This is a genomic window from Bradyrhizobium sp. 164, assembly GCF_023073715.1.
Classification (GTDB): Bacteria; Pseudomonadota; Alphaproteobacteria; order Rhizobiales; family Xanthobacteraceae; genus Bradyrhizobium.
This window is the reverse complement of the sequence record NZ_JADPKA010000095.1, coordinates 113202-282700: the sequence shown is the minus strand read 5'-3', so window position 1 is coordinate 282700 and position 169499 is coordinate 113202. Positions and strand designations below refer to the sequence as shown.

Genomic DNA, 169499 nt, shown 5'->3' with positions numbered 1-169499 from the left:
GACCAGCTCCGACGACCCGAGCGCTCCCAGCAGAGCACGCCGATCAAAGGGGTCCCTTTTGGATGCCGATAGGGGGTCCCAGTCGAACGCCGATTGACAACAAATGGCCTTGAGCGTGTCGTGATGCCTGAAGTCGGGCACTTTCTCCATCTCGAACAACCCGACGCCGTCTTCGACCACATTCTCCGCTTCATAAGAACCTAACCGATCCCGCGCGCGAGGATCGGACCTGTCCAGGAACCACTCGGTCACTCAGCCAACAGGACAAATCGATGTCGAAGCGGCCCCCAATATTGATCACCGGTGCCGGTGGGGAGGTTGGCTCTGTCAGCAGGACGATGATCAAGATGCTGCTGCAGCAATATCCGGTGCGCGCCTTCGTTAGGACGGACGACGAGCGGGCTGAGGCGCTTCGACAGGCCGGAGCTGAGGTATTCGTCGGCGACCTTCTCAATGCCTCCGATGTCGCGGCTGCCCTGAAAGGTTGTCGCCGGATCTACTTCAGCATGAGCTTGAACCCCTACTATAGCGAAGCGACCATCCTGATGGCCGCCGCTGCGCGTGCGCAAGGCGGCAACGAGGTTTTCGTGAACATCTCGGAGTTCGAGCAGACCTTCATGACGTTCTATCGAATGACCGCCGAGCGGGAGGCGCGAATAGCCTGGCTGGGCGGATCTGTCGCCGAGTGGTCGTCGCAACAGCGGGCACATTGGGCGTCGGAGCAGGCGTTGCAATGGTCCGGTCTCCCGGTCGTCAACATCCGAGCAACGATATTCGCCGAGAACCCGATCCTTTCCTGGTTTCCGCTCAAGCAATTGCTGAGCGCGGGCGAACTTCATCTGCCGTTTGGCACTCAGAAGATCGCGCCAATCGCTGCCTATGACGTTGCGGAAGTTTGCGCGAAAATCCTGACCGACCCGCCGTCGCACATATCAATGTCGTATGCGCTCACGGGACCGCTGTTGAAGGACATGCACGGGTTTGCTGAGGACTACGGCGCCGCGCTGGGGCGCCAGGTTTCGTACGTACCCCAGGACCTGGACGCCTGGATCGGCACATACATCGACAGGGCTCTGGCATCTCGCAATCCGCACATTGCGAACCACCTGAAAACCATCGCCCGCCTGGTCGCAGGCGGACGTTATGACGTTGTCACCGACGAGCTCGAGCGATTGCTTGGGCGCGCTCCAAAGACCGTCCAATGGGCTCTCGAACACAATCCGCGTATCGGCAAAGCACTGGAGGGCGCATGATCGGCGTGACTGCGGCTCGAGCCCCACATGTCACATCATGGTGCCCGGCAAAAAGCAGCGCACCCGCGGGTGGCCATCAATGTAGTAGTTCCAAACCATAGTTCGCCCGACCTTGTTAGGCTGTGTGATCACGGCCCCGTCCGGCACCATCACCCACTCATTGTTGATGCGCACACGATAGTGGCCGTGGTCGGATTCCCAGTCGACATCCGCGACGAAGTATCCATCCGCATCCGAGCAGCACTGCCCAAAGTCGCTGGACAGGCTTTCGAACCAAGGCTTCAGTGGTGAACCGGTGTAGCGCCCATCGTCACGCGCCAGCGCGGAGGTGGCCAGCATGATCAGGCCCAGCGACAAGCCCATGCGGTTCATGGCGCGCAGCCCGGGTTTCCAGCCATGTACAAATCCACGTGGCGCACGAGAGCTCTGAGCTTGGAGACCTGCCGGATCAGCAGCTCGCATACGGCATGATCGAGAGTCCCTGCGGCATCCGAGATCAAGACAGGAAAATCCATATCTCCTCCTCCGGAGTCCCCAGCCGAGGCGGCGTCGGGCACAAATAGGGGCATATCAAACTATATTGGATATACAGCAGGAGGAGCCCTCGTTCAACTGGTCTCTCGGATCCCGCCGCTCTGGAACTATCGACAGCAAACACGCGCGGGTGATATCTTGCGCATCGGAGGGGGATCGATGACGAGAGCAGCTGTAGGAGCATCGAATTTCGTTGATGACCCGGCGCGCTGTAACTGCAATCAGGTCCGCCGCGCAGCCCGTCGTCTCTCGCGCTACTATGACCTCGCCCTCGCCCCGAGTGGGCTCAAAGCGACGCAATATAGTCTGTTGAGCTATCTGGTGACGTCGGGGCCAATGACGATGGCGCGTCTCGCCAAGCTGATGTCCATGGACCGCGCCACCACAGGCCATAACCTCAGACCGCTGGTGCGTGACGGTTTCGTTGAGATTTCAGTCGGCGAAACTGACCGGCGGGAACGGATCGTTACCGTCACAAAGCTGGGTCACAGAACGCATACCAGAGCCCTGGCCGCATGGCGGCGCGCGCAGACCGCCTTTGAAAAGGCCGTGGGCGAACGTGAGGCCTCTGATCTCCGCGACTTGATGAACCGAATCGTTGACCTTCCTCTTCCCGACCCTGAGTAGATCGCATGATCCAGTGCGGCGCTCGACCTCGCTCTCGGCCTTGCGGGAAGCGTCCCGCTCGCGGCAGAGATCGTCTGACCTTCGCCCGCATCCTCAAGATTTCGGCCGAGGCGCTCGCGACGCCGGCCCGCTGCGGCATCTGGATCTGGCGCTCCTGGGCGCGGAGTTGTCCGCGCATGCGGGCGATCTCGTTCCGGATCAGGTGCTGAGATCGTCCGGCACGTAACTTCCGGATCAGCCTGGCGTCGCTGAAGTCGCCGCTGGACGGGTCGCCTGTCCGCGAGAAAGCGATCGCGCCGGCATGGCCCGGCTTGCGGGACAGCGCCTCGGCCCGCATGACCGCAGCGTTGGCGCTCAAGCATTCCGCGGCCTCGCCGGCGGCCACGCCGTCGTCGGAGAAAACGAACGGCAGAGCGACATAGTAGGTCACTTCAGACATCTGCCTCATCCTTTGCGTTCGCGCGCCCCTGGGAGCCGCCCGCGGGCGTAGCCGGTCGACACCTTCCTCCGGAGCCCGTCGAGCTGGGTCTCAAGAAAGTCGTTCGCCACAAGCGCCCTCACGGCTTCCCGGGCGTCGCCGCCGCAGGCCGCAATCGCCCTCGGCGGCCGCCTCAAGATCATCGGGGGCCGGTCCGGCCTGCTCGGAGGTGGCGTTCATCCGATTATGTTCCTGTTTTGTTCCGTAGAGTCAAGAGACGCCACCCTAATTCAAATGGCGTGACGGCGAGCTCTGAAGGAATTTCGGGGATGTCGGCTGGTGTGTCGGAACCGGCACTCGGCGTTCGTCTTGAATCCAAGCCGTCCCTGTTTCGGAGTTCTGCGTACATGGCCCCCCGCGCCAACTGGAAAGGCTTCCTGCGTCTGTCCCTCGTCACCTGCCCGGTGGCGCTTTACCCGGCCACGTCCGAGAGCGAGAAGATTTCCTTCAACCAGCTGAACCGCCAGACTGGCCATCGGATCAAGTACCTGAAGGTCGACGCTGACACCGGCGAGGAGGTCCCGAACGAGGACATCGTCAAGGGCTACCAGCTCGAGAAGGATCAGTTCATCGAGGTCTCCAAGGAAGAGCTTGAGGAGATCGCGCTGGAGTCCACGCGAACCATCGAAATCGACGAGTTCGTCGACAAGACCGACATTGATCCGCGCTACCTGATCCGCCCCTATTACATCCGCCCGGACGGCAAGGTCGGCCACGACGCCTTCGCGGTGATCCGGGAGACCATCCGCGAGATGGACAAGGTCGCCATCGGGCGGGTGGTGCTGACCAACCGCGAGCACATCATCGCGCTCGAGCCAATGGACAAGGGCCTCGTCGGCACGCTGCTGCGCTATCCATACGAGGTGCGCAGCGAGCAGGAGTATTTCGACGAGATCCAGGACGTGAAGGTGACGAAGGACATGCTCGATCTGGCCAGGCACATCGTGAATCAGAAGGCCGGCCGGTTCCGCCCCGAGAAGTTCGAGGACCATTACGAGACCGCGCTGATCGATCTTATCAACCAGAAGCGCGCGGGGAAGCCGATCCTGCCCAAGGATCGGCCGAAAGGCGAGAACGTCGTCGACCTGATGGATGCGCTGCGCAAGAGCGTCGGCGCCGCGACGGCGGAGACCAAGGCTCCGAAGAAGGCGGCCAAGAAGGCGAAGAAGGCGGCGGCCGGCCAAAAGGAAATGCTGATGCCGATCGCGGGCAAGAAGCCGGCGAAGGATACGGCAGCGAAGAAGCCCTCGGCCAAACCTCAGCGGAAGTCCGCCTGACCCCAGAATAGGACCGAGGCCTCCGGGCTGACGGACGAGCACCGACCGACAGCAGATGCGCGCCGGCGACCGCCGCAGTCGCTTTCCGAGGATGCCGCGGCTCGTTGGGCCGAGCGCTGCGCGAGGTGACCGTGAAGGCCCCGTTGCAGACGCTCTTTGTCGCGTTCGTGCTCGGTATGTGGGTCGCCCGTCGGCGGTAAAATAAGCCGCGAGCATCACCGCCGTGGCAAACGATCAGGACGTCTCAGATTTCGAAGCCGAGCCTTCGGCTCCTGTAGCGCAGCGCGTCGACGTGGCGGCGGAGCAGGCCACTTACTCGCATTCCGGGCAGGTATCGCCGATCGAATCCAAGACCTCGCGGATTTCGGCGACAGCCTGATCCGGAGACAAGCCGTACGGTGGGTCTTGCTTCGCGATATCCAAGGCGTGCTCGCGCGCATGCGGATCGGCCCGGTCCTTTGCCCAGCCGTGCTCCTCGCATTCGTGGATGGCGCCCGCCTCCTGCAGCACGTGAATGGCCCAGCCGCGCTGCGTACGGATCGCCCGCGGTGTTTCCTTCGTCATCAGCATCGAGATAGCTCCTGCCGAAACGAATCGTTCGGACCGCCGGCTCGTTCCTAGCGGTTAGCACGGGGCAGGGATTCCGAAATGCAGAGGCTCCGGCTTGTTCCACCTGTTCCGCCGACCTGTGCAGAACTCTAAACCGTCGGCGACGGGTCTTCCTTCACACCGCGAGCGACGATCCGCAGCGCGCCGTCTGGCAGTGGTCGCTGCAGCTTCAGCGCCTCCTCGGCCGGCGCAGTCATCCAGGCCTCGACCTCGTCCGGTTTCGTCAGGATCACCGGCATCGCTTTGGGGTGGATGGCTCCGACTTCGGCGTTCGGCTCCGTCGTCAGGAATGCGTACAGGTCGTTGGTGGTCTCGCCCTCCTTGACCTTCCGGACCGACGTCCAGTTCGCCCAGATGCCCGCGAAGCAGGCGAGCGGGCGAGTCTCGTCAAGCGCGAGCCAGATGTCGCCGCCCTTGGCCTTGTTGAACTCGCTGAAGCTGTTGAACGGCACCACGCAGCGATTCTCCGGACCCAGCCACCGGGTCCAGTGTTTGCTCATCACGTTGCGGATGTTGGTCGTACCGCCGTCGGGCTCCATCCGAAGCAATTCCTTGAAATCGACCTCCTTGCCCTTGGCCTGCAGTTTCTCCGCTCGCTTCTTCGTCGCGTCCATCAGCGCCATCGACGAAGACGGCATGCCCCAGCGTGCGGTCGCGAGCTCGCGGCCGTCGGCGCCGGTCCGGACGATTGGCGCCTTGTAGTCCGGAAAAACGCCGGGCATTGGCGCGAGGTTGCCGACGTACCGGTTGACGACACGGAACAGCGCGCTGATGGCAGCCTGATTGGTGGTGATCGAGTAGAGATTGCACATCGTCAGGTCTCCGGGGCGGCCTGGCGAGGGCGCTGCGCCAACTGTAGCAGCGTCGCCGCCGGGCGGCGATTGGCCTTGGCGCACTTGCTGCAGCGGAGGCGGCTCGCAAGATCATGGACGAAGGTGGTCGGCGGATGGCGCAGCGCGGCCATGTCGACGTCGCGAGCGGCTTTACAGCGGGAGCATTCGATTTGGAGCCAGCTATAGCCGCCGTTGATCGCCTGGTCGATCGTCGGCGACGGGTCGATCGGTTCGCCATCCGACCACATGCGTTCGTTCCAGCTTTCGCAGAGGAGCTTGTCCGCTGTCCGGATCAACGCCTCCCCTTTGGCCCTCGCCTCCGCCGACTGCGCGGCCAGGATCGAGATCATGGCGCGAGCGCGACCGAGCTCTTTGGCGAGGGCCTTGCGGTCGCCTCCAGAGAGGGGCGTGGGGTGGTGTTTCGGCGCCATCGCGAGGCGCTCAGTCGAACGACGGCCAGCAGCCGTCTTCCTCATGGCGCCCAGTCCGGTTGGTGCAGGTGTTGTCCAGCAGGCGCTGGCCTACGTCTCTCCAAATCGCGTCCGGACCATACAGGAGGGCGGCGTCGGCCTTCTGTATCTCGACGGTCCGGCCGCAGCGCCGGCAGCCCACCCTCAGTAAATGTTGGGGGATTTGGCTCAGCCGCAGCAGGCGTCCGGACGCGCCCGGGTCTGGACGGCAGGCGTCGGTACCAGAGTCGTCCAGCAGCGCCCGCCAATATTCTGGGGGCAGATCATCGTAGGGAGCCGCCCCGGGCACGGTAGGGACCTTCCTGCCGACTTCGGCGGCCGCCAGCTTGTCGATCTGTCGGGGTGTCGGCATGCGCCAGCTTGCGGGGCGGTAAGTCATGACATATTAGAACATAGCAAGAACATAAGAGTCGAGTCTCATTGCAGCCGCGCGGGACCTGCGTTGCCGGTACCTACACACCGTCGGCAGCCCTTGTCGAACAGGTTTGTTTATGCAATAAACGCACATGGCCGGACGCCCCAAACGCATCCCAGACCCCGATCTGGCGAAGAAATTTCACGATTGGAGATCGGATGCCGGGCTTACCGTCTCGGCGGCGGCCGGACGCTTGGATATCGCTCCGTCGACTTTGACGAGGTCATTGAAAAGCGATAGCTTTTCGTTCGACTTGCAGAGGCGCCTGAAGCGCTTGATCGAGGGGGGGTCCGGTGCTCCTTCCTGGGCCGCCTCGGCCGCTAGACCGGCGTTCGATGCCCTGTCGATAAAGGATTTGCATTTATTGCACGAATTTGTTAATTTGATACCGAAGGCCGAGGCAATATTGAAGTCGGTTCTGGATCTGCGCGCCGAAGGGGATACGCCATGACGAACGCCAAGCAGATCATCGCCATGATCCGAAGCCACGCCGCCGGCGATAGCCAGCAGTTCCTGTCGATCGCCGAGCACATCGCGAACGATGCCGACAAGGCCGGCAAGAACAAGGTGGCCGACGAGATCATGAATCTCGTCCAGCGGGTCCGCAACCAGGCTCCCGCCGCGCACCGGGCGCAGCCCATACCGATGGCCGCGCCGCGCGGAGAGCTTTCGGGACTGGTTGGCACGTCGTATCCGGAATTCAACGTGTCGGACTTGGTCGTGAACACGGACCTACGCGACCGGATCATGAGGATCGTCCGCGAGCATCGGGAGCGGGAGACGCTGGAAGCCGAGGGAATGCGTCCCCGCAGGAAGTTTCTGTTTTCCGGCCCTCCCGGCACCGGGAAGGGGATGACGGCTGCAGCCATCGCGTGCGAACTGGGGCTTCCGCTCTTCAAGATCCGTCTGGACGGGGTGATCACCAAGTTCCTCGGCGAGACCGCGGCGAAGCTGCGGCTTATCTTCGACGCCATGCAGAGCGCCCGCGGGGTATACTTTTTCGACGAGGTCGACGCCTTGGCTTCGAGTCGGGGTTCGGATAACGACATCGGCGAGGCCCGCCGGATGCTGAATTCGTTCCTCCAGTTCCTCGAGGACGACGATTCCTTCAGCGTGATCGTGGCGGCGACCAATCACCGCTCCCTGCTGGACGCGGCCATCTTTCGGCGTTTCGACGCGGCCCTCCTCTATTCGAACCCCACGTTGGAGCAGGCGCGGCAGGTGTTGCGCAACAACCTGCTCCGGTTCGACAGGGAAGCAATCGCATGGGACGACGTCGACGCGCACGCGAAAGGGCTAAGCCAGGCCGATCTCGCTGCCGCGGCCGAGGATGCGGCCCGGATCGCGGTCCTGGACAACCGGCGCGTGCTGACAACGGAAGTTCTCTGTCGCGCCCTGGACGATCGCGCTAACATCCACCGCGAGTAGGCGGCGAATCGATGCCGCCCGGCGAGTGAGCACCGGCGGCCATGGCGGAAGTTGAGAACTATCGGCATATCCATCTCCGGGGTCTGGGCAAGGCGTCCGAGGACTTCCGGGCCCGGGGGCGCGGCAGCAAGAAGCGGCCGCCTCCGATCGCCGACCGGGCTGCGCATGCCGATCTGCTTCGGCAGCAGCTCGAAGAGAGCATCGCCGATCTGGAGCAGACCCTCGCCCTGCAGGAAGAGAGCGGAGTGCCGCGCGCCAAGCGCGGCGCATCGATCACGTTTTCCGCGCGACCGTCGGTCGCCATCGACGTCGGCTCGAAGCGTTCGACGTCTCCGGGCCTGAAGCTGCTGGCTGTACGTAGGGCGACCGGCGAGGAAGGGGACAACGAGTCTCCCGAGCAGGCGACTTTCTTCGTCGTCAAGAACAGCCTGAAGACGCTGCGCGAGAACCTCGACCGCTACGCCGAGTGGCATGACCGGCCTGAAGCGGGAGCGAACGAGGAGTCCGAGGAGGACGAGGAGGACGCCGGTCGGCCGCGTAACTTCTGGCTGTTCGAGAGCGGTGCGACCATCAGGAGCGCGACCCTGCGCGACTTCTGGACTGATCGGCTCGACCGGTTTCCGCGCAGGAAGACGCAGACCGACTGGGAGGTCTGGACCCGTCCCGGTTTCGAGAAATCCTTCATGGCCGCGCTGGAGAAGATCGGCATCAAGCCTCTCGGTATGCCGACAGCCTTCATCGAGACAATCGTGCGCAATGTGTCCGCCACGCCGCAGCAACTGGAACGGCTGGTTCGGTCCAGCGCCGCCGTCGTCGAGCTGCGGAGCGCTTCCACGTTCGTCTCCGACTTTTACGACATGGAGCCCGAGAGGCGAGCCTCGGTGATGTCGAAGATCGCGTCGCGGATCTCCGGACCTCCGGCCGATGCGCCGCGGATAGCCATCCTGGACACAGGCGTGAACAGAAGCCACGACCTGCTGTCGTCGTCGCTTCCGCAAAGCCGCTGCTACACCATCGAGAAGGCGTGGGGAACGACCGACGCCAAGGGTCACGGGACCAGGATGGCCGGCGTCGCCCAGTTCGGCGACCTGGAGGGAATATCCTCGTCGTCGCCGCCGCTGGTGCTGCAGACCGCGCTCGAATCCGTTGTCGTCGCATCACCCAATCCGCCGGGCGACGTGCCGGCGCGCGACGCCTTGAGACGGGCCGTTGCGCTGGTGGAGCGGGAGCCGCACCGCAGGATATTCTGCCTGGCGCAGACGGCGCAGGGCGAGGAGGAGAACGGACGTCCCACGAGCACGTCCGCGGTTCTCGACCAGCTGGCGTATGGGGATGGGGAGAACGCCCGTCTGTTCTGCGCCGCCGTCGGCAACGTGCCGCATTCGCCGGAAGAGCCGTACCAGATCGCGGACTACGAGGATCGCAACGAAGGCTTCGGCATTCAGGCGCCGGCGCAGGCCCTGAACGCGCTGTCCGTCGGCGCAGCAAGTCTGAAGGACCTCGGAACGAAAGGCATGGTGGCGCCCGTCGGCGACCTCATGCCGACTTCCCGGACCGCGGGCCCTTGGGTCGACCCGCATCCGAGTAAGCCCGACATTGTCATGGAGGGCGGCAACTTCTCGATCGAGAAGGGGGGCGTCTTCAGCCGGCCCTCTCCCGCCCATATGGTCGTTACGACGTCGCACCTGACGCCCTCGAGACCGCTGACGATCTCCGGCGAGACGAGCACGGCGACGGCCATGGCGGCGGGTCTCGCGGCAAGGCTGGCCGCCCGCTATCCCCTCTACCGGATGGAGACGATCAGGGGGCTGATGGTGCATTCGGCGGAGTGGACGCCAGCGATGTTGGATCAGCTCGCCCGCGACCGCGCCGCCGGATACTCCGCTCAAGAAGCGATGAAGCTCCTGCTCGGTCGCTACGGCTGGGGAGTTCCGAACGAGCAGCGGCTGTTCGCGAGCGCCTCGAACGCGTTGACGCTGATCGTCGAGGACGATCTGCAGCCGTACGAACGGTCGGTCAAGGACGACGGCAAGCTGGGAAACATCCGGCTCAGGGAGATGAAATATTTCAAGCTGCCGTGGCCGGAGACGGTGCTCAGGCAATTGAACCAAACGCCGGTGGAGCTGCGGTGCACGCTCTCCTACTTCGTCGAGCCAGACCCTCACGCTGCCGCCAGGGGTCGCGCAATCGACCGCTATCCGTCCCATCGGCTCAGGTTCGACGTGAAGAGGTCCGGCGAGAGCGACGAGCGGGCGCAACTACGCAACAACGAATTGGCCGAAGGCGACATTTCGGAGGCCGCGGGAAGCGGCGACGGCTGGGCGCTTTCTTCGCGCTCGAAGGGCACGCTCGTTCAGGACGTCTGGCGCGGCAAGGCCTACCAGCTCGCCGACCGCGACGGGATATCCGTCGTTCCGGTGCGCGGCTGGTGGGGCGACATGCCGACCCAGGACCGGTACGAACGCACGGTCAATTACTCGCTCATCGTGTCGGTCCGCACTCCTTCCGACGCCGGCGGTGACCTCTACGCCGAAATCGTGCCGAAGATACCGGCGACCGTTCTGGTCGAGGCCGGCGCCACGTAGATCTCAGGATGTGGCCGCGCGCTCGATCTTCGCCATGACGTCGCCGTGGACGACGTAGGCGTAGGGCGTCGCGGAGACGGCGCGCCGCCCGGCGCGGGCAGTCAGCATGGCCTGCCCCAGTGGAACGCCGCGGATGAACTCCTCCAGATACTTCCGGACGACCTGCGCCGCGCATTCGTCCTGCACGGCCCATAGCGGCGCGAGGATGCCCCTGAACTTGCGGCCGGCCAGGCTGGCGGCCCACCCGGAGGAGAGCCCGAGTCGATAGTCGCCGGTGCCGACCCGGCAGGCGTTGAGGACGACGAAGGTGCCGTACCGCAGGCCCAGGTCGACCCCGCCATGGACGTCGTTGCAGCTCACCCAGTCGTCGGTCATCTTGATCTTGGCGACGCCGGCGTCGTCGGTATCGCCGTGACCGGCGAAATGAAGGACGGCCACGGGATCGGCCGGAATCCCGACGCTCCAGAAGTCGGTAAACCCCTTGTAGGTCGCGTCCTGCGGCAACGCTCCGAGATGCTCGGTCAGCCATCTTCCTTCATCGAGGGCCATCGCCAGACTCTCGTCGTTCTCGTATTGCGGCACGAAACTCGCGATCGATCCCGGCTCGAAGCGTGGTGGGATCCTCCCCTCCAGCCGCAAGAACCAGCGGGCGATCGGATGCGTCATGAAAAGGTGGTCCGGCCGAAAGACGCCCGACTCGCCGTCCGGATGCATCATCTCCCACGGGATGTGTGGTTCGTCCGTGAGGATCTGGATTGGGAACGAGGGGCCGAAAGCGTTCCGCAGATCCCGATACAGCGCCTTGAACGCCTCAGGGCTGGCGGCCCAGATCGTCTCTCCGATTCCCCGCAGCTTGCTTTCGTGGCGACCGGCCGCGAACCCCGGGCATTCCCTGAGCAGGCTGAGCGCGTACTCTCCCGTGTCCGTTCCGAGGTTCGTCATCGCCTCGCGCGACGGCGTCCCCATGCCGACGCCCTTGGGCGCGATGAGGCTCCACATGTAATTGCCCGTTCCGTCGAGGCGCACGATCCTGACCGTCAGATCCGCGTTCGCAGCAGAGACCAGGTTCACGCTCGCGACCGGCCCGGTCCCCGCGCGAGCTTCGGTCGCGTCGACCCGCTTCACCTCAAAGGTCCGGCGGACGATTCCGCTGTGTCTGTTCGCGTAGGCGAACATAGCCACGATCTCCAGAGGAGCCGTCGCGTCCCCCTCGCTCTTCACCGTCGCCGAGAAGCTCGCCGACGCCGTCGTCCGTTCCCGCCTTACTTCGATGGTCCTGCGATTTGCCCCATTCTCGAACACAAGACGTGACGAATGAACTTCGACTTCGACGTCCAGGACCTGCCACTCTCCGGGCACGTCCTTGAAGGAGATCGGCTCGGCATCGGGGGCGTCCGGCGTTGCGTTCAGGGCGACCTCGAACCGGAAGATCTGCCCCGCGACCGGCTGCTCCTCCGACGAGATCGACGGATACCGGTCGACGTCGAGGTTCGAAGAGGAAGGACGGGTGCGCTCGCCGACGCTGTCCATCGCGATGCGCGGCCCGTCATCCTTCCCCGCGCCGACGACGTTGCCGGCGCCGTTGATGACGACGTTCCCAGTGGCCTTGATTTCGTAACGCTCAAGATCGCCATCGTGCGCGGGACGGAAAGGGGCCGTGACCTCCAGCTCGTCTATCACCCTGATCCGACGGCGGGCTTCGCCGACGCATCGCCGCAGGATGTCGACGACGTTACGCCTGACGGTCCCGCTGGCCACGGAGCCCTCGACGAGGAGCCGGGGCTTCGTCCACCGGATGACGACCTCGAAGAATCCGTCCTTCACGTTCTCGAGTTCGTGCTGGGCCGTCGCGAGGGAGGCGGCGGAGACGCCCATGGTGTCGCCGAGAAGGGTCAACTCCTCCTGGTTGCGCCATCGCACCGACGCCCCTTGCCGCGACCAGGACCAGAGAATTCCGCCGTTCATGTCGGGGCTGCGCTCCATCTCACGCGTCCGCGACCAGGAAGACGTCGCTTGCGGGATGCAGTCCCTCCTGCTGCGTGTCGAAGCGGTACAGGCCGGCAGGCAGCTTCAGATCCTTCCTGTAGCGGCCGTCCGACGGCCACAGCACGATGCCCGCCGCATCGCCGGGAGCGTCCAGGCGGCGGACGGAAGCCTTGATCCTCTGCACGTACGTGCTCGCCGTCGCCTCGATGGCGACCGGTCCCGTGGACGAATACGCGTCGTCCAGATGCAGGCCGACCCTACCGAGCTGGCCCGCCTCCGCCCTAAACTTCCGCAGGTCGATCGCGGGCTCCGTCAGGATTCCGCGAATCTGGGCGTCGGACGTGTCGTCGCTCTGAAGCGCCGAATGGGTGTTGGCGATGTAGATCGCGGCCTCCTGGCCGACTTCGTACGGGATGGCCGACACGCGCGGAACGGTCTGGTCGCCCTTGGCATCCTCGCCTTCGTGGCTCGTCAGAAGCGACAGCGTTCCGCCGTCGAGCCTTGCAGATTGGAAAGTGGGTTGTTCGATGCCGACGATGGGCCTGACGGTCGTGGCGTATCCGTCCGCCCTCCTGTTGCGCTCCTGCGCCTCAGCGATCTCGTCGTGGAAGGCGCGGGCGCGCGTCGCGCGGCCCCGGTCGAGGTTCGGAAGGTCGAGCTCCGACACGCGCTTCAGATGCACCCCGCCGGCGTCGACGAAGGGATATGTAGGAAGCAACTGATAGACGGAATCGAACGAGCGGATGGCATTCGTCCCGTCGAAGGCCTTGAGCGGGCCGATGTTCCAGGCGAACCCGTTGCAGAGGAAGCCCAAGGCGTTGCCCGAGCCCCTGTACGGCGTGCCGAAGCTGATCAGCGACCGCGTCGTCTTCCAGCCATCGAGGCATTCGATATGGTACCGCGCGACCAGCCCTCCCATGGAATGGACGATGAAGACCACCTTGGCGTCTTGGTTGCCGCTCTTCTCCTTCCAGGAGACCAGCCATGTTCGCACGCACGCCGAGAGCTTCCGGGCGGAAACCCGGTTGCTGCGGCGCCAGTCGTACGGAAACTCGAAATAGTTCTCGCCGCCGACGAGGTTCATGCCACCGACCAGTTTCCTGGCGAGGATGGAGTAGCCGCCCTGCTTCCACAGCCCCGGGACCATCTCGACGTTCGCGACCAGCGATGTGGCTTCGACCCCGTCGCCGAGATCGTCCCGTTCGTCGTCCGCGCCCTCCAGCGCGAGCCGGTCGATGGCTCCTCCCGCAATCGTCCGCCACAAGGCGCCCGGGGACGTTCCCCAGAGCTCTTTTCCGTCCTTCGAGAGGACGGAGCCGATTAGACCCGGTACGACGACCACGATGTCTGGGCATTTCCAGGCCATGCATCCTCTGGCGCTTCAAGTCCGATGGGACGTCGCACGCGTCCCGAGACCGTTCGGAGGGACCATTACCCCAGCTTTCAGAAATTAGCGACACCAACTTCGGCGAGTGGCGCTGTCCGCGCCGCAGTCGCCGACCGGCCCGTCTCATCCGGTTTCTGGTCGATCGCCTGCCTGAAGGCGCCTCAAGGCTCCGTGAAGGAACGCCTCGCTGATCCTGTCCTGTTTGGCGCGTGCGGTGAGCCGCGCGGCTTCGTTCACGACCCAAGCGGCATCGCTCATCGGGCGTCCAGCCAACGCGCGGCTCGTCTCCGACAGGTCTAGCGGATCATGCGGTCGCTCCTTCAGCATGCCTTGCAGCGCGAGCTCGACTTCCTCCTTTTTGGGGTAGTCGACGAGCACAGAGTGGTCGAACCGTCCGGTTCTCAAGACGGCGGGATCGAGCGCCTCCTTCCTGTTCGTCGTCGCCAGCACCAGGACGCCGTTCTTGGCGGCCGCTTCGATCATTCTGAGGATCTCGGTCAGTTCCTCGACCTTGTGGTCCTGGGTCATCGGCCCCCGCGCCGATGCGACGGCGTCGATCTCCTCCAGGACGAGCAGCGATGGGGCGCTGCGCTTGGCCTGTTCGAAGGCCTGCCGCATCGCGACGGTCGTCTGATGGATGAAGGGGCTTCCCACTTCCCCGAGATCCAGCCTGAACGTGGGCCGACGCAACGCGGCGACCAGCGTATCCACCGCATGGGTCTTGCCCGATCCGGGCGGTCCGTAGAGCAGGATTCCGTTCGGCAACTGCACCCTCAGCGCCTGGTACCTGTCGGGATCGGCGCTCGGCTCGATGACGTATTCGCGAAAGAACGCCTCGAGAGCTGGGCGACCGGGCAGAGCGAAGGCTTCGGGGGCGACCGGCTCCGCGAGCTCGGAGACGTCCAAAGCAGCGAGGAAGAAGGCGATGTCGTCGGAAGAGACCCAAGGATTGGCGCCACGTACCGATCCGACGTCGAGGGCGGATGCCTGCGAAGCCGTAAGTATCTGCGCGGCGACCTGCCTCATGTCTTCCGCTCCGTCGGCATCCTTCACCGGCAGGCAGACCTCCAACGCGGGCAGAAACAGAGCGCTCGCCACCTCGGCCTGCGGAGCGCGCCGGCGCATGCCGGCTATCGCCCCACCGAGGGCTCTGACGTCGCTGGTCGTAGGCAGTCCGAAGCGCTTCGGCCAGTGCAGCAACGGCACGGGCTCGGAGGACTTCGCCACCCGCGTGGTCAGGAAGCGACGGCCGCCGAACTCGACCTCGTCGAACCGCGAAGCGCCGTCTATCCGGCCGGCGTCATCCGCGGCCGACTCGCCGCCGGCGAGGGCCAGGATGAGAGCGTCGCCGGCTTGCTCCTGCAGCACCTGATAGCCTGGCCCTTCCGCCCGGAGCCTGCCGACGGTGCCCGATACGAGCTTGTGACCGATCGGAAACCAAGGAAAGCCGGTCATGCTACTTCATCAGGCCGGCCAAAGCCGCGCTGGCCGCGTTCCTGGCTGTGGTCGGTATCTGGTTCTCGAGGATTCGTCCGATGGTCCGGCGCAATCCGTCCAGATCGTTTCGGTCGATGCAGGCCTGTCCGTCGGCGACCAGCCTCTCGTGCAACGCCTTGTCGATGGCCAGGTGGCGTTCGCGGGAGAAGGCGAGGAACAAGTCGACCTGAAAGCCCGGATGCTCCTTGGCGCCGTTGATGAAGATCGCGAACATCTCAGAGTGCGACTTACGCGCGTCGTCGGGCCGACCATGGCGAAGCGCCTCCCGAACCTGCGTGAGCAGGGCGTCGAACCGATCATTCGTGGATTTGGGCGCGTGGGGCCGGACGATGGAAGCGTAGTCCTGGACCAGACGATCCGTCTCTTCCGTCAGAACGGCGCCCACGTTTTCGGGGCGATTCTTGATGCGGGAGATTTCCTGCCTGATGGCGCGGCCTTCCTCGGCGATCGATCGGCGCGTGTCCGCTTCGAAAGAGGTCCTCAGGGTCTCGCGTTGTTCGTCCAGCCGCCGGTTCAGTTCCTCCGTCTCGGCGCTGCGCTTCGCACCTAGGGCGCGCTCGAGTTCTTCGAGTTCGGTCGCGGTCGTGTCGAGGACGGAGTTGGCGAGCTCCTCACCTTCCTGCCCTTCGAAGCTCTTCCTGGCCCCGTGATCGGTGAACATCTTGCCGGTGTCGAAGCGGCGCCCGATCGAGGGCACTTCGAGCGCGCAGTTCAGGAGGCCGTTCTCGTCGAGATTCCAGTGCACGCGGACAACGTCGCCGCGACGGATTATGTCGCCGATCTCCAGCTGGGAGCTCTCCACGCGGAAGCTACCGACATGGAGGTTGAGGGCCGGATCGGTCACGCCCGCTTCCATCTGGTAGACCTCGAAATCGAGCCCAGCCTTCTCTCCGCCCTTCAGATCGTTCGCGGCCCGGTAGGTCTCCGTGCCGCTCGCCGGAATCGATTGTCCCTTCGCTACCAGTTCGTGGAGCGTATTCTTGGGGATTCCACCTTCGTCGACGACCACCTTGACGGCGATGGTGTGGGTGATTGGTGTACCCGAAGACGATGCGTCCGTGCGCTTCACCACGAGTCTGGTTTCGGCCTCCTGCACGACATTTCCGGATCGGTCGAAGACCATCACCCGGAACTGGTTGTCGCCCCGGCGCGCGACGGGCACGTCGTTTACCGAGGTTGTGCCGTCGAGGGGCAGCTGCCCGCTGGTCCAACCCATGTCGCTATCGATCTGGAGGCGATAGCCTTTGCCTTGCGCTTCCGGCTGCGGCCTGACCCGTATCCGGATCCGCGCATCCGATGTGCGCTCGGGATACCCGTATTCGATCTTGACGGCCCCGCCCGCCTTGGCCGTCGCCCGCGTCGGTTTGGCAGTCACCGCTTCGCCGGACCAGTCGCGGCTCTCGGCGAAGATCGCGGCACCGAACGCGACCGCGGTCATCGGATCGGAATCGAGGTCTCCGGCGATCCCCAGCTGTTCCGGCACACGCGAACGCACGATGGGCATGCGGGTCGGACCGCCGATGAACACGACGCGATCGATGTCGCCGCTCTGGTAGCCGTTCTCCTTGAGCAGCTTCCGGCACGCGTCGATCGATCGGTCAACCTGATCGGAGACCAGATCCTCGAGCTGCCTTTGGTCGAACGGAATGTCGAGGTAGATTTCCTTCCCGGCCAGGTCGCGGGACGACAATTGGCTTTCGTCGGCGGAAATGCGCGTGGAGGGCTGCGCCGACAGTTCGATCTTGGCCTTCTCCGCATAGAATGCCGCGATCCGGAGCACGCGCTGATAGATCGGATCCTTCTGCAGGTCGTGCGGAAGGTCGAACTGGTCCATGAGCCAGGGCCGGACGATCTCGTTCACGACGCGCCGGTCGAAGTCGGTGCCGCCGAGCATGTTGATGCCGCCGTGACCCACGACGTTGATCGTGCCGCCGACGCTCTGCACGATGGCGACGTCGAAGGTGCCTCCTCCCAGATCGTAGACGAGGAATTGACCGTCCTTCAGCGCCGAGTTGCGTCGCTGACGATCGGCGATCGATGCCATCGCGGCTGCGATCGGTTCCTGGACCAGGCCGACGCGCCCGATGCCGGCGGTCTGGGCCGCCCGCATGGTCGCTTCGCACTGCATCTGGTTGAACGCCGCCGGGATCGTGATGACGGTGCCCTCCAGATCGAACTGACCTGCCGCCAGCTTGGCCTGCGCCAGGAGCGTCTTGAGCACTTCGGCGCTCGCCTCCTCGGCGCTCATCGACCGGTCCGCGCTCTTGAATTCGATGGGGCTTGAGGTGCCCATGAGACGCTTGAACTTCTTGCCCACGTTCTCCGGCGAGAAGGCATCCTGCTCGTAGGCCCGCTTTCCAACGAACATTCCGCCCCGGCGGTCGATCATGATCGCGCTCGGAAGCACGTCCGATCCGTCCACCGTCTTATAGAGGCGCAATTCCCGACCGTCGTTGCCGACGATGGCCGAATTGGACGTTCCCAAATCGATGCCGAGATACATGCTCACTCCTTGCTCGCCAGATAGACCTTGCCCATCAGAACGGGACGCATGTCCGCGATGACGGCGGGCTCGATGGTGCGGGCGACCACGACGTCGGTGCGTCCCTGAAATTCGTCCCCGTTGACAGCGGACACCGGCAGGTTGACTTCGAAGTCCATCCCGTCGAACGACTGGACCGACATTTTCAGATCGCGAAGAAGCTCGTCGAGGCGGTCCGCCGCGTAACGCCCCTGCGAGGCGTATCTCTCCCGCCGGTCCTCGGGAACGCTGTCGAGTGCCCGCTCCAGCACGCGCAGAAGCTTCCAATACTCGACCGCGAGCCGCGCCATCGTATCTCCGCCGTCCGTCATGATCGTTCCTCGTTCGCGCGCAATGCTTTCCTGCTCGCTCATCGCCGCGTCCCCGGCGGACCCGATGGTCGCCACGACGCCGCGAGAGCGCGTCCCTCGGATTCCAGCGAGTACCGTTTGCCGAGAAGCTCGGCATCGACTGCATCCTTGTCGCTCTGCCGATAGCGATAGTCGCTGCAGCGCGAATTGAAGTCGTCGACCACCGTGCTGAAGCGCTGGCCCTGCACGCCGGCTTGAACAAGGGGGCGGGCGGCTTCGATCCGGACGCGCTGGAATGCGCAGTAGCGGATGTTTGCCCGGGTCAGCGCCAGACCGGTGCCGACCGACGGCATCGTCTCGCTGGTATCGGCTGTTTCGGCTCTTTGCGGAGGCGGAGCAGCCGTCTGAGACGGGGCCGGCGTTTGCGGCCACGTTTGCGTGTTGGAATAGGAGGGCGGCGGCCGGTATTGGGTCGTCTGCGGTCCCGAAGTACCTCCCCCGTTGGCAAGAATCGCCCAGAGCCCGCCGCCCACGACCACGATGCCCCAGAACCACATGACTCGGGTGTTGGCTTTGCGCTTGGCGGCCGCCGCATCCCGAATGGTCCTCACGGCGTTCAAGTTGTCTTCGTCGGTTTCCAGCGTGAGGAGCCTCTCCGCGAGTTGCTCCGTCTCCTTCCACTTTTGCGCCTGCAGATTCTTCGTCAGGTCGTTCTCGACGAGGATCTTGCGGGCCGCGCGCTGGTCTTCCCGGAGCATCGCGAGCATGTCCGGCGAGGGCGGCTTATGAACCGCGTGGTCGAGGAGTCCCTGGATGATCCTGTCCGCAGCTTGCGGCGACGACGAGTCGTTGTTCAGCGAAATGGCGATAGAACGGACGAGGCGCCATGGCGCATCCGAGAAGGGCAATTTGGAGGTCGCATCGACAGCCGCTGCGAACTTGTCGAAGATGGATCTCACGCTTCCGACGGACCCGCGGCCGAAACCGGCCTTGAGCAGTTCGCCTTCGATCGTGCGGTGCGAATTATTGGCCTGCTCGCAGGCCTGCAGCAGCGGCGTGAGCAGCTCGTCGGCCAGCTTGTCGTTGCGGAGTTCGGTCAGTTGTTTCGTATCTTCGGCCATCTGGTCCGCGGCGCGCGGCAGGTGGCCGAACACACCGGATGCGATGGCAACGACCTTTTCCGCGCCTTCGAACTCGCGTTGATCGTTGGAAAGATCGAGCGCAAGTTGCCGGACGGTCCCGTACATCTCTCGGGTGGCTGCGTCTTCGCGCTGTCGGTGAGTTTCGTAGGTCTGGACGGGCCGAACCAGCGCCATCCAGAAACGCACCGCCTTGTCGAGTTTGCGGTACGCGGCATCTGGCTTCGGATTCTTGCGGATCTCGCCGCAGGCCGCGACAATCGCCTCGCTGCGTTTGGAGAGTTCGGAAGCCACGGTTTGGCGGAACATCGAGACGTACACGTCGAGCCTGAAGAGCGCGGCGCTGTCCCCGGCAGCGACGATCCTCGAGACGAACAGATCGAAGAGAGCCACAGCCTTGTCGCCGAAGCCCAGGGCCTCGATCACGGCCTTGGTCTGCCGGTCCAGCAGCTTGGAGAGCGCATCGCTGACGACGTCGCGGTCCACGCGGCCCAAGGCGATCTCCTGGCGCACATCGTTGATGGCGTCGCACACGGCGCCCGGAGCGACTGCGGCCTGCGCCGCGATCAGATCACAGAGGTGATCGAGTCCGAGCGGCCCCGCCGAGCCGTAATGGGCGATGACGTTGGATCTCGGGAGGGAGTGGAGGCGCGTCAGACGCTCCTTGATCTCGCCGATCGGCCTTCCCGAGCGGATATCGGACACGATCTGGGTCGCCAGGCTCGGATCGACATCGAGAAAGCCGCCGACTTCGGCTTCGATCCGCAGCCTCGGCGTCAAGAGCGTCTGCTGCGCGCGCATCAGGACCTCCGGCTGGTCCGCCTCGTCCTCGATCGCGTCTTCGTACGCTTCCTTGACCGCCGCGGGGTCAGCGTCGGGCGGCAGTCCGAGGAGGACGAAGGGATTCTTGAGGAGATTGAAGTCGCCGCCCGCGATCGGCCCGGCGCGACCCTCCGACAGCACGCGGTCGCGATGGGACCTGAACAAGATCGCGTCGCGCGGGGCCAGCCGGATCGCTTCATCAAAGTCGCGGAGCGCGCGGTCACGGTCGCCTTTCTTTTCCCAGACCAGCGCTCTGAGGCCGTACGTGTGACCATCGTCGGGAGCGAGCTTCAGCGCGCGCTCCAAGTCCGCCAGCGCATCGTCGTATCTCTGACATCGGGCTTTGAGGAGGCCTCGGCGGCGATGGGCCTTGGCGTCATGTGGATTGCGAGAAATAACAGCTGAAAGCTCGCTGATCTCCGCCTCAAGATCACTTTGGGTCGGCGCATCTGCGCTGCCTGAAGGCATCACCCCCTCGGAATACCACTTGCAAAAATTGCGATACTCAAGTGCCGAATCAGGCCATTTGCGGCCTTGTCGAGCACCAGCGAATTTATTCTATAGCGCAGCCCTACAGATCACAAACCTACATCGCCACTTAGTCCTGTGCATCCTGCATACTGCACGGTCTCGTTGAGTTGAAGCCACCTGAAGTGAGACGTTGGTCTATGATGGGGAAATTGGGCAGAAGAACTCGGGCTTCATGCACCGGGAATTATTGGTCTGCTCCATCGGTAGTTCGCCACACCGCTCAAACATTTGACGTCGTTCTCGTTTTGTGCGACAAAGCTCTACATCGTCGATTATTTTCGCAGAGAAAAGCCCCGCCATAGGTGGGTTTTTTGCGTGATCCCATCCGCGCCTCGGCAATTCCGCCGGGGCGTTTTGTTTTTTGGAGGAACTATGAGCAACCGTCTCTTCTACGATCCCAGCACCGCACGGCCCTACGTCGGCCTCAGGTTGTCAGCGCACCAACTGGCCGCGCTGGACGAAGCACGCCTGAACCTACGTCAGGGCAGGTCGGAGTTCGTGCGGCAGGCCATCGAGGAACGCCTGCAACGGCTCTAGGTCGCCGTGAGTGATCACTAACGAGAAAGCCCACGGCGCTGGCGCGCCATGGGCTTCGAATTTCATCCAACCATCGTTCAACCTGCTGAGATCGAACTGAAACACTATGCCCGGAAATCGTGAAAAACACAACGGTAAAAGCAAATTCTACATCTCGCCCACCGCTCGTTTGGACCTGCTATCCGCGCTGACGAAGGCTCAAGCGGTGGAGCAAGCCAAGGGTAAGAAGCACAACAAACTACTGGAGCAGGTCGACCTGTTCGTCATGGTGGCTCTGATCGGCCATCGCAACAATCAAACGGGCCAATGCGATCCCTCGCATGCGACGATCGCCCGTGAGATCGGGGTTTCAGAGTCGACCGTGAAACGATCGTTCAAACGGCTGATCGCTGCCGGCTTCATGATCGCTATCGCTAGATCCTTCAAGGGTCGTCAGACAAGCAGCCAAGTCGACATCAACTTCAAGAAGGGTGAGTCATGGATCACGAAGTCTGATGAGGGTAGGTCGCGGGTGACCGAGCGCTCGGTCACTGATGATCCCACGGCAGGTCACGGGTGCTCGCAACGCTCGGTCACTGATGACCTCGACGGTGGGTCACAGATGACCGACGAACCCGGTGCAGGGAACGCAGAGAAGGAACGCAGAGAAAAGAACCCGACTGCTTCGCGGCAGGATCAGCCGGGTGATTTGGCTTCTCCTCCGGTCGACCACCGACCGAAGGCCGGTAACGACAACCGTCTGGCCGGTTGGCCCACGGACTGGCGTGACCAGTTCTGGAACGCCTACCCAGCGCGAAAGAACACCAAGGCCGCCGAGGTTGCACTGGTTTCTGTTGCCAAGGCTGGCGTCAAGTTCGAGTCCGTCCTGGTCGCAGCACGGCGACACGGTCAAGAGGTAAGCGATCGGCAGTTCTACAAAGATCCAGTGAAGTGGATGGCCGACGAACCCTGGCTCGACAACGCCAAGGCGCGCGAGCAGGCACGTCGGGCCCAGTACAGCATGGCGATCTAGCTATAGCTAGTTGATCCGACCGGCAGCAACGCGCGCGCTGCCGGTCCCTTCGTCGATCATCAGGCCGGAGTGGTACTACCAGCCTTCAACTGCGGAAGCCGTGCCGAATTACCCTCCGCATAAAAGGAGCCATTTTTTATGAGTGTGCTGTTGCAGAGAATCTGCGTTTTGCGGCGGCACTGGTTGACAAAAGCCCCATATTATGAGACTAATTAGCTTACATTAGGCGCTGTCTAACATGCGGAGCTCTCGACGGAGGGCTCCGTTTTCGTTTCACATCGCCGATCACGATCGAACCCGCCTGGCTCATTCCGAGTCGGCGGGTTTTTCATTGGAGTACCTCATGAAGAAAGCCGTAATTGACGCCGCGGAGCTGCTTGTGTCGCCCATGCGACACGTCACTCTGTTGCTACCCCAGGTCTTGCTCGATCATATCGACGCTGCAGCCAAACGCGACGATCCTTCCTGTCCCAACCGCTCCTCATGGATCAGGCGGTCTATGATCGCCGCTCTTCGCCGGGAGGCCGCGTGACATGACCACCGACTCTATTGAAGACGCCGTCGTCTCGGCTGCACGCGCCAAGGGTTACGCGATCAACTCCACGACCATGGCCACGGTCGCGATCGATCTCGCCGGGAGCACCATGACCGGTGACCTGATCACGATCCCCCGCAAGGGCTCGCTATCCGTCCAGGACTATCTTCGCGACCTGCATGACCGGGCACCGAGTGGGTTCAGCCGGCTGCAACATCCCGACAAGCCGGACGCCGAACGTACCGTCTCGGAGCTTCGCCGGAAACGTCCGCTCGACGCCGCATGGCATGCACGCCATGCCAAGGCTACCGGCATCACGAAGTCCATGATGAGCGAGATCGCTGCAAGTCGCGGCGAAGAGAAGGGGAGCTGACATGACACGACGACTGCGCAGCGCAATCTCAACCCGGGTTGCCATCGAGGCAATTCCCCCCGATGCCCGCGAGCAACGCGCCAAACACCTTGTCGACCGCGAGCGAGGGCAGCGCTTGGCTGCTGCTCAAACGGAGCTGGCTATGGCTGAGCTTACGCATGCGGACGCCCTTGCGCTTGTGCCAGAAGCAGAGGCCGCCGTCGCAGCCGCCAAGACACGGCTCGCGGAGATCGAAGCGGAGATGAGCAAAGCAGCACTGGCCGCCTGACAGGCAACCCATTAGATTGGATCGCGGTTTCAGCTTCTCCAGAGTCGCCGCGGTCCATCGGAGGCGCAGCAGATGATATTGAGACGACTCGCAGGACTGCACGCACTCGCGTTGGCTCTCACTGTTGCGCCTCCCGTCATGCTTCCAACACCGGCTGCCGCTGAGAGCCCGTATGCAACACCGGCCCCTGATGGTCGTGAGCGTATCCCTCGCACTGGCGCTTGCCCTACGGGCTTCGTTGGCAAGGGCAACTTCTGTGAGGCGCTGCACCAGGACACGCCCCACGCCTTCCCGGTCATCCCAGGCAAGCCATGCCCGTCCGGGACGTTCAGGAGCGGCGATGCCTGTGTCAGTCTTAGATGATTAGGCGGCCTTCTGATCCTTCATCCGCTTGACGATCTTCGCGATTGTCGCCCGACCACACCCCGTCGCCTTCTGAATGTCGTTCCACGACATCCCGGAGGTCAGCATGCCTTCGATGCCGGCATTCCGATCCACGTTTTCCGGACGGCCTTGAAACTTCCCTTCCACCCGCGCCTTGGCGACCCCTTGCGCCTGACGGCGGCGCCTGTCCTCGTAATCCTTCCGTGCGGTTGCGGCCAACAGGTCCAGCAGAAGGCCGTTCACAGCCTCCAACACGCGACCCGTGAAGCCATCCGCGTTAGACCCCATGAGTTGGTGCGACGTTGGCAGGTCAAGAGCGACGATGCGGACGCCCTTGGCATCGATCGCCGCCCGGAGTTTCTTCCAGTCGGCATCGTTGAGACGGCTCAGCCGGTCCACCTGCTCAATCAAGAGAACGTCGCCCTCTTCCGCGTCGGACAGCAACTTGAACAATTCTGGCCGATCCAACTTCGCGCCGGACTCATTCTCGCGGTACCAGGACGCGATCTTCAGCCCGCGCTCCGTGGCGAAGGCTTTCAACTGCCCTTCCGCGCGGTTCGCATCCTGATCCCGAGTGCTGGCCCTCAGATATGCACGCACGAACATTGGAAAATTTCCCCATAGTTCCGTTTGACTAGTTCTCTTATACGAGTCTCGTTTGGCTAGTTCAAGAACTATTTTGCGGAACTTCTGGGGCGGTGCCGGTGGGGTATACCCAAAAGGAACCACCTTTCCGGGCCTTTGGTCCCTTCAGGGGGCAGTCAGACTGGAGACGCGCGTTCGCTGGCCAGGGTCAGATCGTCGATACGGTGACCTGCAGCCAGACCTTGCTCTTCTCGGTGTTCATCCACTTCAGCGTGAAGTGCATGTCCCCTTCGCCAGCGTTGGTGAAGGCGTGGACCTTGCAGAACCTCAGGTCGATCTTGTCCGGAGGCAGCTTGGATGCGCCGGAATAATCCTCGGTCGCACCGAGCTGGATGATCTTGAGCCCCTGTTGGCCGCGAGGCGACTGGTGGATGGCGCTGGTGAACAGGTGCTTGGTGTAGGGGCTGTCGCACTCAGGCATCTGGCCGGCGGTGAAGGTCGGCTCGTTGTTACAGGCGGCGAGCAGAAGGACGGCGGGAAACAGAAAAGCAAATCGCATCGGCACTCCTCGAAAAACGCACTCATGCCATCGCGACGGCAAGCGAGCAAGTTAGTGCGAGACGCTCGCCCGTCATGCTCGGTTCTGCCCCGGGCACCGAGCGCGGTGGCGCGCAGCGGAGTCGCGCGGCTGAGAATTGCCTCGCTTCACTGCCTGACGGAACACCATCACCACCATCATCGTACTCGCCACTGCACAGGCCAGTGAGGTTTCCCAGCGCTCGCAAGCACGAGAGCGGTGAGGCCGAGATTTTTTGTGGCGCATGCCCCCTCGGTTGGCCAACCCCTTCCTACTAGCGAGCAGCAAAAGGCGCCTTTCTGAGAGGCCCACCCCACCAAGAAAAAGACCCCACCCTGTTCGGGTGGTCACCGTCCGCGCGCCAGCCGCGCCAACAACAAGAGAAACATGTCAGAGATCATCAGCGTCCACGCATCATTGACCGCGACCGACAGCGCGAGCCCGGTCATCGCCGGACTTCTCCGGAACGTTCGCAAGCTCGAAGCCGGGGTCAAGTCCATCAACGGCGTCTCAGCATCCAAGCTGTTTCCCGACAGTGTCTCGGCCAGCCTCCAGAAGATTGCCGACGACGCTCGGAAGGCCGCGTCGACCTATCGCACTGAATGGAAGTCGGCCTATGCAGACAGCCTGCGTGACGCGCGGGCATTCCATCGTGAACTGGACCGCCTCGACCGGCAGACCTACAACCGTCGGCAGGCTGAACAACGTGCCGTTGATCGCGGCGCGAGGCCCGCCAGCCGCGGCACGTCTCCCGGTGGTATCTCGCCAACCACGGCGCTAATCGCCGGAGGCATCACCATCTCCGGCGTCGCATCCGCGTTCAAGAAACGCATGGAGGCCGACGTCGCTGAGACCAAGGCGCAGATTTTTGGCGGGCTATCAGCGGCAGAGGTAAAGAAACTTCGCGGTGATTGGTCGGATCAGATCGCCGTCAGGTTCGGAGAGTCGGCAGCGGCTGTGCTGGATGGCTACACCGAGGCGTTGAAGCAGGGCTTTGACGGGTCTGCCGCGAAGCAGATCACCGAGAACGCGCTGGAGGCGTCGTCCGCGCTGGAAATGAACATCGGCGAGTTGATGAAGCTGGCCGGTAAGACCGCAACCAGCCTGTACGGAAACGTCCGTAACGCTGATCCCGCCCGCGTGGCCAAGATGATGACCTCTGTTGCCGTGGCAGCCGCCGCGACTGCCGCAGACCCGAACGAAGTGGTTGAGGCCAATAAGCGCGCTCTATCCGCCCTGAGCACGACCAAGATGCGGGAGACGGACCTCAGCGCGTTCACGTCGGTCGGGATCTCGGCAGGCCTCCAGCCAAACAAGGCCGGTACGTTCCTTGGCTACTTGACCTCCGAGTTTGCGAACGCCGGCAATGCCCGCGGCCAGCGTGCGAAGGATCTGGATCAGGCAGCGCGAATGATCGGATACGGCGGCCGGTCGCAGATGGCTCAGCGGATGGCCGCTGCACCGACTGAATTCATGCTCAGTATGTTTTCAACTATGCGGAACATGAGTGAGCAGACCCGGGCAAAATTCGCCAACCTCGCCGGCATGCGGGAATGGCGTGATGAGCTGGTGCAGATGGCCAAGGCTTCCGATCAAATACGGGAGACCTTGAAGGAAATCGACCAGAAGAGCGATGCGGTGTCCGGATTTTCCCGGACCAAGCTCAACTCGCTTCAGAAGCGATGGGACCGCATCAAGATGATGTTCGGCCTCGCATGGGAGAAATTCGGCAGCGGCTTCGAGCAGAGCTTCATCGAGGTGTCGGACTGGTTCGATAAGCACACCAGCATCGTCACCTCCAGCAAGATCGGGGAGAAATCGAGAGAGTTTGTCGAGAGACTGAAAAAGGCCTTCGGCGTCTCCAACATGGGCGAGGCACTCGACAAGATCGCGGCGAAAATATCGTCCATCGACGTGGACAAAATCATCGGCTTTGCGTCGGGTTTCGTGGGAGGGCTCAAGTCAGTCTTCGACACCGTCACCACCATGCTGAGGGGCGTCGCCACTGCGTTGGGCAGGGACGGCAACAGCACCGAAGTCCTAGGGAAGTTGGCCGGTCAGATTGTCGCCTTGTCCATAGCGCTCAGAACGCTCGCCCCGCTTGGGGCTGTGCTCGGCGTCTTAGTGAACTTCGTCAGCCGCATCACCGCTGTACTTGGCGGTCGGGCGCTGCTCGGTGCCGCCAGCGCCAACCCTGTGGGAACCACCGCGCTGCTCGCTTGGCTCTTGGCAGATAACAACGATGCCGGCATTTCGGACGCCGCCAAAAAGCGGCCCGGCGAGACGACCAGCCAGTGGCGAGAGCGTCAACGTAAGCACAAGAAAGACCTTTACCAAAAGCAGAGTGGCGACGGCTTCAACCCCGCGGACGTTCACCCGATGAGCTTCATCGGGAACAAGCTGGACAACCTCGGTGGCAAGATCGAACGAGCTTCGCTGATCAGCACTGACTTCAGCAGCCGTGGTCGCGGTGGGCTGAGCGGTGGCACTGCTGTAGCCGCCAACATGAACCGCATCGTCAGCGGCGTCGGCACGCCGGATGTTCTATGGAAGAACGTAACGCCGGGCGGCATCCTCCCGAGCTTCGGCGTGGGGTCATCTGGCATCATCAAGCGCAGCAACATCCCGTCATTCAACGGCGTAGGTGGCAGCGTTGACGACGTGAGCAGGTCGGCCTTCGACAAGAAGTTCGCCGGTACTCCTCTCGCAGGCAAGTACGATCAGATCGTCGCGGCAGCCGGAGCCAACGGCATCTCGCCTGCGCTGCTGGCCGGCGTGATCGCACACGAAACCGGCAACGGTCGTGTCCTGTCGGGAAACAACGTGGCGGGCCTGATGGACCCGGCAACCGGCATGGCGAAGAAGATGCAATTCTCCAGCCTCGATGGGGGCATCAGCCGGGCGGGCCAAGTGGTCGCAAAGAACTACCGTCTGGCCGGTGGCAACCTCGACAAGATGGGCGAGCGCTATGCGCCGGTCGGCGCCGCGAATGATCCACGTCGGCTGAACGGTGGCTGGCCCGCGGGCGTGCGCAAGCAGATGAATGCGCTGTCCGGCGGTGGATCAGCCGGCAGCGGCGATGCCGTTGCATGGGCCGAAAAGTACAAGGGCATGAACGAGTATACCGACAACCGAGTGTTGGCGGCGGCCCTTGGCGGCGACGTGCGCGGCAAGTCGAATGCTTGGTGTGCTCGCTTCGTCAACAAGGCGTTGGAAGCCGCCGGGGGTAACGGCACAGGCAGCGCGGTGGCGAACAGCTTCCAGAAGTGGGGCTCCGCGACCAACCCACCCAACGTCCGCCGCAATGACGTTCTGCTTCAGACGAACGGGGGCGGCTACAATCAGCCGGGCGGCCACGTCGGCCTCGCGACCGGCGAGACCCGCGTGAGCAACGGCCGGCTGCAAATCAAAATGCTGGCCGGCAACGACGGTGACGCGGTCCGGGAACACTGGATCGACGCCACCAAAAACCTGATGGTTCGTCGCGGCAATCCCATTGGTCAGGTCCCGTCGCCGGCTGACGTGGTCAAGAACGTTCCTGCTGCTCCGCAGTCGGGTGTCCCGATGAGGGGCGACTTCGACGGCGGTAGCCGCGGCAACGTCGCGATTCACATCAATGGCAACAGCCATGATCCGGAAGCGCTCGCCACGCTGGTGCAGCGCCGCGTCGACGAGTCGATGAACTGGCGCGCTCACGACAGCGAATCCGAATACACATGATCGCAGCGAAGCCGGCCTACGGGCCGGCGTCTTTCTCGAGGGAGCGTCGCTCTTGCTCAAATGCAAACGGGGCGCGGTCTTGAACTGCAAATGTCGTTCTGCCACAGCATAAGACTGTCATTGTAGCGGAAGGGCGTTTGGATGGATCAACGAAGCGGTGACGGAAGACTCGGCGAGGTCTTCACGTTCGACGAGGTTTGCAAGAAGCTCAGAATAAGCCGGCAGAAACTATCCGACTTAATTCGGGGTACCGACTTCTACACTCGAATGGGCCGCCTCTATCGCTTCTCTGACGCCGACATCTTGGCCATCTGGGAAAGTATGCGGCCACCAGCTGCCCGAGAGACGCGACTACCTAAATCCAGGAAGTCGCGCCAGCTGGGCGCCTCTTCGGAGCTGAAGCTTTTGACCGGGAAGCCGCGTAGGCGGAGCATTTTGAAGGTCGGAGCACCACCAGACCTTGCGGAGTTGTTTACGGGGAGGCCGCGCAAGAGGCCCGAATGACTCAATGGGAATCGGCCGGGTCGGCCCCTGTTTCGAAGAAGCATCACGGGCTGACCGCGATCCGAGGAATGTCGTTGATGATGCGAGCCATGGCAACAACCGAAACATCGCCGTAGTCGTCACTGGACGTTCGTGGCGCGTGACCTTGGATCGCGTCAACGACTCTTGGATCAAATCCAAGGTTGCGGCTGACGGACTTGAGGCGGTGCCGCCATGCGTGGTTAGGCTGGATCCGTTCGTCGGTGACGACTGTTCGAACGAAGTCAACAACACGTTTGTAACTGCCTTTGGCAAAGAGGGGGCCACTATCCGAGTCGGCGACGAAACGCAGGAACCCAAGCTGGATCAGGTGCGGGTGGATCGGGACGAGCCGGTAAGTCCCGGTCTTAATGCTGCCAGCAAGTGGATTCAGGTCAAAAACATGGTGGCCTGACTCCTCGCGAATATCTTCTTTGCGAAGCTGTAGCGCCTCCGCAATCCGACAGCCGGTGTAGCAGGCGATCAGAGGTGCCCACCGTTTAGCGGCGGCGGTTCTCGCGTCTTCTTTCGGCTTCTGCACATACGCGAGGCATGCGTTGAAGATCGCGCTGGCCTCCTGGTCCGTGAAGCCTTTCGACCGAGTCCGGATTTTCTTTTCAGCTTTGACCTTGATCGCATCAGCCGGGTTGTTCGTCAGCTTCCGATTGTCTACGGCCCAGCTAAACACGGATTTGATCCCTGGCAGATCACCGTCCTTCAGCGTCTTGGCCGTCACGACCTTCAGACGGGCGTCTTTGAACGCGAGCATGTCCTGGTCCGTCACTCGGTTTGCATCATCATGACCAAGGTGCTTAACCAGCCGATCGATAGCGCCTCTGTAAGTATCGTAGGTGTTCTGACTACGGCCGGTCGCCTTCGCCTCAGCCCACCAGAGGTCGAGTAAGCCGGTGAGGGTCTGCCGTGGCTTGATGGCAGTCACACTTTCGACCGGTGGGAAGCGCAGCGCCTTCGGATCGGGACTGTAGTCGCCTTCCGCGTTGCGCCGGAGCTGCCAGCCGGCGTCGAGGCTGGCCGTTCCGACAAGACGCAGGAAGCGCCCCCGATCATCCGGGTTTAGGTGTATGCGCTGTCGGATCAGCACCCAGTCCGCGAGCAGGCCGAACCGATCTTCTAGCGCGTCATGTTGATGGGCTGGGAGGGCGTTGATAGCCGCAGTCAGATCCTCGGTCCCAAACAACTCGATCACGGTGTTCACCTCGTTCGGCATCAGCGCAGCTGCGGGTGGATTTCTAATGCGACCTTCGAGCGCCGCGCGGCTAAGCGCCTTGTGGTACATCCATGCGTCAGGTTCGCCGGGATTGTCGCGGTGAATCTCCTGGTAGAGCCGGTACGTTTCCCCGCTCAACGCAACCATGTCTTTGTGACTGAGGCTGATGGGGGCTGCTTCAGTGAGATCGAACAGTCGTCGAAGATGATCTAGGGCGTTGGCCTGCCGTGCCTCAGCAACTGTCCTGTCGTCCGTTCCAAGACTAAACGACACGTCGCTTCCGATCGTCACCGTCCGGACGAACGGATAGTCGTCGGGAGGACTGATGCTGAGCAACACGCGCTTGCCGCGTAGCCGATCCACGATCTTGGTAGGGACACGAATTCGGAATTGGGGAACGGTCGAACCGGCACGCTTGGACATTGAAAACTTCAGAGAAACCATGGTCTGTGTGGCACTTTCGTGTGGCACTCAGGACCGAAATTTCAAGAAAATCAATGCATCCAATAGGATGGATGGTGCTGCCAGACAGGATTGAACTGTCGACCTCTCCCTTACCAAGGGAGTGCTCTACCACTGAGCTACGGCAGCAGATGCTGGCACAGAATCGGGCCGCCACCGGGCCCGCCAAGCGGGGCGATGGATGCCACAAGGGCCCCTCATGTGCAAGCTTGCCGGCTCTGCCAAATCGAGAAAATCGGCGCGGTTGTCCGACCGAGGCGGCCTTATTGCCCAGAAATGACCGATTTTGGGGTGATTTTTCTGCCGGCGAGCCCCCGCCATCTGGCCAGTTGGTCCCGCCCTCGAATTCGACCAAATCTCGCTGGCTTCGTTGCGCCGGCCTCTTGTACCTCTTGAGATGTCGTCATTCGGTGGCATCCTGCCGCCGACAACGTGATGGGCCACGATGAGCGACGAGACTGACAAGACGCGGGCCGCTGATCCCCGGCAGGACCGGCTGAAATCGGCGCTGCGCGAAAACCTGAAGCGGCGGAAGGTGCAGGCGCGCGAACGCGCCGCAAGGACCGAGCCGTCGCAGAACGATGATGATTCCCTGGGTAAGGGGACCGCCGGCAAGACCGGCAGTTGAAGGCCGACGGCTAACATTTTGGAGTGCATGGAAGTGGCAATGGGGCAGGACGGACAGCAACGAACCGACCGCGACGCGCTGATCTCGCGGTTTACCCGTCCCGAGCAGACCTTTCCGACGCTGGCATCAGCCGAGATCGCGCGTATCAGGCATTTCGGCGAGGTCCGCAGCTATGCCGACGGCGAGTTCCTGTTCGAGACCGGCAAGCCCGGGCCCGGCATGTTCGTCGTGCTGTCTGGCCACGTTGCCATCACCCAGCGCGACGGGCTCGGCCACGTCACGCCGGTGATCGATCAGGGGCCGGGGCAATTCCTCGCCGAGCTCGGCCAGCTCTCGGGACGGCCGGCGCTGGTCGACGGACGCGCCGAGAGCGAAGTCGAGGTGCTGCTGGTACGCCCGGACCGGCTGCGCGCGCTGCTGGTGGCCGAAGCCGAGCTTGGCGAGCGCATCATGCGCGCGCTGATCCTGCGCCGGGTCAGCCTGATCCAGGGCGGCATTGGCGGCCCCGTGTTGATCGGTTCGTCGAACTCCGCCGGCGTGGTGCGCCTGCAAGGCTTTCTCACCCGCAACGGCCAGCCGCATCATCTGCTCGACCCCAATAGCGAGCATGACGCCGCCGAGATCATCGCGCGCTATTCGCCCGAGCCGGAGGATTGGCCGCTCGTCGTCACCGCCGACGGCACCGTGCTGCGCAACCCCAGCGAAACCGCGCTTGGCCGCGCCATCGGCATGATCGGCGGGGCGAAGGATGACCGCATCTACGACGTCGCGATCGTCGGCTGTGGACCGGCAGGCCTTGCGACGGCGGTCTACGCGGCGTCCGAAGGGCTGTCCGTCGCCGTGCTCGACACCCGCGCCTTCGGCGGCCAGGCCGGCGCCAGCGCGCGCATCGAGAATTATCTGGGCTTTCCAACCGGCATCTCGGGCCAGGCGCTTGCGGGTCGCGCCTTCACCCAGGCGCAGAAATTCGGCGCCGAGATCATGATCCCAATGTCGGTGAAGTCGCTGGACTGCTCGCGCAGCGCCGGTACGTTCGCGCTGGCGCTGGATTGCGGCGACACATTGCGGTCACGCGCGGTGGTGGTCGCGAGCGGCGCACGTTATCGCCGGCCCGAGATCGAGAACCTCGACAAGTTCGAGGGACGCGGCGTCTGGTACTGGGCATCTCCTGTCGAGGCGCGGCTCTGCGCCGGCGAGGAGGTGGCGCTGGTCGGTGCCGGCAATTCGGCCGGCCAGGCCGCCGTGTTCCTGTCAGGGCATGCAAAGAAGGTCTTGATGATCATCCGCGGCGGCGGCCTGGGCGCCAGCATGTCGCGCTATCTGATCGAACGCATCGAAGCGACGCCGAACATCGAATTGATGTTCAACACCGAGATCACCGCGCTCGAAGGCGACGAGGCCTCGCTGCTGCGCCGCATCCGCTGGAAGAGCCGGCTTTCCGATGACGAGGATTCTGCCGAGATCCGCAATCTCTTTCTGTTCGTCGGCGCCGATCCCGCCACCAATTGGCTCGACGGCTGCGGCGTCACGCTCGACCGCGGCGGCTTCATCGTGACCGGCGCGCAGTCCGAGCAGAACCAGGGCCGGCTGGTGGCGCCGCTCGAGACCTCCGTGCCCGGCGTCTATGCCGTCGGCGACGTCCGCTCCGGCTCGGTCAAGCGCGTCGGCGGCGCTATCGGCGAAGGCGCGCAGGTCGTGGCCTCCCTGCACGGCTATCTCGGCGACGCCGCAAAACCGGCGCTTTAGGCAAGCAGAAGACAAGCGGAATATGGGTTGTCATCGTGCGACATCCCGCGGACTATCCCCTCATCCTGAGGAGCCGCGACAGCGGCGTCTCGAAGGATCGAGGCCCAGCTGTCACAGCCGGGCCTTCATGGTTCGAGACGCGTGCTTCGCACGCTCCTCACCATGAGGATCTAAACACAACAAGTTTCACAGGGAGGACTAAATGGCTGAACTCGTCGTCCTCTACAAGACGCCCAAGGATGCTGCGGCCTTCGACAAGCATTATGCCGAGACCCACATTCCGCTTGCCAAGAAACTGCCCGGCTTGAAGAAGTACGCGGTCAGCACCGGCCCGGTCGGCTCTCCCGCTGGTCCTTCCGGAGTCCACCTCGTCGCAATTCTCACTTTCGACAGCGTGGCCGCCATCCAGGCGGCATTCGGCAGCGCAGAAGGCAAGGCGGCAGCGGGCGACGTGCCGAAATTCGCCAGCGGCGGCGCCGACCTGCTGATCTTCGACACCAAGGAAGTGTGAACCACGCGCAAGGGCGGCCCACATATCGCGGGCCGCTCTTGCCGAAGATGATTCAAGTTCGTCGAAAACCTGCTGTCGTTTGTGACAGCGCTGCAAAAAATCCGAGCACGCGTTTGTCACTTCGCACGATGGCGCATGGCTCGGGGGGCATGTGCGGCGCCATCGCATGTGGCAATCCGATGAGGACCGTAATATCAATCGCCTGATCTCAATGCTGGACACGTAGGAGAGACGTCATGGTGCTTGGGTTGAGCCTGTCCGCCTTTACGATGATCCATGTCGTCATCAGCCTGATTGCCATCGTCGCGGGCCTCGTCGTGATGTTCGGCCTGCTCGGCTCGAAGTCGATGCCGGGCCTCACCGCGATCTTCCTGCTGTTCACGATCCTGACCAGCGCGACCGGCTTCCTGTTTCCGTTCGAGAAGCTGCTGCCGTCGCACGTCATCGGCATCATCTCGCTGTTGCTGCTCGCGATCGCCTGCATCGCGCTCTACGGGATGAAGCTCGCAGGTGCCTGGCGCCCGGTCTATATCGTGACCGCGATGGTCTCGCTCTATTTCAACGTCTTCGTGCTGGTCATCCAGTCGTTCCTGAAGGTGCCGGCGCTCGCCGCGCTCGCGCCCGCCGTGCCGCCGGCGCCACCGTCGGGTCCGGTGTTCGCGGTGGTGCAGGGCATCGTGCTGGTGTTCTTCGTGCTGCTCACCATCGGCGCCTGGCGCCGCTTCAGGCCGATGGCGTTTGCCTGATCGTTCAAGGAGCCTAGCAATGCCCACCATCACCACCAAAGACGGCGTCGCGATCTTCTACAAGGATTGGGGCTCGGGCCAGCCGATCGTGTTCAGTCATGGCTGGCCGCTCTCGGCCGACGACTGGGACGCGCAGATGTTGTTCTTCGTCTCGCATGGCTACCGCGTCATCGCGCATGACCGCCGCGGCCACGGCCGCTCGGCGCAGGTCGCCGACGGCCACGACATGGATCATTACGCCGACGACCTTGCCGCGCTGACCGCCCATCTCGACCTCAAGAACGCCTTCCATGTCGGCCACTCCACCGGTGGCGGCGAGGTCGTGCACTACATCGCGCGCCACGGCGAGAGCCGCGTCGCGAAAGCGGCGATCCTGGCCGCAGTGCCGCCGCTGATGGTGCAGACCGCGGCCAATCCCGGCGGCCTGCCGAAGAGCGTGTTCGACGACCTCCAGGCGCAACTCGCGGCCAGCCGCACGCAATTCTATCGCGACCTGCCCGCCGGCCCGTTCTATGGCTACAATCGTCCCGGCGCAAAGCCGTCGGAAGCGGTGATCCAGAACTGGTGGCGCCAGGGCATGATGGGCGGCGCAAAAGCGCATTACGACGGCATCGTCGCGTTCTCGCAGACCGACTTCACCGAGGACCTGAAGAAGATCAACGTGCCGGTGCTGGTCATGCACGGCGACGACGACCAGATCGTGCCTTACGCCGATTCCGCGCCGCTGTCGGCCAAGCTGTTAAAAAAAGGCATCCTCAAGACCTACAAAGGCTTCCCCCACGGCATGCCGACCACGCACGCCGAGACCATCAACGCGGACCTCCTGGCGTTCTTCAGGGAGTGAAGCTTCGCGTGCTCCGCCGGATCTCACCATCGCTCGTCACCTCGAGCCGAGCAGATCGACCGCGCCATGACCCGCGTCGCGCGGCAGAGGTATCCGCGAAGATGCTGAAAACGGAGGATATCAATAGCCTCTAGTCCGCCGCGCAGTTAGTTTGGTGCGGAAAGTTCGGCGCTCGCGCGCGTTGAGTCCCGTCCGCCCTTGAAGGAGAAGCGTCGGCGATGTCTCCCCAGCTCAAACTGATCGCACTTGACGCCGACGATCTCGCTGTCATCTCGACCCATGTCCAGGACGCCCGTGTCCAGGCCTCCGACATCATCTGGCGGCAGAGCGAGAAGCGGCTTGTCGTCGGCATGAGCCGGCTCGACTGGGAGCAGACGCTGGAAGGCGAGACCGAGCCGCGCCGGCTGGTCGCCGCGCTCCGCTTCGACCGCGTGCTTGCCTGCAAGTCGCGCAACATCGACCTCGCCGCACCGGACAAGGTGCTGGACCTCGTCGGCATCGAGTTTCACCCCCAGGGTGGCCGCAACGAGGAGCCCGGCGGCAGTGCCCTGCTTCTGTTCGCCCAGGGCGGCGCCATCCGCCTCGACGTCGAATGCCTGGAATGCGAGCTGACCGACCTCGGGGCGGACGCGCTGGGGGCGGGCCCGGGGATCGAGGGGTGAGAATGGCATGCCAAGCCAACGCATTCCGCTGTCGTCCTGGCGAAAGCCAGGACGGCAGCGGAGGGAAACGACCCGGCCCAAGGGTTGACGCCGCTTCCCCGCCGCGCCATTGAGCAGGGTCGGGTGAGCCAATCCGCCCCAAAAGACCAGCCAGAAGCCCAGCCAAATGCCCGTTCGTCTCGACCGCAGCAGCGCCGATTTTGACCAGCGATTCGCGGCCTTCCTCGCCGCCAAGCGCGAGGTCTCGGCGGACGTCGAGGCCGCCGCGCGCGCAATCGTCGACGACGTCGCTAAGCGGGGCGATGCGGCCCTGCTCGAGGCCACGAAAAAATTCGACCGGCTTTCGCTGGATGCCGCCTCCTTGCGCGTCACCGCCGCCGAGATCGAAGCCGCGACAAAGGCCTGTGATGCCGCGACGCTGGACGCGCTGAAGCTCGCGCGCGACCGCATCGAGATCTATCACCGCCGCCAGCTTCCGACGGACGAACGTTTCACCGACCCGCTCGGCGTCGAGCTCGGCTGGCGCTACACCGCAATCGAATCCGCCGGCCTCTATGTGCCCGGCGGCACCGCGGCCTATCCCTCCTCGGTGCTGATGAACGCCGTGCCCGCGAAGGTCGCCGGCGTTGCGCGCCTCGTCATGGTGGTGCCCTCGCCCGACGGCAAGCTCAACCCGCTGGTGCTGGCGGCAGCCCATCTCGGCGGCGTCACGGAGATCTACCGGGTTGGCGGCGCACAGGCCGTGGCCGCGCTCGCGCACGGCACCGCGACGATCGCGCCGGTTGCCAAGATCGTCGGGCCCGGCAACGCCTATGTCGCCGCCGCAAAGCGGCTGGTGTTCGGCAAGGTCGGCATCGACATGATCGCGGGTCCCTCCGAGGTGCTGGTGATCGCCGATGACACCGGCAATGCCGACTGGATCGCCGCGGATCTGTTGGCACAGGCCGAGCACGATGCCAGCGCGCAATCGATCCTGATCACCGATTCCGCGCGGCTTGCCGCCGAGGTCGAAAAGGCGGTCGCGGCGCAGCTGAAGACGCTGCCGCGGGCTGCGATCGCTGGCGCCTCGTGGGCCGATTTCGGCGCCATCATCATGGTGAAGGATATTGCTGGCGCCATCCCGCTCGCGGACGCGATCGCCGCCGAGCATCTCGAGATCATGACGAGCGATCCCGATGCGCTCGCCGCGAAGATCCGCAATGCAGGTGCGGTGTTCCTCGGTGCGCATACGCCGGAGGCGATCGGCGATTATGTCGGCGGCTCCAACCACGTGCTGCCGACAGCGCGCTCGGCGCGGTTCTCCTCGGGCCTGTCGGTGCACGACTTCATCAAGCGCACCTCGATCCTGAAATGCGGTCCGGATCAGCTGCGTGCGCTAGGTCCGGCCGCGATGACGCTTGGACAGGCGGAAGGGCTGGACGCGCATTCGCGCTCGATTGGATTGCGCCTCAATCAGTCATGACAAGGCCGCCCGAACAGGACGACTCGACCAATCGCATCGTCGGCGTCACGCTGGACGAGGACTCGATCGGCCGTTCCGGGCCGGACATCGAGCATGAACGCGCGATCGCGATCTACGACCTGATCGAGCAGAATTTGTTCGCGCCCGACGGTGCCGAAGGGCAGGGCCCGTTCACGCTGCATATCGGCATCACCGGCAACCGCCTGATGTTCGACATTCGCCGCGAGGACGGCACGCCCGTGGTCGCGCATCTGTTGTCGCTGACGCCGTTCCGACGGATCGTGAAGGACTATTTCATGATTTGCGACAGCTATTATCAGGCGATCCGGACCGCGACGCCGGACAAGATCGAGGCCATCGACATGGGCCGCCGCGGCATCCATGACGAGGGATCGCGCACGCTCCAGGAGCGGCTGAAGGGCAAGGTGCGGGTCGATTTCGAGACCTCGCGCCGGCTGTTCACGCTCATTACTGTCCTGCACTGGAAAGGCTAAGCGCGATGGCGGCGCCGCCACGCGCACGCGATCCGCAATCGGTGCTGTTCGCCTGCGCGATGAACAGCGTGCGCTCGCCGATGGCCGAGAGCCTGTTGCAGCACATGTTTCCGCAGGGCCTCTACGTGAAGTCGGCCGGTGCCAGGAAGGGCGACCTCGATCCATTTGCGGTGTCGGTGATGGCCGAACTCGGCCAGGACATCTCCGCCCACAAGCCGCAGACCTTCGAGGAGCTGGAGGATTGGGAGGGCCTGAACTTCGACCTCATCATCACATTGTCGCCGGAGGCCCACCACAAGGCGCTTGAGCTGACCCGCACGCTCGCTGCCGAGGTCGAATACTGGCCGACGCAGGATCCCACCACCATCGAAGGCAGCCGTGACCAGAAGCTCGCCGCCTATCGCGAGGTTTGCGATCAGCTCTTGATGCGCATCCGCAGGCGGTTCGCGAAGGTGGGTGCGGCGAGCGGATAGCATGCGGCGTGCGTAACACCCGCGTCACAGAGCGCAGGCACACGCGTGTTGGCAACCTCGAATCACCAAACCTCCGGTTCCCGGGTTGTGAAACCGGCCCCCTTCCGATAGGTTCCGCGCGCAATTCACCCCGCTTCATCCCCCAAATCACCTGATGCTCGGCCGCCCCAAATTCGTACTTGCCTCCGGTTCGCCGCGGCGCCTGGCGCTGCTCAATCAGGCCGGCATCGAGCCGGACGCGCTCCGGCCGGCCGACGTCGACGAGACGCCGAAGCGGGGCGAGCTGCCGCGCGCCTGCGCCAACCGCCTCGCGAGGGCCAAGGCCGATGCGGCGCTCAAATCGGTGCAGCTGGATGATGAGCTGCGCGGCGCCTTCATCCTCTCTGCCGACACCGTGGTGGCGGTCGGCCGCCGCATCCTGCCCAAGGCCAATCTGGTCGACGAAGCCGCGCAGTGCCTGCGGCTGCTCTCGGGCCGCAACCACCGTGTCTACACCGCGATCTGCGTCGTCACGCCGCGCGAGGCCTTTCGCCAGCGCCTGATCGAGACCCGCGTCCGCTTCAAGCGCCTGTCGGAAGACGACATCCAGGCCTATATCGGCTCGGGCGAATGGCGCGGCAAAGCCGGCGGCTATGCGGTGCAGGGCATCGCCGGCTCGTTCGTGGTCAAGATGGTCGGCTCGTACACCAACGTAGTCGGCCTGCCGCTGTACGAGACGACGACCCTGCTCGGCGGCGAGGGCTTTCCGATCCGCTTCGGCTGGCTCAACGCCACCGCGCTGTGAGCACGACAGCGCCCTCGAGAAAAATCGCGAAACAACCCCATGCGCAGTAGAATGGCCCCACCGGCCCGCCGCGCGAACGCCTGCGCCGCCGCGCGAGGAACCCGTTTTCCTGACAGGCTGTTGAACTCCTTCACCTCGTGTAAGCGCCGACACCATGAACGATCACCTCAAAACGCCCGCCAAACCCCTCAAGACCTGCCCGATCTGCGGCAAGCCGCAGTCGCAGGCCACCCGCCCGTTCTGCTCCTCGCGCTGCCGCGACGTCGACCTGAACCGCTGGTTGAAGGGCTCCTACGTCATCCCCGGCCGCGACGACGAGGTGGATGACGTAGAATAGAAGCAATATCAATGATTTGTTAAGTTCAGGAAGCGCCAGGCGCCAGCCGCAGCGACACTGCCCCACCTTGTACACAGCCGGGCCGCGCCCGGCGCAGCCTTCACGCGAAGCCGGGTGGACAGGCCGCTCTCGGCCCACTATAAACCGCCCGCTCGATGGGCTTTGGCCCCTCTCTTGGAGCACGCCCAGGTAGCTCAGTTGGTAGAGCATGCGACTGAAAATCGCAGTGTCGGTGGTTCGATTCCGCCCCTGGGCACCAACTACGCTTTCCCGCGCTGAAGCAAGAAGCTGACTAAGCCAAGATCGGCACGCGTTACGCGCTCGCGGGGCGTTCCTGGCTGGGCATATGCGACGGTCTACCTGCATCTCCAGGCGAACGCCGGAGCGGCGCAGAATTTCGTCACCAGCAATGGCGCGCGCGGCTCGGTTGTGACCGGACTCAACGCGCATGGGACGCCCTTGCTCTTGGCATCACCTACACCTCTCCCTTTTCGGTCCTGGGCGGCCAGGCCGCCTTCTCGCTCATCACGGCGCCGGGTAACGTCGGCATCGGCATCGACGCCCGAACCGTCTAGCAAGCCAGCGTTGCGCAAATGAGCGCCACCTCCGCCGGGCCACTTCAATGCGGCACTGAGCCAGCATCGCTGCAGATGGCCTGAAAGGTGGCAGTTCGACGTCTCAAGAGCCGGCTGCTCTGCCGCATCCGTTCGCTGTACGCGCCCGGCTGCAGCTGATATGCTCTTGGCCATAGGACGGTAAATGGCAGCTAGCCACAGACTTTCCCGCGATGCCGGCCTTCTGATCGGATTCGATCCCGCTCGCACTTTCTCGCAAGGCTTCGACATAACGCTGAAAAAATTCGTCTACGGCTGCCGCGTCCCTCGCTCACATTGGGAGATGTGCCATGGCTGCATCGGACTGGCGTCTCGAAGGCGAATGGATGAAGAATTGCACCTGCGCGTTTGGCTGCCCCTGCGATTTCAATGCGCCGCCGACCAAGGGCTATTGCAAGGGAATGTTCGGCATGCGGATCGCCAAAGGACATTTCGAAGGAACCAGGCTCGACGGTCTGTGCTTCGCGATCACGGTCGATTTCCCCGGCCCGCTGCATGAAGGCAACGGGACAATCCAGCCCATCATCGACGAACGCGCCGCGCCGGAACAGCGCCAGGCGTTGTTCAATATCTTTTCAGGCAAACATTCGGCCGAGGGTACGCTTTTTCAGATTGTCAGCCTCATCGTCACCAAGATCCACGATCCGATTTTCGCCCCCTTCGAATTTTCCTTCGACAAGGACGGCCGCGTCGCAAAACTCGTCGCCACGGGCGTGCTCGAGACCGACGTCGAGCCGATCAGGAATCCGGTGACGGGTGATCCGCACCGCATCCAGGTGGTGATGCCCGAGGGATTCGAGCACAGGGCTGCCGAGATCGCGTCCGCCAACATCCGCTCGACCGGTGCGATCCCGTTCGAGACCCAGGGCACGCACAGCTCGCTCGCCAATGTCGTGCAAACGCCCGAGGGCATTGCGGCATGATGCGGCGCTGACATCGAGACGAGGCCTCGGTGTCGGCTCCTCATCGCGATCCTGGAAAAGTCCATGCGGGGGCGCTTGATGCTGGAACGCCTACTTCAGCGCGACCGGCTGATCGTCGCAATCGGGACCGCCACAGTGGCGGCGCTCGCCTGGGCCTATCTCGCGGGGGGCGCCGGCATGGACACCGAGATGATGACCGCCATGCCGGACATGGCGCCAATGCCGTGGACGCCACTCTACGCTGCGCTGCTGTTCGTGATGTGGTGGGTGATGATGATCGCGATGATGGCGCCGAGCGCGGCGCCCACCGTTCTCTTGTATGCGACCGTCAAGCGCAAGCAGGAGACTGCATCCCGGGCCGCAATCGATGCCTGGATCTTTCTCGCCGGTTATCTCGTGACATGGGCGGGGTTCAGTGTCGTTGCGGTCCTGGCGCAATCGGTGTTGGAACGCTTGGGATTGCTGTCGATGGCGATGACCAGCACCAGCGCAATCTTCGGCGGCAGCATTCTGCTTGCCGCAGGCCTCTACCAGTTCACGCCGCTCAAACATGCGTGCCTGCGCTACTGCGAGAGCCCGCTGCTGTTTCTCAGCCGGCATTGGCGGCCCGGCACGCGCGGAGCTTTGCGGATGGGACTTCGCCACGGCAGCTATTGCGTCGGCTGCTGCTGGTTTCTGATGGCATTGCTGTTCGTCGGCGGCGCGATGAATCTAGCCTGGGTCGTCGGCATTGCGCTCTATGTCGCCGCTGAGAAACTGCTGCCGCTCGGCCGGCGATTGAGTTATGCGGCGGGCGCGGTCCTCATCCTGTCCGGCACGATCGTTCTGGCACGCGCGATGTGAGAGGCCGGGACAGATGACCAAAGGTATCGCTTCCAGCCGACCTCCGTGGTCACACGGATGTCGTCAGCTGAAGAATTGAGCTTTGCCCCAACCAAAGCTTAAGGCTGAGGAGGCTCAGCTCCACTTCGCTCACTTGGCAAGGTCCTTCCAACAACCGTCTGCGCGTGGCGCCTATGTCCATTCGCAATTGTGAGACTTGAGCACGAGCCGCGTTCCCGCCTCCGTGCTATTGCTGCTCCTCGCAATCCCGCGAGGCCCCCGTGCTCCCTCTTGCCGCCGACATCTTCACCGAGCCCGAGGACGTTTCGCCCGACGGCCTTGCCAATCTCGGTCCGCTCCGCCGTCTCGCCGGCAGCTGGCAGGCGGACAAGGGCATCGACGTCAATCCGAAGGCGGAGGGGCCGGAGCAGCGCGCCTTGGCTGGCGGATCGGCGGCCTGAGACCGGAGTATCACATGAAGCCTTATGTCATCTGCCTGATGCACGCCAGCCTGGATGGCCGCACGCATCCCAGCCGCTGGCGTCCGAAGGGTGCGGGCACGGACTGGTTCGAGAAAATCCATGACGAGCTCGGCGGCGACGCCTGGGTGATCGGCCGCGTTACTGGCTCGGAATTCGCCAAGGGCAAGCCGTATCCGACCGCGACGAGCGAGAAATTTCCGCGCGAGAACTGGTTCGCACGACGCGATGCGAAAAGCTTTGGGGTCGTGCTCGATGCGCAGGGCAAGATCGGCTGGGGCCGCGCCGACATCGGCGGGGATCCAATTGTCGTCGTGCTAGCCGAAAGCGTGCCGGATTCGCATCTCGCAGGGCTGCGCGGCGAGGGGGTGTCCTACGTCTTCGCCGGCAAGTCCGAGATCGATCTGGCGCTGACGCTGGACATCCTCAGCCGTGAGCTCGGCGTGAAGCGTCTGCTGGTCGAGGGCGGCGGTGTCGCCAATGGCGCGTTCCTGCGCGCGGGTCTCATCGACGAATTCAATCTGATCCTCAGCCCAGCAGTGGATGGCGCGAGCGGTGCGCCCTTCGTGTTCGACTCGACGGCTGCGGACAGCGACAAGCGCGCGCCCATCATGGCGATGACGCTGGAGAGCACGCGGGAGCTCGGCGGCGGTGTCCTGCTGCTGCGCTATCTGATCCAGAACGAGCCGCAGGCCGTGGCCAAGTAAGCGCCGGCATGTCGGAATCATCGGAGCACATCGTCATCGTCGGCGCCGGCGCCGCCGGCCTGATGGCAGCGCGGGAGCTGGCGCGTGCGGGCAGACGCGTGACCATCCTGGAGGCGCGCGAGCGCTGCGGCGGGCGCATCAATCCGCTGCCGGCATTGCAATTCGGCTATCCCGCCGACGGCGGAGCCGAGTTCGTCCATGGCGAGGCGCCGGTCACGCGGGCTTTGCTGCGCGAAGCCGGGCTGTCCCTTCAGGAGATCGAAGGCACGCAATGGAGCTTTGACGGCGCAAGCCTCTCGCGTGAGGACCGCCACGATCCGCATGAGGCGGAGCTGCAAGCCGCGCTGCGGGACTTGAAGGACGATCTGACTGTGGCCGATTTCCTGCGCCGCCATTTTGCCGGGGAGGACTATACGCGGCTGCGCCATTCGATCGAGCGGATGGTCGAGGGCTATGACGCGGCAGACCCCGAGCGTGCTTCGACACTGGCGTTGCGCGAGGAGTGGATGGATGGCGGTCACTCGCCGCAGGCGCGCATCAATGGTGGCTATGGCGCGCTGATCGATTTTCTGGCGGCCGAGTGCCGCGCCTGCGGCGTTGCGATCCGGCTCGGTTGCGCCGTGTTGGCGATCGTGGAAGAGGGCGGCGCCGTAGCGGTTCGCTGCGCCGGCGGTGATGGGCTTGCCTGCGACCGGGCGATCCTCACCGTGCCGCTGCCGCTGCTGCGCGAGATCGCGCTGCCGGCGAGCGTGAGCGCGAGGCTTGCTGCCGCCGACGACATCGCCTTCGGCAACGTCATCAAGATCCTGCTCCGCTTCGCGCGGCCATGGTGGCGCGACCGACAAGACGACCTCGCCGACATGACCTTCCTGCTGTCCGACGAAGCGATTCCGGTGTGGTGGACGCGATATCCTGACCAGCATCCCCTGCTCACCGGCTGGTTCGGCGGTCCACGGACGGCGGCGCTGTCGCATCTCGATTCGAAAGGACTGATCGAGGCCGGGCTCGATTCGCTCGCCGCCATCTTCAAGCGGTCACGCGAGGACATCGCGCGCGATCTCGTGGCGGCGGCCGCGAGCAATTGGGCGCACGATCCCTTTGCCCGCGGCGCCTATTCCTGGGCCACGCCACGGACGCGCGAGGCGCAAGCGATACTCGCCCGCGCCGACGGCTTGGTGCTGTTGTCCGGCGAAGCGCTCTATCGCGGCCGCGATATGGGCACGGTCGAAGCGGCACTGACGAGCGGCCTGGAGACGGCAGGGGTGATCTTGCGGAGCTAAGAAAGAAGGCCCGCATCTCTGCGGGCCATTTGTCTCACCAGCGTCCGCCGCCGAAGCTAAAAGTTACGCCGGGACCACCGCCGTAATATCCGTACGGGCCGCCGCCATAATAGCCGTGGTGCCGCGGGTAATAGCCGTAGCTCCGGTAATGGGGGCGATAATGGCCATGGTGGTGATGACGCCAGTGATGATGGTGCCGGTGGCCGTGATAATAGTGCCTATGCTGCGCGCTGATGTCGGTCGATCGGCTGTCCTGCGCGTTCTGCTTCGCGCTCGAATTATCGGCCGCGTTCGCCGCCGATCCGCCGGCAAGCGCCGCAGCACCGATCGCGATCGCGACAAAGAGATACTTCATGTCATCACTCCGGTTGAATGTCGTGTGACAACAGATGAGCATGCAGCGCGTTCCCGCCAGAGCGGGCGTCGAAACGACGCAGCGTGTGACGTCCGGTTCGCGCGAATGATCGCGTGTCGTCGGATTTATTGTCGCAAGGTAGGCGTTGTTGTGCCGCTGCCATCATGCCGCCCGAATGAGGCCACCAGCTCGGACGTCCCTCACGGATGCGGATCGGGAAAGCCGTGGCGCTCGGAGAGCGCGGCGAGGATCGCGTCCTTGTCGGCGATGAAGGCGCGGCCATGATGGCTGCCGGTCTGGTGCGGCGAAGTTGCCCCAATCGCGAGCACAAGCAGCGGCAGCGATTGATTCTCTTCGCCGACCAGCGTGATCACGGCCTGTCGCGGGCGCGGCCACGCAATGCGCGCGACGTCGAGCTGTTCGGCCGCCAGCGGGAAGGAGGCCAGCACGCCCTCGATCAGCGCGCAATGCCAACAGTAGAAGCGCCGGCCCGGAAAGGCCGGGTCCTCGAAATCGGGGCGCAGCAGAAACAGACGATCGCGCATCATGGGTCGCTCCGGAGCATGGCCGCGATCATACACGCTGACGCCAACAGAGGATGCTACTTGAACGGATCCTGGATCGACGGCGCCGATTGCCGGATGCGGCGCACGCTGACCGGCGTGCCGTCGGAGACGAACAAGAGCTCGTAGCGCCGGCCTTCGCTGTCGGTGGCGGAGCAGGTGACGTCGTTCACCTTCCTGGCGGCGAAATTGCCGGTCTGGCGGCAGATTCCGGTGGAGGTCTGCTCGGACGGCACCGGCAGGCCGTCGACCTTGGGACGGTCCTTGGAGTTGAGCAGCATGCGGTCGATCGGCAGCTCGTAGGAATTGTCGTCGGCGCGTTTGCCGTTCTCGCCCGAGAACGACACCACGTGATTTGCGTCGGTGGGATCGTCGACCGCGACCGCGAAATTGACCCGGCCCTTGTCGCCATGGGCGTAGGCGATCGTCTTGCAGGCATAGGTGCGCCCGGCGACTTTGAGCGTCTTGCACTTGCCCGACATCAGCGCCAGCAGGTCAATGAAGGCGTTCTGCTGCTCAAGCGGATTTTTGACAGGAATGGGAGCAGAAGACTCGGCAAAGCAAGGGCTTGCTAGGGCAATGAGGGCGGCACCGAGGACCGGCCGGCGGAGGCGCATCGGAAGGCTCATATGCCAGAGAACCAGGGAAAAGCTCCGTCCGATAACCATCGAACCGCAAATTGGCTGCGATCCCGTGTGCCTTGCCCGACCCATCTGGAATACCACCGCGTCACCCCGACGGCGATTCGTCGAAATCGCCCAGCCTGTCCCAGCCGGCACTTGCCGTCAGGCTAGTGTTTTTTTGGTGGCAGAGCTAGCCCATCGCCGCCTGCCAACGCCTGTCGCGCAAGGATGGCCGGCGGTGCAGGCGGGCGTCGAGCAGGGCGCGGGCGCGGGAGAGTTCACCGCTGCGCATCAGCGCGACGAGGTAGGTGTCCTCGATCAATTCGCGCTGGGCGTGGCTGCCGCCGATGCGCACGACGTCAGCCAGCACCGGCCCGAGCGTTTGCGCGCACGCCGTGTAATCCTCATCCGCAAAGGCCAGAAGCGCGCGGCAGATCGCGGGCACCACCGGGCCGGCCGGCAGCTTGCCGTCCGCGAGCCGCTGTTCGATCGCCGCAAGGCGCGCGGCAAGCGCCTCGTGATTCTGCGTTGCGGCGGCGAACAGTGCCATGTGGACGTCGGCGAAAGGCAGGCTCGACTTCGGAAACAGCTCTTGCGCGGTGGCATCGGCATCGAGCCAGAGCGCCTTCGGTACGGTGTGGCCGTAGGTCGAGAGGCGCCACAACAGCGATGCGGCGTCCGTGATGACGTTGAGCGGCGGCGCCTGCGTGACCGACGGCTGAAGCACGTCGGCATAGATCGACAGCGCCCGGGCTGCATCGCCGTGCTCCAGCGCGCCGAGGGCCTGGTGCCAGCGGATGTGACCGTGCAAAATTCCGGCGCGGTCGTAACACGGGATCCAATCGTCAACGAGACGATCGGCCGCCTCGATCGAGCCGTCCTCGAACATCGCATGCAGCACGGCATGCGCGGCATGGGCGTTCGCCCGGCGCAGTTCGAAGCCGCGCTCGGTAACGTCGCGGCCGCGGGGGACGTCGCCGTTCTCCGTCATCGCCCAGCCATACATGGTGAGAAACCACCAATCCTCGCCATAGTGCTGCGCGACGCGCTCGCAGAGCTCATGCCGGGCGCGGTCATGATCGGCCATGCCGGAGAAGGCGAACAGACCGAAGGCGCCGAGCGGCAGCGACAGCACCAATGCATCGCGCGGCCATGTCTCGACGTGCTTGCGCATCGCGGCGATCGCCTCGGGCAGCCGTCCCGCGATCGCCAACGCCAGTGTCTCGACATGGGAGCGCTCGCGTTCGGTGCCGCGTTTGGCGACGAGCTCGCGCGCGATCGCCGCCTTGCCGCGCGCGAGATCGCCCTGCTGGTAGAACGCGTGCACGCGGGCGCGGGCGATATGGGCCAGCGCGAAATCCGGGTCAGTCGCAATCGCGCGGTCCAGCGCCTCTGCCGTGCCGGTCCACCCCGAGAGCATGAGGTCGACGCCCTCGCGATAGGCGGAGGCTGCCGCATCGGATGTGGTGGAGAGCGGCAGGCCGTAGCGGTCTTCGTGAGCCATGGTCGTCTCCACAGTTCAAGCCGTCCGCGCCCGGCGTCCTTCGATCGGATAGGCGGGATCGTTGTAGCCTGGCGTCGAGGGATGGCCCGGCACGACCAGCCGGTCGATCAGTGCCTCGTCCTCTGCGGTGAAGCGATAGTCGAGCGCGCGGATGTAGTCGTTCCACTGTTCTTCCGTGCGGGGGCCGGCGATGATGGAGGTCACGAAAGCGGAGTTCAGCACCCAGGCGACCGCGAACTGGCCGGCGGTGATGCCCTTGTTCTCCGCGTGATGCTTGATCTCTTGGGCGAGCTGGAGCGATTCCGGCCGCCACTCGGTCTGCATCATGCGGGTGTCGCTGCGGCCCGCGCGCGTCTCCTTGTCCGGGGGCGCATCGGGCTTGTATTTGCCGGTGAGTACGCCGCGCGCCAAGGGACTGTAGGGCACGATGCCGAGACCGTAATAGGCGCAGGCCGGAAAATGCTCGACCTCCGGCATGCGGTTCATCGCGTTGTAATAGGGCTGACTCACCGCGGGCCGGTCGATGCCGAGCCGGTCGCAGATGTTGCAGATCTCGGCGACGCGCCAGGCGCGGTAGTTCGACACGCCGAAATAGCGCACCTTGCCCGCGCGGATCAGGTCGCCCATCGCGCGCACCGTCTCCTCCAGCGGCGTCGCATGGTCTTCCTTGTGCAAATAGTAGATGTCGATGTGGTCGGTGCCGAGCCGCGCCAAGCTCTCGTCCGCTGCCTGCAACACCCAGCGCCGCGACAGCCCGCCGCGATTGGGATCGTCTCCCATATCATGGTTCATGCGATTGGCGAGTTTTGTGGCGAGCACCCAGGCGTGACGATTGTGGGCAATCGCGCGTCCGACGACCTGTTCGGATGCGCCCTTCGCATAGGCATCTGCGGTGTCGATGAAATTGATCCCGGCATCGAATGCCTTCGCGATGATCTGCTTGGACGCGGCTTCATCCGTCGGCCCGCCGAACATCATGGTGCCCAGACAAATCGGCGACACTTTCAGGCCGCTGCGGCCGAGCTGGCGGTATTGCATGAGCTGTCCTCGATATTGGTGGAGGGCAGCATAGCCAGCAACGCCGGTCATTGCGAGTGCAGCGAAGCAATCCAGAGATGTGTCTGCGGAGGGATTCTGGATTGCTTCGCTGCGCTCGCAATGACGGTGGGTACGCTTGTGCCTTATATTCAGTGTCATCGCCCGCGAAGGCGGGCGATCCAGTACGCCGAGACAGTTGTGATTGATTGAGAGGCCGCGGCGTGCTGGATTCCCGCCTTCGCGGGGAATGACAGTTGTGGGTGTGGAATTTACCCCGGTCCCGTCAAGAACTTGAACACGCCATTGGCCATCACGATGCAGCGGTCATCCACCGAGACCTCGGTGCTCATGAAGATCAGGCTGCGCGTCGCGCGCACGACGCGCGGGCGGGAGATCAGGATGTCGCCGATCTGGCCGGCCTCGACGAAATGGGTGTCGAGCTGCACCGTCGCCATGAACTCCTTACCGGAGACGTAGCGGGCGGTCATACCACAGGTGCGGTCGGCGAAGGTCATCATCACGCCGCCCTGGACCATGCCGCGGCGGTTGTGGTGCTTGTCTTCGGTGGCGAGTGCGAACTCGTAATGGCCCTCGACCTTGCGCTCCCACAAGGGGCCGATCAGGTGCATGAAGCCGGTGGTCTCGAGAATGGTCCAGCCCTCTGATTTCAGCCTTGCGGCGGCCTTGTTGGTCATGTCGTCGTCCATTCCTGTGCGGACCTTGCGATCTCATTTCATCGAGGCCGGACGTGGTGTAGTCAAGCATCATGAGACCGTTCGACGATGCCACACGACGGAATATCGCCGCCGCCTGCGCGGCCTTCGCGCGCCTGCCTGAGGAAGAAGCGCCGGCGGCATTGAAGCGTGCCGCGGTGGCAGTTGCGCTGATTGCGGCAGGCGAGGGCGATGACACTGCGTTGCTGCTGACGCTGCGCGCATCGCATCTGCGTGCCCATCGCGGCCAATGGGCCTTGCCGGGCGGACGTTGCGATCCCGGCGAAACGTCGGTCGAGGCGGCGCTGCGCGAGCTCGACGAGGAGCTTGGCCTCCGCCTCAACAGCACGGACGTGCTCGGCACGCTCGACGATTATCCGACACGCTCCGGCTATCTGATCACGCCGGTCGTGGTCTGGGCGTCGGATAGCGCCGTGATCAGGCCGAACCCGGACGAGGTCGCGTCCGTCCATCGCGTCGCGCTCGCCACGATCGAGCGCGAGAACGCTTTCGACTTCGTCGCGATCCCCGAAAGCGGGCGACGCGTGATTCGCTTCCATCATCAGGCGAGCCTGATCCACGCACCGACGGCGGCGCTGATCTACCAGTTCCGCGAGGTGCTGGCGGGTCGGCACACACGCGTGACTGAGCTGGAACAGCCAGTGTTCGCCTGGAAATGACGATGGTAAACGGCACGTTAACGTGACGGTTACCGGATGCCTGCTAAGAGGGGCAGCATGCATCACCCACCGATTCGACGCGCCCTGACGCTGGTTCCATTCGCGCTCGTGCTGCTCGCGCCCGCCGCGCGCGGCGGCGACGCGCTTCCGCCCGCCGTCAGCAATGCCAACGCTCAGCTCCTGTCGCAGTTTTTTGCGCAGGGTGGGGCCTCGCCGGCTGTGCTCGAATATCGCCGCAAGCTCGCGGAATATCAGGCGGCGCGGGCCGCCTTCGACGCCCAAGCGGGCGCCTATTGGAGCCAGATTTCGGAGAAGCGCCGCACCCGCAACGCCAAGCGGCGCAGCGGACAACAGATCACGCTCGACGATTACGTGCTGGAGCATCCGCCGCTCTACAACGGGCCGAAGCGGCCGGTGAACCCGGAGCCGGAGGAAACGCCGGAGCGCCCGCCACGAAAGCCCATTCCGGTGGTCGCTGATTTCCTGCGCGCAGCGCAGGAGCTCTACCAGTTCACGCCGCAGCGCCCGACCAACGAGGTCGAGTTCAAGCGAGCCTATGCGCGCTACGCGCTCGCCTCGGGGCTGACGCGGGAGCAGGCCGTGCGGGTCTATTCGTTCGAGACCGGCGGCACCGGCAGTTACGACGTGCAGGCGGGAATCGAGCATGGTGGCAAGCGCGCGATCTCGACCGCGATGGGCTACAACCAATTGCTCACCACCAACAGCGTCGAGCTCTTGGCCGAGCAGGGCCATGAATTCATCCGTGCGCTTTCGGAGAAGGTGGCGCGCAGCTCGGGGCCGGCGCGCCAGGCGCTCGAGCACAAGCTCGCGGTACTGAAGAAAATGGTGGCGCATGCGAAGTCGGTGCCCGACACCTGGTCCGAGCACGAGAAGATCGGCAACACCGCCCAGGGCTGGGCCATGCATGCCATGGTGCTCGACGTCGATGTCGGCCCGATGCTCCAGACCCACAAGCTCCTGACCTCGGTGCTGTTCGCGCGGGCCAAGGGCTACACCCGGCCGCTCACCGCGGCCGAGCTCGAGATGATGAACCTCACCGGCGACGGCACCGGCCTCGACATGGTGACGATGCCGCAGGCGCTGCGCGAACAGGTGCCGACCTCGAACTTCTTCCAGCGCGGCGGCTACGAGCGCAACCCGGTCGCGATCCGCCACAACACGGTGGCGAAGTTGCTGGCGGTGACGGATGAGCGCATGGACTCGAACAGCAGCAAAGCCGGCGCAACGGAGCTGGCGGGGGCGTTTTAGTTAGCGCTGTCGTAGGTTAGGCAAGCGAAGCGTACCCACCATTCTCGACCGGAATGCGCTGACCAATGGTGGGCACGGCGCTAAGGCGCCTTTGCCCACCTACGGCAGCTACATCCTCCGCTGTCATGCCCCGGCTTGACCGGGGCATCCAGAATGCCGCGGCCCCCCTCGATTCAATTACAACGGCCTCTGGAATACTCGATCGTCCGCCTTCGCGGACGATGACGCCGAGCGTGTGGCGCCGCTATCGCCGCGAGGTCAAACCCTACTGATCCGGCCCGAACTTGAACTTGCCGTCGCCTTCGAGATATGGGCCGGTGCGCATGTAGAGCTGGCCGTTGTGGCCGATGAAGAACAGCGTCCCCTTCGGCACTTTCTTGGCGCCCTTCAGCAGCTCGCCGGCATTGCTGGTGCCCATCTTGTAGGAATAGGTCTTGCCCTCCTTGTCGTAGGCGTAGCCCGTGTCGGGCTTGAGCTCCCACGGCGTTGCCGCGGTCTGCGCCAGTGCGGGCGCGGCAACGGCGCCGAGCGCGACTGCGATTGCAAATGACTTGGTTGAAAATCCCGTCATTCCCATCCTCCCACCGTCGGGACATTCCGGGTTTGAACAAATCACGAACGGTATTTCCGGGTCAATTCGCGAAAGCGCCGCAGCGCATCACGTCTCGCCCAGCGGTTTGTGATTTTCCCTTCGTCCCCTCGCGACTATGTTCCGCTTTCCGTCTAGAACGCAACTCGACAAATTATGGGTGGGGATGATTCGGATGCGCCATGTGATTAAACTCTGCTGGGCTGCTGCATTGTCACTGACGGCGCTGGCACCGGCCGCCCGGGCCGATGATTACCAGCTCAGCCACAACCAGCGCATTTCGTGCAGCCGCGGCCTTGCCCCCGGCAAGCTGAACACCGCGACCTGCAAGTCTTACACCTATCTGTTCAACACCAAGACCTCGGAATATTTCCGCTGCCAGGTCTCGCTGGCGCTGACCCGCGACAACAAGGAAGTCATCAACGTCCAGACCGACGGCGGCTGCACCAGGAAGCCGCGCATCTTCGAGACCGACGGCAAATACGATTTCGACGCCACCGAGACCGAGCCGCCGAACACCAACTCGTTCTTCGGCCCCGGCGGCTATTCGGTCTGGGCCGCCGATGCCAGCGCGCAAAAGGTGCGCGGCTGCATCATCATCTCCTCCGGCCTCGGCTCCGATATCTCCAAGTGCCTGGACATGACGTTCCAGTGAGGGTGCGCTCCCTCCTGCTTGCGGGGGAGTATTGGGGAGAGGGGCATTCGCGGTGGGGGCAATCCCGCTAGAGGAGCGAGCCTCGCGACTTCTCCGCGAGCGGAGAGGTGAGCGCTGCGCCACCTCGCCGCACCCGCCGGGTTCCCCCAAAAAATCGAGCCGGAACGGCCGTTTACCGCAGTCCTGTTTTGCCTTTTGGATGGGTTGACCCGCCCCCTTCATCCGGCCAATTTCGCCGCCGGTTTGGGGAGTACAACAACCATGAAACGGACGTTCTTCGGCGTGGCCGCGGCTCTTGCTCTGGCGGCGTCGGCACCTTGCGCTCAGGCGCAATCCTTCATCAATGTGCTGACCGGCGGCACCTCCGGCGTCTACTATCCGCTCGGGGTCGCGATCGGAAAGATCTACGGCGACAAGATTCCGAATGTGAAGACGCAGGTGCAGGCCACCAAAGCGTCGGTCGAGAACCTCATCCTGCTGCAGCAGGGCCGCGGCGAGCTCGCCTTCACGCTGGGTGACTCGCTCAAAGCCGCCTGGAACGGCGAGGAGGAGGCGGGCTTCAAGACTAAGCTCGACAAGCTCAGGACCATTGGCGCGATCTATCCGAACTACATCCAGATCGTTGCGACCACTGAGTCCGGCATCAAGACACTCGCCGACCTCAAGGGCAAGAGCCTCTCGGTCGGCGCGCCCAAGTCCGGCACCGAGCTCAATTCCCGCGCGATCCTCGCCGCCGCCGGCATGAGCTACAAGGATCTCGGCAAGGTCGAATATCTGCCCTTCGCCGAATCCGTCGATCTCATGAAGAACCGCCAGCTCGCTGCGACGCTGCAATCGGCCGGCCTCGGCGTCGCCTCGCTGAAGGACCTGTCGACCTCAAGCCCGATCACGGTGGTGTCGGTGCCGAAGGAGACCGTCGACAAGATCGGCCCGCCCTTCATCTCCGCGATCATTCCGGCCAACACCTATACCGGGCAGGACAAGGACGTGCCGACGGCTGCCGTCGTGAACTACCTCGTGACCAGTTCGGCGGTGTCGGACGATCTCGCCTATCAGATGACCAAACTGGTCTACGAGTCGCTGCCCGAGCTCGCCAACGCGCATGCAGCCGGCAAGGAGATCAAGCTCGAGACGGCCGCCAGCGGCAGCCCGGTTCCGCTGCATCCCGGCGCGATCCGCTACTACAAGGAAAAGGGGCTGATCAAGTAATACAGGTGTCATGGCCGGGCTTGACCCGGCCATCCATCCACCAGGACTCATCTTTCGATGGATGCCCGGGGCAAGCCCGGGCATGACGATTTCAGGGCGCGGGGACATATCGATGTTGCAGGCAGAGGGCACCGAAGCTGCGCCCATCAAGGTCGAGTTCGACAATTTCGAGCACGGCTTTCCGGAAGGCTTTGGTCCGGGCTGGTGGGGCCATCTCGCCTACTGGATCGGGATCGCGTTTGCCACCTTCCAGCTCTATGTCGCCGCCTTCAACTATCTGCCGAGCCAGGTGGTGCGCGGCGTCCATGTCGGCTTCCTCGTGCTGCTTACCTTCGGCCTGATCGGCAATTTCACCGCGAAGAGCAATTTCGGCCGTGCGCTCGGTTGGGTGATCGGCGGCGCCGGCTTCTTCTGCGGGCTCTATCAATGGATCTTCTATGCTGACCTGATCGCCCGTGACGGCGATCCGACGCGGCTTGATCTCGTCGTTGGCACGCTGCTGGCCGTGCTGATCTTCGAGGGCACGCGGCGGCTGATGGGCGCGGCGCTGCCGCTGATGTGCGGCGCCTGTCTCGTCTACTGGTTCTTCGGCCAATATCTGCCGTCGCCGCTCAACCATCGCGGCTATGATTTCGACCAGATCGTCACGCATCTGTCGTTCGGCACGGAAGGCTTTTACGGCGTGCCGATCTACGTCTCGGCGACCTACATCTTTCTGTTCATCCTGTTCGGCTCCTTCCTGGAGCGCGCCGGCATGATCCAGCTCTTCACCGACGTCTCGCTCGGCCTGTTCGGCCGCACCCGCGGCGGACCTGCCAAGGTCGCTGTGTTCGCCTCGGGCATGATGGGCACGATCTCCGGCTCCGGCGTTGCCAACGTCGTTACGGTTGGCCAGTTCACGATCCCCTTGATGATCAGGTTCGGCTACCGCCGCGCGTTCGCGGCGGGCGTCGAGGCGACGGCCTCGATGGGCGGACAGATCATGCCGCCAGTGATGGGTGCGGTTGCCTTCATCATGGCCGAGACGCTCGGCGTGCAATATTCGGAGATCGTGAAGGCGGCGGCAATCCCTGCGATCCTCTATTTCGCCTCAGCGTTCTGGATGGTGCATCTGGAAGCCGGCAAGCACGGGCTCGTCGGCATGAAGCGCTCGGAGATCCCGAGCGCCTGGAAGGCGCTGGTGACGCGCTGGTATCTCGTGTTGCCGCTCGCCGCCCTCGTCTACATGCTGTTCGAAGGCTTTACGCCGCTCTATGCCGGCAGCATGGGCCTTGCGCTGACGGTGGCGCTGATCCTGGGGACCAGCATCACGGCCGGCGTGTCCGCGACGGTCATTCGCTACATCTTCTGGATCGGCCTCGCGCTGGTCGTCGCCGCGCTGTCGCGCGACGGCCTCCAGATCGTGCCGGTTGCTTGCGTCGTGGTCGGGCTCATCGTGATCGCGGCGTTCGTGCGCGGCGGCTTTGCGGCGTTGCGCGCCTGCCGCGATTCCTTGGCCGAGAGCGCCAAATCCGCCATCACCGTCGGCATGGCCTGCGCTATCGTCGGCGTCATCATCGGCATGATGTCGCAGACCGGTGTCGGCACCATCTTCGGCGGCTGGGTGATTGGCCTCGGCGAGAAGAGCCTGTTCTTGGCGTTGATCATGACCATGCTGCTGTCGATTCTGCTCGGCACCGGCATCCCGACCATCCCGACCTACATCATCACCGCCGCGCTCGCCGCGCCGGCGCTCGCCAAGCTCGGCGTTCCCCTGATCGCGAGCCACATGTTCGCGTTCTATTACGGCATCATGGCCGACCTCTCGCCGCCGGTGGCGCTCGCCGCACTCGCGGCGGCGCCGATCGCGAAGGAGAACCCGGACAAGATCGGCTGGGAGGCGATGCGCATCGCGCTCGCCGGTTACGTCATCCCCTTCATCTTCGTCTATTCGCCTGCGCTGATGCTGCAGGCCGGCGATCCCATGGCGGCCAAGCTCGGCTTCTACGGCGCGGTGGCACTCGCGAGCTTCAAGGCGCTGGTGGCGATCGCGCTGTTCGGCATGGTCGCGATCGGCTTCCTGTTCACGCGGCTGACGCTGGTCGAGCGGCTGGTCGCGCTCGGCGCCGCGTTCTGCCTGCTCGGTGAATTCCCGTTCAGCGACACGGCCGGCTTCGTGCTCTCCGCGGCGCTCGTGCTGTGGCAATGGCGCCGGCGTCCGCCGGCGGCGGTCGAGGCGGTGTGAGCCTCTGCTTGGCAACGGCAGGCGGCGTCAAGGCGCTGGCGCTGTCCGCCTTCACGTTGGCCTGGACGCATTCGATCGCGAAGGTCGAATGGCAGGAAGACTGGCGGGCCACGCCCGCCGGCCTCGAATTGGTGCAGGCCCGCGTCAAGGGCACTGGCCCCGGTATGGAGCCGCCGCCCGAGGCGCGGCTGATCGACGGCTGGTTTCAGTGGCAACCGAACCGCGCGCCGGTGCCGGAGGTCGTGCTGGGTAATTCGGGCACGGCGGGGGAGTGGCGGCTGTGCCATGCTGGAAAGTGCCGGACATTGTCGGAGATTGTCGGCCATCCGATCGGTGCTAACGTCACCAAAATGAGCATCTGCGAACAACAAGAGAAATAAGGGAGATCACAATGGATCGGCTCAACGGCAAGGTTGCCATGGTGGTGGGCGCCGGCTCGATTGGACCCGGCTGGGGCAACGGCAAGGCGACCGCGGTGACCTTTGCGCGCGAGGGCGCGCAGGTGTTTTGCGTCGATCGCAACGGTGCGGCGGCCGAGGAGACCGCGAAGATCATCAATGACGAAGGCGGCAAGGCGATGGCATTCACGGCCGACGTCTCGCGGCCTGCCGAGATCGAGGCGATGGTGGCGGCGTGTCTGAAGGCCCATGGCCGCATCGACGTGCTCGACAACAATGTCGGCATCGCCGAGATGGGCAGCGTGGTCGAGGTGAGCGAGGAGAGCTGGGATCGTGTCTTCAGCGTCAACCTCAAGAGCGCCTATTTCGCCATGAAGCACGTCATTCCCGTGATGGTGAAGCAGGGTGGCGGCTCGATCATCAACATCTCCTCGATCGCCTCGATCCGCCACATGGGCATCTCCTACGTCACCTACGGCGCCTCGAAGGCGGCGATGAACCAGATGACGCGCACCACCGCGATCGAGTTCGCGCGCCATCATGTGCGGGTCAATGCGATCCTGCCGGGCCTGATGAAGACGCCGATGGTCGAGCACTCTGCCGGGCTTGCCGCGAGCTATGCCAAGGGCGACGTCGAGGCGATGTGGCGCGCGCGCGATGCGCAGGTGCCGATGGGCCACATGGGCGACGCCTTCGACGTCGCCAACGCAGCGCTGTTCCTGGCGTCAGACGAGTCGAAATACGTGACGGGGATCGAGCTCGTGGTTGACGGCGGGATCACCTGCAAGGCGGGGGCCTAGGCGCCGCCGTCGTGCCGGATCTGCGCTTCGCTCATCCGGGACGACAGCGGAGGTTAGAGCGACCTACTGTGCCAGCGCCAGAATCCCGGCGGCAAACGCGTGCCAGGCCGCCGTCTCGCTGACCGGCCAGTTCAGCACCTTCACCGCCAGCAGTGCGAGCGTGCCGTAGATGTAGACGGGATGCACGCGCGCCATGGTGCGCCAGTCGCGCACCATGGCGACGACGAGCAGGAGCGAGGCGACGGCGGCCGGCGCGATGGTGACGGGCACCGGCGGCGGGCCCGGTGGTCCTGGAGGCGCGAGGAAGGTGAGGAACCAGCGCGCGATCGCGGCATCCAGAATTGACACCGCCGCGAGCAGCATCAGGCGCTTGTGGACCTCGGGCCTCCGAGCGTTCACAATCGCGAGCACGAATGCCATCGCGAAAAACGCGATCCCGCTCATCGGGACGATCGAGAACGCGATGCCGGCCTCCTCCTGCCCGAGCGTGGCGGAATGCTGCATCACATGCACGGAGGCCAGGAAGCCGAAGATCGTCATCGCGGTCGCGAGCGAGACGCCGGCCATGCCGAGTGCGCGGTGATTGACCACGCGGCCCGAGGCTGCGAGCCAGGTCTGAAGCACGAAATAGAGCGACCAGGTGAAGAACAAGAGACCGTGAAAATGAATCACGGGACTTGCGGAGAATGTCCGGTTGGCAAGCGGCACCCAATAGGTCGGTGCAAAGCCCAAAAACGCGGTGGCCGCGCAAGCGAGCGACATGTGGAGATAGAAATATCGTGCTGGCGACGCATCACGCGCGCGGACACGACGGTCGTCGATCAGGGTCGTCATCTGGAATGAGTCTGGCAAGGCGGGGTTTGGTTCAATCCCACTGTCGTCCCGCACAAGCGCAAGCGCTCGCGCGGAGATCCCGGATCGCGCGCGCTCTGGGCGCGCTTGTCCCGGACGATGAAACTATCCCCCCGCGCTCAATTCGGCGCGATCGAGCTCTTCCTCAAGCTTGTGGAACGCGTCGTCGCCGATCACCTCGGTCGCGCGCAGGTCGAAGATCGATTTGCGCGCGGCTTCGATGGCGCGGCGGCGCAGGGGATCGGCGGGCAGCTCGCCATTGGCGATGCCGCCGTTCGGATCGTTTTCCGCCTGCATCAGGATCGCGCGATATTCGAGCCGCAGGATTTCCGCTTCCTCCGACGGATCGCTCTCGATGGCGTCGAGCGCGGCGCGATAGGCGACCGCGCGTCCGCGCGCGACCTCGATGCCGACAGGATCGTCGTCCTTGAGGCCGAACGCCAGGATCAGCGGCCGCAGCGTCAGGCCCTGGATCACCAGCGAACCCAGCACCACCGCAAAGGCGATGAAGACGATGAAATCCCGATGTGGAAAGTGTTCCGGCAGGGCAAAAGCGGTGGCGAGCGTGACGAGGCCGCGCATGCCGCACCAGGAGATGATGAGGCCGCCCTTGGCAGAGGCGACCTGCTTCGGATCCTTCGGGCGATAGATCCGCTGCGCGATCAGCGCGCGGAGCGTCGTCCGGTAGAACGTCACCCAGAGCAGCCGGACCAGCACCACTGTGAGCAGGATCCAGGCGGCGGCGACGCAATATTCCCAGCGTACGTCGGCATCGAGCCGCGTCCAGATCGGTCGCATCTGCATGCCGATCAGCATGAAGGCGAGCACGTTGAGCACGAACACCATCGTCTCCCACACCGCATAGGAGGGCACCCGTAGCCGCGCCGGCATGCGCAGCCCCGCCCTGCGTGCCATCGTCATGGCATAGACGACGATGGTGAGAATGCCGGAAAGGCCGAGATGCTCGGCGGCGATCCAGACCAGGAAGGTGGTGGCGAACTGCAAGATGATCGCGCTCGGTGCCTCTTTCACCCGTTCAATGAACAGCGGAACAATGCGGCCCGCGAGCAGGCCAGCGATGACGCTGCCAACCAGCGCTAGCGCCATGGTCGGTGCGACCTGGCTCCACGTCAGGTGCTCGGTGGCAACCGCGCCCACCGCGATGCGATAGATCAAGAGCGCAGTCGCGTCGTTGAGCAGGCTCTCGCCCTCCAGGACCTTCACCATGCGGTGGGGCAGCTTCACCTGGCTGAGGATCGCGACCGCAGCCGCGGCATCCGGCGGCGCCACGATGGCGCCGAGCGCGACCGCGGCAGCCCAGGGCATATCGGGCATCAGCCGGTGCGCGACATAGGCCACGGCGGCCGTGGTCAAGCCGACCGCGGCGACGACCAGGGTCGAGACCGGAACCCAATTGCTGCGCAGATCGCGCAGCGAGGTGTCGAACGCGGCATCGAGCAGGACCGGTGCGACAAAAAGCGCCAAAGCCAGGTCCGGCTCCAGCGTCCAGGACGGGCTCGACGGCACGAAAGCGATCAGCGCGCCACCAATGGCGAGGAAGGTCGGGTAGGGGACCTTGATCCGCCGCGCCAGCGCCGATAAGCCGACGGCGCCGAGCAGAAGCACGATGATCCATTCGAATGTCGACACGGTGATTCCCGAAACCGATTTGAGCGGCGCCACAAGCTAGCACCAATCCGGCCGTAATGATGGATAGTGGGGCGACCAGGCAAGATTGAAGGCAAGGCGTTCCGATCGTGACGAACATGCGTTCCTTTCTCATTCAACTGTCGGGCGCCGGGTTGCTCTGCGCGCTCTCGGTCGCCGCGGCCCATGCGGCGACGGGCGGCGAGCCGGTCGCGGTGGCGCAGGTCGATGTCGCGCCATGCCTTGCGGCGGCGGCGGCCGACGATATGGACAAGGCGGTTACGGCCTGCGCGGCCGTGATCGAGCATGAGAAGACCGCGAAGGAAGCCCTGATTAAGGCGCTGGTCGCGCGGGGCGCGCTTTATGCGCGGCACGAGCAGATCGACCGTGCGATCGCGGACGACAGCCGGGCTTTGCAGCTCGATCCCGGTCTCGCCGACATCTTCAACGCGCGCGGTGAGCTCTGGCTGAAGAAGGGGGACAGGCCCAAGGCAGTGCAGGATTTCGGCGCGGCATTGAAGATTGATCCCAACCACGAGAAGGCCAAGGCCAATCACAAGGCAATGGCGCGCGAGCTCGAGCGGATCGGGGCGCAGATAGCGGTCGCCGGCAAGCCAAGCTTCAATTGCGCCCGTGCGCGACGCGCCGTGGAAAGGGCGATCTGCGGCAATCGCGAGCTCGCCGATCTCGACCGGGAGATCTTTGCCGCCAATGAGCGCGTGATCCGCGAGGCGCGCAATGCGGGTGAAGCCAAGACGCTCCAGCGCGCGCAGGATGAATACGTCGCGCGTCGCAATGCCGGATTCGGCCGGCCAGGGTACGACCTGAAGAAGGCGATGCAGGAGCGCCTGCAGCGGCTGAACGGTGTGGATGGATATTGACGGGACCTCCGCCTCTCTCCGCAAGCGGGGCGAGGAGTGCGGGCAGCTCTCCGCACGCCCGATTTGAACCCATCCTTTGCCAGCCGCGACAACGGTGAGAACCCGACGTCACGGAGCCCTATGTCATGTGCGGCACACATTCTTCCGCGCAAATGCCCTGGTTTGCCAAAATTTCGCTGCGCGCCTTCTTCCTCGGCGCGGCAATCAGCCTTGTTGATGGGTGAACGCAAGAAGGCGCTGGCCGATTACGAAACGGCCCTGCGGCTCGACCCGAGTAACGAGAATGCCGCGAGCGGCCGCCGCGCCATGATCGCCGAGATCGCGAAATTCGGATCCGAGCCGCTGCGTGCGATGAATGCGGCTTCCGGCAACGCTGCGTCGTTCGATTGCGCCACGGCGACGCGCGAGGTCGAGAAGGTGATCTGTGCCGATCCGCAACTCGGCGTGCTGGACCGCCAGATCGCTGAGACCTACGAGCGTGTGCTGCGGGCTGCGACAGCGCGTCTCGCGGCCGACCTGCGCAAAAACCAGCGCGATTTCCTCACGACGCGCAACGCGAGCTTCGGCCGCCCCGGCTATGATCTGAAGAAGGTCATGAAGGACCGCCTGCAGCGGCTCGATGCGATGGCAAGCTGAGAAGCGCTGAAGAACCGAAGTCGCACGGCTGGCTCGGTTAGCTCTCCCGCTTGCGGAAGAGGTCGACGCGTCCCCGGCGGTGCGAAGCATCGTCCAGAGCGCGGCGGGTGAGGGCCTTCCCCTCTTGGAGACTTCCTCCATAGGCCTCCCGACGCGGAGGCACCCCAGCCTCCTCGCAGGCGGAAGAGGGAGCGCAGCGCCGATGCGCGCAAGCTCTACGCCTCTCCTCCAAAAGGCCCATCCTTTTCGGCTTGAACCGCGGCCCGTTCCCGGGAAAATACCCGTCAAGCAAGGCCGGCACTTGATCCTGGTCCTGGCGGGACGCTTCTCCTGCCGTCAGGTCAAGACCAGGCCAAAGGGAACGGGAGCGCGGGAATGAACGTCCAGGGCAAGAGTCTCTATCACGAGGTCCATGCGCGCTCGCTGGCCGATCCGGAAGGATTCTGGGCCGAGGCGGCCAAGGAGATCGACTGGATCGAGCCGCCGAAAAGGATCTTCGATGCGACGCAAGGAACCTACGGCCGCTGGTTCACCGGCGGCGTGGTCAACACCTGCTACAATGCGCTCGACCGCCATGTCGAACGCGGCCGCGCCGACCAGGTCGCGCTGATCCATGATTCGCCGCTGACGGCCAGCATCACCAAATTCACCTACGCCGAGCTCTTGAGCGAGGTGCAGGCACTCGCCGCAATCATGCAGGATTTTGGTGTCGCCAAAGGCGATCGCGTCATCCTCTATATGCCGATGGTGCCGGAGGCGGTGACCGCGATGCTCGCGTGCGCGCGCATCGGCGCGGTGCATTCCGTGGTGTTCGGCGGCTTTGCTGCCAAGGAGCTCGCCACGCGCATCGACGATGCGCAGCCAAAGCTCATTCTCTCCGCGAGCTGCGGTATCGAGCCTGGCCGTATTGTGCAGTACAAACCGCTGCTCGACGAGGCGATCAAGCTCGCGAGCGCGAAGCTGAAGGCCTGCATCGTGCTGCAACGTCCGCCGCACACCTGCGACCTGACCCCGGGACGCGACTATGATTGGGCGAGCCTGCGGCGCAAGGCGCTGAACGACGGCAAGAAGGCGCCCTGCATGCCTGTTGCCGCGACCGATCCGCTCTACATCCTCTACACCTCGGGCACGACGGGCATCCCCAAGGGTGTGGTGCGCGACAATGGCGGCCACCTCGTCGCGGTGAAATGGTCGATGTTCAACCTCTATGGCGTCAAGCCGGGCGAGGTCTGGTGGTGCGGCTCGGACATCGGCTGGGTGGTTGGTCACAGCTATATCGTCTACGGCCCGCTGCTGCATGGCGCGACCTCGATCATGTATGAGGGCAAGCCGGTCGGCACGCCCGATGCCGGCGCGTTCTGGCGCGTCATCAGCGAGCACAAGGCGGTCGCCTTCTTCACGGCGCCGACCGCTTTCCGCGCCATCCGCAAGGAGGATCCGGAAGGCAAATTCATCCGGCAATATGATCTCTCGAAATTCCGCACGCTGTTCCTTGCCGGCGAGCGCGCCGATCCGCCGACGGTGGAATGGGCGGAGCAGCAGTTGAAGGTGCCGGTGATCGATCATTGGTGGCAGACCGAGACCGGCTGGTGCATCGCCGGCAATCCGGTCGGCCTCGGCATGCTGCCGGTGAAGCACGGCTCGCCGACGGTGCCGATGCCGGGGTATCAGGTCGAGATCGTCGATGAAGCCGCAAAGCCGGTCGGGCCCAACACCATGGGCTCGATCGTCATCAAGCTGCCGATGCCGCCGGGGTGCCTGCCGACGCTGTGGAATCAGGACGCGCGCTTCAAGGAAGCCTACCTCAGCGAATTCCCCGGCTATTACAAAACCTCGGACGCCGGCTACAAGGACGAGGACTGCTATGTCTTCGTCATGGGCCGTACCGACGACATCATCAACGTCGCCGGCCACCGCCTCTCCACCGGCGGCATGGAGGAGATCCTGGCCTCGCATCCGGACGTGGCCGAATGCGCCGTGCTCGGCGTCAAGGATGCGATCAAGGGCGAGGTGCCCTGCGGCTTCCTAGTGCTGAAAGCCGGCGTGACGCGTGCGCCCGCCGAGATCGAGAAGGAGATCGTCGCGCTGGTGCGCGACAAGCTCGGCCCGGTCGCCGCCTTCAAGCTTGCGATCACCGTCGGCCGCCTGCCCAAGACGCGCTCCGGAAAGATCCTGCGCGGCACCATCAAGAAGATCGCCGACGGCGAAGCCTGGACCATGCCGGCGACGATCGAGGACCCCAAGGTGCTCGACGAGATCGGCGCGGCGCTGAAGGGGCGGATGTGAATTGTGCTCTCCGGTCGTCATGCCCGGGCTTGACCCAGGCATCCATCAATGATCAGGCAATTGCCTTGATTTCGATGGATTGCCGGGTCAAGCCCGGCAATGACGAATGAGACAGGACCGATCAATGTCAGCCAAGCTCGCGCAGTATGGCGCCATCTCCCTGCTCGCCATCGCACTCTCCGCCTGCTCCGCGCGTTACCAGACGCCCGTAGCGGTCGGCGGCGACGATGACGACGCGGTTTGCCAGAGCCGCGGTTATGCGCAGGGCTCGCCGGAATACGTGGCCTGCCGCAAGGACCGTGATGTCCAGCGCAATGCAGCCACCGCGCGTGCCGATCGCCGTCAGCGTGATCTCGGCGAATACATGCTGAACCATCCCGAACGGCCGTGAGTGCCGATCCGAAATTATGGTGCCGCGGCGCTTGCTCGCATTCACGTCTCCCGTGATCCGCCTGCAACGCAGCAGTCGAAATCCTTGTCCGCTCTCTGCTCTGACGCTGACTCGCGCAACAACGCGCTAGAAATAGCTGAAGAGGAGCTGACATTGACGGTGCGGTTGGCGCCGTCACACCGGCGAATGTGATACACGGGGGGACGCGGCTATCCGGCGTGCACCGTCCGCGGATGCCGATCATGCAGCAACTTCGCCAGGTCGTCGCGATCGCCAGGGCGGTCCCTGATGGCAATCTCGAACAAGGCTTCCTGGATATCCCGGGGCATGTCGCCCCAGGCTGCCAGGACAGCGCGTCCCAGCATCAACGCAAAATGGTTTTCGTCGTCCCGCATCGCTGATCCTCCGCGCTGGAAACAATGCGAGGTCGGCCGCATCGTTCCCGGCAGAGGCGTCGCGAAAGTTCCGCTCGCAAACAAAAACGCGGCGGATCGCTCCGCCGCGTTCGAACCGGATGCGGTGCAGGGAAGTAAGCCCCTACTCCTGCTCGTCCTCCTGCTTCTTGCCGCCGAGCGTCTTGAGCTTGGCGAATACGGCGTCGACATTGAGGTCGTCGCTGGATTTCTGCGCGGGCTCGTACTCGTCCTTACGGGTGGTCTCGGAGGCCGGCAGCAGCGTGGCGCCTCCATAGGCTGCGTCGATCGGCTTCTCCTTGGCTGCGCGCTGCACCTCGAAATCGAGCTCGATCTGGGAGCACAGGCCGAGGGTGACAGGGTCGATCGGGGTCAGCGCGGACGTGTTCCAATGGGTGCGGTCGCGCACGCTCGCGATCGTGCTCTTGGTGGTGCCGACCAGACGCATGATCTGGGCGTCCTTCAGCTCAGGATGGTTGCGCAGCAGCCAGAGGATGGCGCTCGGGCGCTCGTGGCGCCGCGAGACCGGCGTGTAGCGCGGGCCCTTGCGCTTGGGCTGGGGCGGCAGCACCACCTTGCTCTCCTGGAGGCGGAGCCGGTAGTCCGGGTTCTTCTCGCCCTTCTCGATCTCTTCGCGGGTCAACTGGCCGTTGGAGAGGGGGTCCATGCCCTTGATGCCCTGGGCCGCGTCGCCGTCGGCGATCGCGCGCACCTCGAGGGGATGCATCTTGGTAAAATCGGCGACCTGGTCGAAGGTCAGCGCGGTGTTGTCGAGCAGCCAGACGGCGGTCGCCTTGGGCATCAGAGGTGCGTTGCTCATGGCAAATCTCCTTTGTGCTTCGCCCACCCCTCTGGAGGCGAAACCGGTGGTCATCAGCGATGACAGGGAATTGGCGCTATATAAGCCCGGAGGGGGTAGCCACGCAATGGTTCTGCTATAGATAGTGCCTTGACAGCGCCCGAAAGGGGGCCCAATTCCCTTTGAAGTCCCTGTAAAGTCCAGGCAGACTGTTTTAAGCCCAATCCATCCATCGACCGCCCCCGCCAGAAGGCGAAACGGGTGATTCGGTCCCGAGATCGCTCAATGTCAGCCAAACCAGACCTCAAGATCGTGCTTTGTTCTCCCCGTGGCTTCTGCGCCGGGGTGGTCCGGGCGATCGACACCGTGGAACGGGCGCTCGATAAATACGGCGCTCCCGTCTATGTTCGCCATGAGATTGTGCACAACAAGTACGTCGTCGACGGGTTGAAGAAGAAGGGCGCGATCTTCGTCGAGGAGCTCGCGGAAATCCCTGAGAATACCACCGCGCCAGTGGTGTTCTCGGCCCATGGCGTGCCGAAGTCGGTTCCGGCCGATGCCCAGTCCCGCAATTTGTTCTCGCTGGATGCGACCTGCCCGCTGGTGACCAAGGTGCACCGCGAGGCCGCGATCCACTTCAAGCGCGGCCGCGAGATCTTCCTGATCGGCCACTCCCATCATCCTGAAGTGGTCGGCACCCTCGGCCAGCTTCCGGTCGGCGCCGTGACCCTGATCGAGACCGCCGAGGACGCCAAGACCATCACTCCGAAGGACCCCAACAACCTCGCCTTCGTGACCCAGACCACGCTGTCGATCGACGACACCGCGGAGATCGTGGCGCTGCTCAAGGAGCGCTTCCCGAACATCAACGGGCCGCACAAGGAAGACATCTGCTACGCCACCACCAACCGCCAGCTCGCGGTGAAGAAGGTGGCGCCGGTGGTGGACGCCCTGATCGTGGTCGGCGCGCCGAACTCGTCGAACTCGCAGCGCCTGCGCGAGGTCGCCGAGCGCGAGGGCTGCAAGATCGCGGTGCTGGCGCAGCGCGCCGCCGACATCGACTGGGGCAAGTTCGACAACATCGCCAGCCTCGGCATAACCGCGGGAGCATCCGCGCCGGAAGTGATCGTCGAGGAGATCATGGACGCGTTCGCAGAGCGCTACACGCTGCATGTGGAGACGGTCTCGGCCGCGGAAGAGAACGAGTTCTTCCCGCTGCCGCGCTCGGTGCGCCCCGCAGCCGCCGCAGAGTAAATCTGCATGGCGGTCTACACCGACGTTGCCGCCGATGAGCTTGCGGATTTCCTGAAGCAATACGATCTCGGCGAACTGCTCTCCTACAAGGGCATCGCCGAGGGCGTCGAAAACTCCAACTTCCTGCTGCACACGAGCCAGGGAAACAAGCAGGCCTCGTTCATCCTCACGCTCTATGAGAAGCGCGTGGCGAAGAACGACCTGCCGTTCTTCCTCGCGCTGATGACGCATCTCGCCGAGCATGGCATCAACTGCCCGTTGCCGGTGAAGGCGAGGGACGGCGAGGCGCTGCGCGAGCTGGCGGGCCGGCCGGCCGCGATCATCACCTTTCTCGAGGGCATGTGGCCGCGCAAGCCGAATGTGGCCCATTGCGCCGGCGTCGGCGAGGCGCTGGCGAAAATGCACCTGGCTGGCGCCAACTTTGCGATCAAGCGCGCCAATGCGCTCTCGGTCGCGGGCTGGCGGCCGCTGTTCGATGCGGCCGCAAGCCGCGCCGACGAGGTGCAGCCGGGGCTGCGCGTCTTTCTCGCCGCGGAGCTCGATCATCTCTCGAGCGGGGTCTGGCCCACCAATCTACCGGAGGGCGTGATCCATGCCGACCTCTTCAACGATAACGTCTTCTTTCTCGGCGACCGGCTCTCGGGGATGATCGACTTCACCTTCGCCTGCAACGACATGCTGGCCTATGACGTCGCGATCTGCCTCAACGCCTGGTGTTTCGAGCCGGATCATTCCTTCAACGTCACCAAGGCGCGCGCCTTCCTCAATGCCTATGGCCGGGTGCGAAAGCTCTCCGAAGCCGAAGAGGCGGCGCTGCCGCTGCTCGCGCGCGGCGCTGCGATCCGTTTCCTGCTGACGCGGCTGGTCGACTGGCTCAACGTGCCGCCGGGCGCGCTGGTGCGGCCAAAGGATCCGCTGGAATATGTCCGCAAGCTGCGCTTCCACCAGAGCGTGACGAGCGTGCACGACTATGGGCTGATGCCGTCAGGACTGGTGGCGTGAGCGAGCTTCCTAACGTCACGATCTATACCGACGGCGCCTGCTCGGGAAATCCCGGTCCGGGCGGCTGGGGCGCAATCCTGAAGTTCGGCGACAAGGAGAAGGAGCTGAACGGCGGCGAGCGTCACACCACCAACAACCAGATGGAGTTGATGGCGGCGATCTCAGCGCTCGAAGCACTGAAGAGGCCGTGCACGGTCGATCTCTACACCGACAGCCAATATGTCCGTCAGGGCATCACGGGGTGGATCTTCGGGTGGAAGCGCAACGGCTGGCGCACCGCCGACAAGAAACCGGTGAAGAATGTCGAGCTATGGCAGCGTCTCGATGCCGCGCTGAAGCAGCACGAGGTCCGCTGGCATTGGGTCAAGGGCCATGCCGGGCATCCGGAGAACGAGCGCGCCGATCAGCTCGCGCGGGACGGCATCGCGATGGCGCGGTTGCAGCAGAGAGTGCGGGAGTAGTAGCGCCGTCTCGGGCGTCGCCAAGCTCTCTCCAGCCGGCCAAGGCGGGCGATGACACCGGGGGTGAGGCTACTACGCCGCCCCGATCACGATCCCCACCGCCAGCACGATGGCGCCGCCGAGCACGATCTGGAACACGGCCTGGAGAAACGGCGTGTCCATGTAGCGCGAGCGGATGAAGGCGATCGCCCACAATTCGAAGAACACGACGACGCAGGCGATGGCGGTCGCGACCCAGAATGCGTTGGCCCAGCTGTCGGGCACGAGATAGGGCGCGGTGTGGCCGAGCCCGCCGAGCGTCGTCATCGCGCCGCACGTGAGGCCGCGCAGCCAGGGCGAGCCGCGCCCCGTTAGCGAGCCGTCGTCGGAGAGAGCTTCCGCAAAGCCCATGCTGATGCCGGCGCCAATCGACGCGGCAAGGCCGACCAGAAATGTCTGCCAGTTCTGATGCGTGGCGAAGGCGGCCGCAAACAGCGGCGCCAGCGTTGAGACCGATCCGTCCATCAGGCCCGCGAGGCCCGGCTGCACATATTGCAGCACAAACATCCGCCGCCGTGTCCGGTCCTCCTCGGCGCGCACGTCGGGCTTGAGGATCTCGTCGGTGAGCGCGACGGCCCGATTCTCGTGATGCCTCTCTTCCTCGGCGAGATCGCCGAGCAGGCGGCGCACACCGACATCCTCCGCCTGCTCGGCAGCCCGCGCGTAGAAGCGCTCGGCTTCGAGCTCCATGGTCTCGACTTCCTTCCGGATCGTGTCGAGCGGCAGGTTCTTGGTCAGCCATATCGGGCGGCGGCGCAGGAAGCCCTTCACGTCCTCGCGGCGGATCGGCGGCAGATGCGAACCAAAACGCTCCTCGTAGAGCTGGAGCAGGCGATGCCGGTGGCCGCGTTCCTCCTCGGCCATCTCCTCGAAGATCTTGGCCGTGTCCGGGTAGCGCTCGCGCAAGTCCTCGGCGAAGGTCATGTAGATGCGGCTGTCCTCCTCCTCGGAGGAAATCGCGACCGCAAGCACCTCGCGCTCGGTCAGGTCGGCAAAGTTCTTCACGACGGTCCTGCCATTAGTTTAGAATTATTCTAAACTATAGGTCGCCGCGGTTCCCCGGTCAAATCAGCCGGAGCGGGCCTTGGCGAGGAAGTCCAGCAACAGCCGGCCGACTTCGGCGGGCTGCTCCTGCTGCACCCAATGGCCGGCGCCATCGACGAGATGGCAGCCGAGCATCTTCGTGCACGCGCGCGCCTGCATCGCCTCGAACGCGCCGGGGCGTTGATAGGTGCCCCAATCCTGCTTGCCCGAGATGAAACAGGAGGGCACGTCGATGCCGCGGCCAGAGAACAATTGCAGTTCGCGATTGAAAGCGCCCGAGGTGCCGCAGCGATACCATTGCAGCCCGCCCTGGAATCCGGTGCGGCCATATTCGGCGCTGTAGTAGGCGAGCTCGCGGTCCGGTAGCCATTGATTGGCGGCGATCGCGCTCGGCGACGGCATCTCCTTGGCCACCGTCTCAGCCATCGTCTCGTTCAGGTCCATCACGTAATAGGTCGGCAGCTTCGCCAGTTCATTCGCCGACCATGATGCCAGCGGATACGGCTTGTTGTCGGACCAGTCCGCGCTCTTGTGATGATAGTAGGCGCGCAGGAAATCGTGCACGCCCTGCGGCGCGCAGTGCATGTCGGCGTTGGCCGCGCGTGTCGAATAGTACCATTGATAGTGTTTTCGCGGACGCGGCAGCGCGGCGAGTTCGCGATGCACGGCGTCTTCGGCCGCAGGCTTTGCCGGCGTGTCGACTGTGTTGAAAGGCAGCGGCGGCGGTCCACCGAACGGCGCGCTCATCATCGTCACCGAGCGAAACACGTCGGGCCGGCTCAGGGCGCACCAGGCCGCGACCGCGCTGCCGAAATCGTGCCCGACCACATCGACCTGTCGGTAGCCGAAAGCCGCCACCAGGGCGAGCGCATCACGTATCAGGTTGAAGAGCGAGAAGGGCGCGAGATCGCCGTCGTACTCGGCGCGCCATCCCATCGTGCGCCCATAGCCGCGCTGGTCCGGCGCGATCACGTGATAGCCCGCCGCAGCTAGCACCGGCATCACCTTGCGCCAGGAGAAGGCCAGCTCGGGAAAGCCGTGCAGCAAGAGAATGCACGGCCGGCCCCCGGTTTCGAACCCGGCTTCCAGCACATGCATGCGCAAGCCGTTGATGCCATCGACATAGCGTGCGCGGATGCCGGCGGGGAGCGGGACGTCGGGGAGATCGGCCATAGGCGCTTCCTCGTGATGGCCCGGCTTGTCCCGGCCATCTACGTTCTTCGTTGCCGTTGATTGTAAGAACCTAGATGCCAGGCACAAGCCCGGGCATGTGAAGAGAGGTCGTTCCGCTAGGCCGCCGCGCAGACGAAGCCGCTGCCCTTGCGCTTGATCTTGCCCACCGACGGCGAGGGGAAATGCGCCGTGCAGCACAGCGTGTCGGTGTCGCAATAGCGCTCCAGGAAGCCGCGGCGCGTTTTCGCCGCTGTCGCCTGATCGACGTCGAACTTCATCGACAACTCGGGATAGAGCGCCTGCAATGGCGAGTGGATGAGATCGCCGGAGAACACCGCATCGTCCTTGCCGCGTCCGACAGTGAAGGCGACATGGCCCGGCGTGTGGCCCGGCGTCGGCAGGATGCGGATGTGATCGCCGATCTGATGGTCACTGCCGACGAGTTCGTGGCGCCCCGCCTCCACCACCGGCAGCACGCTGTCGGCAAAGGGCGGGACCTCCGCCTTCGCATTCTGCTCGGTCCAGTAGTCGAACTCACGCTTGGCGAAGACGTAGCGCGCCTTGGGGAAGGTCGGTACCCAGCGGCCGTTCTCGAGCCGGGTGTTCCAGCCGACATGATCCGCATGCAGATGCGTGCACATCACGAAGTCGATGTCGTCCACCGACACGCCGGCAGCATTGAGCCCGCGCAGATACGTGTCGTCGGTCTTCATGTGCCATTTCGGCCGCTGCGGCCGCGGCTTGTCGTTGCCGATGCAACTGTCGATCAGGATGGTGTGATGCGGCGTCTTCACCACGTAGGACTGGAAGCACAGGATCAGCGTGTCCTGCTCGTCCAGTGCCTTGGCCTGCCGCATCCATGCGCGGTTCTCGGCCAGCACCTCCGCCGTCAGCCCGGGAATGAACTCCAGCGCCGGGAAGAACGGGACTTCCTGCTCGATGACGCGATGGATGGTGAGATCGCCGACGGAGTATTTGAGGCTCATGAGAGCTCCTGCGAATTATGCCGGAGGCGGCACCGAGATTTTCACGGAAGGCCGCTCCAGCATTCTCTGATGGAAGGCGTCGAGCTTGGGATAGGCTTGGCGCCAGCCGCAATCGGCGAAGCGGAAGTCGGCATAGCCGAGCACGCAAACGAGGCCGATCTGCGAGATGTCGAACGGGCCGTTCAGCACCTCTGGCATATTCTCGAAGCGTGCCATGCCCGTCCAGGCCCTGTTCCAGTGGTCGTCCGACCATGCCTGCCATTGCAGGCCCTGCGGCCGCACCATCTTCTCGTAGCGGCACAGCAGCATGGAATCGAACATGCCGTTGAGCAGCGAGTGGTTGGTCTTGGTCTTCCAGCGCCGCGGCCCGTAGTCCGGGATCAGGCTGCCGCCGGCGATCTCGTTGAGATATTCGACGATGACGTAGGAGTCCAAAATCACGTCGCCGTCATTGGTGATCAGCACCGGCAGCTTCTTCAGCGGCGTGATGCGCGAATAATCCTCGTTGGCGGTGCCCGGCGCGACGGTTGCGGGCACGAGCTCGATCTTGTCGATCAGCCCGAGTTCGACCGCAGCGATGCGCACCTTGCGGGCGAAGGGCGAGGCGGGGGAGAAGGTGAGTTTCATCTGAATAACCTCTATCCAAACACACACGCCTCATCCTGAGGAGTGCGCCTCTTCGGCGCGCGTCTCGAAGGACGGAATGGGAGGCGTTCTCTCGTCACCCGGCCAATGCGTCGAGTGACCGTGTTATTGGCGCATCCTTCGAGACGCGCATTGCGCGTTCCTAAGGATGAGGGCGGAGAGCCTACGCCGCGATGATCTCCTGGCGCTGCTCGCCGAGACCTTCGATGCCGAGCGTGACGACGTCGCCGACATTGAGGAAGGTCGGCGGCTTCATGCCGAGGCCGACGCCGGGCGGGGTGCCCGTGGTGATGATGTCGCCGGGCAACAGCGTCATGAACTGCGACACATAGGAGACGCACTTGGCCATGGAGAAGATCATGGTCTTGGTCGAGCCGGTCTGGCGGCGCTGGCCGTTGACGTCGAGCCACATCGAGAGGTCCTGCACGTCCTTGATCTCGTCCTTGGTGGCGAGCCATGGGCCGAGCGGGCCGAACGTGTCGTGCGACTTGCCCTTGGTCCATTGGCCCAGGCGCTCGGTCTGGAAGTTGCGTTCGGAGACGTCGTTGCAGACGCAATAGCCGGCGACGTAGTTCAGCGCATCGGCTTCCGAGACATATTTGGCGCGGGTGCCGATGATCGCGGCGATCTCGACTTCCCAGTCGAGCTTGGTCGAGCCGCGCGGCTTCTCGACCGGATCGTTCGGGCCGGAGAGCGAGGTGTTGGCCTTCATGAAGATGATCGGCTCGGTCGGGATCGCAGCGCCCGTCTCCTTGGCGTGGTCGCTGTAATTGAGGCCGATGGCGACGAATTTCGAGATGCCGGTGACCGGTGCGCCGAAGCGGGGCTTGCCGGACACCGCGGGCAGCGAGGCGGGGTCGAGGCTCGCCAGCTTTTTCAGAGATTCCGGCGAATAGGCCTCACCGGTCAGGTCCTTCACATGCGCCGACAGGTCGCGCAACTGGCCGGATTTGTCGATCAGGCCGGGCTTTTCCGCACCCTTCTCGCCATAACGAACAAGCTTCATTCTCGTTTCTCCCTGGGAATAGACCGATCGGTTGAACAGCTTCATGGAACAGGGCGGCGGGAAATTCAACCGCTCACTGCCGGGCGTTTCCGCATTACACCCCCTCATCCTGAGGGCCCGCCGAAGGCGGGCATCTCGAAGGATGGCCGCGGGCGGGGCCTTCATGGTTCGAGACGCGCGAAGACGCGCTCCTCACCATGAGGAGTACCGTCACCCCAGCGCCACAAACCTGAACGCGTCGCCATCCCGCTTGATATGCCCGGCCGAGAAATGCCCGCCGATCACCAGCGTCGGCGTGTCGGCAAAGCGGCCGAACAAGTCGCGCCGCGTTTCGGCCGATTGCGCCTGGTTGGAATCCGCGGTCGAGGACCAGTCGAGATGCGCCATCTGGCAGGGGTGGTGGGCGACGTCGCCGGTGAGCAGGCCCTGCTCGCCGTCGGACTGGATCAGGATGCTCATATGGCCGGGGCTGTGGCCTGGCGTCGGGATCATGCTGATCTCGTCGTAGAGCTGGCGGTCGCTCGCGATCAGATCGGCCCTGCCGGCATCGACGATCGGCTGCACGGAATCATTGAACACCGCTGCCTTGTCCGGTTCGGCGGAGTGGTCGCGCCAGTGCTCGTATTCGGTCTTGCCGAACACGTAGCGCGCATTCGCAAAGGTGGGCAGCCATTTGCCGTCGACCAGCTTCGTATTCCAGCCGACATGATCGACGTGAAGATGCGTGCACAGCACCGTGTCGATGCTGTCAGGCGCGAAGCCTGCCGCCGTCATCGTCTCCAGAAATGGTGTGCTGCGATGATTCCAGGTTGGGACGTTGCGGCCCTGCTTGTCGTTGCCGAGCCCGGTGTCGACCACGATCCGGCGCGTCGGCGTCTCCACCACCAGCGAATGGATCGACATCTTCAGCCGGCCTTCTTCGGTGGCGAAATGCGGGATCAACCAGGGCAACTTCTGGATCTCTGCGTTCCCTGCGAGCGGCAGGATGAAGCGGGTCGAGCCGACCGTCTCCAATTCCACCACCTTCGTGATTTTGACCCTGCCCACCTTCCACTGCATCGGCGCCTTCCCATGTTCTTGTTTTGGTGCCGAAACATGCGGCCTTCCGCCATGGAGCGCAATGGATCATCTGACGCGATGCGGCGTTATCGCGGGAACCGGAGGAGGAGCCATGCCAGAGCTTGCAATATCCGCTGAAAAAGTCGCTTTTATCATCGAGAAGGCGCGCGAATTGGACGTCAAGGAGGGCGATTCCGATCCGGATTCCGGCTCGAACCCGAGCGATGACGATGCGCTCGACGTTCTCGAGGACGACGGCTCCGATCCTGTCGTCCAAGAGCTCGGGAGCTTCATGATTGCCCTGAACGAGGACGAGCAGCTCGATCTCGTCGCGCTGACGTGGCTCGGCCGCGGCGACGGCACGATCGATGATTGGGACGATTTGCGCACCCGCGCAGTGGAGGCGCGGAATGAATATCGCAGTCCGCGCCGCGAAACGGTGCACTATCTGCTCGGCGAGCCCATGCTGGGCGATCTGCTCGCCGACGGTCTCGACGCATTCGGCATCGACTGGACCGATGAGCGCACCACCGCTGATTCCTCCGCTCCAAGTCAGCAGGACGAGGACGAACCGACCAAGCAGCGGTGAGACGGAGAATGCTCTCCCCGTAAGAACGGGGAGAGCGAGATGCGCGACTACAGGGTCCCCGGGAACGCGCCGCCATCCAGCAAAATGTTCTGCCCGGTGATGAAGCCGGCCTTGGCGCCGCAAAGGAAGGCGCAGGCATAACCGAACTCGTCGGGCTGGCCGAAGCGGCCGGCGGGGTTCTGCTTGGCGCGCTCGGCGAGGATCTGCTCCGGCGTGACGCCGCGCTTGTCGGCCTCGGCCTTGGCGGTGCCGGTCAGGCGGTCAGTCTCGAACGGGCCAGGCAACAGGCCATTGATGGTGACGTTGTTGATCACGGTCTTGCGCGACAGGCCGGCGATGAAGCCGGTGAGGCCGGCGCGCGCGCCGTTGGAAAGGCCGAGGATGTCGATCGGCGCCTTGACGGCGGCCGAGGTGATGTTGACGATGCGGCCGAACTTGCGCGCCATCATGCCGTCCACCGTCGCCTTGATCAGCTCGATCGGGGTGAGCATGTTGGCGTCGATTGCCTTGATCCAATCGTCGCGGGTCCAGTTGCGGAAATCGCCGGGCGGCGGGCCGCCGGCATTGTTGATCAGGATATCAGGCTCGGGGCAGGCCTTCAGCACGGCCTCGCGGCCTGCCGGCGTCGTGATGTCGCCGACGATCTCGGTGACGGTCACGCCGGAATAGGCTTTGCGGATGTCGTCGGCCGTCTTCTTCAAGGCCTCGGCGCCGCGCGCGGTCAGGGTGACATGAACCCCGGCCTCGGCCAGCGAGATGGCGCAGGCGCGCCCGAGGCCCTTGCTGGATGCGCAGACGATGGCGCGGCGACCTTTGATCCCAAGATCCACTGTTTCACTCCCGTAATGTCAGGTAGGTTTTGGACGGCGGCTACTCTATCCAACCTCGACGCTGCTGATAAGGGACGGGCCCGCTTCAAAATGCATGGCGCGCGCTGCGGCGATGCAAATGCGGAGGCATGGTCCGGAAGAATGTATCGCGGTTTTCTAAAGAGATCATGCCCAAACAACAAAGCGCGATCTGATCGCGCCTCAGATGCGCCGCTCCTGCTTGAGGCGGTCGATCGCGGCAGCCGCCTCCGGCGGCAGCGACTTGAATCCCATCTGTCCTACCGTCGAGAACAGCGGGCGCAGATGCGAGCCGGCGAGAAAAGGCGGCTGGCGGTTGGCCGGCACGATCTGGTCGAACACCGCTACCAGCGTGGTGGCGACGAGGCCGACCCTGATGGTGCCGAGCGCGGCGCCGCCGAGCCGGTCGCCGATGCCGGCCTCGCCGATGGTGTCGTTCAGGGCGGTGCGGCCGATATGCCCGAGCAGCATGCCGATCACCACAAAGATGGCGAAGAACCAGATCCAGTTCTGGAGCAGCGGTGAATTCGCGTTGGCTGCGATCTGCGGCGCGATCAGCGGCATCAGCGCCACCGCCATCGGCGCGGCGAGCAGATAGGCGAGGATGGTCACAGCGCTGCGCAGCAGCCCGGTCCTGAAACCGAGGCCGACCGCGATGGCGAGTGCCGAATAGACCGCGAGATCGAAACTGTTCATGCCTGCGAGCTCACCTCAGGAAACGTTGCTGCGCTGGAACGAATGAACGCCGAGCCGATCATTCCGGTTTCAGATCGCTAAAATCGTCTGTATTGATGGCTTCAAAAGCTCAGGGATTACGCCCAAGGAAATCGTCATGGCAGACCTATTCGACGTCAGTGAAGAAACCATCCTCGTGACCGGCGCGAGCCAGGGGCTGGGACGGCAATTTGCCCGAGTGCTGGCGGCCCATGGTGCATCCGTCGCGCTCGCGGCGCGGCAGACCGACAAGCTGAAGAGCCTGGAAGAAGAGATCCGCGGCAATGGCGGCCGCGCCGCTGCCGTCGCGCTCGACGTCACCGACACCGCGTCGATCGCCAGGGCGGTCGATGCGGCGGAAGCTGCGCTCGGGCCGGTCACCGTGCTGATCAACAATGCCGGCATTGCCATCGAGAAGCTCGCGACCGAGCAGACCGAGGCTGACTGGGATGCCGTGATCGGTGCCAACCTGAAGGGCGCCTATTTCCTCGCGACGGAAGTGGCGCGGCGCATGATCGCGCGCAAGCAGCCGGGCAACATCGTCAACATCGCCTCCGTGCTCGGCACCGGCGTGCTGAAGGCGGTCTCTCCTTACGCGATCTCTAAGGCCGGCATCCTCCAGGCGACCAAGGCGATGGCGCTGGAGCTCGCGGGCCAGAACATCCGGATCAACGCGCTCGCGCCCGGCTATATCGATACCGAGATGAACCACGCCTTCTGGTCGACGCCCGCAGGCGAGCGCCTGGCCAAGCGCATCCCGCAGCGCCGCGTCGGCGCCGAGTCCGATCTCGACGGCGCGATCCTGTTGCTGGCGTCGAACGCCTCGCGCTACATGACGGGCAGTGTGGTGACGGTGGACGGCGGGTTCTTATTGAATTGAGCTACGCTGCGCTATTGGCGCGCGAGAGCTTTACTCCGGTCTCGTCCCGGACAAAGGCGTCCGATTGCGTCCCGCGGCCGCCGCGAGCCGGCTCGGCCGCGACCGCGCGACCATGGCACCGAAAGGCATCCTCCAGCGCCTGCAGCGGGGTGTTTGTCAGGGATTGTCCAAGGCACGGTCCATGGCAGCATCCCCTAAATGACGTTGCGCCCTGATTTTGTTACGGCCAAGCTGGCTCTTTGCGGAACTCCTGGCAAGTGCATGCCGAAACGGCCCCAAAACCGGTCCATCCGCCTGTCACAAAGTCGAAAAAAACGTTCCCGCAGCCCTTTCCAAAGGCAGCCCGCCTTGTTACATACGCCCCGCACCCGACGGGCTTTGCCCCGGGTCGCCTTCCAAGGAAGCCTTTGGGACGGACGAAGCAAGCCACGCGAACAGCGCCGGCCCTAACTGACCGTCCCCGGCCTTTGGCGAAGGCAAAGCAAGTGTTTAACGCGGGGTGGAGCAGCCCGGTAGCTCGTCAGGCTCATAACCTGAAGGTCATAGGTTCAAATCCTATCCCCGCAACCAAATTCGGATTGACCGGATCTGATATGAAAATGGCCCGCATGAAGCGGGCCATTTTTGTTTGGTAAATGTTTGTTTGCTAAATCCTGCGCCTCAAAACTCCCTAACCACCTTCCCATCCGCGCCCACCAGCGTCGACGGTGCCTCCCCAAACACCAGCCCCTCTGGCTGAAACTTGATCGTCTTCCCGCCCTCGACGAACTCCGCAAAATTGCGCGGCGTCGCCGAGTGCACGCCGTTCGCCAGGAAGTCATCGATTTCGTAACAGGTGTCGGGCTTGCCGCCGGAGCCTTCGCCCAAAAACTTCTGGAAGGTCTGGCTCGTGATCTTGGCCTTCTTGCGCGCCGACCAGTTGGTGTAGCGGCGGTAGAGCTTTGGCAGGATCACCGGGCCCTTGTCGGTCGCGAGCACGGCGGTCTCGCCGGCCCTGGGCTCGCGCAGGCCGAAGTCGAAGGGGCCAATCGTCTTGGCGAGATGTTTCCAGACCGGCAGCTTCTTTGCGCGCGCCGTCTTGGCGAGCGCGAGGAAGGCCTTGATCTCATCCTCGTTCATCGAGGAGTAGAACGTCGGATAGGCAAAGCCCTGCTCGACCAGCCAGTGATTGATGTCGATTGTCTCGCCACCAACCGTCACCTCGATGTCGCCGACCAGCCGCCCATAGGTGTCGAACACCTCGTTCGGCGCATCGACATGGGTGAACACGCGGCAGGGAAGGGTGACTTCGCCGGGACGGCTGAGGAAATCGTGCAGCACCTTGCTCGCGGTGGCGCCGAGGAATTGTCGGTAGGAATGCGTGACCTCGTGATAGGCCTGCCGCTTGGCCTGCGTCAGACCCTTCTTCTCGGCCGTCGAGAGTGGCGAGGGCTGGTAGTGCAGCTCCGGTGCGTCGATGCCCTGGAGGCGGACGGTGAGCTTGCCGTTCTTGATCGGTGCCGTTGCGGTCCGGCCCTTGACCTTGGCGCCCTCGAAGGCGTGGGTCGGCTGGAATGGCGACGAGTCGTTCTTGCGGAAGCGGATCGCGTCCGGCGCGATGGCCACCACGACCTTGGTGGTGTCGGCGTCCGACCGCCCCTCCGGCCAGAACTGGCCGACATCAATCGTACCTTCAACCTCCAACAGTCCAACGGGCATCGGCCGCTCCTGTCACGGCGCACGACGACTTCTGAGGAAGCGATTCGCGCGAACAGTGAGGCGTAACCGAGCATCTTCGTGCGACAGGCCCATGACGGCGGCTAGGACAGGCGCGACGCGTTGCGGCCGTGGCCTCAGCTCTCGGCTACACGATGCTGACAACGAGGTTGTCATGGGGTGCGCTCGAAGGGGTAGAGCGACGGACGGCACGCCTTGGCGGGTGGCATCAGTCGCAACAAGACGCCCGCGCGCCTGTCGCGGGCGGCAATGGGTTCTTGAACCAAGAAGAATGCTTCTGAAGATCACGATCGATGCGGACAGACCATCGTCAGATAGAGCAGCGTCGGCGCCTTGTCCTCGCCGTTCCTGTACTCCCACTCCAGCCGGATCTCGTGGCGGTGCGCATAGGCATCGCTCGCCTTGTGCGTGATGATGTTCGTCTTCATCGGGATCGGCGGTTCGGAATTGAAGCACTTCCGGACGCAGGCATCGAGCAGATCGCATCGCGTCAGAGGGATGACACCGGGCTCGTCCTTGGACAGCGGAGCCGTGTTCGGCTGGGTGCTGAGGTCGACGCGGGCCCGGCCCTTCTCCTTGTGCCAGTACTTGGCGCTTCCCTGCGGCCACTTGGATGGCGGGTTCAGGATCAGGTGATACTGGCCATATTCCAGCGTCGGCAGATCGATGTCGTCCGATTCCTTGAGCTTCGCGACGCTCTTTTTCATGTTCGCCAGGGGATAGTAATTTCTGTTCATCAAGTCTCGAAATGCCTTGCCGCTATATACCAGTCCGGCCATCGCCTCTTTCCCCGATATGTCTGTTGTCAAAACTTGGTGCTGGCGGCCGAAATACGCGTCACGCTGCCGCCGATCACACATTCGTTGTGTGCAGGCACGCTACCACCCACGACTGTACTTCGTCCAGAGAGCCGCGATCCGGTAACATCGCGTATCCCGCAAGCCCGATTGCCATGCATTCCTCTATGGGTAATGTACGCCAAACGCCTCGCAGGCGTTGGAGCGGGACTGCCGAGGCAGTTCGTTGAAGGCGCTGAAATGCATTGCTTCGCGTGTCAGTCGACGATTGATCCCGGCGATAGCTGGTGCTCCAAATGCGGAGCGGCGGTGCGCGAGCGCGTTGATCCCGACAGCGAGCGACGCTTTGTGACCATTCTGCGCGCTGACGTCGTCGATTCCACGGGACTTGTTGCGGAGCTCGAGCCGGAGGCGGCGGTGTCGCGTCTCGAACCGGCTCTTGCGGCGATGAGAGGCGCGGTGCGCCAGTTTGGCGGCATCGTCAGTAAAGAGTTGGGCGATGGGTTGGCCGCGGTATTCGGCGCTCCGATCGCCGACGACAACCATGCCCCGCTGGCCTGCCACGCAGCCATCGAACTTGTCCGGCGTGTCGGCAGCCTGGGAGATCCCGGGCTTCAGGTCCGGGTTGGCCTCCACTCAGGCCATGTGGTGGCCTACATGGTCGCCAGCGAATTTTCCAAAGTCTATGAGATCGGCGGAGCCGCCCAGCATCTGGCAGCCCGGCTGGAAGCAGCGGCCGAGGCGAACCAGATCTATGTCTCGCAAGCCTGCCAGGAGCTCGCGGACGGACATGTGCGCTTTGAATTCCTCGGCCGAAAAGCGCTCCGTGGTTTTGGCGAGCCCATGCCCGTGTACCGGATCATGGGCGCAAGCGATCTGTCGAGCTGGCGGGTCCGACGTGCGCGCAGCGTTTCCCGTTTCGTCGATCGCACGACGGAGCGGGCATTGCTATGGCGCGCGACGGAAAGGATTGCGGCCGGCCGGCAAACGGTTCTGCTGATGGGGGATGCCGGCATTGGTAAGTCGCGGCTCGCACATGAGTTCGCCCAGGACCTTCGAGCCAGCGGCTGGCGGCTGATCGATGCCGAGTGCAGCCCGAATCTCCAGGGCGCTCCGTACAGCGCCCTCAAGCGCCTGTTGCTCTCGGTCTTTGATGCAGCTGCGAGGGATCAGACCAGGACGGACGATCCCAGAGACGCGTTGCCGGTGGTGCAGCAGCGCGCCATCGACGCCGTCCTGGACTTGCCGATTTCCGATCCGCAATGGGACGAATTGGAGCCTCACGCCCGCGGCCGCGCGATTTCAGACGCGAGCTGCGCGATCGTCGCGAGCGTCGCCCGTCGCCAACGCACTGTCCTTCTGATCGAAGACCTGCATTGGATCGATCGGGCCAGCGACGCGATTGTGGCCACCCTCTCCGGGCTGCAAAGCCCCGATTTGCTTGTGCTGCTGACGACGCGGCCCAACGGAATGCCGGTGTGGATCGCAAATTGTCAGGCGGAGATCGTGGCGATGCGGCCTCTCGACGACGATTCGGGTCTGGCCATGCTCGCGGAGATGCTTGGCCCCGCTACCTCGAATACGGACCTGAAGAATCGGATCATCTCTCACACGGCCAACGTTCCGCTGTTCATCGAGGAGGTCTGCCGAAGTCTGAAGGACAGCGGCCTGCTTCTTGGCCAGTGGGGTGATCTTTCCGTTGCGCGTCCTGTGGACGAGCTCGGCATCCCCAGCAGCATTCAAGGTGTGATCGCGGCACGGCTCGATCGCGTGTCGCGGCAGGAAAGGTCACTTCTTCAGATCGCCGCGGCGCTCGGACGCCGGGCCAACCAAGCCATGTTGCGGAAAGTAGCGGCCCTGCCGGAAAAGGTTCTGCAGGATTGCCTCGCCGCACTCGACCGGGCCGAACTGCTGGTCAAGATCGACAGTGAGTTGGAGGACTCGCTCGAATTTCGGCACGAGATGGTCAGGCAGGTGACCTACGATTCCATGGTCGAGAAGGTGCGCGAAAGCATCCATGCCAGCATACTTGCCGCCCTCGAAGGCGACGAGGCATGGGCCGACGATCCGGATACGCTCTGCTATCACGCGACGCGAGCAAAGGACTGGCAGAAGGCGTTCGACCACGGCAGGAGCGCTGCTCGAAAATGTTTGGTTCGCTCGGCCTATGCCGGCGCGGTCGACTATTTCGAGATTGCGATGGGATCTCTCGACAAGACACCAGTGACGCACGCGCGCGAGGTGAACGCCATTGACATCCGAATGGAAGCACGTCTGGCCTTTGCCGGATCTGGGCGCGTCGCGGAAGCCCTGGATCTGGGAAGGGAGGCCGAACGGCGAGCCGATGCAATCAACGATATTGAGCGCAAGGTCGCGGCCATGACCATGAGGGCGGGCGCACAGAACTTCTATGGAGCGCCGGTCGAAGCTGTCGCGATCGGGGAAGACGTGGTGGATCTGGCGGAGAGCTCGGGCAATCCCGGCTGGCGCAATCTCGCCCAATATGGTCTTGGGCAGGCCTATTTTCTTTCCGGCCGCTACCATCAGGCCGAGAAGATGCTGGCCACGGCCCGCGTCCATCTCGCGGGTCCAACAGCGAGTGCTCCGATCGGCACGACCCCACGATCTTTGCTCCTCCTTTGCTGCATGATGAACAGCATCACCCACACCGTGATGGGCGAGCTCGATGCCGCCGAGCAGCTCCAGCGCGAGGCCGCTGCGATAGCGGGGGAGACCGGTCGGCCCTACGACCGCGTCGCGGCCGCCTATAGCGGCGGCTGGCTGAAGCTGGGGCAGAATGATCCGGCAGCCGCCGCTTCCATCCTCGAGGACGGCTTTGTCCTCGCGCAGAAGCACGGCATCCGGCTGTTCGTGCCGGTGCTCGCCTGCCATCTCGGCATGGCCTATCTGGACCAGGGCCTGTTCGACCGGGCGCGGGGCATGTTGACCGAGGCGCGCGAGGAGGCGAAGGCGGTCGGCTATACTTCGGCGGTGCTGCGCAGCTCGATCTACCTGGCGCTGGCGACCTGGCGCCTCGGCGACGCCGGGACTGCGCAGAACATGCTGCGCGAGGCGCGCAACACGGCGCGCCAGCAGGGGTTTTCGGGCCTCGAGGCCGAGGCCCTGCTTGGCGAAGCCGTGGTGACGCCGGCGTCCAGCGCCGAAGGCAAGGCGGCCATCCTCGCCGCGCTGCGCGCCAGCATCGCGATCGCCTCCGAGAGCGGCGCGCGGCCGCTCCAGCAGAAGGCCGAGGCGATACTGAACGACATGCTCGCGCGAGGCGACGAGCTGACCTGACCCCGGCGGGGTCCGCGACGGCACCGCTGCGGCCGACCTTAGCGTCACTGCGAACCAACTGAGGCCGACCGACGGGTTCTATGCTCGCGCGAGCCTCACTTCACCAGCGGACAGCCACCGTCCTTCAACGGCCGAAACGCCTGGTCGGCGGGCACCTCGGCGAGCAATTTGTAGTAGTCCCACGGCCCCTTCGATTCCTCCGGCTTCTTCACCTGGAACAGGTACATGCTGTGCACCATGCGGCCGTCCTCTCGCAGCACGCCGTTGTCGGTGAAGGCGTCGCGCACCGGCAGCTCGCGCATCTTGGCCATGACCGTCTTGGTGTCCTTCGTGCCCGCGGCCTGCACGGCCTTGAGGTAATGCAGCGTGGCGCTGTAGGTCGCGGCCTGGTTCATCGTCGGCATGCGCTTGACGCGCTCCAGGAAGCGCTTGCCGAAGGCGCGGGTCCTCTCGTTGAGATCCCAGTAATAGGCCTCGGTGACGATCAGCCCCTGCGCGAGTTTGAGGCCAAGGCTGTGCACGTCGGAGATGAACATCACGATCGCAGCCAGGTTCTGGCCGCCAGCGACGATGCCGAACTCGCCGGCCTGCTTGATCGCGTTGATGGTGTCGCCGCCGCCATTGGCGAGGCCGATGATCTTGGCCTTGGAGCCCTGGGCCTGGAGCAGGAATGACGAAAAGTCCGCGGTGTTGAGCGGATGCTTGACGCTGCCGAGCACCTTGCCGCCAGCCGCCCTCACCACGTCGCCGGTGTCGCGCTCGATGGAATGGCCGAACACGTAGTCCGCGGTAAGAAAGAACCAGCTGTCGCCGCCGTTCTTGACGATGGCGCTGCCGACGGTATGGGCGTTGGAATAGGTGTCGTAAGTCCAGTGCGCGGTGTAAGGCGAGCAGGATTTCCCGGTGATATCGGAGCTGGCCGCATCGGTTACGATCATGATCTTTTCGTACTGCTTCGACAGCTCCATCACCGCGAGCGCAGTGGCCGAAGTCGGCAGGTCGATAATCATGTCGACGCCCTCGGTCTCCCACCATTTGCGGGCGATGCTGGAGGCAACGTCGGGCTTGTTGAGCACGTCGGCCGAGACCAGGTCGATCGACTTGCCGAACATCTGTCCGCCAAAATCCTCGATCGCCATTTTGGTGGCCTCGACGTTCCCCATGCCGCCGATGTCGGAATAGACGGAGGAGAAGTCGGAGAGCACGCCGATCTTGAGCGGTGCCTGCTGGGCAGAAGACGAGCTGGTCGCGAGCACGGCGAGTCCGGCCGCGAAAGCGGCACGCATAATCCGGCACATGGCATTTCCTCTGATATTTATAATTGGTGCACCAGCCCAGATTGCCTCTCTGAAGTGCCAATTCTTGCGTAACGGCGCCGCGCTCGTCGGCTGAATTGACGCGGGCGATTGCGCCAACTACGGTTTGCGCAAACATGGGAAGCGTGCGCATGCACTGTTCGGGCCGGCCTCTGCGCCATCGCAAATTAGGGGACGGAAATGACCAGCGATACCGCAGCCACCATCGCGAAAGCCCGCGAGCATTCCATCGGCGATCTCCTACGCCGGTCGGCAGGCCGCGAGCCGAACAAGCTCGCGGTGAGCTGCGGCAATGTGAGCTGGAGCTTTGCCGAGATGGACACGATCTGCAACCGGCTCGGCCGCGGCCTGCTCGGTCTCGGCGTCAAAAAAGGCGACCGTCTCGCCGTGCTCTCGCGCAATTCGCACGCCTTCGCGGCGCTGCGCTTTGCCGTGGCACGGATCGGCGCCGTGCTGGTGCCGGTTAACTTCATGCTCAATCCGGACGAGATCAACTTCATCCTGAAGAGTTCTGGGGCAAGGCTGCTCGCAACCGGTCCTGATTTCGTCGAGCAAGCGAGCGCGGCCAGCGCCAAGGATTGCGCCGTCGAGAAGATGATCTGCTTGCCGGGCGAGGATCCGGCCACGGCACCTTCGGGCCTCACCACCTTCGATGATCTCTTGCATGCCGACGGCTCGTTCCTGGACGCGTCGGTCGACAGCCGCGATCTCGCGCAGATCGTCTACACCAGCGGCACGGAATCGCTGCCCAAGGGCGCGATGCTGACCCATGAAGCCGTGATGTGGCAGTATGTCAGCTGCATCATCGACGGCGGCATGAGCGTGGACGACAAGTTCCTGCACGCATTGCCGCTCTATCATTGCGCCCAGCTCGACGTGTTTCTGGGGCCGCAAATCTATCTCGGCGCTTCCGGCGTGATCACGGGCAAGCCGACCGCCGACAACATCCTGGCGCACATCCAGGCGCACAAGATCACCTCGTTCTTCGCGCCGCCGACGATCTGGATCGCGATGCTGCGCTCGCCGAATTTCGACAAGACCGACCTGTCGAGCTTGCAGAAGGGCTATTACGGCGCCTCGATCATGCCGGTGGAGGTGCTGCTCGAACTGCAGCGCCGCCTGCCCAACGTCAGATTCTGGAATTTCTACGGCCAGACCGAGATTGCGCCACTCGCGACCGTGCTGCGACCGGAGGATCAGCTGCGCAAGGCCGGCTCGGCCGGCAAGCCGGTGCTCAACGTCGAGACGCGGGTGGTCAACACTGCGATGGAGGACGTCAAGGTGGGTGAGGTCGGGGAGATCGTGCACCGCTCGCCGCATCTGCTCTCCGGCTATTACAACGATCCGGTGAAGACCGCGGCGGCGTTTTCAGGCGGCTGGTTTCACTCGGGCGATCTCGCTACCGTCGACGACGAGGGCCACATCACCGTGGTCGATCGCGTCAAGGACATGATCAAGACCGGCGGCGAGAACGTCGCAAGCCGCGAGGTCGAGGAAATGGTCTACCGCATCCCCGCTGTCTCCGAGGTCGCCGTCGTCGGCCTGCCCGATCCGCGCTGGATCGAGGCGGTGACCGCGATCATCGTGGTCAAGAACGGCGAAACGCTGGACGAAGAGTCCGTCATCAAGCATTGCGCCGGCCAGATGGCGCATTTCAAGGTCCCCAAGCGCGTCATCTTCGTGGATAGCTTGCCGAAGAATCCGAGCGGCAAGCTGCTCAAGCGGGAGCTGCGCCAGCGTTTCGTCGGCGGCGACACGCTCGACAAGGCGATCCAGAAGAATTTTGCAACATGAACGCGCTTTTCGCCTCTCCATGTGCGGGGAGAGCTGGAAATTTGAGAGAGAGAATCCCGGGTGAGGGGGCCCCGCGACTCCGCAGTCAGCCTTGGAACAACAGCGTTTCCACATCGTCATTGCGGAGATGCGCCCTCAATACTTCTTCACCGTCGCGGCGAACGCCAGCCACAGCGCCATCGAGGCTAGCCCAAAGCCGCCGAGCAGGAGGAACGTCGGGCCGTAGCCGATCCATTGCGCGATCCAGCCACCGAGCGCGGGACTGAAGCTCGCGCCGACGCCCTGCACCGTGATTACCGCGCCTTGGCCTAGATTGATGCGACCGGTTCCGTTAAGGGACCGCGCGACCATGCCGGGGACGGCAACGGTCTGGAGTCCGGTGCCGATGCCGTCGAGCACCTGCATTGGCACGACGCCCCACCATCCCGTGACGAAGAAAGCAAGCACGCCGCGGATGGGCAGGAACATGAAGGAGATGAGGATCACCGGCCAGTAATTGCGCTTGCTCGCGGCCTTCATCGCGATCAGCGAGGTCACGATCATCACGCCCTGCGCAATCACGACAGTGGTCGCGACGAAGCTCGGGCCATTGGCCTGCCCGTCGGCCACTGCCGCAAGTCCATAGAGTGGCACGATCGCGGCATTGCCGAGATGGAAAAGGGCGAGCGCGAGTGCCAGCACGAGCAGCGGCTTGTGCTTGAGCAGCATCGTCATCGCATCCGGCGGAGCTTTGGAGTCGTCCTCCTTGCTGCCGCGCGCGGCGCGATCATCGATCGCCTTGGCGGGAATCATCAGCACGCAGGCGATCGCGATGGCGCCGAATATGGCCGCCAGCACGAACACGGCGATATAGCCGAACTTGTAGCCGAGATAGCCCGACAGCGCGGCGCCGACCATGTTGCCGGCGTGGTTGAATGCCTGGTTGCGGCCGTTGAGCGCGTTGAAGCCCTTCTGCTTGGCGATGCCGAGCGTGATGCCTGTCACCGCCGGCACGATCGCGGCGCTCGCCAGCGATTGGGCGACCTGGGAAAAGGTGACGGCCCAGAAATTTTGCGAGATCAGGATGATTGCAGATGCCAGCACCACGCAGATGCCGGGGATGACGACCCACATGCGCTTGTTGCGGCTGGAATCGATTAGGCCGCCGATCGGGGTGGTGATCAACATGCCCGCGACGTTGCCGATCGTCAGTGCTGTGCCGATCAATCCACTCGCCCAGCCGCGCTCCTGGAGGAAGACGCCGACGAACGGCCCGATGCCCGACTGCATGTCGGCCATGAAGAAGTTGAGCGCGAACAGGGGCCAGATACGAGACGGTGAAGGGCGCGATGTCATCGAGACGCTGAACGCAATGCTGCCGATCGAATAGGATCTCGCATGAGGCGGAGAGTTCGGGCCCATGGGCGCCCGGGCGGACCAGAACCTAACCTGCGCTCGTCGCGTTGGTTCCGATCGCCCTTGCGATCGCATGACCGCGACGTCATGTCATACTTGCGACTGTCTCGATCAGGATCTCGGCCATGCCACTCTGGACCTGCGAAACCTGCGGCGCGCAATTTCCGGACAGCGGACATCCGCCCGCATCCTGCCCGATCTGCGAGGACGAACGGCAGTTTGTGGGCTGGAAAGGGCAAAGTTTCCTGACTCGCGAGGCGCTGGCAGAACGCCACCGCGTCGTCTGGCGCGACGATCACGGCCTGACCGGCCTCTCGCTCGAGCCGAGCTTCGCCATCGGCCAGCGCGCGCTGCTGGTCCCGCTCAGCGGCGGCTGCATGATGTGGGACTGCATACCGCTGGCAACACCAGAGGCGATTGCGCATGTGCGTTCGCTCGGCGAACTGAAGGCGATCGCGATCTCGCATCCGCATTATTATGGCGCGCTCGCCGACTGGAGCGAGGCGTTCGGCGGCGTGCCGATCTATCTACACTCAGATGATCGCCAATGGGTGACGCGGCCGCATGCATCGATCGTGCACTGGACCGGCGATTACCACCGCATCTCCGACGACGTGCTGCTGCTGCGCACCGGCGGTCATTTCGCCGGTGCCACCGTGCTGCACTGGCGGCACGGTGCGGACGGCAGGGGCGCGCTGCTCACCGGCGATATCGCGCAGGTGACGATGGATCGCCGGTTCGTCAGCTTCATGTATTCCTACCCCAACTACATGCCGCTCAACGCCGCCGCGGTGCGGCGGATCGCATCTGCCGTTGAGCCGCTCGCCTTCGACCGCATCTATGGCGCCTGGTGGGGCCGCAACGTCGCCGCAGGCGCCAAGGCCGCTTTTGCTACCTCGGTCGCACGCTATCTGGCGGCCATCGCCTGAGCCACATGCCGTTTTGGGAGCGCTTGCCGCGCCAGAATAACTGTACTATAAGTACAATTATTGAGCGCGGGCGATGGCGCGCTGGCGGATTCGGCATGATCGGTGCATTGCAAAACGCCGCGCGCCTTGCGATGCGTGAGCGGGAGTTTGGCCCATGACGGCAGAGAGCGACTACGGGATATTCGAGGCCGGCGACGTCACGCTCCAGTCCGGCACCGTCTTTCCCGGGCTGAAGCTCGCCTACAAGACTTATGGAACGCTGAGCCCGGCCAGGGACAACGTCATCCTCTATCCGACCTCTTTCAGCGCGCAGCACGTCGACACCGAATGGCTGATCGGGCCCGACGGCGTGCTCGATCCGACGCGCTACTTCATCATCATACCGAACCTGTTCGGCAACGGCCTGTCCTCATCGCCGTCGAATACCGCCGCGCCGTTCCCGAAGGTCACCTATCACGACGCGATCTCGGTCCAGCACCGGCTGCTCACCGAATGTTTCGGCATCTCGAAGCTCACGCTGGTCTATGGCTGGTCGATGGGCGGTATGCAGGCCTATCATTGGGCGGCGCTACACCCTGATATGGTGGAGCGCGCAGCGATCGTCTGCGGCAGCGCGCGCTGCGCGCCCTATAATCATGTCTTTCTCGAAAGCGTGAAGGCCGCCCTGACCGCCGATCCCGCCTTCCGCGATGGCCGCTTCGTCGAGAAGCCCGTCGCCGGCTACCGCGCGATGGGACGTGTCTATGCCGGCTGGGCGATGTCGCACGGCTTCTATCGCGACGAGATTTGGCGCGACACCGGTTTCACCTCGCTCGAAGATTATCTCGTGCGTGGCTGGGATGCCGCCTTTGCGCGACGCGACGCCAACGATCTCCTGGCGCAGATCGAGATCTGGCAGAATGGCGACGTCAGCCGCTGCGCCGCATTCGGTGGCGATTTCGGCCGCGCGCTCGGCGCGATCAAGGCCCATATGTTGCTGATGCCGGGTGCGACCGATCGCTATTTCGACGTCCGCGACAACGAAGATGAGCTCGGCCGGTTGACCAGCGCGAAATCTGCGGTGTTGCATCCGATCCCGTCGCTGCACGGCCATCGCGCCGGCAACCCCGTCAACAATCCGCGCGATCAGGCTTTCATCAAGGCCGAGATCGCAGCGCTTCTCAGCAGGTAGGCAGGCATCCTGACATGGCTGACACAATTGTTTCAGAACCCGGCCATCGCTTGAAGCCGCTGACATCGGCGATGCTGCGCCAATTGTCGGTCCGCTCCGACCTCAGGGGCGCGGCGCAGAGCCTCGGCCATTATGGCGCGATCGTGCTGGTGGGCATGCTGATCTGGATGGTCGCCTCGCGCCATGGCGTGCTTTGGGCGCTGCCGTTGATGGCTGTGCAGGGCTATGTCGTTGCCTTCCTGTTCATGGCGGTGCACGAGACAGCGCACAAGACCGCTTTCAAAAGCCGCGGCCTCAATCTCGCAATTGGCTATCTCTCGGCTTTCATCATTGGATTGCCTTACGAATATTATTGCCTGTTCCACTGGGATCACCACCGCTACACCCAGGATCCGGACAAGGACCCCGAGCTGATTGTCGGCGTGAAGCCGAAATCCGACACCCAGCTCGCGATCGCCTATAGCGGCCTGCTTCAGGTCGCCGGCCGGCTATGGCTGATGCTCGGCCATGCCATCACCGGCAAGGTCGTCGTGCCGTGGATCCCCGAGAGCAAGCGCTCCATCATCATGGCCGAGGCGCGCGCCTATGTCGCGCTCTACGCGATGTTGTTTGCGCTGTCGCTGTGGCTCTCGTCGGCCATGCTGCTCTGGGTCTGGATCGTCCCACTCGTAATCGGGCAGTTCTTCCTGCGGCCCTATCTCTACGCCGAGCATACTGGCTGCGACCGCACCCGCAGCGCCTTCCAGAATACCCGCACGACCTATACCGGCGCGATCGTCAAATGGTTCGCGTGGAACATGCCCTATCATGTCGAGCATCACGCCTATCCCTCGATCCCCTTTCATGCGCTGCCGAAGCTGAACGAGATCGTCGATGGCGAGATTGTCCATCGCGGCCGCGGCTACATCAGAACGACGCGCGAGACCTGGGCCTGGTTTCGCCGGCAGCGGCAGGTTGGCTAGCTAGCTCAACGCAAAGGCCCCGATCGCGGAGCGATCGGGGCTCTGTCGACGATGCGAGGTATCAGTAGATCCCGTAGGCGCAGACATTCACGACGCGCACGCGCAGGCCGTGACGGGTCTGGACGAGGCGCTCTTGGTAGCAGTTGCTGACGCCGGTGTTGACGTAGACGCCGCCAAAGCCCCAGCCGGGACCCCAATGGTGATGACCCCAGTGGTGATGGAAGCCGCCGGCCGAGGCGGCGGTGGGAGCGAGCGCGGCAACGCCGAGCGAGCCGGCAGCGATCAGACCAAGTGCAAGCTTACGAAACATCTTCATTCTCCATTTGGCGCAGTGCCATTGTTGTGTCCCTGCATCTCGGTCGGACCGAGACGCGATTGCGTTCATGGCGTTGGCTCAGAATCGTGTTTCAGGATTGTTTCGTGGGCCGCGGCAAATGTGCCGCCGTCAGGCTTTCCGCGCCAGGCGATAGCGTGCGGCCATCGCCTGCGTCAGCTCCATCATCTTGTCGCGGAGATCGGCGGGCTCCAGCACTTCGGCCTCGGGGCCCAACCGCAGCAGTTCGGCCGCGGCATGCCATGACGTCTTGCCGATCGGGACCTTGGCGATGCGCCAGCCGTCTGCGTCGGCGGTCTCTTCAAGCTGCGTGCGTGCCTTGACGTAAGGCTGGCTCAACGCGTCCAGCAGCTTGACGCCGAATGGCGACAGCCGGACAATCGCCACATTGGGGTGCATCTCGGCCTCGAGACGAAGTGTCGCGGCCTGCCAGTAGGAAGCGAGATCGAACCCGGCGGGACGATCGAAGCGATCGTCGAGCGCCGTGCAGTCGAGCACCCGCGCGATGCGATAGGTGCGCACATTGCCGTCGACTTGCCCTGCGAGATACCAGCTGCCGCCCTTCAGCACGAGGCCGAGCGGAGCGACGCGGCGTTGCTTCTCTGCGCGCCAGCTTTGGTAGCGGATCTTGATCAGCGTCCCCCGCAACGCTGCGCCAGCGATGGCGCGCAGATGCTTTGGGTCTTCGGCCTCGCCGAACCAGCCCGGCGCGTCCAGGTGAAATCGCTCCTGCATCCGCCCGGCGTCGTCGCGCAGATTCGCGGGCAGCGCCGCCATCAACTTGTTCTGCGCGGCGATCATCGCGGCGTCGAACCCCAGCGCCGCGGCCGGGCCCGGCAATCCCGCCAGGAACAGCGCGCCTGCCTCGCTTTGCGACAGTCCGTTCAGCCGCACGCGATAGCCGTCAAGCAGGCGATAGCCGCCCTCCGCGCCGCGGTCGGCGTAGACAGGCACGCCGGACGCGGCGAGCGCATCGATGTCGCGATAGATCGTGCGCACCGACACCTCGCAGGCTTCCGCGAGCTCGGGCGCGGTGACCTGCCCCTTGGCCTGGAGGGTGGTGAGGATCGACAACATCCGGCTCGCGCGCATGATCTCCTTAGATCATACCTGACACAAGATGTCAGGTATGATCCGCTACAAGCTGCGCTATAGCCAAAAGGCCAGATGGGAGACCCGCCATGACCGATGCGAACCGCATCACGCTGTACTATTCGCCCCAGAGCCGCGCCACCGGCACGCGGGTGTTGCTGGAGGAGTTGGGCGCGCCCTATGATCTCCATGTCCTCAACATGAAAGCCGGCGAGCAGCGCAAGCCCGCCTATCTCGCCATCAACCCGCTCGGCAAGGTGCCCGCGGTCCGCCACGGCGAGGCGCTTGTGACCGAGCAGGTCGCGATCACCATCTATCTCGCCGATCTCTTCCCGCAGGCGGGGCTGACGCCCGCGTTGAACGATCCGCTGCGCGGGCCTTACCTGCGCTGGATTGCCTATTACGGCTCATCCTTCGAGCCGGCCCTCATCGACAAGTTCATGCAGCGCGAGCCGGCGCCGATCACGCAATCGCCCTATGCCGATTACGACACCATGCTGGGCGCGCTCGAGGCGCAGCTGGCGAAGGGGCCGTATCTGCTCGGCGAGCGCATGACGGCGGCGGACGTGCTGTGGGGCGTCGCGTTAAGCTGGACCATGATGTTCGGTATCGTGCCGAAGAAGGACGTTTTCGTCCGCTATGCCGAGCGCATGACATCGCGGCCTGCGTTCCAGCGCATCAATGCGGCGGATGAGGAGATGGCCGCGCAGCATGCGGCGGCCGCTGGAGGATGATAGGGTCGCGCGCCCGAGGCGCGCTGGTCGGGACGACAATGCAATATGTGGCGGCATCGTCCCCCACAAGCTCTCAAAACCGCGGCGGCCGCTTCTCCGCGAACGCCTTGATGCCTTCCTTGATCTCGTCGCCGCGCATACTGTCGCGGTGACGCTGGTCGGCGGCGGCTTCGTCCAGCTCCCCGCGAGCGAATTCGTTGATGGCGCGCTTCATGCCGCGCATCGCCTGCGGCGCGTTGCCGGCGAGGATAGTGGCGAGCCTGTCGACCTCCTCGTCCAGGAATTCCAGCGGCTCCACGGCAGTGAGATAGCCGATGCGCAGCATTTCGGGAGCGCTGATCTTCTGCGCGGTCAGAAACAGTTTCTTGGCATTATCGGCGCCGAGCCGGGTCACGTAGCGCTTGATGCCGCTCGGGTAATAATGCAGCCCGAGCCGCGCCGCCGGCATGAACATCTCGGCGGTGTCGACGCCGATGCGGAAATCGCAGGCCAGCGCGAGGTCGGTCGAGCCGCCATAGACGCCGCCGTTGAGCCGGCAGATCGTCGGTACGCCCAAATCCTCGAGCCGATTGACGACCGCCTCGAACGCCGAGCCCGCGCTCTGCTGCTCCTGGGCGCTGACAGCGCGTTCCGCCACCGAGTTGAGATCGTAGCCCGCGGAGAAGGCGCGCCCGGTGCCGGTGAGCACCAGCACGCGGATATCAGGATCGCTCTCGATCCGGTCGAACAATTTGACCAGTTCGCCAAGATCCTCCGCCTGGAGCCGGTTGAGATGCTTTGGTCTGTTGAGGCGGATGGTGGCGCGTGCGCCAGTGATTTCGAGCACGGGGCTGGTCGCGTCGGCTGCGTCCGACATTCTTGTCTCCATTCATGTGTTTTCGAGCGCGCGCCGCTTCGCCTCGGCGTCGATGGTTTCGGCGAGCTCGGGATGTCGCGCCATCAGCACGCGGAAATCGACGAGGTCGAGCACCAACAGCCGCGACACTTTCGTGGTCGAGACATTGGCGCCGCGCCTGTTGTTGCCGAGCAGCGCCATCTCACCGAAGAAGGCGCCCTCGCCGAGCTGCACCTTCTTGCCGGGCAGGTCGACCTCGACCTCGCCGGCGGCGATGAAATATATGCAGTCGCCTTGCGTGTCCTTGCGGATGACTATGGTGCGTGCTGGCAGCTCCATGGTACGCAGCATGTGGGTGACGTCGGCGATGGCCGCAGGCCCGAGCGCCGCGAAGAACGGCACCTTGCTGACGGCTTCCCAGGTCTTGAGGAAATTGTCGCGCCTGGTCTCCGCGGCAAAGCCGGTCGCCAGAATACCGGTCCACAGCCCGAACACGCCGAGGCCGGAGATCATCACCAGCGCCGCCACCATGCGTCCGAGCGGAGTGATCGGCACGACGTCGCCATAGCCCGTCGTCGTCAGTGTGGCGACGGCCCACCATAGCGCGGCAGGGACGCTGCCAAACGTCTGCGGCTGCACGTCCCTTTCCAGGAAATATTCGGCGACCGAGGCGAGGAAGATCACCATCAAGAAGATCACGAGCACGCTGATCAGCGGTCCCGATTCCAGCACCAGCACGCGGCGCAGCTGTCGCAAGCCCGGAATGCCCGGCACCACCTTCAGCACCCAGAGCACGCTGAGCAGCCATGCGGTCTTCGGCTCGACGCCGAGAACCAGCGCAGTCGGCACGGCCAGCGCTCCGACCGCGTCGACGATGCCGGCCGAGGACGACATGTAGAGCGAAAGCCGCCCCTGCCGCGTCATATGGCGCAGCCGGACCAGCCATTCGAATACGAAATAGAGGAGGCAGGCCCACAGCAGGATATCGACCCAGCGGCGCGACGCCTCATAAGCCGGATTGTCCGTCAGCAGCACCATGCTGAGCACGCCAACGCCGACGGCCACATAGGCCGCCTTGGTCATGTTGCGGCCGGCCGTGGCGGCCGCAAACTGGGCCAGAGCGGAGATCAGCGGCTTGGACATGGGGAAGGCGGCTCGGTTCTGGCTCGTGGTCCCGGCTGGGACTTCAGGGCCAAAGTGCCCGCCCGGGCCTAGGCCGTCAACGACGGCCTCGGGCCGCAGCGTCGTCGGGGGCGGACAGTGAAGGCGGGTAAGGTGCCTGGCGGAGCGCCAGGCCGAGACGCTACCTGAAATGCGGTGGCTCGTCGTAGCCGCGGCGGCTGCTGAAAAACAGCAGCACCATCAGGCCAACGCCGACGACGACGGAAAATCCAGCCCCCAGCGCGAGGGCCCAATAGCCTTCCGTCGGGATCGGCTCGCCTTCGACCGCCATGGCGGAATAGGCGAAATAGCCAACCGCCGCCAGCATTCCCAGCAGGAAGATGACGAGGAGTGTACGCATGGCGCGTTCTCCGGTTGCAATCCGGGAGCCAACGGTTGTGGCTGGTGACGGTTCCTGAGTTCCGGCCGTCGACTCCCGGGCAAGACGTCCGTCAGCCCGAGCTGAGGGCATCAAACCCGCGGATCAGGCGCTCTGGGCAGTCTTGACCACCACGACATTGCTGTCGTCGTGCTGGGGCGAGCCGGCATCGCGGGCGGCCTGTTCATTCTCGCTCGCATGACGTTTCAGATAGTCGCGGCGCATCCCGATCTCGTCGCGGACGAGCTCATAGCCCAGCTTGAAGGTATCGAGCCCGTCGGTGCTAATCGTACCATCTCTGAGTCCAATGACGGCCCCGCGCAAGATGCTCTCCAACTCGTCCTGGAGGCACTCGAGCTGATCCAGCGAATGGGCGTGCTCGATCCGCTCGCCGATGTCGAGAATGGCGGTGGAGAGCTCGCTGGCCTTCTCCGGCGCGATCCTCGTGATCTTGGCGTAGATCGCAGCGAAGATCGAGCCGATGATGCTGAGCGCGCCGGCGCCCAGATACATCAGGTCGCTGTACTTATCCATGAACGACTTGGTGTCGTCGTTGATGTAATCGGCGGCGCCCCGATGCGCGATCACGAAGGCGTCCTTCTCGACAGAGGCCGGCTCTATCCTGGTGGCGAAGCCGTTCTCGAGCCCGAGCGCGGATTTGTTCTCGTAGACGATGCGCGCGAGCTCGCCTGCGGTGGTCGGCGACATCCTGGATTGTGCGACCAGGAGCCATTCGAGCCCGATGGTATCGAGATCGTCCTCGGGAATTTGCGGGGACGCCGACAACGTGCCCGCTGTCAGCGTCTCGTCGGAAATGCCCGGGAATTTGCGCGCCAGCGCCTTGGCCTCGTCGATCGCGTTGAGCGTGAAGCCGCCGCGCTTGGCGACCTGCTCATAGGACTTGTCCCTGACAGCTCTGGAGGCGTGGACGATGGCAATCACCGCGCCAAAGCCATTTGTCGGGGCAAACAGCTTGTCGAGCGTTGCGCCCTGCGGCGCCATCTGGATTTTCGTGGCATCGGGGCCGTCGGGGACGTCGAGAACACTGCGGACGAAGGCGAGCGAGGATTCGTTCTCGGCGAGGACCGCGACCTTCTTCTTTTTCAACTCGGCGAGCGACTTGATCTTCTTGTTGCCGGGACCAAGCAGGAGCACGAGATCGTGCTCGAGGATCGCAAGCGTGCGCGCCCGCAGCGGCACTTTCGCGTCCGTGCGCAACACGGCGAGGTCGGCCTGCTTGCGATCGAACTGCGCGATTGCCTTGCCGTTGTCCGCATTGTTGACAATCTTGATCCGAAAGCGCGAGGCGTTGTTCTTCAGGAGAGCGGCGAGCTTGGCCGCGAACAGCGCCTCGTCGCTGTTGGGGCCGCCGACGGCAAAGGTCAGCGTTTCCGAATTGTGCACCAACGTGCGGCCGGCCCAGACGGTGGCAAGCGACAGCAGCAGAGTCAGCACGACGTAGAGGAAGACCTGCTGCTGGTTGGTCTTGATCACTTTGGGGCGCCGGGGCAGCGGCTCGATCGGTGATGCGGTGGGGCCTTCAGCACTCATGGCAGCACTCCGGCCTTATTCTTTGGCTGGCGGCGGCGCGTGGACGGGAAGCGCAGCGGGCGCCTGTAATTCGTAAACGCCTGAAAAAAGAACGTATTTCTCTACCGCCAATGATAGCGCCAAGGTCGCGGAATGCAAATTTCGAGCCGTAGGTAACCTTACCCGGCGCCACCGCGGCGATTGGTCATCTATCACCAGTTAGCCACAGTTGACGATTTTCCGGTTCCCCCCGGCTGCATTCCGCCGCGGGAGATGTCATAAATCAGAGGTCCCGGCCGTTTGACCGGTCCAAGAAGAAGTTGCGCTGAACGCTCCAATTTTTCTTGTCACGTCAATGAAGGGCGTCAGCTTGTCGTTTCCACCCATGTCATCGGCGGTTCCGGTTGAAGCGCTCATTGGCTGGATGCTGCTGCTCACCTTCAAGCACATCATCGCCGATTTCGTCCTCCAGACCGCCTGGATGGCGCAGGGCAAGGACCAGAAGCACGGCTGGGCCCTACCGCTTTTGGTGCACTGCCTCGTTCACCTTGCGGTTGCATTGCCGCTGATCCTGATCGTGGCCCCGAAATTCTGGTTCGTGGCGTTCATCGATTTCGTGATCCACATCACGATCGACCGCGCCAAGGGATTGGTCTCGGCAAATTTCGGTGTCGACATGGCGCACCCCTGGTTCTGGACCCTGATCGGCGTCGACCAAGCACTGCATCACCTCACCGGCTTCGGGCTCTCCATCTTCATGGCGGCGAACTGAGGCCGGGCTTAGCGCGATGCGGGGCAATTCCTGACCGGCATCAAAAAGCCCCGGCCATGCCGCTGTGGCGGCAGTCGCGTTCCCGTGATTCGCGGCCAGGGCGCAAGGACCCCGGGTGACTACCGGGCAGAGTGGTTAACCTTTCGTTAGAGAATTGCGCGGCATCTTCCGTACACGAGGGAGAACTGCAATGTTTTCAAGCCGCGACACCTTTGAAAGCGATTTCTGCCCGGTCCGCGACGAGCTCCTTGGCGAGATGTACCGCGCCAGCGAGAGTGGCCTGCCCAGGTTGGTTGAGAGTGTTTCCCCTGACGCGCGCGCCAGGCTGGCGCTGTTCTGCTATCGCCGCAGCCACCTGCATTCGCTGGCGCTCGCGATCGCTGCAAGCTGTAGCGAGCGCGACCTGATCGAGAACGGCGGCCGTGTCGGTTCGACGCTCTATGCGCTGTCGCGCGCAGGCGCCGCGAAATCCTCGCCGTCGCTGTCGGGGGGGCGCAAGCCGATCACGCTGTCGACCAAGCCGCTCTCGGTGCTGGCCCCGCTCGAGGACGAGCTCGATGACGAGATCAGCGACGAGATCGGCGTAGCCGTTCCGGCTTAGACGGCCTCTAGCGCTGGAAGCCCGAATTTCCGCCGCGCCATCGTGCATTCGGCGTCGCCCGGCATGCAGGTGCGGCACACCTCCGGCCGCACCGCGTAGATGCCGCATGCCGTCGCCGTGCCGATCTCTCCCTTCAGCGCCGAGCAGCGATCGCCCTCGCAGCGCATGCCGGATTGGCGCGCGTTGACGAGCGCCTCCGGAATAGCTGCAAGCTCTTCGTCGCTCTCGATCGAGAAGCGCGGCCAGTTCGCCGAATAGCCGCAGCAAGCACCGCAACTCTGGCAACAGCTCGACGGATCGAGCGGCGAGGTCTGTTCCATCGTGGTCACGTGTCCTTTGGCGGACCCCAGACCAGGCTCTGCCGCCATCTTGCGCGCAGCACGTCGCGCCGCTCCGGATATTTTTCGTCGAGATAGGTTGCCTCCACCACGCGGTCGGTGCGGAAGCTGCGGAAGTCGCTGCGCAGCTCGCACCAAGCCGCGATCAGGCGCACGGCTTCGAGATAGCCGACCGAAATCGGCCAGATCATACGCTCGCTGGGGCGGCCCTGCTCGTCGCGATAGCGCAACATGATCTTCTTGCCTTCGTGGATCTGGGTGCGCGTGCGCGCCATGTCGAGGCGGTCCGGCTCCCTGTTCCAGCTTGGCCGCGCGCGGCTCGCCGGCTCCAGCACGAAGGGACGCAGGCGCTCGGGGACGGTGTCGGCGATCTTGGCCATCAAATCTTCGGCGGCGCGCGCCAGCGCGGAATCGGCGTGGCCCGCGACCCATTGCGCGCCCAGCACTGCTGCCTCGATCTCGTCGGGCGTCAGCATCAGCGGCGGCAAGTCGAAACCCTTTTCCAGGATGTAGCCCATGCCGGCTTCGCCGCGAATCGGCACGCGCTGGCCGATGAGCGTTGCGATGTCGCGATAGATGGTGCGCTTCGAAGTCTCGAGTTCGGCCGCGATCGCGTCCGCCGTGAGCGGTTTACGCGTACGCCTCAGCACCTGGATGATCTGAAACAGCCGGTCGGCACGTCTCATGACTGGTCTCTTGTTCCTGGTCTTTTCAAAAGGCGGCGCGCGGCTGCTGACAGGATGTTGGCAGCAGGGGAGTTCTATACCGGGACAACACGTCGACTGAAGAGGATTTGTCCATGATCATTCCAACCCATTTCGGCTCGGCCAGTCCGCTGTGGCGCGCCCAGATGTGGCAGGCCCGGGGGCTTAGCCGCCTCGTCTCGTTCGATCTCATGGCTGCTGACCTCCGATTTGCGTTCGCAAGCGTGGTGGCACGCTCGCTGATCCAGGCTGCGGACGCGCTCGTCCACCACATCATGGGCCGCGCCTGGCAGGGGGCCCGTTTCGCAGAAGATATCACGGCTGCTGCCACCATGGTGGCAGCAGCGGGCAGATAGGTTCCGTCAGTTTCGGTAGGTTCAGGAGAGGTTTCATGATCACGCTTTACGGCTTTGGCACCGGCTTCGGCCTGCCGGAAATCAGCCCCTTCGTCACCAAGACGGAGGTGCAGCTCAAGATGGCGGGGTTGCCCTACCGGAAGGAGCGCGCGATGCCGCCCGCTTCGCCCAAGGGGCAGCTGCCCTTCATCGACGACGGCGGCGAGGCGGTGGCCGATTCCACCTTCATCCGCGCCCATATCGAGCGGCGCTACGGCTTCGATTTCGACGCCGGCCTGTCGCTGACCGAGCGCGCACAGGCCTGGGCGTTCGAGCGGATGATCGAGCACCACGTCTATTGGGCGCTGGTCGGGGCGCGTTGGGTCGATCCGGTCAATTTCGCCAAGGGCCCGTCGCATTTCTTCGACGGCGCGCCCGAACATAGCCGTGAGAAGCTGCGCGAGGACGCGCAATTCCGTGTTGCCGAGAATTATCTGCTCTCCGGGTTGGGCCGCCACGCGCCCGACGACGATGTCGATCTCGCCGTACGCTCGCTGTTCGCGCTCGCGGTGCAGCTTGGCGACAAGTCGTATCTGATGGGCAGCAGGCCCTGCGGCGTCGATGCCACCGCTTTCGACGCACTTGCCGGGATCCTGACGCCGTTCTTCGAATCGGCCTTGCGCAAGCGCGCCGAGGGATTTCCGAACCTCACGACCTATGTCGACCGCATGATGGACACGTATTATCCGGAGTTCGCCTGGACCCCGTTGCGGCAGGCGGCTTGAGGCGCAATTCGCGTCCATCGCTCGCTGCACCTCTCCCGCTTGCGAGAGCTTTGCATAATTGGATGTGCGGGAGTGATTCCCGCTGCCGGGCTTTTTGCGCGGCGTCGATGCTGCTGCCTACCTCAACCGTAAAACAGAAGAGCCGGCCCCTTGGGCCGGCTCTTCTCGTTGCGAAACCTTCGCCGTGGCTACTTCACCAGCGAGTACTTGCCGTTCTTCACCGTGAGCAGGATGCGCGAGCGGTCGTCGAGGCCGTAGCGGTCCTTTTCGGTGAAGTTGTAGACGCCCTGGCTTGCCGCCAATTCCTTCTCCGTCAGCAAAGCCTGACGAATCGCTTCGCGGAATTCCGGCGTGCCGGGCTTGGCCGTCTTCAATGCCGCCGGAATGATGCGCTTGAGGATCTCGAACGCATCGTAGGAATGGCCGGCGAACTGGCTGCGGCTGTTCGGACCGTACTTGGCTTCATAGGCCGAGTTGAGTGCGAGGCCCGGCTTCTTGGTCAGCGCGGTGTCCGGTTGATCTTCCGGGTCCATCACGGGACCCGAGGCCATCAGTACGCCCTCGGCCGCTTTGCCGGCGATGCGGATGAAGTCCATGCTGGCCGCGCCATGGGTCTGGTAGATCAGGCCCTGATAGCCGCGCTCGCGCAGCTCGGTCTGCGGCAGCGCGGCCGCGGTGCCGGAGGCGCCGACCAGGATCGCGTCGGGATTGGCGGCGACGAGTTTCAGCACCTGACCGGTCACCGAGGTGTCGGGACGGGCGAAGCGCTCCTCGTCGACGATGGTGATGCCCATCGGCACGGCCTGGACCTTGAGGTCGTTGAACCAGAGGTCGCCATAGGAGTCGGAATAGCCGATATAGCCGAGGGTCTTCACGCCCTTGGCCTTCATGTGGTCGTACAGCACCTTGCCCACGATCGGGATCGGCTGCGGCATCGCCACCGACCATTTCATGCGCTCCGGCGTAATCGGGAAAGGCGCGAGGCCGAAATGCGGAATGCCGGCCTCGTTGGCGACGTTGGAGACCGCGATGGTCGGCGGCGTCAGCGCCGAGCCCATGATGATGTCGGCCTTGGATTCGGTCACGAAGCGGCGGGCGTTGGTGGTCGCGGTGGTGGGATCGCCGCCGTCGTCGAGCACGATCACCTTCAGCGGCACGCCGCCGATCTCCTTCGGCACGAATTCCAGCGCGTTGCGTTCGGGAATGCCGAGCGCAGCGCCCGGGCCGGTCGTGGTGGTGGTGATGCCGATGGTGATCTCGCTGGTCTGAGCCTGCGCGGGCAGGGCCGGCAGCGCCAGCGCGGCCGCGGTGATGGCAGCGGTCAGGTAAAAGCGTTTCATCTATTCCTCCCTTTACGTTCTTCTTTGAAAGCAGAAATCGGGGGTAATTCAGCCCCCTCTTTTGGTGATGCGGCGATTTAGCTCCGGGCTCTAACTCCCCGTGAATTTGGCAACCATTTCCGCGGGGAACGGTGCCGATTTCAGCTTGTCGGGGTTAACGGGATCGCGGCCGACCAGGACGCGGGTCTCGAATCCCTCGATCGCCAGCGCGTCACCCTTGTAGACGTTGTGCTTCACCTCGAAGCTCGAGCGCTTGATGCTCTCGATTCTGGTCTCGATCGTGATCCAGTCGCCGTAGGTCGAGGGGATGTAAAACTTGGCCCGCGTGTCGACCATGGGAATCCCCACCAAGCCGTATTTGCGGACCAGATCCTGTTTGGAGAATCCAGCGACCTCGAACAGGGTCGACGTCGAATCGTCGAACATCGCGAAATAGCGCGGGTAGTAGACGATATTGGCGGGGTCGCAATCGCCCCACTGGATCTGGACGTCGCGCCTGTTCACGAACATGCGACGCGCCTTATTTCGGCGCCATGCGCAGCGAGCCGTCGAGGCGCACCACTTCGCCGTTCAGATACGCATTCTCGACCATGTGCAGCGCGAGCGCGGCGAACTCGTCGGCGTTGCCGAGCCGGCGAGGGAAGGGGATCGCGGCGGCGAGCGAATCCTGGGCTTCCTGCGGCAGGTTGGCGAGCAGCGGCGTGAGGAACAGGCCCGGCGCGATCGTCAACACGCGGACGCCGAATTGTGCGAGCTCGCGCGCGATCGGCAGCGTCATGCCGACGATGCCGCCCTTCGAGGCCGAATAGGCGGACTGGCCGATCTGGCCGTCATAGGCGGCGACCGAGGCGGTGTTGATGATGACGCCGCGCTCGCCGGTTGCCTGCGGTTCGAGCTTGGACATCTCGGCGGCGGCAAGGCGCAGCATATTGAAGGTGCCGATCAGATTGACCTTGATCACCTTGTCGAAATCGGCGAGCGCCATCGGACCGTCGCGGCCGACCACGCGTTTTGCAACGCCGATGCCGGCGCAATTGACCAGCACGCGGGCCGGGCCGTGGGCCTTGGTCGCCTGCGCGATGGCGGCCTCGGCCGAGGCGGCATCGGAAACATCGCAGGTCACGGCCACGCCCTTGATCTCGGCGGCAACCGTCTCCGCGAGCTTGGCATTGAGGTCGCACACCGCGACCTTGGCGCCCTGCGCCGCCAGTTTTCGCGCGGTCGCCGCGCCCAATCCCGATGCGCCGCCGGTGACGATGGCTGCCTGATCCTTCAACAACATGGCGTTCTCCTATAGAGATGGTTTCTTACCCGACCGATATCACACGGTCCGATGGATTGGCAGCATAGAGCTCGTCGATCAATGCAGCGCGATGCTCCAGCACGGCGCGCTGGTTGATCGAGCCCTTGTCGGTGACCTCGCCCTTGTCGATCGAGAGCGGCGTGTCCATCAGGATCGCGCGCGTGATCCGTGTCGAGGAGCCGGTCGCCGAAGACAGGAAACCCGTCAGGCGTTCGCGGAACGCCTCGCGCACGAGCCGGTCGCGCGCAGCGACGACGAGATCGTCGGCGGGCAGCGTCGGATTGATCAGCCGGCAACCGTCGAGGTCGAGCACCACGAGCGCGGAGATCTCGTCACGGTTGATGCCGGCGATGACGACATCGCGCACCAGCGGCGCGCAGGCCGCAACGAAGCGCGCGCGCAAGGGTCCGACACTGACCCAGGTGCCGCTGGCGAGCTTGAAGTCTTCACTGACGCGCCCGTCGAAGTCGAAGCCGGCGTTGAGATCGTTGGGATCGGCGGGCTTGAGCGCGTCGCCCAGCTTGTAAAATCCTTCCTCGTCGAAGGACTTCGCGCTGATGTCGGGCTGGCGCCAGTAGCCGGGCATCACGTTCGGCCCCTTGGCGCGGACCTCGAGCTTGCCGTTGTTCGGCACCAGTTTTGCGTCATTGCCTGACACCGGGAGCCCGACATGGCCGGAGCGGCTGGTGCGCGGATTGACCGACATGAAGAACGGCGCGGTCTCGGTGGCACCTAAGCCGGTCAGCATCGGCACGCGATAGCCCTTCTCCTTCACCGCGAGCTCGTCGAGGCTGTTCCAGACGAAGGGCGACAGCGCCGCGCCGGAGAAGAACATCGCATGCAGCCGGTCGAAGAACTTTGCGCGCAGGCCCTGGTCGTCGCGCAAATACGGCAGCAGCGATTCGTAGCCTTTGGGTACGTTGAAATAGACCGTCGGCGAAATCTCCTGGAGATTGCGCACCGTTTCCTCGATGCCGCCGGGCACCGGCTTGCCGGCGTCCAGATACATCGAGCCGCCGTTGTAGAGCGTCAGCCCGATATTGTGGTTGCCGCCAAAAGTGTGATTCCAGGGCAGCCAGTCGACGATGACGGGCGGCTCGTCCTTGAGGAAGGCGAGCGTCTCGCGCAGCATCACCTGGTTGGCGCAGATCATGCGCTGGGTGTTGATGACGGCCTTGGGATTGCCGGTCGAGCCCGATGTCAGCAGGAACTTTGCGATCGTGTCGGGGCCGATCCTGCCGTGGACGCCGTCGAGATCGCTGCGGATCGGCGTGGCCATGAGCTCGGCGAGCAGGGTGACGTCGCGGCCCGGCACCTTGCCATAGGACGCGGCGATCTCGGTGCCGAGCGAGACATTGGCGGCGAGCGCACCCGCGAACTTGTCGGCATCCTCCGCGAAGACGAGGCCGGGCGTCAGCAGCTTCATCAGATAGGACAGCTTGCCATAGTCCTTTGACACCAGCGAGTAGGCCGGCGACACCGGGCAGAACGGAATGCCGGCATAGAACGCGCCGAAGGCGAGCAGTGCGTGGTCGATCGAATTGCCGGAGAGAATGACGACCGGCCGCTCCGCCGACAGGCCGCGCGCGATCAGGCTTGATGCGATGTGCCGGCTCGCCGTGAGCAGCTCGGCATAGGTGATCTTGCGCCAGCCGCGGCCGCCTTCGCGCTCGGCCATGAAGACGCGGTCGGGCGTCGTGTTCGCCCAATGATGCAGGCGGTCGGTGATGCGGAGGGGATAGTCGCCGAGCGGCTGCTTTGGCCTGAGATAGATCGTGCCGTCGTCGCGGCGCTCGATATGGACGACGGGATCGCCGAACGAGATGGGCCGCAGCGGGAAAGTGCTCGCGCCGCGCTCCGTGCTAGAAGAGGACGGCTGCGCGCTCATGACTTCGGCTTCACCTTTGCGGTCTTGTGTTCGAGGAACTCGCGGATCCTGCGCTTGGCCTCTTTGTCGCTCTGCGCGACGGTCGCCATCAGCGATTCCATGAGCAGGCCGGTCTGCGGATTGGCCTCCGCGATCATCGGCAGAGCCTGGAGCACGGCAAAATTCGTCAGCGGCGCGTTGGAGGCGACCTTGGTCGCAAGCTCCAACGCCTTGCCGAGCCCGTTACCGGCATCCGTCAGATATTGCGCAAAGCCGTAGGAGGCGCCTTCGGTCGCGCTATAGACCCGGCCGGTCAGCATCATGTCCATCATCCTGGCGACCCCGATCAGCCGCGGCAGGCGCACCGAGCCGCCACCACCGACGAAGATGCCGCGCTGCCCCTCCGGCAGGGCGAAATAGGTCGAGGGCTCGGCGACACGGATGTGCGCGGCGCAGGCGAGCTCCAGCCCGCCGCCGATCACGGCCCCGCTGAGCGCGGCGATCACGGGCACGCGGCTATACTGGATGCGGTCGAACACCCGGTGCCACATCTGGGAATGGAGCAGGCCGCCGGTCGCGTCATGCTCGGTCAGCTCGGACAAATCGAGACCGCTGGAGAAATGGTCACCGATGCCGTGAATGACGACCGCGCCGATGTCGTCGGGCAGGGACGCAAAACACTCGCCGATTTCCAGGATGATGCCGTCATTGAGTGCGTTGCGCTTGGCCGGCCGGTTCAGACCCACGGTCAGAACCCGGTCCGCGCGCTCGATCCTCAACAGCCCGGAGGCGCCCGCCTTAGCGGTCTCGGCGTTTCCCTGTGTCATTTGCGTCCTTGTCAGAATAGTTATGTTGTATAACGAATTTTGGGGGAGTCAAGGCGGGGGCGGTCCAGACGCGCCAGAATGCTGCTTCAAAACGCGACGTCGCCCGGCGAAGGCCGAAACCCATACCCCCAGGGAGCACTTTGGCGAAGACCCCTTGCCCGGTACTCCGGCCGTCTACAATCGATGGATCCGCGGTAGGGGTCCGGGCCTTCGCCAGGAGGACGGCGGGGCGTGTCTTACATCACCTGGTGCACATCAATCACCACGCGGCCGGCATGCCGGGCGGCTGAGGCCACGAAGATATGTTCCATCAGCCAGCGATAGGTCTCGTCGCCGGTCTCGAATCTCGGCACGGTGCGGAAATAGATCAGCTTCGGATCGACCGGCTCGCCGCGCTTGAGCTTTTGCAGCAGCTCCACCGGGCCGAAGCGCATGCCCTTGTTCTCGACATAGACGGTCGCGCCGTCGTCGGTCTGGAAGGCGTATCTGGCTTCGAGGTCGATCAGCTCGTTGGGACGGATGGTCTGGAAGTCCGCGCCGAAGGGGAGCACACGACCGGCGATCGCGCCCGTCACCTCGCCGCCGATGATCGGAATGATGCGTCGCACGCCGATCCCGGTCTCGCCGGCGCTGACGACGTCGCCGATTTTTGCCGTGATGGTGAAGACGTACTTTGTCTCGAGCGTCGGTGTGGTCATCGCGTCACCTCGTCAATGCGCCATCATCCGCGTCGGCAGCCAGGTTGCCAGCAGCGGGAAGGCGATCAGGATCACGAGGCGCACCAAATCCGTCGCCACGAACGGGATCACGCCCTTGAAGATGGTGGAGAAGGAGACGTCTTTCACCACGCTCTTGATGACGAAGACGTTCATGCCGACCGGCGGGTGGATCAGGCCAAGCTCGACGGTCATGACGATGATGACGCCGAACCAGATCGGGTCGAAACCGAGATGCGTGATCACGGGGAAGATGATCGGCACGGTGAGGATGATCATCGCCATGGCGTCCATCAGGCAGCCGAGCACCAGATACATCACCATGATCAGCGCCAGCACGCCGTAGGGACCGAGGCCGAGCCCGGTGAGGAATTCCGTGACCTTCTGCGGCGTCTGCGTCACCGTCAGGAAGTAGCCGAAGATCAGCGCGCCGATCAGCACCGTGAACACCGCGGCCGCGGTGCGCGTCGCCTGCAGCAGCGAGGCCAGCACCTTCTCGCGGTCGAGCCGGCCCGTCAGCACGCCGATGATGAAGGCGCCGGTGGCGCCGACGCCGCCGGCTTCCGTCGGGGTGAAGCGCGGCAGGAACGGCAGGCCGTACAGGCCGCCGATGACAAACACGAACAGCAGCACCGGCGCCCAGATGTCCTTCAACCCGGCAAAGCGTTCGCGCCACGGCAGCACCTTGCCCTTGGGCAGGAAGTCGGGCCTGACATAGCCGATCAGGCCGATCGTGATCATGTACATGGTCATCGCGAGCAGACCCGGGATGATGCCGGCGATGAAGAGCTTGCCGATGTCCTGCTCGGTGATGATGCCGTAGACCGCGAGCACGGTGGAGGGCGGCAACATCGCACCTAACGTGCCGCCGGCTGCGATCACGCCGGTGGCAAAGGACTGTGGATAGCCGAAGCGGCGCATCTCCGGATAGGCGACGGCGGAGAAGGTCGCGGCGGTCGCGACCGAGGAGCCGCAGATCGCGGCAAAGCCGCCGCAGGCACCGACGGTGGCGATGCCGAGCCCGCCGCGCAGATGCCCGACGAAGCCGTTGGCGGCGCGGAACAGCTCGCGGCTCATGCCGGAATTGCTGACAAAGGAGCCCATCAGCAGGAACATCGGGATGACGCCGAAGGTGTAGTCGGTGACCGTGCGCATCGAGGTCTGGCCAACCAGCTTTAGCGCGGGCGTCGCGCCGACCAGATAGGAGAAACCGGAGACGCCGACGAGGCCCATGGCCATGCCGACGGGCACGCGCAGCAGCATCAGGACAAACAGGGAAACGAAGCCGATTACGGCGACGGCATCGGTGCTCATGATCACTCCGTCGCCTTGATTTTGGGATCGTGCATCTCTTCGGGATGGAAGATCAGCCGGTAGGTGCGAATCGCGATCAGCAGCACGGCGGAGACGTCGCCGATCCATGCGATCGCGAAGAATGGCCAGGTCGGCATGTGCATGTCGAAAGTCTGGACGTTGTCGTTGTAGGTGCCGCGCACCTTGTCGAACAGCGTCCAGGTCTGCACCGTCACGACGAACAGCAGCACCAGCGTTGCGAACACGTCGATCCAGCGCTGATAGCGCGGCCCGACATTGCCCCAGACCAGGTCGACCGTGATGTGGGTGCCGCGATAGGAGGTCGCCGCGATGCCCCAGAAGATCAGGATGCCGAGCAGCATGCGGCCGATATCAAAACTGTCGGGGATCGAATAGTTCAGCGTGTTCCGCAGCAGCACCGACAGGAAGATGTCGAGTGCGACGAGGCCGACAAAGCCTGCCGCGATCCATTCGATCGAGTCGATAAAGCGATCCATCCAGGCGCGCTTCACGGGTGTGTCCTGTCGTGTGCTGTCATCATTTGATCTCGGTGTAGCCGAACTTCACCTCGCCCCGATCGCGGGGAGAGGTCGAATTCGAGCGCAGCTCGAATTCGGGTGAGGGGGAACTCTCCGCGAGTCCATCTGTCACCATCTTTGCGGAAGCAGCCCCTCACCCCAATGCTCTCCCTGTTAGAACGGAGAGAGGGGGTGGATAGAGCGCGCCGCGAAGCACTACTCCGCCAGCGCGTTGTACTTCTTCAGGGATGCCTTCAGATCCGCAAGGGCTGCATCCGGATCGGCGCCGGCCTTCTTGGCGCCGTCGCTCCAGGTCTTCACCAGCGGTTCGGCGGCCTTCTTCCAGGCCGCGGTCTGCTCGCCCGTGAGCTTGTAGACCTCGTGGCTCGATTCCGCCTTCACCTTGTCGATGCCGGCGTCCTCGAACTTGCCCCAGTGCTCGCCGACCGCGCCTGCCATTTCGACCGTGCAATTCTTGTCGATCGCGGCCTTCTGCTTGTCGGACATGGCATTGTACTTGTCCTTATTGATCACGAACACGAAGGTCGTGGTGTAGAGCGGCGCCTCCATGTCGTATTTGGTCACCTTGTCGATGCCGAACAGCACCAGGGAGCCCCAGGGGAAGGTGACGCCGTCAGCGACGCCGCGCTCGATGATGTCGCGCACTTCGGGTGCGGAGGACTGCACATTGGTGCCGCCGAGCGAAGTGACGAAATTCGCCATGGTAGCGTGGGCTGGACGGATCTTCAGGCCCTTCACGTCATCGGGAACCACGATCTTCTTGGTGCGGGAGTGGAATGAGGAGGGCGAGTGGACGAAGGCGAGACAATACTTGACGTCCTTCATCTCTTTCTCGGCATATTTGCGGTACCAGGCATCCAGCCCCATCGAGCCGCCCTTGGCGTCCGAGATCAGGAACGGCAGCTCGCCGGCGCCGATAATTGGGAAGCGGCCGGGCTGGTACCCCGGATTGACATAGGTGACGTCGGCGATGCCGTCGCGCGCCATGTCGTAATGGTCGAAGGCTTTGCCGAGCTGCTGGGCCGGAAACACCTTGCCCTTGATGGTGCCGCCGGAGTCCTTCTCGACCGCGGCCGCCCAGTCTTCCAGCGATTTCTGTAGGGGATGCGAGGCCGGCACCCAGTGCGAGATCTTCAAATCGAAGGTCTTGTCCTGCGCGAGCGCAGGCGTCACGCTTGCTGCCAGCAGCAACGCCAGACAGGCTTTCCTCATCACGCGTCTCTCCCTGTTTTCGACGGCGGGCTTCGATGGCCCCGGTCTCATTAATTAACATGTTATCTAATTGGCCGGCGTGTTCAAGCCGGAACTGACGCATGCCTCGCCGCGCCATCTACGGCAGCCATGTTGCATAGATTTGCCGCGCTGCGGCGACGACCGCTCCCCTTTTGCTCAACGATTATATGATATAATTATCGTCAGCCGGCCGGCGCGACAAGCAGGCCGCGACGAAAGCCTACAGCATCGGAAGGAGCAAGTATTGCGGACAAAAGTCGCAATCATCGGGGCAGGACCGGCCGGATTGTTGCTTGGGCAACTGCTGCACACATATGGCATCGACAATGTCATTCTGGAACGGCAGAGCCCAGATTATGTGCTCGGCCGCATCCGCGCCGGCCTGCTGGAGGAGGGCACCGTTGCGCTGCTCAACCAGATCGGCGCCGGATCGCGGGCACATGCTGAAGGCCTGGTGCATGAGGGCATCGAGCTCGCCTTCTCCGGCCGCCGTCACCGCATCGACATGAAGGCCGCGACTGGCAAGACGGTGATGATCTACGGCCAGACCGAGGTCACGCTCGACCTGATGAATGCGCGCAAGGCTGCAGGTCTCATTTCGGTGTACGAGGCCAGGGACGTGCAGCCGCATGATTTCGACGGTGCTCACCCGCGCGTCACCTATGTCAAGGACGGCATCACCCACACGATCGAATGCGATTTTATCGCCGGCTGCGACGGCTTTCACGGCGTCAGCCGCGCCAGTGTCCCAGCCACGGCGGTCGAGGAATTCGAGCGGGTCTATCCGTTCGGCTGGCTCGGCATTTTGTCCGAAACGCCCCCGGTCAGCCACGAGCTGATCTATTCCAATCACGCGCGCGGCTTTGCGCTGTGCACCATGCGCTCGACCAAGCGCAGCCGCTACTATGTGCAGTGCTCGCTCGAAGACCATGTCGACCAATGGCCGGACGAGCGTTTCTGGGACGAATTGAAGCGCCGGCTCGACCAGGAGGCGGCCGACCGCCTCGTCACCGGTCCTTCGATCGAGAAGAGCATCGCGCCCCTGCGCAGCTTCGTCGCCGAGCCGATGCGCTTTGGCCGCATGTTCTTGTGCGGCGATGCCGCGCACATCGTGCCGCCGACCGGGGCCAAGGGGCTGAACCTCGCCGCGAGCGACGCGCATTACCTGTCGAGCGCGCTGCGCGAATTCTATGACGAGAAATCCAGCGCCGGGATCGACGCCTATTCCGCCAAGGCGCTGGCGCGGGTCTGGAAGGCCGTGCGCTTCTCCTGGTGGATGACCTCGATGCTGCACAAATTCCCTGACACCGGCACCATCGGCGCTCGAATCCAGCTCGCCGAGCTCGATTACGTCACGCACTCGCAGGCCGCGATGACGTCGCTGTCGGAGAATTATGTGGGGCTGCCGTTCTAGGACGGTGCGTCCACATCGTCATTGCGCGCCAACGGGTCCGCGCGAAGCGCGGCCCGATGACAGGCTCCGCGAAGCAATCCAGAAATCTCCGCGGAGACAGTCTGGATTGCTTCGTCGCAAGGGCTCCTCGCAATGACGGCGGGATCGTTTCAAACGCCCGCGCAAATCCCGTTTAAAACTTTGTAGGTGATGCGTTCGTCACGTCCATCGCGTTCAATGCCAACGATCAGCAACGCGAGACAGCCATGACCGCACCCGATATCCCCGCTGGCTTCGAGCCGCTCTTTCGCAAGAGCCCTCTCACCGAGCCCTGGGAGCCGCTCTACGCGAAGAAGACCGACAAGGCCGTCATCATCGGCCTGCGGCTGGCGAAGCCGCACACCAACGGCCGCGGCCTGATCCATGGCGGCCTCATCACCGCGCTCGCTGACAATGCTATGGGCTATAGCTGCGCGCAGGCGACAGGCTGGACCACGTCGTTCGTGACGGTCTCGCTCTCGGTCGATTTCGTCGGCTCCGCCGAGATCGGCCATTGGTGTTCGATCGAGAGCGACGTGATCAAGACCGGCAAGACGATCTGCTTCGCACAGTGCCTGATCAAGGCCGACGATACCGTGATCGCGCGGGCGAGCGGGACGTTCCGCGTGGTGCCGAAGAGGGATGACCGTCATTCCGGGGCTCGCGAAGCGAGAACCCGGAATCTCGAGATTCCGGGTTCGGTCCCGCGGACCGCCCCGGAATGACAGTCATCATCATCATCCGAACCTCCATTGCGTCGTCTCCACTACGAGATCGATGAAGGCGCGCACCTTGGCCGAGAGCAGGCGCGAGGTCGGATAGACGATGTGGATCGGCAGTGCCGGCTGCTCATATTTCGCCAGCACGATTTTGAGCCGCTCGCGCTTCAGTCCTTCGGCGGCCTGATAGGCCAGCACCCGCGTCAGGCCGCCGCCGGCCTCGGCATATTGCAGCGCCGCGTCGGCGCTGTTGCTGATAAAGCGGGGGGCCGGCGTCACCTCGATGTCGCGGCCGTCGCGCAGGAAGCGCCATGCGGACCAAGGGCCGAACTGGATGGTCTGGTGCGAGACGAGGGCCTCCGGCGTCCTGGGTTCGCCGTGACGTTTGAGATAGCCGGGTGCGGCCACCACGATCCGCCGCATCTCGCCGACGTGGCGCGCGACGAGTGAAGAGTCTGCGAGATGGCCGATGCGGACGGCGGCATCGATGGCGTCTTCCACGAGATTGACGAGGTTGTCGGACAGCCGCAATTCGGCTGTGACTTCGGGATAGCGCTTGAGGTAGGCGGTCATTACCGGTCCGACATGAAGCCGGCCAAAGCCGACCGGCGCCGACACCACGAGACGTCCGCTCGGTCGGCTGCGCTCTTGCCGCGCCGAGCCGTCGGCCTCCTCGACGTCGGCGAGGATGCGGCGGGCGCGCTCGAGATAGCGGGTGCCGACGTCGGTCAGCGTCACCTGTCGCGTGGTCCGCTGCAACAGTCGCGCACCGAGATGTTCCTCCAGCGCAGCGATCAGCCGGGTCACTGCCGAGGGCGATAGGCGCAGCTTGCGCGCCGCCGGCGCGAAGCCGCGCAAATCGGCGACGGTGACGAAGACGTGCATGGCTTCCAAGCGATCCATGGCATTATTGCATATATTGCAACGGTGAAGTGTCAAGCGGCCAGATTGTTCTGGGCGTTGGCAAGTCCATCTTAGCTGGCGAAAGACGGAAGAATGCGCCGGAATTTCAGGAGACGTTCCGATGACAGCAGCCCACACCTATGCCAGCGACGTCGCCTTTTCGCCGGCGGTGAAGGCGATTCAGGCGCGCAAGGGCTCGCGAGAGGCCTATGCCCGCGCCGAGCAGCGCGGCTGGCGCACCGAGGTCGACGACAACCTCGCGGCGTTCCTCACTGAGGCCAACAGCTTTTACTTCGCCACTGCCTCGGCGGACGGCCAGCCCTACATCCAGCACCGCGGCGGCCCGAAGGGATTTCTCAAGGTGCTCGACAAGCAGACGCTCGCCTTCACCGACTATGCCGGCAACCAGCAGTTCATCACCCAGGGTAATCTCTCGGAGAATCCCAAGGCCTACATCTTCATGATGGACTACGCCCATCGCCGCCGGGTGAAGATCTGGGGTGAGGCGCGCGTCGTCGAGGACGACGAGGCGCTGATCGCGTCGCTGATGCCGAAGGGCTATCGCGCGCGGCCGGAGCAGGTGATCCTGTTCAAGATCGCGGCGTGGGACACCAACTGCCCGCAGCACATCCCGCAGAAGTTCGATGCGGCGGATGTGGCCGCTGCCCTGGCGGCGAGGGACGCGAGGATTGCGGAGCTGGAAGCGGAGGTTGCGGCGTTGAAGAGCGAGAAGGCGAGCTGAGCTTTTCGCCTGTCCTCGCTTGCCGGGAGAAGGGGGTGCTCCGCGATTGCAACTCGCAGTGATTTTGCGGAGCCAGCGCCGCAGCTATACAGGGCGTGCATATGCAGTGCACGATTCTGGTGGAGGAGTACCGACAGGCGACGATCGGGGAGTATTCGTCGCTCGTGAAGCAAACGGCGAGGCGCGAGTCCAACGTGCAAGCACATACACTGGCCATGTGCATCAAATGCGCGAAATTGCCAGGAGGCGATGTTCTTATTCGAGCTCAAGCAGGAGTTTTTATCGCGCGGACTGGGACCGCCAAGAGTGCTTTCAAGGCGCGCTCCTGCTTGACCATTTGCATGTTTGAGCTTCCCCAGCCAAAGCTCCAATCGATCGACCGCGAGCTCGATGATTCAATTCATGGCATTACTGCCGCCGCCACAAGATCGCCGCTGGCCAGACCTGGACTTTCTGCGGCGAGGTAAATCGCAGCGAGCGCAAGCACCGCGAACGCGGCATATCCAAGCAGGATCAATCCATCGTAACTGCGAGCCGTTAAATCGGAGGAAGTGTTTTGGATGCGATCTGCTATCGTCATGTCAATTACTCCCCGTTGAGAAACACAGTGGTCGCATGCCGAATGGAGCAGCGATGTGGGTTCGCGCGGAACGCTGGTTCGAAGTTTAGCGCGCGACTTCAATTCAATCCGCCAAATCGCACGATGCGGATGTGCTGTCCTGGCGAATTAAGTTGCATGACTTCAGTGTCCGTGGGTCCAGGCAGAAGGTATCCTACGCCGATGAGAGCGAACAGAACGGCGGAGTAGGCCAACGACCAGCCAATCTGCCATCTCCGCCAAAATCTGCGGTCCTTGGGACTTAGCTCGTAGAGGTACTTTCTCCGTTGAGGCTCCAAATATTCTCTCATTTGACGCTCCATCATCGGCCCCCGTCTTGCGGATCCCTGCTCGCCTCCACATCGTCAGACCGACAATGGTCAGACATCCGAGCGTGTTAAGCGCGAAAATGGTCGCCATCGCAGCGTCATGCGAGACGATCATGGCGTAGCTTACAGTCGCTATATTTGCGGCGGAGAACAGCAGCCAGGTAAAGACTGAAACTGCCTCGGCGCCATTGCTGTCGCGGTGGACGCGCACGATCTGGGGAAAATAGCCCAACAGTCTCGCTGTGTTCAAAAATGCGAATGCGCCAAACGAGTAATCTGCCAAAGTCATGTCTGCACTCCAAATATCCGAGTATCCTGCGCTTTTCTGTGAACCAGCTCATAAGGCTCGGGAGCAGAAGAGGCCAAATTTGTCCTTCACGTAGCTCTTCGAATTGCCGGCAAATCATCGGCAATGGGAGTTCCCAAATGTCTTGCGATCGTTGGCCTCTGCGCAAGATCGATCCGGGCACGGAATGTGCCAAAGGCAAGATCGATCCTGGCTCCCGCCCTTTGCACAAGTCTTCGCATCGGCCAGTTGTCGCTCGCGTAGATAAGATCAACGCTTCGAGCATCCATATTCAAGGCGTGAAGCATCGACGCATTCAGCAGGCGCCTGCCCATTCCACGCCGACGCGATCCTCGCTCTACCACCATCAGAAGCTCCATCACGTCGGAGCCGCCGCGCCGATAGAGCTCCAGCATCCCGCGAAGCCTCTGTTCGGAGAAGATTCCGAGCATGAGCGCAGCATTGTCGAGTGCGCTGATCGCATGAAGATCAAGCACCGCGTCAGAGACCGGCACGCCAAACCGGCGGCAGCGGGTCTCAGCATCGAGCGTGGACAAGAATGCCTGCACCAATGGAAGCTGCCGAATGTCGAGCTGACAGATGTCAGGATCATAGTGTTGGGGGTTGGACCACAACAGCACGTCCATGTCTGCTCGCGCGATTCCTCTAATCGCCGCCATTGGTGCCCCTTTGAGCGAATGCTGGAATTGCCCAAGTGTACCGATGTTCAGTTAACTTGGCCCGGTGCGGAAAAATTCCCGGTGGCCACCAGAAATCTTTTTCGCCGGGGCTTGGGAATAAACAACGGCGTCTTCGAGTCCAGTTGTGCCGTTAGATTCAAGTGCCGGGTAGGCCGTTCGTCGCGATTCAGGCAAGCGCCCGTTTTTGTCCAGCAAGAGCCCTGCAGCGGTGAGATGCGGCAATCTGCTTGCGACGCCTCATTTGCAGCGGAATAGTCCATTCGAATGAGGTTGGCTGCCGCTGCGGCCGGTACTCCGAGTTGCGAGGCTGCTTGTCCTTTGAAGAACGCTACAGCGAGCGTCCCCTTATTTTTCTGCAGACCGGGAATAATTGGTTCCATATTTGAGTTGATTAGGCAGGGGATGAGCTTGAACCCCAACGACGACAGGAAGAAATTCGCGACTGTCGTAGCGCCCTATCTCGCCGACGCGCATGCGTTTGCGCGCTGGCTCACGCATAACCGTGCAGATGCCGAGGACGTCGTCCAGGAGGCGTGCATCAGGGCGTTTCGCGCATTACCGCGGTTTTCGGGACCGAATGCACGCGCCTGGCTGCTGACGATAGTGAGGAATACTGCCTTCACCTTACTCAGGGAAAAAAAAGGCCGCGGCTTTGGTCAGCCTTGACGAACTGAGCGAGGGTGATCGCTCCATTGCCGAGCGGGGAGGTGAACTGGATGCGTCAGGATCACCGGAAGCAGCGCTTATTGCCGCGGCCGAGGCGGCGAAACTTGAAATGTTCATCGCGGCCCTGCCGCCGGAATTCAGGGAAGTACTGGTCTTGCGAGATATCCAGGGGCTCGAATATCGCGACATCGCTGACATCACGGGTAGTCCGATCGGAACCGTGATGTCGAGGCTTGCGCGAGCCCGCCAGAAGCTGATTGCAGGAATGAAGGAGGAGAGATGCTCATGACACTCTCCGACGACAATGACGTGCATCTCATTCACGCCTATCTCGACGGAGAACTCGACGTCACCGCCGCGCTCACAGTCGAGCGCAAGATCGCAAGCGACCCCGACTTGCGGAAGCTCGCAGATGAAGTTGGTGCCTTGAAGAAAGTGCTTGCCGAGAAATTCCCGCCGGAGCCGCTTCCGCCGCGGCTCCGATCGCGGCTCGAGGCCACCTTTGGGCTCCAAACGAGACAACGAACGCCCAGTTGGGCCAAGATGGCAGCCTCGATCTTGGTCGTAGCTGCCCTGTCAAGCACCTTGACGGGAATCGCACTCCGCGGGACCGCGCAGCGGGATATCGTCGTAGCCGAACTCTTCGACGGCCATCTCCGCTCGCTAATGGCAGCACGGCCCACCGATGTCGTTTCCTCGGACAAGCACACCGTCAAGCCCTGGTTCAACGGTCGGATCACGGAATCGCCAACGGTCGTTGATCTTGCTGCTCAAGGCTTCGAACTTCTCGGCGGACGCGTTGATGTCGTCGGCAGGACTCCGCTGTCGACCCTGGTATATCGCAGACGCGAGCACGTGATCAGTCTGACCGAAATCTCCGTGCATCATCACCTGGACGTGCCCTTCGAGTTGCGCACTGAGAATGGCTTCAATATGGTCAGATGGTCAGATGGTCAGACCGTGAGCGATCCTACATCGCAATTTCAGATCTGAACGTGAAGGAACTCGAAGCATTTGTGAAGATGTTCCGAGGTAGTGCCAGCTAGTATCAAGCTGACCTGCGTGAACAAGCCTCATCGGACGTGGCAGTCAGCCGAAGGAGCCGCGGATGTCGTCGCTACGCCGGCAAAAACGCCGTGGGCTAAATCGGTACGAGAAATTGGGCGAGGAGCTATATGCGAAGGGGTACCGCGCGCGGCCCGAGCAGGTGATCCTGTTCAAGATCGCGGCGTGGACGCCAACTGCCCGCAGCACATCCTGCAGAAATTCGATGCCGCGGATGTGGCCGCTGCGCTGGCGGCGACGGATGCGAGAATCGCGGAGCTGGAGGCGGAAGTCGCGGCGCTGAAAGAGAAGGCGGCGGGCCGTTAGGCACGGATTTCGCAGCACCCTCCGCCGTCATGCCCACGAAGGCGGGGCATCCAGTACGCCGCGGCCCCTCGGTTCAATCACAACCGTCTCGGTACTGGATCGCCTGCCTTCGCGGGCGATGACAAGGGGGGCCGCCGAAGCCCCTCGAATCTACAACGCACTCTCGCCTTCGTGCTGGAAGCCGAGATAGCTGGCCGCGACGCGCTCGTTTGCCGCGATGTCGCTGGCCTTGCCGCTGAGCGCGAACTCGCCGAGCTCCATCACATAAGCCTGGTCCGCGATCTTCAGGGCGGCCTGCGCGTTCTGCTCGACCAGCAGGACGGAGACGCCGCTGGCGCGGAGCTCGGTGACGATGCGGAAAATGTCGGCGACGATGATCGGGGCGAGGCCGAGGCTCGGCTCGTCCAGCATCAGGAGCTTCGGCTCGCCCATTAGCGCACGGCCCATCGCGAGCATCTGTTGCTCGCCGCCGGAGAGCGTGCCGGCGAGCTGCTTGCGCCGCTCCTTCAACCGCGGAAACAGCGCGTAGACCCGCTCCATCGAGGCTTTCGCCCTGCGTCGCTCGATGCGGAAGGCGCCCAGCTCGAGATTGTCCTCGACATTCATGGTCACGAACAATTCGCGGTGCTCGGGAACGAGGCCGAGGCCCATCGCGACGCGGTCCTCGATATCGAGCTGCGCCAGATCCTGGCCCGCAAAGGCGACTCGGCCCTTGAGCGGCAAAATGCCCATAATGGCCAAGAGCAGCGTGGTCTTGCCGGCGCCGTTGGCGCCGACGATGGTGACGATCTGGTTGGCCCCAACCTCGAGCGAGACCGAGCGCACGGCCTCGACCTTGCCATAGGCGACATGTGCGTCGGTGACGGACAACAGCGCGCTCATGCCGCCACTCCGAGATAGGCCTTGATCACTTCGGGATCGCTCTTGATCGTCGCGGGTGTTCCCTCTGCGATCTTGGTGCCGAAATCAAGCACCACGATGCGGTCGGCGAGGTTCATCACGAAACCCATGTCGTGCTCGACCAGCAGCACGCTCATGCCGCCGTCGCGCAAGTCGCGCAGCAGGGTCGCGAGCCGTTGCTTCTCCATATGGCGCAGGCCGGCGGCGGGCTCGTCGAGCAGCAACAGCATCGGATCGACGCAGAGCGCGCGGGCGATCTCGACGATGCGCTGCTGTCCCAGCGACAGCGAGCCTGCAAGCTGGTGCATCTGCTCGGCAAGGCCGACACGCTCGATCTGGCGGGCGGCCTCGGCAAGCAGCTTGGCCTCGTCGGCACGGTCGAGCCGCAGCATCGAGGCGATCGGCCCCGAATGGCCGCGCAGATGCGCGCCCATCGCGACGTTCTCCAGCACCGTCATGTCGGGGACGAGCTTGACGTGCTGGAAGGTGCGGGAGATGCCGAGCTTGACGATCTCCTGCGGCGGCGCCTTGTCGACCTTGTTGCCGAGCACCGAGATCGAGCCCGAGGTCGCCGACAGCACGCCGGTGATCAGGTTGAACGTCGTGCTCTTGCCGGCGCCGTTCGGGCCGATCAGCGCGACGATCTCGCGGGCCTGGACGTCGAAGGAGACGTTGTTGACGGCGGCTACGCCGCCGAACTGTTTTCGCGCTTTTTCGACCTGGAGCAGAATGCCGGATGGGCCCGCAGCGCGAGTGCGTGATTCGAGCTTCAACGAGGTATCAGGCTTCCCGCCGCTGGTGCGCTCGGGCATGAACGACATGAACCAGGGCCAGAGGCCGCCGGGCGCGAGCTGCAGCAGCGCCACCAGCATGATGCCGAACACGATGGTCTCGACCTGACCGGAGCCGGGCAGGATCAGCGGCAGATAGCTTTGCAGCACCTCCTTCAGCACCACGACGATCGCCGCGCCGAGCACGCCGCCCCAGACATAGCCGGCGCCGCCGACGACCGCGATGAAGAGATATTCGATGCCGGCCTGGGCGCCGAACGGCGTCGGGTTCACCGCGCGCTGAAGATGCGCGTAGAGCCAGCCGGAGAGGCCGGCCAGCACCGCGGCATGGATGAACACCAGCAGCTTGGCGCGCGGCGTGTGCACGCCGAAGGCTTCCGCCGCGACATGGCCGCGCCGGAGCGCGCGGATGGCGCGGCCGGTGCGTGAGTCCAAGAGGTTCATCGTCAGCAGGGCCGAGACGATGACGGCGACCCAGATCGCGTAATAGATCGACCCGGGAGAGAGCATTTTGAACGCGCCGATCGACAGCGGTGGGATCGCCGAGATGCCGTCGTTGCGGCCGAGAAACTCCAGCTTGCTGAAGAGGTAGAACAGGCCGAGTCCCCAGGCGAGCGTGCCGAGCGGCAGGTAATGACCGGAGAGGCGGACGGTGATCAGCCCGAGCAGCACCGCGAGCGATCCGCTGACCACGAGCGACAACGGCAGCGTCAGCCAGGGCGACAGGCCGTAGCTCGTCGACAGCACCGCGGTGGTGTAGGCGCCGAAGCCGACGAACGCCGCTTGCCCGAACGAGGTCAGACCGCCGACGCCGGTCAGCAGCACGAGGCCCATCGCGACGAGGGCGGCAAGGCCGATATTGTCGAGCAGCACGATCCAGAACGGCGGCATGCCGGGCACAAACGGGATCGCCGCCATGACAAGCGCGAAGATGAGGATGGAAAGCCGGCTCTGCATCGCGCGTCAGTCCTTCTCTTCCTCGACCGCGGGCGCGGCGAGCGAGCGCAGCAGCAGCACCGGGATCAAGAGCATGAAAACGATCACCTCCTTGTAGTTGGAAGCATAGAAGGACGAGAACGCCTCGACGATGCCGACGACCAGCGCCGCGACGGCCGTCAAGGGGTAGCTGACGAGGCCGCCGATGATCGCGGCGACGAAGCCCTTCAGGCCGATCAGGAAGCCGGAGTCGTAGTAGAGCGTCGTGATCGGCACGATCAGGATGCCCGACAGCGCGCCGATGACGGACGCCAGCAGGAAGGCGATCTGCCCTGACAGCGTGGTGCGGATGCCGGCGAGCCGTGCCCCTAACCGGTTGACGGCGGTGGCGCGCAGCGCCTTGCCGTAGAGTGTCAGCCCGAAGAACAGCCAGAGACCGATGATGAAGGCAATGGTGATGGCGTAGACGGTGATGCTCTGGCCGGTGAAGCGCAGCGCGCCCGCGGTGAAGGCGCCGGACAGCACCGCCGGTCCGCGCTGGCCTTCGGCGCCGAAGAACAAAAGGCCCAGCCCCTGGAGCGCGAGGTGTACGCCCACCGATGCGATCAGCAGCACCAGCACGGAGGTGTGCGCCAGCGGTTGGAAGGCGATCCGGTAAAGATACAGGCCGATCATCGCCACGATCACCAGCGATAGCGCGATGCAGATTGCCACCGGCGGTTTCTGGGCGGCGAAGTAAACGGTCAGCGCCAGCACGATCGCCGGCAGCACGATGTTGGCAACGATGCTGCGCAGGATCAGCCGCCCGTGCAGCGCCTTGCGCGCCACGAACAGATCGAAGACGAAGGCGCCGATGCCCAGCGCCAGCGCGAGTTTTGCCGTGCCCGGCATCTGGCCCGCCGCCAGCGAGGCATAGGTCAGCGCGCCATAGGTGACGAATTCGCCCTGGGGAATGAGGATGACGCGGGTGACGGCGAACACCAGCACCAGCGCCAGGCCGAGCAGCGCATAGATCGCGCCATTAGTGATGCCGTCCTGCACCAGGAACAGCATGATGGTGGTATTCAAGACCGGACGCTCCCCCTAAAGATTACGGACCGGTCCCCCCATTGTGGTGGACGGTCCGCTCACAGCCATTGAAAAACGCTGGCGATATTTGATATGGTCCATAACAATTATCAAATATAATCTCAAGCGTGGCGCGGGCGATCGGGCCGAATTTAGCGGGATTACGAGCAAGAGGCGATGACCGTTTCCAAAACTGCTGAAAAGTCCTCCGAAAAGCCGGCCGACATGGCCAAGGGCCGCAAGGACGCGGCCGAGGCTCAGCCCGAGGCGCTCCAGCTCGGCGAGCTCTCGGAGCAGCTTGGCTACGTCTTGAAGCGGGCACAGCTCAAGGTGTTCGAGAATTTTTTGCGTTGCATGGCCACGCTCCAGCTCACGCCGGCGCAATTCTCGGTGCTGCTGCTGGTCGAGAAGAATCCGGGCCGTAACCAGACCGAGATCGCCTCCACCCTCGGCATTCTCCGGCCGAACTTCGTGGCGATGCTCGACAATCTCGAAAGCCGCGACCTTTGCGCGCGGATCCGCTCCACCAACGACCGCCGCTCGCATATCCTGGTCCTGACCGACAAGGGCAAGGCCGTGCTGACCCGCGCCAAGAAGCTCGTTGCCACCAAGCACGAGGCGCGGCTGAACGACCTGCTCGGGCAGGCCAACCGCGAAACCCTGCTCGCGATGCTCGCGAAAATCGCCAACGAGTTTTGAGGGGGCGGGGCCGCGTACCGAGCCGTCTCGTGGCAAGCCCAAGCCACATTCTCCGCTGTCATCGCCCCGGCTTGCCGTCTTCGCTAACGCTTCGCCGGCCCAACACCGAGGAGCCCGGCGAAGCTTTAGCGTAGCCGGGACCGGGCGATCCAGCATTCCAGAGCCGGCGCGGCTAAATCGAGAAGCCGCGGCGTACTGGATTCGCCGAAGGCGAGACCCGGTGGCGGGGAATGACAGCGCAGTGTGGAGAGCGACCTCAATCCACCAGGATCACGCGGATATCGTTCACATTGGTCAGCGTCGGGCCGGGCTGTAGCAGATCGCCGGTCGCCTCGAAGAACGTGGTCGCGTCGTTGTTGTCGAGATAGGCTTCTGGCTTAAGCCCCTGCGCCTTCATCTTGGCGAACGTGGCCGCGTCGATCAGCGCGCCGGCGGGGTCGGTGGGATGGCCGGCGCCGCCATCGGCGCCGTCGGTGTCGCCGGCCAGCGCCGAGATGCCAGCCGCGTCCTTTAAGAGGCCCGCGAGCGCCAGCGCGTATTCCTGGTTCGGTCCGCCGCGCCCGTGGCCGCGCACGGTCACCGTAAGCTCACCGCCGGAGAGGATCGCGACGCGCTTGCCTTGCGCGCGCGCTTGCAGCGCGAGCTTGGCATGATCGGCAGCGACCTCGCGGGCCTCGCCTTCGAGATCGGCGCCGAGGTCGATGGTCTCGTAACCGGACTCGCGCGCCAGCCTCACGGCCGCGTCGAGCGACTGCTTGGGCCGCGCGATCAGCTCGAAATGCGCGCGCGCGAAGGCGGCGTCACCGGGCTTGCAGCTTTCATTGGCGGGATCGTCGAGCGCGCGGCGCACGGCGTCGTCGATGTCGAGCTTGTATTTCGCCACGATCGCTCGTGCATCTGAAAGCGTGGTCGGATCCGGCACGGTCGGGCCGGAGGCGATCGCGGAAGGGTCGTCGTGCGGCACGTCGGAGATCGCCAGCGTGACGATCTCGGCGGCATTTTTGCCGGCACGCGCCAGCCGGCCGCCCTTGATCCGCGACAGATGTTTCCTGACCGTATTCATCTCGCCGATCGGCGCGCCCGAGCGCAGCAGCGCCTTGTTGACCGCCTGCTTCTGCGCGAAGCTGATGCCGTCCACCGGCGCGATCCAGTTCGCCGAGCCGCCGCCGGTGAGTAGCACCAGGAGCAGATCGTCCGGCCCGGCCTCGTCCGCGAGCGCGAGCGTGTCGGCCGCGCCTTTGAGGCCAGCCTCGTCAGGCACGGGATGGCCGGCCTCGACCACTCGGATGCGGCGCGTCGGCACGCCATAGCCATGGCGCGTGGTGGCGATGCCGACGAGGCGCTCCGGCGCGAGCTTCAAGGTGTCGAGATAGTGCCGCTCCGCGGCCGCGGCCATGGCGCCTGCGCCCTTGCCGGCGGCGAGGCAGATCACCCGTCCGTTGGGCGCCGGCCGCAGGTGCGGCGCCAGCACGACGTTGGGATGGGCGGCAGCAACGGCAGCGTCGTAGAGTGCGCGGAGCAGGGGACGGCGGTCGGTCATGACGAAGGCCTTGGGCAGGGTCTCGGGCGAAGCGATGGCGGCGATACCGCCGCTCCCCTGCCTACCGCATCGGGCGCCAAAGCGTAAGCGGGCACTGCCATCATTCGATTATGCAATCGCGTGATCATAATCGGCGCGCAAGCAAAAACCCCTGCGCGAGCCGCGCAGGGGTGTTCTCGTCATCTGTTTCAGAGGGCTAGCCGCCGGCTTCAGCGTTGATCACGTCGCCGAACAGCTCCCAGCGCTCGCCCTTGAAGCGCTGCAGCTGCAGCGAACTGATCGGCGCGAAATCGGTCGGCGAGGTGTTGATCTTGATGCCCGGCAGCAGCACCTCGGTGCGGAAGTCCTTCAGGCTGGCCGCCTGTTTCATGACATTCGCGCGCGTCAGCTCGTCGCCGCAGTTCTTCAGGACCTGGACCAGCGTCTGCGCAACGCCGTAGCCGACGATGGTGCCGCCGTCGGTCTTGTCGCCTTCGGGGAAGTATTTCGTCATGAAATCAAGAAATGCTTTCATCCCGGCGTCGTTGGCCCATTGCGTGTCTGTGGTGTCCTTCAGATAGGCCGCCGAGATGATACCCTGCGCGTTTTCGAAGCCTGCCGGCTTGATCACGCTTCCGACCGAGGCCGAGACGTTGTTGAGGAAGTGGGTCGGTTTCCAGCCGATCTCGGCGTTCTTCTTGATGGCCTGCGCCGCAAATTTCGGCGTGGTGATGTTGACGAAGACATCGGCGCCCGTCGCCTTCAGCTTGACGATGTGATTGTCAATGGTCGGTTCCGACGTCTCGTAGCTTTCCTCGGCTACGATCATGTTCGTGGCCTTCGAACCAAGCCCGTCCTTCAGGCCCTTGAGATAGTCCTTGCCGTAATCGTCGTTCTGAAACAGAACGGCAATCTTCGCGTTCGGCATCTCCTTCAGGATGTACTTCGCGTAGATCTGCGTCTCGCTCTGGTAATTTGGCTGCCAGCCCATCGTCCAGGGGAAGTTCTGCGGATCGTTCCACTTGGTGGCGCCGGTGGCGACGAACAGCTGTGGCACCTTCTTCGAGTTCATGTATTTCTGGATCGCCGAGTTCGGCGGCGTGCCGAGCGAGTTGAAGATGAGCAACACCTCGTCGCTCTCGACCAGCTTGCGCGCCTGCTCCACCGTCTTTGGCGGTGAATAGGCGTCGTCATAGCTGATGAAATTGATCTTGCGGCCGTTGATGCCGCCCTCGTCATTGATCTTCTTGAAATAGGCGGCTTCGGTCCGCCCGATGATGCCATAGGCGGAGGCCGGTCCGCTGTAGGGCATGATGTTGCCGATCTTGATCTCGGTGTCGGTCGCGCCGGTATCGTATTTTTTCTGGGCCGATGCAGTGGAGGCCGAGGTCGCAATGAGCGCGAGCGCCAGTGACGCGGCCGCAAATTTGCCGGTGACAGCGGGCATTCCTATCTCCCTATTTTCTTGGTGTGCGCGTCCTTCTTCTTGGCTTGATTGTTTTGGCGACGCTGCCGCAATTCAATACGATTTGTCCGAGAGCTTCAAGGAAAAGCCCCTGCGGCAAGGCCGCAGAGGCTTCGTCTTTAGTCGATTGGAGTTACATCTTTGGCGACTGGTTAAGGTTAGCCGCCGACGTCGCCGCTCAGGATCTCGCCAAATCGCTCCCAATGCTCGCCCTTGAAGCGGATCAGTTGCAGCTGCGAGAGGGGTGCGAAATCGGTGGGCGAGGTGTTAACCTTGATGCCCGGCAACAGGCCACCCGGCTCATAGTCCTTGATGCTGGCGGCCTGCTTCATGACGTTTTCGCGGGTCAGATTGTCACCGCAGGCCTTGAGCACGTGAACGAGGCCCTGGCTCACGATGTAGGCATACATGACTGAGGCGTCGGCGCGGTTCGCTTCCGGATAGTACTTGTCCAGGAACTCGTTCCAGGCGATCATCGCCGGGTCGCTCTTCCATTGCGCGTCGGTCGGGTCCTTGAAATATTGCGACGAGATGATGTCCTGCGCGTTCTCGAAGCCGGCCGGCTTGATCACGCTGCCGATCGAGCCCGAGACGTTGTTGAGGAAATGCAGCGGCTTCCAGCCGAGCTCGGCGTTCTTCTTGATCGCCTGCGCCGCGAATTTCGGCGTGGTGATGTTCATGAAGACGTCGGCGCCCGAGGCTTTCAGTCTCACGATGTGCGAGTCGATGGTCGGCTCGGAAACCTCATAGCTGTCCTCGATGACGATCATCGAAGCCGCCTTGGCGCCCAGCCCGTCCTTGAAGCCCTTCAGATAGTCCTTGCCGTAATCGTCGTTCTGATAGAGCACCGCGATCTTGGCGTCCGGTTTGTTCTTCAGGATGTATTTGGCGTAGATGATGGTCTCGCTCTGGTAGTTCGGCTGCCAGCCCATCGTCCAGGGAAAGTTCTGCGGATCGTTCCACTTGGTGGCGCCGGTAGCGACGAAGAGTTGAGGCACCTTCTTCTGGTTCATGTATTTCTGGATCGCCGAGTTCGGCGGCGTGCCGAGCGAGTTGAAGATGAGCAGCACCTCGTCGCTCTCGACCAGCTTGCGCGCCTGCTCCACCGTCTTCGGCGGCGAGTAGCCGTCGTCATAGGTGATGAAGTTGATCTTGCGGCCGTTGATGCCGCCTTCGGCGTTGATCTTGCGAAAAAAAGCTTCCTCGGTCTTGCCAATCACACCGTAGGCGGAGGCTGGTCCGCTGTAGGGCATAATGTTGCCGATCTTGATTTCGGTGTCGGATGCACCGGTGTCGTATTTCTTCTGCGCGGACGCTGTCGTGGACAGGGTTGCAGCCAGCACGAGGGCAGCCGAGAAGGCCCCCAATCGCACATGCATTGCAGGCATCTTGATCTCCCTAGGTAGGTTTGAATGTGCCGTGTTCTTGATTGGAAGCGATCGTTGCGCGTCGCTTCGGCACACATTGAATACCCTTCCCGGGCGGCCAGCAAGAGAACGCCCCGCCGGAGCTGTCGCAGCGGGGCGCTCTTTTTTTGAGGGGATGCGAAATATTCCGGCGCGCGAGATGGGATGCGCCGTCAATCAGCTGCGCACAGGTTGTTTTGGAAAGCACAGGCTATTTTGAATTGCCGCGCTACAGCGCTCAGTGTCCGATCTCGCTGGAGAGGATATCGCCGAACAGCTCCCACTTCTTGCCCTTGAAGCGCATCATCTGGAGCTGCTCGATCGGGGCGAAATCGTCCGGCGCGGTGTTGATCTTGATGCCGGGCAGCAGCGTATCGGGTTCGAAATCCTTCAGGCTTGCGGCCTGCTTCATGACGTTCTCGCGGGTGAGATCGTCGCCGCACATTTGCAGCACCTTCACCATGGTCTGCGCGGCGGCATAGCCGAACACCACGCCGGCATCCAGCTTGTTGGCCTTCGGGTTGTACTGGGCGAGGAAGTTGTAGAACTTCTTCATGCCGTCATCGGCGTTCCATTGCGGGTCGGAGCCGTCCTTGGTGTAGCTCGCCGACAGGACGCCTTGCGAGATCTCGAGGCCTGCCGGCTCCAGCACGCCGCCGACCGAGGCCGAAACGTTGGAGATGATCTGCATTGGATGCCAATTGATCTCCGCCGCCTTCTTGATCCCCTGCGCGGCGAATTTCGGGCTGGTGATGCTGATGAAGATGTCGGCGCCGGCAGCCTTCAGTTTCACGACGTGCTCGTCGACCGTCGGGTCCGACGTGTCATAGGCCTCTTCCAGCACGATCATCGAGGCCTTGCTGCCGAGCCCTTCCTTCAGGCCCTTCAGATAGTCCTTGCCGAAATCGTCGTTCTGATAGAGCACGCCTATCTTTCCGTCCGGCTTCTCTTTCATGATGTACTTGGCGTAGATCCGCGCTTCGCTCGTGTAGCTCGGCTGCCAGCCCATGGTCCATGGATATTGCTTGGGATCGTTCCACTTCGAGGCGCCGCTCGCCACGAACAATTGCGGCACCTTTTTCTCGTTCATGTATTTGCGGATTGCACTGTTGGTGGAGGTACCGAGCGAGCCGAAGATCAGCAGCACGCCGTCGTTCTCGACCAGCTTGCGCGCCTGCTCCACCGTCTTCGGCGGCGAATAGGCGTCGTCATAGGAGATGAACTTGATCTTGCGGCCGTTGATGCCACCCTCCGCATTGATCTTGTTGAAATAGGCCTCCTCGGTCTTGCCGATTGCGGCATAGGCGGAGGCGGGGCCGCCATAGGGCATGATGTTGCCGATCTTGATCTCGGTGTCGGACGCGCCCGTGTCGTATTTCTTTTGCGCCAGCGCCTCGCTGCTCATTGCAGTGCACAATGCGAGCGCGGCCGACAGGGCCGCAACCTGAAAACGAACGGCGGTCATGGTTCTCCCACCCCGAGCTGGATCGGCGCCGCATTGAACAAGATTGGCGTCTTCCGTCAACAAAAAGCCCCCGCGATCGTTCGCGGGGGCTCTCTTTAGGGCTCGGCTATCGCGTCAGCGTGTCACTCGGAGGCGACGTCGCCGCTGATGATCTCGCCGAACAGTTCCCACTTCTCACCCTTGAACCGCTGCATCTGAAGCTGCGAAATCGGGGCGAAGTCGGTAGCGCTGGTATTGATCTTGACACCGGGCAGCAGCGTGTCCGGAGCAAAGTCCTTCAACGATGCCGCCTGCTTCATGATGTTGGCGCGGGTCAGATCGTCGCCGCACATTTCCAGCACCTTGGCCAGTGTCGACGCTGCGCCATAGCCATAGACCATGCTGGTGTCCGACTTGTCGGCGCCCGGCATGTACTTGTCGACGAACTCGTTCCACTTCTTCATGCCGGGATCGTTGGCCCACTGCGGATCGGTCGAATCCTTGGCATAGGCGGCAGACAGCACGCCCTGGGCATTCTCGAAGCCGGCCGGCTTCATCACGCTGCCGACCGAGATCGACACGTTGGTGAGGATCTGGAGCGGCTTCCAGCTGAGCTCGGCGGTCTTCTTGATGGTCTGGGCTGCGAACTTCGGCGTGGTGTAGATCAGCAGCACGTCGGGATTGGCGGCCTTGATCTTGACGATATGGCCGTCGATCGACGGCTCGGAGACCTCGTAGCTCTCTTCCATGATGATCATGGACGAGGCCTTGGCGCCGAGTCCGTCCTTGGTGCCCTTGAGGTAGTCTTTGCCGAAATCGTCGTTCTGGTACAGGATCGCGACCTTGGCGTCCGGCTTCTCCTTCATCAGCCATTTCGCGTAGATCTGCGCTTCGCTCTGGTAGGAGGGCTGCCAGCCCATGGTCCAGGGGAAGTTCTTCGGATCGTTCCACTTGGTGGCGCCGGTTGCGACGAACAGTTGCGGGATCTTCTTGGCGTTGAGATATTTCTGGATCGCCGTGTTCGAGGGCGTGCCGAGCGGATTGAAAACCACCAGCACCTCGTCGCTCTCGACCAGCTTGCGCACCTGCTCGACAGCCTTCGGCGGCGAATAGCCGTCGTCATAGGTGACGAAGTTGATCTTGCGGCCGTTGATGCCGCCCTTGTCGTTGATCATCCTGAAATAGGCTTCTTCGGTCTTGCCGATGATGCCATAGGCCGACGCCGGACCGCTGTACGGCATAATATTGCCGATCTTGATCTCGGTATCGGACGCGCCGGTGTCGTATTTCTTTTGGGCGAGTGCAGCGCCGGAGGTGAGGGCAATGGCCGCCGTTGCCGTGACCAGCGCGGCGGCTCGCAGTGTTCTTCCAAAATGCAATTCGTTCTCCTTGGTTAAAACGACAGGCTTGACGAGAGGGATTCAGTTCTTTCTGAGCTTGCCGGCGAGTTGCTGGCCCAGAATCGCGACCTGCCTTGCGCCATGCGGCACGAGGTAGATGACGAGGAACAGGAGCACGCCGAATACCGCGCCTGAGAGGCCCTTGGAGATGCCCTCCGCGATGTTCGGCACGAAGATGATGAAGGCCGCGCCGACGATCGAGCCGGGCAGCCAGCCGACGCCGCCGACGACCATGCCGAGGAACAGCGAGATCGCGAGCGTGATGGTGTAGCTGTCGGGCGCCACGAACTGCACGGCGATGGCGCCGAGTGAGCCGGCGATACCGGTGATGGCCGCGGAGACGCCGAAGGCCAGCGTTTTGTAGAGCGCGACGTCCACGCCCATGGCGGAGGCCGCGATCTCGTTGTCGCGGATCGCCATGAAGGCGCGGCCCGAGCGGGAGCGCAACAGGTTCACCGCGAAGATGTAGATCGCGATCGTGACCACGAGCGTGAAGTAGTACAGCCACATGTCCTGCGACATCGGCAGGCCGAACGGCGCGTCCGGCTTGGTGACGACGAGGCCCTGCACGCCGCCGGTCCAGTGCTCGAGGAAGTTCAGCTTCAGAAGCTGCGGCATCGCGGTCGCGAGCGCGAAGGTTGCGAGCGCGAGATAGACCCCGGAAAGCCGCAGCGCCGGCTGCCCGAACAGGAAGCCGAAGGCGAAGCAGACCACGCCGGCAATCGGCAAGGTCAGCGCATAATTGACGTTGAAGTGCTCCATCAGCACTGCGGTCGTGTAGGCGCCGACGGCGTAGAACGCGCTCTGGCCGAGCGAGAACTGGCCCGAGCCGCCGGTCAGGATGTTCAGTGCCAGCACCGCAAGTCCGTAGATCAGGAGCATCGTCATCTGGAAGATGATGAAGTTCTTGACGAAGACGGGCGCGATGAGCAACGCCGCGAGCACCACCAGCGAGGTGCCGGTGCCCAGCGTCATGGCCCGTTTCGGAACGGCCTCGACGGCAGGGGCTTCCGTTACGACATCTTCAACTGCGCTCATGATCAAACTCGCTTGACGATGTGCCGGCCGAACAGGCCAGCGGGTTTGACGACCAGGACGGAGATGATCAGCGCGAGCGCGATCGGAAGCTTTAGCTCGTTGCCGACGCCGGGAATGTAGGTGCCGGCGAGATTCTCGAAGACACCGACCAGGAAGCCGCCGACCACGGCGCCGAACGGGCTGGTCAGCCCGCCGAGCACCGCCGCGGCGAAGCCGTAGATCAGCACGCCGCCCATCATGTTGGGCTCCAGGAACACGACCGGGGCGATCAGCATGCCGGCGATCGAGCCGATCGCCGAGGCCATGCCCCAGCCCAGTGCGATCATCCAGGAGGTGTTGATGCCGACGAGGCGCGCCGATTCAGGCACCGAGGCGGCAGCGCGCATGGCAAGGCCGATCCGCGTGTACTGGAAGAAGAAATAGAGCCCCAGCAGCAGCAGCACGGTGACGCCGATCATGCCGGCCTGGTGGGTCGAGATCAGCTGGCTGCCGAGGAACGGGGCGGAGCCGAACGGGGTCGGGTACTGCTTGATCGTGAAGTCCCAAATCAGGCCGGCCGAGGAGTTGATGATCGCGAACAGCGCGATGAAGCCGGCGACGTTGGTCAGCACCGGCGCCTTCGCCAGAGGCTTGAACAGGATGCGTTCGATCGCGATGCCGCCGATGAACGAGAAGATCAGCGTGATCAGAAAGGCACCCCAATAGGGCACGCCCCATTGCATCAGTTGCCAGGAGATGAACGTCGAGAACATCGCCATCTCGCCTTGCGCGAAGTTGAGATGGTCGATGGCCTGGTAGATCATGACAACGGCCAGCGCCATGCAGGCATAGATGGCACCGGTGGCGATGCCGGCCAGGACCTGGTTGGTAAAAAGCTCCATCGTCCCGGCTCCTTAAAGCTTGCTCAATTTGGATTGAGATGCTGCGGCATCAAAGCTCCACCTCTCCCGTTGGGAGAGGTCGCGCGGTTGGCGCGGGTGAAGGGTTAAGGTCTTTCGGGGAAGCTGCGCCCCCTCATCCGGATTGCTTCGCAATCCGACCTCTCTCCGTTGGGGAGAGGTGTACCCAGAGCGATACATTGTTGCCATCATCCGCTCCCTCAGTAACCCAGATAGGATTTGCGGATTTCTTCGTTGTTCGCGATGTCTTTCGCTTTGCCCGACATCACGATGCGGCCGGTCTCGATCACATAGGCCTGGTCGGCGAGTTCGAGCGCGAGCTGGGCGTTCTGCTCGACCACCAGGATCGACACTTTGTCCTCGCGGTTGATCTTGCCGAGGATGCCGAACAAATCGCGCACCACGAGCGGCGCGAGACCGAAGGAGGGCTCGTCCAGCAGCATCAGCCGCGGCCGCAGCATCAGCGCGCGGGCGACCGCGAGCATCTGCTGTTCGCCGCCGGAGAGCGTGCCGGCCTGCTGGGTGTGCCGCTGCTTCAGCACCGGGAAATGCGCGTACATGCGCTCGATGTCGGAGACGATGCCGGCGCTGTCCTTGCGGGTGATGGCGCCGAGCTGGAGGTTCTCCTCCACCGTCATGTTGGTGAAGGTGCCGCGGCCCTGCGGCACATGGGCAATGCCGAACCGCACGATGCTCTCGGTGGAGCGGTTGTTCAGCGGCTTGCCGTCGAACTCGATGCCGCCGGTCGAGCGCACCATGTTGCAGATCGCGCGCAGCGTCGTGGTCTTGCCGGCGCCGTTGGCCCCTAACAGCGTCACGAGCGAGCCTTCGTTCAGCGAGAAGGACAGGCCATGGAGCGCCTGGACCTGGCCGTAATAGGCACGCAGGTCCTTGACGTTGAGCAGCGTCGTCATTGGTCCTTGCTCCCGAGATAGGCCTTGATGACGTCGGGGTCCGCCTGCACCTGGGCGGGCGTGCCTTCCGCGAGCTTCTTGCCGAAATTGAGCGCGACGACGTGGTCGGCGATCGACATCACGAGACCCATGTGGTGCTCGACCAGGAGCACGGTCATGTGGCGATCGTCGCGGATGCGACGGATGAGGTCGCCGAGCACATGGACTTCCTCGTGATTGAGGCCGCCGGCGGGCTCGTCGAGCAGCAGGATCTTCGGGTCCGCCGCCAGCGCGCGCGCCAGCTCGACGCGCTTCTGCGTGCCGAAGGGCAGGCCGGAAACCACGGTGTGGGCAACGTCCTCAAGATCGAGATAAGCGAGGATTTCGTGCACCTTGTTGTTGACGCTGGTCTCGCTGCGCCGGACCCAGGCCAATCTCAGGGAGTCGCTGATGATGTCGCTGGAGGTCTTTGAATGGGCGCCGACACGGACATTGTCCATCACCGAAAGGTTCGGAAACAGCGCCACGTTCTGGAAGGTGCGGCCAATGCCGATCTCGGCGATCCGGTGCGGCGGCCGCGACAGGATGCTGACGCCCTCCATCAGGATGTCGCCGGACGACGGCTGGTAGAGCCGCGACAGGCAGTTGAAGAGCGTGGTCTTGCCGGCGCCGTTCGGGCCGATCAATCCCAGGATCTGCCCCTTGTGCATGTCGAAGGACACGCCGTTGAGCGCGATGATGCCGCCGAACACGACGCTGACGTCGCGAACCGCGAGCAGGGGCGATGTCCCCTGCGCGAGCTGTGCCTGCGTCATCTCGTCTCGCCCACACCGATCAGTGGGCGAAGGGGCGATGCGAACCGCTCCCGGTGATGACAAAGGCTATCTGAATCCCTCGGCCACACGCGCAATTTTTCCTCCTGATTTCAGCTTTTTGCTGACGTCTTTTTTTGAATGCGGCATCAGACCCCCGAGTGCCGCTTCGATGTTCCTTACCATCGCAAGCAGACGCGGTCCAATGTCGTTGATCAAACGCTCTTCCGTGAAACGGAATGCGGGCGCGCCGCAATTGAATGCGTAGGGTCCGGTTCCGTCGTTGAGCTTGAGCGCGACGCCGGCGGCACCGATGTCGTCGTGCCAGTCGCCGACGGAAATCGCAAAGCCATATTTCGCCACGGTCTCGCCGGAGCGTTCCAACCCGTCGCGCATCTTCGGCCAGCGGCTGCCGTAATGCTCGCGCAGCAGACGCGACAGTTCTGCGCGATCGTCGGCATCGAGCGCCCAGAAATAGGCGCGACCCATCGCGCTGGTTGCAATCGGCACGCGGGAGCCGACGTCAAGTTGAACGCCGACGGTCTCGCTGCCCCGGCTCTGCCCGAAATAGATCATGCTGTGGCGGTCGCGGCCGCCGACGGCGACCGCGCCGCCGGTCGCGCGCATCACTTCCTCGCGGAACGGTTCGGACAAATGCCGAACACCGAGATTGGCGAGCGCCGCATAGCCAAGCGACATCGCGGCCGGTGTGAGCTGGTACTTCTCGAAGCGGGGAACCGGCGCAAGATAACCGAGCTTCGTCAAGGTGTAGGTCAGGCGTGACACGGTCGGCTTCGGCAGATTTGTCCGCGCCGCGATCTCCTGATTGCCGAGAAGGCCGTCATTGGGTTCGAATGCGCGCAATACGTCCAGTCCGCGGGAAAGCGCGACGACGAAATTCCGGTCGGTCGCAGTCTTCTTTCCTGTACGCTTCATCCCTGATCTGCTTCTTGCGCGGAGTCGTTGACAACGTCCGTGCTTCAAAATAACCCTGCCGTCAAGATGCGGAATTAAATTCCGCAGCGCGAAATCGAACAAAGTTAATCCCACCAAGGAGGGACACCGTGAGCGAAGTGGTCAAGCTTGAGCGTCATGACGAAGTCGGCATCGTCACGGTCGACAGCCCTCCAGTCAATGCGCTGAGTGCCGCGGTCCGCAGCGGCATTTTGGAGTGCGTCAAGGCTGCAATCGCCGATCCCGGCATCAAGGGCATCGTGCTGACCTGTGCCGGCCGCACCTTCATTGCGGGTGCCGACATCACCGAATTCGGCAAGCCGCCGAAGCCGCCCGCCCTCAACGACGTGCTGTCCGAGATCGAGAACTCGCCGAAGCCGATCGTCGCCGCGATCCATGGCACCGCGCTCGGCGGTGGCCTCGAGGTCGCGCTCGCCTGTCATTACCGCGTCGCGGTGAAAGAGGCCAAGCTCGGCCTGCCCGAGGTGAAGCTCGGCCTGTTGCCGGGCGCGGGCGGCACCCAGCGCCTGCCGCGCGCGGTCGGTCCCGAGCTCGCGGTCAAGATGATCGTCGGCGGCGATCCCATTGGCGCAGCGGAGGCGCTGAAGAACGGGTTGATCGAGGAGATCATCGAGGGCCCGGCGTCGGGCGGCGAAGCCTTCGTCCGCAAGCTGCTGGCCGAGAAGCGTCCGCTGCGGCGCCTGCGCGATGACGATTCCAAGCTCGCGGCCGCCAAGGCCGATCGTTCCATCTTCACCAATGCGGTCGCGGCCATGACCAAGAAGTCGCGCGGCCTGGAAGCGCCGTTCGCAGCGGCCGACGCCGTCGGCTACGCCATCGACCTGCCGTTCGACGAGGGCCTAAAGAAGGAGCGCGAAGGCTTCCTCAAGCTCGTCGCCAGCGACCAGTCCAAGGCGCAGCGCTATGCCTTTTTCGCCGAGCGCGAAGCCGCCAAGATCGCGGGGATCCCTGAAGGCACCAAGCCGCGCCCGGTCAACCGTGTCGCCATCCTCGGCGCCGGTACCATGGGCGGCGGCATTGCGATGTCGTTTGCCAATGCGGGCATTCCCGTCACCCTGATTGAGACCGGGGAAGAGCAGCTCAAGCGCGGCATGGGCGTCATGCAAAAGAACTGGGAAGCGACCGCGGCACGCGGCGGCATCCCGGCCGATGCGCCTGCCAAGCGCATGGCGCTGATCAACGGCAAGGTCGGGATCGAGAACGTCGGCGATGCCGACCTCGTCATCGAGGCCGTGTTCGAGACCATGGCGGTGAAGAAGGAAGTGTTCGGCAAGCTCGACCAGTTCGCCAAGCCCGGCGCGGTGCTCGCCTCCAACACCTCGTATCTCAACATCGACGAGATCGCGAAGTCGACCAAGCGTCCGCAGGACGTTCTCGGGATGCACTTCTTCTCGCCGGCCAACGTCATGAAGCTGTGCGAGATCGTGCGCGCCGAGAAGACCGCGCCCGATGCGCTGGTCACCGCTGTCAATATCGCACGCAAGATCGCAAAGGTGCCGGCCGTGGTCGGCGTGTGCGACGGCTTCGTCGGCAACCGCATGCTGGCGCAGCGCGGCAAGCAGTCCGAGAAGCTGCTGTTCGAAGGCGCTTTGCCGCAGCAGGTCGATGCCGTCGTGACCAAGTTCGGCATGCCGATGGGACCGTTCGCGATGGGCGATCTCGCCGGCCTCGACATCGGCTGGCGCTCGCGGAAAGATCGCGGCATCAAGTCGGAGATCGCGGATGCGCTCTGCGAAGCCGGCCGCTTCGGCCAGAAGACCGGCAAGGGCTACTACAAGTATGAAGGCGGCAGCCGCGCGCCGCTGCCCGATCCCGAGGTCGAGAAGCTGATCGACGAGACACTGGCCCGTCTCGGCCGCAAGAAGCGTGTCGTCAGCGACGAGGAGATCCTCGAGCGCATGATGTATCCGATGATCAACGAGGGCGCGAAGATCCTCGAAGAGGGCATTGCGGTACGCCCCTCCGACATCGACGTGGTCTGGCTCTACGGCTATGGCTGGCCGATCTACCGCGGCGGCCCGATGTTCTGGGCCGACAGCGTCGGCCTCAAGCACATCGCCGACCGCTTGTCGTTCTACGCCAAAGAGACCAACGACCCGAGCCTTGAGCCCGCGCCGCTCCTGAAGAAGCTCGCGGATGAGGGCAAGACGTTCGCGTCGCTGGCGGCTGCGTCGAAGGCGGCTTGATGGAGCTTCGCGCTCCAATTCTCAGTCATTCCGGGGCGCCCGCAGGGCGAACCCGGAACCTCGAGATTCCGGGTTCGATGCTTCGCATCGGCCCGGAATGACGCTTTGTTGGACTTGAGACCTTAATGACCCATCCCGGCGAACAGTTTTATCCCGAGGGCGTGCATTGGGACGACACCATCGTCCAGGGTACGCTGCCCGACCTGCTGTCGCAGGCCGCCGCCGATTACGGCGCGCGCACCGCGATCGAGTTTCGCGACCGACCCATCACTTATAGCGCGCTTGCCGCGATGGCCGAGCGTGCCGCCGCGGCCTTCCTGCGCGCCGGCTGTGGCAGGAACAGCTCGGTCGCACTGTTCCTCGGCAACACGCCCGATCATCCCGTCAATTTCTTCGGTGCGCTCAAGGCCGGCGCCCGCGTCGCGCATCTGTCGCCGCTCGACGGCGAGATCGCGCTGACCCACAAGGTCGCCGATTCCGGCTCGCGCCTGCTCGTCACCTCCAACCTTGCCGCGCTGCTGCCGACCGCGCTGAAATTTCTGGAGAAGGGGCTGATCGATCGCCTCGTCGTCTGCGAGGACGACGATTGGGGCAAGGTCGGCACGCCGCAGGCGGCGATCCCCGATGATCCCCGTATCGTCACGTTCGAAGCCTTCGTCGAAGGCGCGGCCGCGCCGGCCGAGTGGCCGAACGTGACGGCCGATGACGTCGCGCTGCTGCAATATACCGGCGGCACGACCGGCCTGCCCAAGGGTGCGATGCTGACGCACGGCAACCTCACCGCGGCGGTGTCGATCTACGACGTCTGGGGCAAGCCGGCGCGCGCCGCGCGCGGCGATGTCGTCGAGCGCGTGATCTGCGTGCTGCCGCTGTTTCACATCTATGCCCTCACCGTCGTGCTCTTGTCCTCGCTTCGCCGCGGCAATCTGATTTCGCTGCATCAGCGCTTCGATGTCGAAGCGGTGATGCGCGACATTGAGATCAAGCGCGCGACGTACTTTCCGGGCGTGCCGACGATGTGGATCGCGATTGCGGCGCTGCCCGACCTCGACAAGCGCGACTTCTCCTCGCTTGCCACCATCGGCTCTGGCGGTGCACCGCTGCCGGTGGAGATCGCGAGCTTCTTCGAGCGCAAGGTCGGCAAGAAGCTGCGCAGCGGCTGGGGCATGACCGAGACCTGCTCGCCCGGCACCGGTCATCCGCCTGTTGGCCCCGACAAGCCCGGTTCGATCGGTCTGATGCTGCCCGGCATCGAGCTCGACGTGGTCGCGCTGGACGATCCGAGACGCGTGCTGCCGCCGGGCGAGGTCGGCGAGATCCGCATCAAGGGCCCGAACGTCACGAAGGGTTATTGGAACAAGCCGGAGGGGTCCGCGGAGGCCTTCGTCGACGGCCGTTTCCTCACCGGCGACATCGGCTACATGGATCAGGACGGCTATTTCTTCCTGGTCGATCGCAAGAAGGACATGATCATCTCCGGCGGCTTCAACGTCTATCCGCAGATGATCGAGCAGGCGATCTACACCGTCCCCGGTGTGCACGAGGTGATCGTGCTCGGCATTCCCGATCCCTATCGTGGCGAGGCCGCCAAGGCCTTTATCAAGCTGAAGCCGGAGGCAAAACCGTTCTCGCTCGACGAGCTGCGCACCCAGCTCGCTGGCAAGCTCGGCAAGCATGAATTGCCGGCCGCAGTCGAGTTCGTCGACGATCTGCCGCGCACGCCGGTCGGAAAATTGTCGCGCCACGAATTGCGCCAGCAGCAGAAATCGTCACAATCCATCAAAACCGCATCAGGAGGTCGTTCTTGACCGACGCCGTTATCGTTTCCACCGCCCGCACGCCGATCGGCAAGGCCTATCGCGGCGCGCTCAACGCCACCGAGGGCGCGACCCTGCTCGGCCACGCCATCGGCGAGGCCGTCGCCCGCGCCAAGGTCGATCCCAAGGAGGTCGAGGACGTCGTGATGGGTGCAGCCCTCCAGCAGGGCGCGACCGGCGGCAACATCGCGCGCAAGGCGCTGCTGCGCGCCGGCCTTCCCGTCACCGTCGCCGGCACCACCATCGACCGGCAATGCGCTTCGGGCCTGCAGGCGATCGCGCTCGCCGCGCGCTCGGTGATCTTCGACGGCGTCGAGATCGCGGTCGGCGGCGGCGGCGAGTCGATCAGCCTCGTGCAGAACGACAAGATGAACGGCTTCCACGCCCAGGATCCGGCGCTGCTCAAGATCAAGGGCGAGGTCTACATGCCCATGATCGACACGGCCGAGGTCGTCGCCACGCGCTACGGCATCTCGCGCGAACGCCAGGACGAATATTCGCTGGAGAGCCAGCGCCGCACCGCGGCCGCGCAGCAGGGCGGCAAGTTCAAGGACGAACTCGCGCCGATCACCACGCAGATGGCGGTTACCGACAAGGCGACCGGTACGGTCTCGATGAAAGAAGTCACGCTGTCGCAGGACGAAGGTCCGCGTCCGGAGACCACCGCTGAAGGCCTCGCCGGCCTCAAGCCGGTGCGCGGTGACGGTTTCACCATCACCGCCGGCAATGCCAGCCAGCTTTCCGACGGCGCCAGCGCCTCCGTCATCATGAGCGACAAGGAAGCGGCCAAGCGCGGCCTCAAGCCGCTCGGCATCTTCCGCGGCTTCGTCTCCGCCGGCTGCGAGCCGGACGAGATGGGTATCGGCCCGGTTTTCGCCGTGCCGCGCCTGCTCAAGCGTCACAATCTCACGGTTGACGACATCGGCCTGTGGGAGCTCAACGAGGCCTTCGCGGTGCAGGTGCTGTATTGCCGCGACAAGCTCGGCATCGACCCCGACAAGATCAACGTCAATGGCGGCGCGATCTCGGTCGGCCATCCCTACGGCATGTCGGGCGCGCGCCTCACCGGCCACGCTCTGATCGAAGGCCGCCGCCGCAAGGCGAAGTACGCAGTCGTCACCATGTGCGTCGGCGGCGGCATGGGCGCGGCGGGACTTTTTGAGGTGTTGCAATAGTTCACCGTCGTCCTGGCTTTCGCCAGGATGACGAAGCTCACAGGAGGATCCGATGGATCTCGCATTCACGAAAGAAGAGCAGGCGTTTCGCGAGGAAGTGCGGCAGTTCTTGCGCGACAACGTGCCGCCGGATACGCGGCGCAAGCTGGTCGAGGGCCGCCACCTCTCGAAGGACGAGATGGTGACATGGTGGCGCATCCTCAACAAGAAGGGCTGGGGCGTCAGCCACTGGCCGAAGGAATATGGCGGCACGGGGTGGACAAGCGTGCAGCACTACATCTTCAACGAGGAGCTGCAGTCCTATCCAGCGCCGCAGCCGCTCGCCTTCGGCGTCAGCATGGTCGGCCCGGTCATCTACACCTTCGGCAACGAGGAGCAGAAGAAGAAGTACCTGCCGCGCATCGCCAATGTCGACGATTGGTGGTGCCAGGGATTTTCGGAGCCCGGCTCCGGCTCCGACCTCGCCTCGCTGAAGACGAAAGCCGAGCGCAAGGGCGACAAATGGATCATCAACGGCCAGAAGACCTGGACCACGCTGGCCCAGCACGCCGACATGATCTTCTGCCTCTGCCGCACCGATCCCGCCGCCAAGAAGCAGATGGGCATCTCCTTCATCGTGTTCTCGATGAAGTCGAAAGGCGTCACCGTGCGTCCGATCCAGACCATCGACGGCGGCGCCGAGGTCAACGAGGTCTTCGTCGACGACGTCGAGGTTCCCTACGAGAACCTGATCGGCGAGGAGAACAAGGGCTGGGACTACGCCAAATTCCTGCTCGGCAATGAGCGCACCGGCATTGCCCGCGTCGGCGTCTCCAAGGAGCGCATCCGCCGCATCAAGGATCTGGCGTCGAAGGTCGAGTCCGGCGGCAAGCCGATCATCCAGGATCCCGCCTTCCGCGAGAAGCTCGCGGCCTGCGAGATCGAGCTGAAGGCGCTGGAGCTGACCCAGCTTCGCGTCGTCGCCGACGAAGGCAAGCACGGCAAGGGCAAGCCCAATCCGGCTTCGTCCGTGCTAAAGATCAAGGGCTCCGAGATCCAGCAGACCACCACCGAGCTGTTGATGGAAGTGATCGGTCCGTTCGCCGCGCCTTACGACGTGCACGGCGACGACGGCTCCAACGAAGCCATGGACTGGACCGCCCAGATCGCACCGAGCTATTTCAACAACCGCAAGGTCTCGATCTACGGCGGCTCCAACGAGATCCAGCGCAACATCATCGCCAAGGCGGTGCTGGGGCTTTAGCGTCATTCCGGGGCGCGCGTCAGCGCGAACCCGGAATCTCGCGCCACAAACTCTGGATTTCCGGGTCCACGCGCTTCCGCGCGTGTCCCGGAATGACGAAGCATTAATTCCGGGTACGAGGAACCAAGCAACATGGATTTTGACCTGTCCGAGGAGCAGCGGCTTCTCAAGGAAAGCATCGACGGCCTCTTGACCGATTCCTACGATTTCGAGAGCCGCAAGAAGTATATGAAGGAGAAGGGCGGCTGGAGCAAAACCGTCTGGCTCAAGCTCGCCGAGCAGGGCCTGCTCGGCCTGCCCTTCGCAGAGACCGATGGCGGCTTCGGTGGCGGCGGCGTCGAGACCATGATCGTGATGGAAGCGCTCGGCAAGGCGCTGGTGCTCGAGCCTTATCTCGCCACGGTGGTGATCGGCGGCGGCTTCCTGCGCCATGCCGGCAGCGACGCGCAGAAGGCCGCGCACGTGCCAGGGATCATCGACGGCAGCAAGACGCTGGCGTTCGCCCAGCTCGAGAAGAACTCGCGCTACGATCTGTTCGACGTCACCACGACGGCGAAGAAGAAGAGCGAAGGTTGGGTGATCGACGGCGAGAAGTTCGTCGTGCTCAACGGCGAGAACGCCGATACCCTGATCGTCACCGCGCGCACCAAGGGCGAGCGCCGCGATCATAAGGGCATCGGCGTGTTCCTGGTCCCCGCCAATGCAAAAGGCGTAGCTAAGAAGGGCTATCCGACCCAGGACGGCCTGCATGCTGCCGACGTCACCTTTACCGGCGTCGAAATCGGCGCGGACGCCGTGCTCGGCAACCCCGAGGATTCGCTCGCGCTGATCGAGCGCGTCGTCGACGAGGCGCGCATCGCACTCTGCGCCGAGGCGGTCGGCTTGATGGACGAGTCGCTCAAGACCACGGTCGAGTACATCAAGACGCGAAAGCAGTTTGGCGTTCCGATCGGCTCGTTCCAGTCGCTCCAGCACCGCGCCTCCGACATGTTCGTCGCGGCCGAGCAGGCGCGCTCGATGTCGATGTTCGCGACCATGGCCGGTGATTTCGAGGACGCCAGGGAGCGCAGCAATGCGATCGCCGCGGCCAAGGTGCAGATCGGCAAGTCGGCCAAATTCGTCGGCCAGCAGTCGATCCAGCTCCACGGCGGCATCGGCATGACCATGGAGGCGAAGATCGGCCACTATTTCAAGCGCCTCACCATGATCGAGAATACCTTTGGCGACACCGACTACCACCAGCGCCGTGTCGCGGAGACGGGCGGATTGATCTAGTCATACGACGCCTGTCGTCCCCCGCGAAGGCGAGGGGCCCAGTCCACCGCGGCTTCTCGATTCCAGCCGCGCCGTCTCTGGAATACTGGATCGCCCGCCTTCGCGGGCGATGACACTGAGTATGCGGCCATAGCGGAGCCCAACAAATGAAAAACACCCCGTTCGATCTCACCGGCAAGGTGGCCGTCGTCACCGGCTCCAGCCGCGGCATCGGCCGCTCCTCCGCCGAGCTGCTGGCAAAATTAGGAGCCAAGGTCGTGGTCTCCTCGCGCAAGGCGGATGCCTGCAAGGAGGTCGCCGATGGCATCATTGCCGCCGGCGGCGATGCCATCGTCATTCCCTGCAACATCGCGCGCAAGAACGAGGTCGAGGCGCTGATCTCGGGCGCAACGAAGCACTACGGCAAGGTCGACATCCTCGTCTGCAACGCCGCAGTGAACCCCTATTACGGCCCGCTGCTCGACATCACCGACGAAGCCTTCGACAAGATCATGGGCTCGAACGTCAAGAGCAACATCTGGCTCTCCGCGCTCGCGATCCCTGAGATGGCCGAGCGCGGCAATGGCTCCGTCATCATCATCTCCTCGATCGGCGGCTTGCGCGGCTCCACCGTGATCGGCGCCTACGGCATCTCGAAAGCCGCCGACTTCGCGCTGTGCCGCTCGCTCGCCGGCGAATGGGGCCCCAAAGGCGTTCGCGTCAACTGCATCGCGCCCGGACTCGTCAAGACCGATTTCGCCCGCGCGCTCTGGGAAGACGAAGCCAATCTGAAGCGCCGCACCGCCACCACGCCGCTCCGCCGCATCGGCGAACCCGACGAAATCGCCGGTGCCGTCGCCTACCTCGCCTCCGACGCATCGAGCTTCATGACCGGCCAGACCATCGTCATCGACGGCGGCGTCACCACGGCAGCGGTGTAGCCGGCGAAACTACGTTCAGTTGCATCGAGGCGCGGCTTCTCTTACCCTCCCCTGGAGGGGGAGGGTCGCTGCGCATGCAATGCGCAGCGGGGTGGGATGAAGCCACACAAATGGTCTCAACATCGATCCGACGCGCCGCCGCGAAGAAACTGAGAGCCAACACCACGCTGCACGAGCGGATGCTGTGGCGCGTCCTCAAAGACCTCCCGATGCACGGCTCGCACTTCCGCCGCCAAGCGCCGATCGGCCCCTACGTCGTCGATTTCTTCTGCCCAGCCAAGCGCCTCATCATCGAACTGGACGGCGGACACCATAGCCAAGAGGAGGTGGCCGCATGCGACCTCGATCGCCAACGCTGGCTCGAGCGCGAGGGCTACCGCGTCGTCCGCTTCTGGAATTCGGAGATCGCCAGCGATCTGATGGCCGTGCGCGAACGCATCTACATCGAGCTGTACGGATCGCGCGAGACGGAGACACAACCACTGAAACATCGCCGCTCATAGTCGCGCCTTCTCTGACCCTCCCCTGGAGGGTCGCTGCGCATGCAATGCGCGGCGGGGCGGGGTGGCAGACCATCCGCGAACGCGGTGCTTCGGAACGCGTGTAAAAGATCCTTTCTGAAAGGAATGTGAGACCGCCGTTGCGGCTTCACCCCACCCCGCTCGCGCTTCACGCGATCGACCCTCCCCCTCCAGGGCCCCTCCAGGGGAGGGTAAGCGGAGACCAATCTTGACCTCTTGCCGGCAATCCCGTTTTCTTGCCGCGACACAATGATCCCTTCCAGGGAAACGCCAAGAAAACGCTGAGGTAGCCGCCATGTCTTTCGTCCTCGCCATCGACCAGGGCACCACCTCTTCGCGCGCCATCGTGTTTCGCAGCGACATTTCGATCGCGGCGAAGGCGCAGGCCGAGTTTCCGCAGCATTTCCCGGCCTCGGGATGGGTCGAGCATGAGCCGGAGGACATCTGGACTTCGACGGTGATGGTGTGCCGCGAGGCGATCGCGCAGGCCGGCATCAATGCAAAGGACATCGCCGCGATCGGCATCACCAACCAGCGCGAGACCACCGTGGTGTGGGACCGCGCCACCGGGCAGGCCGTGCACCGCGCCATCGTCTGGCAGGACCGCCGCACCGCAGACATCTGCGCCAAGCTGAAAGCCGACGGCCGCGAGCCCGTGATCTCGCAGAAGACCGGCCTGATCATCGATCCCTATTTCTCCGGCACCAAGGTGGCCTGGATCCTCGACCACGTTCCCGGCGCGCGGGCGCGCGCCGCGCGCGGCGAGCTGATGTTCGGCACCATCGATTGCTATCTGCTCTGGCGCCTCACCGGCGGCAAGGTGCATGCCACCGACGCCACCAATGCCTCGCGCACGCTGCTGTTCAACATCCACACCGGCCAGTGGGACGACGAGCTCTTGGAGATCATCGGCGTGCCGCGCTCGATGCTGCCCGAGATCAAGGACTCTTCCGCCCGCTTCGGCGAGAGCACGCCCGACCTGTTCGGCGGGCCCATTGCGATATCAGGCATCGCCGGCGACCAGCAGGCCGCGACCATCGGTCAGGCCTGCTTCCGCCCGGGCATGATGAAGTCGACCTACGGCACCGGCTGCTTTGCGCTGCTCAACACCGGCACCACGCCTGTGGTGTCGAAGAACAAGCTGCTCACCACCGTCGCCTATCAGCTCGACGGCAAGCGCACCTACGCGCTGGAAGGCTCGATCTTCGTGGCAGGCTCGGCGGTGCAATGGCTGCGCGATGGTATAGGGCTCATCAAGCATGCCGCCGAAACCGGCCCGCTCGCCGATCAGTCGGATTCCATGCAGAGCGTCTATCTCGTCCCTGCCTTCGTCGGCATGGGCGCCCCCTATTGGAATCCGCGCGTCCGTGGCGCCTTGTTCGGCCTCACCCGCAACACCGGCCCTGCCGAGCTCGCCCACGCCGCGCTGGAAAGCGTCTGCTATCAGACCTTCGATCTCTGGGCCGCGATGCGCGCGGACTGGCCGAGCTCGGAAACGGCGAGCGTCGTGCTCCGCGTCGATGGCGGCATGACCGCCTCCGACTGGACCATGCAGCGCCTCGCCGATCTCCTCGACGCCCCGGTTGACCGCCCCGTGATCCAGGAGACCACGGCCCTCGGGGCTGCCTACCTCGCCGGCCTCCAGGCGGGCGTCTATCCCGAGCCGACAAAATTCGCCGACAACTGGCGCCTCGAGCACCGCTTCAAGCCGAACATGAGCCAGACGACGCGCGAGCGAAAGCTGGCCGGATGGGCAAGAGCGGTGAAGGGCGTGCTGGCGAGCGACGAGGGGGAGGGGTAAGCGTAAGCGGATTCACGTCGCTCGCTCAAATAACAACAACGGGAGAAACGACAATGAACACGGATATCAACCGGGTCATGCGGGCGCTGTGCACCGCGGCGGTCTGCAGCGTGCTGCTCGCTTCCGGCGCAACCGCACGCGAAAAGGAGAACCCGCTCTCGAACGCGCGCCAAGTCAAGACCGATGTCGCCGGCCTCAATGCGCCCGCCAGGATCCTGGTCGACGTCTGGGGCATTCCGCACATCTATGCCGGTAACGAGCACGACCTGTTCTTTCTGCAGGGTTTCAACGCCGCGCGCGACCGGCTCTGGCAGATCGATCTCTGGCGCAAGCGCGGGCTCGGGCTGCTCGCCAGGGATTTCGGCCCGGCCTATGCGGAGCAGGATAAGGCGCTGCGGCTGTTCCTCTATCGCGGCGACATGAACGCGGAGTGGGCGTCCTATGGCCCCAAGGCGAAGACCTACGCGGAAGCGTTCGTTGCCGGCATCAATGCCTATGTCGCGGATGTTCGCGATGGCAAGCGGCCGCTGCCGATCGAGTTCAGGATCGCCGGCACCAGGCCGGATCCCTGGACCGCGGACGACGTCGTCCGTATTCGCAGCCATGGGCTCACCCGCAATATCGCTTCGGAGGTCAAGCGCTCCCTGGTTGCCTGCGCGGCGGGCCTCGAGGCCGATCGGTTTCGCGTCAAGCTCGAGCCGGCCTGGACGACGAAAGTCCCCGATGGCCTCGATCTGTAGCGTCCCGAAGGCGGTGCTCGCGGCCTATGACCTTGCGACGCGCCCGGTCGCCTTTCCGCAGCCGAAAGAGCGACAGGCCGCGCTCGCGCATGATCCCGACACCTATCTGGACGCGGCCGATCAACAGCGCGACACCATCGGCTCTAACAATTGGGTGATCGCGCCTTCGCGCACCGCGACCGGACGCCCGATTCTCGCCAACGATCCGCATCGCGAGCACAGCGTGCCGTCGCTGCGCTATATCGTCGGGCTGAACGCGCCCGGCCTTTCCGTGATCGGCGCCGGTGAGCCGGCGCTGCCCGGCATTTCGATCGGCCATAACGGCACCATCGCCTTTGGCCTCACCATCTTCAATGTCGACCAGGAAGACCTCTACGTCTATGAGCTCAATCCGCAAAATCCCAATCAGTACCGTTACGGCAATGGTTGGGAGGACATGCGCATCGTCCACGAGACCGAGCAGGTGAAAGGCGAGGGCGATCGCGAAATCGAGCTGAAGTTCACCCGGCACGGTCCGGTGATTCATGTCGACGAGGGCAACAAGCGCGCCTTCGCGGTGCGCTCGATCTGGTTCGAGCCCGGCACTTCCGCCTATTTCGGCTCGTCCGACTACATGACCGCGAAGGACTGGAACGGCTTTCTCGCGGCGATGCGGCGCTGGGGCGCGCCCTCGGAGAACCAGGTCTATGCCGATACGCGCGGCAATATCGGCTGGGTTGCCGCAGGCAAGACTCCGCGCCGCGTCAACTATGACGGTCTGATGCCGGTGCCGGGCGATGGCCGCTATGACTGGCAGGGCTTTCTGTCGCTCGACGATCTGCCAAAAGCCTATCAGCCCAAGCAGGGCTTTCTGGCCACGGCCAACCAGATGAACCTTCCGCCTGATTACCCCATCAGCGAACGCAAGGTCGGCTTCGAATGGGCCGACAGCGCCCGCTGGCAGCGCATCGTCGAGGTGCTCCAGGCCAACAGCAAAGTGACACTCGCCGACGCCATGGATTTGCAGAACGACGATACCGCGATGCTGGGGCGGCGCCTCGTCAAGCTGCTGCAGCCTCTGACTTCGGACGATGCCAATGTGAAGAAGGGTCTCGAGCTGTTGAGGCCATGGGACGCGCGCGATGCCGCCGACAGTGCCGCCGCCGCATTGTTCGAGGTCTGGATCGCCAATCATCTCGGCCCCACGCTGCTGAAGACCACGGCGCCCAAGGCGGTGGGCTTGATTGCGCCCGAGGCATCCAGCATTTCGGCGATCGTCGCCTATCTCGAGTCCCCTGATGCCGCGCTCGGCGCCGATCCCGCTGCCGCACGCGACCAGATCCTGTGCGAGAGCTTGGGCGCTGCGGTTGCCGACGTCGCCGGCAAGCTCGGGGACGATGCACGGCCTGGCGCTGGGGCCGCCTGCATGTTGCCAAGTTCGACCACGCGCTGATCCCGCTTGCCGACAAGGCGACCGCAGCGCAAATGTCGGTGGGCCCGCTCGCCTTCGGCGGCGCAGCCAACGTTCCGCGCGCCGCCACCTATCGCCGCTCGGACTACCAGCTCATCTCAGGCGCCTCGTTTCGGATGGTGCTCGACGTCGGCAATTGGGACGCGAGCCGCACCATCAACACGCCGGGGCAATCCGGCGATCCGTTCAGCGGCCACTACCGCGACCTCGCCCCGCTCTGGGCGACCGGACAATATGTGCCGCTGCTCTACAGCCAACCCGCGGTCGAAGCCGCTACCGCAGAAGCCATCACCCTGACGCCGCGATGATGATATCGGACGGCTATTCCGACGTGCCCGCCGGCAAGATCGCGGCGGTTGTCACGCATTTGGAGATGACCGCACCTCCGGAGCGCCGCGACGATCCCCCTGGCGCGTGGACCCTGCGCAAGGTCGATACCCCCGCGCTTGCCTGGTACCGCGACCTCTTCCGCCGTGTCGGCGAGGAGTGGTTGTGGTTCTCACGAGCCCGCATGACCGATGCAGAGCTCGCTGCGATCATCCACGCGCCTGGCATCGAGGTCTACGCCCTGGTCGCGGACGGAAGCGACGAAGGCCTGCTCGAGCTCGGCTTCCGCGAGCCCGGCCAGTGCGAGCTGACCTATTTCGGCGTCACCGCTAGGCTAATCGGCACCGGCGCCGCCCGCTTCCTGATGAACCGCGCGCTGGAGCTTGCGTGGTCACGCGACGTCCGCCGCGTCTGGGTGCACACCTGCACGTTCGACCATCCATCGGCCGTTGCCTTCTACCAGCGGTCCGGCTTTCGCGCCTTCCGCCGCCAGATCGAGGTGGCGGACGATCCGCGTCTCGATGGTACGGTGTCGCGCACGGCGGCGAGGCATGTGCCGATCATTGATTAATCGCGGCTGTCTCCCCGCCGTCATTGCGAGGAGCTCTTGCGACGAAGCAATCCAGACTGTCTCCGCAGAGAGATTCTGGATTGCTTCGCTGCGCTCGCAATGACGGCGTGTGGCCGCCGTCATCGCTCTTCCAATTCCCAGGGCAACGCGCGGCAGTCCACGTGGTCCCCTCATCATTCCCACTCAGCCGTCGAACTTTACCGCCGTGGTGTTGGCGCCGCAGACCAGAACCGCGATGCGCTCGCCTGCTGAGGGACGGTAGCGGCCGGAGAGCAACGCGGCAAAGGCGGCCGCGCCGCCGGGCTCGGCCACGAGGCGCAAGTGCGACCACAGCGCGGCCTGGGCTTTGCGGATCGCATCGTCGCTGACGAGGATGACGCGCTCCACATGAGCCCGCGCCACCGGAAACATCAATTCGCCGACGCGCCGCGGCGCAAGGCTGTCGGCGGCGATGCCGCCGGCCGGCGCATCGACCGGAGCGCCCGCTTCAAACGCAGCGTGCAGGGTTGGCGATTGCTCCGGTTCGACCGCGACGATGCGCGTCCTGTCGGCGTACCAGGCCGCAATGCCGCCGATCAGCCCGCCGCCGCCGACCGCCACCAGCAGCGTGTCGATGTCGGGTGCGTCCTGCTCCAACTCCAGTCCGACGCTGCCCTGTCCGAGCAGGGTTTCCGCCTGGTCGTAGGCGTGGACGGCCAGCGCGCCGGTCTGCGCGACATGCGCCTCGCTCGCGACGAGCGCATCGGCGTAGCGGCTGCCCGCGATCATCAGCTTGGCGCCGTACCCCCTGATCCGCTCGGCCTTGGCCGGCGAGGTGATGTCAGGCACGAAGATCGTGGCGGGAATGCCGAGCTGCTGCGCCGCATAGGCGACCGCCGCGCCGTGATTGCCGCCGGATGCGGCGACGACACCCGCCTGCGGCACCTGGCGCAGCAACAGATTGGCGAAGGCGCCGCGCGCCTTGAACGATCCGGAATGCTGCAGCATTTCGAGCTTGAACGTGACGGGCGCGGCCGGCAGGTCGAAATCGGCGAGATCGGCCTTTAGAAGCGGCGTGCGCCTGATATGCGGGCGGATGACCGCCTCGGTCGCCGCAATCCGCTCCCGCGTGATGTCCATGGTCTTTGTCATGATACCGTCCAGAATAGCGCAAGGGAGCGTTGACATCCATTAGGTAATTAGCAAAATGGCTAAATGAAGTTTGCCGTTGCCTTGCGCGCGCTCGCCAACGAACGCCGCCTGCAGATCCTGGAATGGCTGCGGGATCCGCGGAAGCATTTTCGCGAGCAGGCCGACGGCGACCTGGTCGAGGACGGCGTCTGCGGATTGCTGATCGCCGAAAAGCTCGGCGTCAGCGCACCGACATTGAGCGAGCACATGCGGGTGCTGACTGCCGCGAAGCTGGTGCGCGCCAAACGAATCAAGCAGTGGACGATGTACAAGCGCAACGAGACGGCGATCGCCGCCATCAAGCGCTCGATTCAGGACGGCCTTTGAGCGGGCGGTCCGTACCGTGCGACTGACGCTTCGTTGCAGCCAGCGCAATGCTCCATTTCCGAGATTTTTGTTGCGCCGCACCGAACTGGTCGTGGAGACTGATCGGCCCTGCCTTGTTCAATGATCGAGAAAAGCGACAACCATGTTCCTGATCGGCCAATACGATTCCCCCTTCGTCCGCCGCGTCGCCATGGCGCTGAAGCTTTATGGCCTCGCCTTCGAGCACAAGCCGTGGTCGACCTTCGGCGATGCCGACAAAATCGCGCCGTACAATCCGCTGCGCCGCGTGCCGACCCTGGTGCTCGACGACGGCGAGGCGCTGATCGAGAGCACGATCATCCTGGATTATCTCGACGAGCTCGTTGGTCCCGAGAAGGCGATGCTGCCGCGCAGTGGCGCCGAGCGGCGGCGCCATTTGCGCATCTGCGCGCTCGCCTCCGGCCTCGGCGACAAGGCGGTGAGCCTGCTCTACGAGCGCGTGCTGCGGAAGGAGCAGCTTGCGCTATGGGTCGAGCGCTGCCAAGCACAAATCGCGGACGTGCTGAAGGTGCTCGAGGCCGAGCGCGCCAAGGTGACGACGCCGTACTGGCTGGGCGACCGCATCGGTCATGCCGATGTTGCAGCGGCCTGCGTCGTCCGCTTCACCCGCGAAGCGCATCCGCAGCTGTTCGACGCCTCGCGCTATCCGGCCCTCGCGGCGCATGCCGAGCGCTGCGAGGCACTCTCCCCGTTCCAGGAGATCGTGCAGCCCTTGGCTCCGCCGAAGGGGTGAGGCCGTCACCCTCCCCTGGAGGGTCCGAGACGAGCGAAGCTCGCTCGTGGGTCGATCGCGCGAAGCGCGAGCGGGGTGGGGTGATCTCTCCGCACGGGCAGTGCGTGCGCGGATAGACTGTCACCCCACCTCGGTCCGCATTCCGCTGCGCTGCATGCGAACCGATCCACGGGCGAGCTACGCTCGTCCCGGACCCCTCCAGGGGAGGATCGGCGGCTATATGTTTGGGCTGCCCAGCTCCGTCATTCCGGGGCGCGCCTCTTAGCGCGAGCCCGGAATCCATTTGCCCACATGAGATGCCGCACGATGGATTTCCGGGCTCGCGCTGCGTGCGCCCCGGAATCACAGCGTTGACTCGGCGTGAGTGTCAGCCGGCCGCAGCAGCCGATGATGCAATACTACGCCTGTTTTGCCCGACGTCGCAAACGCGGCTTCGGCTACACCGAAATTGCTCAGCCTTTTCAACCCCATCGCTACTGTGCATGGGGTTGTTTTCTCATTTTTGTTTTAGAGGGGTGCCTACCCCGCCCCCGCGCGCTTCTTCTGCCAGACGAGGTGCACCGCGCAGGTGCAGCCCGGCGGATGCGAGCCGAGGTCCTTCGGCGTCTCGTCATTCGCGGGCGTCGCGGCAAACGCATTTTCCGCCTCCGGCTGGGACGGGATGTAGTTCAGCACCGGCGCGAGCCAGCGCTCGGCTTCCGCTACGCTCATGCCCTTGCGTGCGGCGTAGTCCTCAACCTGGTCGCGCTCGATCTTGCCGACGCCGAAATAATAGCTCGCAGGGTTTGCGAAATAGAGCCCTGAGACGGACGAGCCCGGCCACATCGCAAAGCTCTCGGTCAACTTCACGCCGGCCGTGTTTTCCGCATCGAGCAGTTCGAACAATGTCGCCTTCTCTGTGTGATCGGGCTGCGCGGGATAGCCGGGCGCGGGGCGAATGCCCTGATATTTTTCGAGGATCAGATCCTCGCTGGAGAGCGCCTCGTCCGGCGCATAGGCCCAGAACTCGCGGCGGACGCGGGCATGCATGCGCTCGGCGAAGGCTTCGGCCAGGCGGTCGGCCAGCGCCTTGCACAGGATCGAGGAATAGTCGTCGTTCGCCAGCTTGAAACGATCGGCGACCGCGTCCTCGCCGATGCCAGCGGTGACGACGAAGCCGCCGACATAGTCGGGCACGCCGGTGCCGACGGGCGCGACAAAGTCGGCGAGCGCCGCGTTGAAGCGGCCCTCGCGCTTTTCGAGCTGCTGGCGCAGCGTGTGCAGCGTCGCCATGCTCTTGGTCCGGCTTTCATCGGCATAGAGCACGATGTCGTCGCCTTGCGCATTCGCCGGCCAGAAGCCGATCGTCGCGCGTGCCCGGAACCATTTCTCCTTCACGATGGTGTCGAGCATCTTGCGCGCATCGTCGTAGAGCGAGCGCGCGACCTCGCCGACCTTGGGGTCGTGGAGAATGGCGGGGAAGCGCCCGGCGAGCTCCCAGGTCTGGAAGAACGGCGTCCAGTCGATGCAGTCGACGAGCTCGGCGAGGTCATAGTCGTCGAAGCTCTTGATGCCGAGGAAGGTCGGCTTCACCGGCTTGTTTGCTGCAAAGTCCACCGGCACGCGGTTGACGCGGGCAGCCGCCAGCTTCAGCCGCTTCTTGTCCGCCTGCGCACGCAAATGCGCCTCCGAGATCTTGGCGTATTCGGCGCGCACCTCGGCGGCATAGGCCTCGCGCTTCTCCGGCGAGAGCAGCGCGGAGGCCACGCCGACGGCGCGGCTGGCGTCGTTGACGTGCACGACCGGGCCGGCGCGATAGCTCGGGTCGATCTTCACCGCGGTATGCACGCGGCTCGTGGTGGCGCCGCCGATCAGCAGCGGCAGCTTGAGGCCTTCGCGCTGCAACTCGCCGGCGAAGAATGCCATCTCGTCGAGCGAGGGCGTGATCAGGCCGGACAGACCGACGATGTCCGCCTTCTCCGCCTTCACGGTCTCGACGATCTTGGCCGCCGGCACCATCACGCCAAGATCGATGACCTCGAAATTGTTGCACTGGAGCACGATGCCCACGATGTTCTTGCCGATATCGTGAACGTCGCCCTTCACGGTCGCGAGCACGATCTTGCCGGCGGACGAGGAGCCCTCCGTGCCGATGCCGTTCGCAAGATTGCGCGCCTTCTCCTCCTCCATGAACGGCATGAGATAAGCAACCGCCTGTTTCATGACACGCGCAGACTTCACCACCTGCGGCAAGAACATCTTGCCGTCGCCAAAGAGGTCGCCGACCACGTTCATGCCGGCCATCAGCGGTCCTTCGATCACGTCGAGCGGGCGCGAGGACAATTTGCGGGCCTCTTCCGTATCCTGCTCGATGAACTCGGTGATGCCGTGCACCAGCGCGTGGCTCAGCCGCTTCTCCACCGGCCATTCGCGCCAGGCGAGATCGGCTTCCTTGCTTTCCGTCTTCTTGCCGCGGAATTTTTCCGCGAGCGCCAGCAGACGTTCGGACGCACCCGGATCGCGATTGAGGACGACGTCCTCGCAGGTCTGGCGCAGCTCCGGATCGATGTCGTCATAGACGATCATCTGCCCGGCATTGACGATGCCCATGTCCATGCCGGCCTTGATGGCGTGATATAGGAACACCGAGTGCATGGCTTCGCGCACCGGCTCGTTGCCGCGGAACGAGAACGACAGATTGGACACGCCGCCGGAGATGTGCGCGCCGGGCAGGTTCCGGCGGATCCAGCGCGTCGCCTCGATGAAGTCGACGCCGTAATTGTTGTGCTCCTCGATGCCGGTCGCGATCGCAAAAATGTTGGGATCGAATATGATATCCTCGGGCGGGAAGCCGACGCGGTTGACGAGGATGTCGTAGGCGCGCTTGCAGATCTCGGTCTTGCGCGCGAACGTGTCGGCCTGGCCGACCTCGTCGAACGCCATGACGACCACGGCCGCGCCGTGGCGGCGGGCGATCTTGGCCTCGTGAATGAACTTGTCCTCGCCTTCCTTCATCGAGATCGAGTTGACGACCGGCTTGCCCTGCACGCATTTCAGGCCGGCCTCGATCACCGAGAATTTCGAGGAATCGACCATCACGGGGACGCGGGCGATGTCGGGCTCGGCGGCGACGAGGTTGAGGAAGGTCACCATCGCCGCCTCGGAATCGAGCAGGCCCTCGTCCATGTTGACGTCGATAATTTGCGCGCCGTTCTCGACTTGGTCGCGCGCGACCTGCAGCGCGGCAGTGTAGTCGCCGGCGGTGATCAGCTTGCGGAAGCGGGCCGATCCTGTGACGTTGGTGCGCTCACCGACATTGACGAAGGGGATCGCATCCGTCAGCACGAACGGCTCGAGGCCGGAGAGCCGCAAGCGCGGCGCGATCTCCGGCACGATGCGCGGCTTGTGCGTGGCCACGGCGGCGGCGATCGCTGCAATGTGGTCCGGTGTGGTACCGCAGCAGCCGCCGACGATGTTGACGAGGCCGTCACGGGCAAATTCGCCGATCAGGCGCGCCATGTACTCCGGGCTCTCGTCATACTGGCCGAACTCGTTCGGCAGGCCGGCATTGGGATAGGCACACACGAGCGTATCGGCGACGCGGCCGATATCGGCGATATGCGCGCGCAGGTCCTCGGCGCCAAGCGCGCAATTGAAGCCGATGGTGATCGGCCTCGCGTGGCGCACCGAATTCCAGAACCCTTCCGGCATCTGTCCGGAGAGCAGGCGGCCGGATTTGTCGGTAATGGTGCCCGATACCATCACCGGCATGTCGATTCCGAGTTCTTCCGTGATCTCGGCGATCGCGTAGAGCGCCGCCTTCGCGTTGAGCGTATCGAAGATGGTTTCGACCAGCAGCAGATCGACGCCGCCGTCGATCAGGCCGCGGATCTGCTCGCCATAGGATTTTCGCAAATCGTCGAAGGTGACGGCGCGGTAACCGGGATTGGAAACGTCGGGCGAAATCGAGGCGGTGCGGTTGGTCGGCCCGATGGCGCCGGCGACGAAGCGCGGCTTGCCGTCCTCGGCCGCGACGCGCCTTGCCGCATTGCCGGCGAGGCGGGCGCCTTCACGCGCCATCTCGTAGACGATGTCGGCGAGGTCGTAATCGGCCTGCGCGATCGAGGTCGTCGAGAACGTGTTGGTCGCGACGATGTCGGCACCGGCGCGCAAGTACGCGGCGTGGATGTCCTCGATCGCCTGCGGCTGGGTCAGGATCAAGAGATCGTTGTTACCGCGCAGGTCGCGGTGAAAGTTCTTGAAGCGCTCGCCGCGGAAGGCGGCCTCGTCGAGCTGGAGGTTCTGGATCATCGTGCCCATGGCGCCGTCGAGCACGAGGATGCGTTCGCGCGCGGCGTTGAGCAGGGCAGTTCGCTTGGGAGAGATGGTTCCGGTCATGTTGTCTTACGCCGCCTTCTGCGCGCTCTTGGCGCGAATGCCGAGCAAATGGCTGATCGCGAACACGAGATCGGCGCGGTTCATGGTGTAGAAATGGAAGGTGTCTACGCCGTGCTTGGCGAGCTTCTGCACCTGGCCGGCCGCAACGGTTGCGGCCACCAGCTTGCGGGTCTCGGCGTCGTCATCGAGGCCCTCGAATTTCGCGGCGAACCAGTCCGGAACGGTGGTGCCAGCGCGGGTGACGAAATTACGAGCCTGCTTGAAATTGTGCATGGGCATGATGCCCGGCACGATCGGGATGTTGATGCCGCGGCCGCGGACGCGGTCGAGATAGCGGAAGTAGAGGTCGTTATCGAAGAACACCTGGGTGATCGCGCGCGACGCACCCGCATCGACCTTGGCCTTCAGCGTGTCGATGTCGGCATCGAAGTCGCGCGCCTCGGGGTGCTTCTCGGGATAGGCGGATACGGACACTTCGATGTCGGAATGCCGTTTCTTGATGGCGGCAACGAGTGCGGCGGACGTCTGGTAGCCGTCGGGATGGCTGAAGTAGGGCGTGCCGATGCCGCCAACGGGATCACCGCGCAAGGCCACGATGTGGCGGACGCCGACCTCGTGATAGCGGTCGACGATCTCGTCGATCTCGCCGCGCGAGGCGCCGACGCAGGTCAGATGCGCCGCCGGCAGCAGCGCGGTTTCCTTCAGGATGCGGGAAATGGTGGAATGGGTGCGCTCGCGGGTCGAGCCGCCGGCGCCGTAGGTCACCGAGACGAATTGCGGGTCGAGCGGCGCGAGGCGGTTGATGGTGTCCCAGAGATTCCGCTCCATCTCCTCGGTCTTGGGCGGAAAAAACTCGAAGGAGATCGCAGGCCGCTTCAGGTGCCCGTCTTGCCCGTTGGCTTGGCCAGGCGTCGTCACGTCAGTCATGGCACCATTCACTCCAAATTTCAGCCGGCGGTCGTCTACCTCGCGGAGACCTAAAATAGGGCAAAGGCGGTCTAGTCGACAGCCCATCAGGGATGGGAAATTGCCCACCAAGGATGTGACTAGAAGGAATTCTGGCGCAGTTTGCGATCTCATTGGGAAAAACCATCCAGAGACGTAATGTATTGATACAAAAGTGCTATTGTCGATATTGCCCTTTTCTTCGTTCCGATTTGGCAGGTGGGCAGACCGAATTTTGGCACATGGAGGTAACAATTGTCCCAATCGGGTGTCTCAGCGTACCCGCGAAGCCCTTACACGTCAGGCCTGCGCAGCCTGCCATTGCCGCCGCACAGCCCTTCGTTACGTTAACGCGCCATGATCCCGCTCTCACTCCTCGACCTGTCGGTCGTCACCACCGGTACCAAGCCCGCCGCGGCGCTGCGCAACAGCATCGATCTGGCACGCCACGTCGACGGGCTCGGCTATCTCCGCTATTGGCTCGCCGAGCATCACAACCTCGCCTCCGTCGCGAGCCCCGCGCCCGACGTGATGATCGGGCAGATCGCGGCGGTGACGAAGCACCTGCGCGTCGGCTCCGGCGGTGTGATGCTGCCCAACCACGCGCCGCTGGTCGTGGCCGAGCGCTTCAAGATGCTGGAGGCGCTGTTTCCCGGACGTATCGACCTCGGTCTCGGCCGCGCCCCGGGCACCGACGGCGCTACCGCCTACGCGCTGCGCAGCCGGCTCGACCGCCGCGAGGGCGACGATTTTCTTGAGCGGCTGCACGAACTGATCTTGTGGGAGACCCGCGAATTCCCCTCGGGCCACCCTTACAACAGCGTCGTCGCCATGCCTGACGACACCGCCCTGCCGCCGATCTGGCTGCTCGGCTCGAGCGATTATTCCTCGGAGCTCGCCGCGCAGGTCGGCATGGGCTTCGCCTTCGCCCATCATTTCGCTTCCCACGACGCGATCGATGCGATGGTGCATTACCGCAACCGCTTCCAGCCCTCCGCCTGGCGCGCCAGCCCGCATGCGATCCTCGCGGTCGCGGCCATCGTGGCCGACACAGATGAGGAGGCCGAAAGGCTCGCCAGCTCCTTCGACCTCAACCGCCTTCGCCGCGACCGCGGTCAATATCTTCCGCTGCCGAGTATCGAGGAGGCGCTGGCCTATCCCTACACGGACGCCGAGCGCATCTCGATCCTCCGCAACCGCTCGCGCCTGTTCGTCGGCAGCCCGGCAACCGTGCAGAAGAAGCTTCAGCCGCTGATCTATGCGAGCAAGCCGGACGAGCTGATGGTGATCACCGCCGTGTATGACCACGAGGCGCGGAAGAAATCATATTCGCTGCTGGCGGAGGCGTTCGGGCTGGCGAAGCAGGCGTCCTAGTCACTCACCGTCATTCCGGGGCGATGCGAAGCATCGAACCCGGAATCTCGAGGTTCCGGGTTCACGCTTCGCGTGTCCCGGAACGACAGTTATCAATCCTGCGCCTCGTTGAACGTCGCGCGGAACGGATGCCCCGGATACACGCCGACAATGCGGAATTCGCGCGAGAAGAATTTCAGCTCCTCGATGGCAAAGGCGAGGCCCTTGTCGTCGGGATGTCCGTCGACGTCGGCATAGAACTGCGTGGCGAAGAAATTGCCGTCGACCATGTAGCTTTCGAGCTTGGTCATGTTGACGCCGTTGGTGGCAAAGCCGCCGAGCGCCTTGTAGAGCGCGGCCGGCAAATTGCGCACCCGGAAGACGAACGTCGTGACCAGCGGGCCCGAGCCTTGGGCTGCCCATTTCGGCTCGCGCGCCAGCACCACGAAGCGCGTGGTGTTGTGGGCCTCGTCCTCGATGTCCTCGGCGAGGATGTCGAGGCCGTAAATTTTCGCGGCCAGGCGCGAGGCGATCGCGGCGACGGTCTTGTCCTTGCGCTCGGAAATGTCGCGGGCGCTGCCGGCAGTGTCCGCGTGCACGATTGGCTTGATGCCGAGCTTGCGGATGATGCGCCGGCACTGGCCGAGTGCGTGGACATGGCTCTCCACGCTCTTGACGTCATCGAGCTTGGTACCCTTCACCGCCATCAGCTGATGTCGAACGGGCAGAAACCATTCGCCGATGATGAAGAGGCCGGAGGCCGGCAGCAGGTGATGGATGTCAGCGACGCGGCCCGCGACCGAATTCTCGATCGGGATCATGCCGAGATCGGCCTCGCCGGACGAGATCGCTGACAGCGCGTCCTCGAAGGTGGCGCAGGGCATCGGCTCTGCCTCAGGATAGGCCTCGACGATGGCGATGTGGGAATTGGCCCCAGGCTCGCCCTGGAATGCGACTTTCAGCTTGCTCATGGTCGGTCTTGTAACAGCGGCTCAGGATTTGGAAAGGATGCTGCGCGCGGTTTCGAGGTCGGGCGGCGTGTCCACGCCACGGGGCACGCTGTCGACGACCATGATGTCGATGCGCATGCCGGCTTCCACCGCCCGGAGTTGCTCAAGATTTTCCTGAACTTCCAGGGGAGACCGTGGCAGCGACACGAATCGATCCAGCGCCGCGCGGCGGTACGCGTAGAGTCCGATATGGTGGTAACGCGGTCCGTCGCCGTAGGGAGCCGTGGCACGGGTAAAATAGAGCGCCCGCAGCCGCCGCGGCCCGATCGGCGAGCCTACCGCCTTCACGACGCTCGGGGCGAGATCCTCCTCCTCGGTGTGGATCTGCGAGGCCAGCGTCACGATATCGACGGCAGGCTCGGTAAAGGGTGGCAGCACCTCGCGGATGGTCTGCGGCGTGATGGTCGGGAAATCGCCCTGGAGATTGATCACGATCTCGGCCTTGCCGTCCGGATCGAGCTTCTGCATGGCCTCGTGGATGCGGTCCGAGCCCGAGGGATGGTCCGGGCGGGTCATCACCGCCTCACCGCCATGGGCTGTGACGACCGAGGCGATCTCCGCCGTGTCGGTTGCGACCGCGACCCGGCCGATTGCAGCGGCCTCGGCGCGGCGCAGCACGTGCACGATCATCGGCTGGCCCGCGATATCGGCGAGCGGCTTGCCGGGCAGGCGGGTGGCGGCCATGCGGGCCGGGATCAGCACCAGGATGCGGGGATCGATCATTGGGTCAAGGGCCTGGAAACGGAGCGCTTTCCGCGCCGAGAAATGGCATGGGGACGGGCTGAAAGCCCGGTCGCTTATACGGGTTGCCAGACCCGGGGCAAACCGATATCTCAATGACAAAACTCGGGGAAACAATAAGGAACGTTTTCTCCCGAGGCTCGTCCTGGCGGCCGCTTGGGCCGCCGTTTCCTTCTTGCGGTGGGGCCTGGCCGGAAATGGATTCTTTCGAACTCAACAAGATTCTCGGTGCTGTTCTTGGCACCTGTCTCGTGCTGCTCGTGACGAGCTTCACCGCCCAGGCGCTTTTCTCGCCGAAGATGCCGGAAAAGCCGGGCTTCGAGATCGCGGTGAAGGAAGATGCTGGCCACGGCAAGGAGGGCGGCGCCGCCGCTGCAGCCTCCTCGGAGCCGATCGAAAAGCTGCTCCAGACCGCCTCCGTCGAAAAGGGCGCGGCGGCCGCCAAGAAGTGTGGCGCCTGTCATACCTTCGAAAAGGGCGGCCCGAATCGCGTCGGTCCGAACCTTTATGGCGTTGTCGGCGAGCCGAAGGGCGAAGGCCGCGGGTTCAACTTCTCGGCCGCCATGAAAGCCAAGGGCGGCACCTGGACGTTCGACGATCTCAACAAGTTCATCGCCAATCCGAAGGGCTTCATCCCGGGCACTGCAATGGGCTTCGCTGGTATCCCGAAGGATTCCGAGCGGGCCGACGTCATTGCCTATCTGAATTCGTTGTCGGAGCATCCGCAGCCGCTGCCGACGGCGTCTAAGTAAGCCTCAAAATTCTCTCTTGGAATCTGCGGCCAGGCTGAAAAGCCTGGCCGTTTGCTTATCCGGCCTCGCGGCGACGTCATCGGGGCGTTTGGCCGCATCCGATAGGCCGGCTGGGCTTTCAAGATGAGCAAAAAGCAACCTACTCGGTCGAAACCTCGCCTATATTGGGAACTTAAAGGAGTAGCCTCCTTCAAGACAGGGAATGTTGATTTGGCCATTACCCGACGCGATCTCCTGCTCTCCGGCACTGCGGCCGCAGCTCTCCCCGCCCTCGGTTCCATGGGCCGCGTTTCCGTCATCGGCACGGCAGCGGCGCAATCAGCCAATGAAAACGGGCTTCCTTGGCGCCATGCTCTGTCGCTGTTCGGCGATATCAAGTACCCCGCCGACTTCAAGCGCTTCGATTACGTCAATCCGGATGCGCCCAAAGGCGGCGTTGCCCGCCTGATCTCGATCGGCACCTTCGACAATTTCAACCTCGCGGTCGCCGGCATCAAGGGCTCCCTCGCTCCAGCCGCGGCGATGATCTACGAAACGCTCATGACCCGGGCGCAGGACGAGGTGGCGACCGAGTACGGCGAGCTTGCCGAGGCGGCACAACATCCGGACGATTTTTCCTGGGTGATCTATCGCCTGCGCAAGGAAGCCCGCTGGCATGACGGCAAGCCGGTGACGCCGGAGGACGTCATTTTCTCGCTGGAGACGTTCAAGCAGCAGAGCCCCATGTACGCGTCCTACTATCGCCACGTGAGCAAGGCGGAGAAAGTTGGCGAGCGCGACGTCAAGTTCAGCTTCGACGGGCCGGGCAACCGCGAACTGCCGACCATCGTCGGCGAATTGACCGTGCTGCCGAAACATTGGTGGGAAGGCACCGACGCCCAGGGGCGCAAACGCGACGTCAGCGCGACCACGCTGGAGATCCCGCTGGGCTCCGGGCCGTACCGGATCAAGGAATTCGTGGCGGGACGCTCGATCAAGCTGGAGCGGGTGAAAGATCATTGGGGTGCCAATCTCCCCAGCCAGATCGGCACCAACAATTTCGACGAGCTGCGCTTCGAGTTCTTCCGTGACAACCTCGTGGCGCTGGAAGCCTTTAAGGCCGACCAGGCCGACTGGATCGCGGAAAACTCCGCCAAGCAATGGGCGACGGCCTACGACTTCCCGGCGGTCGCGGAGAAGCGGGTCATCAAGGAAGAATTTCCGATCAACGATTCCGGCCGCATGCAGGCCTTCGTCGTCAACATCAGGCGTCCCCAATTCAAGGACGCGCGGGTGCGGCGCGCCTTCAACTATGCCTTCGATTTCGAGGAGATGAACAAGCAGCTCTTCTTCGGTCAGTACAAGCGCATCAACAGCTATTTCGAAGGCACGGAACTCGCCGCGACCGGGCTGCCCCAGGGGGAGGAGCTGCAGATCCTTGAAACGGTAAAGGACAAGGTGCCGCCGGAAGTTTTCACCACGCCTTACCAGAATCCGGTCGGCGGCACTCCAGAGGCCGTGCGCGCCAATCTGCGCGAAGCGGCAAAGCTGCTGAAAGAGGCCGGTTTCGAAGTCCGCGACCACAAGCTGGTAGACGCCTCGGGCAAGGTTCTGACGATCGAAATCCTGGTGCAGGATCCCTCATCAGAGCGAATCGCACTGTTCTACAAGCCGTCGCTGGAGCGAATCGGCGTCAATGCGTCGGTTCGTACCGTCGACGATGCGCAGTACCAGAACCGGCTGCGCAGCTTCGACTTCGACATGATCATCGATCAGTGGGGCGAGTCGCTCTCGCCGGGCAACGAGCAACGCGAGTTCTGGGGCTCGCAGGCGGCCGACGTGCCTGGTGCGCGCAACACCATCGGCATCAAGAACCCTGCCGTGGATGCCTTGATCGAGAAGGTGATCTTCGCCAAGGATCGCGCTGGCCTCGTCGCCGCCACCCATGCGCTCGATCGCGTGCTGCTCTGGAATTTCTACGTGGTTCCGCAGTTCACCTATCCGTTCGCGCGCTATGCCCGCTGGGATCGCTTCAGCCACGCCGAGCCAATGCCGAAATATGGACGGTCCGGCCTGCCGACGCTGTGGTGGTATGACGCCGAAAAAGCGGCGCGGATCGGAAAACGCTCTTGAGGGAGCCTTTGCGCATGGCGCAGCTTTCACGCCGGCATGTGCTTGCCCTGGGTGCCGCCGGTGCGCTCGGCGCCGCCTGGCAGCGCGGCGCAACGGCATCGGAAATGCCGCCCGAGGCCCACGGCATCTCGGCGTTCGGCGATCTCAAATATCCCGCCGATTTCCATCATTTCGATTATATCAATCCGGGCGCGCCGAAGGGCGGCACGTTCTCGCTCATCCCGTCGGCGAAATCGTATAACCAGTCCTACCAGACCTTCAACTCGCTCAATGCCTTCATCCTCAAGGGCGACGGCGCGCAAGGCATGGACATGACGTTTTCGCCGCTGATGGTGCGGGCGAGTGACGAGCCGGACGCGATGTACGGGCTGGCCGCCAAATCCGTGCAGATATCGCCGGACCGGCTGGTCTATCGCTTCACGATGCGGCCGGAGGCGAAATTCCACGACGGCACCAAGCTCACCGCGCATGATGCCGCGTTCTCACTGACCGCGCTGAAGACCAAGGGGCATCCGCTGCTCATCGTGCAGCTCCGCGACATGGTGAGCGCGGAAGCGATCGACGATGCCACGCTCGTTGTCACCTTTGCCAAGGGGCGGGCGCGCGACGTGCCGCTCTATGCCGCGGGCCTGCCGATCTTTTCGAAAGCGTATTACGCGTCCCGGCCGTTCGACGAATCGACGCTGGATATTCCGCTCGGCTCGGGGCCGTACAGGGTCGGGAGATTCGAGGTCAATCGCTACATCGAATTCGAGCGGGTCAAGGACTGGTGGGCTGCCGATCTGCCGGTTTGCCGCGGCAGCTACAATTTCGACGTCGTGCGTTATGAATTCTATCGCGACCGTGATGTCGCCTTCGAAGGCTTCACCGGCAAGAACTATCTCTACCGTGAGGAATTCACCTCACGCATCTGGGCGACGCGCTATGACTTCCCGGCCGTCAAGGATGGTCGCGTCAAGCTCGAGGTCGTGCCCGACGAAACGCCGTCAGGCGCGCAGGGCTGGTTCATCAACACGCGGCGTGACAAGTTCAAAGACCCCCGCGTGCGCGAAGCCCTCATCAATGCCTTTGACTTCGAGTGGACCAACAAGACTATCATGTACGGCGCTTATGCCCGTACGGTGTCACCGTTCCAGAACTCGGATCTCATGGCGGGCGACGCGCCTCCTTCGCCGGACGAGCTGAAACTGCTGGAGCCGTTTCGCGGCCATGTGCCGGACGACGTGTTCGCGGCCCCATTCACGCCGCCGGTCTCGGACGGCTCCGGGCAAGACCGGAGCCTGCTGCGCAAGGCGCAGCAATTGCTAAACGAAGCCGGTGTCCCGATCAAGGATGGCAAGCGGGTGCTGCCGAACGGAGAGGTGTTCAGGATCGAATTCCTGCTGGACGAGCCCTCCTTCCAGCCGCACCACGCGCCCTACATCAAGAACCTGGGGACGCTCGGCATCGAAGCGAGCGTGCGCCTCGTCGATGCCGTGCAATACAGGGCGCGCCAGGAAGAGTTCGACTTCGATATGACGATCCAGCGCTTCAGCATGTCGGCGACGCCCGGCGACGCCATGCGCGCATTCTTTTCTTCGCAGGTCGCTGCGACCAAAGGCTCATACAATCTCGCAGGCGTCGCCAGCCCGGCCATCGACGCCATGATCGAAAAGATCATGGCGGCGGACAGCCGAGAAGATTTGACCATCGCGTGCCGCGCCTTCGACCGTCTGTTCCGCGCCGGCCGATATTGGGTGCCGCAATGGTACAACAAGACGCACCGGCTGGCTTATTGGGATCAGTTCGGCCACCCTCAGAAGCTGCCGCGTTATGCCAACGGCGTCGGCGCACCCGACATCTGGTGGCATGAACCCGCCAAGGCCGCCAAGCTCGAGCAGGCGAAATAATCATGAGCGCCTATATCGCCCGCCGCATCCTCTTGATGATCCCGACGCTGCTCGGGATTCTCTTCGTGTCCTTTATCGTCGTGCAGTTCGCGCCGGGTGGCCCGGTCGAGCGCGTGATCGCGCAGCTCTCCGGCGCCGACACCGGCGGCAGCTCGCGCATATCGGGCGGCGGCGACTTCGCTCAGCGTGCACCGGGGCAAGTCGGGGCCGGTGGCGACGCTATCAACTCGAAATATCGCGGCGCGCAAGGTCTTGATCCTGACTTCATCAAGAAGCTCGAGGTACAGTTCGGTTTCGACAAGCCGGCACCGGAACGCTTTCTCCTGATGGTCTGGAATTTCGCGCGCTTCGATTTCGGCAAGAGCTATTTCCGCGATGTCAGCGTGATCCAGCTGATCAAGGAGAAGCTGCCGGTCTCGATTTCGCTCGGGATCTGGCTGACTCTGATTACTTATCTGATCTCGATCCCACTTGGCATCCGCAAGGCGGTCAAGGACGGCACGCGCTTCGACACCTGGACGTCGACCGTGCTCGTGCTCGGCTATGCCATTCCCGGATTTCTGTTCGCCATCCTCCTCATCATCCTGTTTGCCGGCGGCTCGTTCTTCAACTGGTTCCCGCTGCGTGGACTGACCTCGGACGGCTGGTCGCAGTTTCCCTGGTATTGGAAGATCCTCGATTATTTCTGGCATCTGACGCTGCCGCTGATCGCCATGGGGCTCGGCGCGTTCACCACCATGACGTTCCTGACCAAGAATTCGTTCCTGGACGAGATTCGCAAGCAGTATGTCATGACCGCGCGCGCCAAGGGGTGCAGCGAGGGCCGGGTGCTTTACGGCCATGTGTTCCGCAATGCGATGCTGATCGTGATCGCCGGTTTTCCAGGGACGTTCATCCACGCCTTCTTCTCGGGCTCGCTGCTGATCGAGACCATCTTCTCGCTGGACGGGCTCGGGCTGCTCAGTTTCGAGAGCGTGCTCAACCGTGACTATCCCGTGGTGTTCGGCACGCTCTACATCTTTTCGTTGGTCGGCCTCGTGATCAACCTGATCTCCGACCTGACCTATATGTGGATCGACCCCCGGATCGATTTCGAGGCGCGGGAGGTCTGATGACAATTATCGCGCCGACGCCGATCGAGACCACGACGCAGTCTCCGCTGGGTGAGGTCGTTCCAATCACGCGCAAGTCGTTCGCGCCTTCGCCGCTCAACCGGCGGCGATGGCAGAACTTCAAGGCGAACCGCCGCGGCTATTGGTCGTTCTGGATGTTCATTATTCTGTTCGTGGTCTCGCTGTTCGCCGAGTTGATCGCCAACGACCGGCCTTTCCTGATCAAGTTCGACGGCCGGCTCTATTGGCCGGCCTTCGTGACCTATTCGGAAACCACCTTCGGCGGCGACTTCGAGACTGCGGCCGACTACCGCGATCCCTTTTTGCAGAAGCTGATCAAGGACAAGGGCGGCAGCATCGTCTGGCCGCTGATCCGCTATTCTTACGATACCCACAATCTTGACCTGCCGACGCCGGCGCCGTCGCCGCCGACCTGGATGCTGACCGAGAAGCAATGCAAGCCGGTGGTGGAGAAGAAGGGGCTGAAGAGCTGCCGCGACCTCGAATACAACTGGCTCGGCACCGACGATCAGGGACGCGACGTGGTCGCACGACTGATCTACGGCTTCCGCATCTCGGTGCTGTTCGGCCTGTGTCTCACCATCATCTCGTCGGTGATCGGCATCGCGGCGGGGGCGGTGCAGGGCTATTTCGGCGGTCGGGTCGATCTCATCTTCCAGCGCTTCATCGAGATCTGGACGGCGATTCCCTCGCTCTACCTTCTCCTGATCCTGTCCTCGGTCCTCGTGCCCGGCTTCTTCGTGCTGCTCGGCATCCTGTTGCTGTTCTCCTGGGTCTCACTGGTGGGTCTCGTGCGGGCCGAGTTCCTGCGCGGGCGCAACTTCGAATACATTCAGGCGGCGCGGGCGCTTGGCGTGTCTAATCAGGTCATCATGTTCCGCCACCTGCTGCCGAACGCCATGGTCGCGACCATGACGTTCCTGCCCTTCATCGTGTCGAGCTCGGTGATGACGCTGACGGCGCTCGATTTCCTGGGCTTCGGCCTGCCGCCGGGATCGCCTTCGCTGGGCGAATTGCTGTCCCAGGCGAAAGCCAATGTGCAAGCACCTTGGCTCGGCTTCTCCGGCTTCTTCTCGGTCGCGATCATGCTGTCGCTCTTGATCTTCATCGGCGAAGCCGTGCGCGACGCCTTCGATCCGCGCAAGACGTTCAGGTGAGCCAATGGACGCGATCAACCAGCCTCTGCTCAGCGTGCGCGATCTCTCTGTCGCCTTCCACCAGGGCGGCGCTACCACGCTCGCGGTCGACAAGGTCTCGTTCCAGATCAAGCGCGGCGAATGCGTGGCGCTGGTGGGCGAATCCGGCTCCGGCAAATCGGTCAGCGCGCTCTCGATCCTGAAGCTGCTGCCCTATCCGAACGCCTCGCATCCCTCCGGCAGCATCCGCTTCAAAGGGCAGGAGCTGATCGACCAGTCCGAGCAGCAGATGCGGGGGATTCGCGGCAGCGACATCTCCATCATCTTCCAGGAGCCGATGACCTCGCTCAATCCGCTGCACACGATCGAGGCGCAGATCGGCGAGATGATCCAGCTGCATAATCCGACCAGCAATGCCGAGGCGCGCAAGCGGACGCTCGAGCTATTGACCCAGGTCGGTATTCCCGAGCCGGAGACGCGGCTGAAGAGCTATCCGCACCAGCTCTCCGGTGGCCAGCGCCAGCGCGTGATGATCGCGATGGCGCTCGCCAATGAGCCGGACCTCTTGATTGCGGACGAGCCGACCACGGCGCTCGACGTCACCGTGCAGGCGCAGATCCTGGCGCTGCTCGCTGAGATTCGCGCGCGGCTCGGCATGAGCCTGCTCTTCATCACCCACGATCTCGGTATCGTCCGCCGCATCGCCGATACGGTCTGCGTCATGAAGGGCGGCGTGATCGTCGAGCACGGGCCGGTCGAGCAGGTCTTCAAGAGCCCGAAGCATCCCTATACGCGCGACCTGCTCGCGGCGGAGCCGAAGCCCGATCCGGCGCCGCCGCAGCCGGGTGCGCCGTTAGTGATGTCGGCCAACGATCTGAGGGTCTGGTTCCCGATCAAGCGCGGCTTGATGCGCAAGACGGTCGGCCACATCAAGGCGGTCGACGGCGTCAGCCTCGCCGTGCGCAAGGGCGAGACGCTCGGCGTCGTCGGCGAATCCGGCTCGGGCAAGACCACGCTGGGGCTCGCATTGCTAAGGCTGATCTCGTCGAACGGCCGGATCGTGTTCCTGGGCAAGGACATCCAGGGCTTGCGCTTCAAGGAAATGCGGCCCTTCCGGCGCGACATGCAGATCGTGTTCCAGGACCCGTTCGGCTCGCTCAGCCCGCGCATGTCGGTCGCCGACATCATCGCCGAAGGGCTCTCCGTGCACCAGCCGAATCTCTCGCGTGAGGAGCGCGAGGGCCGCGTCGTCAAGGCGCTCGAGGATGTCGGACTCAATCCAGAGACGCGCTTCCGCTATCCCCATGAATTCTCCGGCGGCCAGCGCCAACGTATCAGCATCGCCCGGGCGGTGGTGCTGGAGCCGGATTTCGTCGTGTTAGACGAGCCGACCAGCGCGCTCGACATGCTGTTCCAGGCGCAGATGGTCGATCTGTTGCGGGAGCTCCAGCGCAAGCGCGAGCTCACCTACATGTTCATCTCGCACGATCTGCGCGTCGTCGCCTCGCTCGCCAGCCATCTCATCGTGATGCGCGGCGGCAAAGTGGTTGAGGAGGGGCAGGCCGCCGAGCTGTTCAAGAACCCGAAGACGGATTACACCCGAGCGCTGTTCGCCGCCGCGTTCCGGCTGGAGACTGCGGGCAACGGCTCGGTGGCGACGTAGTGCTTCACCTCTCTGTACGGAGAGCTGTCGCCCGCCGCCACGAGATTAAGCGAGCCGATTGATCGCGACGACCTCGCTGCCGGCCTGCCTGATGCGCGCAAGCGCCGGCCCGGTTGGTTCGATCACGGTGGCCATGTGATAGGCGTTGGCGTGAACCATGGTGGCCCCGTCGCGCACGATGGCAACGTGGCCCTTCCAGAAGATCAGATCTCCGCGTTGCAGCTTGTCCCACTCATGCGCCTCGAGCGCGCGGCCGAGGCCTGCCTGCTGCATGTCGCTGTCGCGCGGGCAGCCGATGCCGGCAGCAGTCAGCGAGACTTGCACCAGGCCCGAGCAATCGATGCCAAAGCTGCTTTTGCCGCCCCAGAGATAGGGCGTGCCGACGAAGCGCTCGGCGACGGCGACGAAGTCCGGCTCGCGATGATCGAGCGGGACGAGATGGATCTTCGGCAAGAACGTTCCGTCGCCCGTCACCGCGAAGGCCCCATGCTCGCGCACGATCGTGAGCTTTGATCCAAGCACCAGCGTGTCGGCCGGCGGCAGCTTGATTGAAGGGCCGGGAAACGCAAACGTCCGGAGTACACTGACGACGTGGGTCGGCGTTGCCGCGGGGCGAGCCAGGCCCGCATCCGGCAGCCAGCCGACATAGCCGTCGGCATTGAGCTGGCCCCAGGCCCAGCCTTCGCCGTTGCGGTCGTAAATGGTGACGCGCTCACCGCGCAGCGCCTCGGTCATCAACTTCGCATTCGAGGATGGCTGCTCACGCACGGCCGCGATGGCCTCGACCACCTCGAATTCCTCGCCAGTGACGAAGCGTTTCGCCTCCACCTTGCCTTGGAGATATTTCGCGGCGATGTCGCCCCGCACCGGCGTCAGCCGTGGATCATGCATAGCGCTCACTCAGCAATGAATAGAGAGCGCGCGCAGCCTGGCACTCGCCGCCCTCCGGCCGCGCCGGCTTCGCCGACGGCGTCCAGCCGTAGATGTCGACATGCAGCCAGCTCCTGGCATGCTCGACGAAGCGTTGCAGGAATAGCGCGCAGGTGATCGAGCCGGCAAAGCCGCCCGACGGGGCATTGGTGATGGTCGCCGTCTTGGAGTCCAGCCAGGCATCGTAAGGCGGCCACAGCGGCATGCGCCACAACGGATCGTTCTCCCTTACCGCGCAACGCGCGACATCGGCCGCCAGCGTCTCATCATTGGTGTAAAAAGGCGGTAGATCCGGCCCCAGCGCAACGCGTGCCGCGCCGGTCAGCGTGCCCAAATCGATTAGCAGCTCCGGCTTTTCCTCATCGGCCAGCGCCAGCGCGTCGGCGAGGACGAGGCGGCCTTCCGCGTCGGTATTGCCGATCTCGACCGTGATGCCCTTGCGCGAGGTGAAGATGTCGAGGGGGCGGAAGGCGTTGCCGGCGACCGCGTTCTCCACGGCCGGAATCAGCACGCGCAATCGGACCTTCAGCTTCGCATCCATCACCATGCCTGCGAGCGCCAGCACATTGGCGGCGCCACCCATGTCCTTCTTCATGATCAGCATGCCGCTCGACGGCTTCAGGTCGAGTCCGCCGGTGTCGAAGCAGACGCCCTTGCCGACCAGCGTCACCTTGGGATGAGCCGGATCGCCCCAGCCGATGTCGATCAGTCGCGGCGCACGGCTAGAGGCCATGCCGACGGCATGGATCAGCGGAAAATTCGTCTTCAGATCGTCACCGATGGTGCAGGCGAAGCTTGCGCCGAATTCGGCGGCGAGCGCCTGCGCGGCGGCGGCGAGCTGCTCTGGTCCCATGTCGTTGGCCGGCGTGTTGATGAGATCGCGTGCCAGCATCGCCGCGTCGGCGACGCGATCGATCTCGGTCGCGTCGACGCCATCAGGCGGCACCAGCCGGACGCCGGGCCTGTCAGCCTTGCGGTAGCGGGCGTAGCGGTAGCTGCCGAGCGCGAAGGCCAGCGCCGCCAGCCGTGCATCGTGCGGTGAATTGGCAAAACGGTAGGTGCCCGGCGGCAGCAGCCCAGGCAGGGCGCCCGGCCGGAACAGGTCGCGCGATCTGGCGCCTTCGTCCTCGAGGCCGAACAGCACCTGTGCAATTGCGCCGTCCGGCGCGGGCAGCGCGAGATAGCCGCCAGGCTTGGCGGCAAAGGCACTCGCGGCCGCGAACTGGCGCTGCGCCGCCGGCAGCGCCTCGGCGACCTGATCCCAGCTCGATTTGGTGACGAAGGTGATCGGGATGGCAGTGGGCGACGTCTCGAAGACAGAAGGCATTTGGCGGGTCCGGATCGTCAGATCAAGCGGGTCGTACGAACGGACGAGACTTCGCAGAGTTTCGGCGCCGCCGCAATCGGCTTTGCTGTCACCGTTCAGCGAGCCGCTACTCGCAGCGAGGGGGCCATGCTAGGTTCCGAGCACGGCCGCCAGATATGGAAATCGCCGGCGGCCGAGGACGCCTGCCGGGAGGATGCAATGGAATTTGTGTGGAGCGTAGTCACATTCATCGGCCAGGCCGTTGAGGCGATTTTCGGCTATGTCGAGCATCATCATTGGATCTTCGCGTTCCTTGCCGGCGGCTACGTCTTCTATCTGCACGACCGCTCCGTCCATGCGCGGTTCGATGCGCTGGACAAACGCGTCGATGAAATCCGCAAGCGACTTGCCATCGAATATTGACCGGCGGGACGAAACCGCCGTCGGGAAGCTCTCGTATCTCCCACTCGTCGGTGTTAACTGGCCGTTAGGGTTAACAGTCTATTGCTGGCGCGTTCGGCTCGATCAATCGGCTCGAGAGTCAAAGTGTCATGCGTCAACGGTTCAGTCTTGCCCGGCTTCTTGCGTCCACCTCGCTGGTCGCGGCGTTGGCCATGGGCCTCGGCGGCTGCACGGGCATGTCGAAGCTCTCCGAGGTCACGGGCTCGGTCGGGCCGCGGGCGGAAGCCGCTCCGGCCGATCCCGCGCGCGCTGCCGAAGTCTATGGCGAGCGCTATCGCGCCAATCCCAAGGATGCTGACGCCGCGCTCGCCTATGGTCAGGCCTTGCGCGCCAATGGCCAGCGTGCCCAGGCCGCCGCCGTGCTCGAGCAGGCGACCATCGCCAATCCCGGCAACAAGGCGCTGCTCGCCCAGTACGGCCGCGCGCTCGCCGACAACGGCAATTTCCAGCAGGCCTTCGACGTGCTGTCGAAGGCGCATTCGCCCGACAATCCGGACTGGCGCCTGCTCTCGGTGCAAGGTACTGCGCTCGACCAGATGGGCCGGCACGACGAGGCGCGCTCCTATTATGCGAGCGCCCTGAAGATCGCACCAGGTGATCCCGGCGTCCTCTCCAATCTCGGCCTGTCCTACATGTTGACGAGG

General features: G+C 63.9%; 157 protein-coding genes, 3 tRNA genes and 5 pseudogenes (1 of these 165 only partly in view). 84 read left to right on the top strand and 81 right to left on the bottom strand.

All coding sequences use genetic code 11. The features are described from left to right. Positions 1-180: hypothetical protein (locus IVB01_RS29855; RefSeq protein ID WP_247495115.1), on the bottom strand; the 180-nt coding region annotated here is incomplete at its 3' end. A 92-nt stretch (positions 181-272) separates the two neighbouring features. Here IVB01_RS29855 and IVB01_RS29850 point away from each other — a divergent pair. Further along, positions 273-1253, top strand: coding sequence for an NAD(P)H-binding protein (locus tag IVB01_RS29850; protein WP_256464877.1), 981 nt, complete (start codon positions 273-275; stop codon positions 1251-1253). Between the two features lie 30 nt (positions 1254-1283). Here the strand turns inward: IVB01_RS29850 and IVB01_RS29845 are convergent, their stop codons facing one another. Then, the gene (locus IVB01_RS29845; protein WP_247495113.1) at positions 1284-1625 is read right to left on the bottom strand and encodes a hypothetical protein; all 342 of its coding nucleotides are present in this window, start codon (positions 1623-1625) and stop codon (positions 1284-1286) included. 321 nt (positions 1626-1946) lie between these two features. Here IVB01_RS29845 and IVB01_RS29840 point away from each other — a divergent pair, with 321 nt between their 5' ends. Further along, the gene (locus tag IVB01_RS29840; RefSeq protein WP_247495112.1) at positions 1947-2414 is read left to right on the top strand and encodes a MarR family winged helix-turn-helix transcriptional regulator; all 468 of its coding nucleotides are present in this window, start codon (positions 1947-1949) and stop codon (positions 2412-2414) included. Between the two features lie 198 nt (positions 2415-2612). On the opposite strand, the pseudogene IVB01_RS29835 reads toward IVB01_RS29840, so the two are convergent. Then, a pseudogene (locus IVB01_RS29835) lies at positions 2613-2853 on the bottom strand (hypothetical protein). Between the two features lie 386 nt (positions 2854-3239). Here IVB01_RS29835 and IVB01_RS29830 point away from each other — a divergent pair. Beyond that, positions 3240-4169, top strand: coding sequence for a Ku protein (locus IVB01_RS29830; RefSeq protein WP_247495111.1), 930 nt, complete (start codon positions 3240-3242; stop codon positions 4167-4169). A gap of 312 nt (positions 4170-4481) precedes the next feature. Here the strand turns inward: IVB01_RS29830 and IVB01_RS29825 are convergent, their stop codons facing one another. From IVB01_RS29825 to IVB01_RS29810, 4 genes are all read right to left on the bottom strand, one after another. Continuing rightward, complete coding sequence (locus IVB01_RS29825; protein ID WP_247495110.1) at positions 4482-4739, bottom strand: hypothetical protein; 258 nt, start codon at positions 4737-4739, stop codon at positions 4482-4484. Between the two features lie 128 nt (positions 4740-4867). Beyond that, the gene (locus IVB01_RS29820) at positions 4868-5590 is read right to left on the bottom strand and encodes an SOS response-associated peptidase family protein (RefSeq protein ID WP_247495109.1); all 723 of its coding nucleotides are present in this window, start codon (positions 5588-5590) and stop codon (positions 4868-4870) included. Positions 5591-5592: 2 nt separating this feature from the next. After that, positions 5593-6042 carry a hypothetical protein gene (locus IVB01_RS29815; RefSeq protein WP_247495120.1) on the bottom strand — a complete coding sequence of 150 codons (450 nt, stop codon included), beginning with the start codon at positions 6040-6042 and terminating at the stop codon, positions 5593-5595. Between the two features lie 10 nt (positions 6043-6052). Next, the gene (locus IVB01_RS29810; protein ID WP_247495108.1) at positions 6053-6460 is read right to left on the bottom strand and encodes a hypothetical protein; all 408 of its coding nucleotides are present in this window, start codon (positions 6458-6460) and stop codon (positions 6053-6055) included. A 127-nt stretch (positions 6461-6587) separates the two neighbouring features. Here IVB01_RS29810 and IVB01_RS29805 point away from each other — a divergent pair, with 127 nt between their 5' ends. Genes IVB01_RS29805 through IVB01_RS29795 form a run of 3 tightly spaced genes read left to right on the top strand, consistent with a single transcriptional unit; the run spans position 6588 to position 10509 of the window. After that, positions 6588-6947 carry a hypothetical protein gene (locus IVB01_RS29805; RefSeq protein WP_247495107.1) on the top strand — a complete coding sequence of 120 codons (360 nt, stop codon included), beginning with the start codon at positions 6588-6590 and terminating at the stop codon, positions 6945-6947. Beyond that, the gene (locus IVB01_RS29800) at positions 6944-7924 is read left to right on the top strand and encodes an ATP-binding protein (RefSeq protein ID WP_247495106.1); all 981 of its coding nucleotides are present in this window, start codon (positions 6944-6946) and stop codon (positions 7922-7924) included. The genes IVB01_RS29805 and IVB01_RS29800 overlap by 4 nt, the downstream gene beginning before the upstream one ends. A 41-nt stretch (positions 7925-7965) precedes the next feature. After that, positions 7966-10509 carry a S8 family peptidase gene (locus IVB01_RS29795; protein ID WP_247495105.1) on the top strand — a complete coding sequence of 848 codons (2544 nt, stop codon included), beginning with the start codon at positions 7966-7968 and terminating at the stop codon, positions 10507-10509. 3 nt (positions 10510-10512) lie between these two features. On the opposite strand, the gene IVB01_RS29790 is transcribed toward IVB01_RS29795, so the two are convergent. The 6 genes from IVB01_RS29790 to IVB01_RS29765 all read right to left on the bottom strand — a co-directional run bounded on the left by IVB01_RS29790 (position 10513) and on the right by IVB01_RS29765 (position 20640). Next, positions 10513-12492, bottom strand: a complete 1980-nt coding sequence (locus tag IVB01_RS29790) for a CHAT domain-containing protein (protein ID WP_247495104.1) — start codon at positions 12490-12492, stop codon at positions 10513-10515. Between the two features lies 1 nt (position 12493). After that, positions 12494-13861: a hypothetical protein gene (locus IVB01_RS29785; protein ID WP_247495103.1), complete on the bottom strand. Its 1368-nt coding sequence runs from the start codon at positions 13859-13861 to the stop codon at positions 12494-12496. Between the two features lie 144 nt (positions 13862-14005). Beyond that, on the bottom strand, positions 14006-15337 hold the full coding sequence (locus IVB01_RS29780) for an AAA family ATPase (protein WP_247495102.1): 1332 nt from the start codon (positions 15335-15337) through the stop codon (positions 14006-14008). Between the two features lies 1 nt (position 15338). Continuing rightward, on the bottom strand, positions 15339-17882 hold the full coding sequence (locus IVB01_RS29775; RefSeq protein WP_247495101.1) for an Hsp70 family protein: 2544 nt from the start codon (positions 17880-17882) through the stop codon (positions 15339-15341). Between the two features lie 2 nt (positions 17883-17884). After that, on the bottom strand, positions 17885-18307 hold the full coding sequence (locus IVB01_RS29770; RefSeq protein WP_247495100.1) for a hypothetical protein: 423 nt from the start codon (positions 18305-18307) through the stop codon (positions 17885-17887). Beyond that, complete coding sequence (locus IVB01_RS29765; RefSeq protein WP_247495099.1) at positions 18271-20640, bottom strand: tetratricopeptide repeat protein; 2370 nt, start codon at positions 20638-20640, stop codon at positions 18271-18273. Before IVB01_RS29765 ends, IVB01_RS29770 begins: the two co-directional genes overlap by 37 nt. Before the next feature lie 435 nt (positions 20641-21075). On the opposite strand from IVB01_RS29765, the gene IVB01_RS29760 reads away from it, so the two are divergent. From IVB01_RS29760 to IVB01_RS29745, 4 genes are all read left to right on the top strand, one after another. Beyond that, complete coding sequence (locus IVB01_RS29760) at positions 21076-21240, top strand: ribbon-helix-helix protein, CopG family (RefSeq protein WP_247495098.1); 165 nt, start codon at positions 21076-21078, stop codon at positions 21238-21240. Positions 21241-21346: 106 nt separating this feature from the next. After that, a complete protein-coding gene (locus tag IVB01_RS29755) occupies positions 21347-22252 on the top strand; it encodes a helix-turn-helix domain-containing protein (RefSeq protein ID WP_247495097.1) in 906 nt (301 codons plus the stop codon). Between the two features lie 533 nt (positions 22253-22785). After that, positions 22786-23160: a hypothetical protein gene (locus IVB01_RS29750; RefSeq protein WP_247495096.1), complete on the top strand. Its 375-nt coding sequence runs from the start codon at positions 22786-22788 to the stop codon at positions 23158-23160. 1 nt (position 23161) lies between these two features. Further along, positions 23162-23428 (top strand): hypothetical protein, encoded by a 267-nt coding sequence (locus IVB01_RS29745; RefSeq protein WP_247495095.1) that lies wholly within the window; start codon positions 23162-23164, stop codon positions 23426-23428. Between the two features lie 363 nt (positions 23429-23791). On the opposite strand, the gene IVB01_RS29740 is transcribed toward IVB01_RS29745, so the two are convergent. Both IVB01_RS29740 and IVB01_RS29735 read right to left on the bottom strand, forming a co-directional pair. Beyond that, the gene (locus IVB01_RS29740; protein WP_247495094.1) at positions 23792-24418 is read right to left on the bottom strand and encodes a recombinase family protein; all 627 of its coding nucleotides are present in this window, start codon (positions 24416-24418) and stop codon (positions 23792-23794) included. A gap of 187 nt (positions 24419-24605) precedes the next feature. Next, complete coding sequence (locus tag IVB01_RS29735; protein ID WP_247495093.1) at positions 24606-24956, bottom strand: hypothetical protein; 351 nt, start codon at positions 24954-24956, stop codon at positions 24606-24608. Between the two features lie 405 nt (positions 24957-25361). Between IVB01_RS29735 and IVB01_RS29730 the strand changes: the two genes are divergently transcribed. Then, positions 25362-28694 carry a phage tail tape measure protein gene (locus IVB01_RS29730; RefSeq protein ID WP_247495092.1) on the top strand — a complete coding sequence of 1111 codons (3333 nt, stop codon included), beginning with the start codon at positions 25362-25364 and terminating at the stop codon, positions 28692-28694. A gap of 547 nt (positions 28695-29241) precedes the next feature. On the opposite strand, the gene IVB01_RS29725 is transcribed toward IVB01_RS29730, so the two are convergent. Both IVB01_RS29725 and IVB01_RS29720 read right to left on the bottom strand, forming a co-directional pair. Next, positions 29242-30867 carry a hypothetical protein gene (locus IVB01_RS29725; RefSeq protein WP_247495091.1) on the bottom strand — a complete coding sequence of 542 codons (1626 nt, stop codon included), beginning with the start codon at positions 30865-30867 and terminating at the stop codon, positions 29242-29244. A gap of 93 nt (positions 30868-30960) precedes the next feature. Next, positions 30961-31035: transfer RNA gene (locus IVB01_RS29720), tRNA-Thr, on the bottom strand. Positions 31036-31351: 316 nt separating this feature from the next. Here IVB01_RS29720 and IVB01_RS29715 point away from each other — a divergent pair. The 17 genes and pseudogenes from IVB01_RS29715 to IVB01_RS29635 all read left to right on the top strand — a co-directional run bounded on the left by IVB01_RS29715 (position 31352) and on the right by IVB01_RS29635 (position 44418). Then, entirely contained in the window at positions 31352-31534 is a 183-nt protein-coding gene (locus IVB01_RS29715; RefSeq protein WP_247281470.1) for a hypothetical protein, read from the top strand. A 39-nt stretch (positions 31535-31573) separates the two neighbouring features. Then, on the top strand, positions 31574-33280 hold the full coding sequence (locus IVB01_RS29710; RefSeq protein WP_247495119.1) for a cyclic nucleotide-binding domain-containing thioredoxin-disulfide reductase: 1707 nt from the start codon (positions 31574-31576) through the stop codon (positions 33278-33280). 202 nt (positions 33281-33482) lie between these two features. Continuing rightward, entirely contained in the window at positions 33483-33791 is a 309-nt protein-coding gene (locus tag IVB01_RS29705; protein WP_247281469.1) for an EthD family reductase, read from the top strand. A 236-nt stretch (positions 33792-34027) separates the two neighbouring features. Continuing rightward, on the top strand, positions 34028-34537 hold the full coding sequence (locus tag IVB01_RS29700; protein WP_247281468.1) for a hypothetical protein: 510 nt from the start codon (positions 34028-34030) through the stop codon (positions 34535-34537). Between the two features lie 19 nt (positions 34538-34556). Next, the gene (locus tag IVB01_RS29695; RefSeq protein ID WP_247281467.1) at positions 34557-35381 is read left to right on the top strand and encodes an alpha/beta hydrolase; all 825 of its coding nucleotides are present in this window, start codon (positions 34557-34559) and stop codon (positions 35379-35381) included. Between the two features lie 218 nt (positions 35382-35599). Beyond that, positions 35600-36043 carry a DUF2948 family protein gene (locus IVB01_RS29690; RefSeq protein ID WP_247281466.1) on the top strand — a complete coding sequence of 148 codons (444 nt, stop codon included), beginning with the start codon at positions 35600-35602 and terminating at the stop codon, positions 36041-36043. 166 nt (positions 36044-36209) lie between these two features. After that, on the top strand, positions 36210-37505 hold the full coding sequence (gene hisD / locus IVB01_RS29685) for a histidinol dehydrogenase (protein ID WP_247281465.1): 1296 nt from the start codon (positions 36210-36212) through the stop codon (positions 37503-37505). Next, positions 37502-37999 carry a UPF0262 family protein gene (locus IVB01_RS29680; RefSeq protein ID WP_247281464.1) on the top strand — a complete coding sequence of 166 codons (498 nt, stop codon included), beginning with the start codon at positions 37502-37504 and terminating at the stop codon, positions 37997-37999. The genes hisD and IVB01_RS29680 overlap by 4 nt, the downstream gene beginning before the upstream one ends. 5 nt (positions 38000-38004) lie before the next feature. Further along, a complete protein-coding gene (locus tag IVB01_RS29675) occupies positions 38005-38472 on the top strand; it encodes a low molecular weight phosphatase family protein (RefSeq protein ID WP_247281463.1) in 468 nt (155 codons plus the stop codon). A 154-nt stretch (positions 38473-38626) separates the two neighbouring features. Further along, positions 38627-39256: a Maf-like protein gene (locus IVB01_RS29670; protein WP_247281462.1), complete on the top strand. Its 630-nt coding sequence runs from the start codon at positions 38627-38629 to the stop codon at positions 39254-39256. 154 nt (positions 39257-39410) lie between these two features. Then, positions 39411-39593: a DNA gyrase inhibitor YacG gene (yacG, locus tag IVB01_RS29665; protein ID WP_247281461.1), complete on the top strand. Its 183-nt coding sequence runs from the start codon at positions 39411-39413 to the stop codon at positions 39591-39593. Between the two features lie 183 nt (positions 39594-39776). Then, positions 39777-39852, top strand: a tRNA-Phe gene (locus IVB01_RS29660). A 645-nt stretch (positions 39853-40497) separates the two neighbouring features. Then, the gene (locus tag IVB01_RS29655; protein ID WP_247281460.1) at positions 40498-41130 is read left to right on the top strand and encodes a DUF1326 domain-containing protein; all 633 of its coding nucleotides are present in this window, start codon (positions 40498-40500) and stop codon (positions 41128-41130) included. 78 nt (positions 41131-41208) lie between these two features. After that, entirely contained in the window at positions 41209-41973 is a 765-nt protein-coding gene (locus IVB01_RS29650) for a DUF2182 domain-containing protein (protein ID WP_247416872.1), read from the top strand. Positions 41974-42233: 260 nt separating this feature from the next. Further along, positions 42234-42386, top strand: a pseudogene (locus IVB01_RS29645) (FABP family protein); the annotation flags it as partial. A 41-nt stretch (positions 42387-42427) separates the two neighbouring features. Beyond that, a complete protein-coding gene (locus tag IVB01_RS29640; protein WP_247281458.1) occupies positions 42428-43138 on the top strand; it encodes a dihydrofolate reductase family protein in 711 nt (236 codons plus the stop codon). Positions 43139-43146: 8 nt separating this feature from the next. Next, on the top strand, positions 43147-44418 hold the full coding sequence (locus IVB01_RS29635; RefSeq protein ID WP_247281457.1) for an NAD(P)/FAD-dependent oxidoreductase: 1272 nt from the start codon (positions 43147-43149) through the stop codon (positions 44416-44418). 34 nt (positions 44419-44452) lie between these two features. Here IVB01_RS29635 and IVB01_RS29630 read toward each other — a convergent pair whose 3' ends face one another. The 6 genes from IVB01_RS29630 to IVB01_RS29605 form a co-directional block, all read right to left on the bottom strand. Next, a complete protein-coding gene (locus tag IVB01_RS29630) occupies positions 44453-44773 on the bottom strand; it encodes a hypothetical protein (protein WP_247281456.1) in 321 nt (106 codons plus the stop codon). A 200-nt stretch (positions 44774-44973) separates the two neighbouring features. Next, positions 44974-45321, bottom strand: coding sequence for a DUF3088 domain-containing protein (locus IVB01_RS29625; protein WP_247281455.1), 348 nt, complete (start codon positions 45319-45321; stop codon positions 44974-44976). A 53-nt stretch (positions 45322-45374) separates the two neighbouring features. Continuing rightward, positions 45375-45953 carry a hypothetical protein gene (locus IVB01_RS29620; RefSeq protein ID WP_247281454.1) on the bottom strand — a complete coding sequence of 193 codons (579 nt, stop codon included), beginning with the start codon at positions 45951-45953 and terminating at the stop codon, positions 45375-45377. A 196-nt stretch (positions 45954-46149) separates the two neighbouring features. Then, the gene (locus IVB01_RS29615) at positions 46150-47463 is read right to left on the bottom strand and encodes a tetratricopeptide repeat protein (protein WP_247281453.1); all 1314 of its coding nucleotides are present in this window, start codon (positions 47461-47463) and stop codon (positions 46150-46152) included. A 15-nt stretch (positions 47464-47478) separates the two neighbouring features. Continuing rightward, on the bottom strand, positions 47479-48501 hold the full coding sequence (locus tag IVB01_RS29610) for an aldo/keto reductase (protein WP_247281452.1): 1023 nt from the start codon (positions 48499-48501) through the stop codon (positions 47479-47481). Between the two features lie 269 nt (positions 48502-48770). Then, positions 48771-49196 (bottom strand): PaaI family thioesterase, encoded by a 426-nt coding sequence (locus tag IVB01_RS29605; RefSeq protein WP_247281451.1) that lies wholly within the window; start codon positions 49194-49196, stop codon positions 48771-48773. Positions 49197-49267: 71 nt separating this feature from the next. Between IVB01_RS29605 and IVB01_RS29600 the strand changes: the two genes are divergently transcribed. Both IVB01_RS29600 and IVB01_RS29595 read left to right on the top strand, forming a co-directional pair. After that, entirely contained in the window at positions 49268-49894 is a 627-nt protein-coding gene (locus IVB01_RS29600; protein ID WP_247281450.1) for a CoA pyrophosphatase, read from the top strand. 57 nt (positions 49895-49951) lie between these two features. Beyond that, entirely contained in the window at positions 49952-51163 is a 1212-nt protein-coding gene (locus tag IVB01_RS29595) for a hypothetical protein (protein WP_247281449.1), read from the top strand. Between the two features lie 265 nt (positions 51164-51428). Here IVB01_RS29595 and IVB01_RS29590 read toward each other — a convergent pair whose 3' ends face one another. Continuing rightward, positions 51429-51734 (bottom strand): hypothetical protein, encoded by a 306-nt coding sequence (locus IVB01_RS29590; protein ID WP_247281448.1) that lies wholly within the window; start codon positions 51732-51734, stop codon positions 51429-51431. A 193-nt stretch (positions 51735-51927) separates the two neighbouring features. Between IVB01_RS29590 and IVB01_RS29585 the strand changes: the two genes are divergently transcribed. The 5 genes from IVB01_RS29585 (at position 51928) to IVB01_RS29565 (ending at position 57038) form a co-directional block, all read left to right on the top strand. Further along, complete coding sequence (locus tag IVB01_RS29585) at positions 51928-52407, top strand: hypothetical protein (RefSeq protein WP_247281447.1); 480 nt, start codon at positions 51928-51930, stop codon at positions 52405-52407. Between the two features lie 261 nt (positions 52408-52668). Then, a complete protein-coding gene (locus IVB01_RS29580; protein WP_247281446.1) occupies positions 52669-53616 on the top strand; it encodes a TAXI family TRAP transporter solute-binding subunit in 948 nt (315 codons plus the stop codon). A gap of 112 nt (positions 53617-53728) precedes the next feature. After that, the gene (locus IVB01_RS29575; protein WP_247448915.1) at positions 53729-55840 is read left to right on the top strand and encodes a TRAP transporter permease; all 2112 of its coding nucleotides are present in this window, start codon (positions 53729-53731) and stop codon (positions 55838-55840) included. Further along, a complete protein-coding gene (locus tag IVB01_RS29570; RefSeq protein ID WP_247281444.1) occupies positions 55801-56220 on the top strand; it encodes a DUF1850 domain-containing protein in 420 nt (139 codons plus the stop codon). Before IVB01_RS29575 ends, IVB01_RS29570 begins: the two co-directional genes overlap by 40 nt. An 11-nt stretch (positions 56221-56231) precedes the next feature. After that, complete coding sequence (locus IVB01_RS29565; protein WP_247281443.1) at positions 56232-57038, top strand: glucose 1-dehydrogenase; 807 nt, start codon at positions 56232-56234, stop codon at positions 57036-57038. Between the two features lie 63 nt (positions 57039-57101). On the opposite strand, the gene IVB01_RS29560 is transcribed toward IVB01_RS29565, so the two are convergent. Together IVB01_RS29560 and IVB01_RS29555 are read right to left on the bottom strand one after the other, a co-directional pair. Beyond that, on the bottom strand, positions 57102-57872 hold the full coding sequence (locus IVB01_RS29560; RefSeq protein ID WP_247281442.1) for a hypothetical protein: 771 nt from the start codon (positions 57870-57872) through the stop codon (positions 57102-57104). 123 nt (positions 57873-57995) lie between these two features. Next, positions 57996-59573, bottom strand: coding sequence for a sodium:proton antiporter (locus tag IVB01_RS29555; RefSeq protein ID WP_247281441.1), 1578 nt, complete (start codon positions 59571-59573; stop codon positions 57996-57998). 83 nt (positions 59574-59656) lie between these two features. Here IVB01_RS29555 and IVB01_RS29550 point away from each other — a divergent pair, with 83 nt between their 5' ends. From IVB01_RS29550 to IVB01_RS29535, 4 genes are all read left to right on the top strand, one after another. Further along, positions 59657-60418 (top strand): tetratricopeptide repeat protein, encoded by a 762-nt coding sequence (locus tag IVB01_RS29550; RefSeq protein WP_247281440.1) that lies wholly within the window; start codon positions 59657-59659, stop codon positions 60416-60418. 216 nt (positions 60419-60634) lie between these two features. Beyond that, positions 60635-61054, top strand: coding sequence for a lysozyme inhibitor LprI family protein (locus tag IVB01_RS29545; RefSeq protein WP_247281439.1), 420 nt, complete (start codon positions 60635-60637; stop codon positions 61052-61054). A 375-nt stretch (positions 61055-61429) separates the two neighbouring features. Beyond that, entirely contained in the window at positions 61430-63340 is a 1911-nt protein-coding gene (locus tag IVB01_RS29540; RefSeq protein WP_247281438.1) for a propionyl-CoA synthetase, read from the top strand. 124 nt (positions 63341-63464) lie between these two features. Next, the gene (locus IVB01_RS29535) at positions 63465-63731 is read left to right on the top strand and encodes a hypothetical protein (RefSeq protein WP_211411683.1); all 267 of its coding nucleotides are present in this window, start codon (positions 63465-63467) and stop codon (positions 63729-63731) included. Positions 63732-63940: 209 nt separating this feature from the next. On the opposite strand, the gene IVB01_RS29530 is transcribed toward IVB01_RS29535, so the two are convergent. Both IVB01_RS29530 and IVB01_RS29525 read right to left on the bottom strand, forming a co-directional pair. Further along, positions 63941-64126: a hypothetical protein gene (locus IVB01_RS29530; RefSeq protein WP_247277932.1), complete on the bottom strand. Its 186-nt coding sequence runs from the start codon at positions 64124-64126 to the stop codon at positions 63941-63943. Positions 64127-64268: 142 nt separating this feature from the next. Beyond that, positions 64269-64964, bottom strand: coding sequence for a cell cycle transcriptional regulator TrcR (locus IVB01_RS29525; RefSeq protein ID WP_247277931.1), 696 nt, complete (start codon positions 64962-64964; stop codon positions 64269-64271). 264 nt (positions 64965-65228) lie between these two features. On the opposite strand from IVB01_RS29525, the gene ispH reads away from it, so the two are divergent. Genes ispH through rnhA form a run of 3 tightly spaced genes read left to right on the top strand, consistent with a single transcriptional unit; the run spans position 65229 to position 67660 of the window. Beyond that, entirely contained in the window at positions 65229-66197 is a 969-nt protein-coding gene (gene ispH / locus IVB01_RS29520; RefSeq protein ID WP_247495090.1) for a 4-hydroxy-3-methylbut-2-enyl diphosphate reductase, read from the top strand. Between the two features lie 6 nt (positions 66198-66203). Beyond that, positions 66204-67199 (top strand): homoserine kinase, encoded by a 996-nt coding sequence (locus tag IVB01_RS29515; protein ID WP_247495089.1) that lies wholly within the window; start codon positions 66204-66206, stop codon positions 67197-67199. Next, the gene (rnhA, locus tag IVB01_RS29510) at positions 67196-67660 is read left to right on the top strand and encodes a ribonuclease HI (RefSeq protein ID WP_247277928.1); all 465 of its coding nucleotides are present in this window, start codon (positions 67196-67198) and stop codon (positions 67658-67660) included. Before IVB01_RS29515 ends, rnhA begins: the two co-directional genes overlap by 4 nt. A gap of 72 nt (positions 67661-67732) precedes the next feature. On the opposite strand, the gene mbfA is transcribed toward rnhA, so the two are convergent. From mbfA to IVB01_RS29480, 6 genes are all read right to left on the bottom strand, one after another. Then, positions 67733-68704: an iron exporter MbfA gene (mbfA, locus tag IVB01_RS29505; RefSeq protein ID WP_247277927.1), complete on the bottom strand. Its 972-nt coding sequence runs from the start codon at positions 68702-68704 to the stop codon at positions 67733-67735. Positions 68705-68767: 63 nt separating this feature from the next. Next, on the bottom strand, positions 68768-69916 hold the full coding sequence (locus IVB01_RS29500; RefSeq protein WP_276577638.1) for an alpha/beta hydrolase: 1149 nt from the start codon (positions 69914-69916) through the stop codon (positions 68768-68770). Positions 69917-70032: 116 nt separating this feature from the next. After that, positions 70033-70902, bottom strand: a complete 870-nt coding sequence (locus tag IVB01_RS29495; RefSeq protein WP_247277926.1) for an MBL fold metallo-hydrolase — start codon at positions 70900-70902, stop codon at positions 70033-70035. Between the two features lie 15 nt (positions 70903-70917). Next, positions 70918-71529, bottom strand: a complete 612-nt coding sequence (locus IVB01_RS29490) for a glutathione S-transferase family protein (protein WP_247495088.1) — start codon at positions 71527-71529, stop codon at positions 70918-70920. A 181-nt stretch (positions 71530-71710) separates the two neighbouring features. Further along, on the bottom strand, positions 71711-72553 hold the full coding sequence (locus IVB01_RS29485; protein WP_247277924.1) for a fumarylacetoacetate hydrolase family protein: 843 nt from the start codon (positions 72551-72553) through the stop codon (positions 71711-71713). Positions 72554-72763: 210 nt separating this feature from the next. Further along, positions 72764-73612: an MBL fold metallo-hydrolase gene (locus tag IVB01_RS29480; protein ID WP_247277923.1), complete on the bottom strand. Its 849-nt coding sequence runs from the start codon at positions 73610-73612 to the stop codon at positions 72764-72766. 112 nt (positions 73613-73724) lie between these two features. Between IVB01_RS29480 and IVB01_RS29475 the strand changes: the two genes are divergently transcribed. Next, positions 73725-74201, top strand: coding sequence for a DUF3775 domain-containing protein (locus IVB01_RS29475; protein ID WP_247277922.1), 477 nt, complete (start codon positions 73725-73727; stop codon positions 74199-74201). Positions 74202-74248: 47 nt separating this feature from the next. On the opposite strand, the gene IVB01_RS29470 is transcribed toward IVB01_RS29475, so the two are convergent. Together IVB01_RS29470 and IVB01_RS29465 are read right to left on the bottom strand one after the other, a co-directional pair. Beyond that, on the bottom strand, positions 74249-75031 hold the full coding sequence (locus tag IVB01_RS29470; protein ID WP_247277921.1) for an SDR family oxidoreductase: 783 nt from the start codon (positions 75029-75031) through the stop codon (positions 74249-74251). Between the two features lie 201 nt (positions 75032-75232). Beyond that, positions 75233-75745 carry a CvpA family protein gene (locus IVB01_RS29465; RefSeq protein ID WP_247277920.1) on the bottom strand — a complete coding sequence of 171 codons (513 nt, stop codon included), beginning with the start codon at positions 75743-75745 and terminating at the stop codon, positions 75233-75235. A gap of 136 nt (positions 75746-75881) precedes the next feature. Here IVB01_RS29465 and IVB01_RS29460 point away from each other — a divergent pair, with 136 nt between their 5' ends. Next, complete coding sequence (locus tag IVB01_RS29460) at positions 75882-76643, top strand: SDR family oxidoreductase (protein ID WP_247277919.1); 762 nt, start codon at positions 75882-75884, stop codon at positions 76641-76643. 493 nt (positions 76644-77136) lie between these two features. Then, positions 77137-77213 (top strand) — tRNA-Met (locus tag IVB01_RS29455). A gap of 90 nt (positions 77214-77303) precedes the next feature. On the opposite strand, the gene IVB01_RS29450 is transcribed toward IVB01_RS29455, so the two are convergent. Further along, a complete protein-coding gene (locus tag IVB01_RS29450) occupies positions 77304-78341 on the bottom strand; it encodes a thermonuclease family protein (RefSeq protein ID WP_247277918.1) in 1038 nt (345 codons plus the stop codon). Between the two features lie 302 nt (positions 78342-78643). Then, on the bottom strand, positions 78644-79138 hold the full coding sequence (locus IVB01_RS29445) for a hypothetical protein (protein WP_247277917.1): 495 nt from the start codon (positions 79136-79138) through the stop codon (positions 78644-78646). A gap of 258 nt (positions 79139-79396) precedes the next feature. Between IVB01_RS29445 and IVB01_RS29440 the strand changes: the two genes are divergently transcribed. Then, positions 79397-82453: an AAA family ATPase gene (locus IVB01_RS29440; protein ID WP_247277939.1), complete on the top strand. Its 3057-nt coding sequence runs from the start codon at positions 79397-79399 to the stop codon at positions 82451-82453. A gap of 95 nt (positions 82454-82548) precedes the next feature. Here the strand turns inward: IVB01_RS29440 and IVB01_RS29435 are convergent, their stop codons facing one another. Next, positions 82549-83751, bottom strand: a complete 1203-nt coding sequence (locus IVB01_RS29435) for an ABC transporter substrate-binding protein (protein ID WP_247277916.1) — start codon at positions 83749-83751, stop codon at positions 82549-82551. Positions 83752-83949: 198 nt separating this feature from the next. On the opposite strand from IVB01_RS29435, the gene IVB01_RS29430 reads away from it, so the two are divergent. Then, positions 83950-85563 carry an acyl-CoA synthetase gene (locus IVB01_RS29430; RefSeq protein ID WP_247417199.1) on the top strand — a complete coding sequence of 538 codons (1614 nt, stop codon included), beginning with the start codon at positions 83950-83952 and terminating at the stop codon, positions 85561-85563. 135 nt (positions 85564-85698) lie between these two features. Here the strand turns inward: IVB01_RS29430 and IVB01_RS29425 are convergent, their stop codons facing one another. Next, the gene (locus IVB01_RS29425; RefSeq protein ID WP_247277915.1) at positions 85699-86898 is read right to left on the bottom strand and encodes an MFS transporter; all 1200 of its coding nucleotides are present in this window, start codon (positions 86896-86898) and stop codon (positions 85699-85701) included. A gap of 185 nt (positions 86899-87083) precedes the next feature. On the opposite strand from IVB01_RS29425, the gene IVB01_RS29420 reads away from it, so the two are divergent. From IVB01_RS29420 to IVB01_RS29410, 3 genes are all read left to right on the top strand, one after another. Then, entirely contained in the window at positions 87084-87887 is an 804-nt protein-coding gene (locus IVB01_RS29420) for an MBL fold metallo-hydrolase (RefSeq protein ID WP_247277914.1), read from the top strand. 154 nt (positions 87888-88041) lie between these two features. Further along, entirely contained in the window at positions 88042-89058 is a 1017-nt protein-coding gene (locus IVB01_RS29415) for an alpha/beta fold hydrolase (RefSeq protein WP_247277913.1), read from the top strand. Positions 89059-89072: 14 nt separating this feature from the next. Next, the gene (locus tag IVB01_RS29410; RefSeq protein ID WP_247277912.1) at positions 89073-90020 is read left to right on the top strand and encodes a fatty acid desaturase; all 948 of its coding nucleotides are present in this window, start codon (positions 89073-89075) and stop codon (positions 90018-90020) included. Positions 90021-90081: 61 nt separating this feature from the next. Here the strand turns inward: IVB01_RS29410 and IVB01_RS29405 are convergent, their stop codons facing one another. Further along, entirely contained in the window at positions 90082-90330 is a 249-nt protein-coding gene (locus IVB01_RS29405) for a hypothetical protein (protein ID WP_247417203.1), read from the bottom strand. Between the two features lie 135 nt (positions 90331-90465). Beyond that, positions 90466-91446: a YafY family protein gene (locus IVB01_RS29400; protein ID WP_247277910.1), complete on the bottom strand. Its 981-nt coding sequence runs from the start codon at positions 91444-91446 to the stop codon at positions 90466-90468. Positions 91447-91535: 89 nt separating this feature from the next. Here IVB01_RS29400 and IVB01_RS29395 point away from each other — a divergent pair, with 89 nt between their 5' ends. Next, on the top strand, positions 91536-92180 hold the full coding sequence (locus IVB01_RS29395; RefSeq protein WP_247277909.1) for a glutathione S-transferase family protein: 645 nt from the start codon (positions 91536-91538) through the stop codon (positions 92178-92180). Between the two features lie 73 nt (positions 92181-92253). Here the strand turns inward: IVB01_RS29395 and IVB01_RS29390 are convergent, their stop codons facing one another. From IVB01_RS29390 to IVB01_RS29375, 4 genes are all read right to left on the bottom strand, one after another. Beyond that, positions 92254-93036 carry an enoyl-CoA hydratase/isomerase family protein gene (locus IVB01_RS29390; protein ID WP_247277908.1) on the bottom strand — a complete coding sequence of 261 codons (783 nt, stop codon included), beginning with the start codon at positions 93034-93036 and terminating at the stop codon, positions 92254-92256. Positions 93037-93048: 12 nt separating this feature from the next. Then, complete coding sequence (locus IVB01_RS29385; RefSeq protein WP_247277907.1) at positions 93049-94158, bottom strand: cyclic nucleotide-gated ion channel; 1110 nt, start codon at positions 94156-94158, stop codon at positions 93049-93051. Positions 94159-94318: 160 nt separating this feature from the next. Beyond that, positions 94319-94537, bottom strand: a complete 219-nt coding sequence (locus IVB01_RS29380; RefSeq protein ID WP_247277906.1) for a hypothetical protein — start codon at positions 94535-94537, stop codon at positions 94319-94321. A 123-nt stretch (positions 94538-94660) separates the two neighbouring features. After that, positions 94661-96106: a TAXI family TRAP transporter solute-binding subunit gene (locus IVB01_RS29375; RefSeq protein WP_247277905.1), complete on the bottom strand. Its 1446-nt coding sequence runs from the start codon at positions 96104-96106 to the stop codon at positions 94661-94663. Positions 96107-96509: 403 nt separating this feature from the next. Here IVB01_RS29375 and IVB01_RS29370 point away from each other — a divergent pair, with 403 nt between their 5' ends. After that, positions 96510-96857 (top strand): DUF3307 domain-containing protein, encoded by a 348-nt coding sequence (locus IVB01_RS29370; protein WP_247277938.1) that lies wholly within the window; start codon positions 96510-96512, stop codon positions 96855-96857. Positions 96858-97047: 190 nt separating this feature from the next. Then, on the top strand, positions 97048-97458 hold the full coding sequence (locus IVB01_RS29365) for a hypothetical protein (RefSeq protein WP_247277904.1): 411 nt from the start codon (positions 97048-97050) through the stop codon (positions 97456-97458). Here the strand turns inward: IVB01_RS29365 and IVB01_RS29360 are convergent. Both IVB01_RS29360 and IVB01_RS29355 read right to left on the bottom strand, forming a co-directional pair. Next, positions 97455-97778, bottom strand: a complete 324-nt coding sequence (locus IVB01_RS29360) for a YkgJ family cysteine cluster protein (RefSeq protein ID WP_247277903.1) — start codon at positions 97776-97778, stop codon at positions 97455-97457. The two genes, IVB01_RS29365 and IVB01_RS29360, sit on opposite strands and share 4 nt — an antisense overlap. A 5-nt stretch (positions 97779-97783) precedes the next feature. After that, complete coding sequence (locus tag IVB01_RS29355) at positions 97784-98482, bottom strand: YafY family protein (protein ID WP_247495087.1); 699 nt, start codon at positions 98480-98482, stop codon at positions 97784-97786. A 113-nt stretch (positions 98483-98595) separates the two neighbouring features. Here IVB01_RS29355 and IVB01_RS29350 point away from each other — a divergent pair, with 113 nt between their 5' ends. Next, positions 98596-98856: a hypothetical protein gene (locus tag IVB01_RS29350; protein ID WP_247277901.1), complete on the top strand. Its 261-nt coding sequence runs from the start codon at positions 98596-98598 to the stop codon at positions 98854-98856. A 35-nt stretch (positions 98857-98891) separates the two neighbouring features. Next, on the top strand, positions 98892-99620 hold the full coding sequence (locus tag IVB01_RS29345; protein ID WP_247495086.1) for a glutathione S-transferase family protein: 729 nt from the start codon (positions 98892-98894) through the stop codon (positions 99618-99620). A 188-nt stretch (positions 99621-99808) separates the two neighbouring features. Here the strand turns inward: IVB01_RS29345 and IVB01_RS29340 are convergent, their stop codons facing one another. From IVB01_RS29340 to IVB01_RS29300, 9 genes are all read right to left on the bottom strand, one after another. Beyond that, the gene (locus IVB01_RS29340) at positions 99809-100960 is read right to left on the bottom strand and encodes an ABC transporter substrate-binding protein (protein ID WP_247277899.1); all 1152 of its coding nucleotides are present in this window, start codon (positions 100958-100960) and stop codon (positions 99809-99811) included. Between the two features lie 90 nt (positions 100961-101050). Beyond that, positions 101051-101470 (bottom strand): thioesterase family protein, encoded by a 420-nt coding sequence (locus tag IVB01_RS29335; protein WP_247277898.1) that lies wholly within the window; start codon positions 101468-101470, stop codon positions 101051-101053. 10 nt (positions 101471-101480) lie between these two features. Next, positions 101481-102242, bottom strand: coding sequence for an SDR family NAD(P)-dependent oxidoreductase (locus IVB01_RS29330; protein WP_247277897.1), 762 nt, complete (start codon positions 102240-102242; stop codon positions 101481-101483). A gap of 25 nt (positions 102243-102267) precedes the next feature. Continuing rightward, positions 102268-104151, bottom strand: a complete 1884-nt coding sequence (locus tag IVB01_RS29325) for a feruloyl-CoA synthase (RefSeq protein ID WP_247277896.1) — start codon at positions 104149-104151, stop codon at positions 102268-102270. Then, positions 104148-104957, bottom strand: coding sequence for a crotonase/enoyl-CoA hydratase family protein (locus tag IVB01_RS29320; RefSeq protein ID WP_247277895.1), 810 nt, complete (start codon positions 104955-104957; stop codon positions 104148-104150). Before IVB01_RS29320 ends, IVB01_RS29325 begins: the two co-directional genes overlap by 4 nt. Positions 104958-105193: 236 nt before the next feature. Continuing rightward, positions 105194-105655, bottom strand: coding sequence for a DUF3237 domain-containing protein (locus IVB01_RS29315; RefSeq protein WP_247277894.1), 462 nt, complete (start codon positions 105653-105655; stop codon positions 105194-105196). Between the two features lie 12 nt (positions 105656-105667). Then, positions 105668-106987, bottom strand: coding sequence for a TRAP transporter permease (locus tag IVB01_RS29310; RefSeq protein WP_247277893.1), 1320 nt, complete (start codon positions 106985-106987; stop codon positions 105668-105670). 2 nt (positions 106988-106989) lie between these two features. Further along, on the bottom strand, positions 106990-107499 hold the full coding sequence (locus tag IVB01_RS29305) for a TRAP transporter small permease (RefSeq protein WP_247277892.1): 510 nt from the start codon (positions 107497-107499) through the stop codon (positions 106990-106992). Between the two features lie 222 nt (positions 107500-107721). Next, the gene (locus IVB01_RS29300) at positions 107722-108738 is read right to left on the bottom strand and encodes a TRAP transporter substrate-binding protein (protein WP_247277891.1); all 1017 of its coding nucleotides are present in this window, start codon (positions 108736-108738) and stop codon (positions 107722-107724) included. A gap of 265 nt (positions 108739-109003) precedes the next feature. On the opposite strand from IVB01_RS29300, the gene pobA reads away from it, so the two are divergent. Both pobA and IVB01_RS29290 read left to right on the top strand, forming a co-directional pair. After that, positions 109004-110173, top strand: coding sequence for a 4-hydroxybenzoate 3-monooxygenase (gene pobA / locus IVB01_RS29295; RefSeq protein WP_247277890.1), 1170 nt, complete (start codon positions 109004-109006; stop codon positions 110171-110173). 245 nt (positions 110174-110418) lie between these two features. Beyond that, a pseudogene (locus IVB01_RS29290) lies at positions 110419-110832 on the top strand (PaaI family thioesterase); the annotation flags it as partial. 96 nt (positions 110833-110928) lie between these two features. On the opposite strand, the gene IVB01_RS29285 reads toward IVB01_RS29290, so the two are convergent. Beyond that, positions 110929-111813: a LysR family transcriptional regulator gene (locus IVB01_RS29285; RefSeq protein WP_247277889.1), complete on the bottom strand. Its 885-nt coding sequence runs from the start codon at positions 111811-111813 to the stop codon at positions 110929-110931. A gap of 121 nt (positions 111814-111934) precedes the next feature. Here IVB01_RS29285 and IVB01_RS29280 point away from each other — a divergent pair, with 121 nt between their 5' ends. Beyond that, complete coding sequence (locus tag IVB01_RS29280; protein WP_247277888.1) at positions 111935-112555, top strand: pyridoxamine 5'-phosphate oxidase family protein; 621 nt, start codon at positions 111935-111937, stop codon at positions 112553-112555. 400 nt (positions 112556-112955) lie between these two features. Here IVB01_RS29280 and IVB01_RS29275 read toward each other — a convergent pair whose 3' ends face one another. The 3 genes from IVB01_RS29275 to IVB01_RS29265 all read right to left on the bottom strand — a co-directional run bounded on the left by IVB01_RS29275 (position 112956) and on the right by IVB01_RS29265 (position 114415). Continuing rightward, on the bottom strand, positions 112956-113135 hold the full coding sequence (locus IVB01_RS29275; RefSeq protein WP_247277887.1) for a hypothetical protein: 180 nt from the start codon (positions 113133-113135) through the stop codon (positions 112956-112958). Between the two features lie 162 nt (positions 113136-113297). Further along, positions 113298-113771, bottom strand: coding sequence for a hypothetical protein (locus IVB01_RS29270; RefSeq protein WP_247277886.1), 474 nt, complete (start codon positions 113769-113771; stop codon positions 113298-113300). An 86-nt stretch (positions 113772-113857) separates the two neighbouring features. After that, on the bottom strand, positions 113858-114415 hold the full coding sequence (locus IVB01_RS29265) for a GNAT family N-acetyltransferase (RefSeq protein WP_247277885.1): 558 nt from the start codon (positions 114413-114415) through the stop codon (positions 113858-113860). 462 nt (positions 114416-114877) lie between these two features. Between IVB01_RS29265 and IVB01_RS35795 the strand changes: the two genes are divergently transcribed. The 4 genes and pseudogenes from IVB01_RS35795 to IVB01_RS29250 form a co-directional block, all read left to right on the top strand. Beyond that, positions 114878-115135: a sigma-70 family RNA polymerase sigma factor gene (locus tag IVB01_RS35795; protein ID WP_346015510.1), complete on the top strand. Its 258-nt coding sequence runs from the start codon at positions 114878-114880 to the stop codon at positions 115133-115135. Beyond that, positions 115122-115424: a sigma-70 family RNA polymerase sigma factor gene (locus IVB01_RS35790; protein ID WP_346015509.1), complete on the top strand. Its 303-nt coding sequence runs from the start codon at positions 115122-115124 to the stop codon at positions 115422-115424. Before IVB01_RS35795 ends, IVB01_RS35790 begins: the two co-directional genes overlap by 14 nt. Further along, on the top strand, positions 115421-116128 hold the full coding sequence (locus IVB01_RS29255; RefSeq protein WP_247495085.1) for an anti-sigma factor: 708 nt from the start codon (positions 115421-115423) through the stop codon (positions 116126-116128). Before IVB01_RS35790 ends, IVB01_RS29255 begins: the two co-directional genes overlap by 4 nt. Positions 116129-116315: 187 nt before the next feature. Next, positions 116316-116506, top strand: a pseudogene (locus tag IVB01_RS29250) (pyridoxamine 5'-phosphate oxidase); the annotation flags it as partial. A gap of 150 nt (positions 116507-116656) precedes the next feature. On the opposite strand, the gene IVB01_RS29245 reads toward IVB01_RS29250, so the two are convergent. From IVB01_RS29245 to IVB01_RS29235, 3 genes are read right to left on the bottom strand one after another with little or no spacing between them, the layout of a single operon-like run. Next, on the bottom strand, positions 116657-117388 hold the full coding sequence (locus tag IVB01_RS29245) for an ABC transporter ATP-binding protein (RefSeq protein ID WP_247277883.1): 732 nt from the start codon (positions 117386-117388) through the stop codon (positions 116657-116659). Continuing rightward, the gene (locus tag IVB01_RS29240; protein ID WP_247495084.1) at positions 117385-119154 is read right to left on the bottom strand and encodes a branched-chain amino acid ABC transporter ATP-binding protein/permease; all 1770 of its coding nucleotides are present in this window, start codon (positions 119152-119154) and stop codon (positions 117385-117387) included. Before IVB01_RS29240 ends, IVB01_RS29245 begins: the two co-directional genes overlap by 4 nt. 6 nt (positions 119155-119160) lie before the next feature. Beyond that, on the bottom strand, positions 119161-120201 hold the full coding sequence (locus IVB01_RS29235; RefSeq protein WP_247277881.1) for a branched-chain amino acid ABC transporter permease: 1041 nt from the start codon (positions 120199-120201) through the stop codon (positions 119161-119163). Positions 120202-120378: 177 nt separating this feature from the next. Between IVB01_RS29235 and IVB01_RS29230 the strand changes: the two genes are divergently transcribed. Beyond that, positions 120379-120900, top strand: a complete 522-nt coding sequence (locus IVB01_RS29230; RefSeq protein ID WP_247277880.1) for a MarR family transcriptional regulator — start codon at positions 120379-120381, stop codon at positions 120898-120900. A 256-nt stretch (positions 120901-121156) separates the two neighbouring features. Here IVB01_RS29230 and IVB01_RS29225 read toward each other — a convergent pair whose 3' ends face one another. From IVB01_RS29225 to IVB01_RS29180, 10 genes are all read right to left on the bottom strand, one after another. Continuing rightward, a complete protein-coding gene (locus tag IVB01_RS29225) occupies positions 121157-122440 on the bottom strand; it encodes a glycerate kinase (RefSeq protein WP_247277879.1) in 1284 nt (427 codons plus the stop codon). A gap of 196 nt (positions 122441-122636) precedes the next feature. Then, positions 122637-123866 carry an ABC transporter substrate-binding protein gene (locus IVB01_RS29220; RefSeq protein ID WP_247277878.1) on the bottom strand — a complete coding sequence of 410 codons (1230 nt, stop codon included), beginning with the start codon at positions 123864-123866 and terminating at the stop codon, positions 122637-122639. A gap of 176 nt (positions 123867-124042) precedes the next feature. Further along, positions 124043-125272 (bottom strand): ABC transporter substrate-binding protein, encoded by a 1230-nt coding sequence (locus tag IVB01_RS29215; RefSeq protein ID WP_247277877.1) that lies wholly within the window; start codon positions 125270-125272, stop codon positions 124043-124045. A gap of 256 nt (positions 125273-125528) precedes the next feature. Further along, a complete protein-coding gene (locus IVB01_RS29210; RefSeq protein ID WP_247277876.1) occupies positions 125529-126755 on the bottom strand; it encodes an ABC transporter substrate-binding protein in 1227 nt (408 codons plus the stop codon). A 122-nt stretch (positions 126756-126877) separates the two neighbouring features. Then, positions 126878-128113 carry an ABC transporter substrate-binding protein gene (locus IVB01_RS29205; RefSeq protein WP_247277875.1) on the bottom strand — a complete coding sequence of 412 codons (1236 nt, stop codon included), beginning with the start codon at positions 128111-128113 and terminating at the stop codon, positions 126878-126880. A gap of 42 nt (positions 128114-128155) precedes the next feature. Continuing rightward, the gene (locus IVB01_RS29200) at positions 128156-129172 is read right to left on the bottom strand and encodes a branched-chain amino acid ABC transporter permease (RefSeq protein ID WP_247417227.1); all 1017 of its coding nucleotides are present in this window, start codon (positions 129170-129172) and stop codon (positions 128156-128158) included. A 2-nt stretch (positions 129173-129174) separates the two neighbouring features. Then, entirely contained in the window at positions 129175-130053 is an 879-nt protein-coding gene (locus tag IVB01_RS29195; protein WP_247277873.1) for a branched-chain amino acid ABC transporter permease, read from the bottom strand. A gap of 218 nt (positions 130054-130271) precedes the next feature. After that, complete coding sequence (locus tag IVB01_RS29190) at positions 130272-130985, bottom strand: ABC transporter ATP-binding protein (protein WP_247277872.1); 714 nt, start codon at positions 130983-130985, stop codon at positions 130272-130274. After that, positions 130982-131779, bottom strand: a complete 798-nt coding sequence (locus tag IVB01_RS29185) for an ABC transporter ATP-binding protein (protein WP_247277871.1) — start codon at positions 131777-131779, stop codon at positions 130982-130984. The genes IVB01_RS29190 and IVB01_RS29185 overlap by 4 nt, the downstream gene beginning before the upstream one ends. A gap of 66 nt (positions 131780-131845) precedes the next feature. After that, on the bottom strand, positions 131846-132712 hold the full coding sequence (locus IVB01_RS29180; RefSeq protein WP_247495083.1) for an IclR family transcriptional regulator: 867 nt from the start codon (positions 132710-132712) through the stop codon (positions 131846-131848). A 128-nt stretch (positions 132713-132840) separates the two neighbouring features. Here IVB01_RS29180 and IVB01_RS29175 point away from each other — a divergent pair, with 128 nt between their 5' ends. The 10 genes and pseudogenes from IVB01_RS29175 (at position 132841) to IVB01_RS29130 (ending at position 146777) form a co-directional block, all read left to right on the top strand. Beyond that, positions 132841-134937, top strand: a complete 2097-nt coding sequence (locus IVB01_RS29175; protein ID WP_247277869.1) for a 3-hydroxyacyl-CoA dehydrogenase NAD-binding domain-containing protein — start codon at positions 132841-132843, stop codon at positions 134935-134937. Positions 134938-135062: 125 nt separating this feature from the next. After that, entirely contained in the window at positions 135063-136745 is a 1683-nt protein-coding gene (gene pimA / locus IVB01_RS29170) for a dicarboxylate--CoA ligase PimA (protein ID WP_247277868.1), read from the top strand. Further along, positions 136742-137929 carry an acetyl-CoA C-acyltransferase gene (locus IVB01_RS29165; RefSeq protein WP_247277867.1) on the top strand — a complete coding sequence of 396 codons (1188 nt, stop codon included), beginning with the start codon at positions 136742-136744 and terminating at the stop codon, positions 137927-137929. The genes pimA and IVB01_RS29165 overlap by 4 nt, the downstream gene beginning before the upstream one ends. Before the next feature lie 52 nt (positions 137930-137981). Beyond that, positions 137982-139172, top strand: coding sequence for a pimeloyl-CoA dehydrogenase large subunit (pimC, locus tag IVB01_RS29160; RefSeq protein WP_247495082.1), 1191 nt, complete (start codon positions 137982-137984; stop codon positions 139170-139172). 132 nt (positions 139173-139304) lie between these two features. Then, the gene (gene pimD, locus IVB01_RS29155; RefSeq protein ID WP_247277865.1) at positions 139305-140447 is read left to right on the top strand and encodes a pimeloyl-CoA dehydrogenase small subunit; all 1143 of its coding nucleotides are present in this window, start codon (positions 139305-139307) and stop codon (positions 140445-140447) included. A gap of 146 nt (positions 140448-140593) precedes the next feature. After that, entirely contained in the window at positions 140594-141367 is a 774-nt protein-coding gene (locus tag IVB01_RS29150) for an SDR family oxidoreductase (RefSeq protein ID WP_247277864.1), read from the top strand. Positions 141368-141477: 110 nt separating this feature from the next. Then, positions 141478-141870, top strand: coding sequence for an endonuclease domain-containing protein (locus tag IVB01_RS29145; protein WP_247277863.1), 393 nt, complete (start codon positions 141478-141480; stop codon positions 141868-141870). A gap of 313 nt (positions 141871-142183) precedes the next feature. Continuing rightward, on the top strand, positions 142184-143689 hold the full coding sequence (glpK, locus tag IVB01_RS29140; protein ID WP_247495081.1) for a glycerol kinase GlpK: 1506 nt from the start codon (positions 142184-142186) through the stop codon (positions 143687-143689). Positions 143690-143742: 53 nt separating this feature from the next. Continuing rightward, positions 143743-146187 (top strand): annotated as a pseudogene (locus IVB01_RS29135) (penicillin acylase family protein). Next, positions 146184-146777: a GNAT family N-acetyltransferase gene (locus IVB01_RS29130; RefSeq protein WP_247277860.1), complete on the top strand. Its 594-nt coding sequence runs from the start codon at positions 146184-146186 to the stop codon at positions 146775-146777. The pseudogene IVB01_RS29135 and the gene IVB01_RS29130 overlap by 4 nt, the downstream one beginning before the upstream one ends. A gap of 183 nt (positions 146778-146960) precedes the next feature. On the opposite strand, the gene IVB01_RS29125 is transcribed toward IVB01_RS29130, so the two are convergent. Beyond that, positions 146961-147908, bottom strand: coding sequence for a threonine/serine dehydratase (locus IVB01_RS29125; RefSeq protein ID WP_247277859.1), 948 nt, complete (start codon positions 147906-147908; stop codon positions 146961-146963). A 63-nt stretch (positions 147909-147971) separates the two neighbouring features. Here IVB01_RS29125 and IVB01_RS29120 point away from each other — a divergent pair, with 63 nt between their 5' ends. Then, the gene (locus IVB01_RS29120; RefSeq protein ID WP_247277858.1) at positions 147972-148274 is read left to right on the top strand and encodes a winged helix-turn-helix domain-containing protein; all 303 of its coding nucleotides are present in this window, start codon (positions 147972-147974) and stop codon (positions 148272-148274) included. Positions 148275-148416: 142 nt separating this feature from the next. Beyond that, entirely contained in the window at positions 148417-149046 is a 630-nt protein-coding gene (locus tag IVB01_RS29115) for a glutathione S-transferase family protein (protein ID WP_247277857.1), read from the top strand. Between the two features lie 519 nt (positions 149047-149565). Here IVB01_RS29115 and metH read toward each other — a convergent pair. Further along, positions 149566-153423 carry a methionine synthase gene (gene metH / locus IVB01_RS29110; protein WP_247277856.1) on the bottom strand — a complete coding sequence of 1286 codons (3858 nt, stop codon included), beginning with the start codon at positions 153421-153423 and terminating at the stop codon, positions 149566-149568. Between the two features lie 6 nt (positions 153424-153429). Next, entirely contained in the window at positions 153430-154350 is a 921-nt protein-coding gene (gene metF / locus IVB01_RS29105; protein WP_247277855.1) for a methylenetetrahydrofolate reductase [NAD(P)H], read from the bottom strand. Between the two features lie 375 nt (positions 154351-154725). Here metF and IVB01_RS29100 point away from each other — a divergent pair, with 375 nt between their 5' ends. Next, complete coding sequence (locus tag IVB01_RS29100; RefSeq protein WP_247277854.1) at positions 154726-155742, top strand: LLM class flavin-dependent oxidoreductase; 1017 nt, start codon at positions 154726-154728, stop codon at positions 155740-155742. Positions 155743-155834: 92 nt separating this feature from the next. Here IVB01_RS29100 and IVB01_RS29095 read toward each other — a convergent pair whose 3' ends face one another. Together IVB01_RS29095 and IVB01_RS29090 are read right to left on the bottom strand one after the other, a co-directional pair. Then, a complete protein-coding gene (locus IVB01_RS29095) occupies positions 155835-156692 on the bottom strand; it encodes a prephenate dehydratase (RefSeq protein WP_247277853.1) in 858 nt (285 codons plus the stop codon). A gap of 21 nt (positions 156693-156713) precedes the next feature. Next, positions 156714-157454: a 3-deoxy-manno-octulosonate cytidylyltransferase gene (locus tag IVB01_RS29090; RefSeq protein WP_247277852.1), complete on the bottom strand. Its 741-nt coding sequence runs from the start codon at positions 157452-157454 to the stop codon at positions 156714-156716. 215 nt (positions 157455-157669) lie between these two features. Here IVB01_RS29090 and IVB01_RS29085 point away from each other — a divergent pair, with 215 nt between their 5' ends. The 6 genes from IVB01_RS29085 (at position 157670) to IVB01_RS29060 (ending at position 166157) form a co-directional block, all read left to right on the top strand. After that, positions 157670-158224, top strand: a complete 555-nt coding sequence (locus IVB01_RS29085; protein WP_247277851.1) for a cytochrome c family protein — start codon at positions 157670-157672, stop codon at positions 158222-158224. Positions 158225-158434: 210 nt separating this feature from the next. After that, on the top strand, positions 158435-160336 hold the full coding sequence (locus tag IVB01_RS29080) for an extracellular solute-binding protein (RefSeq protein ID WP_247277850.1): 1902 nt from the start codon (positions 158435-158437) through the stop codon (positions 160334-160336). Between the two features lie 14 nt (positions 160337-160350). Beyond that, a complete protein-coding gene (locus tag IVB01_RS29075; protein WP_247417895.1) occupies positions 160351-162225 on the top strand; it encodes an extracellular solute-binding protein in 1875 nt (624 codons plus the stop codon). Between the two features lie 2 nt (positions 162226-162227). Next, on the top strand, positions 162228-163337 hold the full coding sequence (locus IVB01_RS29070) for a microcin C ABC transporter permease YejB (RefSeq protein ID WP_247277848.1): 1110 nt from the start codon (positions 162228-162230) through the stop codon (positions 163335-163337). Continuing rightward, complete coding sequence (locus IVB01_RS29065) at positions 163337-164515, top strand: ABC transporter permease (protein WP_247277847.1); 1179 nt, start codon at positions 163337-163339, stop codon at positions 164513-164515. Before IVB01_RS29070 ends, IVB01_RS29065 begins: the two co-directional genes overlap by 1 nt. Positions 164516-164519: 4 nt before the next feature. Then, complete coding sequence (locus tag IVB01_RS29060; RefSeq protein ID WP_247277846.1) at positions 164520-166157, top strand: ABC transporter ATP-binding protein; 1638 nt, start codon at positions 164520-164522, stop codon at positions 166155-166157. Positions 166158-166202: 45 nt separating this feature from the next. On the opposite strand, the gene IVB01_RS29055 is transcribed toward IVB01_RS29060, so the two are convergent. Beyond that, positions 166203-167048, bottom strand: coding sequence for a C40 family peptidase (locus IVB01_RS29055; protein ID WP_247277845.1), 846 nt, complete (start codon positions 167046-167048; stop codon positions 166203-166205). After that, a complete protein-coding gene (locus IVB01_RS29050; RefSeq protein ID WP_247277844.1) occupies positions 167041-168414 on the bottom strand; it encodes a leucyl aminopeptidase family protein in 1374 nt (457 codons plus the stop codon). The genes IVB01_RS29055 and IVB01_RS29050 overlap by 8 nt, the downstream gene beginning before the upstream one ends. Before the next feature lie 198 nt (positions 168415-168612). Here IVB01_RS29050 and IVB01_RS35785 point away from each other — a divergent pair, with 198 nt between their 5' ends. Continuing rightward, on the top strand, positions 168613-168816 hold the full coding sequence (locus IVB01_RS35785; protein ID WP_183247077.1) for a hypothetical protein: 204 nt from the start codon (positions 168613-168615) through the stop codon (positions 168814-168816). 128 nt (positions 168817-168944) lie between these two features. Beyond that, positions 168945-169499: the 5' portion of a tetratricopeptide repeat protein gene (locus IVB01_RS29040; protein ID WP_247277842.1), read on the top strand. It continues 258 nt past the right edge of the window; 555 of the gene's 813 nt are visible here — the first part of the coding sequence; it begins with the start codon at positions 168945-168947; its stop codon lies off the right edge, out of view.

Excerpts from the sequence above, each read along its gene's own strand:
- IVB01_RS29315 (WP_247277894.1), bottom strand. The coding sequence starts at position 105,655 with ATGACCACACCGACGCTCGAGACAAAGTACGTCTTCACCATCACGGCA.
- IVB01_RS29705 (WP_247281469.1), top strand. The coding sequence starts at position 33,483 with ATGGCTGAACTCGTCGTCCTCTACAAGACGCCCAAGGATGCTGCGGCC.
- IVB01_RS29410 (WP_247277912.1), top strand. The coding sequence starts at position 89,073 with ATGGCTGACACAATTGTTTCAGAACCCGGCCATCGCTTGAAGCCGCTG.
- IVB01_RS29340 (WP_247277899.1), bottom strand. The coding sequence starts at position 100,960 with ATGAAACGCTTTTACCTGACCGCTGCCATCACCGCGGCCGCGCTGGCG.
- yacG (WP_247281461.1), top strand. The coding sequence starts at position 39,411 with ATGAACGATCACCTCAAAACGCCCGCCAAACCCCTCAAGACCTGCCCG.
- IVB01_RS29845 (WP_247495113.1), bottom strand. The coding sequence starts at position 1,625 with ATGAACCGCATGGGCTTGTCGCTGGGCCTGATCATGCTGGCCACCTCC.
- IVB01_RS29480 (WP_247277923.1), bottom strand. The coding sequence starts at position 73,612 with ATGCAGTGGAAGGTGGGCAGGGTCAAAATCACGAAGGTGGTGGAATTG.
- IVB01_RS29355 (WP_247495087.1), bottom strand. The coding sequence starts at position 98,482 with ATGAGACGTGCCGACCGGCTGTTTCAGATCATCCAGGTGCTGAGGCGT.
- IVB01_RS29595 (WP_247281449.1), top strand. The coding sequence starts at position 49,952 with ATGCATCACCCACCGATTCGACGCGCCCTGACGCTGGTTCCATTCGCG.
- IVB01_RS29740 (WP_247495094.1), bottom strand. The coding sequence starts at position 24,418 with ATGTTCGTGCGTGCATATCTGAGGGCCAGCACTCGGGATCAGGATGCG.
- IVB01_RS29815 (WP_247495120.1), bottom strand. The coding sequence starts at position 6,042 with ATGGCGCCGAAACACCACCCCACGCCCCTCTCTGGAGGCGACCGCAAG.
- IVB01_RS29745 (WP_247495095.1), top strand. The coding sequence starts at position 23,162 with ATGACACGACGACTGCGCAGCGCAATCTCAACCCGGGTTGCCATCGAG.
- pimD (WP_247277865.1), top strand. The coding sequence starts at position 139,305 with ATGGATTTTGACCTGTCCGAGGAGCAGCGGCTTCTCAAGGAAAGCATC.
- IVB01_RS29450 (WP_247277918.1), bottom strand. The coding sequence starts at position 78,341 with ATGCCCGTTGGACTGTTGGAGGTTGAAGGTACGATTGATGTCGGCCAG.
- IVB01_RS29765 (WP_247495099.1), bottom strand. The coding sequence starts at position 20,640 with ATGCCTTCAGGCAGCGCAGATGCGCCGACCCAAAGTGATCTTGAGGCG.
- IVB01_RS29225 (WP_247277879.1), bottom strand. The coding sequence starts at position 122,440 with ATGACCGACCGCCGTCCCCTGCTCCGCGCACTCTACGACGCTGCCGTT.
- IVB01_RS29525 (WP_247277931.1), bottom strand. The coding sequence starts at position 64,964 with ATGAGCAACGCACCTCTGATGCCCAAGGCGACCGCCGTCTGGCTGCTC.
- IVB01_RS29285 (WP_247277889.1), bottom strand. The coding sequence starts at position 111,813 with ATGGATCGCTTGGAAGCCATGCACGTCTTCGTCACCGTCGCCGATTTG.
- glpK (WP_247495081.1), top strand. The coding sequence starts at position 142,184 with ATGTCTTTCGTCCTCGCCATCGACCAGGGCACCACCTCTTCGCGCGCC.
- IVB01_RS29380 (WP_247277906.1), bottom strand. The coding sequence starts at position 94,537 with ATGCGTACACTCCTCGTCATCTTCCTGCTGGGAATGCTGGCGGCGGTT.
- IVB01_RS29095 (WP_247277853.1), bottom strand. The coding sequence starts at position 156,692 with ATGAGCAAGCTGAAAGTCGCATTCCAGGGCGAGCCTGGGGCCAATTCC.
- IVB01_RS29710 (WP_247495119.1), top strand. The coding sequence starts at position 31,574 with ATGGGGCAGGACGGACAGCAACGAACCGACCGCGACGCGCTGATCTCG.
- IVB01_RS29330 (WP_247277897.1), bottom strand. The coding sequence starts at position 102,242 with ATGTTGTTGAAGGATCAGGCAGCCATCGTCACCGGCGGCGCATCGGGA.
- IVB01_RS29540 (WP_247281438.1), top strand. The coding sequence starts at position 61,430 with ATGAACGTCCAGGGCAAGAGTCTCTATCACGAGGTCCATGCGCGCTCG.
- IVB01_RS29185 (WP_247277871.1), bottom strand. The coding sequence starts at position 131,779 with ATGACGCAGGCACAGCTCGCGCAGGGGACATCGCCCCTGCTCGCGGTT.
- IVB01_RS29695 (WP_247281467.1), top strand. The coding sequence starts at position 34,557 with ATGCCCACCATCACCACCAAAGACGGCGTCGCGATCTTCTACAAGGAT.
- IVB01_RS29435 (WP_247277916.1), bottom strand. The coding sequence starts at position 83,751 with ATGTGCCGGATTATGCGTGCCGCTTTCGCGGCCGGACTCGCCGTGCTC.
- IVB01_RS29180 (WP_247495083.1), bottom strand. The coding sequence starts at position 132,712 with ATGAAGCGTACAGGAAAGAAGACTGCGACCGACCGGAATTTCGTCGTC.
- IVB01_RS29335 (WP_247277898.1), bottom strand. The coding sequence starts at position 101,470 with ATGTTCGTGAACAGGCGCGACGTCCAGATCCAGTGGGGCGATTGCGAC.
- IVB01_RS29535 (WP_211411683.1), top strand. The coding sequence starts at position 63,465 with ATGTCAGCCAAGCTCGCGCAGTATGGCGCCATCTCCCTGCTCGCCATC.
- IVB01_RS29405 (WP_247417203.1), bottom strand. The coding sequence starts at position 90,330 with ATGTTTCGTAAGCTTGCACTTGGTCTGATCGCTGCCGGCTCGCTCGGC.
- pimA (WP_247277868.1), top strand. The coding sequence starts at position 135,063 with ATGACCCATCCCGGCGAACAGTTTTATCCCGAGGGCGTGCATTGGGAC.
- IVB01_RS29750 (WP_247495096.1), top strand. The coding sequence starts at position 22,786 with ATGACCACCGACTCTATTGAAGACGCCGTCGTCTCGGCTGCACGCGCC.
- ispH (WP_247495090.1), top strand. The coding sequence starts at position 65,229 with ATGTCAGCCAAACCAGACCTCAAGATCGTGCTTTGTTCTCCCCGTGGC.
- IVB01_RS29265 (WP_247277885.1), bottom strand. The coding sequence starts at position 114,415 with ATGGACGTGCTGTTGTGGTCCAACCCCCAACACTATGATCCTGACATC.
- IVB01_RS29395 (WP_247277909.1), top strand. The coding sequence starts at position 91,536 with ATGACCGATGCGAACCGCATCACGCTGTACTATTCGCCCCAGAGCCGC.
- IVB01_RS29195 (WP_247277873.1), bottom strand. The coding sequence starts at position 130,053 with ATGGAGCTTTTTACCAACCAGGTCCTGGCCGGCATCGCCACCGGTGCC.
- IVB01_RS29200 (WP_247417227.1), bottom strand. The coding sequence starts at position 129,172 with ATGAGCGCAGTTGAAGATGTCGTAACGGAAGCCCCTGCCGTCGAGGCC.
- IVB01_RS29560 (WP_247281442.1), bottom strand. The coding sequence starts at position 57,872 with ATGACGACCCTGATCGACGACCGTCGTGTCCGCGCGCGTGATGCGTCG.
- IVB01_RS29585 (WP_247281447.1), top strand. The coding sequence starts at position 51,928 with ATGCGCCATGTGATTAAACTCTGCTGGGCTGCTGCATTGTCACTGACG.
- IVB01_RS29415 (WP_247277913.1), top strand. The coding sequence starts at position 88,042 with ATGACGGCAGAGAGCGACTACGGGATATTCGAGGCCGGCGACGTCACG.
- IVB01_RS29245 (WP_247277883.1), bottom strand. The coding sequence starts at position 117,388 with ATGAGCGCGCTGTTGTCCGTCACCGACGCACATGTCGCCTATGGCAAG.
- IVB01_RS29640 (WP_247281458.1), top strand. The coding sequence starts at position 42,428 with ATGAAGCCTTATGTCATCTGCCTGATGCACGCCAGCCTGGATGGCCGC.
- IVB01_RS29775 (WP_247495101.1), bottom strand. The coding sequence starts at position 17,882 with ATGTATCTCGGCATCGATTTGGGAACGTCCAATTCGGCCATCGTCGGC.
- IVB01_RS29735 (WP_247495093.1), bottom strand. The coding sequence starts at position 24,956 with ATGCGATTTGCTTTTCTGTTTCCCGCCGTCCTTCTGCTCGCCGCCTGT.
- IVB01_RS29780 (WP_247495102.1), bottom strand. The coding sequence starts at position 15,337 with ATGACCGGCTTTCCTTGGTTTCCGATCGGTCACAAGCTCGTATCGGGC.
- IVB01_RS29310 (WP_247277893.1), bottom strand. The coding sequence starts at position 106,987 with ATGAGCACCGATGCCGTCGCCGTAATCGGCTTCGTTTCCCTGTTTGTC.
- IVB01_RS29420 (WP_247277914.1), top strand. The coding sequence starts at position 87,084 with ATGCCACTCTGGACCTGCGAAACCTGCGGCGCGCAATTTCCGGACAGC.
- IVB01_RS29475 (WP_247277922.1), top strand. The coding sequence starts at position 73,725 with ATGCCAGAGCTTGCAATATCCGCTGAAAAAGTCGCTTTTATCATCGAG.
- IVB01_RS29635 (WP_247281457.1), top strand. The coding sequence starts at position 43,147 with ATGTCGGAATCATCGGAGCACATCGTCATCGTCGGCGCCGGCGCCGCC.
- IVB01_RS29495 (WP_247277926.1), bottom strand. The coding sequence starts at position 70,902 with ATGAGCCTCAAATACTCCGTCGGCGATCTCACCATCCATCGCGTCATC.
- IVB01_RS29350 (WP_247277901.1), top strand. The coding sequence starts at position 98,596 with ATGATCATTCCAACCCATTTCGGCTCGGCCAGTCCGCTGTGGCGCGCC.
- IVB01_RS29850 (WP_256464877.1), top strand. The coding sequence starts at position 273 with ATGTCGAAGCGGCCCCCAATATTGATCACCGGTGCCGGTGGGGAGGTT.
- IVB01_RS29580 (WP_247281446.1), top strand. The coding sequence starts at position 52,669 with ATGAAACGGACGTTCTTCGGCGTGGCCGCGGCTCTTGCTCTGGCGGCG.
- IVB01_RS29070 (WP_247277848.1), top strand. The coding sequence starts at position 162,228 with ATGAGCGCCTATATCGCCCGCCGCATCCTCTTGATGATCCCGACGCTG.
- IVB01_RS29400 (WP_247277910.1), bottom strand. The coding sequence starts at position 91,446 with ATGCGCGCGAGCCGGATGTTGTCGATCCTCACCACCCTCCAGGCCAAG.
- IVB01_RS29365 (WP_247277904.1), top strand. The coding sequence starts at position 97,048 with ATGTTTTCAAGCCGCGACACCTTTGAAAGCGATTTCTGCCCGGTCCGC.
- IVB01_RS29625 (WP_247281455.1), bottom strand. The coding sequence starts at position 45,321 with ATGATGCGCGATCGTCTGTTTCTGCTGCGCCCCGATTTCGAGGACCCG.
- IVB01_RS29075 (WP_247417895.1), top strand. The coding sequence starts at position 160,351 with ATGGCGCAGCTTTCACGCCGGCATGTGCTTGCCCTGGGTGCCGCCGGT.
- IVB01_RS29655 (WP_247281460.1), top strand. The coding sequence starts at position 40,498 with ATGGCTGCATCGGACTGGCGTCTCGAAGGCGAATGGATGAAGAATTGC.
- IVB01_RS29065 (WP_247277847.1), top strand. The coding sequence starts at position 163,337 with ATGACAATTATCGCGCCGACGCCGATCGAGACCACGACGCAGTCTCCG.
- IVB01_RS29385 (WP_247277907.1), bottom strand. The coding sequence starts at position 94,158 with ATGTCCAAGCCGCTGATCTCCGCTCTGGCCCAGTTTGCGGCCGCCACG.
- IVB01_RS29755 (WP_247495097.1), top strand. The coding sequence starts at position 21,347 with ATGCCCGGAAATCGTGAAAAACACAACGGTAAAAGCAAATTCTACATC.
- IVB01_RS29215 (WP_247277877.1), bottom strand. The coding sequence starts at position 125,272 with ATGCCTGCAATGCATGTGCGATTGGGGGCCTTCTCGGCTGCCCTCGTG.
- IVB01_RS29545 (WP_247281439.1), top strand. The coding sequence starts at position 60,635 with ATGGGTGAACGCAAGAAGGCGCTGGCCGATTACGAAACGGCCCTGCGG.
- IVB01_RS29590 (WP_247281448.1), bottom strand. The coding sequence starts at position 51,734 with ATGACGGGATTTTCAACCAAGTCATTTGCAATCGCAGTCGCGCTCGGC.
- IVB01_RS29730 (WP_247495092.1), top strand. The coding sequence starts at position 25,362 with ATGTCAGAGATCATCAGCGTCCACGCATCATTGACCGCGACCGACAGC.
- IVB01_RS29620 (WP_247281454.1), bottom strand. The coding sequence starts at position 45,953 with ATGCGCCTCCGCCGGCCGGTCCTCGGTGCCGCCCTCATTGCCCTAGCA.
- metH (WP_247277856.1), bottom strand. The coding sequence starts at position 153,423 with ATGACCGGAACCATCTCTCCCAAGCGAACTGCCCTGCTCAACGCCGCG.
- IVB01_RS29675 (WP_247281463.1), top strand. The coding sequence starts at position 38,005 with ATGGCGGCGCCGCCACGCGCACGCGATCCGCAATCGGTGCTGTTCGCC.
- IVB01_RS29530 (WP_247277932.1), bottom strand. The coding sequence starts at position 64,126 with ATGCGGGACGACGAAAACCATTTTGCGTTGATGCTGGGACGCGCTGTC.
- IVB01_RS29570 (WP_247281444.1), top strand. The coding sequence starts at position 55,801 with ATGGCGCCGGCGTCCGCCGGCGGCGGTCGAGGCGGTGTGAGCCTCTGC.
- IVB01_RS29390 (WP_247277908.1), bottom strand. The coding sequence starts at position 93,036 with ATGTCGGACGCAGCCGACGCGACCAGCCCCGTGCTCGAAATCACTGGC.
- IVB01_RS29130 (WP_247277860.1), top strand. The coding sequence starts at position 146,184 with ATGATGATATCGGACGGCTATTCCGACGTGCCCGCCGGCAAGATCGCG.
- IVB01_RS29445 (WP_247277917.1), bottom strand. The coding sequence starts at position 79,138 with ATGGCCGGACTGGTATATAGCGGCAAGGCATTTCGAGACTTGATGAAC.
- IVB01_RS29425 (WP_247277915.1), bottom strand. The coding sequence starts at position 86,898 with ATGACATCGCGCCCTTCACCGTCTCGTATCTGGCCCCTGTTCGCGCTC.
- IVB01_RS29055 (WP_247277845.1), bottom strand. The coding sequence starts at position 167,048 with ATGCATGATCCACGGCTGACGCCGGTGCGGGGCGACATCGCCGCGAAA.
- IVB01_RS29725 (WP_247495091.1), bottom strand. The coding sequence starts at position 30,867 with ATGTCCAAGCGTGCCGGTTCGACCGTTCCCCAATTCCGAATTCGTGTC.
- IVB01_RS29375 (WP_247277905.1), bottom strand. The coding sequence starts at position 96,106 with ATGAGTGCTGAAGGCCCCACCGCATCACCGATCGAGCCGCTGCCCCGG.
- IVB01_RS29615 (WP_247281453.1), bottom strand. The coding sequence starts at position 47,463 with ATGGCTCACGAAGACCGCTACGGCCTGCCGCTCTCCACCACATCCGAT.
- IVB01_RS29280 (WP_247277888.1), top strand. The coding sequence starts at position 111,935 with ATGACAGCAGCCCACACCTATGCCAGCGACGTCGCCTTTTCGCCGGCG.
- IVB01_RS29790 (WP_247495104.1), bottom strand. The coding sequence starts at position 12,492 with ATGGAGCGCAGCCCCGACATGAACGGCGGAATTCTCTGGTCCTGGTCG.
- IVB01_RS29050 (WP_247277844.1), bottom strand. The coding sequence starts at position 168,414 with ATGCCTTCTGTCTTCGAGACGTCGCCCACTGCCATCCCGATCACCTTC.
- IVB01_RS29840 (WP_247495112.1), top strand. The coding sequence starts at position 1,947 with ATGACGAGAGCAGCTGTAGGAGCATCGAATTTCGTTGATGACCCGGCG.
- IVB01_RS29690 (WP_247281466.1), top strand. The coding sequence starts at position 35,600 with ATGTCTCCCCAGCTCAAACTGATCGCACTTGACGCCGACGATCTCGCT.
- IVB01_RS35785 (WP_183247077.1), top strand. The coding sequence starts at position 168,613 with ATGGAATTTGTGTGGAGCGTAGTCACATTCATCGGCCAGGCCGTTGAG.
- IVB01_RS29255 (WP_247495085.1), top strand. The coding sequence starts at position 115,421 with ATGACACTCTCCGACGACAATGACGTGCATCTCATTCACGCCTATCTC.
- IVB01_RS29515 (WP_247495089.1), top strand. The coding sequence starts at position 66,204 with ATGGCGGTCTACACCGACGTTGCCGCCGATGAGCTTGCGGATTTCCTG.
- IVB01_RS29145 (WP_247277863.1), top strand. The coding sequence starts at position 141,478 with ATGGTCTCAACATCGATCCGACGCGCCGCCGCGAAGAAACTGAGAGCC.
- IVB01_RS29465 (WP_247277920.1), bottom strand. The coding sequence starts at position 75,745 with ATGAACAGTTTCGATCTCGCGGTCTATTCGGCACTCGCCATCGCGGTC.
- hisD (WP_247281465.1), top strand. The coding sequence starts at position 36,210 with ATGCCCGTTCGTCTCGACCGCAGCAGCGCCGATTTTGACCAGCGATTC.
- IVB01_RS29090 (WP_247277852.1), bottom strand. The coding sequence starts at position 157,454 with ATGATCGATCCCCGCATCCTGGTGCTGATCCCGGCCCGCATGGCCGCC.
- IVB01_RS29320 (WP_247277895.1), bottom strand. The coding sequence starts at position 104,957 with ATGACACAGGGAAACGCCGAGACCGCTAAGGCGGGCGCCTCCGGGCTG.
- IVB01_RS29575 (WP_247448915.1), top strand. The coding sequence starts at position 53,729 with ATGTTGCAGGCAGAGGGCACCGAAGCTGCGCCCATCAAGGTCGAGTTC.
- IVB01_RS29600 (WP_247281450.1), top strand. The coding sequence starts at position 49,268 with ATGAGACCGTTCGACGATGCCACACGACGGAATATCGCCGCCGCCTGC.
- IVB01_RS29670 (WP_247281462.1), top strand. The coding sequence starts at position 38,627 with ATGCTCGGCCGCCCCAAATTCGTACTTGCCTCCGGTTCGCCGCGGCGC.
- IVB01_RS29800 (WP_247495106.1), top strand. The coding sequence starts at position 6,944 with ATGACGAACGCCAAGCAGATCATCGCCATGATCCGAAGCCACGCCGCC.
- IVB01_RS29360 (WP_247277903.1), bottom strand. The coding sequence starts at position 97,778 with ATGGAACAGACCTCGCCGCTCGATCCGTCGAGCTGTTGCCAGAGTTGC.
- IVB01_RS29700 (WP_247281468.1), top strand. The coding sequence starts at position 34,028 with ATGGTGCTTGGGTTGAGCCTGTCCGCCTTTACGATGATCCATGTCGTC.
- IVB01_RS29460 (WP_247277919.1), top strand. The coding sequence starts at position 75,882 with ATGGCAGACCTATTCGACGTCAGTGAAGAAACCATCCTCGTGACCGGC.
- IVB01_RS29715 (WP_247281470.1), top strand. The coding sequence starts at position 31,352 with ATGAGCGACGAGACTGACAAGACGCGGGCCGCTGATCCCCGGCAGGAC.
- IVB01_RS29100 (WP_247277854.1), top strand. The coding sequence starts at position 154,726 with ATGATCCCGCTCTCACTCCTCGACCTGTCGGTCGTCACCACCGGTACC.
- IVB01_RS29275 (WP_247277887.1), bottom strand. The coding sequence starts at position 113,135 with ATGACGATAGCAGATCGCATCCAAAACACTTCCTCCGATTTAACGGCT.
- IVB01_RS29300 (WP_247277891.1), bottom strand. The coding sequence starts at position 108,738 with ATGAGGAAAGCCTGTCTGGCGTTGCTGCTGGCAGCAAGCGTGACGCCT.
- IVB01_RS29115 (WP_247277857.1), top strand. The coding sequence starts at position 148,417 with ATGTTCCTGATCGGCCAATACGATTCCCCCTTCGTCCGCCGCGTCGCC.
- IVB01_RS29325 (WP_247277896.1), bottom strand. The coding sequence starts at position 104,151 with ATGAGCGCGCAGCCGTCCTCTTCTAGCACGGAGCGCGGCGCGAGCACT.
- IVB01_RS29485 (WP_247277924.1), bottom strand. The coding sequence starts at position 72,553 with ATGAAGCTTGTTCGTTATGGCGAGAAGGGTGCGGAAAAGCCCGGCCTG.
- IVB01_RS29240 (WP_247495084.1), bottom strand. The coding sequence starts at position 119,154 with ATGCAGAGCCGGCTTTCCATCCTCATCTTCGCGCTTGTCATGGCGGCG.
- IVB01_RS29785 (WP_247495103.1), bottom strand. The coding sequence starts at position 13,861 with ATGGCCTGGAAATGCCCAGACATCGTGGTCGTCGTACCGGGTCTAATC.
- IVB01_RS29120 (WP_247277858.1), top strand. The coding sequence starts at position 147,972 with ATGAAGTTTGCCGTTGCCTTGCGCGCGCTCGCCAACGAACGCCGCCTG.
- IVB01_RS29270 (WP_247277886.1), bottom strand. The coding sequence starts at position 113,771 with ATGACTTTGGCAGATTACTCGTTTGGCGCATTCGCATTTTTGAACACA.
- IVB01_RS29370 (WP_247277938.1), top strand. The coding sequence starts at position 96,510 with ATGCTGCTGCTCACCTTCAAGCACATCATCGCCGATTTCGTCCTCCAG.
- IVB01_RS29830 (WP_247495111.1), top strand. The coding sequence starts at position 3,240 with ATGGCCCCCCGCGCCAACTGGAAAGGCTTCCTGCGTCTGTCCCTCGTC.
- IVB01_RS29150 (WP_247277864.1), top strand. The coding sequence starts at position 140,594 with ATGAAAAACACCCCGTTCGATCTCACCGGCAAGGTGGCCGTCGTCACC.
- IVB01_RS29490 (WP_247495088.1), bottom strand. The coding sequence starts at position 71,529 with ATGAAACTCACCTTCTCCCCCGCCTCGCCCTTCGCCCGCAAGGTGCGC.
- pimC (WP_247495082.1), top strand. The coding sequence starts at position 137,982 with ATGGATCTCGCATTCACGAAAGAAGAGCAGGCGTTTCGCGAGGAAGTG.
- metF (WP_247277855.1), bottom strand. The coding sequence starts at position 154,350 with ATGACTGACGTGACGACGCCTGGCCAAGCCAACGGGCAAGACGGGCAC.
- IVB01_RS29550 (WP_247281440.1), top strand. The coding sequence starts at position 59,657 with ATGCGTTCCTTTCTCATTCAACTGTCGGGCGCCGGGTTGCTCTGCGCG.
- IVB01_RS29795 (WP_247495105.1), top strand. The coding sequence starts at position 7,966 with ATGGCGGAAGTTGAGAACTATCGGCATATCCATCTCCGGGGTCTGGGC.
- IVB01_RS29220 (WP_247277878.1), bottom strand. The coding sequence starts at position 123,866 with ATGCCCGCTGTCACCGGCAAATTTGCGGCCGCGTCACTGGCGCTCGCG.
- IVB01_RS29230 (WP_247277880.1), top strand. The coding sequence starts at position 120,379 with ATGACCGTTTCCAAAACTGCTGAAAAGTCCTCCGAAAAGCCGGCCGAC.
- IVB01_RS29125 (WP_247277859.1), bottom strand. The coding sequence starts at position 147,908 with ATGACAAAGACCATGGACATCACGCGGGAGCGGATTGCGGCGACCGAG.
- IVB01_RS29565 (WP_247281443.1), top strand. The coding sequence starts at position 56,232 with ATGGATCGGCTCAACGGCAAGGTTGCCATGGTGGTGGGCGCCGGCTCG.
- IVB01_RS29820 (WP_247495109.1), bottom strand. The coding sequence starts at position 5,590 with ATGTGCAATCTCTACTCGATCACCACCAATCAGGCTGCCATCAGCGCG.
- IVB01_RS29825 (WP_247495110.1), bottom strand. The coding sequence starts at position 4,739 with ATGCTGATGACGAAGGAAACACCGCGGGCGATCCGTACGCAGCGCGGC.
- IVB01_RS29430 (WP_247417199.1), top strand. The coding sequence starts at position 83,950 with ATGACCAGCGATACCGCAGCCACCATCGCGAAAGCCCGCGAGCATTCC.
- IVB01_RS29210 (WP_247277876.1), bottom strand. The coding sequence starts at position 126,755 with ATGACCGCCGTTCGTTTTCAGGTTGCGGCCCTGTCGGCCGCGCTCGCA.
- IVB01_RS29610 (WP_247281452.1), bottom strand. The coding sequence starts at position 48,501 with ATGCAATACCGCCAGCTCGGCCGCAGCGGCCTGAAAGTGTCGCCGATT.
- IVB01_RS29810 (WP_247495108.1), bottom strand. The coding sequence starts at position 6,460 with ATGACTTACCGCCCCGCAAGCTGGCGCATGCCGACACCCCGACAGATC.
- IVB01_RS29680 (WP_247281464.1), top strand. The coding sequence starts at position 37,502 with ATGACAAGGCCGCCCGAACAGGACGACTCGACCAATCGCATCGTCGGC.
- IVB01_RS29500 (WP_276577638.1), bottom strand. The coding sequence starts at position 69,916 with ATGGCCGATCTCCCCGACGTCCCGCTCCCCGCCGGCATCCGCGCACGC.
- IVB01_RS29805 (WP_247495107.1), top strand. The coding sequence starts at position 6,588 with ATGGCCGGACGCCCCAAACGCATCCCAGACCCCGATCTGGCGAAGAAA.
- IVB01_RS29650 (WP_247416872.1), top strand. The coding sequence starts at position 41,209 with ATGCTGGAACGCCTACTTCAGCGCGACCGGCTGATCGTCGCAATCGGG.
- IVB01_RS29085 (WP_247277851.1), top strand. The coding sequence starts at position 157,670 with ATGGATTCTTTCGAACTCAACAAGATTCTCGGTGCTGTTCTTGGCACC.
- IVB01_RS29760 (WP_247495098.1), top strand. The coding sequence starts at position 21,076 with ATGAGCAACCGTCTCTTCTACGATCCCAGCACCGCACGGCCCTACGTC.
- IVB01_RS29440 (WP_247277939.1), top strand. The coding sequence starts at position 79,397 with ATGCATTGCTTCGCGTGTCAGTCGACGATTGATCCCGGCGATAGCTGG.
- IVB01_RS29190 (WP_247277872.1), bottom strand. The coding sequence starts at position 130,985 with ATGACGACGCTGCTCAACGTCAAGGACCTGCGTGCCTATTACGGCCAG.
- IVB01_RS29630 (WP_247281456.1), bottom strand. The coding sequence starts at position 44,773 with ATGAAGTATCTCTTTGTCGCGATCGCGATCGGTGCTGCGGCGCTTGCC.
- IVB01_RS29605 (WP_247281451.1), bottom strand. The coding sequence starts at position 49,196 with ATGACCAACAAGGCCGCCGCAAGGCTGAAATCAGAGGGCTGGACCATT.
- IVB01_RS29060 (WP_247277846.1), top strand. The coding sequence starts at position 164,520 with ATGGACGCGATCAACCAGCCTCTGCTCAGCGTGCGCGATCTCTCTGTC.
- IVB01_RS29345 (WP_247495086.1), top strand. The coding sequence starts at position 98,892 with ATGATCACGCTTTACGGCTTTGGCACCGGCTTCGGCCTGCCGGAAATC.